This window comes from Bacteroides clarus, from assembly GCF_015555825.1.
Lineage (GTDB): Bacteria > Bacteroidota > Bacteroidia > Bacteroidales > Bacteroidaceae > Bacteroides > Bacteroides clarus.
Map to the genome: position 1 here is coordinate 1 of NZ_JADNLF010000005.1, position 230,686 is coordinate 230,686.

Genomic DNA, 230,686 nt, shown 5'->3' on the forward strand with positions numbered 1-230,686 from the left:
CCCGACCACGGGCATCAGATGGTGGACGATTTGAAGAAGAAAACCAATCCGGGCTACTCCTGCATCGGTCGTCTGAGGGGATTGGCGGAACTGAGGGGACTGGAAATGGGTATTGCCAAATCATTATATAACAATAATCATTAGGAATATTGGGTAGATTTACAAGCTGATAAAAAGTACTAAATCTACCCGTTTCCACTTTAAAGAAAGAGACATTTCTATTTACCTTTAACAACATATTTCCACATACAAAAATATATTTCAGCCATATTATCCTATACCAACTACTTCTTTGTAGTTATTCCGTATCCGAATATCTATTGAAACATACAAAACAGCAACCATGAAAAAAGTTATACTATCAATTATAGCAATACTTATAAACGTAGCATTTGTACAAGCTATCGGTCCAAACGTATGGGGGAAAAATATACTTCAGAAAATTAAATATGAAATATCCCAAGAATCACCGAGATATATACCGGCATACAAAGCATTACGCGATTTTTGTGACGCAGAAATAGAACGAGCACCCTACTCTGTAATGGACAAGAAGTTAGTTCCGCCAAGTGGCAACAAGCATGATTATATAAGCATAGGACGCTATTGGTGGCCTGACCCTACTAAACCCGACGGTTTACCTTATATCCGTAGAGACGGTCAGAGTAACCCCGAACGGAAACAGTTAGATCGTGAACGCATGGGAGACATGATGGATGCAGTAGCAAAACTCGCATTGATGTATTACTACAGCGACGAAGAGAAATATGCTCAAAAAGCCGTCCATTTATTACGGGTATGGTTCTTGAACGAAGATACGAAAATGAGCCCTAATATGCAATTCGGACAATACGTACCAGGGCATAATAACAACAAGGGACGTGCAGAAGGAGTACTTGATACTTACGGTATGGTAAAAATGCTCTCAGGAGTGACTTATCTGCAATCATCTCCATCACTAACAACCACCGATTTAAAAGGATTAAAAAAATGGTTCAATAACTATTTAGACTGGATACTTACCAGTGAACAAGGTATAGCCGAAAGATATGCAACAAACAACCACGCCATTGCCTACGATGTACAAGTAGTGGCATTTGCACAATTCACGGGACGCAACGAGCTCGCGCAAGAAGTTATTAACAATTTCTTATCCAAAAGAATTTTTAAGCAGGTAAAGAAAGATGGTTCACAACCGAAAGAACTAGCTCGTCAAACCGGATTCGGTTACTCCAATTACAACATCGAGCATATGCTTGATATGTGTATGTTAGCCGGAGAAACAGGGAAGCAAATGTATAATGAAAATAATGGGGAGAAATGCTCCATTAACGGAAGTATTGAGTACATGAGTCAATATTTAGGAAAACCTAAAAGTAAATTTCCTTATCAACAAATCAAAGAGTGGAACAGTGTACAGAATAATTTGGCATGGATACTACAACGTAGTACTCTTTTGAAATCTAACACCATCTACAAAGAAATGTTTTACAAATTCAATACTAGCAAATTAACAGATTATCAACGGCTGATATATACTTATTAACATGATAAAAACAGATATCAATCTTACTCCCCAAGCTTTAAAGAGTGATTTAAATCATTTTTGGAATTTGTCCGCACAAAAAATATATTCGATCGAAAAATCATTTAACAATGGACAAGGCAGCCCTGTATATACTACAAAAGGGCAATATGTCACAAAAGGCTGGACTGAGTGGACACAAGGTTTTCAATATGGCTCCGCCCTATTGCAGTTCGATGCCACAGACGAACAAGAGTTCCTTGAAATAGGACGAAAAAACACAATAGAGAGAATGGCTCCTCACATAAGTCATATCGGAGTACACGATCACGGTTTCAACAACCTCAGTACTTACGGCAATTTATTACGCCTCATGCAGGAAGGCCGCATCGAAAACAACAAATGGGAATATGATTTTTATAAACTTGCCATAAAAATATCAGGTAGCGTACAAGCAGCACGTTGGACAGATATCAGCAATGGAAATGGATACATCTATTCGTTTAATGGTCCACACTCCCTCTTTGTCGATACACTTCGTTCATGTAGAATACTAGTGCTGGCACACAAGTTAAAACATTATTTACAAGGCGAAGGAGATATACGAATATCTCTATTGGAGAGAGCCTGCAAGCATATACTAACCACAGCACATTATTCTGTTTTCTATGGAGAAGGCAGAGATAATTATGATGAATGGGGGCGTACAGCACACGAAATTATCTTCAATATCAATGATGGCAATTATCGTTGCCCCAACTCTCAGCAAGGTTACTCGGGCTTCACAACTTGGACACGCGGATTGGCATGGGCAATGGTAGGTTTCTCCGAAGAATTAGAAGCTTTTGCCACTATCCCTGATGAAGAATTTCAATCAACGGGGGGACGAACTACAATCATATCCAGTATGGAAAAAGCAGCCTGTGCCGTATGTGACTTCTACATTAAAAATACTCCTACAGATGGGATTCCTTATTGGGACACTGGTGCCCCTAACTTATGGAAGATAGGAAATTACCTACAAGAACCATCCAACCCGTATAATTCCTTCGAACCAATAGACTCATCAGCAGCAGCTATTGGAGCGCAAGGATTGATGCGCTTAGGAAAATATTTAAACAATGACTATTATTTTAAAACCGGATTGACTGTGCTCAAAGCATTACTTAATGAACCTTACCTAAGTAGCAATCCCAATCATCAGGGGCTATTGTTACACTCCATATACCATCGTCCAAATAACTGGGACTATATCCCTCAAAACGCCCAAATCCCTAATGGAGAGTCTTCCATGTGGGGAGACTATCATATTAGGGAAGCAGCCCTATATGTAACACGCCTAATTAATAATTCAACCTATTATACTTTTTTTAATGGGTACTAAATTATAATATACATGATAAAACAATTATTTGAAAAAGGAAATATCGGGCATAAAATAACCCGCAACCGATTTGTAGCCCAACCGATGGAAGGGAATTGTGCCGATAAAGGCGGCAGCGTTTCTCAACTCACTATCAACAAATATAAGAATCTAGCAGAAGGAAATTGGGGGATAATTATAGTAGAAGCACTTTCCGTCACTCCCACTTCACTCGCTAGAAAAAATGCCTTAGTATTAAATGAAAAGAATTTGGACGGATTTAAAAAGTTGGTAAATGAAATAAAACTCATCAATCCGGAAGCTTTAATTCTCTTCCAAATAACTCATTCCGGGTCGATAAGTAATCCTAATTTTTCAGAACAAGTAGCAATATCTCCACTTTCAGAAGGTCGCTTACTCAGTACTGACGAAATAGAAAAAATAAAAGAGGGATTTGTAAAATGTGCTCGTTTGGCCGAAGAAGCAGGAGCTGACGGTATTGATTACAAAAGTTGCCACGGCTATTTGGGGGCGGAAATATTACGCCCTATGAATATCCGCAACGACAAATGGGGTGGTTCTTGGGAAAATAGGACACGTTTCTTGCGTGAAGGTATTGAAGAAATATCTGCCAACAGAAAAAGAAATGATTTTCTTATAGGATGCCGAATCTCTATGTACGAAGGTATGAGAGGATGTGAAGGAACTTCTGCTCCAGAGGAACTGATAGAAGACTTAAGCGAACAAATAGCTCTGTTACAATTATTAAATAAACTGAAAATGGATTATGTCAACATATCAGCGGGCATACCTGCCAAGACCCCCACACTAACACGCCCTGTTCAAAGTGCCGCACTAATGTATTTGCACCACCTGCGTTATACACAATTCGCCAAGCAAACTTTAAGTAATACCAATATGAAAGTCATTGGTTCTGCATATTCCATTTTGCGGGAAGATGCTTTTAAGGTAGCAGAAGAAATGCTCAGCAAGCACTATACCGATTTTGTCGGCTGGGGTAGACAGACCTTGGCAGACCCATTAATGCCTAAAAAATTGGAGTATGGAGAGAGTATCAACTTCTGTACTGCATGCTCCGGATGCTCCAAAATGATGATAAAACAAATCAATGTCGGTTGTATAATGTTTGACGAACATTACAAAAGATATTGGAAAGAGAATTTATAAAAAATAAAGTATGAAACAAGTAGCATTAGTAACCGGGGGAACCCGTGGAATAGGTAAAGGCATAGCTATAGAATTAGCTAAAGCCGGTTTCAACCTTGCCATTAACGGAGTCAGAGAAGAACAACTAATAATACCTGTTCTTGAAGAACTCAAAAAGATAGGAACTGATGTCATATATTGTCAAGGAGACATATCTTCCTCTACAGATAGAAAACATATACTTGATTGTGTAGAAAATCATTTCGGGAAGTTAAATGTCCTCATAAACAATGGTGGCATTGCCCCCAAAGTACGTAGTGATTTATTAGAAACTACCGAAGAAAGCTTCGAGCAACTTATTCAAACTAATTTACAAGGGACTTATTTCTTGACACAACAAGCTGCCCGTCGAATGATACGCCAAGTTTCAGAGGTCTCCGACTATAGAGGGTGCATCATCACTATTTCATCCATATCATCACATGTAGCCTCAATAAATCGAGGAGAATATTGTATAGCCAAAGCAGGCCTTTCAATGATGACTAAACTTTTTGCCACACGCATGGGAGAATATGGCATTCCTGTTTACGAAGTACAACCTGGCATCATTGCTACTGACATGACAGCCAAAGTGAAAGAAAAATACGATGCATTATTTGCTAACGGCATTACCATTGAGAATCGATGGGGATACCCGGAGGACGTAGCCAAAGCAGTTGCCACTCTTGCTAAAGGAGAAATACCATATGCCACTGGTCAAGTATTGACCATTGATGGCGGACTTACTATTGAACGATTATAAATCTGAAAGTACTTAAATACAATGTGACTCCTCACTAATTAAGAGGGTAGCAGAAATTAGATAAATAAAGGGCACTGTCCACAATTTTGGGCACTGTCCATAATTTTGTGTAAATGTAAACGGGATTCAGTTATAAGTTCTCTTATATCTGAATTCTGTTTTCAAAAATAAGCATAAATTGGTTCATAATCAATCCCCAGTTAGTAATCGGCATCGTCCATTTCTTCTCAATCTCCGTCAGAGAAAGGTATACCATTTTCTTCACAGCATCATCCGAAGGGAATGAAAGCTTTGATTTAGTGTACTTTCTTATTTTCCCATTCAGATTTTCAATAAGGTTTGTAGTGTAGATTATTTTCCTGATTTCCAATGGGAACTGGAAGAAAACAGTCAGGTCATCCCAGTTATTCCTCCATGAGAGGATGGCATAAGGGTACTTTCCACCCCATTTCTTTTCCTAATTATCCAGTTCCGTAGCGGCAACCCCCTTATTGGGCGCGTTATAGATGTTCTTCATATCGGCCGTAAACTCTTTCTTGTCCTTGTAAACGACATATTTACAGGAGTTCCTAATCTGATGTACGACACATATTTGCGTGGAAGACTGAGGAAATACGGTACGTATGGTGTCGGCAAATCCGTTCAGGTTGTCAGTGCAGGTAATCAGTATGTCCTGCACTCCGCGAGCCTTCAAATCAGTCAGGACACCCATCCAGAATGAAGAACTCTCCGACTTTCCCACCCACATGCCAAGAACTTCCTTCAAGCCGTTCTGTTTCAGACCGACACAAAGATAAACAGTCTTGTTGATGATCTTTCCGCTGTCGCGAACCTTGAAGACAATACCGTCCATCCAAACTATGAGATAGACCGGATCCAAAGGGCGGCTCTGCCATTCCTGAGCAGCTTGATTGACTTTGTTCGTTATGATGGAAATGGCTGATGTGGACAGTTCTATTTCATAAATTTCACGCATTTCCTCTTCAATGTCAGACACGCTCATTCCTTTGGCATATAGGGAGATAACAAGTTTTTCTATGGAAATGTTTGGGAACAACTATGGGCTCGAATTGGCCGTTACGGTCACGGGGAATAGGTATGATCGCTTCACCGTGTTCGGTTTGGATTTTCTTGGAGTAGCTGCCGTTACGGGAATTACCGCTATTATGACCGGAAACCCAATTCTTCTCATAACCCAGATGAGTATCCATCTCACCTTCAAGCATTTTCTCTAATACCTGCGCGTGTAGCTGCTTCAGAAACTTGCTGACATCAGCTTCTGTTTTGAACTGACTAAGGAACTCCTTACTTAATACCTCATCAGGCACTACATGATTCTTCTCTTTCATAATCTTCGTCATTTTGCAAAGCTATTAAATAAAAAACTACGGAACTCATTCTGAATCCCGTAGTTTACATTTACACAAAATATTTTATAGTGCCATATTTTATAATGCCGAACTTATCTATCTTTTATGGTAAAATTACTCTATTACCCAAATATTCCTGAACTCGTAAGCAGTACCATGTTCCTGAAGATAGATAGGTCCAACAGGTCCTAAAGGAGTACGCCCACCGGCTGCCCCTTTAATAATATCTAATTCATAATCTTCATAAATGGGCATACCGTTTAAACTCATAGACACACGAGCATTTGCAATTTTTTCACCCTTTCCATTAAAGCGTGCCGCTTTATACTGAATATCCATAGTCTGCCATACCATCGGAGGTAATGAGTAATTAAACTCCGGTTCTTTAGCATTTACGAGATTTCCAAATGCCCCGCAAGGAGCCCCTTTACCTTGTCCCCATGAATCCTTAATATTAAATTCATAACGACTCTGCATATACACTCCCCCATTTGTCACCTCACCTAATAAACGAAACTCCAAATGCAAATGCTTAATATCACCATAATCTTTCTTAGAAATAATAGACTGATTTCCTGGAATCATACGAATATTTCCTGCCGGAGTAAGTTCAACTGATTGATCTGCATCAAAACTCCACTTCAGCCATTCTTTCTTTTTCAAACCTCCCCAAGCTCTCAAATCATTACCGTCAAACAATATCTCTGCACCTTCCGGAGCTGGCATATTTAAAGTAGGAGACTTGCGAATAACGGGACTACCTAAAAAATCCAATCCTTCTCCTTTTATCTTTAACAAACCTTTCTCAATAATAGCAGTAAATCCTTGTTCATTAGAAAATGATATATTTTTCCCATCCACTGTTCCTACTAAAATATAATCTGGTATAACATTGGCATAAGGTTTTTTAGACACATTCAACTTATATTCCTTTGTCGATTTATCAATATAAGACTGAGCTAGGCAATTTATTTTATCATCTAACCATTCCCCAATAAATCTGTCAGGGGTTTCGCCTGAGCCTTCTGGGTTCAATCCAAAATCTTGAATACGAATATTCCTAAAACGCACTTCCATCTTCTTGTACTTTTTCAACCAGTGTACCTGTAGACCAATAAACCCATTCGGTGTCATATAGTCAACCATTGAGGAAGCAAGCACCCCATTTATATAAGTACGAATACCATCTTTGTGAGCTTCAATACGCCCTTTATTCCATTTACCAGGAATAAAAGCAGCACGTGCTTTCGGATTTTCAGTCAAATTATTCAACCAACCGCGACGCTTTTCATCATAAACTCCCCCTGTCCAACTTCTCGGTTCTTTTCCTGCAGGAATAACACTCCCCTTTTCGTCCAAGTTATGAGGATAAGCAACATATTTATTTGTTTTATCCGGATCTATTTCAAACTGATAACCGCGTACTAATCCATCTGCAAAAATAGATCTAAAAGCTACACCGCTATTCAAATCTTCTTCACATAAAAATTCAAACTCCAAATTAAAGTTTCCATATTCTTTCTCAGTACAAAGAAATGTATTGTAGTTTTCTCCACCTTTAGAAGTGGTCCCTATAATAGTACCTCTTTCCACTCGAAAAGTAGCCTTACCACCTAGAATTTTCCACCCATTCAAAGTCTTACCATCAAAGAGATTTGTCCACTGGGCTTCCTTGGCACTTATACTTCCCAAGGAAGAACACAATAACACCAATAATACTATTTGTTTCATCATTTTTTTTGATATTAGTTTTCCTTAGCAATATATTTCATTAGTTTTCCTTTTGAAGAAGGAGCAAGAATTCCATCATAGGGTTGTTCTTCCATCAGTTCTATTCTTGTACCATCAATCATATAATAATTAATTTGAAGTTTTTTATTGATACCTGCCTTAGGCGGAGTAGGAACTTTCACACCTTCCGGTTGTTGTCTCGAATCAAGAATAGCTTTAGTCTTATAAATATCCTGAACTTCCAAGCATATATGATTCATTGAGCCCATACGTTCCCAACTAGGTTTTTCATCATACAACATTAATTCCACAGTCTCATACCCTTCGGGAACCTGAAGATGTACCCAACTTACCTTTTTAGGATTACCACCTCCACGCCAAACTTCCTTAAAGCCCAATACATCACAATAAAAAGACAATGCTTTGTCAACATCCGGTACCATAAATCCAACATGACTCATATGAGTGGATATTCTATTTTTGGACAAATCAAGGCCACACCTATCAGCCATTTTACCTTCCTTTCCATACTGAACTATTTCACAAATAGTTCCATTAGGGTCGGTGACAAAATAATTATAATTTCCAGTTCTTCCAACAGGGGTGTGATCGGGTACTTTGTATCCCTTTGATTTCAGATAAACTCTCATGGCTTCTGCATCAGTTGTTTCAACAGCAAAATGATATATACGACTACTATTTGCCGTGCGCTCAGGAAAAATTTCAATGAATTGCCTTTCGTTTACTTTAAAAACGGATAATGATACTTTCCCATCTTTTTCCAAAGTTACAGTTTCATCATATCCCATAAAGTCTCTCAAATAGCTACGGGTATGATCCAAGTCTTTAGTGTAGAACCCGATATGAGCAACACCTATAATAGGAGGACGTTGAGGAATATCTCCTTCTGCTTTTACCATACTACATATACTAAACAGTATACCAATCAATGCAAAAAATTTAGTTTTCATAACACTCACTATATTTTTTAATTATTAAATTCATTCTTTATTGCTTCACGAACTTTTCTGATAAATTCAGGTACCAAAGTGTACGGATCATAGGGCCGCCCAGGTACTGACAGTGTTTCAATAGACAAATAACCGGAATATCCCACCTTACGAACCATTTTCATAATCCGCTTCAGATCTATAGGAACCATATTCTCCTTTCCCTTGACACTTTCTTTTATTTGCCAATTAATAACATAAGGCAAACACATTTCCATATCTTTATAAGGATTATCCGTATGGAAATAACCTGTATCTAAAATCAAGCCAAACCAGGGATGATTTACAGCCTCCAATACCTTTACTGTTTGTTCGCCTGTAGCAAGCATATCGCCATGATTTTGTACACCTATTATAACTCCTTTACTTTTACCATATTCAGCCACTTCTTTAAAACAGGGAATCATCCATGAAGCCACTTCATCCCATCTACCTTCGTACCCTATTGGTACAAGCCCTGAAAATATGCGAAGTACAGGCGCACCTAATTTTGAGGCTACATCAATCCAATCTTTAACCCGTTCAACATCCTTACGACGAGCCTCTATATCAGGGTTAGCGAAATTATTCGTTACCCCCGTACCAGCGATATCAACACCTCTACGGAAAGCATATCTTTTCACTTCATAAATATAATCATCAACAGGAACGTTCGGATAACCAACAAAAAAATATCCTGTAGCATCCAATGCTTCTATATCATTAGCAGAACAAAAGTCAATTAAATCAAAAAGCGTCATCGGATCTCTAGTACGCCCTTTAATATAGTCATTTAAACTCTTAGTAAATGAATAGGCATTAAGAGCTACTTTCACACGAGACTCCGACACGTCAAACTTTTTAAAATGTTCTACGGATGCCCCAACAGGAATTTTGTTTTTAGCCACATTAATTGATTTACGTTCTCCCTGCGCGAAGTTATTACCTGCTACAAATAACAACGTAACTAACATCAGGAATAGCTTGTCTCTTATCATAAATATCTACATTAACATATAATATATTCTCCATCAAGCTCACATGGCCGAACAGATTGCCTGCCTTACTTCTGCGATAAATTGAGGTACTATTTCATAAGGATTGTATTTACGTGTACCTGTGTTTAAAGTTTCTACAGGCAAATATCCCCGATAGTTATGCTTAAGCACGATTTGCATTATTTTATCCAAATCGATTTTCTCTGTCAAATTCCAGCCAAACACACTTTCTTTTAGTTGCCAACCTACCACGTAAGGCATAAGCTTATTCATGTCTTCATATGGATCCTCGCTCATCAAGTTTCCAGTATCAAGAATAACTCCCACCCATGGCGACCCAACCATTTCTATTAATTCGATAGTTTCGTCCGCTGTTCTCAGCATATCCGCATGATGCTGTACACCTAATATCACTCCATATTTTTGGGCATGTAACGCGCATATTTTCAAACAATCCACTATCTGCCGGATAATCATTGGACGTGAGCTCTCTTCATACCCTTCTGGTGGAGTACCGGAAAATACCCGTAATACTTCAATACCCATTTTTGCAGCTGCTTCAATCCAATTCTTCACTAACTGAATAAAATAGGCTCTTTTAACTGGATCAGAAATAGCAAAATCATTCCACACACCCGTTCCAGATAGACAAACATTCCTTTTACGAGCATACTTTTTTATCTCAAACAGGTATTCATCATCAGGAACTTCCGGATATCCAACAAAATAGTAAGCGGTTAAATCCAACGCCTTAATATCATGTAGTGCACAAAAATCAATAAGATCAAAAACTGACAAGCCGTCCCCCACCCCCTTTACATAATCTATCAATTCATCATTGAAAGAGAAAGCATTTAGTGCAACCTCAACTTGTGCCTGTTCTATTTTATAGTTCTTTCTCAAGTCAAATCTTGGAAGTACCTCTTTTAAAGATTGAATATTCTCTACCCTTCTCTCTATTTTTGTATCAGTTTCTATACGCATACAACATTATATTTAGAAAAAAATGCTTTTACATTTTGTAATGCAGCTTTCAACTGTTCAGGAGTTGTTTCTCCACCAAATTGCCCACCAGAACTCATATGAGGCTCCAAAGTGACAAAACCGGAATAACTGGAAGTCACTAACTCTTTTATCAATTGCTCAATCTGCCCATCACCTTCGCCAGGGAGACTGCCAATGTCTGTACTTCCCAACTTCCAATCTTTAATATGTATATGTGTTACATACGGTTTCATTAACGGCCAACACACTTCTACATTATTCACTATATCACCGCCCCATACAAAATTTGCAGGATCATAAGCTAAAGAAAGTTTATCAGAATTTACAGAACGAGCAATATCAACACAATTTTCAGCACTATATCCAAAAATACGTGACTCGTTTTCGTGTACCATTCTCACATTACTTTCCTTTAAATATTCAGCTTTAATGGTCATACGCTCCATCACCTCTTCTCTATACTTATTTATATCTTCTCCTTGAGGCGCATAATAACTAAATACTCTGACCAGTTCTGTATTTAAGAAAGAAGCTACGTCAACAGCGTGCTTAAATCTATCGAAATGAGGACTGAAAGGCTGACTTATACCATATTTCCCTATCGGAGAAGCAATGGCACTAACGCCAATACCCCTGTCCGATAACATTTGTTTAACTTGTAGTAACTTTTCTTTTGAAATATTCAGTACATTCATTCCATCTATAAAACGCAATTCAATATAATTGAGTCCAACAGACTGAAAAAAGTCTAATTGCTGTTCAAAGTTCACATAAACCTCGTCTGCAAATCCGCTTAAATTTATCATAATATCAGAATTTTGTAAAATAAGTAGGTGCCACCCTAACTAAATAATAAACCACACTAATCAATGTAATAGCAATAGCTGCAATCATCCCTGTATTCCACCAAAAACGTTTGCTACCACGTACCATATCCGAACTCATATATTTTTCACTATTATTCAATAAGAAAAAGCCAATATATGCAACAGGCAACAATATCAATGCTATTGCAGAAGTAGGGATAGCAATCCAAGTGCCCATTTTACTCCATAGAATTGCGCCCAAAATTCCTGGGACAGGTACCAAGGTCGCCAATTTATATTTCCAACCTTCTTCTGGCAACTTAAAAATTTCACAAATAGCAAAGCCACAAACTACCATATGAAGAATGATAGCATTGATTGACATACCGATAATCCCTAAACCAAAAATCAAACGTGATACCAAAGCTGGCAGTCCAGCAGCTTCTAACATACTGGCTGCTTTAATAGGCGATATAGAAGATTCTCCAGGTTCTAAAGTGATAGTAGCACCTGCGGCAATAATCATCAATGAAGTGGCGATAGTATATGGTATTAACATTCCCGTAATCATATCAAATTTAGCCAAACCTGAATATTCTCTCGTCCAACCTTTTTTCAAGAACGAATAACCAAAAAGAAAAGTCATATTAATACCCACAGCTGCACTTAACGATGCAATAAAAATCTGAATACCTTGCGTATCATTCGGAATATTTAAATGGAAGCCACCATCCATTGAGAAAGGCAAAAAGCCTCTTCCTACTGCAGACCAATCAATGCCATCTCCACTGAAGCTACATACTACCACTACTATAACAAATGAGAAAATAATAAACCAAACAATACCTTTAATTATATTCTCAAAAATTTTAATCCCTTTGCTACCACTATTGTAGTTCCATACAATACGACACGCTAAACATAGCACAACTACAGCAATACCAAGTAATGCGAATGTTTGTGCAGATGAACCTTCTTCGAGTTGGAAGCCACCAAAAGCCTGTACTAAATCCAATGTCATTCCCGAAGCCAATGAGTATTGCGGAAAATGCCATATCATAGTTGCTACTAAAGTACATATGGCCCAAGCCCAAGCGACTATCGGACTTACATACTTTTTCATTGCATAAAAAGGCCTTTCCCCCCTACACATTGTCTGATGTGCTAAAGCTGACAACATGATAACCCCAATAAGCATAGCAATCGGCTGTACCCACAACAATTGATACTTAACACAAGCACCTGAAAATAAAGAGGCCATAGCACTTCCACCACCGAGCGTCATTGCACTTTGCATCCACCCTGGCCCCGATTTCGAAAAATACCACTTAGTACGTGCCCAAACGCCCTTATGCTTTAAATCACGCAACTCCGCTACTTCTTTTTTCACCAAATCAGACTTTCCTTCCAATGAATTATAGACAGCAGAAATCTCATCACTAGTCATTGCTTCATATATGCGTCTTTTATCTTCCATAATTCACTTTTTAAAGAATTGATACCTCTACTTCCGCACCCTTTCTTTCGGCAGAAACATAACTTGCATACAAAGTAGCCACTGTATCAGCTGCCAACTTGCTATTACTTTCTATTTCGCTTCCATAAGCCGCAGCATTATAAAAAGCATTCAGCTCATGTTGATACCCCAAAAACCAGCCCTCATCAGGAGATATTTGCGACCACCCCTGTTTGGTTTCTGTTTTTTCTACAACATATACATCATTATAAAATTTCTCATCTGGCGTATAAGTTTCCATTGTATTATTGTGACTCATATTACACAAGGTACGATGATTGTTTGCATTTACACGAATCCAATTATTAGTACCCCCTAAACTAAGCTCATTTGCTACAATGTCAGCAATTGTTCCATCTTCAAACTCAATATGAATAATACCAAAATCCTCTACATCTTTATAATGAGTTTTCAAATATCCTTGATCATCAAAATTTGGCAAACGAGTTATAGAATGCACACGTGCAGAAACAGTTTTGGGACGAATAGGCATACCAAAACGAGTTCTTCCTTCTACATGTTTAAAATAAATCACAGCTGTCAATGGATGACATCCTTTCCCTATTAAAGACCCACCACCAGAAAAGCGCCATTCACCATAAGCTAATGAATGTGAACCTGAGTGTGACTGTTCTCCATTCATCCATAATATTTGAGCTTTCGATTTTTCGATAATTTCACGTTCTTTCTGAACAGGAGGAGCATATACCCAATTCTCAGCATACATAATACGCCCTTCACTATTTTTTTCTGCATCCAACATTCTTTTTACACTTTCTACTGTGTGTTTTAGCCCCTCTTCACGAGAAAATGTTTTCCCACTAAATTCTTTTGTTCCATCTCCAAAATAACCGGTAAACGGTTTTTCTACTATCACATTCTTGTTCTTTGCAAGAGCAGCAATAACAATTTCCTCATGAGTTACAGGAGGTGTGCACACATGAATTACATCCGATGCATCAATTAACTCATCCATCGTATCAAAAACTACCATATTTCTTTGATTAGCAAAATCTTCTGCTTCTTGACGAGCAACAGAAAACACACCTGCCACCTCTATCTTTGTACTAAATACATGCTGCAAAGCATCATAATGAAAACGAGCAGCAAACCCAGAACCTACAAAACCTGATCTTAGAATCTTCTTTTCCATTTTTATATTTTATTATTGATTAAACGTTTATTATTGTGTACGTCCACAAATGTATTTTATATTTTTGAAAGACACAACAAATTATATAAAAAACATGTATTTTTTTTATTTTAATTCACAACATCACATATTATACACTATATTTGTAGGCATAAAAAAATAAAGCACTGTTGAATATGGCTAAAAAAATAAGAATCAAAGACATTGCTGATATAGCAGGTGTTTCCGCTGGAACAGTAGACCGTGTTTTACACAACCGGGGGCATGTAGCCGAGGACAAAAGAATAAAAATAGAAGCAGCCTTAAAAAAAATGAATTATACCCCCAATATACATATTTCAGCAATATCACTTCGTAAGAAGTATAAATTCATAATAACCATCCCAAAATCTACAACTGGAGAATATTGGTCTTTCGTTGAAGCAGGAATAGACAAAGCCCTAAAAAATTATTCCGCAGTAGATATTCAATGTGAATTTTGTTATTACAACCACTTTGACTTATTTTCATGTCGAAACACATTCGAACAAGTTATCCAACAAAACCCTGACGCTGTAATCATAGGGCCTACATTTAGAGATGAAACTATCTATCTTGTAGAACAATTATCTGATAAAAACATCCCTTATGTATTTATAGATTCAACCATAGAAGGTGTATTACCTTTAGCCTTTTATACAGCAGATCCACACACTTGCGGATATCTTATCGCCAAACTAATAACACAAATCACCCCTAAAGACGCAGATATAGCCCTTTTACAAGCTATCCGAATAGGAGACGAGAGTGCCAATACCACTATTTTAAGAAAAGCAGGATTCATGGCTTACTACACCGAACACAACTTACAAAATAAACTAATCCGTATCAATTATTCCGCTCAAGATAATGATTTAAATGAAAAATTATTAGAAGATTTTTTTATTACCAACCACAACATAAAAGGCGCAGTCATATTTAACTCAAGAGGACATGTTATCACTAACTATTTTAAAAAGCATAAAATTCATAATATAAAATTTGTCGGTATAGATCTAACTGAAAAAAATGCAAAAGCTTTAAATGAAGGATATATTGACTTTTTAGTCGGACAAAGACCTGATCAACAAGCATATATGGCAATCAAAACGCTAATACAATATTTAGTTTTCGGGAAAAAGATCACAAGCCAAAGTAATTATATGCCTTTAGATATCTTCGTTAAAGAAAATGCAACTTTATATAAAAAGTTCAATATATAATAGATAAATTACGACGGCCATACAAGATGGATTCCTAAAATTGAATACCAACAATTTACAAATTCCTATTATCCATAAAGGGGCTTTATTTCTTTTTACATTAATTCCCCTCTACACAAACTAATATTTATTATATATATGCACATAATCTATTCTGGGACAGTAGAAATTTAGTGAGGATTACAGTTTCCTATTCTCGCCCGAAATTCCGACCTTTACCTTATGGTAACAAATCAATTGGAGGTGTTGGCTCAGTTCGTGTTTCCTTCTGAAATACTCAACTACTTCTCAGTTACCGGCGTAGAACAGATCTCAACAGAAATACATATTCATCTTGAAGAACAGATGAATCCTACATTATCCAATGATGCGTACTTCGAATCCAAGGGCTTCATGAAAACAGTAAGCGTCACAGACTTTCCCATTCATGACCATAAGATCTCCTAAAGCTCCGCCTCCGTCGCTGGACCGATACGCGCACAAGCAAGAGTTTCAGTATCCCTATTAACCTTGATGACGTTTGTAAAGATACCCGTTACTCCAAGGAATTTGGTGTTTTTTTAAAAGAAACGTATGGAAACGTCCCTAGTGATCTACCGTACGCCTGAGGAATTCTACCATATAAATGGACATACTTTCGAGAAACAGTACTAGGGAACACTTAGTGACAGGCATTAGGAATAGTTGGAGTATGCGGATGAATGGATTTTATTCTCGGAGAACATCGATCTGCATTTGGCTATAAATGAGTCGTCTCTGTCTAATGGAGAATTATACACTTCTGCCACCAACACCAACCGTGACCTTCATACCCGTAAAGAAAGCCTTGTGGCAGCTGTCGCAGGAACCAAATCGGTGGATGTCATACAGGTACTCAAACAAATAGACGGGAAAGCCTGTAAAGCTATGGCGAAAGTGCCCCTTGACCTGGCCGATTCCATGTACAGAATTGTCACCATTACCTTTCCAAAAGCCAAACGTGTCATAGGCCGTTTTCATATACAGAAACTCGCTTGTGATGCTGTATAGGAAATCCGCGTAACCCATCGTTGGAATGCCTTACAACAGAGAAATGAAGGAATGCAAACAAGCGGGACAATCATATACGCCTTACCGTTTCCCAAACGGAAACACCCACCAGGAAGTGCTCGCCAGAAGCAGATACCTCTTGTTTAATCCGCGGAAAAGTGGACGGAAAAACAAAAAATACTGTTTAAGGAATATCCTGATACCCAAATGGCTTATGGACTGTCACATTCCTTAAGAATCATATTCGCCAAAAACACCATTAAGGACGCTGCAAGGCTAAGCATGACTCGATGGCATAATAAAGTGGATGAGTCAAGGATAAAGTCGTTCAATGTCATTGCGGCTACATTCTACGAGCACCATGATAACATTCTAAACTTATACTAAGGGCATCAAACTCCGCAGCAAAGTCTTTCAACGCAAAGATTAAACTCTTTAGAGCAAATTCACATGGAGTGGCAGACAAAAAGTTCTTTCTGTTTAGAATGGCAAAAATATATGGATATCCCCACTAAATTTCTACTGCCCATAATATACCTGCTGGAAAAGAAAAAGCTCCGCAAATCATTGATTTACAGAGCTTTTATAAAACATTTGTACTCGAAGCGGGACTTGAACCCGCACAGCCGCAATGGCCAAAGGATTTTAAGTCCTTCGTGTCTACCATTCCACCATTCGAGCATCCTTAAAAAGGAGAGCGGAAAACGAGACTCGAACTCGCGACCCTAACCTTGGCAAGGTTATGCTCTACCAACTGAGCTATTTCCGCAGGTTTCCGGAGAACGGATGCAAAGATAAATAGTTTCCCCGTTACAGCCAAACTTTTCACCGGAAAAAAGTTAACTAAGTAGCGTGTACGATGTTAACCGAACTGTCATTGATTAGTTAACATCCTGAGCAGAGGAAGTTAACATCGTACGTCACAATAAGTTAATTCTCTACGATTACCGACCGAGCAATACTTTCTCGGCCTGTTCCATTGTCTCAAAATTAAAGCCATCTACAACTTTCCGCATCAAACCGGAGATTTCATCATTGCACAGATTACCTATACTGCCTTCATGCGTATGATGTACCTCTTTGCCATGAGAGAACTTACCGGCTTCAATGTCCAAACCGACTTTCTTATAAGCATCACGGAACGGCATACCTTCGCGAGCCAGACGATTCACCTCTTCCACACTAAAAATAAGCAGGTACTTATCGTCGTCAAGGATATGTTCGTTCACTTTGATTTCGTTCATTATATAAGTCGTCATCTGCAAACAATCCTTCAACTCCTGAAAAGCAGGCAGGAATACTTCCTTAATAATCTGCAAGTCGCGGAAATATCCGGAAGGCAGATTATTGGCTATCATCATTATCTGCTGGGGCAACGACTGAAGCTTATTGCATTTGGCACGTGTCAGTTCAAAAACATCCGGATTCTTCTTATGCGGCATAATGCTTGAACCGGTAGTGCACTCATCCGGCAACTTCACAAATCCGAAGTTCTGGCTATTGAACATACAGGCATCAAACGCCAGCTTGGAAATCGTACCCGCAATGCTTGCCAAAGCAAAAGCTACATTACGCTCCATTTTTCCACGCCCCATTTGGGCATACACCACATTATAATTCAGCGAATCGAAGCCCAACAGCCGGGTAGTCATTGTACGATTCAAAGGGAAGGACGAACCATATCCGGCGGCAGAGCCCAGCGGATTACGATTACACAACTTAAAGGCAGCCTGCAAGAACAGCATATCATCCACCAGACTCTCCGCATAAGCGCCAAACCACAATCCGAAAGACGACGGCATCGCTATCTGCAAATGAGTATAGCCCGGCATCAGCACATTTTTATAACGTTCGCTCTGCATGATGAGCACATGGAAAAGTTGCTCCACAGCTTCGGCGATTTCCTTTATCTCCGTACGGGTAAAGAGTTTCAAGTCCAGCAGCACCTGGTCGTTGCGAGAGCGACCGCTATGGATTTTCTTTCCCACATCACCCAACTTACGAGTCAGCATCAATTCCACCTGAGAGTGAACATCTTCCACCCCCTCTTCTATCACAAACTCCCCATTCTCTGCAGCCGCATAGATATTCTTTAATTCCGCGAGCAGCAGGGACAATTCATCTTTCGTCAGCAAGCCGATACTTTCCAGCATCGTGATATGTGCCATAGAGCCCAACACATCATGCTTTGCCAGGTAAAGATCCATCTCACGGTCACGTCCCACCGTAAAACGCTCTATATCCTTATTTACCTGAACGGATTTTTCCCAAAGTTTCTGAGCCATAAGATTCAGTAATTAGTAATTAATCAGTGACAAGGTCTCTGCCATTTTCTCCAGTCCTTCCTGTAAAGGTTTCTGCACCATAGTTTTCATAAACGGATTTAATTCCATACCGATGGTGAGTTTCATTTTACATTCCGTTTCTGTAACGGGCACTATCTGTATCCACAGATTGAACGGCAGAGGCGAGGTTGTTGTTGCAAACTTGATACATTTACAAGGTTCTTTCTCCACAATCTGCAATACGATTTTCCCAACCGGAGGTACTTCTATCGACAGCGTTTCCGCATCAAAACTCAAATTCTTCACCTTGTCCTGCGGTAGGCGGTCTTTTACCTTATCCAAATTGCTAAGGTCTGAAAGCTTCTCATAAACAGCATTTTGCGAAGCAGGTATTACCTTCACCGCACTCTCAAATTTTGTCATAATCCAATGGTCTTTAAAAGACAAAAAGAACTATCCGGACAGTATCTATCCGAATGGCTCTTTCGTCATAATCTATCATTATATAAAATAAGTCTTATTTTCCGGCTTCCCAATGCGCAGGGTCTTTACGCCATTCGTTCAGCGTAGCCACATCTTCTTCTTCAATGTAGCCTGTACGAAGAGCGACTTCCATAACAGCTTCATAATTGGTCAGTGTCACCAAAGGAACTTTAGCATCCTTGAATGCTTTTTCCGCGATGGGGAATCCGTAAGTGTAAGCGGCAACCATACCGATTACTTCGCATCCGTCACGACGGATAGCTTCAACGGCTTTTAAGCTGCTTCCACCGGTAGAAATCAAATCTTCCACCACTACCACTTTCATGCCCGGACGAAGTTCGCCTTCTATCAAGTTCTCCAAACCATGGTCTTTCGGAGTAGAGCGTACATATACAAATGGCAGGTTCAATGCATCAGCCACCAATGCTCCCTGAGGAATAGCTCCCGTAGCAACACCGGCAATAGCATCAACCTGACCGAAACGTTCCAGAATCAGACGCGTAATTTCCAACTTCACGAAATTACGGAGAGAAGGATATGAAAGAGTTTTACGGTTATCACAGTAAAACGGGGATTTCCATCCTGATGCCCAAGTAAATGGATTAGCGGGTTGTAGTTTAATCGCTTTAATCTTCAGCAACTTCTCTGCAAACAATCTTTCTAAAGTTTTCATAGCTAAACTAACTATTATGATAAATATGCCGCAAAAATACAGAAAGCTAACGAGAATAAAAAAAAGAATACGGATAATTTTTACTCCAAATCATCATTTTCATCAGAAAGCGTAATGCAATGACGAATATCCTTCATTTCGAATCCCCGGCTCAGAGCGAAACGTACCAACTTATTATTCAGCTCGAACTCATTTTCCGCGTGAACGCTCTTGCGCTTGGCCGCCAGTAAATCATTCAGAACGGCAAGATATTCATCTTCGTCAATCTCATTCAGGTACTGAAAGAAAACTCTTTGGGGGATTTTCTTTAATTGGAGCGCCTGCCCTATCTTTATTTTTCCCCATTTGGCAAAACGGTACTTATCATGGATAAAGGCGCGGCAAAAGCGTTCCTCATCAATGTATTTTTCCTGTTCCAAACGGTTGATGATACGGTCTATGGCGTCATAAGAAATACCCCAACGCTGCAATTTCTCCGTTACTTCCGCACGGCAATGCTCTGCAGTAGAACAATAAGCGGCCAGGCGGCTTAAAGCATCTGTTTCTGTAATTTCTATCATCGTTCTGCGATTACAATTCGGTCATTTCCGGAAATATCTTTTAGAACCCGTAGATTGGTATATCCCTGCTCACAAAGCATCGTCGCCGTAGCTTCTCCGTAAGCCCGGTTTATTTCAAAATACAACCGGCCGCCGGGCGCAAGCATCGTCTTGCCCAATTCCGCTATCCGCCGGTAAAAAAGCAATGGATCGTTATCCGGAACAAACAATGCCGAAAAAGGTTCCCAGTCCAGCACATTGCGCTCCATCGTTTGCTTCTCCGACTCTGTGACATATGGCGGATTACTGACAATGACATCATAACATTCTCTGTCTCCCGGTGTATAGGTCAGTACGTTTTGCCGGAGAAAGCGTACATTTCCTCCGAGCATATCGTTATTTCGTCGGGCAATATTCAAAGCTTCATCCGAAATATCCCAGGCTGTTACTTTCGCATCCGGAAAGGCTTTGGAAAGAGAGACCGCGATACATCCGCTCCCCGTTCCTATATCAAGAACACGGGCATCGGACGCAATCTCCTTTAACATCGTTTCCACCAATTCCTCCGTTTCCGGACGGGGAATCAGCACGCCGGGAGCCACGTGATAGGAACGTTCCAAAAAGCGGGCGGTTCCCTGTATATACTGTATCGGTTCAAAATTATGCAAACGAGCGAGAATGCCATCCAAATCCTGCATCTCTTTTGGGGATAAAATTATATCTTTGCCCAGATAATAATCAACCGCCGTCTGTCCCAGTATTTCGCAACAGACAATGCGGGATAGATTGGCAGCTTCTTGTGCAGAGTAACTCTCCTGCAAAGTACGGCGAATATGAGCAACGGAAATATTCATAACGTTCGGCATTTCGAGCTGCAAAAATAGTGGAAGTTTAAGAGTAATACAAAGTATGGAAGAAGAAAAATATATGCGCCGCTGCATTCAACTGGCTCAAAACGGATTATGCAATGCTGCCCCCAACCCGATGGTGGGTGCAGTAGTCGTATGCGACGGAAAAATTATCGGTGAAGGATATCATGTACGTTGCGGTGAAGCGCATGCCGAGGTCAATGCAATCCGCTCTGTCAAAGAGCCTTCACTGCTGAAGCGCTCCACAATCTACGTCAGCCTGGAGCCTTGCTCCCATTATGGAAAAACGCCGCCTTGCGCCGACCTCATCATAGAGAAGCAAATTCCTCGCATCGTGATAGGCTGCCAAGACCCGTTTGCCAAAGTAGCAGGGCGAGGAATCCAAAAGCTGAAAGATGCGGGGCGGGAAGTCACCGTCGGGGTGCTGGAACAGGAATGTAGAAATTTAATCCGCCGCTTTATTACATTTCATACCTTGCATCGTCCATATATTACGCTGAAATGGGCGGAATCCACCGATAGATACATCGACAACTTCCGGGAAGGCGGAAAACCGGTTATCTTATCCAATCCATTGACTTCCATGCTGGTACACAAAAAGCGGGCGGAACATAGCGCCATTATGGTAGGCACACGTACAGCCGAACTGGACAACCCCGGTCTGACGGTACGCAATTGGCAGGGACGGTCGCCCGTACGAATCGTTATAGACAGAAAGCAAAAGCTCTCCCCCGAGCTACATTTATTCGATGGCAATGTCCGTACGCTCGTATTCACGGAGAAACCGCATTCTCCACAATCCAACATTGAATACCTTCCCATTGACTTCCGGCAGAATATATTGCCACAAATCATGGAGTATTTGTATGCGCAAGGACTGCAATCGCTATTAGTTGAAGGCGGGAACGTCCTGTTACAGTCTTTCATCGATGCGGGATTGTGGGATGAAGCGTTTGTTGAAGAGAGCCCTTCAATGCTGTTTTCCGGTGTTAAAGCACCTGAAATAGGCGATAAAATACCTTATGCCAACGAACAATATTTCGGTAGAAGTTTTCGACATTACACCGCTGCAAGATTAAGCTAACAGCCTTATTCAAGGGCATTTTTATCGAGAAAAACAGCCATATTATCTATAATTTTATATAAAACTTGCCGATAAAGCTGTTTATAGAAAAAAATGTTCCTATTTTTGCAACTTGTAAATAAACACTATCTTTCAAATGAGAATAAAGTTTTTAGCAATAATCGCGAGTTTTCTTTTTGTATCAATCGCAATAAGCTCGTGCCTTGACTCTGACGATACAGTAGAACTAAGCTCCGATGCAACGGTACATGCTTTTGGCATCGACACCGTATACGGCAAATATTATAAATTCACGATAGATCAACTAAGCAGAGAAATCTATAATCAGGATTCATTGCCAATTGGAGCGGATACGATTATTGACCGCATATTAATCGATACATTCACCGTAAGCGGCTGGATTACTTCGAGAGATGAAATGAACATCAACGGCGACACGATATTCAACAAAGCCGATTCGGTAGACCTTAGAAAAGCGGTAAACAATGAAACCGGAATGAAGTTTAAAGTACATGCTCCGGACGGCGTTACTGTAAACGAGTATACTCTCAAAATCAGAATGCATAAGCAAGACCCGGACTCTTTGGTATGGAACCTTATGAGTTCTCCTCTACTTGTGCCCGCTCCTACAAGTGGTCAAAAGGCAGTATTATTCAATAACGAATTATGGGTATTCACTCAAGATGCAGCATACAAAACGGCTATACAACCTGATGAAAACAATAAATATCCAAGCGATTGCAATTGGACGACAGAAGCATATACAAACTTCCCCAATAATGCCCAATTAAGTTCTCTTGTAACCCTCAGTGGAGATAACGGGCAAAAGCTATATATTGTTGCTGATAATACAGTACACTCTTCTTCAGACGGAAAATTATGGAAGAAAGAAGCTGAATTTGGGGATAAAGTCCAAGCATTGATAGCAAGTTTCCCTAATATCCTTACCGTTATTACCGATAATGGCGTTTATACCACTAAGGACGATGGAGTTACTAAAGAGACTGGTGAATTCAGCGGTACAAACTTTCCTACTGAAAACATATATTCCACCAACTTCGAGTCTAACTACCAGCCTCAGGTTATGATAGTAGGCAAGTCCGGCAATGACCAATCAGAGCAAACAGTTCCTTGGGTTTCCTCTAATGGTAGCTATTGGGTTCCACTTAATAATACAGCCTACAATGTATATTGCCCTAAACTCGCCAACCCTGTTGTGATGTACTACGGTGAAAACTATTACATCTTCGGCAGTAAAGAAGAAAACAAGCTTGATGCCATTTACACTTCCGTTGACGGCATATCCTGGCGTAAAACCCAAAGAAAATTCTTGTTAGACAAAGATATGACAGAAATAACCGCCCCCTATTCCATTGTAGTAAATGCTCCCTATATCTGGGTAATCTTCGGCGGTGACGGAAGCACAAATGCAGTTTGGCGCGGCCATCTCAACAAGCTGATGTCGGCCGAAGTGCAGTAATCTTATTGTTTCTGTTTCCCTTATATATAAGGTATAAAACGAGAATAGTAACCAAGACAAGAGATGTAAGTATAGAAAGATGCTAAATAAAGAAGAACTTGATTTAAGCCGAATTCCACAACACGTGGCAATCATCATGGACGGTAACGGACGTTGGGCAAAGCTGCGTGGACAAGAGCGTAGCTTCGGACACCAAGCCGGTGCCGAAACTGTGCATATCATTGCAGAAGAAGCGTCAAAATTAGGCATCAAATATCTGACTTTATATACGTTCTCCACCGAGAACTGGAATCGTCCTTCTAATGAAGTCGCTGCATTGATGGCGCTTCTTTTCGATTCTATCGAAGAAGAAACTTTCATGAAGAACAATATCAGATTCCGAATCATCGGAGACCTGACCAAGTTGCCCGCCAACGTGCGGGAACGCCTGGAAACGTGTGTCGCGCATACCGTCAACAACACAGGAATGTCTCTGGTACTGGCTATCAGTTACTCATCCCGTTGGGAAATAACGGAAGCGACCCGCCAAATTGCAACTCTAATACACAAAGGCGAATTAACTCCCGGACAGATAGACAGCAATCTGGTATCCCAGCATCTTACCACCAGCTTTATGCCCGATCCCGATCTGTTGATACGTACGGGCGGAGAAGTTCGTCTAAGCAATTACCTGCTTTGGCAATGCGCTTACTCGGAGCTTTATTTCTGCGACACCTATTGGCCGGACTTTCGTGAAGAGGAACTTTACAAAGCCATTTATGACTATCAGAAGCGTGAACGCAGGTTCGGAAAAACCAGTGAACAAATCAGTTGACCGAACAAACACAAATTGTAAAATAGTAAATTGTAAAATAGTAAATAAAAAGATGTACTATCGTATTTTCTCCATACTCGTAACGTTTATCTGCCTCTTTAGCTGTGTACCGACCAGCTCGGCACAGGACATTAGCAACACCGATGAAGCCGAAAAGCCGGTTATTCTTTACTCGGGAACGCCTAAGAAATATGAAATAGCAGATATAAAGGTGGTTGGAGCCAAGAATTATGAAGATTATGTAATCATCGGTCTATCCGGTTTGTCAAAAGGCCAGACCATTACCGTACCCGGTGATGAGATAACGCAAGCTTGTAAACGTTATTGGCGTCACGGTTTGTTCTCTGATGTACAAATCACAGCGGATAAAATCGAGGGCGACCAGATTTGGCTTACAATCCATCTGACAATGCGTCCCCGTGTTTCCGATATCCGTTATCACGGCGTGAAGAAATCGGAACGTGAGGATTTGGAAGCCAGAGTAGGTTTGATTAAAGGTAATCAGATTACGCCGAACTTGATAGACCGCGCTAAGACGCTGATAAAGCGTTACTTTGACGACAAAGGTTTCAAGAATGCCGATGTCATCATCACCCAGAAAGACGATCCCAACAATGCCAATCAAGTCTTGGTCGACATCAACATCGACAAAAAGGAGAAAGTAAAAGTACATAAGATTACCATTACCGGTAACCAGGCCATCACCACCAAGAAACTAAAGCGCGTGATGAAGAAAACGAATGAAAAGGGAAAGCTCCTTAACCTGTTCCGCACCAAGAAGTTCGTTGAAGAAAACTTTGAAGCCGATAAACAGCTGATTATAGATAAGTACAACGAATTGGGTTATCGTGACGCCATGATCGTAAAAGACAGTATTAAGCCTTATGACGACCGTACGGTAGATATTTCCATGGAAATCGAAGAAGGTCAGAAATACTACTTGCGTAATGTAACCTGGGTCGGCAACACCCTTTATCCTTCCGAGCAATTGAATTTCCTGCTTCGCATGAAGAAAGGTGACGTCTACAATCAGAAGTTATTGGAAGAACGTACCAGCACAGATGAAGATGCAATCGGTAACCTCTATTATAATAACGGTTATCTCTTCTACTCGCTCGACCCTGTGGAAGTTAATATCGTAGGCGACTCCATCGACCTGGAAATGCGTATCTTCGAAGGCCGCCAGGCTACCATCAACAAGATTAGCATCAATGGTAACGACCGCCTATACGAAAATGTAGTTCGTCGTGAACTTCGTACCCGTCCGGGACAGTTGTTCAGCCGTGAGGACTTGATGCGTTCCATGCGTGAAATCCAGCAAATGGGACACTTTGACCCTGAACAAATCCAACCGGACATTCAGCCGAAACCGGAAGACGGTACGGTAGATATCGGCTATGACCTCGTCTCCAAAGCAAACGACCAGGTAGAATTCTCTGCCGGTTGGGGACAAACGGGTATCATCGGTAAGTTGAGCCTGAAGTTCACAAACTTCTCCGTTGCCAACTTATTGCATCCGGGTGAAAACTATCGCGGTATCCTGCCGCAAGGCGATGGACAGACGCTGACTATCAGCGGACAAACCAATGCCAAATATTATCAGTCATACAGCGTATCATTCTATGACCCGTGGTTTGGCGGCAAGCGTCCGAATGCGTTCTCGGTATCTGCGTTCTACTCTCGTCAGACAGACATCAGCAGCCGTTACTATAATTCAGCGTACATGAATAACTATTACAACAGCTATTACAGCGGCATGTACGGTTATGGTATGTACAACTACGGTAACTATAACAATTACGAAAACTATTACGACCCGGACAAATCCATTCAGATGTGGGGATTGGCCGTGATGTTCGGTAAACGTCTGAAATGGCCGGATGATTACTTCCAATTTACGGCAGAGTTGTCCTACCAACGTTACATCCTGAGTGATTGGCAATACTTCCCTGTTACCAACGGTAAGTGTAACAACCTGAGTATAAACCTCACCTTATCACGCAGCTCTATCGACAATCCGATTTATCCGCGTCAAGGTTCCGAATTCTCGCTGTCGGCACAGTTGACGCCGCCTTACTCCTTGTTCGACGGTACAGATTACAGCAAATACAGTACCAGCAGTCAGGACGACATGAACAAGATGCATAAATGGATAGAATACCACAAGTGGAAATTCAAATCCAAAATATACATCCCGTTAATGGACCCTATCAGCGTAAAACGCACTCCGGTATTGATGGGACGCGTAGAGTTCGGTTTGTTGGGACACTACAACAAGTATAAGAAATCTCCGTTCGAAACCTTTGACGTAGGTGGTGACGGTATGACAGGATATTCCAGCTACGCAACCGAAAGTATTGCCTTGCGCGGATATGAAAACAGCTCTCTTACTCCTTATGGATACGAAGGCTATGCATATACACGTCTCGGTCTGGAATTAAGATATCCGCTGATGCTGGAAACAAGTACCAGTATTTATGCGTTGACTTTTGTTGAAGCCGGTAACGCTTGGCAAGATGTAAACAAATTCAACCCGTTTGATTTGAAACGTTCTGCCGGTGTCGGTGTCCGCATCTTCCTTCCTATGATTGGTATGATGGGTATCGACTGGGCTTACGGTTTCGACAAAGTATTCGGAAGAAGTGAGTACGGCGGCAGCCAGTTCCACTTCATCTTAGGACAAGAGTTCTAATTTGTTTAACTAAAACCAGAACGTTATGAGAAAGAGTTTATTAATCATGTTTCTGCTGTTTACCGTAGGTATGACAGCCAATGCACAGAAGTTTGCCCTGATTGACATGGAATATATCTTAAAGAATATCCCGGCATACCAAAGTGCAACCAATGAGTTGAATCAGGCTTCCAAACAATGGCAAAGCGAAGTTGAAAAGCTGGGCAAGGAAGCCAAGAGTTTATACGACAGCTATCAGGCGTCTATCAAAACCCTTTCCGAAGCACAAAAATCAAAGAAAGAAGAAGAAATTGTTGCCAAAGAGAAATCTGCGGCGGAATTACGTCGTAAATACTTCGGCCCGGAAGGTGAGCTTTTCAAAAAGCGCGAAGCGTTGATGCAACCTATTCAAGATGAAATTTATGAGGCCGTAAAGGAAATATCCACACAGAAAGGTTACGCCGCAGTAGTAGACCGTGCATCCGCATCAAGCATCATCTTCGCTTCTCCAAGTATTGACATAAGCAATGAAGTGCTTGCAAAATTAGGATATTCAAATTAATTTCATACATTTGCATCCTATACAAGGAATAATCATTCAAAATAAATAATAAACATTATGCTTAAAAAAATCGCACTGCTCGTAGTTATGTTCGCTCTCCCTTTGGGAGCTATGGCGCAAACTAAATTCGCTCACATGAACTCTCAAGAAGTTATTATCACCATGCCGGAATATACAAAAGCTCAAGCCGACCTGGATGCTATGTCTAAAGAGTACCAAACAGAAATGCAGCGTACTCAGGAAGAGTTCAATAAGAAGTATCAAGAATTCTTAGCACAAGCTGACTCACTGCCGAAAAACATTGCCGAAAGACGTCAGAAAGAATTGCAGGATATGGCACAACGCCAGGAACAATTCCAACAAGAAGCTTATCAGTCTATGCAAAAGGCACAGCAAGACGCTATGGCTCCTATCTATAAAAAATTGGACGAAGCTATCCAAGCGGTAGGTAAGGCTGAAGGTGTAATATATATCTTCGACTTGGCTCGTACTCCGATACCTTATGTAGGTGCACAAAGTGTAGATGTAACCGCTAAAGTTAAGACACAACTCGGTATCAAATAATATCGGTATCAAATAAACCGCATACCTCTAAACGAGGAATTCATCGAAAAGGTTAAGCTGCTTGCAGCTTAACCTTTTTTTATATCCTATCACCTTTTATCCCCGTACCAAGTTCTTCGGGTACTTCTTCGGAACCGCCATCCTTGCCAATGTGGTTCTCGGCTATGTAGCCGAAATGGCAGGCTGGGACTGGACTTTCATACTCCTGCTTATTGCCTGCGCCTTGTCCATTTTGTTGATGTCTTTTACGTATAAAGACGAGAAAGCATTGCTTGCAGAAAGAAACAAACGTTAGAATTTTAAAATCGTCCTTCATGGTAAGCATGGCGCGCTTACTGTATAGTATTAATTAATCACAGGTTGATTGACAGGATTGGAATATGCGCCGAACTAATCCTGTTAATGAACCGCTATCGACAAAAGTATGAAAAAACACTTTTACACACACTTGGGGAAACACTTTGTAAAAATAGCATTTGTTTCCGTGTTAGGTTTGATTTCTGTATCCTGCTCCGATGATATACGGACGGATGGGTTTTCAACCAATGACATCCCAGAACTGCTACCCTTAAGTAATGTACAGAAAGAGATTCTGGCTTATCTTCCAAAAGACTGTATCATCGCCCATCGCGGTACCGAGTTTTGGGCTCCTGAAGAAAGTGAAGCCGCCATGCGCTGGGCGCGTAACATGGGCGCGGACTACCTTGAATGTGACGTACAGCGTACTAAAGATGGAGTTGTACTCGCCCTCCACGATGAAAGCTTACTTCGTACAACCGATGTAGAAGTTATCTACCCCAATCGTCAGAACGATTACGTAAGCGCTTTTACGTACGAAGAACTGTTGAAACTTGATATCGGTTCATGGTTTAAGGATGCTAATCCGGAACAGTGGCGGGAATCATTCAGAGGACTCGAGATTATCACAGTACAAGATGTTATTAAAATTGCGGAAGGTTATCGTTTTAAGCGTTGGGGTAAAGATACCAATGGTGTACTGGATGGTCATCGTTATGGCGAACGCATGTATGACAAAATACAGCTTCCCGATGGAAAAGTTAAATATGACTTTAAGTATGTAGAGGATGAAGCGGACAATGGTAACCGCCCGGGTATCTACGTGGAAACCAAATCACCGTCACTCTTCAGTGGAGTAGAACAGGATTTACATGATATCTTCGTGGAATATGGCTGGTATCACGACGACATCAACCAATTGAAACGGGTTCCTTACAAAAACAATACACCGGGGTTGGTTGATATTGCTAATACACCGGCACGTATCGTTTTGCAGACATTCTCCGATCCCAGTCTCAAAAGTTTCAATTCTGTGTTTAAGCGTACCATTCCTTATGCATACCTCTATGCAGATATGGAATCGACCCCTGCTACTTATGCGCGCCTTATCAACTTTGCTATTGAAAACGGTGCCACGATTATGGCTCCCAATATTGACTATGTTACCGGTTATCCAAGCAGTCTGAAAATATGGCAAGGAGAAATGATACGTCGGGCAGGCATGGATATTCATGCATGGTCATTCAATACCAATGAGCAATATTTGGCTTATACAGGTCCTTGGAGTGATCCAAAGGGAGAAGGCGGTGCAGATAAAAACTATCTGGATATGTCATTTACCAACCTGACAGATTTATGTATCCGGTATTATAACGATACAATGCAAAAATACAAGGACGCAGGTAAGAACTATTTCCGTGACCAGACCCGTAACAGACATGCCGGTAAAGGTACAAAGACCGCACAGCAAGTGCTTGATGAGTTAGGCTACTAAATATCAACCAATTATAATAAAGACAATCATGAAGAAATATATTTTCCCGTTACTGGCTTTCGCTCTGCTGAGTACACAGAGCTGGGGGCAAACGAAGCCCACTGAGGCACAGACAGAACTCAATGCTTATATGGATGACGGTTTAGTGACATTCAAATCTCAGGACGGACAGTATAGTTTCCGCGTCGGCGGACGATTAGCGGTAGACGGTGCATATTACATCGATGACTATACAGACCGCAGTTCAGGTGCCGATCTGTCTTCGGCCCGTATACGTATCTTCTCCAAATTGGGTAGTAAACTTGATGTGAAGTTCGATATTGACTTTGCTTCCGGCGTATCTATCAAAGATGCCTATTTGCGTTGGCACACAGACCGTGCCGGCTTCTTGCGCGTCGGTCATTTTGCCGAACCGTTTTCTGCTGAAAACATAGCCAGTACATTCGACTATAACTTTATCAATAAGTCCGCCACCAACGAAGCCTTCGCACCCGGACGTGCTTTGGGAGTTTCCTACCGTCATTACAGTAACTATCTATGGGGCGAAGGTGGAATTTTCTCTCAGAAAATAGGTAAGTCTCATTCCAATGGTGATATGGGTTGGGGCGTAACAGCTCGTTTGCTGGCTCGTTACACCGGTGAAGATTGGGCTGTTCATGCCGGTGGAGCTTTCAGCTATCGTATTCCTGACGCCAACGGGTTCGCCAATGGCAATGATGACTATAACCGCTCCGTGATACTTGCGTCTTCACTGGAATCCGCCATTGATAAGACAAACATGCTCTATTCTAAAGTCAATAATGTTAAACAGACTCTCAAGTATAATATAGAGGGATTGGCTACTTGGAGAAATCTTTATCTGACAGGCGAATATACACATGGAAAGTATGTACGCGAAAGAGACTGGGATTATAACTTCCAAACATCACTCGGTACACTTATGGGTACCTTTACCCCTACACCGGAAATCTACAAGTCATTTTTCGGTCCTGATACCAACGCGGAATTCAGCGGCTATCAAGTACAGGCAGGTTGGTTGATTCGTGGCGGTGACTACCGTTACAACAAGGTAGATGCCTTGATGAACCGTCCCGGCAGAAATTCTCTCGAACTGATTGCCCGTTACAACCATACCGACCTCAACTATATCGAGCCGGGTAGCATCTTCATGAACGGTAAATTCTACTCCAATGAGATGATGGCGAGTTGGGGTATGGCCAATACCTCCGTCGTAGGTGGTGTAGCCAACACCTTTACAGTAGGAGTAAACTACTATTTCACACACAATATCGCTATGAAAGTCAACTATTCTTATGCGCATCTGGACCAACAGTACAGCGATGCTTTCAGATATGACAAGAATTTACACACATTGCAAATGAGATTGCAGCTCGAATTCTGATGCTGTAATTAATTTAAACTGTCCCCGTCACATGAGCACATGTGATGGGGATACTTAATTAGGAATCTCCTCATGTAAAGCATGAATTAAAGACGGAACGGCAAAAGGTAGAATTGCAGTATCACAAAATTTGTGCAATCCGTGCCCTATCCTCACAAATTACATTATCTTTGCTGCACACTATACTCTTAGCGTCAGAAAGATTGTATGAAACAAAAACTACCATCCAGTCCCGGTCCTATCGGTGTATTCGATTCCGGATACGGTGGGCTTACTATCCTGAGCAAAATACGGGAAGCCCTACCGGAATACGATTATGTCTATCTGGGTGACAATGCCCGCGCTCCCTACGGAACACGCTCGTTTGAAGTTGTCTATGAATTTACATTACAGGCAGTCACAAAGCTGTTTGAAATGGGTTGTCACCTGGTAATTCTTGCCTGTAATACGGCATCCGCCAAAGCTCTGCGTAGTATCCAGATAAACGATTTGCCACATCTCGACCCGGCACGCCGCGTATTGGGCGTTATCCGCCCTACTGTGGAATGTATCGGTAATATAACCCGTAGCCGGCACGTCGGAGTTCTTGCCACAGGCGGAACCATCAAGTCCGAATCCTATCCTTTGGAAATACATAAACTTTTCCCCGACATCAAAGTCAGCGGAGAGGCCTGCCCGCTATGGGTATCACTTGTAGAGAACAACGAAGCGCAAGGAGACGGAACGGATTACTTCATCCGCAAATATATAAACGAACTTCTGGCCAAAGACCGGGAGATAGACACCGCTATCTTGGGCTGTACACATTATCCGATACTATTGCCTAAAATCCGGCAATATATGCCTGATGGTATCACCATAGTATCACAGGGAAAATTAGTGGCGGACAGTTTGAAAGATTATCTCTGCCGTCATCCCGAAATAGATGCAAAGTGTACACAAGGCGGCGAATGTACTTATTATACAACAGAGGCGGAAGAGAAATTCGTCGAATCTGCATCTATCTTTCTGAATGAGGCGGTCACGGTACAGCGTATCGAGTTGTAGGCACAAATTGCCTGACATTAAACATTAAACCGAAAAAACTTGTTATATTTGTAAAACAAGAACTCTAAATTCATACCATTATGAAAGAAGAAGATAAAAGCAAGCTCATCGAAGTGTTCAAAGGATCGCTTTGGGAAGCCGAACTTGTAAAAAGTTTGCTGGGAAACAATGACATCGAATCAACCTTGAAAGATGGGATGGTAGTCAACATCGTCCTGCCCGAGACTGCTGTCGATGTAGCAGTGCTCGTCAATGAAGCGAATTATGAAGCAGCCATGGAGGTTGTTCGCTCATACGAAAAGAAAGAAGACGGAGATTAAACTTCCCACACCGGGAAACACACAAATATGGAACAACAACTAACGAGAATTGCTGTCAAAATAGGTAGCAATGTATTGACACGCCGTGATGGCACATTGGACGTAACCCGTATGTCCGCCCTTGTAGACCAAGTAGCAGAACTGCACAAAGCAGGCGTAGAAGTTATCCTCGTTTCTTCCGGAGCCGTAGCATCGGGACGAAGCGAGATACATCCCACCAAAAAGCTGGATAGCGTAGACCAACGCCAGCTATTTTCTGCTGTGGGGCAAGCCAAACTTATCAACCGCTATTACGAACTATTCCGTGAACACGGTATTCCCGTGGGGCAAGTGCTCACCATGAAAGAGAACTTCGCCACCCGCCGCCACTATCTCAATCAGAAGAACTGCATGACCGTAATGTTGGAAAACGGAGTGATTCCTATCGTCAACGAGAACGATACCATTTCCGTCAGCGAACTGATGTTCACCGATAATGACGAGCTTTCCGGACTGATAGCCTCCATGATGGATGTGCAAGCCCTGATAATCCTCAGCAATATTGACGGTATCTACAACGGCTCGCCGGCTGACCCTTCATCAGAAGTCATTCGGGAGATAGAGCATGGTAAAGACCTATCCTCATACATACAGACTTCCAAATCCAGTTTCGGGCGCGGCGGTATGCTTACCAAGACCAATATTGCCCGTAAGGTGGCCGATGAAGGAATTACAGTTATCATCGCCAACGGCAAACGTGACAATATCCTTGTCAATATCCTGAGAAATGAGGAATCAAGAATGAAAGATGAAGAACCTTCATCCGATATAACAGCACAGTCCAATTCTTCATCCTTCATTCCTCATTCCTCATTGAAATACACCCGCTTCATTCCCTCTCCCCAGCCTGTGTCCAGTGTAAAAAAGTGGATAGCTCACAGCGAGGGTTTTGCCAAAGGAGAGCTACACATCAACGATTGCGCCACACAGGTGCTTACTTCCGACAAGGCTGTCAGTATTCTTCCCATAGGCATCATTGATGTACGGGGCGAATTTGAAAAGGACGACATTGTGCGTATCATAGACTTTGAAGGAAATCCGGTGGGCGTGGGCAAAGCCAATTGCAGTTCGGAGCAAGCTCGCGAGGCTATGGGAAAACATGGTAAGAAGCCTGTGGTGCATTATGACTATCTTTATATAGAATAAGTCCGATTAATACCGATTATAATCACTACATTTGCAGAAGTATCAATTAATAAATCACAAAAAATGGATTTAAAAAAGACTTTTTCCGCCGTACAGTATGCCAGTCGCAAGCTATTGGCGCTGAACGACGAAAAGATTAACCAGATATTGCTGGCCGTTGCAGATGCAGCTGAGGAAAGAACAGAGTTTATTCTCGCCGAGAACCGGAAAGACCTGGAACGTATGGATATTTCCAATCCGAAGTACGACCGCTTGAAGCTGACGGCAGAGCGCTTGAAAGGCATTGCAGACGACATCCGCAAGGTTGCCAAATTACCCTCACCGATAGGACGCGTACAAAAACAGGGAGTGATGCCCAACGGGCTGAAAATAAAACGTATAAGTGTACCTTTCGGAGTAATCGGAATCATCTACGAAGCACGTCCTAACGTCAGTTTCGATGTATTTTCACTCTGTTTCAAGAGTGGTAATGCCTGCATACTGAAAGGCGGAAGTGATGCGGACTATTCCAACCTTGCCATCATCAGCGTGATACACGATGTGCTGAAACGATTTGAAGTAGACCTGCACATCGTGGAACTGTTACCCGTCGACCGTGAAGCTACCGCGGAATTACTGCATGCCAACGGCTATGTAGATTTGATTATCCCTCGCGGCAGCAGCAATCTTATCAACTTTGTCCGCCAAAATGCGACTATCCCAGTGATAGAAACCGGTGCAGGTATATGCCACACCTTCTTCGACCGCTACGGGGATGTAAAGAAAGGGGCAGCCATCGTCAACAACGCCAAGACACGCCGCGTCAGCGTGTGCAATGCTTTGGACTGTCTGCTCGTAGACGGTGACCGCATGAAAGACCTACCTGCGCTCTGTGCGCCGTTGCAGGAAAGCAACGTAATTATCTACGCAGACCCGTTTGCATACGCCTCTTTGCAAGGCCACTATCCAGCCGAACTGCTGAAAGAAGCCACTGAAGAGGACTTCGGTACAGAATTTCTGGACTATAAGATGGCCGTGAAAATAGTTGAAGGCATAGACAGCGCCATAGCGCATATACAACAGTATGGTTCCAAGCACAGCGAGTGTATCGTAACCGAAAATAAGGGACATGCCGACTGGTTCTGCCGCGAAGTGGATGCCGCTTGCGTCTATGTCAATGCTCCTACTTCCTTTACAGACGGCGCACAGTTCGGATTGGGTGCGGAGATTGGTATCAGTACACAGAAGCTGCATGCACGCGGCCCTATGGCTTTAGAAGAAATCACCACCTACAAGTGGATTATTGAAGGAGAAGGACAGGTAAGAAAGTAATAACGATTAATCACTAAAAAAAGTATGAAGAACTTTACTTGCGTGCAGGACATCGGTAACCTGAAAACTGCACTGGACGAAGCATTCGAAATCAAAAAAGACCGTTTCAAATATGTAGAACTGGGACGTAACAAGACACTGATGATGATATTCTTCAACTCAAGTCTGCGTACCCGCCTCAGTACTCAAAAAGCCGCCCTGAACCTGGGCATGAATGTCATTGTACTGGACATCAACCAAGGAGCATGGAAACTGGAAACCGAACGCGGCGTCATCATGGACGGCGACAAACCGGAACATCTACTGGAGGCCATCCCCGTAATGGGTTGCTACTGCGATGTTATCGGCGTACGTTCTTTCGCCCGCTTTGAAAATCGCGAATACGATTATAACGAAGTTATACTGAATCAGTTTATCAAATACTCCGGTCGTCCGGTATTCTCTATGGAAGCCGCCACACGCCATCCGCTGCAAAGTTTTGCAGACCTTATTACCATTGAGGAATATAAGAAAACGGCACGTCCCAAAGTTGTTATGACATGGGCTCCGCATCCTCGTCCGTTGCCGCAGGCCGTTCCTAACTCCTTTGCAGAATGGATGAATGCCACGGACTACGATTTTGTCATTACTCATCCCGAAGGTTATGAACTCGATCCGAAATTCGTGGGTAACGCTCGCGTGGAATACGACCAGATGAAGGCCTTTGAAGGTGCAGATTTCGTATATGCCAAGAACTGGGCTGCCTATACCGGCGACAACTACGGACAAATACTGAGTAAAGACCGTGACTGGACCGTAAGCGACCGCCAAATGGCCGTGACCAACAACGCTTATTTCATGCATTGTCTGCCGGTACGCCGTAATATGATTGTAACGGATGATGTGATTGAAAGTCCTCAATCTATTGTGATACCGGAAGCGGCCAACCGTGAGATTTCTGCAACAGTCGTGTTGAAACGTCTGATAGAAGGTTTATAAATAGTACTTTCCCGTAGTCGTAATCTCCGTATCTCTTATGGATGATACGCTTATATACGATACAAAATCTTATTATGGCTTATGTTTTTCTTCGTCCCGCAATTGTGGGATGAAGAAAAACATAAGCCATAAGTGTAACGGTATTTTGAATGTACCAAAAGTACAAAATCAAAAATAGAGGGATAAACTATTTCTCCGTTTCTTTCCCGGCCTCTTTCCAACCGATAAAGCCCTTGTCAAGGTCATAAACCTTATAGCCTTTCCGGCTCAAGATAGTAGCGGCTTTCTTACTGCGCTTTCCGCTGCGGCAATAAAGAGCTATCGGTTTATCCTTTTGAAGTGTAGAGTCTGCTATAACAGCAAACTGTTCGTCCAATACATTGATATTGATACTGCCCGGAATATGTTCTTCCGAATATTCGGCAACCGTGCGTACATCCAATCGCTGGATATCGGGATCAGCTATCAATGTTGCAAACTCATCCGTCGAAACGGATTCGAAATCCTCTCCTTTCTGCTGACAGGAAACGAGAGTGGAAAAGAACAGGCAAATACCTGCAAAAAACGCTTTCATAAGTTTACTCATTTTAGTCGGAATTGAAAATGTAATCAAAGTTATAACTTTTTCGTTTATGATGCCGGATATCGCGGAAAATATCTGCATAGTCTTCACTATACAACAAAAAAGAGGATGCTCGCTCAACCGGCATCCTCTTTCCTTTTGTTACCTCTACCACAGAGGCTCACTAACCATTATTATAAACAAATGCACACAATTAGAATTGGAACATCAAACGAGCTTGAAGCACGTGGAAATTCTTGTCATATTGGAATTTATCACGGTCAAGACGATTGTATGTGTAGCTCAACATCACTTGGGCAAACTTATTGAAAGAGTAGTTTACACCCAGAGTAGCGGAATGCATATTACCGCCACCTACACTTAATGAAGTAGAAGGATAGTCTGCCAACAGTCCGTTAGGGTAGTATTGGTCACGTCCGGGAACATACTTTTCACCTTCAACGATATCATTCAATCCGGTATAGCTGTAACGTGCAACCACTTCAAGCGCTCTGCCATTCAAACCTTTCAACAAAGCATCAGAATTGCTGTACTGATACGGATCACCGAAGATTTTATAACCGGCTTCAATATAGGCGCCATGGAAAGAGTTATCGCCGAGCGGATTACCTTTTTGCCATGATTCAAGTGTTCCCCAAGAATCGATAGAGCCCAAATTAGCCTCAAACAATGCCTGGTCGTCACGGTCTTTAGTAACATGCTTGTACATATACTCACCACGAGTAAAGAAATTATCTGTTTTGTATAAGAACTCAGCACCCACATCAAATACGTTTTTCGCCCACGGCAGTTGGGCTGACAAGAAGTCCTGAGTGGCGTCTACATAAGTTTCCAATGAAGAACCGATATTCAACTCTGTTTTCAATACGTTATTTTCTACTGTACCTGTAGCAATATTGGCATAGCGGAAAGCAGCTCCTACGTGGAATGTTCTGTCCTCGTTATTGATAGGACGCCATACCCAACGGCCACCGAATGACATACCTTGATAGCCTGCAGGCTGGTCATTGTACTTATTTTCCGCAAATACACCTTGATTGGCAAAGAAATGATCATTGTAGAAAATATAGCTCACCCCCAACTCACGGGATGGCGAGAAAGCGTTGGCGGCAGCCGAACGGGAAATAAAGTGCAAACTTCCGCGACTGGTATTGTTTGCCATTGATGCCGGATTGTTGTAGTAACCGGCTTTAAAGCGATGAGTACCCTTTGCACCTTCCAACGAGTATTGCAGGAAAATATTCTTCTGTGAGAATTTACCCTTGGAAAAATCAAAATCCGCATAGAAGTACCAGTCTTCATAACTCATCGAGGTACGAATGCGTGCATCGGTAATAGCAGCTCCCGATTTCACCGGAGTGAAGTCAGAGTGATAGTATGCACCGTCCATCATAAAACGTGCGCCAATCGTAAAGTTCAAGTTTTCCTTGGCGTTGCTAACATTAACAACCGGCTTATTATCAAAGTCCTGAGCTTGGATTACCGATCCTGACAGTGACAATGCAGCCAATACCGGCATTAAAATATACTTTTTCATATAATATAATCTGTATTAGTGTTAATAAATTAATTAGTAACCAAGTCTTTTAAGTGTTTCAACCGCATCCGGAACCGTTTGAGGAGCCGGCGCTTTACGCAGACCATTGTCAATTAAGTATTTCAGACTCATTTCAGAACGGTTGGTAAACAAACCGTCACCATAGATACCATGCAGAACTTCATCATATTGTACGGTATTTCCCCAGTTATACTGGCCGAAATATTTTCCCATTTGCGCATAAGAGTCGAATGAGTACGGATGATTGAGCATTCCTGATTTCTTAATAAGATAAGCCTGCCACGGAGCATTCATTTCCGGATAGTCATTAGGAGCGCCTGCAATACAAGGACCGATGATATGAGCCTTATATTCCAAACCGAGATTAATGAAAGAAGCATAACCTTGAGGTGTGTCATATTTCAAGTCGGTAGCCCCATTACCTTCCCACAACAAGAAGCACATAGGTATCTTACCCTGGAACTCTTCTGCTGTACGACGAAGACTCTCAAGAGAGAATGTCTGAAGAATAACCTTACCGTTAGTATTACCTACATTAACTTTATTATTTTTATAGAAAGGTTCTCCGTCGCAAGGCTTGGTAATGATATTCCAGCCGAGTTCATCAAGTTTGTTATAAACGCGTTTTTCAAAATCCGAAGGGTTCAGCCATGACTCTTTAAATTCAATATAGACACCCGGACGGTTACCGGTATCCTGCGGGTCATCCACATACTCAAACTTATACGTCAAACAATCACGGGGTTTATCCGGATTCCAAGTACCGGTAACGGTGTATATACGCTCACCGTCGGCATCACGTGCCAGCATTTTCCCTTCAGCATAACGGATTTGGTCTTCAAGAGCCGAGATATACTGATGTTGTTCGGAAAAAGACTCACGAGCCTGTTCAATGCTTGTTTCGTTAAACCAACTACCGGCATCAAGAGCAAGTAATTCCTCATACATATAAGACATTGCATAGTAAGGACGAAAACTGGCTTTATCGGCTGCAACAAGCTTTTCAGCTTCTGCCTCACTCATTCCATGACGCATATAAAACGCCTTACGGGTTGCAGGTACCAGTTCGCTATATACGTTTTCAATGTTGGTGGTACGTTTCAAGTTATCATCGTGATTGGCAAGGATAACACCGTCCTTTGTACACTGAAGGTCGGATTCAAGATAGTCCGCACCCATCTCGCGTGCCCAGCGCCAGGCAGACTCTGTTTCTTCCGGGGCCCAGAAAGTAGAGCCGCGATGCGCCATTACAGCATAATCGGGTACATAGTCGCGCACTTTTGCCATTTCGGCAGAGATTGTGTTTACTTCAACACGTGTTGCATCATTATTCACATCTGTAAAATCTTGGTCTTCACAGGAAGTGAAAGCTACTAAGGCCATACCTAACAAGGTTGCGCTTAATTTGATTGGATTCTTCAACATAGTTTAATTTTTAAGGTAAATACTGGTTTAAAGTCATTCTATATTATCTTAAAAAGATTATTTTTTGTTTCTTTCTGCAAGCAATGCTTTCTCGTCTTTATAAGTGAAAGACATCAACAAAATGGACAAGGCGCAGGCAATAAGCAGGAGTATGAAAGTCCAGTCCCAGCCTGCCATTTCGGCTACATAGCCGAGAACCACATTGGCAAGGATGGCTGTTCCGAAGAAGTACCCGAAGAACCCGGTAAGTCCGGCAGCCGTACCGGCGGCATTCTTGGGAGCAAGGTCGAGCGCTTGAACACCGATCAGCATTACCGGACCGTAGATGAAGAAACCGATAGCAATCAGAGACAAGGTTACAATTACATAGTTATCGGAGAAATGCCAGTAAAGGAAAATAAACACAGCAACAATAGCCATGAAGATGATAGTAGTCATGGCGCGTCCGCCCTTAAATACCTTGTCGCTTAACCAGCCGCAAACCAATGTTCCGGGTATTGCCGCAAATTCATAAGCAAAATATGCCCAACCGGCTTGCTTGATATCATATCCTTGAGCTTCTTTCAGGAAAGTAGGAGCCCAATCGAGACATCCGTAACGTACCATGTAGACAAATGCATTAGCGATAGCGATGTACCAAAGCATCTTGTTATTGAATACATGCTTAAAGAAGATTTCTTTTGCCGTAAGCACTTCCTCCTGCTTCTCGCTATAATTCTTGGGATAATCATTACGATACTTCTCAATGGAAGGAAGTCCGCAAGATTGAGGAGTGTCACGTATCAGGCAGTATGCCACTAATGCCACAAGGATAGCCACTGCCGCCGGGAATACATACGTACCGATGAGGAAGTAACGGGATGAGTCAGCGCCATAGAACCAGGAACCGAACCACAATGCGCCATAAACAGCCATCGGACCAACCAATGCACCGCCCACATTATGAGCGCAGTTCCAGATGGACATCATCGTTCCGCGTTCGGTCACCGAGAACCAGTGAGTCATGACACGTCCGCAAGGAGGCCAGCCCATACCGTTAAACCAACCTACCAGGAAGTTTAAAGCAGCCATTACGATAATAGCCAGTGATTTCTGTTCCGGACCGAAGAATTGCACCGGTACAATCATAAACATCATGGAGACAGCAGCCAAAATCAATCCTAACGGAAGGAATACGCGTGCATTACTGCGGTCGGACACGCTTCCCATCAAGAATTTGGACAAAGCGTAAGCCACGGCATTCATAGAAAGAACGATACTCAACTCACCCTTTTCAAAACCAAACTGAGCAAGCTCCGGAATGGCCATCGAGAAGTTTTTACGCACGATATAAAAACCTGCGTAACCGATAAATATACCCAGGAAGACTTGCCAACGATAACTTTTATACGTCGAATCAATCTTCTCTGCCGGTAATTCCTGCTTATGAGCAGGTGGTGCTAAAAAATTCCACATAGTACTAAGATTTTAAGAATAATATTATTTGTTACTATTTAGTTTGCTGGTTTCTTCTAAGTCCAGAGCTTCTGCAAGTATCGAAATCGGGTGTTTTACTTTTGCCGGAGTGGACATCTCGATCTGCCATTTACAAGTTTCGCAATCGGTAGCGACAAAATCGGCCGCCACTTCTTCTATCTGACGGAACAGTGAAGCGCCTATTCCCTGTGATGTTTCATAGTTTTCCTTTTTAAAACCGTATGTACCTGCGATTCCACAACATTGGGAATTAAGTACGGTGAGATTTACATTGGGAATACTGCGCAGCAAAGCGATGGAATAATACGCCCAACCGAGTTTTTCCATGTGGCAAGGCGTATGATAGGCTATCTTCATCTTTACATCATCACGGAATTTCAGTTTTACATTTCCCTCTTCAAGCAAGCGGAAAATGAAACGGGTAGCCAATTCTATGCTGTCGCGTACATCTGCATTATCAATTCCAAGCAAATGCGGATATTCATCCCTCATTGTAAAAATACAAGTCGACGAAGCCCCGACTACCGGACGCTTATCTTCAAAAATCGACTTACGGACAGAGCGGAGATTTGCTTCAGCTTGCTTGCGCGCCTGATTTATCAAACCGTTGGAAATCAAAGCCACTCCGCAGCATTTCTCTTTTTCAAGCAAATGCACTCCATAGCCTATTGCGTTAAGCACACTCACCATATCTTTACCCAACCGGGGGAAATTATAATTGATGTAACAACCGTGGAAGAAACTTACATGCTTCCCGTAGTTATCCTGAGAAGCCATCGCATTCTTTTTGAACCAGTTCTCGAATGTCTGGGAAGAATACTTCGGAAATACACGATGATGGTCTATTTTCAAGACTCCGTCCATTACCATTTTCACCGGTTTCAGAGACAATGTGGTATTCACTACGGGAGCAAAGGCGGACGCCATAGTACCTACGAAATCCGTATTTGCCAGCATAATATCGCGTAACGCCGGTTTCTTCTTGCTATATTTGATACGTGCCAACTGAATGATGTCGCCAATCTTCACATTCGAAGGACAAGCCACTTCACAACGTTTACAATTCAAGCAATATTTCAGCGCTTCATCAAAATATTCGCCTCTTTTCAAGCGAAGACGCTCTTCGTCCGGACCGGCCTGCTTCGGACCGGGATATTTAGGATTCACCGGGATAACCGGACAATATACCGTACAAACCGTACATTTGATACATTGCTCAAAATTGTTTTCGCTTATATTATTCTGCTGCATATTCATGACATCATCCTTTTATTAAGTTATCCGCTACATATAATGCCGTAAGCATGGAAATACCGGCACCGCAACCTTCATGTATTGTATTGGACCCGCTCAACACCGACCCAATGGCAAACAGATTCCGTTGCGCATCACCCTTAATCTTTATCCGTAACTTATCATCGGTAGCTACACCGAATGTCATATAATTCTGTTTATTGAAGAAAGCCTTGTCATACCAACTGTCACGTCCGGGAGTGAAATCGACATCACTACCGAAAACTGGTTCGATAACGCTATCCGGCTGCGCAACCAATCCGTTGCTGAAATAGCTGCCCGAAGCAAGGATAAAGTTTTCCGCCACAAATGAGATGTCTCCATGATTGACAGAGTATACCGCCTGCACTTTATTACCGCTGAAATCAGCTTTCACTACCGTATCACCCAACATATAAACTCCTCCCAACTCTTCAAAAGAACGGCGGAGTTGTTGCTGCGCACGAATACCCGGAACGGAAGGCGGCATTGTAGGAATCAGCCACACCGGAATATCCAACGATTCTTTCAGCTTCTTTACCGACGCCGCGGACGACAATCCGAATACAGCCGGCAAAGCAACGATGTCGAAGCCGGATATCTTTCCGGTCAACTCCAGAATCAAAGCTTCAAGCGTTTTTTCATTCTCCAATACTCTGGCAATGTTGGTAGAACGCATTTCCGTCGGACTGATCCGTAATCTTTCCAGTTCCGGAAGATTAATAGAGGAAATCCGGCATTCGGCGCCATACTTCTCAAAGCTGTCGGCAACAAACTTCGTGTTGAAATCAAGGAATCCGGCCATATTGACTACCAGAATCTTCTTACCGGCTATATCATTTGCCGAGGAAAGCGGCGTAAAATCAGAGAACGTCAGCCACGTCGGCTTCAACGTACCCATCGGAGTTATGCGTAAATGATTATGCTCGGCGTCACCGTTCACTTCAATGCCGCAATCGAGGAACTGCTGCTTTGCTTCACGAACGTAGTAGGCAAAATTATCGCCCAACTTAGCGTATGGATGGTTCGTACCAACCTTGTCAGCCGCAGCCACAGGATTGTCCACCTTCGTTCCGTCGGCAAGCTCGTTAAGCAAATCAAATGAACCGGAAGAAAAATGCAACGCACTTTGCCCGGTGGAAACGATAGCACATTTCACGCCATTCTTCTGCAAACGGATTCCACACGTCAGACCGGCAAGTCCCCCACCTATTATTAAAGTATCAAATTTCATCTCTATTCATTTTATTCCATTCCACAAACTCCACTGTATACCCACTGGGTATATTCACTTTCACGCAATGCTTCGCCCCATGCCACAGGATACAATCCTTTCCAGCGTTCGTTCAGGAACGAAGCCAGGTCATTCTTCGCTTTTTGAGAACAATTATGCGCCTCACCCAACAATCCTGCCGCACGACAAGCGCAGAGTTCTCCCTGACAGGTTCCCATACCGACGCGTGTGCGACGACGCAAGTCTATCAGATTATGCACATCAAGTTCGTTTACAGCATAGTTTACCTCACCTACGGTCACATCTTCACATTCGCAAACCAGACTGTTGTCATACTTGCTTTCCGACGCAATCCTGGCGGCCATTTCACCGTGACGTCCGACCGAAGAACGTTTGGGTTGATCCGTCGTCACTTGTTTACCGTCAGACCGTCCCTCTTCCAAACGCGAACCGGGAAGGGGTTCATTCATCGTAGTACAAGGCTTGTCAATGCCAAGTTTCTTGCAAGCCAGATTCGTAGCCCATTCCGCCATCAGTCGATAAGTCATCAACTTTCCGCCGGTAATAGTTACAAAGCCCGCAACACCATCACGTATCTCATGATCCAGCAACACGATGCCACGGCTGATGTTACGTCCGGAAGGGTCGTTATCGGCGGCCACCAGCGGACGAACGCCGGCGTATGCGCGCAAAATACGAGTTGTAGCCAAAGCAGGAGCCAACTTCTCCCCCTCCGACAACAACAAATCAACCTCTTCCGACGTAACCCGCACATCATCCACCTCATCAAAGCCCACGCGACTGGATGTCGTTCCAATCAGGCAGATCGTATCTCCAGGAACAAGAATATCTGCATTGGCAGGCTTGCGGCAACGGTTAAGCACAACATTATTGATTCGATGCCCAAAAATCAATAATGAGCCTTTTGCAGGGAACATGTCCACCCTTATGCCTGCTTTTGCAGCAATGCCATGTCCCCAAATACCTCCCGCATTAATAGTCAGAGGTGCGTAATAATTATGTTCTGTTTTCGTTTTATGATTAAATACAGTGACTCCGACGATACTTCCCCGGTCCTGAATCAATGCTGTCACTTCATGATAAACCAGTACTTTCGCACCGTGAGCTTTGGCATCAATAACATTTGCCAGAGTCAGTCTGAAAGGGTCTATCGAACCGTCAGGCACTTTCACCGCTCCTGTTATGGCAGGATTAACAGAAGGTTCTATCAATCTCGCCTCGGCAGGGTCTATCACTTGCGCATTGATACCTGCGGCCCGACACGATTCCACAAATAAGTTTTGATACGAAAGGTCGTCTTCCGGAAGAGAGATAAACAAGCCGCCGTTTTCTTCTACACAATGGCGCGCTATCTTCCGAAGAATCATATTCTCCTTGATACATTCGGCAGCCGATTCCCTATCAGTCACCGCATAACGGGCGCCACTATGAAGCAATCCGTGGTTTCGCCCGGTGGCACCAGCAGCAAAATCAAAGCGTTCTACAAGCAAAACACGCATTCCACGTAAGGAACAATCTCTTGCCGTACCCGCTCCGGTCGCACCTCCACCAATAATAATGATGTCAAATTCGTTAATTTCGCCATTAAGTACCATGTCTCTTATAATATTAGTTAACGTCGTTTGATTTCAAGATTAGGATAACAGCGCTTTTGCTTTCTTATCAAAACGACTTAGGTTTCATTTCGCAACAAATATAAATTCTATTTTTATAATAACGAAACATTTCCTTTGTTTTTTTACTGAAAAGCAGAAAAAAAATCTTCAGACAGGAAGTTTTATATAAAAAACGACAACAAGACTTACGTTTCAAAAGAAAAGATAACAGAACTACTGTTTTATAATTTCTTAGCATTATGAGTTTTCCCATACTGTTTTTTTCAAGTATATTAGCGCATTAAATACGATTTTCAAGCTTATTATGACAAAAGAAGAGAGACAATCTATCATATTAGAATTGTTGATACAGCATAATTCGATTCTGGTAACGGACTTAGCCACACACCTTAACGTTTCGTCAGTTACGATACGCAAGGACTTAACCGATCTCGAAAGAGAAAAGAAACTATACCGAAATCACGGAAAAGCGATTTTAATAGACCCCTATATCGACAACAGGAATGTTAGCGAGAAGGAAAAGCTGTATGTCGAGGAGAAGAGACTGATCGGAATGAAAGCCGCAAGCCTCATCGCTCCCAAAGATTCTATACTTATAGCATCGGGAACAACCATGCACGCACTCGCGCGCAGCATAGTTCCGGTGGACGAATTGACCGTCATTACCGCTTCCATGGAAGTATCGAACATCCTGGCAAGCGAAAAGAACATATATATCATCCAACTGGGCGGTATATTACGGCATAGCAGCCTGTCCGTAGTAGGAAAATATGCAGAGAATATATTGGCGGATTTCTCGTGCAGCAAGTTATTCATCGGTGTAGACGGTATCGACCTCGATTTCGGTATCACCACCACCAACATGATGGAAGCAAGTCTTAACCGCGTCATGATGCAAACCGCCCAGAAAACGATTGTGCTTGCAGATTCTTCCAAATTCGGGCGGCGCGGTTTCAGCAAGATTTCCGACATGGAGGATGTCGACCATATCATCACCGACTCCCGCATCCCCCCTTCCACCGCTTTACGCTTAGAGGAGATGGGCATCGAACTGACAATTGCCGATGCCGGTTATCACAATAACATGTAAAAAGAAAACAGGTGCCATAAAGTCCTTATGACACCTGTTTCATATCTATTTATAATGTATATGAAATCAATTCCCCTCTACATGAAGCCCCGTTTCATCCAGGACATAGGTTTTGAAGCTATCGGAATAAGTATAAATACTGAAATAAACATCCACGCCCTGCACACCTTCAGTCATATATTGTTTTAAGGGAACGGACAGATAGGCACGCTTACCGTAATCTTGCACATCGCTACTCACATCGTGATATAAAGTCAACCGCACTTTGGCGCGTCCGCTATCTTCATCTATCGAAACTCCATCCTCTACAAAATGAAAAAGATGTTTGCCCTGCTGCTTCACCTCTAAAACAACATTCAGATAATCATATCCCAACCAAATACTCCGTATTTCAGAAGGTTCCGTTTTCACTCCCCCTTCAAATTCACCGGCAGTCAGAGGCAGGGGAGAAATCGTTTGCAACAGAGCATACAGTTTTACGCCTGAAACCCGACCGTCACCGGCGACCGACGTCTCATAACTGGCGACAATACGAACGGATGCATCCGCGTTCGTACGCAGGCCTGACGCATCCTCAAGAATTTGAAACGTCTCGCCTTCATCGGTCAACACCGACTCCAACCGTCCGTCCGCTCCGGAAAACGCAGTCATAAAATCCTGCTTCACGGAAGGATAATGATAGTCATCATCGCCGCATGATACCGACAGGCACGACACAACGGCGACAAACAGGCCACAGCAGTACTTTTTCATACCCACTTACTACACACTGTTACGATTCCTCTTTACGCAACCAATCGACAAGCCCTTACTTGGTCGCAGCCAAATAATTCGTCAACGGATTGGCATACATCAACAACAACTTCTCACGCAAGAAATCCACATCCTTGTCAGGAATAGTGATACGCTCCAGCTGACCGTCAATATAACTTGTAAAGCGCTTCTTATCCTCTGCCGTATAATGTTCGACAAACTCCTCGGCATTGTGCAGCAAGTCGTGAGCCACATAATTATTGGCAAAAATACGATAGTTGGCATGAATACGCTTATCAATCAAAGCGGATATGGCAACGAACAACTCCGGTTTCGGCAATGTTCTGTCCAATTCGCCCAAATCTTCATTGATACAAGATGCCATACGGAAACATACACGGCCTTTGTATCCCAGAAGTCCGGTCTGCATGTTCAGCAAGTCGTCATCCGTGGTTTTCTTAAAGTCGGGTATATCACGCTTCAGCTGGAATTCCTGCGCTTTCAGATAGTCGCAAGGATCATATTCGTACGAAATGGAAAGCGGAACGATATTCAGTTCCTGAAGATTGGTGATGATGTCTCCGTCGCCGCCCATCGCCAACATTTTCAGAACGCTATCCTGCGTGATGTCATTAGAGTCCTTGGCACGTCCCTCGCGTTGGGCTATCCAGATGGACTGCTTCTTTTCCGCAATCGTGTAGTGCATATAACGCGACATACGAATGGACGACTCCAACATCTGGCGCATGGTAAGCGCGCGCTGCACGGTGAAGCATTTATTGATACGCACCAATTTCTTAATCCAGGGATAAATCAGCAGATTATCACCGATAGCAATTTCTACGGTATCCAACCCCTGCTCCACCAGAAGAACAGACAAGAAACCGGAGTCGAGAATGATGTCCCTGTGATTGGACACATAGGTATAGGCAGACTGCTTGTTCAACACAGCCATACTTTCCAGTATCAGTCCGTCTGTAGTATCTTTGGCTAATTTATGCAAGATGCCGTAGCAAAGGTTTTCCTGGAACTCCTGCTTGGTCTTGCTCGCACGCATTTTCTGCGCGATAGCCTCAAAAGGAACACCCGGCATAACGGCGCAAGCCACTTGTTGGAAGGCCGGGTCAGCAATTAATTCCTCAAAAATCTGAGGTAGTTCTTCGTCATGATAAGGGCGGATTTCTTCAAATTCCATGATATGCAATTTTAAATTTTAAACAATAAGCATTTGGTTTCAAGACTAATAAACGGGCATCTAATAGTCGGTTGATACCTAATAGTTAATATCTAAAATTGGTTTTCTATTATATCTGTCATTACATCTTTAATATCCAGGTTCGCCGCACGTACCTGCTGCGGGATAAAACTGGTAGCGGTCATACCCGGAGTAGTGTTTACTTCCAGCAGATTTATTTTCTTTCCTTCGGTAATGATATAGTCTACGCGGATAATTCCGGAAGCTCCGAGGATATCATAAATGGCGGAAGTAAGTTTCTGCACGCGGTCGCGCAGTTCATCGGGAATGCGTGCCGGAGTTATTTCGTCCGACTCACCGTTATATTTGGCTTTATAGTCAAAATACTCATTATGCGATACCACTTCCGTAATAGGGAACACCACAGACTTTTCTTTGGTCTTGTAGCAACCGCAAGTAATCTCCATACCTTCCATAAAAGCCTCCACCAAGACTTCTTTCGCTTCGGCGAAAGCCTTTGCAACGGCAGGTTGTATCTGCTCTTTCGTATTTACCTTCGTCACCCCGAAGCTGGAACCGCCCAGACTGGGCTTGATGAAACAAGGCAAGCCTATCTTCTCAATCACATCTTCGTCGGAAACAGACTGCCCCTGGCGAAGCAGCAAAGAGTCGGCGATACGCACACCGAACGTTTTCAGATATTGATTGCAGGCAAACTTATCATACGTCAGTGCGGCCGCAAGCACTCCGCAACAGGAATAAGGTATATGAAGCATATCGAAATATCCCTGCAAACGCCCGTCCTCACCCGGAGTTCCGTGAATGGTGATATATGCAAAGTCGAATACAACCTTCGCGCCGTTCAGCCGGAAGCTGAAATCATTACGGTCTACCGGAGCTTTCGTACCGTCGGGAAGCTGCACGTGCCAGTCCGGCCCCTGCATCTCTACTATATATAATGTGTACCTCTCCTTGTCGATGAAGGAGTAGATTCCTTGTGCACTACGCAGGGAAACTTCGAATTCGGAAGTGTCTCCTCCGCATACAATAGCAATTGTGCGTTTCATTCTAATTCTCTATTACTAATATAGCCTCTCCACTTATCAATCAGCCGACTCATATCATCCGGCAACTCCGAGGTAAAGTACATTTCCTCCCCGGTGACGGGATGTACGAACCCCAGCGTCATGGCATGAAGCGCCTGCCGCGGACAAGTATCAAAGCAATTGTTTACAAACTGTTTGTATTTGGCAAAATGGGTCCCTTTCAGAATCTCATGGCCGCCATAGCGTTCATCATTAAAGAGGATATGTCCGATATGCTTCATGTGCACACGGATTTGATGGGTACGGCCTGTTTCGAGGATACACTCCACAAGCGTCACATACCCCAGGCGTTCCAGCACACGATAATGGGTAACGGCATGCTTACCCTGGTCATCGGGCAGAACGGTCATCTGCATACGGTCTTTAGGATTACGCCCCACATTACCGATGATTGTACCTTCGTCTTGTTCCACATTTCCCCAGACGAGGGCACGGTAACGGCGTTTGGTGGTTTTATTGAAGAATTGCAGACCGAGATTGGTCTTGGCATCCGGTGTTTTGGCAATCACCAGCAAACCGGACGTATCTTTGTCGATACGGTGCACAAGCCCCACATGCGGGTCGTTGGCATCGTAATCGGGAATATCTTTCATGTGCCAGGCGATGGCGTTGACGAGCGTACCGTGATAATTCCCGTGCCCGGGATGTACCACCAGCCCCGCCGGCTTATTGACAACCATCAGGTACTTGTCTTCATACACTATATCCAGGGGAATATCTTCGGGGATAACCTCGTTTTCGTAACGGGGACGGTCCATCATCACCGTTATCACGTCCAAAGGTTTCACTTTGTAACTGCTCTTGACCGGCTTATCGTTCGCCATCACAAATCCGGCATCGGCGGCTTTCTGTATACGGTTACGCGAAGCATTGGTCAGACGGTCGAACAGATATTTGTCCACACGCATCATCTCCTGCCCTTTATCCACTACCACGCGGAAGTGCTCATAAAGCTGCGACTCATCACCGACAGGTTCTATATCGTCCAGTACATCATTTTCTATGTCGTCCGGTAACTCTTCGATCATCGTTTGTCCTTTTTAAGAATTAAAGACAGCTTCATTCCCGTACACCTACCTGCGTTAAATTCAAAACCAAGACTCATCGGCCGCAGAACCTTCGGAACCAACCGGTTCCTGAGTCTCCGTTCCGTTATTCGCGGACAAAGAATCGCTTTCCAGTACCTCTCTGTCACCATTGCCCACCATCAAAGTCAGCGTTGCGCCCATAGGCACTTTTTCATCGATGGCGAGCATGCGCCCCTGATACTTCACGCCATATACCCAGTCCTTTTCACCTGCCATGTATTCGATGTCGTTCAGCTTGAAGCCCGAAGCCAGAATGCGCGCTTCGGCCTGACGCAAGGAACTGTTATCCGCCACATCGGGAACAGCCTGCAAAGGTATATTGATGGCATTGATTGTCAGATAAATGATGCGGCCTTCTTTCACCTTTTGTCCGGCGGCCGGATTATAGTCCAAAATGCAGCCGGCAGGTTTGTCCTTGACGTAAGTGGAATCGGAAACGACACAGGCCAGCCCCCGGTTACCGAACACCGTTCCGGCTTCCGCTACCGTCATGCCCTTCACATCAGGTACTACCACAGCCTCACCGTGGCGGGTATATATATCTATTCCTTTTAAAGTTCCGAACAGCAACAAGGCTACCACAACAATCATTGCCATGACGTTTATCCAGAAGTATTTGTTCTGCCGGAAAGAAAAAAATTCCTTTATAGTCATAATCACTACAATTTGGTGCAAAGATAATGCAAACAGAGAGCAGAATAAAAGAACTTGTTCATTTTTTATGCCGAGGTGCGGTTTATCTTCGCTTTTGTTGCAAAGATAATGCAATTTAGGCGCATTGCAATGATGTTTTCTTGAAAGTTTCACAAAAGAAAAGCCGCAAAACACTGTCACCAGTCCTTTGCGGCTTTCTTATTTCTCTATCAAAAGGAATGACTTACGCCTTCACTCCGTTGTATTCGTCAGAAACAGTCAGTTTCTTTCTGCCTTTGGCACGACGTGCGGCCAATACTCTACGACCATTGGCTGTAGCCATTCTCTCACGGAATCCGTGTTTGTTTTTTCTCTTTCTGTTAGAAGGTTGAAATGTTCTTTTCATTACTGTATCTTGTTTTATGTTATTATTCTACGTAATCGGGCTGCAAAAATAGAGACTTTTTCTAAAATAACCAAGAGATAACTCATTTTATCTCAAAACTTTTTGTGTTTTTTACCGATTTCCATTACTTTTGCACCCGCAAATCAAGGGAAACATCTTAATAACATAATAATAATAAAGACTATAAAAGTATGATTAATGCCCAAGACATTAAAAACGGAACTTGCATCCGCATGGACGGCAAACTGTATTTCTGCATCGAATTCCTGCATGTAAAACCGGGAAAAGGTAATACTTTCATGCGTACCAAGCTGAAAGATGTAGTCAACGGCTATGTTCTTGAACGCCGCTTCAACATCGGCGAAAAGCTGGAAGACGTACGCGTAGAACGTCGTCCCCATCAATATCTCTATCATGACGGCGACAACTACCAGTTTATGAACCAGGAAACTTTCGACCAAATTCCTATCGCTCACGACTTGATTAACGGCGTAGACTTCTTGTTGGAAGGAATGGTTGTAGACGTGGTATCCGATGCTTCTACCGAAACGGTTCTGTATGCCGACGTACCTGTGAAGATTCAGCAGAAGATTACATACACCGAACCGGGATTGAAAGGCGATACAGCTACCAACACCCTGAAACCCGCAACAGTAGAATCAGGCGCGACAGTACGCGTACCGTTGTTCATCAACGAAGGCGAAACCATCGAAATCGATACTCGTGACGGTTCTTACGTAGGTCGCGTAAAAGTATAAAACTCCTTCTTTAAATAGTTGGAAGCCTGTCGGGACAGTTCGCCCCGACAGGCTTTTTCTTTTTACAGCACATGGCGATAAAAACGCCGCCACGAACCGAGCAATGTAAGGCCATAACCGACATGCCTGAGGAATGCCGGAACCGGAATTTGTCGTGTCCATCGGATTTAGTTCCTAATAACAACATTCGCAGGATTTATGCGTTCCCATCGGACTTATCAGTATCTTTAATACTACATGCTAATTCGTTAGACAGCCGTTGCCCGTTCGTTAGACAGTTGTCTAACGAACGGGCAACAGTTGTTGAACGAAAGGATGACATCCGTCTGACGAATTATGACTGACGATGCGGCCTCTTGTTATTTATTGTACCATCCCCTATCTATCACCAAATAAAAGCGTATCTTTGCAACATCAACTTCCGCAACCCGATAAAGAAAAAGACACAGAGATATGCGATACTCCGTTATCATCCCCGTATACAACCGCCCCGATGAAGTGGACGAACTCCTGCAAAGCCTTACCCGGCAAAGCTTTAAGGATTTTGAAGTCATCATTGCAGAGGACGGCTCTTCCGTTCCTTGCAAGGACATCGCAGACCGTTATCAGAACATGCTGGATATCCATTATTACGCCAAACCCAATTCCGGGCCGGGGCAAACGCGCAATTACGGCGCCGAACGCAGCCGGGGGGAATACCTGATTATACTCGACTCCGACTGCATCCTTCCCGAAGGCTATTTTGCGGCGGTGGAAGAAGAGTTGCGGAAAGCCCCCGCCGACGCTTTTGGCGGACCGGACCGGGCGCATGCATCGTTTACCGATATACAGAAAGCCATCAACTACTCCATGACTTCGTTCTTCACTACCGGCGGCATCCGCGGCGGGAAGAAGAAGATGGACAAGTTCTATCCGCGAAGCTTCAATATGGGCGTACGCCGTGAGGTTTACGAAACGCTCGGCGGCTTTTCACGGATGCGTTTCGGAGAAGACATCGATTTCAGCATCCGCATCTTCAAAGGCGGATATCAATGCAGGCTATTTCCCGGAGCATGGGTATATCATAAACGGCGGACGGACTTGAAGAAGTTCTTCAAGCAGGTACACAACTCCGGCATTGCCCGCATCAACCTCTACAAGAAATATCCTGAATCTCTAAAAATAGTTCACCTGCTGCCGGCCGTATTCACATTAGGAGTAGCCGTACTGCTGGCAGGCGCGCTCTTCTGTCCGTACAGCCTGCTTCCGATCGCGTTGTATGCGTTACTTGTCTGCACGGATTCCGCTATCCGGAACAAGAGCCTGCGCATCGGCATCTATTCCATCGCCGCATCTTTCATCCAGCTTATCGGATACGGAACCGGTTTTTGGCGTGCCTGGTGGAACCGCTGCATACTCGGTAAAGACGAGTTTGAGGCATTCAAGAAGAACTTTTATAAATAACGGGCAGTGAAGGAGCTGCAGGCGGTAAGAAGAAAAGGCATGGAGAAATTAACAATCAACCGGTGGGCAGCCGAAGACCGTCCGCGGGAGAAAATGATGCTGAAAGGCGCGGAAGCCCTGAGCGACGCAGAGCTGCTGGCCATACTTATCGGCTCGGGAAACACCGAAGAAAGTGCCGTAGCACTGATGCAGCGGACACTTGCCTGCTGCAACAACGACCTGAACCAATTAGGGAAATGGGAAGTACGAGACTTCTCCCGCTTCAAAGGTCTCGGACCCGCCAAAAGCATCGCCATCATGGCCGCCCTCGAACTGGGTAAACGCAGAAGACAGCAAGAGCATCCGGAACGCGCCGTGATACACTCGTCCAACGACATCTACGAAATCTTCCATCCGCTGTTGTGCGACCTCACCATAGAAGAGTTCTGGGTGCTCCTGCTCAACCAGGCTTCCCGTGTCATCGATAAGGTACGAATCAGCCGGAGCGGCATCGACCAAACCAGCGCCGATGTAAGAAGCATCCTGCGCGAAGCATTGCTGCAACGCGCTACACAGATTGCGCTGATACACAACCATCCTTCGGGAAACCCGCATCCCAGCATGAACGACCGCCGGCTGACGCAGTTCATACAGAAAGGCGCGCAAACCATGAACATCCGCCTGATTGACCACGTTATAGTCACAGACGGCAGATATTACAGTTTTAATGACGAAGGAGCGCTGTAATGTAGTGTGTACATTCTTTGTAGTTTCAATTAAAATCTTTAGATTTGCTTCGCTAAACCAACAAACCGTACGAATATGACCAAATTTGAAATAGAAGAGAAAATAGTTGCCATGCTGAAAACCGTATTCGACCCGGAGATTCCGGTAAACGTGTACGATCTGGGGCTCATCTACAAAATAGATGTTGCCGACAGCGGCGACGCAACCATCGACATGACCCTGACGGCTCCCAACTGCCCCGCCGCAGACTTCATCATGGAGGATGTCCGCCAGAAGATAGAATCGATAGACGGAGTGAATTCCGCCACCATCAACCTGGTATTCGAACCCGAATGGGACAAGGACATGATGAGCGAAGAAGCCAAACTGGAATTGGGTTTTCTCTAACGAATAACGGAACTGTGTATAAATGAAGAACGTATATTTCCTATCAGACGCACACCTGGGTTCACGGGCCATCGAGCACGGACGGACACAGGAACGACGGTTAGTCAACTTCCTCGACAGTATCAAACATAAGGCGGCTGCCGTATATTTGCTGGGCGACATGTTCGACTTCTGGTACGAATTCCGCACGGTCGTGCCCAAAGGCTACACCCGCTTTCTCGGCAAGTTGTCCGAACTGACGGATATGGGCGTGGAAGTACACTTCTTCACCGGCAATCACGACATCTGGTGCGGAGATTATCTGACTAAAGAATGCGGGATCATCATTCACCGCGAGCCTCTCACTACGGAAATCTACGGAAAAGAGTTCTACCTGGCCCATGGCGACGGACTGGGCGATCCGGATAAAAAATTCAAGCTGCTGCGTACCATGTTCCACAGCCGTACGCTTCAAACTCTGTTCTCCGCCCTGCATCCCCGTTGGAGCGTAGAGCTCGGACTGACGTGGGCCAAGCACAGCCGTCTGAAAAGAATAGACGGGAAAGAGCCCGACTACATGGGCGAGAACAATGAGCATCTGGTACTCTATACCAAAGATTACCTGAAAAGCCACCCGAACATCAACTTTTTCATCTACGGTCACCGGCACATCGAACTGGATTTGATGTTGAGCGCCACCGCCCGTGTCCTTATCCTCGGCGACTGGATAAATTATTTCTCTTATGCCGTATTCGACGGTGAGAACCTTTTCCTGGAGGAGTTTATCGAAGGAGAGACCAAACTATAAACCATCCATCTCGACTTTCAAGAATCGTTTATTCTTATAAATGATTACGAAAAAGGACAAAAAGCCGGAACTTTTTGCCCGGTATCTTGTAGTATCATCATAACCATTAAAAAATAAAAGCGTTATGGATGATATGATTTACAGAAACGATTCGATTGCCGAAGAGAACATAGACCCGAACGGCCGCCCGGCAGAGAATAAATTTGAAGAATGGAGCGAGGAAGTTTCCGAACGGACAGACCTCGGCTATAAAGAGCAAAAAGTAAAATCCGCCAAAGAACGGAAAAAGCTCATTAAAGAAATGGATGAGATCATCAAAAAAGAGATAGAATGAAAATAGGGTGTCAATCATAGTTTTGACACCCTATTTCTATTATCTGACCCTTTTTCTTATTTATATCCGGCAGCTTTGGCAATGCGTTTCGGAATTTCCGTATTATCCATCTTGCCGACAAACAGTCCGGAGCCCGCACCTATTGCAAAAACAGGAACATAACCGGCTGTATGGCTGGAGCTGGTCCATCCCACCATGGCTATCTGGCTCATTACCTTTTTGGCAGCGGCGGCCAACGGCTCGGTCTTGGCATAAAGGCTCTCCTCGAAAACAATCTTGTTTTTTACGAAAGACGTTTCATATTCATCACGAAGCATCTTTTCCTGTTCCCAGGTTAAAGGCAGCTCTTTCCAGAAGCCCATTTTATCGGCAAGTAACGCCTTTACCTCATCCCATGAAGCCTTACCGGATTTCTCTTTACGCAAGTCGGTAATCGCTTTGGAAAGAAGGTCTTGGGATTGTTTCTGATTCAACAGGGATTTCAAGTGCAATTCATACTTTCCGATGCCCAGCCCCAGGCCACCGGTTTCGTGGTCGGCGGTTACGACAATCAGAGTTTCTTTCGGGTGCTTCTTGTAGAACTCATAGGCGACCTTTACCGCATTGTCCAAATCGATAACTTCTTCAAAAACAGTAGCAGGGTCATTACCGTGGCAAGCCCAGTCTATTTTGCCGCCTTCTACCATAAGGAAGAAACCTTTATTGTTTCCTTTTGTCAGGAACGAAATGGCGCTTTCCGTTATTTCCGGTAAGGTAAGGTCGCCTTCTTCACGGTCAATAGCATAAGGAAGGCAAGATGGAACGGCACCCTCTTTCTGGATAAGTATCATCTTCTTCGCATCCGCTGCTTTGGTCTTGTATTCGTCCAAGCCGCGGGCAATCGTATAACCCGCTTCTTCCATAATGGGGAAGATACTCGGCGCTTCTTTCTTATCGGCAGTCGTAGCAGGCTTCAGGAAGCCGCCGCCCGCATAAAAGTCAAAACCGGCTTTCGGCAAGTCGAGCGCGATTTCGTAATACATGCTACGGTTGGGCTGGTGAGCGTAGAACGCCGCCGGAGTAGCGTGGTCTACGCTGACACTGGTAGTGACACCTACTTTCTTACCGGACTTCTTGGCTTTCTCGGCAACTGTCTGCAAGACGTTTTTATCATCGTCCATACCGATAGCCCCATTGTATGTCTTTGCACCGGTGGCAAGAGCCGTACCGGCCGCTGAAGAGTCGGTCACGGAATTAGTGGCGGAAAAAGTCGTAGCCACGGTACCAACCGGGAAGGTCGTAAACAAAAGCGGTTTTACACCGATACGTCCTTCTTGTTCAGCCAGGTACATCTCCGTACCGTTCACCTGGTTCACTCCCATTCCATCACCGATGAAATAGAATACATACTTTGCCTGCTGCGCATAGGATACGCCCGTCAGCAATACAAAGAGCAATACATACATTAATCGTTTCATAAACTGTTCTATTTAAAATTATCTGTAATGTCAGTGTTTTTCCTTTATAGGGAAACAAAGATAAGAATTTTAAATCATTCATATATGACGATGTTATGAAAAAGAAAGTGCCGGAAACAGTCAAGACTGTTTCCGGCACTCGTATCAAGTCCTTATTACAATACTGTTATTTGCTCAAGATAGCCATTGTGTCAGAAGCAATCATCAGTTCTTCATCGGTCGGGATAACCACTACCTTCACCTTAGAATCGTCTGTGGAGATTACAGCTTCTTCACCGCGAACCTTGTTCTTTTCCAAATCGACCTTGATGCCCATAAATTCGAGACCTTCGCATACTTCGCTGCGGCAATTGCACTGGTTCTCGCCAACACCGCCTGTAAATACGATGATATCCACACCGCCCAAAGCAGCGGCATAAGCGCCTACATACTTCTTGATGCGGTAGAAGTACATCTTTTCTGCCAGAATAGCTCTCGGATTACCGGCAGCTACGGCATTCTCCAAGTCGCGCATATCGCTTGACTCACCGAAAATACCCATCACGCCGCTCTTCTTGTTCAGCAGATTGGATACTCCGTTTGCATCCAGATTTTCCTTATCCATGATGAAAGTAACGGCACCGGCATCGATGTCACCGCTACGAGTACCCATCATCAGACCTTCCAACGGAGTCAGACCCATGCTGGTATCCATGCATTTGCCGTCTTTAATGGCAGAGACGGAGCCACCGTTACCGATGTGGCAGGTAATGATTTTCTTTCCTTCCGGCTGTACACCCAGGAATTCGCACACACGTTTTGATACATAACGATGAGAAGTTCCGTGGAAGCCATAACGGCGAACGCCATATTTTTCATACAGTTCGTAAGGAACAGCATACATATATGCATAATCAGGCATTGTCTGATGGAAAGCGGTATCAAACACACCGATCTGCGGAACATCAGGCAGAATGGCGGAAACCGCATTTACACCCTTCAGGTTGGCGGGATTGTGAAGCGGAGCCAAATCATTGCAAGCGGTAAACGCGTCCAGCACTTCCTGAGTCAGCAATACGGATTCGCTGAATTTCTCACCTCCGTGTACCATACGGTGGCCTACCGCATTGATTTCGTCCAAAGACTTGATGGCGCCGTATTCGGAGCTGATCAATGTATTCAGGATAAATTCTACACCTACGGTGTGTTCCGGTATGTCTTTTTCCAGAATCTTTTTCTCGCCATCAGGCAAGGTCAATTTCAGGAAGGAGCCTTTCAGCCCGATTTTTTCAATACCACCTTGAGCGATAACCTCTTTGTGGTCCATATCAAACAATTTGTATTTGATGGACGAGCTACCGCAGTTCAATACTAAAACTTTCATATTATATCAGATTTAAAGTTATTTGGTGTGTTTAGCGGCGATAGCCTGGTTCGCAGTAATCGCAATCATGCGGTAAACATCTTCGATAGAGCAGCCGCGCGACAAGTCGTTTACCGGACGTGCGATACCTTGCAGAATCGGACCGACTGCATCGGCATGTCCGAGGCGCTGTACCAATTTGTAGGAGATATTACCCACTTCAAGGCTCGGAACAACGAGTACATTCGCATTACCCGCAATAGCGGAACCCGGAGCTTTGCTGGCGCCGACTTCGGGAACCAACGCCGCGTCAGCCTGCAATTCGCCGTCGATAGCGATATCAGGAGCCATTTCTTTAGCAATCTTCAAAGCTTCCACTACTTTGTCCACCACTTCGTGTTTTGCAGAACCTTTCGTAGAGAAACTCAACAGCGCCACTTTCGGGTCCAGACCTGCGACAGCCTTAGCCGTACGTGCAGTACAAACAGCGATTTGAGCCAATTGAGAAGCATCGGGAACCGGAGTTACGGCAACGTCACCCATTACCAGAATACCATTCTTACCATATTCGGGAGCATGCGTCAGCAACAGCATCGCACCGGAAACACAAGTAATGCCGGGAGCCGTCTTGATAATCTGCAAAGCCGGACGAAGCACATCGCCGGTAGTATTGCGCGCACCGGCCAACTGACCGTCCGCATCACCGTTCTTGATAATCAAACAGCCCAGATAAAGCGGATTGGTTGCCAGCTTACGAGCTTCTTCAATGGTCATGCCTTTTTTCTTACGTAACTCGAACAGCAACTGTGCGTATTCTTCCAATCTCGGATTGTTTTCCGGATCGATAATGGTCGCCTTGGAAATATTACCAAGCCCCCACTCCGTTGCACAAGCGTTGATTTCAGCAGGATTGCCCAAAAGAATCAGGTCTGCAATACCATCTGTCAAAATTTGATTGGCAGCTTTCAATGTGCGTTCTTCCGTACCTTCAGGAAGAACAATGCGTTGGCGATCGGCTTTCGCACGCTCTAAAATTTCATTAATTAATCTTTGCATGATATTTTAATTGTGTATAAGAATCGGTAGTTCGTGTTATTCACGCCGCAAAAGTACACAATTTTGCAATATACACATTGCAATTTCGAGGCTTTTTCTACATCAAATGAGAATTATTATAATATTTAACACTAACAGATGATTTACGGGATAGTTCCTCACTCCAAATAGCTAACTTTGCAGCGTTTTCAATGTTTTCAACAGGTAGGTATTATTTAATAATCAGGTATTATGATCCGTCAATGCGCCATCCTTTTCGGATGTTTGGCTTTGGGTGAATTGATTGTATTCTTAACGGGTATCAAACTTCCGTCCAGCATCATCGGCATGCTGCTGCTCACCCTTTTCTTAAAGTTGGGTTGGATAAAACTGCACTGGGTGCAGGGAATGTCCGACTTTTTAGTTGCTAACCTGGGATTCTTCTTCATTCCGCCCGGTGTAGCCCTCATGCTCTATTTCGACATTATCGCCGCCGAATTCTGGCCTATTGTCATCGCCTCATTAGTCAGCACCCTGTTGGTACTCGTGGTTACCGGATGGGTTCACCAATTAACACGTAAAATCAAATGAACTTTTTAGAAAACGAATTCTTCCTGCTGGCTATTACTTTCGGGATATTCTTCTTAGCCAAGCTTCTTCAAAAGAAGACAGGAATCATGCTGCTGAACCCCATCTTGCTCACTATCGCCATACTTATCATTTTCCTGAAAATGACAAATATCAGTTATGACACTTATAACAAAGGCGGACATCTGATTGAATTCTGGCTCAAACCGGCCGTCGTCGCACTGGGCGTTCCTTTGTATCTGCAATTGGAGACCATCAAAAAACAATTGCTGCCTATCCTGCTTTCACAATTGGCCGGATGTATTGTAGGAGTTATCTCCGTAGTCCTGATAGCGAAACTGATGGGAGCTTCCGACGAGATTATTTACTCGCTGGCTCCAAAATCCGTTACCACCCCGATAGCCATGGAAGTTACGAAATCAATAGGCGGCATTCCCGCACTGACTGCCGCCGTAGTGGTTTGCGTAGGTCTGTTGGGCGGAATACTCGGCTTCAAGACAATGAAACTCACCCATATCGGGAGCCCCATGGCGCAAGGACTTTCCTTAGGGGCAGCCGCCCATGCTGTCGGCACGTCCACAGCAATGGACATCAGCAGCAAATACGGTGCGTTTGCCAGCCTCGGACTGACGCTTAACGGAATATTTACGGCCTTGTTAACCCCAACTATTTTACGATTGTTAGGGTTACTCTAACAAAATCTTCTTATTTTTGTTATTATATTCTTAACCAATAGAAATTATTTATGATTCCATTTAAAGATATCGAACTAAAAGACAAAGACCTGATTACTTCCTTTACTCTGAACAGTCCGCGACGCAACTGCGACCTTTCATTCTCCAACCTGTGCAGTTGGCGCTTCTTATACAACACTAAGTTTGCCATTATGGACGGTTTCCTGTTATTGAAATTCTGGGCAGACGGAGAGCTTGTATATATGATGCCTATCGGTAACGGTGATTTAAACAAAGTGCTGGACGCGCTGATAGAGGATGCCAATCAGGAGGGAGAGCCTTTTTGCCTGTTGGGTATCTGCGCCGGAATGTGTTCCGAACTGGAAACTTTCATGCCCGGCAGGTTCCACTTCACAGCGGACAGGGATTACGCCGATTACGTATATCTGCGCTCTGACCTCGCCACCTTGTCCGGCAAAAAGTTTCAGGCCAAACGGAATCATATCAACAAATTCAAAAAGACTTATAATTACGAATATACTCCCATTACAGCCGACCGTATTCAAGAGTGCCTCGATTTGGAAGCGGAATGGTGCAAAGTCAACAACTGCGACCAGCATGAAGGTACAGGCAACGAACGTCGCGCATTGATATACGCCCTGCATAACTTTGACGCGTTAGGACTGACGGGCGGCATTCTCCATGTAGAGGGCAAGATTGCGGCTTTTACATTCGGCATGCCTATCAACCAGGACACATTCGGAGTGCATGTAGAAAAGGCCGACACCCGTATAGACGGCGCTTATGCCATGATTAATTACGAATTCGCCAACCACATCCCGGAACAATATATTTACATCAACCGGGAAGAGGACTTGGGCATTGAAGGACTGCGGAAAGCAAAGCTCTCCTATCAGCCCGCCATTATCCTGGAGAAATATATCGCTTGCTTAAAAGAACAGCCGGTAGAGGCTATCAAGTGGTAAATCAGGAAATAAGGCAGGTGACAGAATGGTACAATTATGATAAAGGGTGAAACAATGCGGGAAAAAGTAAAGAATTTATGGAAGCTATGTTTTAACGACAGCGATGAATTTACAGATATGTATTTCCGCTTGCGTTACAGTAATGACGTCAACATCGCTATTCAAAGCGGTGAAGAAGTGATTGCCGCCCTGCAAATGCTGCCCTATCCCATGACTTTCGGAAAGAACGAAATCAAGACAGGATACGTATCGGGCGCCTGTACACATCCCGATTATCGTAATCGCGGGGCTATGCGCGAACTATTATCGCAGGCCTTTACCCGTATGCTGCACAATGACATGGCCGTTTCGACCTTGATTCCGGCGGAGCCTTGGCTATTCGGGTACTATGCCGGCATGGGCTACGCACCCGTATTCAGGTACTCCTCAACAATCTTTACGGCTTCAGAGGTTACTACCGCTAACGAAGCAGTTGTTCTGAACAAGATAAATGATTATCAGGAAGAGGTATACCGCTATTTGGACCGGAAATTACGGGAACGTCCCTATTGCATCCAGCATACGGAAACAGACTTTCGGGTGATTCTTGCCGATTTACAATTGGGGAAAGGATGTGTCTATATATTGAAGCAAGGCGATAAAATTCCGGCATTAGCCATTGTATACCCGGCAGGCAGTACTTGGCAGGCAGGAGAAGTCGTTGCGGAAACCCCTGAGATGCACTCACTATTGCTACAACGCATTTGCGGACAACTGAATATCCCGTTCATTCGAGTTATCGCTCCGGCTGCGGCAGGGCAAAACCCGCAAGTATTGGGTATGGCGCGCATCATCAATGCCAAAACGGTACTGCAACAATATGCCGCCGAACACCCGGAACAGGAAATGAGCATTGCTCTTACAGATCCGCAAATCAGCGCCAATAACGGTTACTACTATCTGAATAACGGCAAGTGCATGAATAGCGCCAAGCGCCTGCCGGGCAGTCACTTGGCACTCACTATCGGCGAACTTGCCGAAAAGATATTATCGTCCTTACACCCTTACATGAGTTTAATGCTGAATTAGCGGTTATTACAATCCGCTGAAGTCCACGTCCTCGAATACCAAGGACGGAATACGCCATGAAGAAGACAAACGGGGATCATTACCCACAGCCGATAAAGACGCCCAAAGCGTAATCATATTGCCCGTGACATTCATTTCGCTGATTGGCCGGGTCGGTTTGCCGTTCTCAATCAGAAATCCTTCGATGCCGTACGAGAAATCTCCGGAGCTGCTGTTACAGTTACCGCCATTGAATCCGGTAACCAGAATGCCTTTCCGCACATCAGCCACCAAACCGTTCAAATCTTTGTTTCCCGGTTTGAGTACCAATAAGGAAGGAGAGCCAACGGTAGGTTCCACTCCCATCTTCCGGGAATTGTAAGTGTCGATGAAGTATGTTTTCAGCACTCCGTCTTCAAAGATAGGGCGTGGCTCCGTAGCCACTCCTTCGCTGTCGAAATAACGTGCGCCCCTTGCTCCTATGATATGAGGCTCGTCCATAAGATTCAACAGCCCGCCACCAACCTTGGCATTCAGCTTATCCAGCAGGAAAGAGTTCTTTTGCTGCAACGCAGAACCATACAGCGCGCTCAGCATCGGACGAAGCAAACTACTTGAATTCACAGAATCTACCACCATCGTATATTTGCCGGAAGCCACCTTCTTTTGTCCGAGTTTGCGCAGCGCGCGTTCCAAGGCCGTTGCGCCTATACCCGACTTCACCAGTTTATCGTAAAACAAAGCCGAGTCATACCAGTAAGAGGACGGACGCGCCTCTCCCTCTCCCCGCAATGCCACATCGGCAGATACTGAGAACCAGGTAGACTTGGACTCTCCTTCGAAACCATTGCTCGTCAAACGGTAAGAGGAGTTTTCACCGTCACCATACGAGGTGCTTACGGATATAACGCGGTTGTCTTTGCCCAAAACCTCCTCGGCGGCGGCACGTGCGACAGCCACCTTATCATCCGGATTGATAGTCTCGAACCGCTCGTCGAATAATTGTAAATCAGGTTTTCCACCCTTATAATAACGGGAAGTATCGGGCAGTACACGCGCCTCGTCCACGGCCAGATAACGCGTAGAGTCGATGCCATTCTTTATAAACGACTCCAGTTCCTTCTTATCCAAACGATTGGTTGAATAAGAACCGTATTTGCCATCAACATACAAACTGATACTAAGCCCGCTTTCCGAGGCTTGCTGCAATCTGTCCATTTTGCCATCGCGTAATTCAAATGAAGCGTTGGAGTTGGAGTACAGCGCCAACTTCACTGCCCGGCATCCGTTTTTCAAGGCATAATCCATTGCCCACTGCGCCAGTTTTTTATTATTGTCTGTAATCATATTCTTAGTTGACTGTGGATAGCTGATAGCCAAAGAAACATTATCAGTTATCAATTATCCGTTAGTATTTAGTTTTCCCCTCCTACGGTGAGTTTGCTGACCAGCGCCGACGGCATACCGCACGTCACCGGGCAAGACTGCCCGTCTTTACCACAGGTCCATGTACCATTGTCAATCCTATCATTGTCGGCTACCATCGTGATGTCCGCCAATGCTTTCGGCCCATTGCCTATGATATTGATATCCTTAACGGGCTGCGTCAGCTTTCCGTCCTCAATCAAGTAACCGGACTTCACAAAGAACGTAAAGTCACCGGCACCAATCTGCACCTGCCCATTCGTAAACGTATCTACGAAAATACCGTTCTTCACCGTAGAAATAATATCCGCTTCTTTCATATTGCCGGCTTCCATATACGTAGCGCGCATACGGGGAATAGGTACGTTGCGGAATGTATCGCGGCGACCGTTTCCGGTGGGGTTCACGCCGTAATGCCTGGCGCTGATACGGTCGTGCAGGTAACTGGTGAGCACGCCTTCCCGGACGATGTACGTTTTCTGTCCCTCCACACCTTCATCGTCAAAATTCACAGCACCGCGGTTGAAGGGAATCGTACCGTCGTCCACCACATTGATATGCTCGCTGCACACTTTCTTATTCAGCTGACCGGAAAATATAGATATGTCCTTACGGTTGAAGTCCGCCTCAAAAGCATGGCCGATAGCCTCGTGCAACAAGATTCCCGAACCGCCCGCACCCATTACAACAGGCATTTCACCACCTTTAGGTTTGATGGCTTTAAACAGAATGGCTGTTCGGTCTACTACCTCACGGGCAATCACGTCTATAATATCATCTGTCATAAACTCAAAGCCTCTGCGATAAGACCTGCCGGCATAACCGTTCTCCATTTTTCCGTTTTCTTCCATGATACAAACGGCCATGAAAGACGCCATCGGGCGGTAATCGTAATAGCTGATACCTTCCGAATTACAAAACAGCACATGCGACGTACTGTCCTGCAAGTATGCCTGCACCTTCCGAACGCGACTATCCAAAGAAAAGATTTTCTCATTCAGCTTTTCCAGATAAGGAATCTTTTCTTTTACGCTTACGTCTTCCCAGGGAATCGTCACAGCATAACGGTTTTGAGATATCGTCTTCTCCGTCAGCCCAACAGGCACACCCGCCTTACCCGAAGACGCAATACGGGCGGCAGTGCGTGCGGCACGCAACATTTCTTCCAAAGTAACACCTTCTACGTACGCATAACCGCTCCTATCTCCGGCCAGTACGCGCACTCCCATACCAAAATCTATGTTGGAGCCGCAATTGTTTACCTTACCATCCATCAAACTCACATTGTTATTGAACGTATGCTCAAAATAAAGGTCTGCGTAATCCCCGCCTTTTTCCAAAGCAGTCGCCATTACTTTCCTTAAATCGGCTTCCGTCACACCAAAATGATTGATGGCAGCAGCGACAGCGGATTTGTTATCCGCCCCGTCCGGAGCGGTCATCCCGCCGGCTCGTAAAAAGTTTCGTCCATCCATTTTATCCAGTTATAAATTATGAATTATAAGTTACTTATCTTTACAGAGAGAGAATCTTGGGAAATAAGCCGCATATCGAGATAGCCTCAGTCGCATACTTAGGGTACCTCTGTCGTATACTTAGGGTATCTCAGTATACGACAGAGACTGCTTTATACAATTACTATTGATTATCAGGTTGTTATAAATCAGCAAAACAAAGTCAATCCATTTAAATATCTTTTGTCAAAAGACTCTCCAGTTCTTCCGCGTTCAAACGCAGATAGAACTGCCCTTTATAGGCAACCGAAATGGACCCTGTCTCCTCTGACACAATGATGGCATGAGCGTCCGATACCTGAGAGATTCCCATGGCAGCACGATGCCGCAAGCCCAATTCTTTCGGAATATCCAGATTGTGCGATACAGGAAGGATGCATCCCGCCGCCTTGATACGTTTCTTGCTGATAACCATAGCCCCGTCGTGCAACGGACTATTCTTGAAAAAGATATTCTCTATCAAACGCTGGTTTATATTGGCATTGATAATTTCGCCCGTACGCACCACATCGTCCAACGGCATATTATGTTCAATGACAATCAACGCACCGACTTTCTGCTTGCCCATACTGATGCAAGCCATTACAACGGGCATAATTTCATCGTGCTCCATACTCTCCTTCTTGTTTCCCGTAAAGAAACGCACCAGTGCACTGGCATGTTGATGCGAACCGAGCGTAAGCAGAAAACGCCGTATTTCGTCCTGAAACAAAATAATCAGCGCTAACACTCCTACACTGACCAGCTTATCAAAAATAGAACCCAGCAGTTTCATCTCCAACACCTGCGAAACCACCAGCCAAATCAAGATAAATACCAGAATACCCGTAAACACGTTGATGGACCCGGAAGCTTTCATCAGCTTGTACGTATAGTAAAGCAGGAAAGCCACCAGCAATATATCTATAAAGTCTTTTATGCCAAATTCAAAAAACACGGTTCTCTAAATATTAAGTATTAACTAATCAGCTATCAATTCTCATTCCATAGGCTTTGCACCCTCTTTCTTCATAGCCTCAACGATTTTCACCGTTTCCACCGCTTCGCGCACATCGTGCACGCGAAGGATATCGGCACCCTTCAATAAACAAATGGTATCCAATACGGTTGTACCGTTCAGCGCCTCTTGCGGAGTAGTTCCCAACAAGCGATAAATCATAGACTTACGGGAAACGCCGGCCAGCAAGGGAAGTTCAAAAATACGGAACTCTTCCAGATGGGCCAGCAACTCGTAATTATGTTCAACGGTCTTGCCAAAGCCGAATCCCGGATCCAATATAATATCCTTTACTCCTAAATCGCGCAGCTGCTGAACCTTGCGGGCAAAGTACATAAACACCTCTTTCAGTAAATTATCATAATGAGGGTTTTGCTGCATATTTTGCGGCGTGCCCTGCATATGCATCATGATATAAGGAACATTCAAGTCGGCAACCGTACGGAACATATCACCGTCCATTTCTCCGGCGGCTATGTCATTAATGATTGCCACACCGTACTCCTCAACGCACATCCTTGCCACATCCGCCCTAAAGGTATCTACCGAAACAACGGCGTCGGGCCGCACCTTTCTTAGAATACCCAGCCCCATACGCAAACGTTCCATCTCTTCCGCAGGCGACACATTCTCCGCATTGGGACGCGAAGAGTAAGCGCCGACATCAATAATACCGGCTCCCTCGCCCACTATCTGTTCTATGCGGTGTGTTATGTCGATTTCCGTCTGCATACGGCTGCCTGCATAAAAAGAATCGGGAGTGACATTAAGAATTCCCATGACGCAGGGAGAGGAAAGGTCTAACAAGAAACCATTGACATTTATATATTTGGATTGCAGAGCTTTCATGGACAGTTCTTTTTTACTTATATATCTGCAAATGTAAACAAAAAAGGCGTTGCTGGTACACCAAGTCCAAAAAATAAAGTATCTTTGTTCAGAATATACAAGTATTTATCATGAAGGTAAGTTCAAAATATATTTTTCCCACGTTATTCTGCATTTTGCATTTCCTGCTTATGCCGCATAACGTATCGGTTTGGGGACAACAGAAAAACGCGATGGAAGAATACCGTGTAGACAGTATTTTATACAAATACTATCTCCGTTGCAAAGCCGAAATATCGTCCCCCGTCATTATGCAGATGGCTGACACGCTGTTCCAAATGGCTGGCGAAAAGCATGATTTGCGTATGCAGGCAGTAGCCCTGACCAACAAACTGGATTACCATTACTTTCGAGGTACCGACAAAGACAGTATTTTATACTACGTGGAACTTGTGAAGCAGTTTGCCACAGAAACCCGGCAACCCAAATACTACTACTTTGCCTGGAGCAAAAGACTTATCAACTACCACATCAAACAGCAGCAATACAATACCGCTCTTTACGAAGCCGATAAAATGATGAAGCAAGCCGAAGCGGACAACTACCCCGCCGGCATGGCAAACGCCTATAACATATTAAGCTCCATCTATCAAGTCAAAAGGCTTTTCAAATTGGCAGCCGAGAATCGGGAAAAGGAAATCGAGATAATCCTGAAATATAAAATAGACACCTATAATTTATCAAACACTTATTCCTTACTGGCCTCTTTCTATTGTTCCCTGGGAGAAATGGAGAAAGCCAAAGAAAAACTGGATAAGGCCAAGGAAAACATATACAGCGATTCGCAGGAGTTCTATTTTTATTTGAGATCCGCCGATTATTACCAGGCCCTTAAGGACTATCCCCAAATGAAAGGATGCTTGCAAAAAGCCAAAAAGCTGTTGGACGAGAAGAAAGAAGTGAAACGGATGGCAAGCGATTATTATCTGAATGAAAGGAATTATTATATGGCCACACGCCAATATTCCAAAGCATTATCCGTTCAAGAGTATATCTCTCAAAACTATATGGACAAAATCAATCGGGGAGACGCCCTGCGGAACACGGCAATCATCTATCAGGAAATGGGGAATAATGCCAAAGCAGTAGAGTATTATCAGGCGTATATCCAGAAAACAGATTCCGCGAACCGGATTTACGAAGATATCGCCGCCGGAGAATTCTCAGCCATATTAGGAGTGGAGAAACTCAACATCGAGAAAGCAGAACTTCAACAAGAAGCCCAACAACGGGATTTAGCCAACAAACAGCGCATCATCATCCTGCTTGTTGTATTGCTGGTTCTCGGCGCCATATTCTTCTATCGTGAACATCTGCTCAACGGAAAACTCAGGGCATCGCAAAAAGCCGTCTCCGAAAAGAACAAACAATTGCTCATCTCCGAACAGGAACTGCTCGTCGCCAAAGAGCGTGCCGAGAAAGCGAGCATGATGAAAACCGAGTTCATACAGAATATGAGCCATGAGATTCGTACCCCGTTAAATTCCATTGTAGGTTTCTCCCAAATATTAAGCAGCATCAGCGGTGACAGTACGGAAGCGCAGGAATATGCCGGAATCATAGAGCAAGGCAGTAACAACCTGCTGCAATTGGTAGAAGACGTGCTGGACATTTCGAGTTTAGACAGCGGAACGGAAATTCCGACCCATATCATGGCCGACGCCACAGAGTTATGCCGGAAATGTATAACCAAAGCCCGGCAAGACCTGAAGCCGGGAGTCAGTCTCGAATTACAGGCCGAACAAAGCGAATTCCATTTTCATACCAATCCGGAGCGTGTCAGCCAGATACTCTCACATTTACTGAAAAATGCAACGAAGTTCACCACGAACGGACATATTCTTCTTGAATGGCATACGGACAAAGAGCGGCGGCGCATTATTTTCAGTGTATCGGATACCGGAACAGGAATTTCCGCCGATAAGCAGGAATTCGTATTCGAACGGTTTGCCAAAGTGGATACTTTCGTGCAAGGCACCGGTCTGGGACTGCCCATAGGGCGTATCTGCGCAGAAAAGATGGGTGGAAGCCTGGTGCTCGACCCCGACTACACCAACGGTTGCCGCTTCCTATTGACTTTGCCGCTAAAAGGCTAAGGAAATATAACAGTCTTTTTTTTCCACGCCGCCCCATGCAATGTAGCAAATTAAACCATATCTTTGCAGCCGTATAAACAGATTTTTCAACCGTACTTCAAAAGAAGGGGAAACCATGGATATAACCGCTCTTTATCAGATATTTCTTAGCTGTACCGGCGTAACCACCGACAGCCGCAATTGTCCGGAAGGCTCACTGTTTATCGCTTTGAAAGGCGATACGTTCAACGGCAATGCCTTTGCCGCCAAAGCGCTGGAAACGGGAAGCGCCTATGCCGTCGTGGACGAAGCCGCCTATGTTCCTGCCGGAGACACACATTACATATTAGTGGACAATTGCCTTCGCACCCTGCAACAGCTTGCCAATTATCACCGCCGCCAACTGGGCACGCGCATCATCGGCATTACAGGGACCAATGGTAAAACCACAACAAAAGAACTTATATCCGCCGTATTGTCCCCAAAGTACAACATACTGTACACGCTGGGAAATCTGAATAACCCGATCGGCGTGCCGCTCACCCTTCTCCGCCTGAAAGCAGAGCACGAACTCGGCGTAGTGGAAATGGGCGCCAGCCATCCCGGCGACATTAAGGAACTGGTGGAAATAGCCGAACCCGATTATGGAATTATCACCAATGTAGGAAAAGCGCATTTGGAAGGATTCGGCTCTTTCGAAGGTGTTATCCGGACTAAAGGCGAACTGTACGACTATCTGCGCCGGCAGGGTAACTCCACCATCTTTATCCATCAGGACAATCCTTACCTCACCCCAATAGCATGGGGGCTGAATCCGGTAACTTACGGAGAGGAAGACAATCTCTATATCAACGGTCACGTCACCGGCAACTCTCCTTACCTTACTTTCGAATGGAAAGCCGGAAAAGCAGGAGAACGTCATGAAGTACAAACCCAACTGATTGGCGACTATAACTTCCCCAATGCCTTGGCAGCCATCACTATCGGACATTTCTTCGGAGTGGAAGCGGCAAAAATAGATAGGGCACTGCATGAATACGAACCTCGAAACAACCGCTCGCAACTGAAAAAGACCGCGGACAACACACTGATTATCGATGCCTACAATGCCAACCCTACAAGCATGCTGGCGGCCATCAGTAATTTCCACAACATGCAGGCAGGAGGCAAAATGCTGATACTGGGAGATATGCGTGAATTGGGAAAAGACAGTCCCGGGGAACATCAGAAGATAGTGGACTGCCTGCAAGAATACGGCTTTAAAGACGTGGCGCTGGTAGGTGAATTATTCGCGGCGACCCGTCACACCTATCCCACCTATCCCGACGCTCCGGCTTTAATAGCCGAACTCCAAAAGAATAAACCTTGCGGAAAGACCATCCTGATAAAAGGTTCAAACGGTATAAAACTGAATACGGTAGTGGATTATCTTTAAGACTGGCGCATCATTTTAGGTTTCAACACGAAATAAGCTACCAATGACGCCAGCACAGCCCCCGTGGTGTTGGCTGCAAAATCCAGCCAATCGCCGCCACGGTAGGTAGTGCAATACTCCTGCAAAAGTTCCACCGCCCCGCTAAACAATACCGGGCAGACAAACGCTCCCAACCATGCGTGCCATATAGGAGTACGGTCTCTCCTATGCGCCCTCAAGAACTCCAACCACAACATGCCCGACATACCGAAATACATACAAATATGTACCACCTTGTCAAGATTAGGGATAGTGCCCAGCTCGGTAGCAGGCGGTTTGAAGAACGACAAATAGATTACAGCAAGTATTACTGTCAGCGATACCGGATATTTCTTAATATAATATAGCATATCTCAAATTATGAACAATCTGTGCGCAAAAGTATGGAACATTTTCTATATTTGCACGTTTTAAGAGGTATTAATAACGAATTGTAAGAAAAATCCACGTTTTATGACAAGAAATGAAAGAGCTAACTTTGGAAGTAAACTGGGGGTGATACTTGCTTCAGCCGGTTCCGCAGTTGGTCTGGGTAATATATGGAGATTCCCTTTCGAAACAGGTAATCATGGCGGCGCAGCCTTCATTCTGATTTACCTGGTATGCGTACTGATATTAGGTATTCCTATCATGATAGCCGAATTTCTTATCGGACGCCGTTCACGCGCCAATACTGCCGGAGCGTATCAAAAACTGGCTCCGGGAACCCAATGGCGTTGGGTGGGACGAATGGGCGTATTAGCCGGATTCCTGATTTTGGGCTACTACTCGGTAGTAGCGGGCTGGACTTTGGAATTTATAGGAGAGGCCGCTACCAACAGTTTTGCCGGCAAGTCCGCCGCAGAATTCATCGCCTCCTTCAACGGTTTTGTCAGTAATCCGTGGCGCCCTGTTATCTGGCTGATAGTATTCCTGTTGGTCACCCACTTCATCATCATAAAGGGAGTGGAAAAAGGCATTGAGAAATCAGCCAAAATAATGATGCCCATGCTGTTCATCCTGCTGATAGTACTTGCCATTTGTTCCGTATCATTACCCGGTGCCAGTGAGGGTATCGAATTCCTGCTGAAACCAGACTTCAGCAAAGTGGACGGTAATGTATTTTTAGGCGCGATGGGACAAGCGTTCTTTTCACTCAGTCTTGGTATGGGATGTCTCTGTACATATGCGTCCTATTTCAGAAACGATACCAACCTGCCTAAAACAGCGCTCAATGTAGCAGGTATAGACACGTTAGTAGCCATTCTCGCCGGGTTCATCATCTTCCCCGCTGCGTTTTCAGTCGGCATTCAGCCGGATGCAGGACCGAGTTTACTGTTCATCACATTGCCCAATGTATTTCAACAGGCATTCGGCAACATACCTTGGTTGGCAATTGTCTTGTCCATCATGTTCTACGTTTTACTGGCGCTTGCAGCATTGACTTCAACGATTTCCTTACACGAAGTGGTAACGGCATACCTGCATGAGGAATTCAAATTCACGCGTGGTAAAGCCGCAAGATTAGTTACAGCCGGTTGTATCATACTGGGAGTATTATGTTCGCTGTCATTAGGCGTAGGAAAGGATTACACGATTTTCGGCCTTAACCTGTTCGATTTGTTCGACTTCGTCACCGCCAAAATCATGTTGCCCTTAGGCGGTTTCTTTATCTCTCTCTTCACCGGCTGGTATCTGGATAAAAAGATTGTATGGGAAGAAGTCAGCAATAACGGAACTTTAAATATACATATATACAGATTACTTATCTTCATTCTGAAATATATCGCTCCAATAGGAATCGGACTTATTTTCATCAACGAGTTGGGTTTCTTCAAATAAACAGTAATGAAGAATCCGTTTAAAGACTTCTTATACTTCTCCCGGGGAGAAAGGCGAGGTATCCTTGTTCTCATCATTGGGATAATCCTCATCTTTCTCTCCGGATATATTTATTCTTTCCGGCAAAACAGCAGGCAGCTTTCTGAGGAGGAAGCCAGGATACAGGCTGCCGCCTTGAAAGAATACGACAACTTTATCAGCTCTGTGCGGGAACAAGAAAGAAACGAGAACAGCCGTTTCAAGAAATCGGAGAGCTATAAAAAGAGAACAGTTGTATTGGCTCCTTTCGACCCTAACCGTACGGACTCCGTCACCTTCTGCCGCTTAGGCCTTCCCGCATGGATGGCAAAGAACATCTTACGCTATCGAAGCAAAGGAGGAAAGTTCCGCAAGGCCGAAGACTTCAAAAAAGTATATGGGTTGACAGAAGAACAGTACCAAACGCTCTCTCCCTACATCTATTTTACGGCAGAAGACACTATAAGAAAGGCGACCTCTTTACTCACCCTTCGGCAGGCCGGGAAAGACAGTATTTATAAATATCCGACAGGCACAATACTCGACTTAAACCGCGCAGATACCGCCGAATTGAAAAAGATTCCCGGTATAGGCAGCGGTATAGCCCGGTTAATAGTAAACTACCGGCAACGTTTAGGCGGTTTTTACCAAATAGAGCAATTGCAGGAGATTCATTTGGATTATCGCCCACTGCAAGCATGGTTCACCGTTACGCCCTCTGAAATCCGGCGCATCAATCTGAACCGCGTCGGCATAGAACGCCTTCGCCACCATCCCTATATAAATTTTTATCAGGCAAAAGCCCTCGTGGAATACCGCAAGAAGAAAGGAGCGCTCCATAGCCTCAAGCCGTTTACCCTCTATGAAGAATTCACCGAAAGTGATTTGGAACGGCTGAGCCCCTATGTCTGCTTTGAATAAGAAAAGAACAGACAGCTATTCTTTGCAAACTTCACCGTCTTTCAGATGAATGGTGCGGTCGGTAATTTGCGCCAGCCCCTCATCGTGCGTCACAATCACAAACGTCTGCCCTAAACGGTTGCGCAAATCAAAGAACAACTGATGCAGCTCCTCTTTGTTATGGGTGTCCAGACTTCCGGACGGTTCATCCGCCAACACCACCGCAGGATGATTGATGAGCGCACGTGCGACAGCAACCCTTTGTTTCTCGCCACCGGACAGCTCATTGGGTTTATGCGAGGCACGTTCCGCCAATCCCATGAAATCCAATATTTCGGTAGCCGCCGCTTTCGCTTCCTGCTGCCCTACTCCGGCAATGAAGGCAGGTATCATTACATTCTCCAAAGCCGTGAATTCCGGCAGTAATTGGTGAAACTGAAAGACAAAGCCTATATGCCTGTTACGGAAAGCGGAGAGTTCTTTTTCATTCAAACGGTTCACCAATGTACCGTCAATCGTTACCGAACCGCTGTCGGGCATATCCAGCGTCCCCATAATCTGCAATAAGGTAGTCTTTCCCGCACCGCTGGGACCGACAATACTGACAACTTCCCCTTTTTTTATCTCCAGGTCGATGCCACGCAAAACCTGCAAATTACCGAAACTCTTCGTGATTCCTTCTAATCGTATCATTGTTTTAGTTACTGTTACAATCTTTTAATGACATATTCCGCCAGATAGCAGCCAAATACGGCCGGCATATAGCTTACAGTTCCGCAAGTGGACTTTTTATTCTGTTCATCTTCCGTCAACAGCACCGCCTTCGGGTCGGCTTGCTCGGTACTGAATACAACCGGGAGCTTACGCTTAATCCCCAGTTTCTGCAAGCGTTTTCTTACCGCCTTGCTCAGTCCGCAATGATAAGTGTCCCATATATCGGCAAACCGTATTTGAGTAATATCACTCTTGGCCCCCGCCCCCATACTCGACACAATCTTGATATGCCGCTTCAGCGTTTCCGCTATCAAATAGCACTTGGGAGCAAGCGTATCGATAGCATCCACCACAAAGTCGTACCGGGCAGCATCAAGCAGTCCGGGTATATTATCGTCTTTCAGAAATACAGGCAACACCGTCAGCTGTATATCCGGATTGATATCTTTGAAACGTTCCGCCAAAACCTCCGCTTTCTCCCTACCCATAGTAGAGTGTAAAGCAGGCAGCTGACGATTTATATTGGTAAGCTGCACCGTGTCCGCGTCCACAATCGTCATTCGCCCCACACCGGCACGGCATATCATTTCGGCCGCATAAGCGCCTACTCCGCCAAGACCGACAACCAGCACATGCGCCTGTTGCAGCCGTTCCATTTTCTCCTCTCCCAGCAAAAGCCGGGTTCTCTGTTGCCAATCCTCCATCATCGCCAACCGCCAATCATTAACCCCTTATCACTTATCACTAATCACTTACTAATCTTCCTTAAACCATTTATAAACCCACTTTCCTACCTTCTCGTAATGCTGCGCCTCATTGCGCGGATTAGAGAAAGAAACGGCATCCTGAGGTTCACCCAACTGATCGGGATAAAGCACAATCAAACTGTTATTGGAGAAATATTTGCCCAACTGCGCCGGCAGTTTCTCGAAAGAACTGTCGTAGGAGATAGAACCCCTACGCGCGCTTATCACTACCAGCAAATGGTCGTAATTCACTTGTCCGGTCAATATCAGCAAGTCCCCCCAATCATCCAGGCGGGAGAAGTCCGTCAAGGTCTGTCCGTACTTTTTTTTCACCAATGCCTGCAACCGCACGGTCGTTTCCTCATTTGCAAAGAAATGCACCCGGCAACCCAGCGTGCCGCCCATCCGGCAAAAATGCTCCACCCATTTCTGGAATCCGGCTTCGTATTCCGCTTTAGGCGGAACCGCTATGATAATTCGCCGTATCGTATTAATCGGAATCAGGAACTTAGCAATCATAACCTCACGGTGCAGACCTTTCAGCAAGTTCTCGGCAAGCATACCGAAGAAAGAGTCCACAATATTGACCTTGCGGTGCAGACCGATAATCACGTCGGTCACCTCATATTCTTTCGCCGTATGGATAATACCCGCAGCAATATTCAAGTCATACCGGGTAATCTGGCGCAACGGCACATCGGCGGAGGCCGTAATCATGGCCGCCTTCTCCAAATACCTCTTGCCGCGAAGCTCCAAACCCTCGGAAGTATTGTTGTCATTGATTACGTTCAATGCCAACAGATTATCTTTCTGTTTGGTATCACGTATCAGCAAGGAGAGGTTCATCAGATATTCAATCGTATCCGGATTCGCCACCGGAATAAGAATCCTTTCCGCCTCAACCGTACGTTCTTCCTCCAGATGCGCCTCGCACATGGCAATCTTACGCGCAGCCCTTTCCGTAATAAAGGAACTCACCACACACGTAACGAGAATCAGCAATACCGTACCGTTCAGCACATCCTCATTCAGCAAGCGCTCACCGTTCGGCAAGATGATATTATACCCCACCAATACCGCCGCCAGCGTAGCCGCAGCCTGTGCATTACTCAAACCGAACATCAACTCACGCTCTATGGGAGCCATTTTATAAATTTTCTGCGTCAGCCAGGAAGCGATCCACTTGCCCACCAGCGCCACAATAATCATAACTGCAGCAACCTTCAAGGCGTCTCCCTGCCCGAAGATGACATGAATATCAATCAGCATACCCACTCCTATCAGGAAATAAGGGATAAACAGAGCGTTACCCACAAACTCCAGATGATTCATCAACGGTGACACATGCGGTATGAGACGGTTCAGCACCAATCCTGCCAAGAACGCTCCCAAGATGCCTTCCATACCCACGAACTCCATCAGGCCCGCTCCCAGAAAGACCATGGCAAGCACGAAAATAAATTGCATCACATTATCGTCGTAGCGGCGGAAAAACCAACGTCCGATACGCGGGAACGAATACATAATCAAAGCTCCGAGAAAGACAACCTTAATCACCAGCCACAGCCAGAACAGACCGCCGGACTCCCCCTTGAACAGACCGCCCACCACAGCCAGTACCAGCAATGTAAGCGTATCCGTCACCGCCGTTCCCCCCACAGCAATGCTTACACTGCGATGGCGGGACACGCCGTAACGAATCACAATCGGATACGCCACCAGCGTGTGCGAAGCATACATACTTGCCAACAATATGGACGTCACGAGGCTGTACTTCAGCAACATCATATTGGTGACCAAGCCGATGCCTATCGGAATGACAAAAGCCAGCAATCCCAGCATTACAGCCTTTCCGCGGTTCTTCTTGAAGTCGCCCATATTCATTTCCAGACCTGCCAGAAACATGATATAATAAAGCCCGACCTTGCCGAACAACTCAAAACTGCTGTCGCGCACCAAGATATTAAAACCATGTTCTCCAATCACCAAACCGGCCAGAATCATGCCGATAATGTGCGGTATACGCAGTTTATTCAGCAATATGGGCGCAAACAATATAATAAGGAGTACAAGGAGGAATATCCATGTAGGGTCTGTTATAGGAAGTGTTAAACTGAGATTGAACCAGTCCATACGCAGCGAGTTTTAGGTTTTAACTGCAAAATAACGAAAAAGTTTTCACTTTATGCGGTGCCATACAGCAATTTGTTATAAATTTGCAACCAATTCTATCATTTATAGATAGATTGGAACTATTTTATAAACTATATTAAAAACAAAAGAAAAATGAAAGTAGCTATTGTTGGAGCAAGCGGAGCCGTGGGACAAGAGTTCCTGCGAGTGCTCGATGAAAGGAATTTCCCGTTGGACGAGTTAGTGTTGTTCGGTTCTAAACGCAGTGCCGGCACTAAATACACCTTCCGCGGTAAACAGATCGAGGTTAAACTCTTGCAACACAACGATGACTTTAAAGGGGTTGATATCGCTTTCACTTCCGCAGGCGCAGGCACCTCTAAAGAGTTCGCCGAAACCATTACCAAGTACGGAGCCGTGATGATCGACAACTCCAGCGCTTTCCGCATGGACGCCGATGTGCCTTTGGTTGTACCCGAGGTAAATGCCGCTGACGCCAAAGACCGTCCGCGCGGTGTTATCGCCAACCCTAACTGTACTACTATCCAAATGGTAGTGGCGCTGAAAGCCATCGAACAGCTTTCTCATATAAAGACCGTACACGTATCTACGTATCAGGCTGCCAGCGGTGCAGGCGCCGCCGCCATGGATGAGTTGTACGAGCAATATCGCCAGGTATTGGCCGGTGAACCTGTCACGGTCGAGAAATTTGCCTATCAGTTGGCCTTCAACCTGATTCCCCAGATTGATGTGTTCACCGAAAACGGATACACCAAAGAGGAAATGAAGATGTACAATGAAACGCGCAAGATTATGCATTCCGACATCAAAGTCAGCGCAACCTGCGTTCGTGTACCCGCTCTCCGTTCCCACTCGGAAAGCATCTGGGTGGAAACAGAACGCCCTATCTCCATCGAGGAAGCGCGTGAAGCGTTTGCCAAGGGCGACGGACTGGTATTAATGGACAACCCGGCAGAAAAAGAATACCCGATGCCGCTGTTCCTCGCCGGAAAAGACCCTGTATACGTAGGCCGTATCCGTAAGGACCTCAGCAACGAGAACGGACTGACCTTCTGGATTGTAGGAGACCAAATCAAGAAAGGCGCCGCATTGAACGCCGTTCAGATTGCAGAATATCTGGTTAAAGAAAACGCTCTTTAAAAGAGCAACTTATATCAATAAAAAGACGGGGAAAACCCCGTCTTTTTATTGATAACCATCGTAAACTTTCTTACCCATAAACACATATCCCGTTCCCTCATACTTTGTTCCTGAAAGCTCGGAATGAATATAACCGTTCCTTTCCACGAGTATCGTATGATAGATAGCCCGTTCCGGATTCTTTCTGGAATAAAACAGAATACGCCGATTATCCGCTGTGTAAGAAATAATACTGTCAGTCTCCGTTTTCTCCCATTTCAGTCCTTTCAGCTTCCGCCTCAAGTAGCGTTGCATCAAATAGGTACGATGCCACGTCCCTCCCTTTTTGGAAACGAAAGGCTTACCGTCCAGCAAAGCGTTGGCATCATCATAGCAAGCAACGAAAAGATGGTTATCCGGAGAAGCCGCCAGCCATTGTTTCAACTTATTGCCATACCGTTTATCATCCCAATTGTAATTGCTATCGATAAAGGAAATCCTTTTCACATACCCGGGTATTTCAGTATTGGCATCCATAAAGCCGAATATGAAGTTTCCACCGCCGCTATGACTGTTCAGCTCTATATGCGGATTGTATTCTGAAAAAAGAGCGAGGAGATATTCTACCGTTTCCTTGATTTTGTAATCACGCATCGGCCCGGCCTTTCTCCAGCGTCCCCAACTTTTGGAATCGGCTTCCAAATAGACGGTTACCCAGTTACAATCACGGGCCGTAGCCCTAAGATAGCGTGTTTGGGCCCCGATATTCTGTATATGGAAGTGCCAGTCATCTCCCTCTTCCGGCACTTTGCCTATCGTCCATGCCGTACTGTTGCCATTAGGCAAGGCATATAATACGAGTTTGGTCGGTTTATTCCCGTCAAATAAAGATTCCGAAGGCGCATTGATATGGATATTGATTCCCGGAGCATAAACAAAAATCTTTTCCTGCTCTCCGGAAATGGGATTTACGGCAAATCCGGGTAACCGGTTACCAGGCTCAGCCTTTGCTTGCGACAACGTACCCTGCCCGTTCGCTTGGATACAAAACAGGAAACATCCGATAAAAACTAAAGAAAACAAACGCTTCATATCATGTATATAAGAAAAATGCGTAGCCGGATATGACAAGCCGGCTACGCATCAAATGATTCAATCTTAATTAATCAACATCCCACCATACATTATTCTGTATGCTGTTCGTTCCACCCATACGGCTTTCGGCCTCTTTTACGTTGGCCGCATTGACCGTATACTCTGAAGACGGATAATAGATACGCTTAACATACGCGTTCGGAGTATTGTTGGCCTGGTCGGCAGGATTCATAGTGAACACACTTGAACTTACACTTGCAAACGGCATGAGCGTAGGCTTATGGAACTGGCGATGATCGGCCCAAGTTTCAAAAGAACATTCCTGGAATTGGGCAATATATTTTTGGGTAAGAATCTTATCCATATGCGTATTGCAATCGCCTGTTGTATCATCATATTTGGCGGTAGTCCCATAATAATTAGGAGCGGTAGAGGCCAGATAGTCCGTAATCACCGCTTCCGGAATATCAAACTCAGCCATATTTGAGCGTACGCCTGCTTCATAGGCATCCTTGGCATTACCGGCGATAAGGCCGCGCTCAATGGCAATCGCTTTCAGGAAGCACAATTCACTATATTTGAATAATTGATATTTTCTGTCGATCGTACCATAGTACCAAGGACCGATTTTAGCAAAGTTGCTGACGAACTGTCCGTTATCCATCGCAGCACCCACTGCGGATGTTACGTGTCCCGGGTCTGTTCCGTCCCAATTGCCTTTCATTGCCGGGTCCTGAGGATCGTCAATCATACCGGCAGGCTCAAACTGAATCGGAGCGCGGGGGTCAACCGTAGCAGGAGCATTTTTGGCAGCGATAATCGCTTCGGTTATATTTGCATTGCTGACACGGTCGGCAGCCGTAGGCCACGCTTGTCCGCCGATACCCGTTACAAGACGCTTGTAAGCAGTCGACATGTGCATTACGGCAGAGCCCTTATGATAGTAAATAGGATTCTGCGAGAACTTATCTTCGCCTTGTTTCATATAAGCGGCATCATCTTCACCGGCAAATACTCCGGCCGTAATGGCGGCTTCCGCTTCCGTTTTCGCCTTAGCGGCATCCACATCGGAGATACGGACGGCCATACGCAAACGGATAGAATTGGCAAACTTTTTCCATTTTGCGGCATCACCGCCATAAATAAGGTCATAAGAACCTACATTGTTAGCGGCCGATTCGTCCAGCTTACTTACCGCATCTTTCAATTCATCGAATATCGTGTAGTAGATATCTTTTTGCGTATCATATTTAGGCTGGTCTATATCATCGGCAGCTTCCGAATAAGGAACATCACCGATACAATTGGTCAGACGCAACATTACATAAGCCTTCCAGATACGTGCCATCTGAACCACATTATTATAAATAGGTTTGTCCTCATTGGCGCTAATCAGAGAGTTGGCGTTCGTGAGTACTGTATAGCTCAAATTCCACAAATCGTCAATGTATCGGGAGTCAATGTTATAGTCGGAGGCCGACAGACCGTCGTTTGCCGAATATTCGCAGAGCGTACTGATCATCAGCTGGTCTATCTGCTGCCACTGATTGGCATACGGAATACCGCGTCCCTGGATAAATATCAACTGGAACTTAGGATCGACCGAACCCGGAGTAGGATTGTTAGGGTCGGTATTCATGTTGTCGAAATCGCCGGTACAACCCGCGAAGGCCATTGAGATACCAACGATGCTTATAATTGTTTTAAATAACTTATTCATATTATTATCCTTTTATGGGTTAGAATGTAACATTAAGATTGAAACCAAATGAACGGGTAGAAGGCAGAGATGCCGTTTCTATACCCTGTCCGTTGCCAGTAGAGTATGTACATTCAGGGTCAAATCCCGGAAGATTATTGTACAGGAAGCATACATTGTTAGCCACGGCACTGAGCTTGAGACCTCTGATAATGGTTTTTGCAAACCATTTGTCGGGTAATGTCCAAGTCAGATTCAGCTCGCGCAAACGTACGTTCGTTGTATCATAGATATAATTCCCGATATTGCCGTAGAACTGTCCCCAATAAGTAGTAGGGTCGAGTTCAACCGTATTCGGCAGGCCGGTATTTACATTCACGCCTTGGGAAATAAGTCCCTTACCGGTAGTATAGTATTCCTCACGTCCGGCAACCGTTTCTTTGGTCTGACCGTTGGATTGCAAACGCATCATGGATTGCAGATATACATCGCCGCCGTAACGCACATCAATCAAGAAACCGAATGACAAGTTTTTCCAGCGTAATGTAGACCCGATACCGGCCGTCCAATCCGGATTCATATTACCCGATACGCGTAATGTGTTATCGACGATATACTTACCGTCGTCACCTACCAAACGGTTTCCGTTATCGTCATACTTAAATCCGTTCGTATAAATCTGTCCGTAAGGTTCGCCAACCGTAGCTCTTACATAACAGTTCTGTCCCATAGGTTGAGCCAAAGTGATAGACTCTACCCCTTCGGTAAGCTCAACAATCTTGGAAGAGTTCTTTGCAAAATTCACCCATACGTTCCAATCCCAGTCCTTCGTACGGACAGGTACGGCATTCACCTGAAGTTCCCAGCCCCAGTTGTCTACGCGTCCGGCATTGATATACTTAGCACTGTATCCGGATGTAATGGACGAAGGCATGGAGATGATTTGATTGTATGCGCGTTTGTCATAATAAGTAACGTCAAAGCCCAAACGGTTATCAAAGAAACGGACATCGGCACCGAATTCCATAGATTTGATAATCTCCGGTTTCAAATTAGCATTGGTCTTTGTCGAAGGTTCCGCTACACCCATCTGCCCGCCTGCCATGTTGGAAACGGTAGACAGTACAGACAATAACTGATAAGGATCCGTATCGTTTCCGGCTTCGGCATAAGATGCACGCAACTTTCCGAAAGAAATCCATTCGGGAACATTCACCTTGAACTTAGTCAACATGTCGGTTACAGCCCAACCCAAAGAGAATGACGGATACAAGAACGAGCGGTTATTCTTCGGAAGGGTGGAAGACCAGTCGTTGCGTACCGTCACATCGAAGAACAAATAATTATCCCAAGACAACTGTCCCAATGCATACAGAGATTGAACTTCCTTCTGTGAATTATAAGTCGACGTTGTTTGCGATATGCCATTCTGGATAGTATAGAGCTCCGGAATATTCAAGCCTTCGGCCGTAGCAACAAAAGTATTGTATTTACGGTTCATCTTATTACCGCCTACCGAAAGAGAACCGGAGAATTTAGAATCGGCGATATTGTCTTTCTGGGCCGTTACCAGGAAATCCACATTATATTCGGTCATATTATATTGTCCCGTAGAGAAACGGCCATCGCTATAACCGGAACTTGAAATCAATCCGTGACGTATCCATTTTTCTGTTTTCTTACCATAAGTATCGCCACCGAAACGTACCATAGCCTTTAACCAACTGCTGATATCATACGTCAAGGAAGCAAAACCGTTGACGCGGTTCGTAACATCCTGGTTACCGGTAAGTGAAGTAGCGGCATACGGGTTATTTACGACTGTAAGCGGCTTGGAATACCAATCCAGAATATTGCCCTCTTCATCGAAAATATTTTTCATCTCGTGCAGATTAATGCTGCGGGGAGTATAAATCAATGCAAAGATAGGGTTAAAACCGGATGCGGAGAACTCCGGCCTTCCCTTACCTTTTTGATAAGTATAGTTCACCTTGGCATCAAGAGTAAGGTTCTTGATAATTTCGCCGCCGGCACGAACCGAGAAATTATTCTTACTCAAACTGTTATTGGGAATAACCCCTTTACGTGTCGTATTGGAAAGTCCTACGCGATAATTCATCTTGGCCGCCGAACCCGTTACATCTACGGAGTTCGTCCATGATGTACCCGTATTCATGAAATCCGAGAAATCATTGTTCTTAGCTTCCAAAGGACGGGTCTGTCCTGTCCAGTCGGTAACAACCGTACCCATCTTCGGGCCCCAAGAGTTACGGGAAGTAATATCGAACGCTCCTCCCGTACCCTGACCGTATTCATTCTGGAACTCAGGCTGAATCATCACATTCTCAAAAGTGAAATTGCTATTGTAAGAAACCAGCGTTTTACCGCCTTGTCCCTTCTTGGTAGTAACCAGGATAACACCGTTACCACCGCGTGAACCATACAGAGCGGTAGCCGAAGGGCCTTTCAATACAGAGATGGATTCAACATCATCGGGATTCAGCATTGACAATCCGTCACCGGTATCCGAGAATCCTGTACCCCAAGAGTTGGTAGTGGCATCGTCCACACCCTGAGTATTATCGAACGGCACACCGTCCACTACGACCAAAGGCATGTTATTACCGGAAATAGAGTTGTTACCGCGGATAACGATACGATTGGAACCGCCGGGAATAGAAGTTGCGGAAATATTCATACCGGCAACCTTACCATTCAGTGAAGTAGCGATATTTGCAGTACGGTTCTCGATAAGAGCATCCCCCTTTACATCCTGCACGGAATAACCGAGCGCTTTCTTCTCGCGTTTCATACCCAAAGCAGTAACCACGACTTCATCCAGCGCATAATTCGTTCCGCTCAAGGTTATTTTGTATTGCGAACTGCTTGTAATAGGAACTTCCTGATTATCATATCCTATATAAGACACAACAAGCGTTTTCCCATTGGACGGAACATCCAGTGAGAACTTTCCGTCGACATCCGTTGCAACACCTACACTCGTTCCTTGTACCAGTACTGCCGCTCCGATGATAGGTTCGCCATTGGAATCTATAACAACTCCCGAAATTTTCTTTGCATGCTGTGCATTTGACGAAGTGGCATTCTGCGCGTATACACTCATTCCAGAGAAGCAACCGCCGCACATAAGCATTAAACCGGTTACCGATAGAATAAATAATCTTTTTATCAAAGTAGTCTGTGTTACCATTACATCGGCACTACTTCTTTTGTGTTCTCCATTCATAAATGATTGATGATTTTGTTGTTAATTAAAAATAGTATTCTCAAAAAAATGGATAGCGGGTAGATAAATCAGAATAGAGCTATCCTACTCTTTTTAGGACTCTTTTACTGTTCCATAGGCTTTTCTTCCGTTTAAAGGTTCATAACTACTATATTATATCTCTTTTTTCTTTAAAAGTCCAAGTCCACGAGGAACTCGGTATATATTGATTTTGAATTAAATCCGGTTAATTTCTTAACTTTGCCGGTCGTTTTAAGAGATAAATCTTGTTATTAACAAAGGTGATAAAGTATTTTGTGTACTTCACACGTAACAAAGATATATTATTATTCAATATCAAGAACATTTCTTTGCAATTTTTTAACCTTATACTTTTAAATTTGCAAAGATTACTTCTATATACCTTATATATATAAGAGTTTAAGGTTCTTCAATATTTAAAGAATGGAATTCTATCAGTCCGTTCATCGGAGTTTCTTCAATTACATCCAATCCGATTCCAAATTCACCGGCAACTTCTCTCAGTATGGCTGCATAGCTGTTGGCCAACGAACCAACGAATCGAATAGGGTAGTTTTTGTAGTCGTATTGACATACGTTTCGAGTGAAAAAGCTTCTTAAATTACTGGTTATCAGGTTGAACACATAATCATCATTAGTGTAATCAGCTAAGAAATAAGAAATCGTAGAAAGAAAACGATTCGGGAAAGGACGGTTGTACACCGATTCCATTACTTCATTGGGGCTGATACGGAATTTCTCAAAAAAATCTGTCATCACATACTTAGGCGCCAATCCTTTTAGAACATCAGACAGAAACATTTTACCCAGTACGGCTCCACTGCCTTCATCACCTAAGATATAACCGCCCGCTTTGACATTCTTGACTACAATTTTTCCATCATAAAAGCATGAATTAGAGCCGGTTCCCAAGATACAAGCAATGCCGGCCTCGCATTTGAACAAACCGCGGGCAGCGGCAAGAAGGTCGCTTTCTACTTGGATAGGGGTTTTGAATTGTGCTACTAATGATGCACCCAATATATTCTTTTTCTCATAAGAGGTACATCCGGCTCCATAATAATATACTTGTTCTAATTTCCTTTTGAAAAAAATCTCGGGCAACCCTAAGCGTACACTCCGGCTAATCTCCCTTCGTGTTTGGAAGAAAGGATTCAGCCCCTCGGTGAAAACACGCTGTATCAAGTGGTTATCTTCAACCAGGGCCCATTCAGTTCTTGTAGAACCACTTTCCGCAATCAGTTTCATAGGTAGTTAGTTTTAGAATTGAATACAAATATATAGTTATTTTTAATATTTCTGCGATAATTCTTCAAAAAGTTTGCTTTATGGTCTGTATCCATCATTGCGGATTACTTTTATAGAATAAAATATTTGTAAGGTGATAATTGTTTGCGTATCTGCTACCAATAAACAGCCGGTTACTTATTTTAATTCGTTAGACATCTGTTATCCTTTCGTTAGACAACTGTCTAACGAAAGGATAACAGATGTCTAACGCAAGGGCAACAACCGTCCGACGAATTATTGTCCGCAGCCGTAGCGATTAATGGATATACAGCATACAGAAAAAAACTGTAATCCATTTTTTTAATTTATCCTGATACCATCCATGCGAATAAGAAAATCCGCCCGAGTTCCTCGTGGACTTGGAAAAGAAGAGAAAAAAAGAGAGATAACATATACAATTATGAACCTTTAAATAGAAAAACGCCTATGAAGCAATGAAAGAATCTCAGAGGATATAGTTCATTCTACCCCTCATCCATTCATTTTTTACCTAATTGGAGAAACTATTTTTATTAACAAAAAATCATCAATCACTTATGAATGAAGATCGCAAAAAAAGAGGAATTGCAAATCATAAGATCCTCATGACAGTAGCTATCTGCGCACTGTTTCTTGGCAGCGGTAACACTTTTGCTGCCCGGTCTGCTTCCCATGAAAATCATGGTATAACCGAACAGATGCAATCTGTCGCTGTAAACGTATTAGTAGTAGATGCCCAAGGAGAACCCATTATCGGTGCCAACGTCATAGAAAAAGGTACCACCAATGGTGGAATTACAGACATCAACGGAAAAATCAAAATGAATGTCAAGGCAGGAGCTATCCTGCAAATCTCTTTTGTGGGATATACCACTCAGGAAGTAAAGGCCAGTCCTAACTTGCGAGTAGTATTAAAAGATGACACCGAGTTACTGGATGAAGTAGTGGTTGTAGGATATGGTTCACAAAAGAAAGAAAATCTGACAGGAGCAGTTTCTTCTGTTAATGTAAATCAGACATTAGAAGGACGTCCCATTGCCGATATCGGCCGTGGCTTACAAGGTACCACTCCGGGTTTGTCTATCCAAGTGCCAAGCGGTGAAGTCGGTTCCGACCCGATTATCAAAATACGTGGACAGGTCGGTTCTATCGAAGGTGAGGCAACACCCTTGATTTTGCTGGATAATGTGGAAATCCCCTCTATACAGATGGTCAACCCTGATGATATAGAAAGCATTTCCGTATTGAAAGATGCCGCATCCGCTTCCATCTATGGTGCTAAAGCAGCATTCGGTGTAGTATTGATTACAACCAAAAAAGGAGCGAAAACCGACAAGGTCAATGTTTCCTACCAAGGAAATCTCTCTTTCCAAAATATGGCTAAAGAGATGAAAATGGGACAACTCAATGCTTTGGAATATAGCGTGGAAGCCATGAAGCGTTCAGGAAAGACCGTCACCGGCGGTATATCATTCTACATGACAGAGTCCGGCTTGGAACGCGCTCGCGAATGGCAAAACAAGTATGGCGGCAAATTAGGACCTGACGATCCGTATGTATACGGACGAGACTGGTATGTGGATGCCAATGGACGAAATATTGGTCTAAGGACATTTGACCCATACGATTATATGGTACGCGAATGGGCGCCGACCCACTCGCACAACGTTTCAATCAACGGAAAAAGTGGAAAAACAACTTATAATATCGGTCTGGGTTACCTGCACCAAAACGGTATGATGAAACCCGCCAAGAAAGACGATTTTACCCGTTATAACGCATCCGTACGTTTAAGTACCGAAATTAATAAATACTTGACCGTACGTGCCGGTTCTATCTTCTCTTCACGCGACAAGAGATATCCATACGCAACATCATCTACTACGGCCGACCCCTGGTTGTACTTATACCGTTGGGGACCTAACATGCCGTTAGGAGTCAATGAGGACGGAAACGACCTGCGCAGCCCATGGTCTGAAACCAAACAGGCCAATACGGCTTCACAAGTAGACAACTATCTAAACATAAGCCTGGGAACAACAGTGAATGTCACAAAAGACTGGAAGTTTGATTTCGATTATACTTACGCCAGCGAAACAGGTGTCATCAAAAGACCGGGAACCCGTTACAGCGCAGCCAATGCATGGATGGCAGGTACATTAAAAACAGATGCGGCAGGCAACCAAATCTATGTAAACGATTTAGGCCAGCAGGTAGCAGCAACCGCAGAAGGCGCGATGCCGGCATATGAATTGCCATATCAAGAGTACACGGCTCACGGCGCCAACCCCGACCACATTTATAGAAAATCTTCGGGAGCCCGTCGCCATACTTTCAATGCCACAACAGATTATAACTGGCAATTGAATGATGACAACAATTTCAAATTCTTGCTCGGTATGAACTTGGTGACTTACGATTATGAAGATAACTGGTCACAAATTACGGACTTAACCGATATTACCAATCCTCAGTTTGATCTCGCCGTAGGTACTCAAACAGCAAGCGGTAACCAAAAGTGGGAAGGCCAAATGGGTTATTTCGGTCGTATCAACTACAACTATAAAGAAAAATATCTGTTGGAAGCCAATCTGCGCTATGACGGTACATCCAAGTTCCCGTCCGGAATGAAATGGCGTTGGTTCCCCTCATTCTCTGCCGGCTGGCGTTTGAGCGAAGAGGCTTTCATGGAATGGGCAAAACCGACACTCAACTCTTTCAAAATCCGCGGTTCATGGGGTATTATCGGTGACCAGACCGTAGATAACGGCTTATATGTGTCTTCTCTGGGTACAGGACAAGTTAGCTGGTTAGGCGCCGACGGACAGAAATTATTCTATCGCGGTACCCCGACAGCCGTAGCAACTTCCATTACCTGGCAAGACATCGCTACACTGGACTTAGGCTTCGACGCACGCTTCTTCCACGGTGATTTCGGCGTTACCTTTGACTGGTATCAACGTGATACGCGTAATATGATTGTTCCGGGCGCGGGCGTAGCCTATACTTTCGGCGCCGCAGCTCCTAAAGGAAATTACGGTTCTTTAAGAACACGCGGCTGGGAAGTTTCATTAGACTACAACCATCGCTTTAATAACGGATTGGGTATCAACGCCATGTTTACATTATCCGACGCCCAAACAGAAATCACAGAATACAGTGACACCCGTTTAATCAGTGATTATTATGTGGGCAAGAAGTATGGCGAAATATGGGGTTACAGAACCGAACGCTTATACCAGAAAGATGATTTCGTATACGATAATAACGGCGAGTTAGTAACCGTATGGGCATTAAATGGAAAAGAAGTGGCGGCAGGAACTGCCGGCGCCAAAGAAATGAACAAATTGAAAGATCCGAACGGAGTATATCAAGACTTCCTGCAATCGGGTGACTTCAAATTCGGTCCGGGTGATGTGAAATACGCCGATTTAAACGGTGACGGTAAATTAGGTAATGGCGCAGGTACGGTAGATGATCCGGGAGATAAAGAAGTAATCGGTAATGAGACACCGAGATTCGAATATGGTATCCGTTTAGGAGCAGACTATAAAGGTTTCGACCTTTCTGTCTTCATGCAAGGAGTAGGCAAGCGTCAGATATGGGGTAACGGATTCTTGGCTATCCCCGGCTACAATACCGCCGATGGCGCTCTTCCCGATGCTATCGCAAGCGACTACTGGACTGAAGATAATCCCGGAGCATTCTATGCGCGCCCGTGGAACCAAGCCGGTTCAAACGATGCTTATAACTATTACAAACAGTCTCGTTATCTATTAAACATGTCTTATTTCCGTATCAAGAATATCACATTAGGTTATTCTCTTCCGGAAAATATCATCAAAAAGGTACGCATGCAAAAAGCACGTATCTATCTGGCATTGGAAAACTTCTTTACATTTGACAAGTTGAACGGACTCCCCATCGATCCGGAAGCCATCTCAGGTTATTCCATGTTCGACACAGAGAACTACAACAGTGGCCGTACAGGTGTGGGAACTCCAACTTTCAAGAGTGTATCAGTAGGTGTACAGTTGAACTTCTAATAAACAGAATTATATGAAAAAATATATATTTGCTTTACTTTCTGCCGCAACCTTTATAATAAGCGGATGCGACTCGGTTCTGGAACGTCCGGTACTGACGAAACCATTGGATGAAACATATGGAAAGACCGATACCGAATATCGGTTGTATGTTAACGAAGCATACCCCGTTTATTTTGTAGGGTATAACAGCAGTTGGGGTAGCGCCTACGCTCCTCTGAGAGGATATAATTTTTCTGACGACAACGCGTCATCGGGAAAACAGACTTCCTTTGAAAATACGATTCCTACCAGTCGCGGCAGCTACAATACCAGCGACCTTGCCAATTCATGGATTACCCAATACGCAGCCGGCAACTGGAACTTTGCCTGGGTACGTAAATGGAATATAATGATTGACAAGTTGGAGCAGTATAAAAGTGTCTTAGAAGAAGAAACTTACAATCATTGGATGGGAGTAGCCCGGTTCTTCCGCGGTTTTGAATACTGCCGTTTAGTGGAAACCTTTGGCGATGTGCCTTATTACAGCAAGTCCATCACCGATGCGGATACCGATGAAATGTACAAAGACCGTACTCCGCGTAATGAAGTAATGGGATATGTATACGAAGATTTTGATTTTGCACTAAACAACATCCGCAAAAATGACGGTACCCAATATCTGAACAGATATATCGCTGCCGGTTTCATCAGCCGCCTGATGTTATTTGAAGGAACTTGGCAGAAATATCACAAAAGCGATACCGAACTTGCCAAAAAATACCTGACGCAAGCGAAAGAGGCAGGTGAACTGGTATTGGGCAACAACCAGTGGCAAATCTCCAGTGACTTCAAGAGCCTGTTCGGTTCGATGGATTTGAGCGGAAACAAAGAAGTTTTAATGTACAGACACTATGATGCTGGTGTCAGCGTAACCCACTGTGTGGCCTCTTACTCCAACGGTGCGGAAAGTCAAGGCGGTGCCACTCTGGCATTAGCGAAATCATTCATCTGCAATGACGGTAAAGTGTACCAAAACTCAACTCTTGCGGATGCGGACAACCTTGATATCGAGAATATGGCTAAAACCCGCGACCCGCGTTTTGAGGCGACATTTTGGGACGAGCCGCGCATTCAAGCCGGTACACTGCTTTACAGTTGGAAATTCATAGACCGTGTCGGCCCCACTTATTTCGGCGGTACCTATCCTGCCCAATATGGCAGTATGACTAATACAAACGACTATCCGGTCATGCGTCTGGCAGAGGTAATGTTGAACTGGCTGGAAGCTAAAGCAGAATTGGCGTTAATGGGTGGTGAGCTTGTTACACAAGACGATATCGATAATACAATCAATAAGATTCGCGACCGTCCTCTTGATGAAACCGCTATCAGCAAAGGTTTACAGAAAACACGACACATGCAACTGGTTGAGATAACAGACAATTTCGACCCCGCACGAGATAAGGGAGATTTAGTAGCCGGTGACTATGCCGTAGATCCGTTAATTTGGGAAATTCGCCGTGAACGCCGAATGGAGTTTGTGTACGAACATTCCCGCCTGCTTGATTTGAAACGCTGGAAGAAGCTGCATTACATGAATAATAAAACATATCCGGACACAATGCTCGGCTTATGGATAGATTTAAAAGCAGAACTTCCCAACTATCTTGAGGAGGACAATATTGGTATCACGACTGTGGCAGTGCCTGATGGTAACGGATACAAATACATAACCTATGACGGAACCAATGCCGACGAAATGAAAGGTTTTTATGTCCCGGAAGCTGCCGAAGCAAGAGATGACTTCAGCGATCGTTCATATTTGGCTCCTGTAGGTGAGGCTCAAATCAACGAGTATAATGCTAAAGGATATAAGTTAACGCAAACAACTCTCTGGTAACAGAAGAGCATTGCCGATAAGAGGTATATTAAGGCGGGGAGCGTTTTCCATTCTTAATATACCTCTTTTTTTATAATACTCTGTCTATGAATTATTATAAATTGAACTCCTGATTAATTCTTCTCGCCGCTTCCAGCTTTCCGTCTTTCAATAAAGCCCGGGCATTAAAGAAATTGACCCCATCGGCTCCTGCCTCAATGGATAATTTAGCCGCCTGATACAACTCTTCCGCTGTAATATCGGGTACAAACAAACCGGAAACATATTTATTTTTATGGAAAGTCTCGCGTAAGCCGTTCTCAACACTAAACGGTATCCAGTCAAGGCTTTCCGAATAGAAAGACTGATAGTTCATCGGGCATACGATATCCAGCTTCCATGTAGGCCAGTCCTGATATACCGTCATACGCGCACGGGTGGGATACGGAAATACCGCAGCCGAAAGTAACTTGCCCTTAGCATGGGTTTCGCCGGCAATTTCGTTGACCAGAGAGGAAACTTCATTCAAACGGAATTGCAACCATTCCGGACTCATCCAGGGAGCCTGCAAATCCAACGGAGAATAACCGAACTGTTTTTTGAACTTTTCAATCGCTGCCGGATGATAGCCGAAATCATATTCCGCACGATAGGTATCCTGCTGAATTTTAAATTTATACTGTTGCAACCGCCTTCCCAATACGGCATCATTATAACGGATAAAATCCAGATGCACAGAAGTCAACCCTTCTAAAGCCGCATACGAAGCCGCCTTATCTTTCATATACCGGCGAGCTTCCGGAACAGACGGGCTCAACCACTTATAATGTTTTACATAAGGATCGTACTCATGGCTATTATAGCCTACACGATTGACATCAAACCATTCCGGATGCGCCAATGCCACAGAATCCCGGGGAGCATTCACCGTAAACATCCAAGCATGTACCTTCGCCCCCGAATAGGACTTGGCAGCCTCGATATAACGTGCCACTTCCTCAGGAGAGCCGCACATGTAATAGTTTTTAATTCCCGCCTCATCAAAAGGCTTCATCCAGCGGATAATAGAATCTACCGAAGCCGTTTTATCCACATCGTCCCATACGCCTAAAGCAATTTTCTGTTCTGTTACGGGTGTTTTCTTCTTGCTTTTTGCAGAAACCGGCAATACACTGTAACAAAAAAAACAAACAAGTGCTGCAAATAAATAAGTAGTTTTCATGATGATGATTTTAAGAGTTATACAACATAAATTAAATTCGCATGGTGGCAAAGATAGTATTTTCTTGAATATCAGCTAATGCCTGCGTCAATTAATTGCAAATTAATAATTATAATACTAAATATTCGCAAATAATTGTTTTTGATATTAAAATAAAAAGTATCTTTGTTCCATATAAATTCCCCTTAATAATACTATTATGAAGAAGCTGCTACTATTGACCATTCTGCTATGTAGTTCATTATTGTGTCAAGCGCAAAAAGAGCGCATTATCTTAGGCGATGAACAAACTTCAGAGTATTTTCCAATCCTGAAAGGAAAACGAATTGCGATTTTCTCCAATCACACCGGAATGGTGGGAGACAAGCACTTACTGGATGTTCTGCTAGAAAACAAATTCAACGTAGTAGCAATCTTTTCACCCGAGCACGGTTTCCGCGGAGATGCGGATGCGGGAGAACATGTTTCCAATTCCGTTGATAAAAAAACAGGGGTTCCCATCCTTTCCCTTTATGACGGAAAAGACAAAAAGCCGAGTGAAGCATCCATGAGAAAATTTGATATACTGGTTATCGATATACAAGACGTCGGCTTGCGATTCTATACCTATTATATCACAATGTGCCGATTGATGGACGCCTGTGCGGAATACAACCGCAAGGTTTTATTGTTGGACCGTCCCAATCCGAACGGGCATTATGTAGACGGCCCGATACTGGATATGAAATATAAATCCGGAGTAGGCTGGTTGCCTATCCCCATCGTACACGGAATGACGCTGGGCGAGCTGGCGTTAATGGTAAATGGCGAACGCTGGTTACCGGCTTCACGCGTATGCGACCTTACCGTTATACCTTGTAAGAACTATACACATCAGACCAAATACGTCTTGCCGATTCCACCTTCTCCCAACTTGCCCGACATGAAGTCCATTTATCTATATCCGGCTACCTGCTATTTTGAGGCTACGCCCGTCAGTCTGGGCAGAGGGACCTCACTCCCCTTTCAGGTATACGGCCATCCCAACATGACAGGCTATAATTACAGCTTTACACCTAAAAGCATTCCCGGAGCCAAAAATCCTCCGCAACTGAACAAACTGTGCCATGGTGTAAACCTCAGTAATATGAGCGACGAGGAAATCTGGGAGCGCGGAGTAGACCTGAGCTACGTAATCGATGCGTATAAGAATCTGAATATGGGTGATCATTTTTTCCGCCCTTTCTTCGAACTGTTAGTTGGAACCGACTATGTTCGTAAAATGATAGAAGACGGAAAAAGCGCCGGAGAAATAAAAAGCCGTTGGAAAGGTGATGTGGAAAAGTTCAAGGAACAACGGAAACCTTATTTGTTGTACCAAGAATAATCATTCATAAAAAACAATTACTAATCAACCTGTAAATACTAATACCCGATCACAACAATGAGTCCACTATCCGTTATCATCACTATCGCCGTCTATTTTATAATACTATTTACAGTATCTTACATTGCCGGCAGAAAAGCAGACAATGCAGGTTTCTTTGTAGGTAACCGTAAATCATCCTGGTATGTAGTAGCCTTTGCAATGATTGGATCCAGCATATCCGGAGTAACGTATGTCTCCGTACCCGGCATGGTCGCCGCAAGTAACTTCGGCTATCTGCAAATGGTATTGGGATTTATTGCCGGACAGTTAATTATTGCTTTTGTCCTGACGCCCCTATTCTATCGGATGAACCTGGTTTCTATTTACGAATACCTGGAGAACCGTTTCGGCATGTCCTCATACCGGACCGGAGCCTGGTTTTTCTTTATCTCCAAAATGCTCGGGGCTGCAGTACGCTTATTCCTTGTCTGCCTGACATTGCAGTTGTTGGTATTTGAACCTTTCGGATTACCGTTTATTCTGAATGTGGCTATCACCGTAGCATTGGTATGGTTGTATACGTTCCGCGGCGGAGTAAAGTCGCTCATTTGGACAGACTCTTTGAAAACTTTCTGCCTCGTGGTATCGGTCGTATTATGCATCTGTTACATCGCTTCCGACCTTAATCTGTCTTTTACCGGCATGATAAGTACAATTGCCGACAGTGATATGTCCCGTATATTCTTCTTCGACGATGTCAACGGCAAACAATATTTCTTCAAGCAATTCTTTGCCGGAGCGTTTACCATGATAGCCATGACCGGATTAGACCAGGATATGATGCAGCGTAATCTCAGTTGTAAGAATTTTAAAGATTCACAAAAGAATATGATTACCAGTGTCATTTCACAGTTCTTCGTGATTCTGCTGTTCCTGATGCTGGGCGTATTGCTTTACATATTCGCCAACAGCCAGGGAATACAGGTAGACAAAAGCGACGAGCTTTTCCCCGTAATCGCTACCGGAAACTACTTCCCTGCCATTGTAGGTATCCTGTTTATTATCGGCTTGATTTCTTCCGCTTATTCGGCGGCCGGTTCCGCCTTGACGGCTCTTACAACATCTTTCACCGTAGATATTCTCGGCACCAAAGGAAAAACGGAAGAAGAGATTGTTAAGATACGGAAACGGGTACACGTAGGAATGGCCGTAATAATGGGTATCACTATTTTTATATTTAACCTGCTGAACAATACCAGTGTAATTGATGCCGTATATATTCTGGCAAGCTACACGTACGGTCCTATCTTAGGCTTATTTGCCTTCGGTATCTTTATGAAGCAACAGGTACGGGATAAATACATACCGCTGGTAGCGATCGTCTCCCCGTTCCTCTGCTTTATCCTGCAAAAGAATTCGGAAGCATGGTTCAACGGTTATCAGTTCAGCTACGAACTGCTTATATTCAATGCACTGTTCACATTCATCGGACTCTGCATATTGATAAAGAAAGACAAAAAGAACATTTAACTTAATACATCATCATGAGTGTAAGACTTCACTTTTTATTCAGCATGCTCGCCGCCGCCCTCATCCCCCAGTTGGGCGGCGCGCAAGAGCTTCCGGCAGAAACCCGCCGGAAGATAGGAGAATTTCTGGATGCCACTGCGCGGAAAGAAATATCCATAGGACGCATCACGATTGATTCCGTTGCCATAGAGGGCAGCACCCTGCAGCTCTTCGCGAATATGAACTGCTCCTACATTCCTTTTCGGGAAGCTAATGTGGCGGAAATTTATCAAGGAATCAGCGCTTTGTTACCGAGCGGATTTACAAAATACAAGCTACAGTTACGTACCAATAAACACAGTATTGAAGAATTGATACCGCAAGCATTGCGCTCAAAGAAAGATAAAAAGTCCCTGACATTCAGTCAAAATGTAGAAAAGCCTTTAGTAAGCAAAGTCTCCAGGCCTTATACTCCTGCCAACGGGCTGCAAAACCGGCATATAGCTTTATGGCAGAGTCACGGTTTCTACTACGAACCGAAGCTCAACCGCTGGGAATGGCAGCGTGCCCGTTGTTTGCAAACAGTGGAAGACCTGTACACCCAAAGTTTCGTATTACCCTATCTCATCCCGATGCTGGAAAATGCCGGAGCCAATGTGCTGATTCCGCGCGAACGTGACTGCCAGACGGCTGAAATCATTATAGACAATGACGGTTGCCTTAATACACGCTCTGCATATGTGGAAAATACCGCAGACAAGGCATGGATGCAAGGCAACGGAAAAGGTTTTGCGCATCTTCGTTCGCAATACACAGACTTTGAAAATCCTTTCAAAGAGGGGACTTTCCGTACCATAGAAACTATCAAGAAAGGAAAAGAAAGTATTACCGAATGGATTCCTGAGATACCTCAAAACGGACAATACGCAGTTTACGTGTCTTATCAAACCGTCCCGAACAGCAGCGATGACGCCCTTTATACCGTTTATCATAAAGGCGGGATATCTCAATTCAAAGTGAACCAAAAGATGGGAGGAGGTACCTGGATTTATTTAGGAACCTTCGGTTTCGATGCGGGAAAAAACAATACCTGTAAAGTAACCCTGAGCAACCGTTCCGACAAAGCCGGACAAATCGTGACAGCCGATGCCGTAAAGATTGGCGGCGGTATGGGAAACATTGCCCGTCGCATCTCGGAAGAAGGAGCGACTGATAATTTGAAGAGTTCCGACAAAACCGTCAATTCATCCAACGCAACAGGAAATACAACGGCGACACATCAATCGGCTTATGTCACCGAATACCAAAAGAGCGGTTACCCCCGTTTCTGCGAAGCCGCCCGCTATTGGATGCAATGGGCAGGAATTCCGGACAGTGTGTATTCCGAAAGTCATGGTAAGAACGACTACACGGATGATTATAAAAGCCGCGGCATATGGGTGAACTACCTTGCCGGCGGTTCTGCCGCCAATCCCACAGAGAAAGGGCTGAACATTCCGATAGATATGGCATTCGCTTTTCACTCGGACGCCGGAACCACACTCAACGACTCTGTCATCGGAACACTCGGCATCTATCAGACAGACGCTTACAACGGCGTATTCGCCAATGGCGCCTCACGTTATCTGTCTCATGACCTGACAGACCTTATCCAATCCAATATCGTGCGTGATATTCGGACACTGTACGAGCCTCGATGGACCCGTCGCGGCAAATGGAACCAATCGTACTATGAGGCTCGTGTGCCACGAGTACCGACAATGTTGCTCGAATTGCTCTCTCATCAGAACTTTGCCGATATGCGTTACGGTATCGACCCCCGTTTCCGATTTACCGTTAGCCGCGCCATTTACAAAGGCATGTTACAATTTCTCTGTTCGCAATACCACATGGATTATGTAGTACAACCGCTACCGGTTGACCACATGGCTTTGCGTATGATTGGCGAGAATGAAATTGAGCTGACCTGGCAACCGGTGACCGACTCTTTGGAACCGACCGCCACTGCCGAAAAATATATTGTCTATACCCGAATCGGCAACGGAGATTTTGATAATGGCATAGTGGTAGATAAGAACAGTTACCGTACCGCCCTCCCTGCCGGCGTTGTATGCAGCTATAAAGTAACCGCCCTCAACAAAGGCGGTGAGAGTTTCCCCTCTGAGATTCTTTCAGCCGGAAAAGCTTTCAACAGCAAGGGTACCGTATTAGTGGTTAACGGATTCGACCGCATCAGCGCTCCGGCAGATTTTGTAGCCCCGGCTCCGGCGGATACATTGCTGGCCGGTTTTCTGGACGAATCAGACCATGGAGTACCTTACATCAAAGATATCAGCTATATAGGAAAAATGAAAGAATACCGCCGTTCCGTTCCCTGGATGGATGATGACGCATCCGGCTTTGGCGACAGTTACAGCAACTATGAAACACAGGTTATCGCCGGAAACACATTTGACTATCCTGCCCTGCATGGAGCTGCCATATTAAAATCCGGTTACTCTTTCGTTTCCAGCAGCGACGAAGCCGTTGAAAACGGAAAAGTCACCTTGAACGATTATAAATACGCCGACCTTATCCTCGGTAAAGAATGTCAGACCAAGATAGGCAGGGGCGGAGTGAAACCGCTGGAGTTCAAAACATTCAGTAAGCCGATGCAAGACTGTATTACATCTTATTGTAACCAAGGCGGCAATATCTTTATATCAGGCGCCTATGTAGGAACCGACTTATGGGATAATCGCCTGATTCCCGCCAATGAAGAAGACAAAAAATTTGCCACGGAAGTTCTGAAATATAAGTGGCGTACAGGACAAGCCGCAACGATGGGCAAAGTAAAGTGCGTAGCTTCTCCGTTCCCGTCTCTTTCTGGAAACTATACTTATTATAATGAGTTGAATACGGATTCTTACGTTGTGGAATCTCCTGACGCCATCGAGCCCGCTACGAAAGAAGCATATACCGTAATGCGCTATTCGGAGAATAATCTGAGTGCCGGAGTGGCTTATCAAGGAAGCTATAAGACTTGTGTTTTAGGATTTCCCTTCGAGTCACTGCGCACAGCGGAAGAAAGAGATTGCCTGATGAACGCCATTCTGACGTTCTTCAGCAGTAATAGTAAGAAGTAAAAACAAATTTATAAAACCAATCATCATCTATGAATCGAAGACTATTCATCAGCGTCCTGTTTGTTTGCCTGCTGTCGTTTACGGTCCGGGCACAACAGGGAACGTTCCGTTTCGCACAGTTGACGGATATTCACTTAAGCCCGAACAATCCCAATCCGACAGAGGATTTGTTACGGTCTATCGCCCAAATCAACGCAACCGACAGCCTTGATTTCGTATTGGTAACAGGCGACCTTACCGAAGAAGGTGACCGTGCGACCATGGAGAAAGTAAAATCATGCCTTGACCTGCTGAAAGTAAAATACTATGTAGCGTTGGGTAATCACGAAACCAAATGGAGCGATTCCGGTTGTACCGCTTTCGGAGAAATATTCGGCGGCGAGCGATTTGATTTCGAACACAAAGGATTCCTGTTTTTAGGTTTTAATTCCGGTCCGCTGATGCGTATGGCATACGGACACGTCGTTCCTCAGGATATACGCTGGATGACGGAAAGAATGAGCCGGTACAATACCGGTAATCCCCGACAGAATAACCCGGTAATCCTTGTTACACACTATCCGATGACAGAAGGAGATGTGGACAACTGGTATGAGGTAACAGATGCCGTACGCCCGTATAATATACGTTTATTTATCGGCGGCCATTATCACCGCAACCGTGACTTACGCTATGACGGCATTCCGGGCATTCTGATGCGCAGCAATCTGCGTGACAAGGATGAGAAACCCGGTTATGGTATTTATGAAATAACGAAAGATTCCATTCTGGTCTATACCCAACGTATTGGAGAGCCCAAAAAGAAATGGGCTGCTTTCTCTCTGACAGAATCATACTACGACCGTAACGGGAAAGCCGATAAATATCCGGACTTCTCCGTAAACAAGGAGTATGCACAGGTGAAAGAGCAATGGTTGGTACAAACCGGAGCAGGCATTTATTGTTCGCCGGCTGTGGAAAAGGATAAAGTATTCGTTGGTGACGACATGGGATATCTGACAGCCTACGCCCTTAAAAGCGGTAAGAAGTTATGGAGCTTCCAATCCGGAAAAAGAATAGTCGGCACACCTGCCGTAAGTGAGGGGATTGTCGTTTTCGGCTCTGCAGATTGTAAGATATATGGTTTGAACGCTCAAAACGGAAACTTATTATGGACGGTAAAAGCCGCCGCTCCCGTATTAGGCGCGGTAACCATAGACAACGGCATTGCCTATATCGGCGCCAGCGACCATACATTCCGTGCCGTAAACATCCACACGGGAGACGTAAAGTGGAACTTCACAGGCGTAAAAGGCTATATTGAGACCAAACCTCTGGTAACAGACAATAAAGTGATTTTCGGCGCATGGGACAACACCCTATATGCATTGGATAAGGCAGACGGCAAGGAACTATGGAAATGGACGGGCGGGCTGACCCGTATGCATTTTTCTCCGGCGGCCGTATGGCCGGTAGCCTCGGACGGAAAGGTGTTTATTACCGATCCGCAACGTGCCATGACTGCCATTGACCTGAAAACAGGTAATACCGTGTGGCGCACTTTCCAGTCTATGGTACGGGAAACGATAGGATTGTCCGAAGACGGAGAACGTATTTACAGCAAAACAATGAACGACAGTATCGTCTGTTATTCCGCCAAAGGTGACCAACCGCACGAATTATGGGCATCCAACGTCGGTTTCGGCTACGAACATGCCCCTTCCATGCAGGTAGAGAAAGAAGGCATCGTATTTGGAAGTACCAAAGAAGGACTTATCTTCGCATTGGAAGCCAAAACAGGCAAAGTATTGTGGAAACACAAAATCGGTAACTCGCTTATAAGTACCGTGGTTCCGCTTGGTAACAACCGGGTATTGTTTACCGCCACCGGTGGAGAAACCGGACTGCTGAAATTAAAAAAATAAAAATTGAAAATTAAAAAATAACACCTTATAGATATGAAGAAGATTGATTGCTTTATTCCCTACGCAGGAAAAGAACAAGCTGAAAAGACAGTACAAGGATTGCAGGCTACAGGTCTCGTTGGAAACATCCGTTTAGTAACGACCGACTCTACCCTTGAGCCACTGCCCGGTTGTGAACTTTTATCTGTAGATATGCCCTACTGCAGTACTACCATGAGAGCCATAGCCCAAAAAGCAGATGCGGAATATACATTGCTTTACACCAAAGAGACTACTCTTGAACTGGGCTTGTTCGCATTGGAACGCATGATGCACATCGCAGAAGATTCGGATGCAGGAATGGTCTATGCCGACCATTACCAGATAGCTGACGGCAAACAAACGAATGCCCCCGTCATAGACTATCAATTCGGTTCGTTGAGAGATGATTTCAACTTCGGTTCGGTGCTCCTTTTCAACACCTCTAAACTGAAAGAAGCCGCCGGCCGTCTCGTATCCGATTACGACTTTGCAGGCCTCTACGACTTACGTTTGAAATTAAGCCAAAAAGCTGACCTTGTACATATCAACGAGTATCTGTACAGCGAAGTAGAAAACGATACTCGTAAAAGCGGTGAAAAGATTTTTGATTATGTCGATCCGAAGAACCGTGACCGTCAGATTGAAATGGAAAAAGCATGTACGGAGCATCTGAAAGAAATCGGCGGTTATCTGAAACCGGAATTCAAACAGATTGAATTTTCCGCCGGTAATTTTGAATACGAGGCATCTGTTATCATCCCCGTACGTAACCGTATACGCACCATTCGCGATGCCATCCAATCCGTTTTAAGCCAAAAGACAGATTTCAAGTTCAACCTTATCATCATCGATAATCATTCCACAGACGGTACGACAGAGGCCATTGATGAATTTAAGAACGACGAGCGTCTCATCCATATTATCCCTGAACGTAACGACCTTGGCATCGGCGGTTGTTGGAATATGGGCGTACACCACCCCAAATGCGGCAAATTTGCCGTGCAACTGGACAGTGACGATGTATATGCCAATGAAAACACGCTGACTACAATGGTACGCGCTTTCTATGAACAGAATTGCGCCATGGTGGTGGGTACTTACATGATGACGGATTTCAACATGAATATGATTGCTCCGGGTATCATCGACCATAAAGAATGGACACCGGAGAACGGACGGAACAATGCTCTCCGCATCAATGGTTTGGGCGCACCGCGCGCATTCTATACTCCGGTACTGCGCGAGGTAAAAGTACCTAACACAAGCTATGGTGAAGACTATGCCCTGGGATTGAACTTCTCACGCCAGTACCAGATAGGCCGTGTTTATGATGTTGTCTATAACTGCCGCCGCTGGGACGACAATTCAGACGCCTCATTAGACATCGTTAAGATGAACGGACACAACTTATATAAAGACCGGATCCGCACTTGGGAATTGCAGGCACGCGTGGCAATGAACAAGAAAAACAAGAAATAATATATGAACCAGACAATACACAATCTTCTGACCGAGCAACTTGCTTCTTGGGAAATGGCGCGTAACAACTACGCCGCCCTTTCCGGAGTGCAAGTAAAAGAGCTGAATGTAAACGGCATTCCTTATAAGGTGCAGTTCAATCCGGCACGTATTGTGTCTTCCGGAGCCAAAGTAGATGCCAAATCCATAAAGGAACGCAAATGTTTTCTCTGCCCTGCCAACCTGCCGGCAGAACAAAGAGGCGTTCCGTTTGAAGGGCATTATAATATATTGGTCAATCCGTTTCCTATATTTCCCCGTCACCTGACCATACCGGAAACCGCCCACGTCGACCAACGCATAGCTCTCCGTTTCGGAGATATGCTGGACCTGGCACAGCAACTGACCGATTATACAATCTTTTATAACGGGCCTAAATGCGGAGCTTCCGCTCCCGACCATGCACATTTCCAAGCCGGCAACAAAGGCTTCATGCCTATCGAGCAAGACTGGCGCGAACAAGTGGCGGGCAAAGTCGCGGATTACGGTCAGGCCACCCTCTGGTATCTGAACGACTCCCCGCGTACTACCCTTGTCATTGAGTCTGCCGACCGGAAAACAGCGCTCAAACTGTTCGATATCGTCTATCACTCTCTGGATATACAACCCGGTGAAGATGAGCCGATGATGAACGTTCTCGCCATGTACGAAGCCTGTAAATGGATTGTTTTCATCTTTCCCCGCGCCAAGCACCGTCCGGCCTGTTACACCGCCGAGGGCGATGCCAATCTGCTAAGTAGTCCCGCATCCGTTGACTTAGGCGGTGTATTCATTACGCCTGTCGAGAAAGATTTTATCAAAATAACGGCAGAGGATATTGCGCAAATATTAAGCGAAGTATGCCTTTCACCGGCAGATTTCCAAAAAATACGTCAACGTATCAAAGAACAAATATAATATCCGTTATTCCTTAAACAAACGAGTATGAAAGAGCCCAAAGTAGAAGTTGGTATATTATTCGAACCACAGATAGAGTTTGTCCTGTTAGCTCCTTACCGCATATCCGGCAAGGAAGTCAGCGGCAAGCAAGTTGTCACCTATGACGAAGGCAAAATCCTTTGGAACGGCCGTCAATATGACGAGTTGCTATTTGAACCCCTGCAGGAATCTGCCGCAGCATTCGAATTGCTGGATGTAACTATCGGCATAAATTTCCATTGGGAACGGAAAGAAGACCAACGCTTTCAGGGCTCCTTAAAGATTATTGTGGAAAACGGCAAACTGACGGGTATCAATGTCATCCATGTCGAAGACTATCTGACCAGTGTCATTTCCAGTGAAATGAGCGCAACGGCTTCTTTGGAGCTACTGAAAGCCCATGCAGTCATTTCGCGTAGCTGGCTGTTGGCACAGATACGGAAAAACAAAGAAATCGCAGAAGCGCAAACCGATTATTCCGCTTTCACCCAAACAGACGAAGAACTCATCCGCTGGTACGACCGTGAAGACCATACTCATTTCGACGTATGCGCAGACGACCATTGCCAGCGCTATCAGGGAATAACCCGCGCCTCTACCGATATAGTCAAACAGGCGATAGCCGCCACCCGGGGACAGGTACTTACCTCGGAAGGAAAAATCTGCGATGCCCGTTTCTCCAAATGTTGCGGCGGCGCTTTCGAAGAGTTTCAATATTGCTGGGAAGATATTAAATACCCTTATCTTGCCAAGCAACGCGACTATAAAGTTGATAGTGAAAAGTTACCCGACTTGACGCAGGAAACCGAGGCCGACCGATGGATACGTACTTCTCCCGAAGCGTTTTGCAACACCACGGATAAGAAAATCCTGTCGCAGGTACTCAACAATTACGACCAAGAGACTACGGATTTCTATCGTTGGAAAGTAGAATACACCCAAGACGAGCTCTCCGCCCTCATCCTGAAACGTTCCGGCATAGACTACGAGCAGATTATTGACCTTGTTCCTATTGCCCGCGGCACTTCCGGACGCTTGTGGAAACTGAAGATTGTCGGTACAAAGAAAACACTGACCATCGGAAAAGAATTGGAAATCCGCCGGACGCTCTCTCCTTCGCACCTTTACAGTTCCGCATTTGTCGTAGACCGCACAGAGTTGTCGGAAGCAGGTATACCCGGACGCTTTATCCTCACCGGAGCAGGCTGGGGACACGGCGTAGGACTCTGCCAGATAGGCGCTGCCGTAATGGGCGAACAAGGATATGGATATGACGCTATACTGTTGCACTACTATATCGACGCGAACATCGACAAACTATATGACTAATCTAATAACAGAAAAACAATTAATAGAATGAACAATATCAAGAAAATATCACCTTGGGCATGGGTTCCTACTTTGTATTTCGCACAAGGTATTCCCTACTTTATCGTGAACAACATCTCCGTACTGATGTTTGCCAAAATGGGCGTTCCCAATGGAGATATGGCGTTATTTACCAGTCTGCTGTATTTACCTTGGACCATCAAACCTTTCTGGAGCCCGTTTGTCGATATCATCAAAACCAAAAGATGGTGGGTTGTCTCCATGCAGATTCTGATGTCGATAGCTTTTATCTTGCTGACGTTGACCATACCGCGACCGGATGAAGCGACCATGGCGGCCGGAACCACTCCTATCAGTATGTTTACCCTCACGCTGATATTATTTATCATCACGGCATTTGCCTCCGCTACACACGACATTGCGGCGGACGGTTTCTATATGCTGGCGCTAAAATCGGGCGAACAGGCAGAGTTTGTCGGCATCCGAAGCACTTTCTACCGCCTTGCATCCATTTTCGGACAAGGAGTACTCGTAGCTATCGCCGGAGCCATCGAACTGAAATACGACAACATTCCGTTATCATGGACGATCACGATGCTGGTTACAGCCGTCATGTTCAGTGCGGTAAGCCTCTACCATCTCTTTGCGATACCCAAACCCGCTTCCGACAAGTCTGTCCTGGCACCGGGAACAGCCGGTGCAAAAGCCATTTTCAAGGAGTTCGGGCGTACATTCGCTACCTATTTCACTAAACCCGGCGTATTGCTTGCCATTATATTCATGCTCCTCTACCGTCTGCCCGAGGCATTCCTCATCAAAATGTGCATGCCGTTCCTCGTTGCCGGCAAAGAAGCGGGCGGCTTAGAGCTATCCACAGCAGAAGTAGGTATCGTATATGGTACTATCGGAGTGATATTCCTCACGTTGGGGGGTATTCTCGGCGGACTATTCGCATCACGTATAGGATTAAAGAAATCCATTTGGTGGATGGCGGCTTGTATGACGCTGCCTTGTCTGACCTTCGTTTATCTGGCTATCTGCCAACCCGAAAACCTGTTTGCCATATCCACGGCCATTGCCATCGAACAATTCGGTTACGGATTCGGTTTCACAGCCTATATGCTCTATATGATGTACTTTTCCGAAGGAGAGTTCAAAACATCCCACTATGCCATCTGTACCGCATTCATGGCATTGAGTATGATGATTCCGGGTATGTTTGCGGGCTACATCCAAGAAGCTATCGGCTATACCAACTTCTTCTGGATGGTAATCATTTGTTGTATCGCCACTGTGATAGTTACCGTTTTCGCCGACAGAAGAATAGACCCGGAATATGGAAAAAAGTAAGTAGTGATTAATGATTAGTAAATGATTATGAAGAAGATAATGACAATCTGCCTGATTTGTATCCTCTGCGGAAGCATGGTACAGGCACAGAAAATCAGAATAAAAACCGGCATTGAAGTATTGAAAGAACAAAACTTCAAATGCCTGGAAGGTAAGCGTGTAGGATTAATCACCAATCCCACCGGAGTAGACAACCATATGAAATCCACGATTGATATTCTGCACGAGGCACCGAACGTAAATCTTGTGGCTCTCTATGGCCCGGAGCATGGCGTACGCGGCGACGTGCATGCCGGCGACCATGTAACGGACATGAAAGACGCTTCTACCGGACTGCCCGTTTATTCCCTGTACGGAAGTACACGCAAAGCAACACCGGAAATGCTGAAAGACATCGATGTACTGGTATACGACATCCAGGACATCGGTTGCCGCTCGTTCACATATATCAGTACCATGGGACTGGCCATGGAAGCCGCAGCCGAGAATGGGAAAGAACTTATCGTATTGGACCGTCCCAATCCCGTAGGCGGACTGAAGATTGAAGGTAATCTGACGGAAGATGACTGTGTTTCTTTTGTCAGCCAATTTAAAATTCCGTATCTTTACGGTCTCACTTGCGGTGAGCTGGCTTTAATGTTGAATGGAGAAAAGATGTTGAAAGAGGGTAAGCAATGTAAACTGCAGGTTGTAAAGATGAAAGGCTGGAAGCGCAAAATGGACTATACACAGACCGGATTGCAATGGGTGCCTTCTTCCCCGCACATTCCGCATCCGCATTCCGCGTTTTTCTATCCCGTCAGCGGTATTCTAGGCGAACTGGGCTACATGTCCATCGGAGTAGGTTACACGATTCCGTTCCAAATGTTTGCCGCTCCATGGGTAGAGGCTGAAAAACTCGCCGGGAACCTGAATAATCTGAACGTACCGGGTGTTATTTTCCGACCGATGTACCTGAAACCCTTCTACTCCGTAGGCAAAGGAGAATTACTGCAAGGCGTGCAAGTACATATCATGGATTTCGGCAAAGCTCCGCTCAGTGAAATACAGTTTCTCGTTATGCAGGAAGTAGCCGCACTCTATCCCGACCGCGCCGTATTCGACCATGCAGACAAAGGTCGTTTCTCCATGTTCGATAAAGTAAGCGGTTCAAAGCAGATACGTGAACGTTTCAGTAAACGGAACCGTTGGGAAGATGTCCGGGACTATTGGTATAAGGATGTCGAGAATTTCCGCAAACTATCGAAACAATATTATTTGTATAAGTGATATGAAAAAGAGTAACTATATGGCTTTCCTGCAGGAAGCGAGACAATTCATTCCACAGGAAAGAATTTATACCGACGAACTCCGCCGGCTGGCCTGGGGAACAGACGCAGGATTTTACCGCCTCATCCCGCAAATCGTAATCCGTTCGGAAGGAGAAGAGGAAATCTCCCGATTGCTGAAACTGGCTGATTTGTACAATCTGCCCGTGACTTTCCGGGCGGCAGGAACCAGCCTGTCCGGACAAGCCATTAGTGACTCCATACTCATTGTTGCCGGCAAGCATTGGGAAAAATACAGTATATCTCCCGACCACAAGGAAATTACCCTGCAACCCGGTATTATCGGACAACGGGTAAATGAGCTGTTAGCGCCCTTCGGACGAAAATTCGCTCCGGACCCGGCTTCCGTTAAAAGCGCCATGGTAGGCGGTATCGTCATGAACAATGCTTCCGGCATGAACTGCGGTACCCACGCCAATAGCGACAAGGTTCTTCTCTCCGCCCGTATCATTCTGCCGGACGGAACGCTGCTCGATACCGGAGACAGTGTCAGCCGTGCCGCATTCGAAGTGACACACCGCGATTTCATACGCCGGATTTACACCCTTCGCGATGAAGTACGTGCCGACGAGAAGCTGGCGGAACGCATTCGCTACAAATATTCCATTAAGAATGTAACAGGTCTTAATTTGCTTCCCTTCGTCCGTTTTGACGATCCGTTCGATATTATAACCCACCTTATGGTTGGTTCGGAAGGGACATTGGCATTCCTTTCCCAAGTAACCATGCAAACAGAGTACGACTATCCTTTCAAAGCAAGCGCCATGCTCTACTTCAAGACTATCAAAGACGCTTGCCGTGCCGTAGTAGCCATGAAAAAGCTCACCGACAGCAATGGCGAGTGGATTGTAAAAGGGGCGGAACTACTGGATTGGAAGTCTTTGGCATCAGTCAGCGATCCTATATTCCTGAAATATAAGGGAGAAGTATGTTCGTCTCCCCTACCCGGTGTAGAACCGGGAGACGAAACCGGACTGACCGCCGTGCTGACCGAGACCAAAGCCCGCAGCGCGGAAGAACTGAAACGGAATATCAGCGGCATAGAATGTTGTCTTTCTGATTTCCAAACTTATACACCCGTCCGTTTCACCGACAAACCGGAAGAATACTCACAATATTGGGCGATTCGTTCCGGCATTTTCCCTTCCGTAGGAGGAACTCGAAAACCGGGCACAACGTGCCTCATCGAAGACGTGGCTTTCCACATCGAGGATTTACCCGAGGCAACCGCCGAATTACAGCAACTCATAGCCCGCCACGGTTACGAAGATGCCTGCATATACGGGCACGCACTGGAGGGAAACTACCATTTCATCCTCAATCAGTCTTTTAGCAGCGATACCGAGGTGAAACGTTACGAAGACCTGATGAATGATGTCAAGACACTGGTTGTAGACAGATATGACGGTTCTTTAAAGGCAGAGCACGGTACAGGTCGTAATATGGCTCCTTTTGTCCGTTATGAATGGGGAGACGCTGCTTACGAGGTAATGAAAGCCGTTAAAAAGCTGTTCGATCCGAAAGGTCTATTAAATCCCGGCGTTATCTTCAATGACGATCCGAAATGCCACATCAAAAACTTCAAACCGCTGCCACTGATACCTTTGGATACGGAAAGCCCGGCTGCCAAAGTAAACCGTTGCATTGAATGCGGATTCTGCGAAGTAAACTGCCTTTCCTGCGGTTTCACCCTTTCCTCACGCCAACGCATTGTACTGCAAAGAGAAATCGCCCGCCTTCGGCAGAATGGTGAAGACCCCGAACGTCTCTCCCTGCTGGAAAAGCAATACCGTTACCCCGGCAACCAAACCTGTGCCGGTGACGGGCTGTGCTCCATGTCCTGCCCTATGGGAATCAATACAGGCGACCTGACACATGTTATTCGCCAAGAGGAAATACCGCAAGGCAGCTTTGGATATAAAATCGGTAATTTCGCCGCCAATCATTTTGCCGGTATCAAGAGTACCCTGCGCCCTGTATTGGGCTTGGCTGATTTCGGTCACTCCGTATTAGGCACCAAAGCCATGAGCAGTATCACCAAAGGTATGCACAACGCTTTCGGTATCCCCTTATGGACTCCGGCAATGCCCAAAGCTTTTAAAACCAACTCTCAACTCTCAACTCCCGCCCCCCGGCAAAACAAGGTTGTTTACTTTCCGAGTTGCATCAACCAAACTATGGGGTTACCCAAAAAATCTCCCGTAGAGCAGGCATTGGTAAGTAAAATGATTGCTTTGCTGCAAAAAGGCGGTTACGAAGTCATTTTTCCTAAAAACATGGAAAAACTTTGTTGCGGTACAATATGGGAAAGCAAAGGCATGCTCGACATTGCCGACCGCAAAACAGCCGAGTTGGAAGCAGCGCTTTGGGAAGCCAGCGAGCAAGGCAGATACCCTGTTCTATGCGATCAAAGCCCATGCCTGCACCGCATGCGTGAAACCATTCGTAGAATGAAACTTTATGAACCGGCTGAGTTTATCTATACTTTCTTGCGTGACAAGCTGGTATTCACTCCCATTGACCGCCCCGTAGCAGTTCACATCACCTGCTCCATGCGCAAAATGGGACTGGCGGATACGATTATAGCACTGGCGCGCCTCTGTTCCACAAAGGTCATTGTACCGGAGGAAGTCGGTTGTTGCGGTTTTGCCGGCGACCGGGGTTTTACCTATCCCGAACTGAATGCATACGCCCTGCGCAAGCTTCGCCCCCAAATAGAAGCTGCCGGTGTCAGTATCGGCTATTCAAACAGCCGTACTTGCGAAATCGGACTGACAACCAACTCCGGCATTCCATATGTGTCCATCGCCTACCTTGTAGACCAATGTACCGAACCTGTAACCGTTAACCCGGAACTAACTTAACACACATACAATCATGAGTAATCCAGTAAAAACAAACAAACGCATTCTTGCCCTTGACATCCTTCGCGGCGTCACGATTGCAGGAATGATTATGGTCAACAATCCCGGTACATGGGCACACATCTATGCTCCCTTACGTCATGCGGAATGGAACGGTCTTACCCCCACCGACCTTGTATTTCCGTTTTTCATGTTCATAATGGGAATTTCCACGTACATATCTTTGAAAAAGTATAATTTCGAGTTCAGCCGTGCCGTCGGCATGAAGATTCTAAAGCGTACCATACTCATCTTCCTCATAGGTATGGCCATCGGCTGGTTCTCGAAATTCTGTTATTACTGGACTTCTCCCACCGAGGGCATCAGCTTCGGCGCGCAACTATGGGAATCCGTATGGACATTCGACCGCATCCGTATTTTGGGTGTCATGCAACGTCTGGCGCTCTGTTATGGCGCCACTGCTATCATTGCGCTGACCGTGAAACACCGCAACATCCCCTATCTCATCGCTACCCTCCTGACAGGCTATTTCATCCTGTTGGTTTGCGGCAACGGATTTGCCTATAACGATACAAATATCCTTTCCGTTATAGACCGTACCATCCTTACCCCCGCGCATATGTACAAGGATAACGGCATCGACCCGGAAGGTTTACTGAGCACTATCCCTTCCATAGCTCACGTACTGTTGGGCTTCTGTGTAGGCCGTATGATGCTCGAAAACGGTAAAGCAAATGAAGACCGTGAAAGTATGCTCAACTCGCATCTCATCAAACTGTTTTTAGCAGGAACCATCCTTACCTTCTCAGGTTTCCTGCTAAGCTACGGATGTCCTATCAACAAAAAAATATGGTCACCCACCTTTGTACTCACCACCTGCGGACTGGCTTCCAGTTTCCTGGCACTCCTCATTTGGATTATCGATGTGAAAGGATATAAAAAATGGAGCCTGTTCTTTGAGTCATTCGGTGTCAACCCCTTATTCATGTATGTATTGGGCGGTGTACTTAGTATCCTCTTCGGCAGCATCAGCTTTCCGTGGGGTGCAAGCAGTATAAGCATACACGGATTCTTATATAAGATACTATTGATGCCGGTGTTCGGTGAAACCGGCGGCTCATTAGCCTATGCGCTGTTATTCGTCGGTATCAACTGGTGCATCGGCTACCAACTTTACAAACGAAAGATTTATATCAAGCTATAATCGAAAAACCCTAAAAACTAACAATATGATTCTAATAGCAGACAGTGGCTCTACAAAGACCGATTGGTGCGTTGTAGAGGATGGACAGCTCATCCAGCAGATATTTACGAAAGGGACCAACCCTTTCTTTCAGTCGGAAGAGGAAATCAGTAATGAGATTGCAACGGCACTGTTGCCCCAGTTAAAAACGAATGCATTGGATGCTGTATATTTCTACGGTGCGGGATGCGGATTTCCCGACAAAATAGCCATGGTTCACCGTGCCATTACCAAGCATCTCCAAGTAAAAGGAGAAGTAGAAGTAAATACAGATATGCTTGCTGCAGCCCGCGGACTTTGCCAACATCAAGCAGGTATCGCCTGCATCATGGGTACAGGTTCCAATTCGTGCTATTATGACGGAAAGCAGATTGTAACCAATGTATCCCCGTTAGGTTTCATTCTCGGAGACGAAGGTAGCGGCGCCGTATTGGGAAAGTTATTGGTGGGCGATATTCTGAAAAATCAGATGACTCCCGAATTAAAGGAGAAGTTCCTTGCACAGTTCAACCTGACTCCTGCCGACATCATCGACCGCGTTTACCGCAAGCCATTCCCTAATCGTTTTTTGGCGAGCCTTTCCCCGTTCCTTGCACAGAATTTGGATGAGCCTTGCATACGCGCATTGGTGTTAGGAAGCTTCAAGGCATTTCTCAAACGTAATGTCATGCAATATGAAAATTACCACAAAAGCAAAGTACATTTTATCGGTTCCGTAGCTTTCTACTATAAAACAATATTGGCAGAAGCCGCCCAAGAAATGGGTATCCAACTGGGTACTATCATCAAAAGTCCGATGGAAGGACTGATAGAATATCATAAATAAAGTGGTATGGTGAGAATAGTAAATTGTAAATCACAAAATAATAAATAGCTTTATGTTTGTAAAAATCTCAGAGCAACCCTCGCTCTATAACGACTTGGAGAAGAAGTCTGTCCGTGAAATACTGGAAGACATCAACAGAGAAGACCAGAAAGTGGCTCTTGCCATACAAAAGGCAATACCTCAAATAGAAAAACTGGTGACACAGATTGTTCCCCGCATGAAACAGGGAGGACGTATCTTCTATATGGGTGCCGGCACAAGCGGACGTCTTGGCGTACTTGACGCTTCTGAAATACCGCCGACATTCGGCATGCCTCCAACATTGGTTATCGGTTTGATAGCCGGTGGTGATACCGCTCTGCGCAATCCGGTAGAAAATGCTGAGGACGATGCACAACGTGGCTGGGAAGAATTGGTAGAACGAAACATTACGGATAAAGACACTGTTATCGGTATAGCGGCATCCGGTACGACTCCCTATGTAATCGGCGCGTTGCATGAAGCACGCGAACATGGTATTCTGACAGCTTGTATCACCAGCAACCCCGACTCTCCCATGGCAGCAGAGTCCGATGTGCCTATCGAGATGATTGTAGGTCCGGAATATGTTACGGGAAGTTCCCGGATGAAATCGGGTACAGGGCAAAAAATGGTTCTGAATATGATTACCACTTCCGTAATGATACAATTAGGCCGTGTAAAAGGTAACAAAATGGTAAATATGCAGCTCAGCAACAAGAAGCTGGTAGACCGCGGAACACGTATGCTCGTCGAAGAATTAGGGCTTGACTATGGAAAGGCTAAAGCCCTCCTGCTAATGCACGGCTCTGTAAAGAAAGCAGCGGATGCGTATCGGAATAAAGAATAATCACGAAACGAAATTTCTATTTTCCAAATTAACTTTCAATTCCTCCATATGAAGACACTTACCAGTATCATTTTATTTCTGTTCAGCCTGCAGGCCATTACTATGGCACAGTCTTTACAGCGTGTGGCTCCCGAACAAGTAGGAATGGATTCCCGTAAACTGATGTATGCCGACGAAGCTATCGAAGAAGCCATTGCCAATAAAGAAATTCCCGGTGCCGTACTTGCGGTAGTGCGTAACGGTAAGATGGCCTATCTGAAGGCCTATGGCAACAAACGGATCTATCCGAATACGGAACCGATGACTGCAAATACCATCTTCGACATGGCGTCTTGCAGCAAATCCATGTCTACTGCCATATGTACCATGATTTTAGCAGAACGCGGAAAGATACGCCTTCTTGATCCCGTCAGCCGATATATACCCGGCTTCAAAGACTGGGAAAGTGAGGACGGAAAAGACAAAAAAGTCATTCGTATAACCGACCTGCTGACACATAGCTCCGGTCTGCCACCTTACGCTCCGGCAGCCGAACTGGAAAAGAAATACGGCTCTCCCAACCCTACGGGACTAATGGAATACATCGCCGGCTGTAAACGCGACTTTAAACCCCAAACGGACTTCCAATACAGTTGTCTTAATTTCATCACCCTGCAACACATTATCGAAGCCGTCAGCGGCCAATCCTTGCGTGACTTTGCCCGTGAAAACATCTTCAATGTATTGGGTATGAACCATACCGATTATCTCCCTTGCCAACGTGATAAGAACGGTCAATGGGTCAACACCGCCAACTCCCGACTTTCAACCCTCGACTTTCAACTAACCCGGGTGGCCCCTACGGAAAAACAGCCCAACGGCCAGGTGCTTTGCGGTCAGGTACACGACCCCCTCGCACGTATTCTCAATGGCGGCATCAGCGGTAATGCAGGTGTATTCTCCTGTGCCGAAGATATTGCCATACTGTGCGCTGCTTTACAAAATGGCGGTGAATGGAACGGGCGGCGTATCCTCAGTCCGCAAGGAGTGAAAGCTATGCGTACAGTTCCTCGTTCAACAGCTGCTTTGGGGCGTTCTTTAGGCTGGGATGTCTTCACTGCCTATGCATCCAATTCCGGAGACTTTTTCAGTCCGAATACTTACGGACATACGGGTTATACCGGTACATCTATAGTGATTGACCCCGACAATGACACTTCCGTAATCCTGCTGATTAATGCCGTACATCCCGAAGACGGACACAGTGTAGTACGCTTACGTTCATTGGTAGCCAATGTCGTAGCATCTTCTCTGTACTCCTCCCCGCGTATTTATACAGACCATTACTACAAACGTTTCCTTCAGTTCATGGATGAACCCGCCATCGGTAACAAGGACATTGTAATGCTGGGTAACAGTCTGACGGAGAATGGTGGCGACTGGGCTGCCCGTCTTGGCAATAAAAACGTACGTAATCGCGGCATTATCGGTGATGAAGTAATGGGTGTATACGACCGTCTCCATCAAATATTGCCGGGACATCCTGCCAAATTATTCCTTCTTATCGGCGTGAACGATGTTTCGCACGACCTAACGACCGACACCATCGTCGGTATGATTCGTGTAACAGTAGAGCGTATCCAAAAAGAATCTCCCGATACCAAGCTCTACCTGCAAAGCCTGCTTCCCATTAACGAAAGTTTCGGTCGCTATAAAAGGCTGGCAGGCAAGACGAACATGATACCGGAAATCAACAAACAGTTAGAAGAGCTCGCCAAAGAAAAGGGTCTGACATACATAAACCTCTTTCCCCTATTCACTGAAAAAGGAAGCAATGTATTACGTGCGGAGCTGACGACAGACGGATTACACCTCAAAGAAGAGGGTTATAAAATCTGGGTCAAAGCTATTAGAAAAAAGATTTAGCAAGAGAGTTTATAAAACAATCTTTATAAAAAAGGAAAAGGTGATAAAGTCTGCTCTTTACCACCTTTTTCCTTTTATATCAATTTTAGTTATTCTACAAATCCTTCCAAATACACATCAAATGTCAATGATGTATAACCCGGAATAGTACCGGATGAATTACCGCTTGAACCATATGCACTTTGCCAAGGAATATACAACATCCAACGTTCACCGACCCGCATATACTGCAAAGCCCATGTCCATCCCGGAATTACTTCCGATACAGTGAACTCAGAAGAAGAATTAAACTCGGTAGGCCATTTGGAGTCACTCGATAAAGGTAATGGTATGTCACGGTCAGTAGCCCCGTAACCATCAAAGTTTCCGTCAAACTCATCACCTGTAATAAGAGTTCCGTAATAGAAAGCCTTAACAGTAGAGTTATACCCGTCAAAATTAGGACGCTCTCCCGTTTCTTTCTTCACAAGTTTCTTGCAATATGCGTACTGAGGTATCATATTGGTACTGGTTGTCGGCACCTGTATTGCAAATAATTCACCCTCTTCCATTTCATCAGCATCCTTTGCGGTAAGTACAAGTCTATCACCGGCTTTCCCCTTGATTGAGTCAACAAAAGCTTCGTTACGCGGTCGCCAATTATCATATTTTCCAGCTTCTTCCACTTCTTCGCAAGCTACAAACGTACCTGCCACGAAAAGCAAAAAAGGTAAAAACAAAAGAAACAGTCTCTTCATCTAATTATAAATTACGGAATTACTATTATTTACATTTGCCACCTGTCACTCAGGACGTAGCGAAAAATCTCCTTTGCGCTTCATAATAAAGAGAGTATATTCGCTACGCTCTGAATGGCAGATAAACAAAATATTTCTTATTGCAACGTTTTCAACAAAGATGTAATGCTTACGCGATCTGCAATGATATTGTTCAGTTCGGAGATAGCCACACGTTCCTGCTGCATTGTATCACGATTACGCAGCGTCACACAGTTGTCTTCCAGCGTCTGATGGTCTACGGTCACACAGTACGGAGTACCGATAGCGTCCTGACGGCGATAACGCTTGCCGATACTGTCTTTCTCATCATACTGGCAGTGGAAGTGGAATTTTAAGTTATCGATAATCTCACGAGCCTTTTCAGGCAGTCCGTCTTTCTTTACCAGCGGCATAACGGCCAGTTTCACCGGAGCCAATGCTGCAGGCAGTTTCAAGACAACTCGGGTTTCACCGTTCTCCAACTGCTCCTCACAATAAGAAGCCGACATGATGCTAAGGAACATACGGTCTACGCCGATAGAGGTTTCGATAACGTACGGAGTGTAGCTTTCATTGGTTTCCGGATCAAAATACTTGATGTTCTTGCCGGAGAATTTCTCATGCTGAGACAAGTCGAAATTCGTACGGCTGTGGATACCTTCCACTTCTTTGAAACCGAAAGGCATCAAGAATTCAATGTCGGTAGCTGCATTGGCATAGTGTGCCAACTTGTCATGGTCGTGATAACGATAATGGTCATCGCCGAATCCCAGCGCCTTATGCCATTTCAGTCGGGTTGCTTTCCAAGTCTTGAACCAGTCGAGTTCAGTACCCGGTTTTACGAAGAACTGCATTTCCATCTGCTCGAACTCACGCATACGGAAAATGAACTGACGCGCAACGATCTCGTTACGGAAAGCCTTACCGATTTGTGCGATACCGAAAGGAATCTTCATGCGGCCGGTCTTCTGTACATTCAGATAGTTCACAAAGATACCCTGGGCGGTTTCCGGACGAAGATAAATCTTCATTGCACCTTCCGAGGTCGAACCCATTTCGGTAGTAAACATCAGGTTGAACTGACGAACTTCCGTCCAGTTTTTTGTACCGCTGATAGGGCAAACAATTTCTTCATCCAAAATAATCTGGCGAAGTTCATCAAGGTTATTGTCGTTCAATGCTTTTGCAAAACGTTCGTGCAAAGCGTCACGTTTAGCCTGATGCTCCAGTACACGAGTATTCGTGCTACGGAACTGGGCTTCGTCAAAAGCCTCACCGAAACGTTTGGCAGCTTTGGCTACTTCTTTGTTTATCTTGTCGTCATATTTGGCGAGTTGGTCTTCAATCAATACATCGGCACGATAACGTTTTTTTGAATCACGGTTATCAATCAAAGGGTCGTTGAACGCATCCACGTGTCCGCTTGCCTTCCAGATTGTGGGGTGCATAAAGATAGCCGAGTCAATGCCTACTATGTTTTCATGCAGCAGCACCATGCTCTGCCACCAGTATTGTTTGATGTTGTTTTTCAGTTCCACACCCATCTGACCGTAATCGTATACGGCTCCCAAACCGTCGTAGATGTCGCTTGAAGGGAACACGAATCCGTATTCCTTACAGTGTGATACGAGTTTCTTAAAAACGTCTTCTTGTGCCATTTTTGTTGTATCTTAATTAATTTGAAATCTTTATTTAACTAAAAACGCCACAAAGATAGGGATTTATCTTATATGTAGGGCAACGGGGGTATTAATTTATCTTATTCTTCCTCTGTCTTTCGGTTCTCGTTTGCCCGTTGCATCGCAAGGGCCGTATGAACTGAAAGAATAACAGACAGAAGAAACCAAAGGAAATCCAACCATAACAGGAAACCTGAGAAACGGATAAAAGATATAATACCTCTATATTCCGAACGGCAATCAGACGTAATCAGCCAACTTTTACTTTTTTAGAATAACTTCGAAATAAAAGTCCAAATAATTGAGATAATTCTGAAACTGAAAACCAAGAATCTTCCGTAATTTTGCTTTAAAAGAAATATCTATTTTTAAGCATATAAATATGAAGACAACATTTCTAGTGATCGGATTATACCTGTTCTTATTGACAAGTTGTTTTTCTTCTAATAGTCAAGCAAATAAAGATCTGCAAATTAGTAAATTATTTATGGAACTTCCATATAATTGCCCTACTCCCGATGGTATGGCAATAGCTCCCGACGGAAGTTTGATATTAGCCTGTCCCAATTTTGCCAACCCGGCCATGCCTGCTTGCTTAATGAAAATCACTTCCGAGAAACAGATTTCCAAATGGATAGATGTACCGGTACTGCCCGAAACAGGTATCGCTTGCCCCATGGGAATTGCATTTAACGAAAAAGGAGATTTATATATCTGTGACAATCAAGGCTGGTCGGGGAGTGAGCGGGGATACAGGAAAGGTCGTTTGTTAAAATTAATATTTGATAAGCAAGGAATACTGCAAGAAACGATAACAGTGGCATATAATATGGAACATCCCAATGGGATACGCATACATAATGGAAAAGTATATGTCACTCAAAGTTCCCTATCCGCCATTCCATCAGAAAAATTGGTAAGCGGTGTATATTGCTTCAAGGAAGACGATTGCAATATAGAAATAACCAATACGCTGGAAGATAAAAATCTATTAACGACAGTAATTACCCGAAATCCACAAGTGCAATATGGTTTAGATGGTATCGTGTTCGATAAGAAAGGTAATTTATATGTGGGTAACTTTGGTGATGGCTCCATTCACAAAATCACTCTGGATAAAAATGGAAAAGTATTATCCAATACTATATGGGCACAAGACAGTACACAGTTAGTTACGACAGACGGTATTTGCATGGACGAGAAAGATAATATGTATGTAGCGGACTTTTCCGCTAACGCTATTGCGCGCATCACTCCTGATAGAAAGATTGTTCGAATAGCGCAGAGCCCTGATTGTGACGGTAGTAATGGTGGACTTGACCAACCGGGAGAGCCAATCGTATGGAATGGGAAACTGATAATTTCATGCTTCGACATAGTTACAGGACCCGACAAAATAAATACCAAGCATGACAAACCTTACACACTGGCGCAATTGGACTTGGAGAATAACTAAAAATTATTCTTGACAATACTGATTATAAAAAGTTTAAGATAAAAGTTTAAGATATTAGAATATGAAAAAGATTTGGATTTTATTTTTATGTTTCAGCAGTTTAACCATTCAAGCAAAAGACTACTACGTAACACCTGCTGACATCAGTAAGTTAAAAGAGATTTTAGGCAATAACACTTTGCGACCCGGCGATGAAGTAATTTTACGTGACGGGATATATACCGGATTGGGAGAAGTAGACTTTTCCGCCCGAGGAACAAATACCGACTCTATCAAATTAAGAGCTGAACATGCAGGAAAAGCCGTTATTTCAGGTGCTCTGAAGATGAGAGTATACGGGCAATATCTGCAAATGGAAGGATTGTTTTTCCATAAAGCATGGGCAAAAGATTTATGTATGATTGAATTCCAAAAAGAAGATGGTGTGTATGCTTCCCATTGCCGATTTACTAATTGTGTAATGGACGATTGTAACGATCCGGATAAAAGTGAAAAACCGGTAAAAGGGGTAGACCCTATTACAGTCAGTGAATATTGGTTAGGGTTGCATGGAAAGAATATCCGTATAGACCACTGCTATTTTACGAATAAACGCATTGGCGGATTGATACTTCAGATATGGTTAAATGAATATGACCATCTAAATAATCATCAAATTGATCATAATATATTTGGAGCACGCCAGCCTTACGGCGGAAACGGCGCTGAAATTATCCGTATAGGCAACTCTTGGTCGTCACAGTTAGAATCCCACACATTGGTGGAAGACAATGTTTTTCTGCATTGCGATGGAGAGAATGAAATCATATCGGTTAAATCCTGTCATAATATTCTGCGCCGTAATCTATTCTTTGAATCACGTGGCGGTTTAGTTTGCCGGCATGGCCATGATAATATATTAGAATCTAATACTTTTGTCGGTAATAATATTGAGGGAACCTGTGGCATCCGTCTTATCAATCAAGGACACACCGTATACGATAATTTGCTTTGCCGCTTAGGTGGTTTTGGATTACTGGTACGCATGGGCATATACGAACGTCCGAATGCCAGTACCGATATTCAAAAGGAACCATTAACCTCTTATCATAGGGCTGAAAACATTGATATATCCCATAATGCTTTTATAGACTGTAAAACGATCGATTTAGGTTCCGGAAGCGGCAATAAAGAGCCTCGGAATGTACGTTTAGCTTACAATTATTTTAGCAACAAAACCAATAACATTCGAATATCCTATCCGGAAAAAACATTATCAGGTTTCTATTTTATGGAAAATCGATACGTTTGGGCAGATGGGCTCATTATTAAATTTCCCGGATTCAAACGCTTATTACAAGCAGAGAATCATGATGCAAAAGAGCAAACAAGAGTTCGGGAATGCTTGGAAAAAGCAGGAACGGTTTGGTATCCAAGTACAGCAAAAGACATACGTTACATTTTAAGTAAATATTAAAATACAATAATCCTGCTTTTTATTTTAGGGAACTATAGCTTGCCTTAAAGTAGGCTATGGCAACTATGGTGAGATTTTACGCTTAAAACTTTATACTGTTACAAATCATTGGTTTCCAGAAATACAAATAAAAACATTTTCATTTATTGATTAAAGTTCGTATTTTTGCCTGCAACTGTCAAAGCAACAGTTATTCATGAATAGACAATTCCCGAACAAATATGAGCGAAGACTTTGAAGGAGCAAAAGACGATTTGGATAAAGAACTCCCGGCAGGGAGCGAAGGACATTCAGATTATAAACCTGCGGATACCAATGATGTAAGCATCAAGCATCAGCTGAGCGGCATGTATCAGAACTGGTTCTTGGATTACGCCTCGTACGTAATCCTGGAACGTGCCGTACCTCACATCATGGACGGATTGAAACCTGTTCAACGACGTATTCTGCACTCCATGCGGCGTATGGAAGACGGGCGCTACAACAAGGTGGCCAATATCGTGGGACATACCATGCAGTTTCACCCGCACGGTGACGCCAGCATCGGTGATGCACTGGTACAACTCGGCCAGAAAGATTTGCTTATCGACTGTCAGGGAAACTGGGGTAATATTCTTACGGGAGACAGCGCAGCCGCCCCCCGTTACATCGAAGCGCGCCTTTCCAAATTCGCGCTCGATGTAGTATTCAATCCTAAGACAACAGAGTGGAAACTGTCATACGACGGACGTAACAAGGAACCGGTGACCTTACCCGTCAAATTCCCTTTGCTGCTGGCACAAGGCGTGGAAGGTATTGCCGTAGGTCTTTCTTCCAAGATATTACCACATAACTTCAACGAACTTTGCGATGCATCCGTAAAATACCTGCATAAGGAAGAATTCAAACTCTATCCCGATTTTCAGACAGGCGGCAATATCGATGTATCGAAATACAATGACGGCGAACGTGGCGGAGCCGTACGGGTACGAGCCAAAATAGAAAAGGTGGATAACAAAACACTCGTTATCCGAGAGATACCTTACGGAAAAACGGTAGCCAGTGTCTGCGATTCTATCGTCAAAGCAAGCGAAAAGGGGAAAATCAAGATAAAGAAAGTAGAAGACCTTACTTCCGGAAGCGTAGAAATATTGGTTCATCTTGCTCCCGGCGTATCATCAGACAAAACGATTGACGCGCTTTACGCCTTTACGGATTGTGAAGTCAGCATTTCACCCAACTGCTGCGTCATCGACGAGCAGAAACCTCACTTCCTCACCGTCAGCGCCGTATTGAAAAAATCGGTGGACAATACACAGGCTTTATTACGCCAGGAACTGGAAATACGTAAAAACGAAATACTGGAAAGCTTACACTTCTCTTCATTGGAGAAGATATTCATCGAAGAGCGTATCTATAAAGATAAGGAATTTGAGCAGGCCAAAAACATGGATGCAGCCTGCGAGCACATCGACGAACGTTTGACACCTTATTATCCCACATTTATCCGTGAGGTGACCAAAGAGGATATCCTCAAACTGATGGAGATAAAAATGGCTCGTATCCTCAAGTTCAACTCCGACAAAGCAGAGGAACTGATTGCCCGCATGAAGGCGGACATCGAGGAGATAGACCGCCATTTGGCCAATATCGTGGAATATACGGTAGACTGGTTCCGCATGCTGAAAGAGAAGTACGGAAAAGGCTTCCCGCGCCGTACCGAATTACGTAATTTCGATACCATCGACTCTACCAAAGTGGTAGAAGCCAATGAAAAATTATACATCAACCGCGAAGAGGGTTTCATCGGTACCGGCCTGAAAAAAGACGAATTCATAGCCAACTGCTCCGACCTCGACGATGTTATCATCTTCTTCCGCGACGGACGTTACATCATCACTCCGGTGGCAGACAAGAAATTCGTAGGCAAGAACATACTCTATGCCAACGTATTCAAGAAGAACGACAAACGCACCATCTACAATGTCGTCTACCGTGACGGAAAAGAAGGTACGCATTATATCAAGCGTTTCGCCGTGACTTCCGTAGTACGCGACCGCGAATATGACGTGACACAAGGCACGCCCGACTCACGTATCGTATATTTCACGGCCAACCCCAACGGTGAGGCCGAAGTCATCAAAGTAACGCTCAAGCCCAATCCGCGTATACGCCGCATCATCTTCGAAGAAGATTTCAGCCAGATAAATATCAAAGGCCGTCAGGCCATGGGCAATATACTCACCCGTAACCCGGTTCACAAGATAGCTCTGAAGCAACGCGGCGGTTCCACATTGGGCGGGCGCAAAGTATGGTTCGACCAAGATGTCCTGCGCCTCAACTATGACGGTCGCGGAGAATATCTCGGCGAATTCCAAAGTGACGAGCAAATCCTGGTGGTATTGAACAACGGCGAGTTCTACACCAGCAATTTCGATGTGAACAATCACTACGAAGACAACATACGGGTGTTGGAGAAATATGATTCGAACAAAGTATGGACAGCCGTTCTGTATGATGCCGACCAACAAGGTTATCCGTACATCAAACGTTTCTGTTTCGAGGCAAGTAACCGCAAGCAGAACTATCTGGGTGAGAACAAGGACAATCGTCTCATCCTGTTGACTGACGAATATTATCCGCGACTGGAAGTTATATTCGGCGGTCATGACAACTTCCGTGAGCCGTTGGTAATCGATGCAGACGAGTTTATCGCAGTAAAAGGTTTCAAAGCCAAAGGCAAGCGATTGACTACCTACACGCTGGAAACTATCAACGAATTAGAGCCTACCCGTCAGCCGGAAGTCCCGCAAACCCCTGAGAGCAACGACGAGGAAGAAGTTGAAATACTGGACCCGGATCACGGGAAAAGCGAAAGCGACATATTGGACGAACTGACAGGACAAATGAAATTGTTCTCTGATAATGATGACAGCAAGGAACATGAAACTACCTAAAGCGGTAATGCCGGTTCTCTGTACGGTTCTGCTGCTATGCTGCAACGCCATACGGGCGCAGCTTCCTGTAAAGGCGGAAGGATTGGAACAAAGCCGTCTCGTAACCCGTGCTACCATGTATGGCGTAGGTGTCACGAATGTATTCGACACCTATCTGTCCCCCCAGGAATATACCGGAATAGATTTCCGCGTTTCCCGCGAAAGCATGCGCATGACCAGATGGATGGACGGCAAGCTGTCTTTACAGAGTTTCTTTCAGGCCGACTTAGGTTATACCCATAACAAAGTGGATAATAACAACACATTCTCCGCATTAGCGAATTGGAATTATGGTCTGCACTATAACTTCCCTGTCACGAGTAACTTCAAGTTGCTCGCCGGCGGCCTTGCCGACCTGAACGGCGGTTTTGTCTACAACCTGCGTAATACCAACAATCCGGCATCGGCACGCGCTTACATCAATCTGGACGCATCGGGTATGGCCATTTGGGACTTACGCATCAAAAACTATCCGCTTACATTACGTTATCAGGTCAACCTGCCCTTAATGGGAGTGATGTTCTCGCCGCATTACGGCCAGTCCTATTATGAAATCTTCTCATTAGGAAACAGTAGCGGAGTGGTCAAATTCACTTCACTGCACAACCAGCCTTCATTACGGCAGATGCTTACGGCAGACTTCCCGATAGGACGCGCCAAAATGCGCTTTGCCTATATATGGGACGCTCAGCAATCCAAAGTAAACGATATAAAAACACATACCTACTCACACGTATTCATGGTAGGCTTTGTAAAGGAGCTGTATTTATTGAAGAATAAGAAGAAGAGGTGATAGAGTAACAAGGCTGTAAAGTGATAGAGTGATAAGGTGATAAACGGTGAATGATAAGATGACGGGATTTCTTAAAAAGATAATGGTTCTGATGGTTGTACTTCCTTTGCTGAGCGGTTGCATCCGCGAAGAAGAAGTCACCAATTCTCCACAGGGGAACTTCGAAGCCTTATGGAAGATTATCGACGAACAGTATTGTTTCTTGGAATACAAGCAAATCGACTGGGATGCCATCCATGCCAAATACAGCAAGCTTATTACCAACACTATGAGCAGTGAAGGGTTATTTGAAGTACTGGGAAACATGCTGAATGAGCTGCAAGACGGACACGTAAACTTAGCTTCCGCCCACAATGTATCGTATTATGACGCATGGTATCAGAACTATCCGCGTAACTTCCGCGAAGATATTGTAGAAGACACCTATCTGGGTAAAGCCAGTACCGACTACCGTACCGCCGCAGGCGTCAAGTATAAAATATTCGAAGACAACATCGGCTATATGCGTTACGAAAGCTTCTCCTCGGGAATAGGCAATGGAAATCTGGATGAGATACTCTCCTATCTCGCCGTATGCAACGGACTTATCATTGACGTACGCAGTAATGGCGGTGGCAACGTAACCAACTCCACACGCATTGCCGCCCGTTTCACCAACGAAAAAGTACTGACCGGATACATCCGCCATAAAACCGGCAAGGGACACAATGATTTCTCCGAACCCTACCCCATAGAATTAGAACCCAGTAACAGCATACGCTGGCAAAAGAAAGTAGTAGTCCTCACCAACCGCCGCTCATACAGTGCAACCAACGATTTTGTCAACCAGATGAGCTGCCTGCCCAATGTCACCATCATAGGTGACAAAACCGGTGGCGGTTCCGGTATGCCCTTTACTTCCGAACTTCCTAACGGGTGGACAGTGCGTTTTTCCGCCAGTCCGCATTTCAGTGTCGACATGGAACAGATAGAATGGGGAATAGACCCCGACATTAAAATCGATATGGATGAAACGGATGAGGCAAAGCATATAGACACTATCATTGAAAAAGCCCGGGCTTTCCTCAAAGGCGAATGGACTCCGGAATGAAATGAATAACTTTCTTTACGCTTTTGCTTGTAAAACCGATAAAACTTCTTATCTTTGCACCGCTTAACGGGAAATCCCTTGCGGGTGTGGCGTAATTGGCAGCCGCGCCAGACTTAGGATCTGGTGCCGTGAGGCGTGTAGGTTCGAGTCCTATCACCCGCACAGTTTATTTTTTTAAAAGACAAACAACAGAGAAAGAAGATGTATTACCGTACATCTTCTTTTTTCTTTCCCCTTTCCTCACGGATTGTGTTAAAAACCGGAGATATATAAAGGTCTGAAATCTTTTTTGCATCCCGATTGTTTCAGAGGAAACAATCAAGTTAGTTATCCACTAAAAATTTATGCAATGAAGAAAAAACCTAAACTTCCTATGAAGAGAGCCTTTTGGCTGAAAAATCTATTTCTGATAGCATGTCTGCTCCTCGCAGCAACTCCCGGTTTCTCTCAGAACAAGACAGTGACCGGTACGGTGACCGATGCTACAGGAGAACCGCTCATCGGAGCGTCCGTACTGCAACAAGGTACTTCCAACGGTGTCATTACGGACATTGACGGAAAGTATTCCATTCAGGTGCCACCCGAAGCCACTTTGGAATTTTCCTATGTAGGCATGGTGAAGCAGGCCGTCAAAGTGGGTAACCGGAGTATTGTCGACGTGCAGATGCACGATGATTCGCAGATGCTTGCCGAGACAGTCGTCATCGGGTACGGTAGCGCCAAGAAACGCGACCTTACCGGTTCCATCACCAATATCAAAGGGGATGAAATCGCCAACAAGCCCGTGGTCAACCCGGTAGCCGCCCTGCAAGGAAAGATAGCCGGCGTACAAGTCATCAACTCCGGTAAAGCCGGTGCAGACCCGGAAATACGTGTGCGCGGCACAAACTCTATCAACGGCTACAAACCGCTGTATGTAGTAGACGGCCTGTTCAACGACAACATCAACTTCCTCAATCCGCAGGACATCGAGTCCATGGAAATCCTGAAAGACCCGTCATCCCTCGCCATCTTCGGTGTACGAGGCGCCAACGGTGTCATCATCATTACCACCAAGAAGGCCAAAGAAGGGCAGACACGTGTCAACATCAACGGTTCGTTCGGTTTCAAAACCGTAACGAACAAGATTGCGATGGTCGATGCGGCCGGTTTCAAGGAGCTCTATAACGAACAGCTAAGAAACGAAGGCAATCCCGAATTCGATTTCACCCCCTGGACGGGCAATACCAACTGGCAGGATGAAATCTTCCAGACCGGATTCATCACCAACAACAACGTCAGCATCACGGGCGCTTCCGCCAAGCACAGCTTCTATCTCGGAGCCGGTTACGCCTACGAGCAAGGCAATATCAAGCACGAGAAATACAGCAAAGTCACGCTGAATGTAAGCAACGATTATAAAGTTACGGACAACTTCAAAGTCGGCTTCCAGTTTAACGGCGCACGCATACTGCCTGCCGATACCAAAAGTGTGGCAACAGCCCTCCGTGCCGCTCCGGTAGCTCCCGTATACAATGCGGAATACGGCCTGTACACCACCCTGCCCGGTTTTCAGAAAGCGCAGATGAACAACCCGATGGTCGATGTAGGCTTGAAAGCCAATACCACCCGTGCGGAGAACTACCGCGCGTCGGGCAACGTATACGGTCAATGGGACTTCCTGAAAAACTTCCAGTTCAAAGTGATGTACTCCATGGACTACGCTTCCAACAGCAGCCGCACCTACACTCCTATCATCACCGTATTCGACAGCAGCGTGGAAGGTAACGTCGTGACCCTCGGCAACGGAAAGACCGGAGTGAAACAGTCCAAGGAAACCGAAGCCAAAGTACAAAGCGACTACCTGCTGACCTACACCAATACCTGGGGCGAGCATAGCCTGACCGCCACCGCCGGTTTCACCACCTATTATAATAAGCTGGAGATGCTGGGCGGAGAACGTACGCAAGGAGTAGGTCTGGTCATTCCCGACAATCCCGACAAATGGTACGTCAGCATCGGCGATGCGGCAACAGCCACCAACGAAAGCAAACAATGGGAGCGCAGCACCGTATCCATGCTGGGACGTGTGCTCTATAACTACAAAGGCAGATACCTGTTCAACGGTTCGTTCCGTCGTGACGGTTCTTCCGCATTCTCCTACACCGGCAACCAATGGCAGAATTTCTACTCCGTCGGTGCAGGCTGGCTGATGTCCGAAGAGGAATTTATGAAAGACATCACCTGGCTGGATATGTTGAAACTGAAAGGTTCATGGGGTACGCTCGGTAATCAGAATCTGGATAAGGCCTATCCTGCCGAGCCGTTGCTCACCAATGCCTACTCTGCCGTATTCGGCAAGCCGTCCGCCATCTATCCGGGCTACCAACTGTCCTACCTGCCCAATCCCAATCTCCGTTGGGAGAAAGTGGAAGCCTGGGAAGTAGGCGCAGAAGCCAACTTCTTCCGCAACCGCCTGCACTTCGAGGGTGTATATTACAAGAAAACCACCAAAGACCTGCTGGCAGAAGTACCGGGCATCTCCGGTACGGTTCCGGGCATCGGTAATCTCGGTTCCATAGAGAACAAAGGTGTGGAGCTCGCCATCAACTGGCGTGACCAAATCGGCGACTGGGGATATAACGTAGGCGCCAACCTCACTACAATCAAGAACAAGGTATTGAGCCTCGTACAGGACGGTTACTCAATCATCGCCGGCGACAAGAGCCAAAGCTATACGATGGCCGGTTATCCTATCGGTTACTTCTACGGTTACAAGGTGGAAGGCGTGTACCAGACAGACGAAGAAATCGCCCGGTCTCCCAAGAACACCCTGGCCACCGTTACACCGGGCGACCTGAAGTTCAAGGATGTGAACGGTGACGGTGAAATCACCACTGCCGACCGTACCATGATAGGCGACCCTACCCCCGATGTCACTTACGGCATCACTCTCGGCGTCAACTATAAAAACTGGGAACTCGGCATCGACATGATGGGACAAGGCGGCAACCAGATATTCCGCACATGGGACAATTACAACTGGAGCCAGTTCAACTTCATGGAACAACGCATGGACCGTTGGCACGGACCGGGTACAAGCAATACCCAGCCCCTGCTGAATACGAAGCATACCATCAACAATATGAATTCCGAGTACTACATCGAAGACGGCAGCTTCTTCCGTATCCGCAACGTACAGTTGGCGTATAACTTCGACAAGACCCTGATATCCAGAATCGGCATGCAGGCCTTGAAACTCTATGTCAACATCCAGAACCTGAAAACCTGGAAGCACAACACCGGCTACACTCCCGAACTGGGTGGCACGGCCATTGCTTTTGGTGTAGACGACGGCAGCTATCCGATGCCGGCCATTTACACATTCGGCTTCAATCTGACATTCTGACCGGCATAGCGCCGGAACAAAGTTCCCCTGAGGAATAACAGTACTTTATTAAATCTATAATAGGAAAATTATGAAACTAAAGAATAAGATATTAACCCTGATAGCAGGCACACTCACCACCTTTGCCCTGACATCCTGTAACGACTTCCTCGACCGTGACCCACTGGGACAGTTCACCGAAGACGATGCCCCCAACGCCCTTATCGGCGGAAAGATGTACAACGTATACTACCTGATGCGCAGCTATAACATCACTGCCGGCATACCCGCTTTCATGATACACATGGTACGCAGCGAGGATTCCGAAAAAGGAAGCGATGCCGGCGACGGCGCCGACCAGGCAGATATGTGGGATGATTTCCAGTACACAGCCTCCAACGGCACGCTGAGCGCCTATTGGGGACAGAATTATAAAATCATCTACCAGTGCAACGAAATCCTCGACGACCTGGAGAACAGCGGAAACAAAGATGATTTGGAGAATATACGTACCAAAGGCGAAGCCCTGTTTTTCCGCGCCTATTGTTACTTCAACCTTGTACGCGCCTGGGGAGAAGTGCCGTTGGTAACCTTCAAAGTGAAAGAGGCATCCGACGCCAACGTGCCCAAAACCACTGCGGACAAGATATACGAGCAAATAGACAAAGACCTCGCCGAGGCCGAGAAATGCCTGCCGCTGACGTGGACTTCCGAGTATACCGGACGTATCACATGGGGAGCCGCGCGTTCGCTGCACGCCCGTACCTATATGATGCGCAACGATTGGGATAATATGTACGACGCTTCTACCGAAGTAGTCAAGTCCGGTATCTACAACCTGAACACTCCTGTGGATAAAGTCTTTACCGTTGAGGGTGAGAACTGCGGCGAAAGCGTGTTCGAATTGCAATGCGAATCGACCGACGCGCTGAAAAACAGTGATGTCATCGGCAGCCAGTTCTGTCAGGTGCAAGGTGTGCGCGGTGCAGGCGATTGGGACCTCGGCTGGGGCTGGCATATGGGAACCACGCTGGTAGGCCAGGCATTCGAGCCCGGCGACCCCCGTAAAGACGCATCCTTACTCTATTTCCGCCGAAGCATCAGCGACCCCATTACCCCGGAAAATACCAATAAGCCTTACGGTGAATCTCCTGTGTCTACCGCTATGGGAGCTTACTTCAACAAAAAGGCATATACCGAACCCGAGCTGCGTAAGAAATATACGAAAGACGGTTTTTGGGTAAACATCCGCATTATCCGCTACCCGGACGTATTGCTGATGGCTGCCGAGGCCGCCAACGAGAAAGGTATTTCGGGCGAGGCCATCGACTATCTGGAACAGGTTCGCGCCCATGCACGCGGTACGGACAGCAGCATACTTCCCAAAGTTACGTCTACCGACCAAAATACACTGCGTGATGCCATTCGTCACGAACGCCGTGTAGAGCTGGCATTGGAACCCGACCGTTTCTATGACCTCGTACGCTGGGGAATTGCCAAAGAAGTGTTGCAAGCCGCCGGAAAGAACTACCAGGATAAGAACGCCTTGCTGCCATTGCCACAAGACGAGATTGACAAATCGAACGGGGTGCTGGTACAGAATCCTAATTATTAAATGTAATTAGTGATTAGAGGTTAGTGATTAGTGATTAATGGTTAATGATTAATGATTAGTGGTTTATGATTAGTCATTAGTGAGTTATGATTTATGATTAATAATTAATGGTTAGTGATTAGAAATTAATGATTAATAATTTATGATTAGTCATTAATCATTAGAGGTTAGTGATTAATGATTAGCACCATACAGCATGATAACGCACCTAAGGCTGAAAGCCTTTTATCTCCAAGCCCGGGGTAACACCCCGGGTATAAAAAGCCCTCTGTGTCTTGCGCCCTGTAAGGGCAAAAGATTCATACACAAGGATTTTGCCCTTACAGGGCGCAATGTTAATCATCTGCAATATCCCGGGGCATTGCCCCGGGCTTGGAGATAAAAGCCTTTCAGGCTTTAACTTAGAAAGACCTATATTCATTATCCAGCTTAAAAAGCATATATAAAAACATATGCAAAAAGCATATATAAAAGCATATACAAAAACGTATATAAAAGCGTATATAAAAGCGTATATAAAAGCGTATATAAAAGCGTATGTAAAAGCGTATGTAAAAGCGTATGTAAAAGCGTATGTAAAAGCGTATGTAAAAGCGTATGTAAAAGCATATACAAAAACGTATGTAAAAGCATATTAAAAGACATACGCAAAGAAATATATGTAAAGAACCGTATTAGAAAATACATATTAAAAGAAACATATTATGAAGAAGTTTTTCCAAAGAACCAGCCTGCTACTCGCAGCCGCCTTTATAGGCGCTGCCACACTGCAGGCGCAGAAATCCCCCCAAGATATGGATCGCTTTATCGATGCACTGATAAAGCGAATGACCGTAGAGGAGAAAATAGGGCAATTAAACCTGCCCGTCACCGGTGAAATCACTACCGGACAAGCTAAAAGCAGTGACGTAGCCAAGAAGATTAAGCAAGGGCTCGTCGGCGGTCTTTTCAACCTGAAAGGAGTGGCCAAGATACGCGACGTACAAAAGCTGGCAGTAGAAAACTCACGACTGGGTATTCCCCTGCTCTTCGGCATGGACGTGATACACGGCTACGAAACCATCTTCCCCATCCCTCTGGGATTGTCCTGTACCTGGGATATGGCCGCCATTCAGGAGTCCGCGCGCATCGCCGCCGTCGAAGCCAGCGCCGACGGCATCTCCTGGACATTCAGTCCGATGGTAGACATCAGCCGCGACCCGCGTTGGGGACGTGTCAGCGAAGGTAGCGGTGAAGACCCCTTCCTCGGCGGAGCGATTGCCAAAGCGATGGTCTACGGTTATCAGGGAGCCAACCTCTCCGACCAACTCAGGCGCAATGACGAAATCCTTGCCTGCGTCAAGCACTTCGCCCTCTATGGAGCGGGCGAGGCAGGCCGTGACTACAATACGGTAGACATGAGCCGCAACCGTATGTTCAACGAATACATGTACCCCTACGAAGCCGCCGTAGAGGCAGGCGTGGGAAGCGTAATGGCATCCTTCAACGAGATAGACGGCGTGCCCGCCACAGCCAACAAATGGCTGATGACCGATGTTCTCCGCAAGCAATGGGGCTTCAACGGCTTTGTAGTAACCGACTTTACCGGTATATCCGAGATGATAGAACATGGCATCGGCGACCTGCAAACCGTCTCCGCACGTGCCCTCAATGCCGGTGTAGACATGGATATGGTAAGCGAAGGCTTCGTCGGCACACTCAAGAAGTCCGTCATGTCGGGCAAGGTAAGCATGAAAACCCTCGATGCGGCCTGCCGCCGTATCCTCGAAGCCAAGTATAAGTTAGGACTTTTCGACAATCCCTATAAATACTGCGATGTGAACCGTCCCGCACGCGACATCTTCACCAAAGAACACCGCGCCGCCGCACGCCGTATTGCCGCCGAGAGCTTTGTATTGCTAAAGAACGGCAGCATCAAGCAACATCCGGGCTTTCTGCCCGAACCGCTGCTTCCGCTGAAAAAAGAAGGAACCGTGGCCGTCATAGGCCCGTTGGGCAATACACGCAGCAATATGCCCGGAACATGGAGCGTAGCCGCACGCCTCAACGACTACCCCTCTCTGTATGAAGGACTGAAGGAGATGATGTCCGGCAAAGTGAACATCACATACGCCAAAGGCAGCAACCTCATCGGCGATGCCGCCTACGAAGAGCGCGCCACCATGTTCGGACGTTCCCTGAACCGGGACAACCGTACGGACAAGGAACTGCTGGACGAAGCCCTGAAAACAGCCGCCGGCGCGGACGTTATCGTAGCCGCGCTCGGTGAATCTTCCGAAATGAGCGGCGAGAGTTCCAGCCGTACCAACCTCGACCTGCCCGACGTACAGCGTTCACTGCTGGAAGCCTTGCTGAAAACAGGCAAGCCCGTAGTACTCACCCTCTTCACCGGACGCCCGCTGACACTGACCTGGGAACAGGACAACGTGCCCGCCATACTGAACGTATGGTTTGGCGGAAGCGAAGCCGCCTATGCCATAGGCGATGTCTTGTTCGGAGATGTCAACCCCGGCGGCAAACTGACGATGACCTTCCCGAAGAATGTAGGACAAATACCGTTGTTCTACAACCACAAGAATACCGGACGTCCGCTGCAGGCAGGCAAATGGTTCGAGAAGTTCCGCAGTAACTACCTGGACGTGGACAACGAGCCGCTTTATCCCTTTGGATACGGCCTGTCTTACACCACCTTCGAGTACAGCGACATCGCCCTGAGCACCCCGTCGATGGGACAGAACGGTTCCATAACCGCCGTAGTCACCGTAACCAACACCGGAAAACGCGACGGTGCGGAAGTCGTACAGCTATACATCCGCGACCTTGTAGGAAGCATCACCCGCCCCGTACGCGAGCTGAAAGGCTTTGAAAAGATATTCCTTCGTGCAGGCGAAAGCAAGACCGTTTCCTTCAAGATTACTCCGGAGCTGCTGCGCTTCTATGATTACGACCTGAACCATGTAGCCGAGCCCGGAGAGTTCGACCTCTTCATCGGGGGAAGCAGTCAGGCCACCAAGACGGCGCGCATCACCTTGAAGTAAACAATCCGTCTCTCCTGAGGATACCAACCGTTTTATCCGGGGGAATCTCAGTTTCCTACCGGGGAAACCGAAATTCCCCACCGGGGAAACGGGTGTTTCTCCCTGAGGGAACCGCCGTTTCCTACCGGGGAAACAAAATTCTCCCGCCAGTATATAAATCATTGCACGTAAACAGTATGAAATCAGTAAACATCTATATCCCGCTTCTCCTGCTATTGTTCCTCGCAGGAGCCTGCGGTACCAAAAAATCCGACGGAACGTCCGGCACGTTGAGCGACGACGCCCTGCTGGACACAGTACAGCGCCGAACCTTCAATTACTTTTGGGACGGGGCCGAACCCAACAGCGGACTCGCGCGCGAGCGCATCCACATGGATGGAGTATACCCCGAAAACGACCAAAACGTAGTGACATCCGGCGGCAGCGGTTTCGGTATCATGGCAGTGCTCGCAGGTATCGACCGGGGCTACGTCACCCGTGAAGAAGGACTGGCGCGCATGGAACGCATCGTTTCTTTCCTTGAGACCGCCGACCGCTTTCATGGAGCTTACCCCCATTGGTGGTATGGCGATACGGGGCGGGTAAAGCCCTTCGGGCAGAAAGACAATGGCGGCGACCTTGTAGAAACCGCTTTCGTAATGCAGGCTCTCCTTGCCGTACACCAGTACTATGCAGGCGGTAGCCCGCAAGAGAAAGCCCTCGCCGCCCGCATCGACAAGCTATGGCGGGAAGTAGACTGGAACTTCTACCGCCAGGGCGACCAAAACGTACTCTACTGGCATTGGAGTCCCGAATACGGCTGGGAGATGAACTTCCCCGTACACGGTTACAACGAATGCCTCATCATGTACATCCTTGCCGCCGCCTCGCCTACGCATGGCGTACCTGCCGCCGTATACCACGAAGGTTGGGCGCAGAACGGCGCCATCGTCAGCCCGCATAAGGTAGAGGGTATCGAACTGCATCTGCGGTATCAAGGTACGGAAGCCGGCCCCCTGTTCTGGGCGCAGTACTCTTTCCTGGGACTTGATCCCAACGGACTGAAAGACGAATATTGCCCCGGTTACTTCGGCGAAATGCGTAACCTGACACTTGTAAACCGCGCCTACTGCATCCGTAACCCCAAGCATTACAAAGGTTTCGGACCGGACTGCTGGGGGCTGACCGCCAGCTACTCCGTAAACGGATATGCCGCCCACTCGCCCAACGAGCGCGACGACCTGGGAGTCATCTCTCCCACCGCCGCCCTGTCATCCATCGTATATACGCCGGAATACTCATTACAAGTGATGCGCCACCTCTACGGAATGGGCGATAAAGTATTCGGCCCTTACGGATTCTACGACGCTTTCAGCGAAACGGACAACTGGTATCCGCAACGTTATCTTGCCATCGACCAGGGCCCGATAGCCGTAATGATTGAGAACTACCGCAGCGGACTGCTCTGGAAGCTCTTTATGAGCCATCCGGACGTACAGCGGGGATTGCAGAAGTTAGGATTCACCGCCCCGCAAGCCACAGCCGAAGAATAACTTCGTTCTATCTTGTACCTGTAAAGAGGATACGCCGAAGCTGATTTTGCTATCATAATCAGAGTTTCGGCGTATCCTCTTTTTGTTTTCCGGATAAAACTAAGTATCTTTGGAGCAACACCAATCAATCATCATCATGAAAAAGTTCCTATCAGCCCTCTGCGTGACGGCGCTGTCACTCCTTGTCTACGGACAGGACGGCCACCCCTCTTCCATCTCCGGCAACCGGCGGAATTTCTCCTTTGCCTGGCTCACCGATGTTCATCTCAACTCTTTCGCCTACGCCGAAGACGATTTACGGCAAGCCGTTGAGGATATCAATGCCAACCCCGATGTGGATTTCACCATTCTGAGCGGAGACGTGACGGAATTCGGCGATACAAAAGAGTTTCAATTACTCGAGGAGATATTGAAAGGCTTCCGGAAACCCTACCTGCTGTTGCCCGGCAACCACGACGTAAACTGGAGCGAGAACGGATGTACGATGTTCGATAAGATATTCCGGGCGTCACATTTCTGCTATGACTGGCAGGGGGTGCGCTTCGTCGGTTGCGGAGCAGGTCCGAGCCTGCGGATGGGACCGCCCCATATCCCGCGTGAGGAAATCCTCTGGCTCGACTCCGTATACAATGCCACACCTGCGGCGCAACCCGTCATTTTCGTCAATCACTTCCCGCTGAACGCCGATTTAAGCAATTGCCGGGAAGTTCTTCGGATTCTTAAAACGCGCAATACGCAGGCCGTACTCGCCGGACACCTGCACGTCAACCGCTCATACGATGCCGACGGCATTCCGGGAGTGATAGGACGCTCTTCCCTCAGACGGAAAGACCCGATAGGCGGATATAACCTGGTAAGCCTGAAGGGGGACACCCTGCTGTTCCGCGAACGCATCATCAAGACGGAAACCCGCCCGGCATGGGACACTATCGTCTTTCATCCCGCCATCCGGGAAGTATGGACTGTCAAGGATGTTACGGATATCGCTTCGCAAGGAAGCATAGACGGCAACCTGTACATCTATACCAATACCGCCGGAGTGGTGTGTGCGCTGGACGCCGACAGCGGAAAAACCTTATGGAAGTACCGTACCGGGAATAAGATATTCTCCGCTCCTTTCATTACCCCGCAACTGGTAATCGTTTCTTCCTGCGACGGCTGTGTCTACGCCCTAAACAGACAGGACGGAAGCATGCGCTGGAAATACGATACCGGCTACCCGATTGTAGCCTGCCCTACGGTAGCGGATGATACCGTCTATATCGGCAGCGGCAACGGGAAGTTTTATTCCATCAATCCGGCGGACGGTACGGTCAACTGGATTTGCGAGGGATTGAAAGGGTATATCGAATCACGCCCCGCCACAGACCGGGAACAGGTTTATACAGGTACGTGGGGAGCAATGTTCTATGCCATCGACCGGAAAACGGGAAAGAAAGTCTGGGAATTCGACACCCGACGCGGCAGATACTTTTCACCGGGAGCCTGCTGGCCGGTAGTTCTTCCATACACCGCAAACGGCGGAAAGCAACAGGAACAGGTTATCGTACTCAGTTCCGACTATTTCGTACGCGCTTTCCAGCCGTCGACAGGAGAGATTCTCTGGGCTTCGGACGAAGCCAAAGGGCGCGAATCGCTCGGTTTCTCACCGGACGGAAAGACAATGTACATCAAAGGTATCAAGAACAACATCACCGCGGCAGATATTTCAAAAGGCGTTTACACACCGCTTTGGAATACCGCAATGCCTTACGAAAGCAACTTTATCCCTACCCGTATGGAGACGACGGAACAATACGTGTTCATTCCCACGGAGTTCGGGGTTGTCCACGCCGTACGAACCGACGGAAGCGGAATATCCTGGCAGTGGAAAGTGGCTCATTCGGCCGTCACCTCCTTGAAGAACGCAGGAGAAAGGCGGCTGATTGTCATGACGATGGACGGAACGGTTACCTGTCTCAAATACTGAGTCTTCTACCTGTCTCCACCACCGCCGCCGATTGGAGACGGTGGTATCCACATAGCGAAAACTCTGTTGATTTACAGGAAGTAAAAGAATAACAGCAGAAACGCATTGGCAACTATGACGCATCCGAAGCCGCCCAATATCCACGAGCGCAACGCACTCTTCTTACCGGAGAAAAAGAGCGCGTAACACATATTGACGGCGATATTACTTACTATCGCCTGCATACTGCAAGCCGTTATCAGCGAAACAGGCACGCTGCCCGTACCTTGCAGAAGATTCAGAATGAACGGGGTGATGTCGCTGAAACCGGAAACAAAGGAGAGTAAGGTCAGTCCGCCCTTACCGGCATATATCAGCGTATAATGGGTGGCTATCGTAAATACCACAAAAAGTACGGCAAAAATAAGCGCTACCTTAAATTCCAGCGGGTTACTGCCGTCCTCGTCTTCATCGGTCGCTCCCGATACGGCGGGACGCTTCCACTTGGAATGCAGGAACCAGGCTGCTCCGGCGGAAACAGCGGACATAATCAGCAGATAGGGATAGATAACCGTCAAGGTAGCTACGCTGAATATACCGATCAGTATCAGGAACCGCAAGAACATCATACTGACCGCCAGCAACATGGCGGCCACATATTCGGGCGCTTCCTGAGGTGACGCCTTACGGCTTTTACGCGCCAGCACGGATATGGTGGCGGTACTGCTGTACAACCCGCCGACGATACCGGATACCAAAATGCCGGATTCACGAAAGACGTATCTCTTCAGCAGATAAGAAAGATAGGAAATACCGGAAACCACTACCGTAGCGAGCCATATACCATAAGGCGTAAGGTTGACGTCCGGTATCAGATTTTCGTTGGGCAACATCGGAAGTATGATACCGCTAATGGCCAGGAACTTGGCGAGCGTAATCATTTCGTCGTTCTTCATCCGCTGCGCCAGTTCGGTGAATGTGTGTTTCAACTCCGTAAAGAGCAACACGGTCACAATCACCATTACATAAAACCAAGAGGGCTGCGTAGCGACAATAGGCGCAATGCAATACGTGATGAGCGCAATGACAATGGTGGTAACCCCGAACACGTGGAACTGGGCTTGCTTGACGTAATAGTTCAAGGCAAGCAACACTCCCAAGACAGCCCCGCCACCCATAAACAGGCGGTAGTCCACCGGATCGAGAATATAGAGGAGATAACCCAGAATGCCGATAAAAGTAAAGGTACGGTCTGTACCGAACAAGGTGGTCTCCCCTTCGCGTTTCAAACTGATACGTCGCAAGGAAAGGCCTATAAGCAAAGAAAACACCGTCACCAAAATAAAAGTGACGAGTTCTTCCGGCAGGTATTGATATAGTTTCTCCATATACGAATTAACAATTACGGGACGCGATTAGTTTACTTCCATTCCTTAAACGGACGCTTCATCAACTGTGAATTGTAATAACGAATATCTCCCGTTACTTCCTGCCCGATAAAGTCCGGCTTCTCAAAAGGCTCGTTCTCCGAGGCCAGCTCCACTTCGGCAATTACCAACCCTTCATTCTCTCCATAGAACTCGTCTACCTCAAAAACATGGTTTCCACTGCGTACCAGATAACGGGTTTTATCAATAATGCCCGGTTCGCACAGTTTCATCAACTCCCCGGCCTCGGCCAAAGGAATCTCTTTCTCCCATTCGTAACGGCTGATTCCGGATATATCGGATGCCCCCTTGATGGTAAGGTACCCCTGCCCGCCGCGTATACGTACTCTTACCGTCCGTCCGCGCGCGCTACTGATATATCCCTGAATGATGCGGTTCTGCGCGTATGCTTGCGACTTATACTCTCCTTTTACGAGAAACTTCCGTTCTATCTCCTGCGGCATATTTATCTTTAATTAGCCCAAGAAGGAATAACCGACCAACATGGCAACTACCAATACCAAAGCGGCAACTCCGATAATCAACAATACTTTCTTGGCTTGTTGTTCTTCTTTCCGGCTGTGCATTACTTTCTTTTTACTCTTTCCCATGGTGTTTCTTTAGTTTAAAGTTCAACGATAAACAAAGTAAAAGGAAATTCGGGAAGTTTGCAAGCATTTATAAAAGAAAAAAGCGGTAAGTTAACATCATTGATTATATGATGTTAACTTACCGCATATACGATATTAACTTGTTACCCGCAACCCGGTTAACTTGTTCCGGTCAATGATATTAACCTGCCGAAGGACTAAATGTTGTCTCCGCCCGCAAACTCCATCAGGTAAGCTTTGACGAAACCGTCTATCTTACCGTCCATTACTCCGTTTACATCCGAAGTCTGGAAATTGGTACGGTGGTCTTTCACGCGGCGGTCGTCGAACACGTAGCTGCGGATTTGCGATCCCCACTCGATTTTCTTCTTACCGGCTTCCACCTTTGCCTGTTCCGCCATACGGTGTTGAAGTTCCTTATCGTATAGGATAGAGCGCAACTGACGCATCGCATTCTCGCGATTCTTAGGCTGGTCGCGCGTTTCGGTATTTTCAATCAGGATTTCCTCTTCCTCGCCTGTATAAGGGTCTTTGAACTGATAGCGCAGACGCACGCCGGATTCCACCTTATTTACGTTCTGTCCGCCGGCACCGCTGGAACGGAAAGTATCCCAAGAGATACGCGCCTGTTCGATATTCACTTCAATCGTATCATCTACCAGCGGAGTAACAAAAACAGACGCGAAAGATGTCATACGCTTACCCTGGGCATTATAGGGAGATACACGCACCAGACGGTGTACACCGTTCTCACCTTTCAGATAGCCGTAAGCATAATCACCCGCTATCTCAATGGTACAAGCCTTGATTCCGGCCTCATCGCCTTCCTGCAAGTTGGCGATGGTCGCCTTATATCCATGAGTTTCGGCATATCGCAGATACATACGCATCAACATGCTTGCCCAATCCTGGCTTTCCGTACCGCCGGCGCCCGAATTGATTTTCAGTACGCAGTCCATCTGGTCGGCTTCCTCACGAAGCATATTCTTGAGCTCAAGAGCTTCTACGGCGGCAGACGCTTTTGCATAGGCTTCATCCACCTCTTCTTCCGTTACCAGCTCATCCTTGTAGAAATCGAATGCAAGTTGCAGTTCGTCCGCCATAACCTTGACTTCATTATAGCCGGAAATCCATTGTTGCAAACCTTTTACTTTCTTCATCTGTGCTTCGGCTGCTTTCTGGTCATCCCAAAACCCCGGAGCCTGAGTGCGTAATTGTTCCTCTTCGACTTGTATTTTCTTTCCTTCAATGTCCAGATAGCGGTTCAACGCTTCGGTACGTTCCTTGATATCTTTCAGTTGTTCAATGGTAATCATATGCTTTCAATTCTATCTTTTCGGAGCGCAAAGATAGTGCAAAAGTCTGAAAAAATCGCATAAATCCGCTGCAATCAATGGAATAAGAGAGAGGGTGGACTATTCCGCCGCTACGTCCCAACCCGAAAGTACATCACCGTAGAAATAGAAAGTAACTTTAAAGACTCTCTCGCTATTCTCATCCGCCACCCGATAGCAACGGGTAGCATCGTAAGATTCCGTTTGCTTATATTCACCCAAAGCCAACGAGGGCAGTTCCTCTGTACCGGACGTTTTGGCTATAATCTGCCGCATACGTTTCTCTATCAACTCCATGACGCCTTTATGGGCAAAAGGATTCGCATCCGCCACATGAGGATAAACAGCTTCAATGATGCCGCCATTAGCTGCACGTACTGCCTTTACGCTGTCTGTATAAGCCTTGAACCGCTTCTTTACTTCAGGAGAACGCAGACCCGCCACCGTAAATACGGCGATACCTTGAGCGCCGCTATTCAAGGCGGCGTCCATACATGCAAACATCTCCGGACCGTCGGTAGCGGTCATACCACAGTACAACACGGTTTTATCATTCTTGTCGCGCGCATTCTCAACGGTACAATCGGAAATGAAGCTGACATCTTCCGTATAGAAAGTATGGTACACCATCGGGAAGACGATATCCAGATTCCATTTACCCCAGTCCTGCCGCACCATGCGTGAAGCCATTTTCGGAGTAGGAAACGGAGATGCCGCCATTGTCTTGCCGTACGAATGTACCACCTCGGCAATCATATTGGCAACTTCCGTTATCCGGTCGCAACGGAACTGCCGCCACTTCACGTCCGATGAAGGGTCTTCCTGCCCACGCGGATCATAACCATATTGTTCCTTGAACTCTTCGAGCATGGCGGGATGGTAACCGTAATCCCACGCGGCATATTCGCGATCCTGCACAATACCGTAATGCGGCCATAACGTGGTAGGAAGCACGACATCCACAAAACGGTTGTAATCAATGGCAATCCCGTTCAGTCCTTCGACTTCACAATACGACTTAATTTTCTCTTTGATAAATTCGCGTACCTCAGGCAGCGCAGGACACAGGAATTTATAATAGTCCACGTATGCCGTAGTATCCGCAAGACTTTTTCCGTTACGGTTCACGCTGAACCATTCGGGATGTTCCGCCAGAATCTTGTCGCGGTCATGCTCCAAATTCATGGTCCATAGCCATGCATATACTTCAATGCCGTGTTTATGGGCAATAGGAATCGCGATACGATAATCGTCGGGAGTGGGTGCGTTCAGCATTATCCCGTCCATGCCGATGTCATTCATCACTTGGCATACCGAATCAAAATTCATGCAAGGATGATAATCCAGCCATGTCCAGAACATGGGGTATTCCTTAACGGTAACATCTTTTTCCTGTCGACATGCATACAGACCTGCCATCAGAAACAGCACTAAGAATGGTGTCAAAAAGTTCTTCTTCATCATATTAAACTAAGATTAAATATAAAATTCGGGAAAACTCCTCTTATATAAAGACAGGTGACAACGCTCCATCCCTAAGAAATCCAGTAAAAGTTTTCGTTAATAAATTCAAAGACGGGATTTTCCAGCCGGACAGAGAGAACATAAAAAAGGCAGAAGAACAATCATCTCCTGCCTGTAATATAATGTATTGACAATCCTTTATTCTTCGTACATCTTGTCAATCAGTTCCTTATAGTTCTTTGACACAACGGAGCGTTTCAACTTCAATGTATTGGTCAATTCTCCCCGTTCCATATTAAACGGTTCGGGCAATAAAGTGAAACGTTTCACTTGCTCGTAATTGGCAAACTGTTGCTGCAACGTATCGATACGGGCACGGAACAAAGCCTGCACTTTAGGATGTTGCAATAAATCGGCCATATCTTTATACTCAAGACCTTTTTCCTTAGCGTAGTTCTTCACCAAGCCATACACAGGAACAATCAGGGCGGATACAAACTTGCGCTGATCGGCGATAATAGCAATCTGGTCGATATAACGGTCGATTGCCAGTTTGGTTTCCAAAGCCTGCGGAGAGATATATTTGCCATTGGAAGTCTTGAATAAATCCTTGATACGTTCGGTCAGATACAAATGATCATCTTTCAGATAACCGGCATCACCCGTATGGAACCAACCGTCTTTATCGATGGCTGCCGCAGTGGCTTCCGGTTTCTTATAATAACCGGTAGTAATCGTCTTACCCCGGAGCAGGATTTCATTATTCTCTCCAATCTTTACTTCAAGATCGGGCATGACGGTTCCGACCGAACCGATTTCATATCCCTTGTCAAGGAAGCAGGAAACGGTAGCGGTAGATTCCGTCAGTCCATAACCCACTACCATATTAATGCCCACCGAATGCACGAATTCGCAGATTTCATCGGACACAGCCGCACCGGCGGTCGGGAAGAAATTACCGTTCTCAATACCGATTGTCTTTTTCAGCAGGGCATAGATAGTCTTTTCGTAGAACTTGTACTTCAGATGAAGCATCAGAGGCGGCGTCTTGCCCACACGCAGGTAATCGATGTTATGCATCTTGCCTACTTTGATGGCATCCAGCATCATTGCTTTCCGCAATCCGGTTTCCTGCGCAATCTTTTCCTGTACGCCCGCATAAACCTTCTCCCAGAAACGGGGAACGCTGCACATCAATGTAGGACGCACTTCCTTGATAGTAGTCTGAATATCCGCCGGACGAAGATTGATACAAACCTGTACCCCTCTATGAATACAGAGATAAGTCCAGGCTTTCTCAAACACATGCGTCAGCGGAAGGAAGTTCATGGATACATCCTTATCCGTCATGGCGGTCAAACGAATATCATGGATACGGATAGCCTCTCTGTAATTGAAGTGGTGTAACATCACGCCTTTCGGCTCTCCGGTAGTACCGGATGTATAAAGGATATTCGCGAGGTCGTCATCCGATGCGCGGGCGCTACGCTCTTCCACAACATCATTGTGGGGAAGCCCCTCACCCAATGCGAGAAAATCATCGTAGTAAATGGATGTCTTATCGCGGGGATCGAGCACCACGCTACGGTCGAAGATAATAAGTTTCTGCAAAGAATGGCAAAAACCGAATGCGCTGAAAGCGGCATCGTACTGAAACTGCTCGCCTACGAAAAGGAAACGTATCTGAGCGTCATTAATAATATACTGCGCCTGAGCCGAAGAACTGGTAGCATACAACGGTATGGTCACCAGACGATTGGCAAAAGCCGCAAAATCAGTAAATAAACATTCCGGTTTATTTTGTGAGAAGATACCGATATTTCTCTGTTCCTCTACACCCAAAGCCACCAACGCATTGGCTGCCTGACGTACCGTTTGAGAGAATTTATTCCAAGTGATGGGTATCCATTGTGATGTTTCATAGTCCCTGTATTTAAGGGCTACTTTGTCTCCATACTTCTCTGCCTGACGATGTACCATGACAGACAAATGATGATAAGTCATATTTTTAATAAATTGGTAAATATGGGTGCAAAGGTATTAGTTTTATTTGAAACTATCTCCCTTTTTCGGGATTTATCCGTAAGTTTGCAGAGTAATAACGAATATATAACTAATCTTGACGATGACAACCGACATACAGACTTTAGTTTCCGAAGCAACCGGACTGCTTAAATCATTGATAGCTATCCCCTCATTAAGCCGCGAAGAAGAACAGGCCGCGGACTTTTTACAGAACTATATCGAAATGCAGGGAATGACAACCGGAAGAAAAGGTAACAATATATGGTGCCTCGGCCCGATGTTCGATTTGAATAAACCGACGCTGCTGCTCAACTCTCATATCGATACGGTGAAACCCGTAAACGGATGGCGGAAAGCTCCGTTCAGCCCGTCGGAAGAAAACGGAAAGATTTACGGTTTAGGAAGTAACGATGCCGGAGCAAGCGTAGTCAGCCTGTTGCAGGTGTTCCTGCAACTTTGCCGGACTACACAGGCATACAACCTGATTTATCTGGCTTCCTGCGAAGAAGAAGTATCGGGCAAGAACGGCATAGAGTCCGTATTGCCGGAACTGCCTCCCATACAATTCGCCATTGTGGGCGAGCCTACGGAGATGCAACCCGCCATCGCCGAAAAAGGGTTAATGGTACTGGACATCACCGCTTACGGCAAATCGGGGCATGCCGCCCGAAACGAAGGCGATAACGCCATATATAAAGTATTAAACGATATCGCCTGGTTCCGCGATTACCGTTTCCCGAAAGAATCGTCTTTATTGGGGCCGGTAAAGATGAGTGTAACCATGGTAAATGCGGGAACCCAGCATAATGTCATACCCGACCGCTGTACATTTGCGGTCGACATCCGCAGCAATGAATGCTATACCAACCGGGAACTTTTCGACGAGATACAGAAGCATATCGGTTGTGAAGCCAAAGCCCGGTCTTTCCGTTTGAGTTCTTCGCATGTTTCTCCCGAGCATCCGCTGGTAAAAAAGGCTGTTGCGATGGGCAGAACGCCATTCGGTTCCCCTACCCTTTCAGACCAGGCGCTGATGTCCTTCCCGTCCATGAAAATGGGACCGGGCAAGAGCAGCCGTTCCCATACGGCAGATGAGTTTATCTTCATCAAAGAGATTGAGGAAGCCATTACACTCTATCTGGATTTGCTGGACGGGGCGGCAATATAAGGCTACCTGTTCAGCCAGGGTTCGGGATTCAGTTTCTCCTTTTCACGGCGTAGCTGGAAGTGAAGTACCGTACGTCCACCGTCAGCTCCATCCGAGAATACCTGACCGATAGCTTGCTTGGTAGTAACCGTGTCACCTTGTTTAACGGAAGCGGAAGACAGGTTGCAGTACACTGAAATATATGCTCCGTGGCGGATAAGGATATTAAACAGCCCGTTCAGTTTGAATACGGCCGCCACCTTACCGTTAAAGATGGCGCGAGCCTGCGCTCCCGGTTTTCCCTGAATGTCGATGCCTTTATTATCCAACTTGACATTGCGCAGTCCTTCCACCGCATATTGCCCGTAATGACTGGTTATGATATAAGCTCCGCTGATAGGCATAGGTAACTTGCCCCGATTATTGGCAAAGTCGCCGGATAGCTCACGGTCGGCCTTACTCATGGTATAGGTTTCCAGAGGAGCAGCTTTGTTTTTGGAAGCGGACGCCACCGACTTATCCGTTTTCGCCCCTTCTTTCTTGCGGGCAGCCGCTTCGCGGCGCGCTTCTTCGGCGGCGCGTTTGCGGGCTTTCTCTATTTCTTCGGCAATCAGGCGGTCGATACGCGCATTGAGTTGATTGGCCTCGCGGCGCTTCCTGGCAATCTCGTTCTGCAATCCGCGTTGTTTCTTCTGCAAGCTGGTTACAAGGGTACGTTTTTCTTTCTCCTGCGCTTCCAGTTTTACTTTCTCGGCCTCACGCTCTTTCAGCAAATCGGCTTTGGCGGTCCTCACCTGCCTGAGTTCCGCCTTTTTCTTATTGACTTGTTCCTGCTTTTTCAGCACTTCCTCACCTTGCAGACGCTGGTAAGTGGCATACTCACGCACATAGCGCAAACGGCGATAGGTCTGCGCCAAACTCCGGGCAGAGAAAATAAACATCAGTTTCTCCTCGATGGAACGGTTCTTATAAAGGTATTGAACGGATGACTCGTATTTCTTCTTCTTATCCTTTAAGTCACGCTGCAATTTTCCTAACTGGCGTTCCAGCGACGATAACTCACGGTCTATCGCCTCCACATCCTTGTTTATAGTAAGGATGTAGCGTTTGCGCTCCTCTATCTGGCCTGTCAAAGCGGCAAGTCCATTCAGCTGGCTGCTTACGGTTTTCTTTGTGGTTTTCAGAAGTGTTTCCGATTCGGTAATCTGCTTTTGCAAAGCGCCGCGCTTGCTTTCCAATTCCTTTATCAGCCTGTTAGACTGTGCGAGGAGCGGAAAAGCCATACAGAAACAACTTATAAAAATACAAAGCAAACGTCTCATAGGCTCATCAGCATTTCTAATATTTCATTTAACTCTACCTGCGTATACTTTGAAGACAATTCGGTAGGCGTCAGAGAAAACGAATCATTGGAAAAGTTGGACAACTCGACTTTGCCTTTCTCCAAAGAGGGAATACCCAGCTCCTTTCCCGACAAATCTTTCTTGCCGTCGGGTTTGGAAGCGTCGAACAGAATCTTTTCCAAATGGGCAAAGTCGGCTTTCTTCGGCAACACATCCTTCAATTCCTTACGGGTAGCACGCACATAACGTTTGCCCATACGGTCTACCAGCAATATCTCTTCGGGCGTCACTTCCATGCGCGCCACCTCTGTACGTATGATGGGCATCAGGAAAGAGAGCTGCATCCGTTCGCCGCTTATCAACTTCATCGTGCCGTTTACGGTGAAAACCGCATCTTTGGTAGGAACCGTCAACTTCACCTTAGACGACAGATAGCGGGCGCTTTCGGGTAATTTGGACGTCTCCGCCTTACGAGAGGTTTTACAACCCGCCAAACAGCAGAGGAGAAAGAGCATGAAGAACAGCGTCTTACTATTGAATTTCGTTTGTTTCATCGCCTTATTACTTTTATCATTTACACTTTACCGCCTTACTTATCGCTGATATACTTCTTCTTCTGAATCTTCTGTTTCAGCGTTTTGGACTTACTGCCTATCTCCAATGCCTGTTTCCAGTATTCCAAGGCCTTGTCCGCGTCACCTGTCATATAGTAGATATCACCGCAGTGTTCCACGATAACATCGCTTTTGCCGCCATCATTCTTCATGGCATCGTCTATATACAAACGGGCTTCGGCATAGTTGCCTTTCTCAAACAGAATCCAGGCGTAAGTATCTAAGTAAGTGGCATTATCAGGTTCCGCCTTTACCGTCTTATAACTCATCTCCTCGGCTTTATCCAGATTACGACGCTCGACAGACAGGTAATAAGCGTAATTATTCAAGGCGCCGATATTGGAAGAATTATACACCAGCGCCGAATCATAAGCGGCATAGGCTTCCGTATTCAAACCTTTCGTATGATAAGCATCTCCCAAAATGGAATAGAAATCCGAAACGACCTCTTTCTTACTGTCCGCCGTGATTTGCGTCAACGCTTTTTGGCAGATGGAAATCACATCATCTGTCCGTTCCGCCTGATTATACGCAATAGCCAGATAGAAATAGAATTCCAGCATTTCAGGATTGGTTTCAACACCGGCTTCGCATAAATCAATCACATCCTTGTAATCCTCTTTACGTACCGCCTCACCCAGCAGCATCATACGCGCGGCCGTATTGGTAGGGTCGATTGTCAACACCTGACGCAGTACCGGAAAGGCTTTTTTGTTCATTCCTTTAGACAAGAGATACTGGGCGTAAAGCATCGGTATCCCGGCATCGTCCGGTTCCTGTTCCAGAATACGGTCGAAAAGGTTGATAACCCGCGTACTGTCCTTGCCGTCCTGCTCATTCTGCACTACGAACTGACGCATTACGTTCAGTTTTGTTTCCGAAGGAACTTTCTTGTTGAGCAATAAAGTATCCAACTGCCGCTGGTAGAGGTCTTTCTGACCGGTCGCCTCATAATAGGACGCCAGCGAATACATCGCCATAGCATTATCCGGCTCGGTATCCAGCACCTTGCGGTACACGCTATATGCTTCTTCCTTCTTTCCGTTCTGCATATACACGTCTCCCAACACAACCTGATAACGGGAATCCATCGGATACTCCGCAACCAGACTCTCTATCTCATGGAAAGCATTCTTGTTATCTTTCATTTGCAGGTAAATACGGAACTTCTCCATACTCAACTGCTCGCTTTTGCCCATCTTCCCCTCAATCCGGTTCAAGGTGGCAATCACTTTATCGTACTGCTCCTGCCGGTTATAAATATCCAGCAAGGCATAAAGCGGATCCAGCTTGTCAGTGAAACGCACGGACATATCTTCCAGCAGCTTCATGGCCTTCTCCTTCTCGTCCTGTTGCTGATAAAGATTTGCCAGTCCCTGGCTGTACCAATAATTATCCGGATCATTCTCCACGGCTTTCTCCAATGCGGCCTGCCCCTGAGGCGCTTGTTTCAAGTACAAATAATACTGAGCCAGTTCATATAAAGCCGACGAGGCATTCGGATTGATAGTCAGGCAATGCTGCAACAAATCAAAGGCCGCGTCACAGTCTTTCTGAACCTTCAGGCGGGCTGCCTCCAAAAAGAAGTAATCGTACTTACGCTGCTGTTCCGGAGTGAGCACAACAGCCTCTGCCGGCCGTACCTTCATCTTCTGCCGGGAAGTACCGCAGGAAACAAACAACACACAGGCCAATAAGCATCCGATTATTTTAATATTCTTATTTCTCATTCAAGCATCCTGTTATACGCCCGTATGTCCGAAGCCACCGGCACCGCGTTCCGTTTCATCCAACACATCCACTTCCTGCCATACGGCCTGCTCATGGCGGGCAATCACCATTTGGGCGATTCGTTCTCCATCCTCAATCATAAATGTTTCCGAAGAAAGGTTCACGAGGATGATACAGATTTCACCGCGATAGTCGGCATCGATAGTACCCGGAGAGTTCAATACCGAAATACCTTTCTTGATAGCCAAACCGCTGCGGGGACGGATTTGCGCCTCAAAACCTGCCGGCAAAGCGATGTACAGCCCCGTAGGCACCAGGCAACGCTGCAATGGCTCCAAAGCCATCGGTTCGGAAAGATTGGCACGGATGTCCATTCCGGCGGACAATTCGGTAGCATACGCAGGCAACGGATGTTTCGACTTATTTATAATTCGGACGGTCATACTATTATTTGCCATTTTAATGAAGTTACGATTGAGATTACTTTAATTCACTATTTAACGGGCAAAATTACGGATTTTGAAGCAAATAGTCATACATTTGCAGTTAAATAATAAGAAAGTAATAACATGATGGACTGGAATACCCTCATATCCGCCAAACGATTCGGTTTGGAAGAGTTTCATAAAGAGCGTCACGAGAACCGTTCTGAATTTCAGCGGGATTACGACCGCCTCATCTTCTCCGCGCCCTTCCGGAGGTTACAGAACAAGACACAAGTGTTCCCCTTGCCCGGCAGCATATTCGTGCACAACCGCCTGACACACAGTCTGGAAGTTTCCTGTGTAGGCCGTTCGCTGGGCAATGACGTAGCCAAAGCCATCCTTGCCCGCCGCCCCGAATTGCAAAGCTCTTATCTGCCGGAAATCGGTTCCATTGTTTCCGCCGCGTGCCTGGCCCACGATTTGGGCAATCCGCCATTCGGACATTCCGGCGAACGCGCCATCTCCACGTTCTTTTCGGAAGGAAAGGGATTGGCATTGAAAGAGAAGCAGCCCGACGGGGAGCAACTCACCCCGGCGCAATGGGAAGACCTGACACACTTTGAAGGAAACGCGAACGCCTTCCGTCTGCTTACCCACCGGTTTGAAGGACGCCGCAAAGGCGGCTTCGTCCTGACCTATTCCACCCTTGCCGGCATTGTAAAATACCCCTTTTCATCGAGTTTGGCAGGACAAAAGTCCAAATTCGGGTTCTTCACCACCGAGGAAGAAAGCTTCCGACGGATAGCCGAAGAACTGGGCATGAAAAAGCTTAATGACTCGCCTCTGAAATATGCACGCCACCCGCTTGTTTATCTGGTAGAAGCCGCAGATGACATCTGCTATCAGATGATGGATATCGAAGACGCTCACAAGCTGAAGATTCTCACCACGCAAGAAACGCAGGATTTACTTTTATCCTACTTCCCCGACGAGCGTAGAGCGCATATACTCGATACTTTCAAGATTGTGAGCGACACCAACGAGCAGATTGCCTATCTGCGCTCTTCCGTTATCGGACTGCTTATCGGAGAATGCACCAAAGCGTTCCTCGACAATGAAGCGCGGATTTTAGAGGGAGAATTCGAGGGCAGCCTCATCAAACATATTACCGAACGGCCTGCCGCAGCCTACAAACATTGCGCAGAGGTGTCTTTCCGGAAGATATACCGTTCGCGTGATGTATTGGATATAGAACTTGCCGGTTTCCGCATCATCAGCACTTTGCTCGAGCTGATGATTGATGCGGTATGTTCACCGGAAAAAGCATACTCGCAGTTGCTCATCAACCGGGTGTCCGGTCAATACAATATGAAAGCGACCGCGCTGTATGAAAGAATACAGGCCGTACTGGACTACATCTCCGGCATGACGGACGTCTTTGCCCTCGACCTCTACCGGAAAATCAACGGGAACAGCCTGCCTGCGGTATAACTATCTGCTTGGGAAGAATATCTTATTCGCTCCGGAAGTCAGATTACACGATTCCGGCTCGTTTTCGATGAATGACTGGATATGGCGAATACGCTTTTCCGCCAGGATTTCATCGACAGCGATTAAGATACCTGTCTCTTCCACATCACCGAAACCGTAATTAATAGCCGTACCGAACATACGCATTGTCGGGCTAAGGCTCATATACGCATTTACCAACGGCGGAATATTGTATCCCAGTTTACGGATTTCACCATTTAAAATCTTATAGTCTTCTTTAAATGTATCCTTACAGAATAAAGTAGCCAACTCATTTTCGTCAGATTCCAATTGCAGCGGTTTCATCGGAGTAATCAGGCTGTCTTTATCGGCGAAATGCTTCTTCAAGAAATAAAGAATCATGTCACGTCCCTTACGGATATAACTGGGGTACATAGTCACCTTTCCGAAGAAATACTTCACGTTGGGCATAACCACTGTCAGCGCGCCCAAACCGTCCCACAGATTATCCAGCGCAAACAGGCCTTTACTGTCGCGGCGGGTAGACTGATATTCGAGCGTCACGAACGAACGTCCGAGTTCAATGGTAGTGGGAAGATATTCATTCAGGAACTTCTCGGAGAAGTTAAACATGTGCGCAGTAGCCAGAATCGGCGCGCCGTGCTCGTCGAAACGTACGTCCGTACCGAGAATATAACGATAACCGCCTAATATTTCTTCCGCTTCCGGATTCCAGACAATCAATTGTTTATAAGGATTATCCATCAAGTCATATTCGTCGAGGTCCATGGACATCCCTGTTCCGCCACCGGCAGCACGAAATGCTATCTCACGCAGACGTCCGATTTCCTTCATCGTATTAGGTGAATCCTGAGCGGTAACAATGTATATCTGATTATTACTCTTATTCGTCATGCGCAAGCGTTTGTCTTCGGTCAACTCCGCCTTCAGCAATTCTTTGCTTATCGGTGCAATAATATCTTCCATCTTCCGAGCTTCTATTTTTTAATATTCAATGTTCAACTTATAATTTATACACGATATCCTTCACATACTGCGCCCACTGCGCAGGTGTTTTCGTCTTATCGAATGTTTGCCAGGGAATAGGCTTGCCTATCGTAATGGTAAATGTCTTATGGCGGTTCTTCAACATCTCGTCCGCCAGATACAGCATAGCGATATTGAACTTGATGCCCGACAGTTTGCAGAGATTGGCCAGATTATAAAAGAAATTGGAATTACGGCCTTCAAAATGAATGGGCACTACATCGCGGTGCGCCTCAACGCTCTTCACAATAAACGTCTTTTTCCAATCCAAGTCGCGGATAACTCCATTCCGGCGCCGCGAGCAAAGCCCGGCAGGAAACATAATGAGTTGGTCGTCCGACGCAAATCCGGCCTCTACCATTTTCGGAAAGTCCTTAGCCTGTTTGCCGGTCTTGTTAATAGGTATGCAGAGAGGAGCCAATCCACGCAGGTTCATGAGCAGGTCATTCACCATATATTTCACCTTTCCATCGTAAAAAGTACCGAGTACGTAGCCTAACGCCACCCCGTCCTGTCCGCCCAAAGGATGATTGGAAACAAAGGTATAAAGTCCGTCTTTCGATAAGTTCTCCTCGCCCTTCACTATCAGTTTGGCATCCAGAAAGTCCAGGCAGGCCTGCAGGAACTCCACCCCCACTTTATCTTTCGACTCTCTCAGAAAAACATTCAATTCATCTTGATGAACGATGCGCTTCAAATAAGACACGACAAACTTAGGGATATACTTCACATGCTTCGGAGCTTTCTCCCGAAGAATCTTATCAATGTCAATCAAAAATAAAGAGTCGTCAGCCATTCTTTTTATGATGAAATGATTGCGCAAAATTAACGCATCTTTTTAATTAAATGCAAATAATCGATAGAAAACTACACCCAAAATCTATCAAATAGCACCTAAAATCTATCAATTGATAGTTTTTACCCCAAAGATTGCTTAAAAACCACCCGACACAAAGCCGAAACTTTCGTAAACTTGCAATGCTGAAAGGCTAAACGAACAAGTAACCATTTAACAAAGCACATTATGAATAGTATTACATTTAAAAAAGATCTGCTCGGAGTTCAAAACGATTTATTACGCTTTGCGTACAAGCTCACCTCCGACCGTGAAGAAGCAAACGACCTTCTTCAAGAAACATCTCTCAAAGCTTTGGATAATGAAGATAAATACATGCCCGATACTAATTTCAAAGGTTGGATATATACGATCATGCGTAACATCTTTATTAACAATTATCGTAAAGTTGTACGCGACCAGACATTTGTAGACCAGACAGATAATCTTTATCATCTGAACCTGCCGCGCGATACTGCTTTTGAGAGTACGGAAAGCGCATACGACCTGAAAGAGATGCACCGTATCGTCAACGCATTGCCACGCGAATACAAAGTTCCGTTCTCCATGCATGTTTCCGGTTTTAAATACCGCGAGATAGCCGAAAAGCTGGGACTTCCGTTAGGAACCGTAAAGAGCCGTATATTCTTCACCCGCCAGAAATTACAACAAGACCTGAAAGATTTTGTTTAATCAATATCCCATATAAAATCATCCCATGAGATAAATGTATTTGTCTCATGGGATGAATCTTTTTGTCCCGTAAGATGATTTTATCCGTCTTACGGGACAAAATCATTCGTACAGGGAGACGATTATAAGCTCCTCACAAAATCATAGGGTTCACCCGCCAAGCGCCGTCAACAGGAAGCCGTGAAAGGTGAAGGGGATATAAGCGAACATTGTTTTATCCGAAACACACTATCCGTCCGGGATAAACGCACCATGTATTTCCACTAAACAGATAATGCGTTTCCGGCCGACAGACCATGCGTTTCCCCGGAGGATATTTTACTTTCCTACGAGGATAAATTCATTTGATACGCCTTTCATCACACATCCGTCCCGCCTGCCGGAGCAACCCGTCCGCCCGCACCAATCCCCCACCAATCAAGCGACGCAACACTCTGTTCATTTTCAACAGAATAAGTAATCAACATGCTGTTGAAAACTTCTAAGTAAGATTTTAGTTAAAACATTGTGGGGAATTGTGGGGAAATGTGTATTTTTACCGTCGCTTATTATAATAAGGTGAAAATGATACGCTTTTTAGGCAATATTGAAGCAAAAACGGATACAAAGGGACGCGTATTCATCCCTGCCGGTTTTCGGAAACAGTTGCAGGCTGCTTCCGAAGAGAGACTCGTATTGCGTAAAGACGTGTTTCAGGAGTGCCTGATACTCTATCCCGAAAGCGTCTGGTTCAAAACGCAAACCCAACTTCGGCGGCGGCTGAACAAGTGGAACGCCAAACACCAACAAATTTTCCGGCAGTTTGTAAGCGATGCGGAAATCATGGTTCCCGACGGGAACGGACGTATCCTGTTGCCTAAGCGCTACTTGCAAATGGCGGGCATACAAAGCGATGTACGTTTTATCGGCGTGGACAACACCATCGAAATCTGGGCGAAAGAAAAGGCGGAACAACCTTTTATGAATCCGGAAGAATTCAGCGAGGCATTGCAAGATATTCTGGGAGACGAGAATTGGGAAGAAACAGAGGCAAGCGATGAGACAGCAGAGTAGTAAACGATTCTAACTAAAAAATGAAGGAAGAAACAACATATCATATTCCGGTACTTTTGATGCCAAGCGTCGACGGGATGAACATCCGCCCGGACGGAACGTATGTAGACGTGACATTCGGCGGCGGCGGTCATTCCCGCGAGATAGTGTCACGCTTGGGCGAAGGTGGCAGATTGCTGGGATTCGACCAAGATGAGGATGCGGAACAAAACATCGTAAACGACCCGCACTTCACATTTGTACGCAGCAATTTCCGTTATCTGCATAACTTCCTGCGTTATCATGGTATCGGGCAAGTGGACGCCGTACTCGCCGACCTCGGCGTGTCGTCACATCATTTCGACGATAGCGAGCGGGGATTCTCTTTCCGCTTTGACGGCGCACTCGATATGCGGATGAACAAGCGCGCCGGGCTCACTGCCGCCGACATCGTAAATACATACGACGAAGAGCGTCTGGCCGACATTTTCTATTTGTATGGGGAACTGAAGAACAGCCGCAAGCTGGCATCCGTTATCGTCAAGGCGCGCGCCACCCGAAAGATTGGCACCATCGGAGAGTTCCTGGATATTATCAAACCTCTCTTCGGACGTGAAAGAGAAAAGAAAGAACTTGCAAAAGTGTTTCAGGCGTTGCGCATCGAAGTCAATCAGGAAATGGAAGCGCTGAAGGAGATGTTATATGCAGCAACGGAAGCATTAAAGCCCGGCGGACGACTGGTAGTAATCACCTACCATTCGCTGGAAGACCGCATGGTGAAAAACATCATGAAGACCGGCAATATAGAGGGCAAGGCGGAAAAAGACTTCTTCGGAAACGTACAAACGCCTTTCCGTTTGGTAAACAACAAAGTGATTATTCCGGATGACGACGAGATTGAGCGTAACCCGCGTTCGCGAAGCGCCAAACTGAGAATCGCGGAGAAAATCATAAAGTGATTAAGATGATAAAGCTATAAAGTGACAGGGCGATGAATGAGACGGCTAATAAACAGGAAGAGGTGAAAGGCGAAAAGGTAAAAAGACGGACTTCGCTAAAGAACATCATAGGCGGTGACATTCTGGCTACGGACTTTTTCCGTCGTCAGACGAAGCTGCTCGTCCTCATCATGGTTCTTATTCTGTTCTATATCCATAACCGCTACGCCTGCCAGCAGCAGATGATAGAGATAGACAAGCTCAAGAAAGAGCTGATAGACATAAAATACGACGCTTTGACACGCAGTTCCGAACTGATGGAGCGAAGCCGTCAATCGCGTATCGAAGAATATATCGCGACGAAAGAAAGCGATTTGCAGACTTCGACCAATCCGCCGTACTTAATCAAATAAGTATAGGGAATGGAAAACAGACCGGTAAATAGTAAATAGTATAATAGTAAATCGAAACAGCCTTGGCAGTAAACAAGAAAAATATAATGACCCGTTACTTCTTCGTAGTCCTTGTTATGGGACTGATAGGAGTAGCCATTATCGTAAAAGGTACCGTCATCATGTTTGCCGAACGTCAGTACTGGCAAGATGTCGCCGACCGCTTTGTGAAGGAGAATGTTACGGTGAAGCCCAACCGTGGCAATATTCTTTCATCGGACGGTAAATTAATGGCGAGCTCCTTACCGGAGTACCGCATTTATATGGATTTCAAAGCGGGTGGAGAGAAGAAAGACACCATGCTGATGAATCATTTGGGCGAAATCTGCGAGGGATTGCACCGGATATTCCCCGACAAAAGCGCTGCCGAATTTAAAAGGCATCTGCTAAAAGGACGCAAAAAGGGCAGCCGCAATTACCTGATTTACCCGAAGCGTATCTCTTATATCCAGTATAAGGAAGCCAAAAGATTGCCGGTGTTCAACTTGAACAAATACAAAGGCGGTTTCCACGAACAGACTTACAACCAACGTAAAAAGCCTTTCGGCTCTTTGGCCGCCCGTACGTTGGGCGACCTCTATGCCGATACGGCGCAAGGGGCAAAGAACGGCATTGAGCTGGCATTCGACACGCTGCTGAAAGGACGTGACGGCATCACCCACCGCCAAAAGGTGATGAACAAATACCTGAACATAGTGGACATCGCTCCCGTAGACGGTTGCGATATCATCTCCACCATCGACGTAGGCATGCAGGATATTTGCGAAAAAGCGTTGATAGATAAGTTGAAGGAAATCAATGCCAGCGTAGGTGTCGCCGTACTGATGGAAGTACAGACAGGAGAGATAAAAGCCATTGTCAATATGATGAAAGCGGGTGACGGCAACTATTACGAAATGCGCAACAATGCCATCAGCGATATGCTGGAACCGGGTTCTACCTTCAAGACCGCTTCTATCATGGTAGCCCTTGAAGACGGGAAGATTACTCCCGACACGGAAGTCGATACGGGTAACGGCATCATGATGATGCACGGCCGCCCGATGAAAGACCATAACTGGCACCGGGGCGGATATGGCAAAATCGATGTGACACGTATCCTGGAAGTATCATCCAATATCGGCGTTTCCTATCTTATCGACAAGCATTACAGCGACAATCCGCAAAAGTTTGTAGACGGATTGAAGCGTATCGGCATAGACCGCCCGCTTCATCTGCAAATAGCCGGAGAGGGCAAGCCTAACATCCGCGGTCCGAAAGAACGCTATTTTGCCAAGACCACGTTGCCCTGGATGAGTATAGGATATGAAACGCAGGTACCGCCGCTGAACATACTGACTTTCTACAATGCCATCGCCAATAACGGCACAATGGTACGTCCGAAATTCGTGAAAGCGGCTGTGAAAGACGGCGAGGTTGTGCATGAATTCCCTACGGAAGTCATCAATCCTAAAATTTGCTCGGACAATACGCTGACGCAGATACGGGAGATTCTGCATAAAGTAGTCTCCGAAGGTTTGGCCAAACCGGCCGGAAGCAAACAGTTTGCCGTAGCCGGCAAGACGGGTACGGCACAGATTTCGCAAGGCGCCGCCGGATATAAGGCGGGACGGGTGAATTATCTCGTCAGCTTCTGCGGATACTTCCCGGCAGAGGCTCCCAAATACAGTTGTATCGTCTCCATACAGAAGCCGGGACTTCCGGCATCGGGCGGTTTAATGGCGGGCAGCGTATTCAGCAAGATTGCGGAAAGGGTATATGCCAAGAATCTGCGGTTCGATATACGCAGTGCGATAGACAGCACCACGAATGTGATTCCCGCGGTAAAAGCGGGAGAGATGAACGAGGCGTTGCGTGTGCTCAACACATTGGATGTTCCGGTGCAGAAGCAGTTCGAGGCACAGAAAGGGCGAGAGTTATGGGGACACAGTCAGGCCGCCCCGTCTGCCGTTATCCTGCAAAATCAAAAAGTTTCCGCAGGCATAGTGCCCAGCGTAGTGGGCATGGGGGCTAAAGATGCCGTTTATCTGCTGGAAAGCAAGGGGCTTAAAGTACGCCTCAACGGCATCGGCAAAGTAAGAAGCCAGTCCATTGCAGGTGGAAGCCGGCTGGTAAGAGGTCAGACGATAGCCTTGACGTTACGTTAATATAAGAATATACATATATATAATAAGGTATGAAATTAACCGAACTATTAAAAGCGATACAACCGGTACAAGTTATCGGCAGTACGGAAAAAGATATAACAGGAGTAAACATCGACTCCCGTTTAGTTGCGGCCGGACATTTGTTCATGGCAATGCGCGGCACGCAGACCGACGGGCACGCATATATTCCGACAGCCATTGAGCAAGGCGCTATAGCCGTACTGTGCGAAGACATGCCGGAAGAACCCAACCCCGATATTACATATATCCAGGTAAAAGACAGCGAGAATGCGGTAGGTAAGGTTGCCACCACCTTCTACGGCGACCCCACTTCCAAAATGGAGTTGGTAGGCGTAACCGGCACTAACGGCAAAACAACCATTGCCACCTTATTATATAATACATTCCGTTATTTCGGGTATAAAGTCGGACTGATTTCCACCGTATGCAACTACATCGATGACCAGCCCGTTCCAACCGAGCACACCACTCCCGACCCGGTTACCCTTAACCGCCTGTTGGGTGAGATGGCAGACTCCGGATGCAAATACGCATTCATGGAAGTCAGCTCCCACTCTATCGCGCAGCAGCGCATCAGCGGTCTGAAGTTTGCCGGCGGCATCTTCACCAACCTTACGCGCGACCACCTGGACTATCACAAGACTGTTGAAAACTACCTTAAAGCAAAGAAGAAATTCTTCGATGATATGCCAAAGAGCGCGTTCAGCCTGACCAATCTGGATGATAAGAACGGATTGGTCATGACTCAGAACACACGCTCGCGCGTATATACTTATTCATTGAGAAGCCTCAGCGACTTTAAAGGGAAAGTACTGGAGTCTCATTTTGAAGGCATGCTGCTCGATTTCAACAATCACGAGCTGGCCGTACGTTTTATTGGCAAGTTCAATGCTTCCAATCTTCTTGCCGTATTCGGCGCAGCCGTGTTATTGGGCAAGAAAGAAGAAGATGTGCTTGTTGCCCTTAGCACTTTACATCCTGTAACAGGCCGATTTGATTCTATCCGCTCCCCGAAGGGCATCACCGCCATTGTAGATTACGCCCACACTCCGGACGCTCTGGTGAATGTACTGAATGCCATCCACGACGTATTGGCAGGCAGGGGGAAAGTGATAACCGTAGTTGGCGCAGGCGGCAATCGCGACAAAGGGAAACGTCCTATCATGGCCAAGGAGTCCGCCCGTCTGAGCGACCGTGTTATCATCACTTCCGACAATCCCCGCTTCGAAGAGCCGCAAGACATCATCAATGACATGCTGGCAGGCTTGGACAAAGACGATTTGGAGAAGACGATCAGTATCACCGATAGGAAATACGCCATAAAGACCGCCTGTTTGCTGGCGCAACCGGGAGACGTTATCCTCGTTGCCGGCAAAGGACACGAAAACTATCAGGAGATAAAAGGAGTGAAGCATCATTTCGATGATAAAGAAGTACTTAAAGAAATTATGAATTGAGCAGTGTGAATTATGAATTTCAATGCAGCGTATCGTACGATATTCCCCGTATGCATCCCGATTCATAATTTATAACTCATAATTAGAAAAGACATGTTATACTACTTATTCCAATGGTTAGATAAATACGACTTCCCCGGTGCGGGTATGTTCGGTTATACATCTTTCAGGGCGTTAATGGCTATCATCCTGGCATTGCTCATTTCGAGTATCTGGGGCGACAGGTTCATTAATCTGTTAAAACGCAAGCAAATCACCGAGACACAACGGGATGCCGACATCGACCCATTCGGCGTAAACAAGGTGGGTGTGCCGAGCATGGGTGGAGTAATCATAATCTTTGCCATTCTGATTCCCTGTCTGTTACTGGGTAAGCTGAACAATATCTATATGATTCTAATGCTTATCACAACAGTCTGGTTAGGCTCGCTGGGATTCGCCGACGACTATATCAAGATATTCAAGAAAGACAAGGAAGGTCTGCACGGTAAATTCAAAATCATCGGCCAGGTAGGCTTGGGGCTCATCGTAGGACTGACGCTGTATCTCAGCCCGCAGGTCGTTATTCGTGAAAACATCGAAGTGGAAAAGCCAGGACAAGGTATAGAGGTAGTACATGCCGCTAAAGAAATCAAAGCTACGCAGACGACTATTCCTTTCTTTAAAAGCAATAACCTGGACTATGCCGACCTCGTATCTTTTATGGGAGAGCACGCCCAAACGGCCGGATGGATATTGTTCGTATTCATTACAATCTTCGTAGTGACCGCCGTTTCCAACGGCGCTAATCTGAATGACGGCATGGACGGCATGGCAGCGGGCAACTCCGCCATCATCGGTCTGACTTTGGGTATACTGGCGTACGTATCCAGCCACATCGAATATGCCGGCTATCTGAACATCATGTATATCCCGGGCTCGGAAGAACTGGTAATCTTCATCTGCGCCTTCATTGGCGCCATGATAGGCTTCCTCTGGTACAACGCTTACCCGGCACAAGTATTCATGGGCGATACAGGCAGCCTGACCATCGGCGGCATCATTGCCGTATACGCCATCATTATTCACAAAGAACTATTAATACCGATTCTCTGTGGCATATTCCTCGTAGAGAACCTTTCGGTAATTCTGCAACGGGTATATTACAAAGCCGGCAAACGGAAAGGCGTCAAGCAGCGTCTCTTTAAACGAACGCCGATACACGACCACTTCCGCACCGGCATGAACCTGATAGAGCCCGGTTGCAAAGTGGTATTTACCCAACCGACGCAATTGTTCCATGAATCAAAGATTACCGTCCGCTTCTGGATCGTAACCATCGTATTGGCAGCGATAACAATTATAACGTTAAAGATAAGATAACAATTAAATGAAGAATTATGAATGAAGAATCTGGCTGCGTACTATTACACTGCATGGCAATTCTTCATTCATCATTCTTCATTCTTAATTATAATAAAGTATGAGTAGAATTGTAGTTTTAGGAGCAGGCGAAAGCGGCGCGGGAGCTGCCGTACTCGCCAAAGTTAAGGGTTTCGATACGTTCGTATCCGATATGTCCGCCATTAAAGACAAATACAAGGAACTGCTGGACAGGCATGACATTGCTTGGGAGGAAGGACAGCATACCGAAGAGCTGATACTCAATGCCGATGAGGTGGTAAAAAGCCCCGGTATCCCCAATGACGCGCCGCTGATTCTGAAATTGAAAGAGAAAGGTATCTCTATCATCTCCGAGATAGAATTTGCCGGACGTTATACAAACGCTAAAATGATTTGTATTACAGGTTCTAACGGTAAGACTACCACTACTTCGCTCATTTACCACATTTTCAAAAGTGCGGGACTGAACGTGGGACTGGCCGGAAACATCGGCAACAGCCTCGCCTTGCAAGTGGCAATGGAAAAGCACGATTATTATGTTATCGAGCTCAGCTCCTTCCAACTGGATAATATGTATAAGTTCCGTGCCAATATCGCCGTACTGATGAATATCACTCCCGACCATCTGGACCGATACGATCACTGTATGCAGAAATACGTAGACGCCAAATTCCGCATCACGCAAAACCAGACGCCGGAAGACGCTTTCATCTACTGGAACGACGACCCTATCATCCGCAGGGAATTGGAGAAGCACGGTCTGAAAGCGCATCTCTATCCTTTCGCCGCCGTGAAAGAGGACGGAGCCATCGCTTATGTGGAAGACGGCGAAGTGGAAATCAACGAACCTATCGCTTTCAATATGGAACAAGAGGAACTTGCCCTGCACGGAACCCATAATCTCTATAACTCATTGGCGGCCGGTATCTCCGCTAACCTTGCAGGCATCAGGAAAGAAGATATACGCAAAGCCCTGTCCGACTTCAAGGGTGTGGAACACCGTCTGGAAAAGGTGGCGACCGTACGCGGCATCCAGTTCATCAACGACTCCAAAGCGACCAATGTCAATTCTTGCTGGTATGCTTTACAAAGCATGACAACCAAGACCGTACTGATTCTTGGCGGCAAAGACAAAGGCAATGACTATACCGAAATAGAAGACCTGGTACGCACCAAATGCTCGGCTTTGGTTTATTTGGGGCTGCACAATGAAAAGCTGCATGAGTTCTTCGACCGTTTCGGGCTACCCGTTGCCGATGTGCAAACCGGTATGAAAGATGCGGTAGACGCAGCTTTCAAACTGGCGCAGAAAGGCGAAACGGTATTATTGAGTCCCTGTTGCGCCTCATTCGACCTCTTCAAGAGCTACGAGGACAGAGGCGACCAATTTAAGAAATACGTAAGAGAGTTATAAATGGATTTATTAAAAAGCATATTCAAGGGAGACAAAGTAATCTGGATTATCTTCCTCTTCCTTTGCCTCATCTCCATCACAGAGGTGTTCAGTGCGGCCAGTACGCTTACCTACAAAAGTGGCGACCACTGGGGGCCTATCACTCAGCACAGCATTATCCTAATGGTGGGCGCTGTGATTGTGGTACTTATGCACAACATTCCCTATAAATGGTTCCAGGTATTTCCCGTCTTCCTGTTACCGGCTTCCGCGATACTGCTGGTGCTGGTCATGATGATGGAACGTATCAATGGCGCGGCGCGCTGGATGACATTCATGGGTATACAGTTCCAACCCTCGGAGATTGCAAAAATGGCGGTTATCATCGTCACGGCTTTCATCCTGTCCAAAGGGCAGGATGAGGACGGCGCCAATCCGAAGGCGTTCAAACGGATTATGATAATAACCGGGATTATCTGCCTGCTCATTGCTCCGGAGAACCTGTCCACAGCCGCACTGCTGTTCGGAGTAGTCTTTTTGATGATGTTCATAGGACGTGTCTCCGCTAAAAAACTGTTGATACTGATTGGCGGTTTGGCATCGGTGGGTGTTATCGCCGTAGCTTTCCTACTGATGACAAAGAACAGCGATATACCTTTCCTGCACCGGTTTGATACGTGGCGTGCCCGTATCGAGAAGTTCACGAGTGACAAGGAAGTACCCGCCGCCAAGTTCGACATAGACAAAGACGCGCAGATAGCCCACGCACGCATCGCCGTTGCCACCAGCAATGTTGTAGGCAAAGGTCCGGGTAATTCCGTACAGCGGGACTTCCTGAGCCAGGCATTCTCCGACTTCATCTTTGCCATTATCATCGAGGAGCTCGGACTGGTAGGAGGAGTCGTAGTTGTATTCCTCTACATCTGCCTGTTGATACGTGTAGGGCGTATCGCCAAGAAATGCGACCGTACCTTCCCCGCCTTTCTCATCATCGGCATAGCCTTGTTACTGGTGTCACAGGCCGTCTTCAACATGATGGTAGCCGTGGGGTTGGCTCCCGTTACCGGACAACCGCTACCGCTTATCAGCAAGGGCGGTACTTCTACGTTGATAAACTGCGCCTATATCGGTATGATATTGAGCGTCAGCCGATATACAGCCAAACTGGAAGAACAGAGGGAACATGATGCGCAAATCACCATGCAGGTAGAAACCGGCAGCGGAGAAGAGAGTACTTACAGCGAGGCGCAAAGCGCCGCAGAGCCGACAGCCAAAATGCTGAACAGCGATGCAGAATTTGAATAAGATTAATTATCAGTAGTAGCAAATAGATGAACTCAGATATGGAAACAAAGAATAGCAAGCCGCGCATTATTATCAGCGGTGGCGGCACAGGCGGACACATTTTCCCGGCTGTATCCATCGCCAACGCGATTAAGGAGTTGCGTCCCGATGCGGAAATCCTGTTTGTAGGCGCAGAAGGGCGTATGGAGATGCAGCGTGTACCCGATGCCGGTTACAAGATTATCGGTCTGCCCGTAGCGGGTTTCGACCGCAAACACTTGTGGAAGAACTTTGCCGTATTGATGAAACTGGCGCGCAGCCAATGGAAAGCGCGCAGAATCATCAAGCAATTCCGTCCGCAGGTGGCGGTAGGCGTAGGCGGCTATGCCAGCGGCCCGACCCTGAAAACGGCGGGAATGATGGGAGTACCGACTCTGATACAGGAGCAAAACTCGTATGCAGGCGTCACCAACAAGCTGCTTGCCAAGAAAGCCTGTAAAATATGCGTTGCCTACGAAGGCATGGAGAAGTTCTTCCCCGCAGAGAAAATCATCATGACCGGCAACCCTGTCCGTCAGAATCTGTTCGGACATTCCGTTTCGCGCGAAGAAGCCGTACGCTATTTCAGTTTAGACCCGTCCAAAAAGACTATCCTGATATTGGGCGGCAGCCTCGGTGCGCGAACCATTAACCGGACTTTAACCGCGGGTCTTGACATCATCCGGCAGAATCCCGGTATACAGTTCATCTGGCAAACCGGTAAAATATACATCGACCAGGTAAGAGACGCCATCACCACAGCAGTCGGTGAAGCCGTACACCATCCGCATATCAACGCCATTCCCAATCTGTATGTAACAGATTTCATCAAAGACATGGCGAATGCCTATGCGGCGGCCGACTTGGTAATCTCCCGTGCCGGTGCAGGTTCCATTTCAGAATTCTGCCTGCTGCACAAGCCTGTAATCCTTGTTCCGTCGCCCAATGTGGCGGAAGACCACCAGACCAAGAATGCGCTGGCGCTCGTCGATAAAGACGCCGCTATCTATGTGAAGGACGTGGAAGCCCAGGAGAAACTTCTGCCCGTGGCATTGGCAACCGTAAAAGACAGCGGTAAGCTGAAAGAATTGAGCAACAACATCGCCAAACTGGCATTACCCGACTCGGCAACAATCATTGCCAAAGAGGTGCTGAAACTTATTAAATGACAAGTACATGAATATAGAAACCATAAAATCCGTTTATTTCGTCGGCGCCGGCGGCATTGGCATGAGCGCGCTGATACGCTATTTTCTTTCCAAAGGCAAATTCGTAGCAGGGTATGACCGCACGCCTAGCACGCTGACCGAGCACCTGATTGCAGAAGGCGCACAGATACATTACGAGGAAGACGTCACCCTTATTCCGGAGAATTGCAAGGACAAAGGAAATACATTGGTTGTGTACACCCCTGCCATCCCCCAAGAGCATGCCGAGCTGGCGTACTTTCATGAAAACGGTTTTGAGATACACAAACGCTCCCAAGTGCTGGGCACCATCACCCGCAGCAGCAAGGGACTTTGCGTTGCCGGCACTCATGGAAAGACTACCACGAGTACAATGGCCGCACACTTGTTTCACCAGTCGCATATAGGCTGTACCGCTTTCCTCGGCGGCATTTCCAAAAACTACGGAACAAACCTGCTCCTGTCGCAGACCAGCCCGTATACTGTGATTGAAGCGGACGAATTCGACCGTTCCTTTCACTGGCTCTCTCCTTATATGAGCGTCATCACCGCCACAGACCCCGACCATTTGGATATATACGGTACATGCGAAGCCTATCTTGAAAGTTTCCGTCACTACACCACCCTTATCCAACCGGGAGGCGCATTGATTATCCGTAAAGGCCTTGCCCTGCAACCGGACGTGCAACCGGGAGTAAAGATATATACCTACTCCCGCGACGAAGGAGACTTCCATGCGGAGAATATCCGCATCGGCAATGGTGAAATCTTCATAGACTTCGTTGCTCCGGACACCCGTATCAACGACATCCGGCTTGGCGTACCCATCGGCATCAATATAGAAAACGGCGTAGCCGCCATGGCGCTCGCCCACCTGAACGGAGTTACCGACGAGGAAATCAAACAAGGAATGGCAAGTTTCCGCGGAGTAGACCGCCGCTTCGACTTCAAGATTAAGACGGACAAGCTCGTATTCCTCAGCGACTACGCTCATCATCCTGCCGAAATCGCGCAAAGCGTAAAGTCCATCCGCGAGCTTTACAAGGACAAAAAGATAATCGCCATCTTCCAACCGCACCTCTATACCCGTACCAAAGACTTCTACAAGGACTTTGCAGACAGTCTTTCCCTATTGGACGAGGTGATTCTGACGGAAATCTACCCCGCCCGCGAACAACCCATTCCCGGTGTCAGCAGCCGGCTCATTTATGACAACCTGCGTCCGGGTATCGAAAAATGTATTTGCAAGAAAGAAGATATTCCGGCCTTGCTTGCAAAGAAACCTATCGAAGTGCTGATAGTGTTGGGCGCCGGTGACCTGGATAACTATGTGCCTTCCATAACCCGATTGCTCGAACAGCGGGCAAACAGTGAATCGTAAATCGTCAAACAGTAAATAAGCCTATGATTAAACGGATTTTACTTTCTATCGTCCTGCTGCTTATCCTCGCCTATCTGGTGGTAGCCATTACCGCTTTCAACCGAAAGCCGGCGGGTCGGGTGTGCCGCGATGTAGAGTTGGTCATCAAGGATACGGTATACGCCGGTTTCATCACGAAAAAGGAAGTGGCCGCCATGCTGGAGAAGAAAGGCATCAGCCCCATAGGCAAGAACTTAGACCGTATACGCACCAAGACTTTAGAGCAGGTACTCTCCAAACATCCGCTCATCGACGAAGTGGAATGTTACAAGACGCCAAGCGGCAAACTCTGTATCGAAGTAACCCAGCGCATCCCTATCCTGCGGATAATGAGCGCCAACGGCGAAAACTACTATCTGGACAACAAAGGCACCGTGATGCCGCCCGATGCAAAGTGCGTCGCCCACCTCGCCATTGTGACCGGAAACGTAGAAAAGTCGTTTGCCATGAGGGATTTATATAAGTTTGGTGTATTTTTGCAAAAGAATTCGTTCTGGGACGCACAAATCGAGCAGATTCATGTATTACCCGGCAGGAACATAGAGTTAGTACCGCGTGTAGGCGACCACATCATCTACCTCGGCAGGCTTGACGACTTCGAACGGAAACTGAAACGGGTAAAGACATTCTACGAGAAAGGCTTAAACAAGGTAGGCTGGAACAAATATTCCCGTATCAGTGTTGAGTTCGGTAACCAGATTATCTGCACGAAAAGAGAATAGTTTCCGCGCAGCAAACAATAGACAGTAAATAGTAAAATAGTAAATAAGATAGTTATGGCAACAACAGATTTCATCGCCGCTATTGAGTTGAGTTCTTCCAAGATTTCCGGTATCGCAGGAAAGAAGAACAGTGACGGAAGCATTCAGGTGTTGGCTTACGCACGTGAAGATGCATCCTCGTTCATTCACAAGGGTGTCATCTACAATATCGATAAGACAGCGCAGGCATTGACTTCCATCACCAACAAGCTGGAAAGCCAGCTTAACAACTCCATTGCCAAAGTATACGTAGGCATCGGCGGACAGTCATTGCGCACAGTAAAGAATGCGGTGAGTCGTACACTGGAAGAAGAGGGCATCATCTCGCAAGAGCTGGTAGACTCCATCTGTGACGAGAACCTTGAAGTGCCGTTGGCAGACATGAGCGTACTGGATGTAGCCCCTCAAGAGTATAAGATAGACAACAACCTTCAAGCCGACCCGGTAGGAGTGGCGGGACAACACATCACAGGACAATTCCTCAACATCGTAGCCCGCGCCTCACTCAAGAAGAATCTGGAACACAGCTTCGAGCAGGCAAAGGTAGAGATAGCCGACCTTCTCATCGCTCCGATAGCCTTGGCAAACGCCGTTTTAACGGAAAACGAGATGCGTTCGGGCTGTGCATTGGTGGACTTCGGCGCCGATACGACTACCATTTCAGTCTACAAGAACAATATTCTCCGCTACCTGAGTGTATTGCCATTGGGCGGAAACACCATCACCCGTGACATCACCTCGCTGCAAATGGAAGAGCAGGATGCCGAAAAGCTGAAGCTGCAATACGGCAACGCCCTTTACGAAGAAGAGGAGGAGAGCGAAACTCCCGCCGTATGTACGACGGACGACGGACGCGCCATCGAACTGACTACGCTGAACAACATCATCGAAGCCCGTGCCGAAGAAATCCTTGCCAACGTATGGAACCAGTTACAGCTCTCCGGCTATGAAGACAAACTGTTCTCCGGGGTCGTATTCACCGGCGGCGGCGCCAACCTGAAGAATATTGAAGAAGCATTCCGCAAGCAAAGCAAGATAGAGAAAATAAAGACGATGCGCTTCGTGCATAACACCATTCACGGTTTCAGTGACGTGCTGGCCAAAGACGGCATGCAGAACACGTTGCTCGGCCTTCTTGCCGCAGGCAATGAGAACTGCTGCCTACAAGAGGTAAAACCTGCGCAACCGGCCGGTAATCCCACACCCAAACCCGTTGACATGTTCGGCAACGACGAAGCCCTGAAGGAACAGGAAGCCGCAGCCCGTGCCGCCAAAGCTCAACGCGAGAAAGAGGAAAAGGAGCGCAGAGAGAAGGAGCGTAAAGAACGGGAGAAGAAAGAAAAAGAGAAGAAGAAAGGTCCCAGCTGGTTTGAAAAGACCTTCAATAAGCTCTCCAACGAGATTTTCTCAGACGACGATATGAAATAATTAAAAACTCTATAATCATGGATGATATAGCACAATTCGATTTTCCGACCGATTCACCGAAAATCATCAAAGTTATCGGTGTGGGTGGCGGTGGCGGTAATGCCGTAAACCACATGTACCGGGAAGGCATACATGATGTAACGTTCGTGCTGTGCAACACAGACAACCAGGCGTTGAAAGACTCGCCCGTTCCTGTGAAGTTGCAACTCGGCAAAGAAGGTCTGGGAGCCGGAAACCGTCCCGCCCGTGCCCGTAAGGCAGCCGAAGAAAGTATCGAAGACATCAAGGCCATGCTGAACGACGGCACGAAAATGGTCTTCATCACCGCCGGAATGGGTGGTGGTACAGGTACGGGTGCAGCGCCCATCATTGCACAGACCGCCAAAGAAATGGACATCCTGACTATCGGTATCGTCACCATCCCGTTCCGTTGGGAGGGCGACAAGAAGATAGACCAAGCACTGGACGGCGTGGAAGAAATCAGCAAGCATGTGGATGCCCTGCTGGTTATCAACAACGAGAAACTGAGCGAAATATATAGCGAACTCTCCGTAGACGACGCTTTCGACAAAGCCGACGACACCCTTTCGGTCGCCGCCAAGAGTATTGCCGAAATCATCACCCTGCACGGCAAGGTCAACCTCGACTTCAACGATGTGAAAACCGTACTGAAAGACGGCGGCGTAGCCATCATGAGTACAGGATACGGCGAAGGAGACAACCGCGTAAGTATGGCTATCCAGAACGCCCAGCACTCTCCGCTGCTGAACAACAACGATATCTTCAACTCCAAGAAGGTATTGCTCAATATCTCTTACAGCTCCCAGCACAAACTGATGATGAGCGAAATGGATGAGGTAAAAGAGTTCATGAACCGTTTCAGCCGCGACTTCGAAACCAAATTCGGTATGGCTATCGACGACAAGCTGGAACAAAGCGTCAAGATTACCTTGCTTGCCACCGGCTTCGGCATCCAGGACATTCACATGAAGGAAATGGACGACCGCATCACCCAGCGTACCGCAGAAGAACAGAAACGCCTCGCCGAACTGGAAGAAGAGGAAGAGCAAAGACGCTCACGCCGCGAAACATATTACGGAAAGGACGCCAATACCAAGTATCAGCGCCTGCGCCGCCGGCACATCTATATCTTCAACCCCGAAGACCTGGACAATGCCGACATCATCAGTATGGTGGAGAACTCCCCCACTTACCTGCGCGACAAGAGCACCCTGGCCGCAATCAAAGTCAAGGCGGAAGAAGCCGGAATACTCGCCACCGAAGAAGCGCAGGAAGCGGAGAACGGCGGCAACAGCGTAATCACCTTCTAAACCGTCTGCCGTTCTAAACTTCAGCCGTAAACAACAAATTGTAAACAGTAAAACAGTAAAACAGTAAAGAATAAGATGGATTTATTTGAAAGAGTCAGCGAAGACATTAAAAACGCAATGAAGGCTAAAGACAAAGTAGCCCTGGAAACACTGAGAAACGTAAAGAAAGTATTCCTTGAAGCAAAGACCGCTCCGGGAGCCAATGATACCCTGACCGACGCCGACGCCCTGAAAATCATTCAGAAACTGACAAAGCAGGGCAAAGATGCCGCCGAGATTTATGTGCAACAGGGACGTCAGGACCTTGCCGACGCAGAATTGGCGCAAGTAAAGGTAATGGAAGCATATCTGCCCAAACAAATGTCTCCCGAAGAATTGGAAACCGCTCTGAAGGCAATCATCGCCGAAGTAGGCGCTACCGGCGGCAAAGATATGGGTAAGGTAATGGGTGTGGCCAGCAAGAAACTTGCCGGGCTTGCCGAAGGACGTGCCATTTCAGCCAAAGTAAAAGAATTGCTGGGATAAGGATTTTCCCAATCCCGCTACGCATAGAGCCGTACCTCAAGCGTCTCCCTTTTTGGAGAGGATAGCTTGGGGTACGGCTTTTTATTGCTGCATTATTCATCGCCCGTCCTGGTCACAAATTCTCATATACCACGGCACAAAGTGTTCAAACGCATAAAAACAAAATGTTTCAGCCTATAAAAACAAAAAGTTTCAATAGGCGGAAACGAAATGTTCTGCGTAGTGAAACAAACTGTTCCATACCACGAAACAAACTGTTTCAACGGTTGGAACCCTTTGTTTCCCCCTTTGAAATCCCAAACCGGATACAGTGAAACGGGATTATCCCCGGGGCGGAACTTAATCAAACAACTCTTTCAGGACTTCCAAAGATTTGAGTACGGGAAAATCAGGCAGATGCAAACGGTAATATTCATTCATTATCGCCAGACAACGGGCACGTTCCGTGCGGCTCATGGCAAAGAGATGCATGGTTTCATAATTCATGCGCATCAGCCCCGTCAGGCGTGACGCCTCTTCCTGCCCTATGTAATCGGAATGCAACTGCGGGCGTAACGGAGTAAAGCAAGCGTTCTGCAAATCGAAATAGTCACCGCTGTGATAATCTTCCAGATTCGGATACAACCCGAGGAAGCGCGACAGCCGCATCAAAAAGACCAGATGAAAGTTGGCAAAACCGCTGCCGCATTCATCCAGCCAGACAATGGAATGCTGCAAATAAGCGAATAAAGGACGGTTTTCCGCTTCCTCGCGCAACGCACGATATAAGAACTCGGACAAAAACAGAGCGATGGCAGACTTATAAGGATCGTAAGGAATCGAAGTAAAAGGATAAAGAGACTTGGCCTCTTTCACCTTATATATAGTGGTATTCGGCCGGAAGTCCGCCTCCAACTCCACCAAAGACAGAGGCTGGAACAGTACCAACTTCACCGCAGCCTTACGCGAACGAGACACCGGAACCAGGAAAGAAGCCCGTCCGGACACCTCGGTATAGATGTCTACAATAATAGAAGTATCCTTATACTTCAAAGAATGTAATACGATTCCTTGCGTTTTCTGTAACATTTCCGTCCTTTATCAAGTTTCAATCCGGCTAACAAAGCTACAAAAAAAGCGCGAAACTACGGAATTTAAAGAAGGAGAATAAAAAAAACGAAGCAAAGACAGAAAAACTGAAACACCAATACATCTCTGATTATCAGAGGATAAAACCTTATTTAAAAAGAAACTCAGAAGAAATACCGCAAAATTTTTATCGGAAATGTTTGCCAATTCAAAAATAGTTTCTACCTTTGCAACCGCAAACGAAAGGAAAGTCGGATGCAAGAGCGGAAACGCTCACCAAGGATGGCCCGTTCGTCTATCGGTTAGGACGCAAGATTTTCATTCTTGAAAGGGGGGTTCGATTCCCCCACGGGCTACAATTAAAAGAATAAACGAATTAAAAAAGATTAGTCGAGATGGCAAATCACAAATCATCACTGAAAAGAATCAGACAAGAAGAGACAAGAAGACTTCACAACAGATACTATGGTAAAACCATGAGAAATGCTGTTCGTAAGCTTCGTGCTACTACAGATAAAGCTGAAGCAACAGCTATGTATCCTGGTATCACAAAGATGTTGGATAAGTTGGCTAAGACTAACGTAATCCACAAGAACAAAGCTAACAACTTGAAGTCAAAGTTGGCGGTTTACATCAACAAACTCGGTTAAGCTGATAAGTTACACAAAAGATATGAGAGGCCGGACTTTTTAGTCCGGCCTTTTCTGCATTCGCATCATCCCCGAACAATAGTTCCGAAACAAATTCTCACGGTGCTAAAAAGCTGTAAACAGCCCAAATTTATCAAGGCGTTGGCATGATATATCAAGGATTTTCACTATTTTTGCTTTGTTATTACAATAAGAGAAATTAGATTATGACTGAAGAAGAAAAGATAAACGGCGAAAGTAATTACTCGGCCAGTAACATCCAGGTTTTGGAAGGTTTAGAGGCCGTACGTAAGCGTCCTGCCATGTATATCGGCGACATTAGTATCAAGGGACTCCATCACTTGGTTTACGAAGTTGTAGACAACTCCATCGACGAAGCGCTCGCCGGTTATTGCGACCACATCGAGGTTACCATCAACGAGGACAACTCCATCACCGTACAAGATAACGGACGTGGTATTCCGGTAGACTTTCACGAAAAAGAACAGAAATCAGCTCTCGAAGTTGTTATGACCGTGTTGCATGCCGGTGGTAAATTCGACAAGGGCTCTTATAAGGTTTCCGGCGGTCTGCACGGTGTCGGCGTATCTTGTGTGAACGCACTGTCTACGCACATGACTACCCAGGTTTTCCGCAACGGAAAAATCTACCAGCAAGAATACGAATGCGGCCATCCGCTATACTCGGTAAAGGAAGTAGGCACTACCGATATCACAGGTACACGCCAACAGTTCTGGCCGGATGATACAATCTTTACCGAAACCGTGTACAATTACGATATCCTGGCAACCCGTATGCGTGAGCTGGCTTATCTGAACGCCGGTATCAAAATTACGCTGACCGACCTCCGCGTAAAAGAGGAAGACGGAAGCTACAAGCAAGAAATTTTCTATTCCGTAGAAGGTTTGAAGGAGTTTGTACGCTATATAGATTCTTCCCGCGAACATCTGGTGAACGATGTTATCTACATCAATACCGAAAAACAAGGTACGCCGGTAGAAGTGGCCATCATGTACAACACTTCCTACAATGAGAATATCCACTCTTATGTAAACAATATCAATACCATTGAAGGTGGTACTCACTTGGCAGGTTTCCGCCGTGCGCTGACCCGTACTTTGAAGAAATACGCCGAGGACAACAAGATGCTGGAGAAGGCAAAGGTAGAGATTTCCGGTGACGACTTCCGCGAAGGTCTGACCGCGGTTATCTCCATCAAGGTGGCCGAACCGCAGTTTGAAGGACAGACCAAAACGAAGCTCGGCAACAACGAGGTTATGGGAGCCGTAGACCAGGCTGTAGGCGAAGCGCTCTCCTATTACCTGGAAGAGCATCCCAAAGAGTCCAAAATGATTGTAGACAAGGTGATATTGGCGGCACAGGCACGTGTGGCAGCACGCAAGGCACGTGAGTCCGTACAACGCAAGTCGCCGATGTCGGGTGGCGGTATGCCGGGCAAACTGGCCGACTGCTCCAGTAAGGACCCGGAAGAATGCGAACTGTTCCTCGTCGAGGGTGACTCTGCCGGTGGTTCTGCAAAACAAGGACGTAACCGTGCTTTCCAGGCTATCCTGCCGTTGCGCGGTAAGATTCTTAACGTAGAGAAAGCCATGTGGCACAAGGCATTCGAAAGCGATGAAGTAAACAATATCATTCAGGCTTTGGGTATCCGCTTCGGTGTAGACAGCGAAGACAGTAAGGAAGCCAACATAGACAAGTTGCGTTATAAGAAAGTAATCATCATGACCGATGCCGACGTCGATGGCTCTCACATCGACACGCTGATTATGACGCTCTTCTTCCGCTATTTCCCGCAGGTGATACAGCAAGGTTATCTGTACATCGCCACTCCCCCGCTCTATCTTTGTACCAAGGGTAAGGTAAAAGAGTATTGCTGGACAGACCAACAACGCCAGAAGTTTATCGATACTTACGGCGGCGGTTCGGAGAATGCCGTTCACACTCAACGCTACAAAGGTTTGGGTGAAATGAACCCGGAACAGTTGTGGGAAACAACCATGAATCCGGAAAACCGTATGCTGAAACAAGTGCATCTTGAAAATGCCGCCGAGGCCGACTACACGTTCTCCATGCTGATGGGTGAAGATGTAGGCCCGCGCCGCGATTTCATTGAAAAGAATGCAACGTATGCAAATATCGATGCATAATTAGGGAATTAAAAATTGAGAATTAAGAATTAAAAAATGATAGTATGTCACCATCATTCATTTTTCAATTCTTAATTCTCAATTCTCAATTTTTTATTTACCAACCTCACATCTTACAACGAAGAAGCTCCGGACGGACAGGAAATACCTGTTGACCGGAGCTTTTCTTATATCATTCCTTGTTTCTTCATCTCTTCCGCCGCCAATTCCAGCTCGGCATACCAATCTTCACCGAATTTACGTATCAAAGGTTCCTTTAAGAACTTATACACCGGTACATCCTCTTTCCGCCCCAATAAGACAGCGGCCTTACAAACATCCCAACGATGATAGTTCACCGCTTTATAAGGCCCATAATCGCCTATACGGATAGGGTAAAGATGACAGGAAACAGGTTTATAAAAGTCTGTCTTACCTTCTCGGTACGCTTTCTCTATGGCACAATAACAACAGCCTTTCTCGTCATAGCAAGTAAATACACAATCCTTATTATTAACGATAGAGGTTACCAAATCGCCCTCTTCATCCGTGTACACCACACCCTGCGCATCTATCACAGCGCGTGCTTCCGGAGAAAGCTCATCCCATATCACAGGCAGTACCTCTTCCAGCTTCTCTATCTCCTCAAATTCCACCGGAGCACCGGCATCTCCCTCAATGCAACATTCTCCTTTGCAAGCATCCAGATTGCAAAGGAACTTCTCACGCAGTACATCAAAAGAAACGACAACATCATCTATCTGTAACATTAGTAAATTGAAAATTAAAAATTGAGAATTAAAAAATAAATGTTCATCTGTTTAAAGATTGCTTCATAGACTTCACGATGCTCACTAAAAGAGCTATCAACTCGTTACAATCTACAGAAATAGACTCATAAGAAATATCCTCTAAATAATGAGTATCTTTTAGCAGCGATAACCAGTAGGACGTTTCATTCGCTTCTTTTAAAGCAATATTCATCTTATTCAAAAAATCCGCACTACTCTGCGCATGATGAGCTTCAGCCACCAAAGCGCCAATAGCTGTACCACTTCGTAACAACTGTTTAGACAATATAAATTCCTTCTGAGAATCTGCTAAAAACTTGTATGCGTTTACTATTCGAATAGCAAACGCATACGATTTAGCATGGATAACATTATCCCTTGCTATCATTTTTTAATTTTTAATTCTCAATTCTCAATTTCTAATCAAGTCCTTACCCGTCATCTCAGCCGGTTGCTTCATACCCAGAATATGCAGGATAGAAGGAGCAACATCCGCCAACACACCGTTTTCCACCTTAGCATCCTTGTTTGCCGTTACATAAACAAACGGAACGGGATTCAAAGAGTGAGCCGTATTCGGCGTACCGTCCTCGTTCAGGGCATGGTCGGCGTTACCGTGGTCGGCGATGATGATTACCTCGTAATCGTTGGCCTTGGCAGCTTCCACCGTATCTTTCACACAGTCGTCGATGGCTTTTACCGCCTTCTCAATAGCTTCGTAGATACCAGTGTGGCCTACCATATCGCCGTTCGCATAATTCACTACGATGAAATCGAACTTCTTGGTATTGATAGCCTCAACCAATTTATCCTTTACTTCGTAAGCGCTCATCTCCGGTTTCAGGTCATACGTAGCAACCTTCGGAGAAGGAACAAGAATACGTTCTTCCGCATCGTACGGAGTTTCGCGACCGCCGTTGAAAAAGAATGTTACGTGAGCATACTTCTCCGTTTCGGCGATATGGAGCTGAGTTTTACCGTTGGCAGCCAAATATTCACCCAATGTATTCTGCACGTTTTCCTTATCGAAAAGGATATGTACGCCCTTGAAAGAAGCATCGTACGGAGTCATACAGTAGTACTGCAAGCCGGGAATAGTGTGCATGCCCTGTTCCGGCATATCCTGCTGAGTCAGGACGACAGTCAATTCCTTGGCACGGTCGTTACGATAGTTGAAGAAGATAACCACGTCACCTTCCTTGATAGTACCGTCGCAGCCGGCATTTACAATCGGCTTGATGAATTCATCGGTTACACCTTCATCGTAAGACTCCTGCATGGCCTGAACCATATCCGACGCAACCTTTCCCTCACCGTTTACAAGCAGGTCGTAAGCCACTTTCACACGTTCCCAACGCTTGTCACGGTCCATGGCGTAGAAACGGCCTACGATGGAAGCAATCTTACCGGCCGACTTTTCGCAATGCGCCGTCAACTGTTCGATGAAGCCCTTACCGCTCTTCGGGTCGGTATCGCGACCGTCCATGAAGCAATGGATAAATGTATTCTCGATACCGTATTCCTTTGAAATATCGCAGAGTTTGAACAGGTGGTCGAAAGAACTATGCACACCGCCGTTGCTGGTCAATCCCATAAAGTGGATGTTCTTGCCATGTTCCTTGGCGTAAGAGAAAGCGGAAACGATTTCCTTGTTCTTCAGGATACTGCCGTCGGCACAAGCACGGTTAATCTTTACCAAGTCCTGATATACGATACGTCCTGCGCCGATATTGAGGTGACCTACTTCCGAGTTACCCATCTGTCCGTCGGGCAGACCGACATTCTCACCGCTTGCCTGCAACTCAGAGTGCGGATAAGCCGCCAACAAGCTATCCCAGTAGGGAGTAGGCGTATTGAAAATCACATCATCTTTACCTTGATCGCCGATACCCCAGCCATCAAGAATCATTAAAAGGGCTTTCTTGCTCATAATTAGTATTGTTTTAATTGTACAAATCTCTTTTTTACGGAAGGAAAAGGGCGTATAAAACATACTTGCTCTTTCAGGTACGGATTACACGGATTCCGCAGATTAAAGGCTACGCTATATATAGACTGAATGAGAAACCCGTGAAATCCGTGTAATCCGTACCTGAAACAAGAAACTGTAAGCGTCTTATGGTTTTGAAACAGTTCCCTTTTTCCGGTTGCAAAGGTACAAAATAGCGGCCAAACTATGCCACTTCAAAAAGTAAAAATAACATTTGCGCAAAGAGCCTCTCCCCGTAAATAACAAGAAATCCTAAAAAAGCCGTGCAAACGCAGAAAGTCAGACCTGATTTTCATACTTTTGCAGAGCTTTTAAATAAAATCAACTGAAATTATGGACGATTCAAACCCACGAACGTGCAATAGTGTTTACAATTAAAGCGAACGGAGACGTTGGTCGCAATGCCTCTGTTCGGACTAAAGAAAGGAGGCAAAACAATGAGAAAGTATCTCTACAGCGAAAACGGCTTCGTAGAAAAGGCCGAATGGAAACCTAACTGCTGGGTAAACGTGGAATGCCCGGACGACAGCGATTTCCAATTCCTTACCCAAGAACTGAAAGTTCCCGAATCATTCCTTGAAGATATAGCCGATACGGATGAGCGCCCGCGTACGGAGACGGAAGGCAACTGGCTGCTGACTATCCTGCGTATTCCCATGCAGAGCAGCCAGCACGGCATCCCGTTTATCACAGTGCCCATCGGTATCATCACAAACAACGACATCATTGTTTCCGTGTGCTATCATCACACCGAACTGATACCGGACTTCATACAGCATACCCGCCGCAAAGGTATCGTCGTCAACAATAAGCTGACGCTGATTTTGCGAATCATATACTCCTCTGCCGTATGGTTCCTGAAATACCTGAAGCAAATCAATAACGATGTAGCCACCGCCGAAAAGGAACTGGAAAAGAGTATCCGTAACGAAGACCTTCTTCAGTTGATGAAGCTGCAAAAGACGCTCGTATACTTCAACACTTCCATCCGAGGAAACGAAGTTATGATAGGACGGTTGAAGAATATCTTCCAAGATACCGACTACCTCGACCTGGAACTGCTGGAGGACGTCGTGATAGAGCTGAAACAGGCGTACAACACGGTAAACATTTACAGTGACATCCTTACGGGAACGATGGACGCCTTCGCCTCCATCATATCCAATAACGTGAACGCCATCATGAAACGCATGACGAGCCTATCCATCACACTGATGATACCCACATTGATAGCCAGCTTTTACGGCATGAATGTGGATATACATCTGGAAAGTTTTCCGCATGCGTTCATATTCATCATTCTGCTGTCCGCAATATTGTCGGCCGTAACCTTTATATGGTTCAGAAAGATTAAGTGGTTCTAAAACAGTTCCAGCTGTCCGTCACCCAGCAAATTAAAAGTCATGCGATGATAAGGAGTGGTTCCCCGTCCGGCGATAGCCGCACGGTGCTTCTTTGTGGGATATCCCTTATTATGATTCCAATCGTAGTAAGGGAACTCTTCGTGCAGCCGGTTCATATAATCATCACGATACGTCTTGGCCAGAACGGATGCCGCCGCGATGGAAAGATACTTACCGTCGCCTTTCACAACGGTGGTATGCGGAATATCCCCGTATTTCCTGAAGCGGTTACCGTCGATAAGCAAATGCTGCGGGCGCAACTGCAACCGGTCAACAGCGCGATGCATGGCAAGGAAGGAGGCATTCAGGATATTTATCTTGTCAATCTCCTTAGGGGAGACAACACCTACCGCCCATGCCAGCGCTTCTTTCTCGATGACCTCGCGCAAAGCGTAGCGTTGCTTCTCGGTAAGTTGCTTGGAATCGTTCAGCAAATCGTTCTCGAAGTCTTTGGGCAGAATAACGGCGGCGGCATATACGGCGCCGGCAAGACAGCCGCGTCCGGCCTCATCGCAACCGGCTTCTATCAGTTCTTTGTTCAAATAAGGTAACAGCATATATCACTACGTTAGAGCATACAAAGATAAATCTTTTCATAAGTAAACCGGACTTTTAAAGAGAATAAATAATATGCTTATCTTTGCCGGCAAATAAAACGACAACGGATATGTTTACAATTATCGGACTGATGCTCACCGGGATGCTGCTGGGCTATCTCTTACGAAAAAGGAATTTACACAGGATTCATACGGTTATCACAGTGTTAATCTGGGCACTGCTTTTCATTCTCGGCATCGAGGTAGGCGGAAACGAGCAGATTATCAAAGGGCTGCATACCATAGGAATCGAGGCTGTCATACTAACCTTAGGCGGTACTTTGGGAAGTGTCGTCGCTGCCTGGGTATTGTGGAAAGCGTTATATAAGAAGAAAGGAAGAACGGCATGAAAGGCAGTCTTATTATAATCGGTTTCTTCGTTTTGGGTACGCTTTGCGGAGTTTTCCACCTGATACCCGTTGATGTAGTCATGGACAGCGAAATCAGCTTCTATGCTCTTTGCGCATTGATGTTCAGCGTAGGACTGAGTGTGGGCAACGACCCGCAAACATTAAAGAACTTCCGTTCGCTTAATCCACGACTGGTCTTTCTGCCTGTCATGACGATACTGGGTACATTGGCAGGTTCCGCGGCCGTCAGTCTTATCCTTACCCACCGTTCCGTAACCGACTGTCTGGCGGTAGGCTCGGGATTCGGATATTATTCGCTCTCCAGCATCTTCATCACCGAATACAAGGGAGCCGAACTCGGTACTATCGCCCTGCTGGCCAATATCAGCCGCGAGATACTGACTTTGCTGGCAGCTCCGCTATTGGTGCGCTGGTTCGGCAATCTGGCTCCTATCTCTGCCGGCGGCGCTACGACAATGGATACCACACTGCCGATAATCACCCGTACTGCCGGACAGCAGTTTGTCGTCGTTTCCATCTTCCACGGGTTTGTGGTGGACTTCAGCGTGCCGTTTCTGGTCACCTTGTTCTGTTCGATATAGGTGATGGCAGATAGAAGTCTTGCATTGAGGTGAGAATACGGCATCGTTACAACAGATTCGTCCCATGAGATAACTGTATTCGTCTTATGGGACAAAAAAAATCATCCCGTGAGATGAATAAATCCGTCCCACGGGATGAATAGTTTCGTCTTACGAGACGAGTCGCGTATGCCTAAAATAAGCTCCAAGCCACGGTCAGCCCCGCCATAACGATGGCTACCATGCTCATCAGCTTGATAAGGATGTTAAGGCTCGGACCGGAAGTGTCTTTAAAGGGGTCGCCTACCGTATCGCCTACAACCGTGGCTTTATGCACTTCACTGCCTTTGCCGCCGAAATTGCCCTCTTCTACATACTTCTTGGCATTATCCCATGCGCCACCGGCATTCGCCATAAAGATGGCAAGTACGAATCCGCTGCTAAGACCGCCGATAAGCAGTCCCAACACACCGGGAACACCGAAGATAAGTCCGGTCATGATAGGAGCGACAATTGCGATGAGTGAGGGAACTACCATTTCGCGCTGCGCGCCTTTCGTGGAGATGGCTACACAGCGTTCATAGTCGGGCTCCGCCTCACCGGTCAGAATCCCTTTTATATCACGGAACTGACGGCGCACCTCATCTACCATGTGGGCGGCCGCACGGCCTACGGCATTCATCGTCAATCCACAGAACAGGAAAGCCATCATACTGCCGAGGAACATACCCGAGAGAACTTTAGGATTCATCAGCGTAACATCGTAATGGTGCATGAAGTCGAAGAAAGTAGCGTCCTGCACAGACACCGCTTCACCGCCCACAAAGATGTCGGTGGTGCCCAGACGGGTCAGCCCGATACGGATTTCCTCGATGTAGGATGCAAGCAGGGCAAGCCCCGTCAACGCGGCCGAACCGATAGCGAAACCTTTGCCCGTGGCGGCTGTCGTATTCCCCAAAGAGTCGAGCGCATCGGTACGCTTGCGCACTTCCTCACCCAGACCGGACATCTCCGCATTACCGCCGGCATTGTCGGCAATAGGCCCGTAAGCGTCCGTAGCCAACGTAATGCCCAAAGTGGAAAGCATACCTACGGCAGCGATACCGATGCCGTAAAGTCCCAAGCCTACATTGGCAAAGTCGAATCCGGAAGCAAAAAGATACGAGGCAATGATGCCCACCACCACGGCAATTACCGGAATAGCGGTAGAAAGCATACCCAAACCGATGCCGGAGATAATGACCGTGGCCGGCCCCGTCTTGCCGCTCTCACTCAGCTTCTGGGTGGGACGATAGGATTGGGAAGTATAATATTCCGTAGAACGCCCGATAACGATGCCTACCACCAGACCTACCACTACCGAACAGGAAATCCACATCCAGTTATCCAGCTTCAGCAACCAAAGAATAAGGAAAGTAGCAACGACTATCAGTACCGAACTCAAGTTCGTACCGAAAGCGAGGGAATTCAGCAAGTCTTTCATCTTGGCATTCTCGTTGGTACGTACAGCGAAGATACCTATAATAGAGAGAATGATACCTACGGCCGCAATCAACATCGGAGCGATAACGGCTTTGAACTGCATCAGCGTATCTCCCGAATGGATAAAAGCGGCGGCGCCAAGGGCGGCCGTAGCAAGGATGGAACCGCAATAGCTCTCGTAAAGGTCGGCGCCCATACCGGCCACATCGCCTACATTATCGCCTACGTTATCGGCGATGGTTGCGGGATTGCGCGGGTCGTCTTCGGGGATACCGGCTTCCACTTTACCCACGAGGTCGGCTCCTACGTCGGCGGCTTTCGTATAGATACCGCCGCCCACGCGTGCAAACAGGGCTTGTGTAGAAGCTCCCATACCGAACGTCAGCATCGTGGTGGTGATGATGCAAAGTTTATGGGTGGGTGTCATCACATCCACCGGGATAACTGCGTTGAGCAGCAGATACCAGAAAGAAATGTCGAGCAGGCCGAGCCCCACTACAACCAGTCCCATTACCGCGCCGCTGCGGAAAGCGACACGCAAGCCCGCGTTCAACGAGTTGCGTGCGGCATTCGCCGTACGCGCCGAAGCATACGTAGCCGTCTTCATTCCGAGAAATCCGGAAAGGCCGGAGAAGAATCCGCCTGTAAGGAAAGCTATCGGAACCCACGAGTTCTGCACTCCGAAGCCGTAAGCCATAATCGAGAAGAGAATCACCAGCCCCAGAAACACCCAGCCCACAATCTTATATTGCTGACGGAGATAGGACATGGCGCCTTTGCGCACGGCAGCGGCAATCTTAACCATTTGAGGAGTTCCCTCACTCTCTTTCATCATCTGACGGTGGAAATACCAGGCAAAGCAAAGTGCCAGAACGGAAGCGGCTGGAACCAGCCAGAAAAGCAATTGGTCCATAGCATAAATCGTATTAAAAGGTTGAACGAAAGCCTAAAAGTATTGATTTGGAATGAAATAAGCAAACGATTAACCGAATTTATGCCAGGGAGAGAACGCTTTATTCTATCGTTACAGCCGTACCGCAGGCAGTTACCATCAGCATACTGCCGCTGCCGCCTACCGTTTCGTAATCAAGGTCAACGCCAATCACAGCGTTAGCGCCCAACAGACGGGCTTGTTCCTGCATCTCGCGAAGCGCCGTGTCTTTGGCCTCGCGGAGCACTTCCTCGTACGAACCGCTGCGTCCGCCCACCACATCGCGGATACTGGCAAAGAAATCACGAAAGACGTTGGCACCGATAATCGTTTCACCGCTGACGATGCCAAAATAACGGGTGATACGTGCACCCTCGATAGTGGGAGTTGTTGTCACTAACATAGTTCCGTATTTTTAAGTTCTTGATATATCAGACGCAGAGCAACTCAAAAAAGTTGCAAAGCATCAAAACATTTTACTGACGCGCTCGATACCTGCCGCCAATATATCTATCTCCTCTTTCGTATTATACAGGCCGAACGAAGCGCGTACCGTGCCTTCAATGCCGAGACGTTGCATCAGCGGCTGCGCGCAATGATGTCCCGTACGTACGGCAATGCCGAGACGGTCGAGTAAGGTACCCATATCGAAATGGTGGATATCGCCTACGAGGAAAGAAATGACGCTCCCTTTCTCTCGCGCCTCACCGAAGATGCGCATACCGGGAATCTCTTTCAGGCGGGACATAGCATACATGGTCAGTTCGTGTTCATGGGCGGCAATCTTCTCCATGCCGATGGCAGAAACGTAATCCAATGCCTTGGCAAGCCCGGTCGTACCGATATAATCGGGTGTTCCCGCCTCGAACTTGAAAGGGAGTTCATTGAAAGTAGTCCGTTCAAACGATACGTGTTGTATCATTTCGCCGCCACCCTGATAAGGGGGCATCTTGTCGAGCCATTCTTCTTTACCGTAAAGCACGCCCACACCGGTAGGCCCGTACACCTTATGACCGGAAAAAACGTAGAAATCCGCATCCAAGTCCCGTACATCCACCGGCATATGCGGAATGGACTGGGCACCGTCTACAAGCACGGGAACGCCCTGCTCGTGGGCATAGCCTATCATTTCCCCAACAGGGTTCACCGTACCCAGCACATTGGATACATGCGCCACGCTGACAATCTTTGTACGCTCGGAAAACAGCTGTTTGTACTCATCCAACAGAAGTTCGCCTCTGTCATTCATCGGAATGACTTTAATGGCAATCCCCCTCTTGGCAGCCAGCAACTGCCAGGGAACGATATTGCTGTGATGCTCCATAACGGAGAGAATCACCTCATCCCCCTCCTGCATAAACTCTTCACCGAAGCTGGACACAAACAGATTGATACTTTCCGTCGTACCGCGGGTAAAGATGATTTCATTCGTACTGCCGGCATTGATAAACTTCCGCACCGTCTCACGAGACGCCTCGTGCAGCTCCGTAGCTTGCTGCGAAAGGAAATGCACACCACGATGCACATTGGCGTTGACCGAATAGTACTCGTCCGTAATGGCGTCCACCACCTGACGGGGCTTCTGCGTAGTCGCACCGTTATCAAAGTAAACCAACGGCTTACCATATACCTCACGGGAAAGTATCGGAAAATCAGCTCTTATCTTTTGAAGGTTCATATCTTTTAAATTATGAATGATGAATGAAGAATGAAGAATTGCCATGCGGGATGCTGCGCAGCCCATTCTTCATTCTTCATTCATCATTCTTCATTATTTACATATCGCGCACCCCTGACACTTGTTCAGTTCACCGCGGAAACGTTTCTCTACCAGCAGATGCAGGCGGTCTTTCAAGGCATCCAGACGAATTGTGTCGATTACTTCGTTTACGAAGGCAAACATCAACAGTAAACGGGCTTCACGCATGGAGATACCGCGTTGCCGCATATAGAACAGGGCGCTTTCATCAAGCTGGCCTACCGTAGCGCCATGACTGCACTTTACATCATCGGCGTAAATCTCCAGTTGCGGCTGGGTGTACATATGCGCTTCGCGGGTGGCGCAAAGATTACGGTTCGTTTGTTGGGAACTGGTATGCTGCGCGCCGGGACGTACCAACACCAGGCCTGCAAAAGCACCGACGGACTGGTCGTCGAGCACATATTTAAAGAGTTCATTGCTGGTGCAGTTGGGCACTGCATGGTCTATGGTGGTATTATTGTCCACATGCTGGTTCTTGTCCGCGATAGCCATACCGCAAAGGTTCAGTTCGGCGCCCTCGCCAGCAAGCGTCACTTCGGTCGTATTACGGGTAGTACCGTTATGCAAGGTCATTCCATTCAGCAGAACGTTGCTGTTGGCCTCTTGTCTGACGTATAAACTGCTGATACGTACCGTACTGGTGTGCGTCTCTTCCAGTTCATAGAAATCGAAAGTGGCATTCTCACCGATGAACGCCTCTACCACCTGCGTTGCAAGGAAGTTTACACCGTCCATTGCATGGTCGCAGGCCAAAAGACGGGCTTGCGCACCTTCTTCCAAAATGATGAGCACACGACGGTTCACCATAAAGTTGACATCGCCGCGCAGGATGTTCACTAACTGGATAGGCTTTTCCACTACCACATTCTTAGGAACATACAACAATACACCGTCTTGCGCAAAGGCGGTATTAAATGCCGTCACTCCATCTTTGGAAGTATCCGCCAGCTTGCCGTAGTATTTCTTCACCAATTCCGGATGCTGTTCCGCCATATCCTTCAAACTGCCGAAAATAACACCTTCGGGTAAATGCGACTTGGGCAAAGCCTTGCCATAGAAAGCGTCGTTCACAACAAAGTAAAGGGAAGTGCTCATATTCGGCACATCGCATTTGAATACTTCATAGGGGTTGACAGGAATGTCCAGACGGTTCAGGTTCAGACCGTAGTCGGGTTCAAAGAACTTGCTGACATCGGTATATTTGTATTTCTCCGTCTTACGGGTAGGAAAACCAAGCCGCTCGAAATCGGCAAACGCGGCCGCACGCGGGGCATTCAGCACCTCGGCGCTGTGGCGGCATATCATCGCTTCCGTTTGGGAGAAAAGGTCTATATATTGTTGCTCTACACTCATGTTGTCTAATTATGAGTTTTGAATTACGAGTGATGAATCGCCGCGCTATTACATTGCAGAGCGATTCATCATTCGTAATTCATAATTTATAATTCACTTGCTTCTTTCTTTATCCAATCGAAGCCGCGTGCTTCAATCTCCTTCGCCAGTTCGGGGCCACCTGTCTTTACGATACGTCCGCCAAGCAATACATGGACGGTATCCGGTTTCAGGTAGTCCAACAGACGTTGATAGTGAGTGATAACCATCGCACTGGTCCGGGGAGTCTTCAGCTTGTTGAAGCCATCGGCCACAATACGCAGAGCGTCTACATCAAGACCGGAATCCGTTTCGTCGAGAATGGCGAAAGTAGGTTCCAGCATAGCCATCTGGAAGATTTCGTTACGCTTCTTCTCACCACCGCTGAAGCCTTCATTTACGCTACGGTTGGCAAGTTTGTTATCCAACTCGACAATGGCGCGCTTTTCGCGCATCAGCTTCAAGAATTCACTGGCTGACAAGGCGGGTAAATGGCGGTATTTGCGTTGTTCGTTAACGGCAGCACGCATAAAATTCACCATAGAAACACCCGGTATCTCCACCGGCATCTGGAATGAAAGGAAAATACCTTCATGGGCACGGTCTTCGGGACTCATAGCCAAAAGGTCCTTACCGTTGAAAGTTACGGTACCGCGTGTAACCTCGTATGCAGGATGTCCCACCAGCACATTACTCAAGGTGCTTTTCCCGGCTCCGTTTTGTCCCATCAGGGCGTGTACCTCACCGTCACGAATCGTAAGGTTGATACCTTTCAATATTTCTTTGCCATTGATGCTGGCATGCAGGTCTTTTATTTCTAACATTATACTTTTAAATTAAGAATGAAGAATTAAGAATGAAGAATAACCATGCGGCATAACAGTGCGTGGTCTATTTCATCATCCTTAATTCTCCATTGTTTATTTTAATTCTTCATTCTTCATTCTTAATTCCTCATTTATCCTACGCTTCCTTCCAATGAAATAGCCAACAATTTCTGAGCCTCCACGGCAAACTCCATAGGCAGCTTGTTGAGTACTTCTTTTGCATAGCCGTTTACAATCAGCCCGACGGCATCTTCCGTAGAAATACCGCGCTGATTGCAATAGAATATCTGGTCTTCGCTAATCTTGCTGGTGGTTGCCTCGTGTTCTACAATGGCCGTCTCATTATGGATATCCATGTAGGGGAAAGTATGCGCACCGCATTTATCGCCCAGCAGCAAGGAGTCGCACTGGCTATAGTTGCGGGCATTGTCCGCCTTTTGGGCTACACGCACCAGCCCACGATAAGAATTCTCGCTCCGTCCGGCGGAAATACCTTTGCTGACAATAGTACTGCGGGTATTCTTTCCAAGATGAATCATCTTTGTACCGGTATCCGCCTGTTGATAGTTGTTGGTGACCGCCACACTGTAAAATTCTGCCGTAGAGTTGTCACCGGAAAGGATGCAAGAGGGATATTTCCAGGTAATGGCCGAACCAGTTTCCACCTGTGTCCAGGACAATTTGCTGTTTATGCCCTTGCAGTGCCCGCGCTTCGTTACAAAGTTATAGACGCCGCCCTTGCCTTCGGCATCTCCCGGATACCAGTTTTGAACGGTACTGTACTTCACTTCGGCACGGTCGTGTACCACAATCTCCACAATAGCGGCGTGCAATTGGTTTTCGTCACGCATCGGCGCCGTACATCCTTCCAAATAGGAAACATACGAATCATCATCGGCTACAATCAACGTTCTTTCAAACTGCCCGGTATTGCGGGCATTGATACGGAAGTAAGTGGACAGCTCCATCGGGCAGCGTACCCCTTTCGGTATATAGACGAAAGAACCGTCGGAGAATACCGCGGAATTCAGCGCCGCAAAGAAGTTATCACGATACCCCACGACCGAGCCCAGATACTTCTGCACCAAATCGGGATGCTCGCGTACAGCCTCGCTGAACGAACAGAAAATAATTCCCTTTTCCATAAGCGTCTCCTTGAAAGTCGTCTTTACAGACACAGAGTCCATTACGGCATCCACCGCCATACCGCTCAGCGCCATTTGTTCTTCCAAAGGAATGCCCAGTTTATTAAAGGTCTTGACCAACTCCGGGTCTACCTCGTCCATGCTTTTAGGGCCGTCCTTCTTCTTGGTAGGATCGGCGTAGTATGAAATAGCCTGATAATCTATCTCGGGAATACGGAGATGCGCCCATGCAGGCATCTCCAGCGTCAGCCAGTGACGGTACGCTTTCAGACGGAACTCCAGTAACCACTCGGGTTCTTCCTTTTTCTCAGAAATCAACCGCACCACATCCTCATTCAAGCCACGCTCAATGATGTCTGTATGTACATCAGTCGTAAAACCGTACTTGTACTTCTCCTGAGTGAGTTCCTTTACATATTTATTGGGTTCTTCTTGTTGCATTATTCATTCAATATATATTGTTCTGTAACATGCTTAGCCGCGGGAAAGAATATCCCGGCAAACGACTTCATAGGATAATATAACACCGATTCCTTCTTTTTTGTTTGGCTGAGCAGCGTATTGTCCGCATCCATGAATTCAATGACACCGACCAGCAGACTCACCAGTAAAAGGGACTTCAACGCCCCCAGTCCGGAACCCAGCCAACGGTTCAGCCAGCCGAGCGCAACCGCTTCCATTGCCTTTGTCAGCAGCGAGGCTACCAGTGTAAAAACCAGCGGCACGGCTATCCAAATCGCGATGAATGCCAGTACTTGCGCCACCGTCATCGAATCGGTAACCTTAGAAAACACCTTTTCGGCCACGGAAGCGTACAAAGCCTTTGCCGCCAGCAAACCGACAATCAACCCCAGCAGAGTGGCCAGTTGTTTCACGAATCCCTTCATGAAGCCAATAACCGCTCCCGCACCGATAATTACCAATATTACGATGTCTATAACAGCCATATATGATATTAAAAAGGCACGGATTACACGGATCAACACGGTTTTTCTTTTAACCAATCCGTGAAATTCGTGTAATCCGTGCCTAAAGATTTACTGTTTTCTTACAAAGTCTGTTTTACCTCCACTTCTTCGTAAGATTCTATGATATCTCCCACCTTGATATCGTTGCAGTTTGTCAAACTGATACCGCATTCAAAGTTGGTACCTACTTCCTTCACATCGTCCTTGAAGCGCTTCAATGCATTGATGTTGCCTGTGAAGATAACGATACCGTCGCGAATCAGACGAGCCTTGTCGCTACGTTTCACCTTTCCGGTCTTCACCATAGCACCTGCCACGAGACCCACTTTGGTAATGTTGAACACTTCGCGAACTTCGATAGTCGCCGTAACCTGTTCTTTCAAAGTCGGCGCCAGCATACCTTCCATGGCAGCCTTCACCTCTTCAATGGCATCATAGATGACAGAATACTTGCGGATATCCACACCTTCCTGTTCAGCCAGTTTAGCGGCAGCACCCGAAGGACGAACCTGGAACCCTACAATAATCGCATCCGAAGCGGCAGCCAGAGATACATCCGATTCGGAGATAGCACCGACACCCTTATGAATAACGTTCACCTGTACCTGTTCGGTAGACAGCTTAATCAACGAGTCGCTCAACGCTTCAACAGAGCCGTCCACGTCACCCTTCACGATGATGTTCAGTTCGTGGAAGTCGCCCAATGCCAAACGGCGGCCTACTTCATCCAGTGTCAACATCTTCTGTGTACGCAAGCCTTGTTCACGCTGCAACTGTTCACGCTTGTTGGCGATTTCACGCGCTTCCTGTTCGGTTTCGATTACATGGAATGTATCACCTGCGGCCGGCGCTCCGTTCAAGCCCAAAATCAAAGCCGGCTCCGAAGGACCCGCCTCTTTCAGACGCTGGTTACGCTCGTTGAACATGGCTTTCACCTTACCGTAGCTTGTACCTGCGAGCACAATGTCGCCCATCTTCAAAGTACCGTTGGATACCAGCACCGTAGCTACATAGCCACGACCCTTATCCAATGAGGACTCGATGATGGAACCGGTAGCACGGCGGTTCGGGTTTGCCTTCAAATCCAGCATTTCAGCTTCCAGCAATACTTTCTCCATCAAATCGCTTACACCAAGACCTTTCTTGGCGGAAATATCTTGAGACTGATACTTACCGCCCCATTCCTCAACGAGGAAGTTCATGGCGGCCAGTTCTTCTTTAATCTTATCGGGATTAGCGGTCGGCTTATCAATCTTGTTGATGGCGAATACGATAGGCACACCGGCAGCCATAGCATGGTTGATGGCTTCTTTGGTCTGCGGCATCACGTTGTCATCGGCAGCTACGATGATAATGGCAATATCCGTCGCTTTGGCACCGCGGGCACGCATGGCGGTAAACGCCTCATGACCCGGAGTATCGAGGAACGTTATCTTACGTCCGTCTTCCAACGTCACGTGATAAGCACCGATGTGCTGTGTAATACCACCGGCTTCACCGGCAATAACATTCGCCTTACGGATATAGTCGAGCAACGAAGTTTTACCGTGGTCTACGTGACCCATTACCGTTACAATCGGAGCGCGATGCTCTAAATCTTCCTCGGCATCTTCTTCCTCAACGATAGCCTGGGCTACTTCCGCACTTACGTATTCAGTCTTGAAGCCGAATTCTTCTGCCACCAGATTGATTGTTTCGGCATCCAGACGTTGGTTAATGGAAACCATCATACCGATACTCATACAAGTAGCGATAACCTGTGTTACGGAAACATCCATCATGCTTGCCAACTCATTGGCAGTCACGAATTCAGTCAGCTTCAGTACCTTGCTTTCCGCCATTTCCTGGTCTTCCAGTTCCTGCATACGGTTGGATGCCAAGTCGCGTTTCTCCTTACGGTATTTCGCTCCCTTGTTCTTACCCTTAGAGGTCAGACGCGCCAACGTTTCCTTTACCTGTTTCGCTACATCCTCTTCACTTACCTCTTGCTTGATTACAGGTTTCTTGAAACGGTCTTTGCTCTTGTTCTTACCGGCTTGTTGGTTATTACCGCCTTGCTGGCTACCACCTTTCAGACGATCGTTTCCGCCACGCTGGAAGTTGGATGCATTGTTGATATCCACCTTTTCCTTGTTGATACGGACACGTTTCTTCTTGCCATTGGCATCGGTACTGTCTTTCAAGTCCTTCGTCTTATTATCATCGCGGCGGATTTCCTTGATAATAGCCTCTTTCATCAGCTTCTTCTGATCCTGACGCTGCTTTTCTTTTTCTTCACGCTCCTTACGTTTTTCTTCTTTCGATTTTTTCTTCGGGCGTGTAGACTGGTTCAGCGCGGCGAGGTCTATTTGTCCGATGACGTTAATCTTCGATACAAACTCAGGCTGATGTATTTTGAATATTTCTTCTTTATCTTCCGAAACCGCTTCTTCGGTTGCAGCGGGAGCAGGTTCTTCGTCAGATGCCGGTGTAGGCTCAACAGCAACAGACACCGGTTCTTCCACAACAGGGGCAGGTTCTACCACCGGAGCAGATATCGGCTCGGGCTGAGGTTCGGGAACAGGTTCCGGTTTCGGCGCCTCAACAACAGATACAGGCTCTTCCGCCTTCACTTCTTCAATCACCGGCTTCTCCGGTTCCGCTTCTTTCTCTTTTTCCACAGTATGTTTGCGATTCAGCTTATCCAAATCAATTTTACCGACAGGCTTAAACTTCGGACGTGCATCTTCGGGAACCACAGCCTTGACCACCTCTTCGGTTTTCGTTTTTTCCTGTGTTTCCTTGTCATAACCGTCAATAGACACTGACGCCTTGTTGCGATCCTTACTCTGACGTTCCTGAATGAAACGCTCCGTTTTCAATTTAAGATCCTTATCTGTACTAAACTCTTTCACGAGCAAATCATACTGCTCGTCGGTAATCTTCGTATTGGGATTTGCTTCAATGGCATATCCCTTCTTTTGCAAGAACTCAACTACCGTCGTGATTCCTACATTTAAATCTCTTGTTACTTTATTTAACCTTATCGTCATACTTTAATTTAATGAATGATGGAGAAAGAAGCGGATTTCAGTGATTAGTGATAATGATTAGTCGCTAAACACTAAGCACTAAACGCTAAACACTAATTATTCTCTTCTTCAAACTCCGATTTCAAAATGCGTAATACTTCGTCCACCGTTTCCTCTTCCAAATCCGTCTTCTCAATCAACATCTCGCGCGGAGCATTCAACACAGCCTTGGCGGTATCAATACCGATAGCCTTAATCGCATCGATTACCCAACCGTCAATCTCATCGCGGAATTCATCCAAATAGATGTCCTCATCCTCTACCGCTTCATCCAATTCGCGGAATACGTCAATAGTGTACTCAGTCAACATACTGGCCAGTTTGATATTCAAACCACCTTTACCGATAGCCAGCGATACCTCTTCCGGTTTCAGGAAAACTTCCGCCTTGTGTTCTTCTTCGTTCAGACGGATAGAAGATATCTTGGCAGGGCTAAGGGCACGCTGTATAAACAACTGAATATTCGATGTATAGTTGATAACATCGATATTCTCGTTGCGAAGCTCACGGACAATACCATGGATACGGCTGCCTTTTACACCGACGCAAGCACCCACCGGGTCAATACGGTCATCGTACGACTCAACGGCAATCTTGGCACGCTCACCGGGAATACGGGCAATCTTCTTGATAGTAATCAGTCCGTCATTGATTTCAGGTACCTCCATTTCAAACAGGCGTTGCAGGAAAACGGGTGACGTACGGCTCAAGATAATCTTCGGATTATTATTCTTGTTGTCAACGCGGGCCACCACGGCACGGGCAGTCTCACCCTTACGATAAAAGTCACTCGGAATCTGCTCGGTCTTGGGCAACAACAATTCATTGCCTTCGTCATCGAGCAGCAACATCTCCTTTTTCCAAATCTGATAAACTTCTGCATTGATAATAGTACCTACCTTATCAATGTATTTATTATAAATACTGTCTTTTTCCAGTTCCAAAATTTTGGAAGCCAATGTCTGGCGCAAGTTCAGGATAGCACGGCGGCCAAACTTCGCAAAGTTCACTTCATCCGTCACTTCCTCTCCCACTTCATACGAAGCGTCAATCTTCCGGGCTTCGCTCAAAGAAATCTGCAAGTTCGGATTTTCAAGGTCTTCATCTGCCACAACTTCACGATTACGCCATATTTCGAAGTCACCCTTGTCCGGGTTCACAATTACGTCGTAATTCTCATCGGTACCGAACATCTTTGCAATCACACTGCGAAACGACTCTTCGAGTACGCTTACCATAGTGGTTCTATCAATATTCTTCAGTTCTTTAAATTCCGAAAAGGTATCTATCAAGCTGATAGTTTCTTCTTTCTTGGCCATAGTCTTATTTAAAACTAATTAAGTATTTAGTATATTTTATCTCTTCGTATGTAAAGGTTATATCTTCATCCACCATTTTAGGACGCTTGGCTCCCTCCTCTTTCACTTTCTTCTGAACGGTAACGGTAAATTGCCGCTCGTCGGCATCTTTCAATGTTCCGCAATACTTGCGACCGTCTTTAGCCAGCACTTCCACATCTTTGCCGATGTGGTTGGTGTATTGCTGCAACACTTTAAACGGTTGTCCGATGCCGGCAGAACCGACTTCCAGCTCGTAATCCTCATCCTCACGATTCAGTCGGGACTCTATGTAGCGGCTCAGCTCTACACAATCCTCAATCCAAACACCTTCTTTGTGGTCTATCTCCACCACAATCTTGTCATCAGGGCTGATTATGACTTCCACCAGGAAGTAATCTTTATCCTTCAGCCACTCGTCTACAATCTGACAAACTGTTTTCTTTTCTATCATAGATTAACCATTAAGAACGAAAAAGAGGAGCTTAATCGCCCCTCCACCTTTCATCCGTTTCGGTTGCAAAGATATAAATAATCTGTTCGACTACAAAATAATAGGAGAAAAAAAGAATATTTAGCACTCCTGCCGAAATTTATCCTCCATTCAAAATTAATCACTACATTTGCATGGTTCTTTAAACTCAATCATCATGGCACATCACCTGAATACCAATAAACAGTTTATGATAGGTAACGGCATCCTTGCGTTTGCCGTAATATTCGTTGTTGTCATTTTTGTCTATATGAGTATGCGTTTGCAGCGCCAAAAGGAAGGTGAACGATACTTTGCCGAGACCTATAATGTCACTTTAGTGAAAGGATTCACCGGTGATTCCATATCCATCCTGCTCAACGACAGCGTACTGATAGACCAACGTATCGACAAAGAGCCTTTCAATTTCAAGATAAAACGGTTTGCCGAACAAAGCGCCCTGATGATAGTGGACAAGACAACCGACAAGCTCTCCCTGTTTGAGCTGAGCGAAAAAGGCGGTAGCTATCGTTTTGAAAAAGACGACGACGAAGTGAAGCTACTGGCACAGGAAGAGTAAAACCGCAACCGCACCATCCGTGCCAGCTTATTGGCACAGCCGTGCCTGTTTGATGGCACAGTTGTGCCTGTTCAATGGCAAAACAGTGCCTATCCGTCGGCACAACACCCGTTTTAGAAGTCCGTCTTATACTTTCTCAATTCATTGCGTAAAAGTTGTGCCTTACCGTCCGTCATGCCGTAAAGCAATGCCCAAAAGCGTTCGCCGTGGTTCATTTCACGGGTATGCGCCAACTCATGCAACAATACGTAATCAATCAAATGCCGGGGCAACAGAACAAGGAAATAGGACAGATTGATGTTTCCTCGGGCGGAGCAACTTCCCCAACGCCCGCTACTGGAATTGATTTTCACGCTTTTATAAGAAAGATTGTGCTGCAGCGAAAGCGCATAAAGCCGGGGCGGAAGAATAATCTTGGCATTACGTCGCAAAGCTTCCTCTATCACCTTACGCAGCCAGGCCTGCAACTCTTTATTTGAGAAGTCTGCATTCGGCGGACAGATAATCTGCATCTCTCCCAATTCCGAACGTGAAAGGAAACGGTCTCGTTCTCCACTAACCAGGCTCAATTTAAAGAACTCCGTATCGATACGGTAGTTCAAATCAATCAACGGGCGGCTTTGTCTCTGTCGGGCAACCCTCAGTCGGGAACGCAACTGCTCTACGGCATTCTTTACTTCCCCAATGGTTGTACCCGGTGGAACAGTCACATGAACAGCATCCTCACGCGTACGAAAAGTCAAACGCCGGGCACGGATATTCACCCGTACCAACAAGCATCCTAACTCTTCATCCTCTAAAACATGTTCCGTTATCATCTGTTCTTTTCTCCTTGAAATAAGGACAAAAGAACGAAGAATCGTTCGAAAAAGCAAGCGGTTCTCTATCAAAAACGAACAATGTGTTCAAAAACGCACACTACACTATCATTGCTACAACCTCAAAAACAAGAACTTATGATTATGGCATAGAATTTGAATAGTAATCGATAACAAGACGTTCCCGGCAAAAAAATCATGAGCCTCGCAACTTTTTGAGCAAAGACTCCGTCTAACAAACAAAAGAACTTAAAATAAATGAGTATGAAAACTTTAGCAACAATCATCGCATTCAGTATTTTCACATTAAGTGTAACAGCTTGCTCACACAATCACACGTACAGCTCCGGCCTGTTTGGTGGAAAGACAATCAAAGCAAGCAAAAACTATGTAACCAAGAATATCAAAGTGGATAATTTCACCAGTCTGAACTTAGCAGGCAGTCCGGACGTTACGTACACACAAAAGGCGGGAAAGCCCACAGTAGAAGTATATACTTCCGACAATATCGTAGACCTTCTGGACATTAACGTAGTCAACAATACACTGAATATCAAATTCAAGAAAGGCGTTAATGTATCTTATAATAAACTGGAAATCCGCATCTCTTCCGAAACACTTAATAATATCTCCGTTGCAGGATCGGGAAATGTAACATTAGCCAACGGCTTGAAAACAAATCAACTGAAAATGTCTGTAGCAGGCTCGGGAGATATCAATGCAAACAATATCGCTTGCACTAACGAGCTTAGCATATCCATCGCCGGCTCCGGTGATATACAAGGCAGTAATATCACTTGCACCAATCTCAAAACATCTGTAGCCGGTTCGGGAGATTTGAAACTCAACAATGTATCGGCTACCGACACCGAAGCATCTGTGGCGGGGTCAGGTACGGCAATATTGACAGGAACAACTCAAGAAGCCAGTTATCGTGTAGCCGGATCAGGTGACCTGTTCGCTTCCGACTTGCAGGCAAAACGTGTCTCAGCAAGCGTATCCGGTTCGGGAGACATCAAATGCCATGCCACCGACTTTTTGAAAGCGCGTACCAGCGGAAGCGGAGATATCGGTTATAAAGGCAATCCGGAGTTGGACTTCCCCAAAAAAGGATTATACAAACTCTGATTTGGTTATTCATTGTAAAGGATACATAAAAGGGACGCTGCATCACGCGGCGTCCCATCTATCTTAGTTAGTTTTTATAAAATTTTGAGAGAATTGAAACTTCACAGCCTCTGTTTTTTGTTTTAATAAAAGCACACTAACTATATTATATTTAAAGCAAATGAAAATGTTATTTTAAAAAGCAAATGAAAACATCTATTTTTTGACTTCCTTCCCCTTGTTTACACGATGCAGACTATCCAGAATCTGTTTTTCGTGCGTCACGGTTATATCTCCCGAAAGAGCAACCGACGGAGCGGAAATCTGTTTACCGATAGTATCGGCTGCGGCTACTTCCTTTACATCGGCAAAGAACGAGTGTTGCATTACATTACCCAATGAAAGTACCACTGCCACTACTGCTGCGGCTTTGAACAACGGCATGAAGCGTGCGGTCAATGTCATGCGCTTGGCTTTCACAACCGGAACTTCAACCTCAGCAAGCACCCGTGCATCAAAATCCGCACCTAAATGTTCCTCTTGCTGGAATTGCTGATATACAAACAAATCTTTATAACGCAGCAGATGTTCGGGAATTTCCTCTTTTGTAAAGAAAGCACGCAACTGCGCTTCTTCCTCAAGAGAAGTCTCACACCGCCAATAGCGTTCTAAAAGTTGTTCTATATATTTAAAGTCCATAACCTTCTATATCAATAAACCGTTGTTTAACTTTTTGCCGCGCCCTGAAAAGATTCACTTTAACTTGCTCCTCTGTCAAACTCAAGACAACCGCAATTTCTTTATAACTCTTACCTTCAACATCCCTCAACTGCATAATCAGCCGTTGTTTTTCGGGAAGCTCATTCATCAGCCGGTGTATCAAAATCATCCGTTCTTTACTCACCAAGCTTTCGTAAGGGCTTGATGCATCGGAAGTTTCTTCCATATCGGGCGTAAGTTCCACCGTTTGAGCATCTCTCCTTTCACTACGGTCTATCGCCAAATTCCTTGCCACTGTCAGACAATAGGCTTCAACAGAACCGAACTGCGTCCACTCATCACGCTTGTTCCATACCCTAATCAGCGTTTCCTGCACAACATCTTCCGCTTCCGCCCGATTGAATGTAATTCTTAGGGCCAACCGAAAGAGCTTGTCCTTCAGAGGGAGAATGTCATCACGAAAACTGATTTCTTGCATCTCTAATTAATTGACGGTTCAGTAAGCCGAAAGTTACAACCTACCACCACTTTTTTGAATTATTTTTTGATACGGGTTCCGCTATCACTGTTTATGGCTGAAGCTAAGGTAATTACAACTTCTGAGACACCGGCATCCAAAGCTTCAAAAGAATTCTCCAGCTTAGGAATCATACCGCCTTGAATAACTCCTTCGGCAACATATCGCTTAAACTCTTCCGGAGTAATCTGGGGAATCACACTGTCATCGTCATTCTCGTCACGCAGTACACCTTTCTTCTCAAAGCAATACACCAGCGTCACATCAAATTGTCCGGACAATGCCTTAGCCGTTTCTCCGGCAATCGTGTCGGCATTCGTGTTCAGCATACATCCCTTACCGTCATGCGTCAACGGAGCCATTACCGGCACAACTCCCTTATGAATAAGGTCACTCAGAAAAGTACCGTTCACTTGCCTTACATCACCTACAAAACCATAGTCCACCTCTTTTACCGGACGTTTCACGGAGCGGATTACATCCATGTCCGCACCCGTCAGACCGAGTGCATTGACACCGCGCGCCTGCAAACCGGCAACTATGTTCTTGTTTACCAATCCACCATATACCATTGTCACCACTTTCAAGGTTTCGGCATCGGTGATACGGCGCCCGTTTACCATTTCGCTTTCAATACCCAACCGGGCTGCGATTTTCGTTGCCGAACGTCCGCCACCGTGCACCAACACTTTATAACCTTCGATAGCGGCAAAATCATCCAACAACTTGCAGAGAGTGGCTTCTTCTTCCACAATTTTGCCACCCACTTTGATTACTGTCAGTTTCTCTCTCATTATTCCAAATATGTATATCCGTACAAACCGGAACGATAATTAGACAAAAATTCCTTCCCTTCTTCCAAAGATATACGCCCTTCCTTTACAGATTGGGTTACCCATGTTTCTAAAGTACGTACCAGCTTCTTCGGACTGTATTGCACATAATCCAAAACTTCCGCCACTGTCTCACCGTCAATGACCTGTTCTATCGTATAGCCCTTGTCGCTTACAGATACATGTACCGCATTCGTATCACCAAACAAGTTGTGCATATCGCCGAGAATTTCCTGATACGCACCCACAAGGAATACACCCACATAATAGGGTTCCTTGCTCTTCAAAGAGTGCACCGGCAAATAATGCGAAACATTTTTGGTAGAGATGAAGTTGGCAATCTTGCCATCCGAATCGCAGGTAATATCCTGTAACGTAGCCGTCCGGTCAGGTTTCTCGTCCAAACGCTGGATAGGCATGATGGGGAATATCTGGTCTATCGCCCAAGAGTCAGGCAAAGACTGGAAAAGTGAGAAATTACAGAAGTATTTATCCGCCAGCAACTTGGGAAGTCCGCGGAATTCATCGGGAGCATGCTTCAAACCGCCGGCTATCTGGTTTACTTCACGCATGATAGACCAATACAACCGTTCAATCTTGGCACGGGTCTGCAAGTCTACAATACCATGACTGAATAAGTCGAGCGCCTCTTCGCGTATCTGTTGCGCATCATGCCAGGCTTCCAGCATCTTGTTCTGGTTCAATGTATCCCAAATACCGTAAAGCTCCCGCAACAGTTCGTGATCATTTTCGGTTACCTCTTCCTCATCGTCCCATTCGGGAAGATTGGTTGTCTCCAGCACCTCGAAAATGAGTACGGAATGATGTGCCGTCAAAGCTCGTCCGCTCTCCGTTATTATATTGGGATGAGGAATACCGTTCTTATCGCTGGCATCGACCAAAGTAGATATAGAGTCGTTCACATACTCCTGAATGGAATAATTCACGCTACCTTCACTGTTGGAAGAACGCGTTCCGTCATAATCCACACCCAAACCGCCGCCGATATCCACAAACTCGACTTTGAATCCCATGCTGTGCAACTGCACATAGAACTGAGACGCTTCACGCAAGGCTGTTTTAATGCGGCGAATCTTCGTAACTTGGCTTCCGATATGGAAATGTATCAATTTCAGACAATCCTGCATACCCTTATCCGCCATAAAGTCGAGCGCTTCGAGTAATTCGCTGGAAGACAGTCCGAATTTGCTTGCATCACCGCCGGAATCTTCCCATTTACCACTTCCCGATGAGGCCAACTTAATACGAATACCGATATTAGGTTTCACGTTCAATTGCTTCGCCATTTTGGCTATCAACTTCAGCTCGTTCAGTTTTTCTACTACGAGGAAGATGCGTTTTCCCATCTTCTGCGCCAGCAAAGCAAGTTCAATGTAGCTTTCATCTTTATATCCGTTACAGATGATCAGCGAATCGGAATCCATATTGATAGCAATCACTGCATGCAGTTCGGGCTTGGAACCAGCCTCCAGTCCAAGATTGAACTTCTTGCCGTGGCTGATGATCTCCTCAACCACCGGGCGCATCTGATTCACTTTAATAGGATAGATAATAAAATTCTCCGCCTTGTAGCCATATTCCTCAGCCGCCTGTCTGAAACAACAGGAAATCTTCTCAATCCGGTTGTCGAGGATGTCTGGAAAGCGAACCAGCATGGGAGCCGTCACGTCACGCAGTTGCAATTCGTCGACCAATTCTTTTAAATCGACGCCAACTCCGTCTTTACGCGGTGTTACTACAACATGACCTTTGTCATTGATACCAAAGTACGAAGTGCCCCAACCGGTAATGTTGTACAGCTCTTCTGAATCTTCAATACGCCATTTTCTCATTTCTTGTTACTCTGCTGTTTTAGTAGTTTATTTATAAAAAGGGATACAAAAATACATATAAATCTGAAACATCCTGCCTTTTCGGATGAAAAACACACATTTACAAGGGATTAAATATCCAACAAATTACGTAACTGCTGTACGGACTCAGCTATCTGACGTCTGCTTTCCAAACGTCCGGCATCAAAACGGTAGCGAGCCTGCAAATAGAAAGGAGCTCGTTTATCCAATGCGTCCACAATAAAGGCGCGCAACTCCTCGTCCGTCTTTCCTTGCAGGATAGGGCGCTGATGGGTTGCCACTCGTAAACGATTGAATAATATATCGGGATGCACATCCAAGAATACGGTTTGCCCATGTCCGTTCATGTAGTCCATATTGTCGAAGAAACAGGGAGTGCCGCCACCGGTCGAGATAATGACATTTTCAAACTCAGATACCTCATGCAGCATATTTCGCTCCAATTCACGAAAAGAGGCCTCTCCCCGCTCGACGAACAATTCACGAATAGATTTGTGAAAGCGTTCTTCTATGTACCAGTCCAAGTCGATGAAGGGTACATTTAATTCGCGGGCAAAAGCCTTTCCTAAAGTTGTTTTACCAGCTCCCATGTAGCCGGTCAAAAAAATACGTATCATAATTGCTTACCGTTTGCGGGCAAAGATAAGCAATTCCATAGTGAGACTACCTCACAATCAACGGAAAATTTTAATCCGCTCGCTTAACTCCTGGAACTCCTTCTCTCCGGGTTCGGCGGTCGGCGTACCAAAAGGCATTTCGGCTATCAGCATCCAGCTTTCCGGTAAATCCCAGGTACGACGTACTTCATCATCGATCAGCGGATTATAATGTTGCAATGAGGCTCCCAAACCCGCGTCTTCCAGCATCGTCCAAATAGCAAACTGATGCATGGCCGATGTATGCTGTGACCAAGTCGGGAAGTTTTCGCTATAAGAGGGGAATGCGTCCTGCAATTTCTTTACAACCGCAGTGTCCTCAAAATACAGCACAGTACCATGTCCGGCAGCAAAGCAACCGTCAATCTTGGCTTCCGTCTTAACGAAAGCTTCAGGAGAAATACGCTGTTTCAACGTGTTCTTTACAATATCCCATAATTTCTTATGCTCATCACCCAGCAACAGAACGATTCTTGTTGACTGCGAATTAAAGGCCGACGGCACATTCTTTACTGCCGTACGGACAATATGTACCACTTCCTCGTCCAAAACCGGAGAATCGTTACCTATGGAATAATAGCTGCGTCGATGCTCCAACGCTTCTGCAAATGTTCTCTTCATATATTTTTATTTTATTATTAGTTTATCCATAATTCGTGAATTACAAAGCGGGGCAAGCCATATTTCCCCTTAACCCCTCAACTCTCCTCAATTTAAAAGAACAAATGAAAAAGACCAATTGTTCGAATTTGTGAAATATATTTGTACCTTTGCCATAAGTTATGAAGAAAGAAAAATTCTACGTTGTATGGACGGGTGGCACTCCGGGTATTTATACATCCTGGACTGACTGCCAACTACAAACCAAAGGTTACGAAGGGGCGAAATACAAATCGTTCGAGACTCGCGAAGAAGCAGAAAAGGCCTTTGCCTCTTCACCATACGATTACATCAAGCGCAATATATCCGCAGACGGCAGGCGACCCAAGCTTTCTCAAAACACAGACGCCCTCTACCCGGCCGCCGTCCTCGAAAACAGTCTTGCCGTAGATGCCGCATGCAGCGGAAATCCCGGAGCAATGGAATATCGGGGAGTACACGTTGCCAGCCGCCAGCAGGTTTTTCACTTCGGCCCCATGTACGGCACCAATAACATCGGAGAGTTTCTTGCCATTGTTCACGGCCTGGCCTTGCTGAAACAAAAAGGCTTCGATATGCCTATTTACAGCGATAGCGTTAATGCCATCAGCTGGGTGAAACAGAAGAAATGCAAGACCAAATTACCCCGCGACCCCAAAACCGAACAACTTTTCCAACTGATAGAACGCGCCGAGAAATGGCTGCGTGAGAACACCTATTCCACCCCTATCCTAAAATGGGAAACCCAACAATGGGGTGAAATACCCGCAGACTTCGGAAGAAAATAACAGGGCGTAACGTTTATATCCTCATGGCTGAATACCCGAATATTCAGCGTATCATGTCGTTACGCCTAAACTTCATCCTGCAGTTGGAAAACAGGATTTACTTATAGAGCTCCCGTGTTATACATGCTCCGCCTTTATCCCAAAGACTGCATATCATTCAGTTTTTTATAGTAGCCGTCTTTAGCGAGAAGTTCCTCATGCTTGCCACGTTCTACGATTTCTCCCTCATAGAGTACGCAGATTTCATCCGCATTCTTAATTGTAGAAAGACGATGCGCAATGGCAATCGTGGTACGAGTCTTCATCAATCGCTCCAAAGCCTCTTGCACCAAGCGTTCCGACTCCGTATCGAGTGCGGAAGTGGCCTCATCCAGAATCAGTATAGGAGGATTCTTGAGGATGGCGCGGGCAATACTGATACGTTGGCGTTGTCCGCCGGAAAGTTTGCCGCCACGATCACCGATATTGGTATCGTAACCTTTCTCGGTATCCATAATAAAATCGTGGGCATTCGCTATCTTGGCAGCTTCGATAACTTGTTCCATTGTGGCATTCTCTACACCGAAAGCTATGTTATTGAAGAAAGTGTCATTAAAGAGAATGGCTTCCTGATTGACGTTTCCTATCAGACTGCGCAAATCGGAAATACGCGTATCTTTGATGTTAAGACCGTCTATCAATATCTCGCCCGATTGTACATCGTGATAACGGGGCAACAAATCCACTAACGTGGATTTTCCGGAACCGGATTGTCCTACTAATGCGATAGTCTTGCCTTTGGGCACTGTCAGATTGATATGCTTCAATACTTGGCGGGAACCGTCGTAACTGAAACTGATGTCCTTAAATTCCACCTTATCATCCAACGAGGAAAGCAGCTTCGGCCGGATAGGTTCTTTAATAGGATTCTCCGCAAAGAGTATCTTGTCGATACGTTCCATGGAGGCAAGTCCTTTGGGTATGTTGTATCCGGCTTTGGAGAATTCCTTCAACGGATTGATAACGCTGTACAGTATCACCAAGTAATAGATGAACGAAGGGGCATCGATTGTAGCGCTATTACTGAGAATCAACGTTCCGCCAAACCACAATACGATAACGATAACGCATGTTCCCAAGAACTCGCTCATGGGATGCGCCAATGCCTGACGGGTAGCTACCCGATTGATGGCATCGCGATATTCGTTGCTGCACTTATTAAAACGTTCCATCATCTTATTCTCGGCGATGAAAGCTTTGATGATACGCAATCCGCCCAAGGTTTCTTCCAGCTGCGACATGGTATCGCTCCATTTTGCCTGAGCATCCAGCGACTGTCGTTTCAGCTTTTTACCTACCGTACCCATTATCCAGCCCATACCCGGAAGAACCAGCAATGTAAACAGCGTCAACTGCCAACTGATAGCTATCAAAGTGCCGAAATAGGCTATAATCAGTATCGGGTTCTTTATCAGCATATCCAGCGAACTGGTAACAGATGTCTCCACCTCGGTAACGTCACCGCTCATGCGAGCAATAATATCGCCTTTCCGTTCTTCCGAGAAAAAACTCAACGGCAGGTGTAACACCTTATTATATACTTGTGCACGGATATCACGCACCACACCCGTACGAAGAGGAATCATCACAGCCGAAGAGGCGAAATAAGAGAATGCTTTCAGTAAAGTCATTACTGCCAGGAAGACACCCAAAATCAGCAATGTTAATGAACCGCCCTGCGAGGCTATCATCTCGGTGACGTAATAATAGAAATTATTAACCGCTATATCTTTCAACCCCACTCCCACAGCATTCCAAGGGATAAATTCGTAGGTCTTGGTATCCATTTTGAAAAGTATCTGAAGAATAGGAATAATCAGAGCAAAAGAGAATATATTCAGAATTGCCGATAGCAAGTTCAGGAACAATGCCCATATCAGATATTTCTTATAAGGCGGAACAAAACGCCGCAGAAGTCGGAGGAATTCTTTCATTCGGTTAGCAGTTAATTCATTACATTTTGAAATCGGTTCTTTACAAAAAATACAGAAACAGAAATCAGCGTTTGAAAAGAGCAAAACGAACTAATAAAACAATATGCTTCATCAGTTTCTCAAACTTCCGTCCTAATTTATGTTTTTTCCAACTGCCATATACCATATGTTTGGCAAAAGCATCAGGGTGCTTTATCGTATGAGTATTACAAGGAGTAACAAAATAACCCGGATAGATAACCGTATCATCAGCCAAATGTTGCTCTACGTCTTCAGCCCTATAACCTTTTTCACGTGCTATTTCCACCATTACATCCGGAGATATCTTCAAGTCATAAGTACCGTCCGGCAAGAAGAAAGAGCGCTGCTTGTAGTAACTAAAAACGTCCTCGCAAAACTTATTTCCCTTTTCTCCTATCAAAAAAGCAGCCTGTAACTTAACCGTAGTACTAATATGCTCGTGGAAAGAGGCAAAACCATGTTCAGGTATAAATTCGTCAAAACGCTTTTTCACGAACATATCACTATCCATATAGATACCACCCTCTTTATAAACGGAATAGAAGCGTACTACATCGGCGGCAAAAGCCCACTTCTTTTCTTCTAAAGCTTCATTTATATATCTGCAGCCGATAGCACGAGCATCTTCATAGGTCCAACGTCTAATCGTATAATCCGGCAATACACGTTTCCAGCTCTCCAAACATATTTTTATTTCTACCGGGAAAGGATCATTGCTGAACCAGCATAAGTGAATGATTTTGGGTACCATATAATTATTTTTAATATTGTTTTCTATATCCGTTAGCTAAATATAAGCAACTGGCCAAGTGTCTGTTCCATCTCCACAAACGTTCTTTCCAAGACATATCCGGGCGTTCTCCCTTCCATATAGTCATATCCAAATAACGCAGATACAAGTATCGGCAAGGATGCAAACAACGGCTCGTCCAAGGCTTTTTACCGGAAGAGAAATGGATGATTACAGGAGACTTCAACTCTTCTTTAACTATCGGAAGGGTTTCCGCATCAATATAGCGCTGACGACGATACAAACGATCATGCAAATTATATCTGTAGGGAAGATGTATTACCTGTTTATAAAACAGTCCGTTAAACACATCTTGCTCATGAAAAGTGAGACGATTACTATTTTCCGTTACATAGTCCACAGCTTTCTTCTCGAAACCAACCTCTCTTAAATAGTCTAGATTAAGCAACATCACTCCAGCATTGAAGTATCCATACCGTATGCAATCAATGTCTAAAAGGGCGCAATGTATTTCCATTCCTTTATGGGCATCTTTAACCGCAGCCAAAGGTTTTCCTGTAAGGTCACAGTCCCATAAAGATTTTACAGAGTGGACTATAATAAGATCACAATCTAAATAAAGGACTTTGTGCAGAGATGAAGGCAAAATAGAAGTGATAAATAATTTATAATAAGTTGTCAAAGATACATAAGAACCCATATTGGGAAAGTCAACAACCAACTTTCTATCTACAGCATACAAACACAAATGTTGGTTGTATTTTTCCTCTACAATACTTGTTATCGTGTTTTGGGAATCGCTTGTCAGATTATCACCAAGAATATGGATTGTTATATTCTCCTCTTTATTGTTTTCCAATAAAGAAGTTAACATTACACAGCAATACTTTATGTAATTATTATCCGTACAACAAACTATATCCATAATTGTCTATTTTATAATTTTGCTTTTCTATCGGCTGTATAATTAAAATATTTATCCATCACCAATAATGAAATCAACCGTTCACGCTCAGTATCAAAGAATTGAGCTACATACTCGTGAGCGTGCAGAACAATCTGTTCCGCCTCAGCAGGATGATTGATGTAATAAGTCAGTTTTTCTTCCAAATCAGAAAGGTCATCTTTAATTTCAATATAGTGATAATCCGGAATAAGTTTTCCTTCCATGAACCATGTTTCACAAGTGGGACGTGTCATTACGGCAATGGAGTTGGACGACATCACCCACTTCAAATTGGAGGCCACATCATTACCTTCCAAAGCCATAATAAACTTGTAGTCAAAATGCTCACGAATTGTTTTCTTGGCAGTCATCCACTCATCCGGACAACCCTCATTCTTACCGACTACACCGCAATCGCAGATTGCAGAGCCATAATACATGTGAAGAAACTTTTCACGGACACGACTCGAGCGTATCTTACCACGGAAAATAGCCTGATTGGATTTTTCAGAGAAAGGAACTGGATCTTTTACAAACATAAAATGGCGTAATTTATCCAGCTTAAGAAGGATTGAATATTCATTGTCATTCTTCAGCAACCTGCTTTTCACAATGGCAGGAAACTCCGGAGTGAAATAAACATCACCAGGAATGTAACCTATACGAAGTTTCTGATTGAACCAACGAAGCACATCCTGCAAATCGAAATAGTAAACCTTATGAAAAGTGGAAGGGCGGAAATTCCGTATCTTATCCAAAAAGATATAATATCCAAACTTGTATTCATGAAAGGTCTTATTCGGCAATTCAACCGAATGCTGCATTTTATTATAATAATTCACACGCTCATATATATAGTCTCTATCAGAACGTGTTTCTACCTGTGCCAAATAGTGCTTTCTACATAATCTAAAGAAACAAGTCGGCATACACATCAATAAATACCCTTTCAAAAAAAAGAATATCTTAGGTGGTTTACCACTACGGAGTTTATATAAAAGACTATCACTCATTAATATATTGTTTGCACACTTCCGAATTTATATAAACATTTGAAGAAGCGCTTGATTATATAACCTAAAGTGTATTTTAACACATTGATTTAAAGTGTACAAAGATACGAAAAATTCCTAACCCGCAAAAATAGTTACATCGTTTTCCCGCAAGTGTAGGCAATAGCAATATCCATGCATCCTGTTGCTTAATGCGCTTTTTCTATCAGTTCCAAGCATTTTTTTGCATCGAAACCACGACTTTTGGCATATTCATCAGCCAAGACAACAAACATCTCATGCGTACCGGGCAAACGCTCAAAATTCTTACATCCTTCTTCCATATTCACCTTACCAAAACGCATACGATTCAAATCTATAATTTCAACCTTAATGTCATCCGCTTCATCTGTGAAAAGAATATTACCAGCAGAGTAGTCCTTATGTAAAATACCGTGTTCATGCAACGTTGCTGTAGTACGAGCAATAGCACGCAATATTTCTTCTTTGTGTTCAAAAGTATGTGTCGCAAAATCACGATAGGTATAAGGACATTCAGACTTCAAACTGACAAAATAGCTGCTCCCAAACAACATCCATGTACCTGTAGAATAAAAACCTACCGGTTGTGGCGTACCTACTCCTATTTGTCGCAACATCTCAGCATAACGATAAGAACGGCGCGCTTTTGAAGCCCGAAATGAGTTATAAGCGATTCGATTGATAAGATGGGGTAATTGATAAGATTTTACGATGAGCTCCCGACCTTCTCGTTTGAACAACTTTAACTCATTCCTTCCTTTATAAATAGTTGTACCCTCATTTTCAAAAAGCACGGGCAATACCTGCATAAAAGAATACAATTCCTTAAATACCGGATTAACAAATACTCGACGAGGATGAATAATACGGGAGAATGTATTAAACACCCGCGACCATGAACGCTGATAGCGCAACGGGCCACCCAATTCTTGAGCAAAAAAATCAGGATGACGCTTATTCAGTGTATCCACCACATGACGCTTTAATGCACGGTCTGAAATACGTTTAGAACCGGAACGGACGCGATAAAACAATCCGACCTGCGACAAGCGTATTACTTTGCCACCATTTTTCAATATTGAAATCCAAAACTCCCAATCTTCACGAGCAATGATTTCCTTACAATACCCGCCTACACGTACCCAGTCGCTTCTACGATACATTGCAGAAATCGGGATCATATTCTTACGTGCCAACAGCTCCCGGGAATAAGGAGCTAACTTCCATTCACCGGTACGTTCTCCAAAAAATTCCGCATGAGCATATACTACTTTCACATCATTATCAGCCTCCATTACATCGACTGCCTCTGCAAAAAAGTCAGGTCCTACCTTATCATCGGCATCCAACGGAAAAATATATTTTCCTTTCGCTAGAGAAACCGCATAATTACGAGCGACGCAAGGACCTGCATTGGCCTGCTTATACACCTTTATCACAGTCGTACCAGTCTTTTCAGCCAATTGCTGCGCCAAATGATGAGATCCATCTGTAGAACCATCATCAACCAATATCAGTTCCAATGGAGAATAATTAGAGACTATTGCAGAATTGACTGCTTCTTCCAAATACTCTTCCGCATTGTAAACGGGCATAATAACTGAAACCAAAGGTTTTTCCATAAACATATCAGATTTTATCCAGCCCTTTTGTATATTTCAGCCAGTAATATTTCAACGGGTTCTTATATTTCAATTGTTTCCACGGACGGCTACTATGAGGACGATGCCACACCGGCAATGTAGTAAACAGATAATTCTTAAACCCTTCTTTCAAAGATTGATGCGAAATGGTTACATCATGCCAGTTCTTTTCAGGATTTAATTGATGAAAATCGAAAGCTTTCAGAAAATTCAAAGTCAGCAGAGAACAACAAAAACTACAATGTTTCTTCTCGGGAAAAACCTGATTCTCCTTACCTTTCGCGAAAAGATAAGGGTAATTGATTTCTCCTTTTTCATCTACTGTGACGGCGGCGGCGATACCACAGTCTATTCGCTCCGTCGCTCCGTCAAATAAAGCTTGCAATGTGTTCTTCTTTACCAAAACATCCGACTCGACAATAATCAAACCTGCCTCCGCTTCAATGGCACGTTGTTGAGCCATTTGCAGAACCAACAAATAGTTCGGTGATGGATGATCCGTAATTTCTGCAAGATTCACCAACTCAAAGCCCAGTTTTTCAGACGCCTCTTTCAACCTAACCGTGTTTTCTTCCGTACTGAAATCATTGTAGACGGTATAAGTAAACGGCGTTTGAAAACCGGATGCCATAATGGCTTCCACGGTTTGCAGCGTCAATTCAATAGAATCCTTTACGGGAGTAATGATATGAATACACTTCATTGGATATATAATTAGTCTTTATTCAACAAGCTATAAGATTCCCACAAGTTGACAAAACTATACAATATTTTGCATACAGCCAAACAGTTCCCTGCATTTATTCCTTATCCGCTCTCCGCTTAACCCGTATGCTTTACTTTCAATACGGCAAGATTTAATTCGATAGTTGTTTCCGAATCCGTCGCTTGAAGATTATTATCCAATAAATCGGAAAACAAATCACCGCTTTTCTCCAATCAAGGATTTCTGTTATTCCTCAGAAGCATCTGGCAAGCTGTTTATTGTACGGGAAAGTTCACGCAATTTGGCAAAAGTCTCAATTATCGTAAACGTTGCATTATGGCACGGGAACTTTTCAAGATGGCAGCAAGCATATAAAGGCCTCTTTCTGCAAAATTTAGCAAGCGCATTCATCAGTATATAAATTTATGATTTAAACAATTGATCAAAGGTATGCATTATTACATCAGGAACATCTGTTCTCACGAATTATTTCTAACTTTGCCTGCAATAAACAAAAGCGTTATGAAAGTAATTGTCGATAATAAAATACCTTTTATAAAGGAAGCCATCGAAAAGATAGCCGATGAAGTGGTCTATGCGCCGGGAAAAGACTTCACCCCTTCTCTGGTGAAAGATGCGGATGCACTCATCATCCGCACACGCACTCATTGCAACCGAAGATTATTGGAGGGCAGTAAAGTAAAGTTTATTGCTACGGCAACCATCGGCTTCGACCACATTGATACGGAATACTGCCGTGAAGCCGGTATTACATGGACGAATGCCCCCGGCTGCAATTCCGCTTCCGTAGCTCAATACCTACATTCATCTTTAATTTTACTGCAAGAATCGAAAGGTATTAATTTATCGGAAGCTACTATTGGCATCATCGGAGTAGGGAATGTAGGTAGTAAAGTTGCAAAAGTGGCACAAGAATTGGGAATGCGTGTCTTACTGAACGACCTTCCTCGTGAAGACAAAGAGGGGAAACAGAACTTTTCATCCCTGCAAACACTTGCAAAAGAATGTAACGTACTCACTTTCCACGTACCTTTATATAAAGAAGGTAAATACAGAACTCACCATCTGGCCGACACAGCCTTTTTCCAATCATTAAAGCAAAAACCCGTCATCATTAACACCTCACGCGGAGAAGTAATCGAAACCGATGCACTGCTGAACGCTTTGGAAACAAAACTGATTTCAGACGCTATCATCGATGTTTGGGAAAATGAACCGGCTATAAACCTCACCCTATTAAAGAAGGTATTCCTCGGTACACCGCACATCGCCGGTTATTCGGCAGACGGTAAAGCCAATGCAACCCGTATGTCGCTGGATGCTCTATGCCGGTATTTCAATATACAGGCGGACTATCAGATTATTCCTCCTGCCCCAAGCCAACCGCAAATTACAGCAGAAACCTTGTCAGATGCCTATTTGCAAATATATGATCCCCGACAAGATAGTAATGCACTCAAAACACATCCGGAATTATTTGAAAAGTTACGGGGGGACTACCCTCTAAGAAGAGAAAAAAAAGCATACACAATTCTGAACCATTCGGAATAATATGTCGCTTCTCTTAGAAATCGTATTCCAAAAGGCTATCAGCGCACTTCCGACAACAAACTGTCGATAACCTTCGGATAATACTCATACTCCAGCGCATGTACTTTCTTTGCTACATCCCCTGCTGTATCCTCCGCCACAACAGGACATTTGTACTGTACTATAATTTCGCCTTCATCGAAATGTTCATTTAAATAATGTATGGTAATACCGGTTTCTGTTTCACCGGCAGCCACTACTGCTTCATGCACCCGATCACCATACATCCCCTTACCGCCAAACTTAGGCAATAAGGAAGGATGAATATTTATAATTTTATTAGGATAAGCATGCAAGATACAGTCCGGCACACGTGCAAGGAAACCGGCAAGGACGATAAAGTCGATTCCTCTATTTTCCAACAAAGACAATACAGCTGTCCCGTCCATCCATTCGGCCTTGCCCATACAGGCGAACGGAACATTCAGACTACGTGCACGTTCCAAAACAAAGGCACTCTCTCTATTAGTCAAAACCAGCTCTACGTTCACCAATTCGCTATTTTGGAAATAACGGATGATATTCTCTGCATTTGTCCCGTTACCGGAAGCAAAAATAGCAATGTTTTTACTCATAAACCCTCCAATCCCTGCACAAAACCGTGAAAAATGTGCAAAAATGTGCATTTAATTCATCAAATATTTGCGAGGAATGATAAATATTCATTCCTTTGCACCGCAAATTTAAAGAAATAAAACTAATTATTAATTAAAAACTTAAAGTTATGTCTGAAATTGCATCAAGAGTGAAAGCGATTATCGTCGACAAATTAGGCGTTGAAGAATCAGAAGTTACTAACGAAGCTAGCTTCACTAACGATTTGGGAGCAGATTCTCTTGACACTGTAGAACTTATCATGGAATTCGAAAAAGAATTCGGTATCTCTATTCCTGATGACCAAGCTGAGAAGATTGGTACTGTAGGCGATGCTGTATCTTATATCGAAGAACACGCTAAGTAATCTTAATCCATTCATTTCTTAGTATGGAATTAAAAAGAGTTGTAGTAACAGGTCTTGGCGCCATTACTCCCATTGGCAACACAGTACCCGAATTTTGGGAAAATCTCGTGAATGGGGTTAGTGGAGCGGGGCCTATTACTCATTTCGACGCATCGCTTTTCAAGACCCAATTCGCATGCGAAGTGAAGAACTTTGATGCCAATCAATATATCGACCGCAAAGAGGCTCGCAAGATGGACTTGTACACTCAATATGCCATCGGTGTAGCCAAGCAAGCGGTAGAAGATTCCGGTCTTGATGTCGAAAATGAGGATTTGAACAAAATCGGCGTCATCTTTGGTGCCGGTATTGGTGGAATCCGTACATTTGAAGAAGAAGCAGGTAACTATGCCCTCCATAAAGAAAACGGTCCCAAGTTCAATCCGTTCTTCATCCCGAAGATGATTTCGGATATTGCTGCCGGACAAATTTCTATTCTGTACGGTTTTCATGGTCCTAACTACGCGACTTGCTCCGCATGCGCCACTTCTACCAATGCTATCGCTGACGCATTCAACCTCATCCGTTTGGGTAAGGCTAACGCTATCATCAGCGGTGGTTCGGAAGCAGCTATTGCCGCTTGTGGTGTAGGTGGTTTCAATGCCATGCATGCTTTATCTACCCGCAATGACTCTCCGGAAACCGCATCTCGCCCGTTCAGCGCGAGCCGCGACGGTTTCATCATGGGTGAAGGCGGCGGATGTCTGGTTCTTGAGGAACTGGAACACGCTAAAGCACGTGGTGCCAAGATTTATGCAGAGGTTGCCGGTGTGGGAATGTCTGCCGACGCTCATCACTTAACCGCTTCTCATCCGGAAGGTTTGGGAGCCAAACTGGTAATGACAAATGCGTTGGAAGATGCAGAAATGAAACCCGAAGAAGTAGATTACATCAATGTTCATGGTACATCTACTCCTGTCGGTGATATCTCGGAAGTGAAAGCTATCCAAGAGGTATTCGGAAAACATGCCTACGAGTTGAATATCAGCTCCACCAAATCCATGACAGGTCACTTGCTGGGTGCTGCCGGTGCGGTAGAGGCTATTGCAAGTATACTTGCCATCCAAAACGGCATTGTTCCTCCGACTATCAATCACGAAGAGGGTGATAACGACGAAAACATCGACTATGACCTGAACTTTACGTTCAACAAGGCTCAGAAGCGTGAAGTGAACGTGGCTTTATCCAATACTTTTGGATTCGGCGGTCATAACGCATGTGTTATTTTCAAGAAATACGCAGAATAATACGGTCGTGTTACGTAACCAAATAGACAAAATAAGGCTCTTATTCCGTAAGGATAGAGAGTCTTATTTTTGTTTTTACAGGATACTTGGTTTTTTTCCCCGTGATATTCGGTTCTATCAGCAGGCTCTACTGCATAAATCCACCTCTGTCCGCTCCGAGAAAGGACGTCCGTTAAACAACGAGCGATTGGAATTTTTGGGTGACGCCATCTTGGACGCCATCGTAGGAGACATTGTATACAAGCACTTCGAAGGCCGCCGTGAAGGTTTTCTTACCAATACCCGTTCTAAAATCGTGCAACGGGAAACCTTGAACAAACTGGCCGTAGAAATAGGACTGGACAAACTTGTCAAGTATTCCACCCGTTCTTCGTCACACAACAGCTATATGTACGGCAACGCCTTCGAAGCATTTATCGGGGCTATCTATTTGGACCAAGGCTACGAACGTTGCAAGCAGTTCATGGAGAAAAAAATCCTCAAGAACTACATCGACCTCGACAAGATGTCACGCAAGGAAGTCAACTTCAAATCCAAACTTATCGAATGGAGCCAGAAAAACAAAATGGAGGTTTCCTTTGAGTTGATAGAACAGTTCCTCGATAGGGATTACAACCCGATGTTTCACACAGAAGTTCGCATAGAAAGCCTTTCTGCCGGCACAGGTACGGGCTATTCCAAAAAAGAGTCACAGCAAAACGCCGCACAAATGGCATTGAAAAAAATCAAGAACGACGAAGCCTTCAAAGAAGCCATTGAAACTGCCAAAATACAGAACCACGCGGCAAAGGAAAATATTGCGACAGAGGAAAACGAAACCGTCACAGAAAATACTCCCGTTGCAGAGACATCAGAGGTTCTCGAAGCTACGGATAATACAGAACCTACGGATACTGTACAAGATACAGCCAAATCACCCGAAACAAATCCCCATACGCTTACCCTGAACGACTAAATCATGGTCTTCAGTCACTAATTTGAGTTTTCCGGCTATCTCCTCCAGAGGCGCGGAAGATATTTCATTCCCTTTCAACGTTACCATACGTCCAAACTGTCCTCCTGCAATCAATTCCGTAGCATGACCACCCATACGGGTCGACAAATTGCGGTCAAAAGGCGTAGGTGAACCACCGCGCTGAATATAGCCCAAAACAGTCTCACGTGTTTCAATACCCGTTTCGTATTCAATCTCTTGTGCGATATATTCAGCTGCGCGTTTCCTGCCATCCGTCTGAATCCCCTCGGCAACCACAACAATAGAATAAGGCTTCCCCTTCTTCAGACGATTCAAAATCGTATCGCCTATATTATGGATATTATAAGAAAGCTCGGGAATTAAAATCACATCACCGCCACCGGCCATACCGGAGTACAGCGCAATCCAGCCCGCTTTATGCCCCATCACTTCTATCACCATCACCCGCTTGTGCGAACTGGCGGTAGAGTGTAACCGGTCTATGGCATCCGTAGCAATACTGACGGCAGAATCAAAGCCGAAAGAGAAATCGGTTCCCCAAATGTCATTATCAATGGTCTTAGGTACGGAAACGATATTCAATCCCATAGCAGCCAGCTTGGCAGCTGTTTTCTGCGTGCCGTTACCGCCGATACAGACTATGCAGTCCAGCCCCAGCTCCTTTACATTCTGTTCTATCAGAGCAGGTTTGTCTACATCGGATACCACCCCGTTTTTCTTGAACGGCTTTTCACGGGAAGTACCCAACATCGTACCGCCCAGATTCAATAATCCCGACAGAGACTTGTCCGTAAACGACTCCACATCTTTTGTCAACAGTCCTTGAAAACCGCTATGGATACCTACCACCTCCATTCCATAGTAATTGATGGCGGTTTTACAAACCCCGCGAATAGTTGCATTGATACCGGGGCAATCCCCACCTGAAGTCAGAATACCGATTCTCATGATGTTTTAGTTTAAATTACGGTTCTTTTCACCTATACGGACGTAAAGATAGAAAAAAAAGAGAAAAAAGATAGAGATGCCGATAAATAAGATTATTTTTGCGCACTTAAACAGATTTCAATAAGAACGATGAATATTACAAAATTTCTGAATAAAGTATACTTCACCCCCCGCTTGAAAGAAATCGAACTGTATACCGACCATGCAAGCGAACTGCAAGCAGGTGTCCTGAGACGTTTGGTACGCATGGCCGCCAATACGGAATGGGGAAAGAAATATGACTACGCTTCTATTCGTACTTATGAAGATTTCAAAAAACGCCTTCCTATACAAACTTACGAAGAAATCAAACCTTATGTAGCCCGTTTGCGTGCCGGTGAGCAGAATCTGCTATGGCCTTCGGAAATACGCTGGTTTGCCAAATCTTCGGGAACCACCAATGATAAAAGTAAATTCTTACCTGTCAGCAAAGAATCTCTGCAAGATACTCATTATCAAGGCGGGAAAGATGCCGTCGCCATCTATTTGGGAATAAATCCCGAAAGCCGCTTTTTCTCCGGAAAAGGATTGATTCTCGGCGGCAGTCACAGCCCTAACCTAAACTCCAATCATAGTCTGGTGGGCGACTTGTCCGCCATCCTGATACAGAACGTACACCCGCTGGTCAACCACATTCGCGTACCAAGTAAGGAAATCGCTCTGATGAGCGAGTTCGAACCCAAAATGGAAGCCATAGCCAACAGCACGCTTCATACCAACGTCACCAATCTTTCGGGTGTACCTTCCTGGATGCTGGTACTTATCAAACATATACTCGAGAAAACCGGAAAACAGTCTTTAGAGGAAGTATGGCCTAATCTGGAGGTATTCTTCCATGGCGGAGTAGCTTTTACTCCTTACCGGGAGCAATACAGACAGGTTATCAAAAGCTCCAAGATGCACTATATAGAAACATACAATGCGTCCGAAGGCTATTTTGGCACACAGAACGACCCGAACGATCCGGCTATGCTGCTGATGATCGATTACGGTATCTTCTATGAGTTTATTCCATTGGAAGATGTCGGTAAGGAAAATCCTCGTATCTGTTGTCTGGAAGAAGTGGAACTCAATAAAAACTACGCAATGGTTATCTCCACTTCTGCCGGGCTTTGGCGTTATATGATTGGAGATACTGTGAAGTTCACCGGTAACCACCCGTATAAATTCGTCATTACCGGACGTACTAAGCATTTCATCAACGCTTTCGGCGAAGAACTGATTGTAGACAATGCGGAAAAAGGGCTGACTAAAGCCTGCGCTGCCACGGGAGCACAAATTATAGACTATTCCGCCGCTCCTGTTTTTATGGACGAACATGCCAAATGCCGTCATCAATGGCTGATTGAGTTTGCTCAAATGCCGGACAGTCCGGAGAAATTTGCCCAAATACTGGATGACACCCTCAAAGAAGTAAACTCCGATTATGAAGCTAAACGACAGAACGACTTGGCTTTGCAGCCATTAGAGATAATTGTCGCTCGCAAAGGCCTGTTCCATGATTGGTTGGACAGTAAAGGCAAGCTTGGCGGACAACATAAGGTACCGCGCCTCAGTAACACGAGGGAACATATTGAGGAAATGTTGAAACTCAACTTCAAAGAATAATACCACCGCCCAACAGCAAGCCGGTTGCATCATAGAAAGCGGCGGCTTGCCCCGGAGCGATAGACTCCAACGGTTCCAACAACGATACTCGCAGATGTCCGTCCCCTTCCAAAGTAACCATACAACGGTTTGCTTGTTTACGATAGCGTATCTTTACGATCACTGTCTCCGCCCCTAATACCCGATGTGTGCTGATAAGGTTCCAGTCCTTAAGATACATTTCATTTTTATACAGGGAGGCAAGCGGTGCAAGTACCACCTCGTTCGTGTCCATTTTGATTTCCTTCACAAATACTGCACGATTCAGATGAAGCCCCAGTCCACGCCGCTGACCTATCGTATAGAAAGGATATCCTTCATGCCATCCTAATATTTCCCCCTTTTCATCGAGAAAATGTCCCCTGCCCGGAAGCTGTTCCGCAGGGACTTCACGTTTCAAGAAAGAACGATAGTCCAACGGACAGAAACACACTCCTATACTGTCTTTCTTAGTGGCTACACGCATAAATCCACGTCCAGCGGCATAAACACGTGCCTCCTCCTTTGTCATATCCCCCATCGGGAGTAACATTCGTTTCAGGATATCTTGCTTCAAACCCCACAAAAAGAAAGTCTGATCCTTATCTCTGTCGGCTGCCGGAGCGATATAATAGGTGTCCTCTAAAAGGAGTTTACGTACGTAATGTCCGGTAGAAATCCAATAAATTCCCTTTTCATCGGCTATTTCCGCCAAAAGCTTCCATTTCAGCTCATTATTGCAAAGGGTGCAGGGAACAGGAGTATGCCCCGCCAGGTATTCATCTATAAAATAGCGAATAATACGTTCACGGAAAAGCTTCCTCGCATCATATATAATATGCTCAATACCCAGTCTATCAGCCAGCGTACGGGCATCTTCCAGATATTCCGCTTTTCCATCCGCCTCATAAAAACGAAAGGTAACCCCCGTTACTTCATAGCCGGCCTCCTGCAATTTCATAGCAGCCACAGAACTATCCGTGCCGCCGCTCATACCCAATAATACACGTTCTTTTGAGTTCATGCTGCAAAAATAGTATTTCATCCTGAGAAAACTCTATCTTTGTCACTTTCAAAAAAATAATCAATTTCAAACCATGAGACAAGACTATCGCCTGCTCGTCCTCGACCTGGACGGCACCCTGACTAATTCGAAGAAAGAAATATCACCACGCAACCTTCGTACTCTACTGCGTCTGCAACAAAGCGGCGTACGCCTGGTGCTGGCTTCCGGCCGTCCCACCTACGGTATTGCTCCCCTGGCAGAACAGTTACAAATGAAAGAACACAACGGGTACATTCTTTCCTACAATGGCGGAGAAATCATAAACTGGAACACCGGCGAACTACTATACAAAAACCTGCTTCCCGATGAAGTGCTTCCTATCCTTTATGAAACCGCTATTGACAACCGGCAAACCATCCTCACCTACGACAATGAGTTCATCCTCACCGAAAATCCCGACGACCCATATGTCAAGAAAGAAGCATTCCTCAACAAAATGCAGGTGCGACGCGTAGATAACTTTCTGCAAGAGACGCCCCGCCCCCTTCCCAAATGCCTCATCGTAGGCGAACCGGAACAACTCATAAATACGGAAACCGAACTCAGCCTGCGTCTGCAAAGGCAAATCAGCGTATACCGTTCGGAACCTTATTTTCTCGAACTCGTGCCGTTAGGCATAGACAAAGCCCGCTCTCTCGCCGTATTACTGGAAAAAACAGGTATCACCCGCGAAGAAATGATAGCCATGGGGGACGGTTACAATGACCTCAGCATGATAAAATATGCCGGACTCGGCATAGCCATGGGAAATGCGCAGGAACCTGTCAAAGCAGCGGCGGATTACATTGCCCCAAGCAATGACGAAGATGGAGTAGCCATAGCCGTAGAACAACACTTCCTACATGCTTTTTAGAACAGATAGCCCTAATTTACAAATATTTGTTATACCTTTGCCTTTCCAAAAAGAACTAATTATCAAACGTTATGGAACAACAACTGACCATTTACAACACCTTAGATAGAAAAAAGGAGTTATTCGTGCCTCTGCATGCTCCTCACGTGGGCATGTATGTTTGTGGACCGACCGTTTACGGAGATGCCCACTTGGGGCATGCACGTCCTGCCATTACTTTCGATTTGCTTTTCCGCTATCTCACACACATCGGCTATAAAGTACGTTATGTCCGCAACATCACCGATGTAGGACACTTAGAGCATGACGCAGACGATGGCGAAGATAAAATCGCGAAAAAAGCCCGTTTGGAGCAACTCGAACCCATGGAAGTGGCACAGTATTATATCAACCGTTACCACAAGGCAATGGAAGCGTTGAACGTACTTTCTCCAAGCATCGAACCGCATGCATCGGGACACATCATCGAGCAGATAGAGCTGGTAAAAGAGATATTAAAGAACGGCTACGCTTACGAAAGCGAAGGCTCCATTTACTTTGATGTAGCCAAATACAACAAAGACCATCATTACGGCAAACTGTCCGGACGTAACCTGGATGATGTACTGAATACCACCCGCGAACTGGACGGCCAGGAAGAAAAGCATAATCCCGCTGACTTTGCATTGTGGAAGCGCGCCCAACCCGAACATATCATGCGCTGGCCAAGCCCGTGGAGTGACGGTTTCCCCGGCTGGCACGCCGAATGTACCGCAATGGGTAAGAAATATCTGGGTAAGCATTTCGATATCCACGGTGGCGGCATGGACCTCGTTTTCCCGCATCACGAATGTGAAATCGCACAATCCGTAGCATCACAGGGCGATGACATGGTACACTATTGGATGCATAACAATATGATAACCATCAACGGGCAGAAAATGGGTAAAAGCCTCGGCAACTTCATCACACTGGATGAATTCTTCACCGGTTCAAACAAGACGCTGGCACAGGCTTACAGTCCGATGACTATTCGTTTCTTTATCCTTCAGGCACACTACCGCAGTACGGTAGACTTCAGCAACGAAGCCCTGCAAGCAGCGGAAAAAGGCCTGACAAGACTTATGGATGCCGTACATGGGCTGGAAAAGATTACGCCGGGCAAGGCTTCTACGGTAGACGTAAAAACATTACGCGCCAAATGCTATGAAGCTATGAACGATGATTTGAACTCTCCGATTGTAATAGCCCATCTTTTTGACGGCGCCAGAATGATAAACAACATTATTGCAGGCAATGACACCATTACAGCCGAGGACTTGCAAGAGTTGAAAGAAACTTTCCACCTCTTCTGCTTCGACATATTGGGACTGAAAGAAGAGAACAACTCCAACGAAGAACGCGAAGCCGCCTTCGGTAAAGTAGTGGATATGCTGCTGGAAGAGCGCATAAAAGCCAAAGCCAACAAGGATTGGGCTACATCCGACAAAATCCGCGATGAACTGACCGCATTAGGTTTTGCCATCAAAGACACCAAAGACGGATGTGAATGGAAGCTGAACAAATAAAAATCTAAAAGACGAATCCGAAGCCGGCGTACCAGCCGAGCTTCTTCGTCTGATTAGACCAATTCAACTCTATTTCCAACGGTCCCAAAAAACTATTATACATATAGCCGATGCCCGTTCCTACCAAGTCGTAAGAGTGGGAATCCTCAAATAACTCATGCAACTTATCAGAGCTGCGTCCGTAGTTTCCCGTCACCGATACATACTGATTCTTAAATATCCGCTGACGAAGCTTCAAACCGGCAACAATCAATGAACCGGAAGCCAACTCCGCACGGTTAATCCCTACAAAAGGTATTTGTTGGGGCATATAACGTCCGGCAATATTTCCACCCAACATATTAGTAACAGCAAAAGAATAGTTATCACCTCCGGTAAGAATACGCCCGTCAATAGACGGAATAATCGTAAAATTCTTTAACGGAGTGAAACACCCTTGCCAATGCGCCGAGAAGGCCGAAATAGGGCTGTTATCTTCGTATTGAAACAGATTATCCGTATACAGATGATACATTACGGACCATGACAAACCTTTGGTGGGTACGCTTCTCCCATTCAGATTATTATACAACAGCCCGGCAAAATAGGAAAACAGCGACTTATTTCCAAACATAAGTGCATCCACCGGCTCCAACGACAGCAAATCATGGTAGTTGTAGTGCTCGAAATTAAGACCTGCACTCACTTGAATCTTATTCCAATCCTTTGCGACTCCGGCGGTAAGCTGCTGATGGGTAAAAGTCAAATCAAGTGTACGCTTTCCCTCATTATAAATATTAATATCCTTGTAATCAAACCGGTAATTAATTCCCGTCTGCCAGCCTTTACTCCACTGATAATTATAACCGATTCTTGCCATCGTCCGTTTTCCTAAACGGGCGGTAAGGCTCACTTGCGATTCTTTTTGTTTTCCCAGATAAATATCCGTATTCGCCTGCAAGGCTGCCAGCTCTTCCGTATCAAAACGGATACCGACATTCAGCTTGTTTTCCCGTATGGCAGGAGCGGCTATCTGTGGATCAACGGGAATAGTCTTGCTCTTTTCCGCGTCAGGGATAGGAAAAGGTCCCGGGCGACGGGGCTGATAATCTTCTCTTAGCCCCATCTTCTTTTTTAATGTAAGCAGTTTATCCCAATCGGCCATAGCCGCCTGTTCTCCACGCACTATCAAGGTATCAATCGCTTCTTTGGTGAAACTTGCCGCAGAATAGCCCGATACATCCACTTTAATATGTAAATCGGTCTTGCGAAGATTCTCTTGATATTTTTTCTCTCCCTGCAGATTAATGATTTGCCCGAATATATCTTTCACCGATTTCAGTTGCCCGGCATCCAGCAAAGGACTTTGTACATCCACTCCGATAATAATATCAGCCCCCATCTGCAAGGCCACATCTACCGGATAATTATTCACCATACCTCCATCTACCAAGACCCTGCCATTCAGATTGACAGGTGCAAATACCCCGGGTATCGACATACTGGAGCGCATGGCCGTAGCCAACACACCTCTGTGAAACACAACCTCGCTCCCATCCACCAGATTTTCGGAGACACATGCGAACGGAATAGGCAGCCGGCTAAAGTTTACAGAATCCTGATAACCCTCTGTCAATACCGAAAACAACTGTGCAATATTCTTCCCCTTAATAATTCCCGCATCCGAAATGTCCGCCGACTTCAACGTAAAAGGAATAGACAGCACATAACGCTCCGACCGCAAACGATCGTCGAGCAATACATCTTTAGGATTGGGAGCGTCCGACAAAACGAACTTCCAATTCTGCGCATTCACCATACTGTCCAGTTGCTCCGGAGTATACCCTATGGCATATAAGCCTCCAACAATAGCCCCCATACTGGTGCCCACCACATAATCTATCGGAATACCCGCTTTCTCTATCACTTTCAAGGCACCGATATGAGCCGTACCCTTCGCTCCGCCTCCGCTCAGCACAACGGCAACTTTCGGACGCTCTTGCGCCATAAGCAATAACGGAAGCAACAGCAAACAGCCCAATAACCTATATTTCATCTTCGTATGGATTTACATGAGTAAGAGAAAATAAAACAACTTATTCTTCCGATAGTTCACTGCCGGTAAAAGGAGTTACCGCCGGTTCACACAAAAAAAGAAAGGTCCTTCTTCACAGAAAAACCTTTCTTCCCTACAAAAGGATGTATAACAAAATACTTTGCAACAACCTTTCACAACAGTTATTTCTATTTATCGTATGGTATTATGTCAGATAAGATGCGCTCTCTATACCAGGGATCATCAATCTCTTTCAAGACTTTCCCCATTTCCGCACACAACTCGTTTACTACTTCTTTATTCTCCTCTAACGGAAGATTATTCATTTGATAGGGGTCTTTCTCGTCATCGAACAACAAACTCTTTACAAGCTTGCGATTATCACGGTCTATATAAAGCGCCAGTGTGTAACGGGCCGATTTAAAGCCGCGCGATGAAGGGAAATAAGAACGAACTTTACCGTCCGCATCTTTCTTTCCGTCCAGGTTCTGAATATAGAGAGCGCCCGTAGGACGTACAATATCAGCTTTTTCATTGAAAAACAGCGGAGCATAGTTACGTCCCTGCACATCCGTAGGAATGGAATCGGACAGACCTGCCAATCCCAATAAAGTAGGCATGATATCCGGAGAGGAAAGCATCAAGTCATCCAAACGGGGCTTAATCTTATCAGGGAAACGAACGATGAACGGTACGTTCATGGACTCGGAGAACGGGGAATTCTTCGGGTCATCCGTATGCTGGCTACACATTGTCTCGCCGTGATCGGAAGAAAAGACTACAATTGTATTTTTGTCCAGTCCCAATTCCTTCAAAGCATCGAGTATCTGTCCGAAAGCGCGGTCTACACCCGTAACTGAAGCAAAATAATAACGTGCGCTTTCCGCTTTCTTCATTGTAGGGTCAGCATTAGGACGAATCAATAAGCTATCCAATGGCCGGTCCTTATATAAATTGAAGTCCTGCTCCATGCAGTCGTCCAATGAGCGATAAGGGCTATGCGGCGGATTCATACCTACCATTATAAAGAACGGTTTCTTCGGGTCGCGTACATTTCCCTCATTCTTCAGATAAGAAACAACCTTACCCGACTCATGCAGCGGAGACCATTCACGCGGATCATGCCGTTTACCGTCTGTGTCCCAATAATGCGGATTCTTATGCTCATCGAATGTTCCGTAAGCGTACCAATAGTTAAATCCATGACGACGGTCCTTCGGTGTATAAGCGTCCCATGCGGGTACACGGTCTTCTACGTATTTTCCCGGACGCTGGGGGTCATTGGGAGTCGGGAAGTCAGCATGCAGTTTACCGAAATAGGCACAGTCATATCCCGCATTACTGAATACATCGCTTACACAGTCTACATCCTCGCGCAATGAGCTGATAGGACGGTCCGAATTACAGTTCAAAGGGATACCGCTCTTGTTAGGATACATTCCCGTCAGCAATGAACCCCGATGAGGGCTACTCAACGGACAGTTGCTCATGGCAGAAGTCAGTACCAAAGACTCTCTCGCAAAATCATTCAGACGAGGGGTATGCACCGGGTCATTCCGGAAGTTCACTTTCTCCCGAAAACCTTCCTGTCCCCAAAATTCCATCGCCTGATTACGGTACTGGTCAGGAAAGACATAAATAACGTTCGGTTGTCGGGCCTGTTCCGCCTGCGGAGCTTTACAACCCTGCAAGGCGAACAAGCCTAAACCACCTAACAATATATTCAATTGATTTCTCATTTCTCCAAATCTCTTTTACGCATCAAAGCTTCCAAGAAATAATAATCGGCATAGTTCAGAGGAACATCTATTTCCGCGCCGTGAGGAATACTGCCTACCGAATGCATCAGGATAAAGTTGCCGTTAGTTCCTACCTCCGCACGATAGGCCGGAGAAGCGAGACTTTCCATAATTCGGTCTGCTGTTTCCTTATAACCCTTGTTAGGAATATACGTACTCAATTCGTAAAGCGCAGAAGCCGTACATGCTGCGGCAGAAGCATCACGAGGCTCGTTCGGAATGTTGGGAGCATCGTAATCCCAATAAGGAACCAAATCCTCCGGAAGATTCTTGTTATTGAAGATAAAGTTATAAACTTTTTCAGCGTGATCCAAATATTTGGAATCGTGAGTGTAACGATAGCACATTGTATAACCGTATAAAGCCCATGCCTGTCCGCGAGCCCAAGACGATTCATCAGCATAGCCTTGCGCCGTCTGTTTCTTGCGAACCTCACCGGTTGCGGGATCATAATCTACTACGTGATAGCAACTGTTGTCGGCCCTGAAATGGTTAGCCATGGTAGTATCGGCATGTTTCACGGCTATATTATAGAAAGTAGAGTCACCCGACAGCTTGGTAGCTTCGAACAACAACTCCAAGTTCATCATATTGTCGATGATTACCGGACATTTCCAACCGCGTTCTGCCTGCCAGCCTTTGTCGGCATCCCAAGATTGAATAACGCCTGCACCCGGACGGAAGCGGGTAGACAATGATTTGGCAGTCTGAATAATTACAGGTTTGTATTCCTCTTTATTGGCAAAACGGTATCCGTTCAGATAACTGGAACCGATCATAAAGCCTACATCATGATGCCAGGTCAGATATTGTACGGAATCCAAGGCTTCCGTATACTTTTCCGCCAGCGGCAACCACTTGTCGTCACCGGTCAACTCGTATGTATACCAAATATTACCGGGAAAGAAGCCGGAGCACCAGTCATCAATGGGAACATAATGAATGCTGCCATCCTTATTAATGGTACGCGGATTAAGAATTTTACCTGATTTCTCGATAATGTCCGTCTGAAGCATTTCCTGTGCCACTGCATTATCAATATTCTCCTGGATGAAGTCATTTGCAGGCTGCTTTTGTCCTGTACAACCTGCCAAAACAAGAAGGGAAATACCCAATGTAGTAAGAGCTGTTTTCATAATAAAGGATTTATTTATTAATTGTTGTCGTTTTTTCGATGGCAAATGTAGCGCGGTTATACGGAAATGACCCACCTAAATCATCCAATTAAAAGCTAAAATTGTTACATTTGCATCGGAAAGCATCTGTTTTTCTTTATGCTGTCCGTGAATCATTGAATCACTAACCATTAAATCCCTAAATTCCATGACTCCACAAGAGTTTTTCAAAAAAGATCTTTTTGCCGGTAAAACCGGTGTAGAACTGATAGAAATAAAAGAAGGATATAGCAAAGCGCGTCTGGTAATTACGGAAGAACATCTCAATGCCGGACACCGCACCCAAGGCGGAGCGCTCTTTACGTTAGCCGACCTCGCTTTGGCCGCAGCCGCCAACTCTCACGGCGTACTGTCCTTTTCACTGTCTTCCAATATCACTTTCCTGCGCGGCAGCGGTGTAGGCGACACATTGTACGCCGAAGCCCGTGAACGATACGTCGGACGCACTACCGGATATTATCAGATTGACGTTACCAACCAGAAAGGAGAACTGATAGCCACATTCGAGTCCAGCGTTTTCAGAAAGGGGGACGCATTGCCCTTTACTTTGTAACCACGGAAGTCATCGGATAACGATTGCCTCTTACACTTTTGAGAAACGCTTTTGCCGAACCGAAGTTCAAATACATATCCAAGCGTATGGGAAGGTGGTTTTTATCGTCTGAAACGAAGAAAGTAATCACTTCCTTCTCTTTTCCCTTTTTGTATTCCACAAAAGAAAATACAAGACAACGGTAGATTGTATCGTTGTTTGCCTCTATTTCTTCCTTTCCGCGGTAAATCAGAGTCTGTTCTTCCACCCTGCGTCCCGTTGCCATAGGGAAAAGTATCTTCTCGCCTATCTTATAGTCTTTGGGATCGTAAGAGCGGGCTTGCGCCAGAATACTCAGCATATCAAAAATACAACGGCTGTCACTGTATTCCATTTCCTGCGGTTCACGCACAGGATTATGCCAGGTACGTCTCTGCTTCACGGTAGACGCACCGTCATTATACGAGAACCACGCCTCGTCTACCGTATAGCGTTTTCCCTCCTCGGCTGCCTTACGAAAATAGAGCGGTTCGAGTTTATCGCTGACATAGCAGGTCAGCGTATCACGCATCTTAAAGAAGAAATCCGTTTTCTTACTGCCCACAGAAAGAAGATTGAAACGATAGGCAGGACGGGAACGGTAAGTGGTAGCATTCGTTGTCAGACTCGCCAGCCCTACTTTCTTCCAGATAAATTTCCAGTTGAAATACAAATCATACATTACATGTTCCCCCGATTGGAACGCCTCATTCTTAGCCACACATTGAGCCTTCACAGGCATCATGCCGCCCAGACACAGAAGTCCCGCCAGCAAGAGCAATCCCGCGATTCGTTGCTTTTTAGTAACTATATCCCCTACCGCTGTTGCGATTGCTGTTGTTACGGTTGTTCCGGCTATTTTTCTTTTTCTTGTCTTCATCTGGTTTTTGTTTTTTCAGTTCATCCGGCTTTTGCTTATCCAACGGCTTTTCTTTCACGTTCCAATCCTGAATCAAATCAAAGTTGGCCTTAAATTCCAGTACTTGCGGATAATAATAAACCATTTCAGGCTGGCGTTTGGTGGCATAATCACCTGTATCCCATACGCCATTCCCATTTGTATCGTTAATGAGCCGGGCCCCATATTTACCCGGATTCAAATAATAAAAGTCGGCTTTTCCTTCCACGACCGGCACAGTTCGTACCACCTTGTCTTGGGCATCCAGCAGTTCTACGAATGCCAAAGAATCGGCTCCGGTAATATTGAAGAATATCTGCCCGTACTCTTCCAGTTTTTTCACCGTGAACTCTTTCTTCACTTTATCGGTAAACAAGCCATATAATCCGTGAAAAGCGGTCGAGTCTACTTCAAAGGCGTAACTTTCACCCGGTTTCCAGTCCGCATACAGGTTGTAGCGTTTCAAATCCAGCGAATCCCGCATGAAATCAAACGGCACATCCTGCCATAACGTATCCACCTTCTGCCTTACATGCAAGGCGGTGTCACTAAAGCCGGCTATCGGTTCCGTAAAGCTCAATGTGATATAATCGTACACATCCATTGCCGAAGGCGCATATACATCCATTGCCAGGAACGGGGTCGGTTCCGGTTCTTCCTCACCCTTTTTCCTTCTTTTCTTCTTCTCTTTCTCGGCCTTTTCCTTCTCTTCCTGTTTCTTATCCTGCAGTTTCTTCCAACTTACCTTCGATACCATTCTCAAAGTATCTGTCCGGGGAACCAGCTGATTCAAAGTATCCGTGTACAAATAAGTCAGGCTCATCCGCAACGTATCTTGCTGATAAAGCAAAGAATCCTTTATCCAATAGTGAATCGTATCATTCCGTCCGGTGGTCTGCTCAATGACAAAAGCATCCTTTTCATCGAAATTCAGCCCTTTCATCAGAGGCAGGCTATCGGCCGGAGCCGTAAAATAGAAAGAGAACTTCTCCGGAGTCAGGCGTTCTGTTTTCATAAGGCGCTGCGAGAAAGTCTTTTCTTTGAAGCTGCGCAACAACACATCATCCGGCAAGAAATGAGTATATCTTCTCTCTACAATCGTGTCTATGGTCAAAGAGTCTCTCCAGAGAGTATCCTGGCGCGTACGTTCTTCCATGGAAGGGATAATGATGGAATCATTAAAAGCTATGGTTTCCGTAGGCTGGGAGAACTTGAAATTCTGGTCGGCATCCATTAAAGCATAAATACGGTATTTACCCGGAGCAACTCCACGGATAGAAAATCTTCCGCGGCTATCCGTACGACCTACACGATCGAAAGGCAACGTCGTGAAAGCCGAATCGGCCAGATTGGCATGCAAGCCGACCAGCACACCTTTTACCGGTTCCAGATTCGACGCGTCAAGCAACGTGCCGGCAATAGCCATCGAATCGAGCTCCGCACCGGTAGAAAACGTATAAGTAAAGCTCTCCATCGGATTTCCTTCATTATTATCCTGGATAGCATCGGCAAAGTCGATAGTATATGTGGTATTAGCCTTCAGCGTATCTTGCAGGTTGACCACTACCCTCTTGCCGTTCGCCTTTATTTCCGGCTGCTGCACCTGAGGCGGTGAAATAACAACTTTCTCATTCGCTTTCTCCAACTTGATAAACTCGTCAAACTCAATGGATATTTTACTTTTCTTATTATGGAGAGCGCCCGGCAATGGAGAACTCGTGACAAAACGAGGCGGCTCTTCGTCAATCGAGCCACCTTCCAGGCGGCCCACACTGGCACAAGAATATAAAACAGCCGCACTTATGACTGCCCCCAGCAACCGGCGTACAAACGGTTTCATTGTATTATGATGCTTGTAATCTAACATGATGCAAAAATAAAGGTTATCCTGCAATTAGCAGTATGCTTTACAGTATTTTAATCAAAAAACAAGTATTTCTCCCGAGTATATATAAAACATAGTTAAAAAACAGGGATATTCACACCCTATATACAGAGAAAAGAATAATTTTGCGACCGAAAACTAAACAAGAGTATTCAGTTTTCACCGCTATCCTTTTTCTTCTATGATTTACACACAAAAGCTTCAGATTAACTAGAACAAAATTATACAGAGAATAAAAGAGTATGAAGAGTAGATTAGTATTATTGGCATGTTGCCTGGCACTGCTCAGCAGTTGTGGACAAGGTGACAAAAGCACGGGCAAAGCACCCGAATTTGCAGTGATTGCAGTAGAAACTACCACTGCTAACTTGACAAACAGTTATCCGGCTACTATTAAAGGTAAACAAGACGTGGAAATTCGCCCGATGGTGAGTGGTTTTATCACTAAATTGCATGTGGACGAAGGTTCCGTCGTTCGTAAAGGACAAGTATTGTTCAGTATCGACCCTGTGCAGTACCAAGCTGCTGTAAACTCTGCCAAAGCCGCGGTTGAAACCGCAAAAGCCGCTGTAAACACACAAGAACTTACAGTAAACAACAAGCGTACGCTGAATCAAAAGAATATCATCAGCGATTACGACTTGCAAATGGCCGAAAACCAATTAGCACAAACCAAAGCGCAACTGGCGCAGGCAGAAGCACAACTGGTTAATGCCAAGAACAACCTGTCATATACCAGCGTAACAAGTCCCAGTGACGGTATCGTAGGTACTATCCCCTACCGTGTAGGTAGCTTGGTAAGCCCCTCCATGGCCACTCCGCTGACTACGGTTGCCGATATCTCCGAAATGTTCGCTTACTTCTCTATGACCGAAAGACAACTCCTATCGCTGATACGCGAGGGTGGCAGCATCAAGGAAATCCTGGCAAAAATGCCTCAGGTACAGTTGCAGCTGATTGACGGAACCATGTATGCCGACAGCGGACGCGTAGAAACCATCAGCGGTGTTATCGACCAAACCACAGGAGCGGTGAACATGCGCGCCCTTTTCCCAAACAAGCACAACATTCTGCGTAGCGGAGGTACGGGAAACGTGGTATTCCCCAACCCGATGGAGAACGTGATTATGATTCCTCAATCGGCTACCACGGAGATACAGGACAAGAAGTTCGTATTCGTCGCACAGCCGGACAATACGCTGAAAAATACCGAAATTCAGGTATTCAGCCTGAATGACGGCAAGTACTTCTATGTTACCGGCGGTTTAAAAGCGGGTGATAAAATCGTGATAGAAGGTGTACAGAACCTCAAAGACGGACAAAGCATCACTCCTATCACTCCCGAAGAGAAAGAGGCCGAATATCAGAAAGCCCTCAAAGACCAGAAAGAAGGTAATATCCAAACTGCGTTCAATTAACGTTTAACGCCCCTAATCACTAAATAACATGAAATTAGATAGATTTATTAATCGTCCGGTGCTATCTACGGTAATCTCTATCCTGATAGTAATCCTGGGAGTTATCGGTTTGGCGACACTGCCTATCACCCAATATCCGGACATTGCACCTCCAACGGTATCGGTACGCGCTACCTATACCGGTGCCAACGCCCAAACGGTGTTGAATTCTGTCATTGCGCCGTTGGAAGACCAAATCAACGGTGTGGAGAACATGATGTACATGACCTCCAATGCTTCCAATAACGGTTCCGCCGATATTTCCATTTATTTCAAGCAGGGTACCGACCCGGATATGGCAGCCGTTAACGTACAGAACCGTGTCTCTATGGCTCAGGGTCTGCTGCCGGCCGAAGTAACCAAAGTCGGTGTAACCACGCAAAAGCGCCAGACCTCAATGTTGATGGTATTCTCCATCTACGATGAGAAAGACCAATACGACATCGAATTCCTTGAAAACTACGCCAACATCAACCTTATTCCGGAAGTAAAACGCGTAAACGGTGTAGGTGACGCTACGGTGCTCGGTCAGGACTACTCCATGCGTATCTGGCTGAAACCGGATGTAATGGCACAGT

At 45.7% G+C, this 230,686-nt stretch carries 187 protein-coding genes, 4 tRNA genes and 4 pseudogenes (1 of these 195 cut by a window edge); 101 read left to right on the top strand and 94 right to left on the bottom strand.

The genetic code is table 11. The features are described from left to right. The 5 genes from I2F54_RS06920 to I2F54_RS06940 form a co-directional block, all read left to right on the top strand. On the top strand, nucleotides 1-144 hold a 144-nt coding region (locus I2F54_RS06920; protein WP_195500850.1), incomplete at its 5' end, for a mannonate dehydratase. A gap of 199 nt (nucleotides 145-343) precedes the next feature. After that, entirely contained in the window at nucleotides 344-1,546 is a 1,203-nt protein-coding gene (locus I2F54_RS06925; RefSeq protein ID WP_087426659.1) for an alginate lyase family protein, read from the top strand. Between the two features lies 1 nt (nucleotide 1,547). Continuing rightward, on the top strand, nucleotides 1,548-2,909 hold the full coding sequence (locus I2F54_RS06930) for a glycosyl hydrolase (protein ID WP_087426660.1): 1,362 nt from the start codon (nucleotides 1,548-1,550) through the stop codon (nucleotides 2,907-2,909). A gap of 12 nt (nucleotides 2,910-2,921) precedes the next feature. Further along, nucleotides 2,922-4,076: an oxidoreductase gene (locus tag I2F54_RS06935; RefSeq protein WP_087426661.1), complete on the top strand. Its 1,155-nt coding sequence runs from the start codon at nucleotides 2,922-2,924 to the stop codon at nucleotides 4,074-4,076. A gap of 10 nt (nucleotides 4,077-4,086) precedes the next feature. After that, nucleotides 4,087-4,857, top strand: a complete 771-nt coding sequence (locus I2F54_RS06940; protein WP_087426662.1) for a 3-ketoacyl-ACP reductase — start codon at nucleotides 4,087-4,089, stop codon at nucleotides 4,855-4,857. Nucleotides 4,858-4,999: 142 nt separating this feature from the next. Here I2F54_RS06940 and I2F54_RS06945 read toward each other — a convergent pair. From I2F54_RS06945 to I2F54_RS06980, 8 genes and pseudogenes are all read right to left on the bottom strand, one after another. After that, nucleotides 5,000-6,206 (bottom strand): annotated as a pseudogene (locus tag I2F54_RS06945) (IS256 family transposase). A gap of 135 nt (nucleotides 6,207-6,341) precedes the next feature. Continuing rightward, nucleotides 6,342-7,961: a 3-keto-disaccharide hydrolase gene (locus tag I2F54_RS06950; protein ID WP_195500851.1), complete on the bottom strand. Its 1,620-nt coding sequence runs from the start codon at nucleotides 7,959-7,961 to the stop codon at nucleotides 6,342-6,344. Nucleotides 7,962-7,972: 11 nt separating this feature from the next. Further along, on the bottom strand, nucleotides 7,973-8,929 hold the full coding sequence (locus I2F54_RS06955) for a VOC family protein (RefSeq protein ID WP_087426664.1): 957 nt from the start codon (nucleotides 8,927-8,929) through the stop codon (nucleotides 7,973-7,975). Between the two features lie 17 nt (nucleotides 8,930-8,946). Further along, a complete protein-coding gene (locus I2F54_RS06960) occupies nucleotides 8,947-9,945 on the bottom strand; it encodes a sugar phosphate isomerase/epimerase family protein (protein ID WP_229097150.1) in 999 nt (332 codons plus the stop codon). Between the two features lie 39 nt (nucleotides 9,946-9,984). Beyond that, nucleotides 9,985-10,929 carry a sugar phosphate isomerase/epimerase family protein gene (locus tag I2F54_RS06965; RefSeq protein WP_195500852.1) on the bottom strand — a complete coding sequence of 315 codons (945 nt, stop codon included), beginning with the start codon at nucleotides 10,927-10,929 and terminating at the stop codon, nucleotides 9,985-9,987. Beyond that, complete coding sequence (locus tag I2F54_RS06970; protein WP_195500853.1) at nucleotides 10,920-11,756, bottom strand: sugar phosphate isomerase/epimerase family protein; 837 nt, start codon at nucleotides 11,754-11,756, stop codon at nucleotides 10,920-10,922. Before I2F54_RS06970 ends, I2F54_RS06965 begins: the two co-directional genes overlap by 10 nt. A 4-nt stretch (nucleotides 11,757-11,760) precedes the next feature. Further along, a complete protein-coding gene (locus I2F54_RS06975) occupies nucleotides 11,761-13,233 on the bottom strand; it encodes a divalent metal cation transporter (protein WP_087426667.1) in 1,473 nt (490 codons plus the stop codon). 10 nt (nucleotides 13,234-13,243) lie between these two features. Then, entirely contained in the window at nucleotides 13,244-14,425 is a 1,182-nt protein-coding gene (locus I2F54_RS06980) for a Gfo/Idh/MocA family protein (protein WP_087426668.1), read from the bottom strand. Between the two features lie 176 nt (nucleotides 14,426-14,601). Between I2F54_RS06980 and I2F54_RS06985 the strand changes: the two genes are divergently transcribed. The 3 genes and pseudogenes from I2F54_RS06985 to I2F54_RS06990 all read left to right on the top strand — a co-directional run bounded on the left by I2F54_RS06985 (nucleotide 14,602) and on the right by I2F54_RS06990 (nucleotide 17,210). After that, nucleotides 14,602-15,666 (top strand): substrate-binding domain-containing protein, encoded by a 1,065-nt coding sequence (locus tag I2F54_RS06985; RefSeq protein WP_087426669.1) that lies wholly within the window; start codon nucleotides 14,602-14,604, stop codon nucleotides 15,664-15,666. A 222-nt stretch (nucleotides 15,667-15,888) separates the two neighbouring features. Next, nucleotides 15,889-16,274 (top strand): annotated as a pseudogene (locus I2F54_RS16185) (ISAon1 family transposase N-terminal region protein). Next, nucleotides 16,240-17,210 (top strand): annotated as a pseudogene (locus tag I2F54_RS06990) (ISAon1 family transposase). Before I2F54_RS16185 ends, I2F54_RS06990 begins: the two co-directional pseudogenes overlap by 35 nt. Before the next feature lie 82 nt (nucleotides 17,211-17,292). On the opposite strand, the gene I2F54_RS06995 reads toward I2F54_RS06990, so the two are convergent. The 7 genes from I2F54_RS06995 to prmC all read right to left on the bottom strand — a co-directional run bounded on the left by I2F54_RS06995 (nucleotide 17,293) and on the right by prmC (nucleotide 21,529). Then, nucleotides 17,293-17,376: transfer RNA gene (locus tag I2F54_RS06995), tRNA-Leu, on the bottom strand. A 15-nt stretch (nucleotides 17,377-17,391) separates the two neighbouring features. Continuing rightward, nucleotides 17,392-17,464: transfer RNA gene (locus tag I2F54_RS07000), tRNA-Gly, on the bottom strand. 175 nt (nucleotides 17,465-17,639) lie between these two features. Next, nucleotides 17,640-18,980 (bottom strand): argininosuccinate lyase, encoded by a 1,341-nt coding sequence (gene argH / locus I2F54_RS07005; RefSeq protein WP_022218784.1) that lies wholly within the window; start codon nucleotides 18,978-18,980, stop codon nucleotides 17,640-17,642. 12 nt (nucleotides 18,981-18,992) lie between these two features. After that, a complete protein-coding gene (locus tag I2F54_RS07010) occupies nucleotides 18,993-19,403 on the bottom strand; it encodes an SRPBCC family protein (RefSeq protein ID WP_009121873.1) in 411 nt (136 codons plus the stop codon). A 94-nt stretch (nucleotides 19,404-19,497) separates the two neighbouring features. After that, nucleotides 19,498-20,136 carry an orotate phosphoribosyltransferase gene (pyrE, locus tag I2F54_RS07015; protein ID WP_009121872.1) on the bottom strand — a complete coding sequence of 213 codons (639 nt, stop codon included), beginning with the start codon at nucleotides 20,134-20,136 and terminating at the stop codon, nucleotides 19,498-19,500. A gap of 80 nt (nucleotides 20,137-20,216) precedes the next feature. Beyond that, nucleotides 20,217-20,696, bottom strand: coding sequence for a regulatory protein RecX (locus I2F54_RS07020; RefSeq protein ID WP_009121871.1), 480 nt, complete (start codon nucleotides 20,694-20,696; stop codon nucleotides 20,217-20,219). Further along, nucleotides 20,693-21,529, bottom strand: coding sequence for a peptide chain release factor N(5)-glutamine methyltransferase (gene prmC, locus I2F54_RS07025; RefSeq protein ID WP_195500854.1), 837 nt, complete (start codon nucleotides 21,527-21,529; stop codon nucleotides 20,693-20,695). Before prmC ends, I2F54_RS07020 begins: the two co-directional genes overlap by 4 nt. Before the next feature lie 55 nt (nucleotides 21,530-21,584). Here prmC and ribD point away from each other — a divergent pair, with 55 nt between their 5' ends. The 14 genes and pseudogenes from ribD to I2F54_RS07095 all read left to right on the top strand — a co-directional run bounded on the left by ribD (nucleotide 21,585) and on the right by I2F54_RS07095 (nucleotide 36,754). Next, nucleotides 21,585-22,628 (top strand): bifunctional diaminohydroxyphosphoribosylaminopyrimidine deaminase/5-amino-6-(5-phosphoribosylamino)uracil reductase RibD, encoded by a 1,044-nt coding sequence (gene ribD / locus I2F54_RS07030; protein ID WP_195500855.1) that lies wholly within the window; start codon nucleotides 21,585-21,587, stop codon nucleotides 22,626-22,628. Nucleotides 22,629-22,764: 136 nt separating this feature from the next. Further along, nucleotides 22,765-24,108: a DUF6242 domain-containing protein gene (locus I2F54_RS07035; protein ID WP_195500856.1), complete on the top strand. Its 1,344-nt coding sequence runs from the start codon at nucleotides 22,765-22,767 to the stop codon at nucleotides 24,106-24,108. A gap of 79 nt (nucleotides 24,109-24,187) precedes the next feature. Next, the gene (locus tag I2F54_RS07040; protein WP_009121867.1) at nucleotides 24,188-24,922 is read left to right on the top strand and encodes an isoprenyl transferase; all 735 of its coding nucleotides are present in this window, start codon (nucleotides 24,188-24,190) and stop codon (nucleotides 24,920-24,922) included. A gap of 52 nt (nucleotides 24,923-24,974) precedes the next feature. Next, nucleotides 24,975-27,614 carry an outer membrane protein assembly factor BamA gene (gene bamA, locus I2F54_RS07045; RefSeq protein ID WP_009121866.1) on the top strand — a complete coding sequence of 880 codons (2,640 nt, stop codon included), beginning with the start codon at nucleotides 24,975-24,977 and terminating at the stop codon, nucleotides 27,612-27,614. 25 nt (nucleotides 27,615-27,639) lie between these two features. Further along, on the top strand, nucleotides 27,640-28,155 hold the full coding sequence (locus I2F54_RS07050; RefSeq protein WP_009121865.1) for an OmpH/Skp family outer membrane protein: 516 nt from the start codon (nucleotides 27,640-27,642) through the stop codon (nucleotides 28,153-28,155). 57 nt (nucleotides 28,156-28,212) lie between these two features. Beyond that, nucleotides 28,213-28,719, top strand: coding sequence for an OmpH/Skp family outer membrane protein (locus tag I2F54_RS07055; RefSeq protein WP_009121864.1), 507 nt, complete (start codon nucleotides 28,213-28,215; stop codon nucleotides 28,717-28,719). A gap of 106 nt (nucleotides 28,720-28,825) precedes the next feature. Continuing rightward, a pseudogene (glpT, locus tag I2F54_RS07060) lies at nucleotides 28,826-29,014 on the top strand (glycerol-3-phosphate transporter); the annotation flags it as partial. Nucleotides 29,015-29,143: 129 nt separating this feature from the next. After that, nucleotides 29,144-30,511 carry a glycerophosphodiester phosphodiesterase family protein gene (locus I2F54_RS07065; protein ID WP_087413259.1) on the top strand — a complete coding sequence of 456 codons (1,368 nt, stop codon included), beginning with the start codon at nucleotides 29,144-29,146 and terminating at the stop codon, nucleotides 30,509-30,511. 28 nt (nucleotides 30,512-30,539) lie between these two features. Beyond that, nucleotides 30,540-31,913, top strand: a complete 1,374-nt coding sequence (locus I2F54_RS07070; RefSeq protein WP_195500857.1) for an OprO/OprP family phosphate-selective porin — start codon at nucleotides 30,540-30,542, stop codon at nucleotides 31,911-31,913. Nucleotides 31,914-32,120: 207 nt separating this feature from the next. After that, nucleotides 32,121-32,960, top strand: a complete 840-nt coding sequence (gene murI, locus I2F54_RS07075) for a glutamate racemase (protein ID WP_022218775.1) — start codon at nucleotides 32,121-32,123, stop codon at nucleotides 32,958-32,960. Between the two features lie 80 nt (nucleotides 32,961-33,040). Continuing rightward, entirely contained in the window at nucleotides 33,041-33,280 is a 240-nt protein-coding gene (locus I2F54_RS07080; RefSeq protein WP_009121859.1) for a DUF2007-related protein, read from the top strand. Nucleotides 33,281-33,307: 27 nt separating this feature from the next. Further along, nucleotides 33,308-34,465: a glutamate 5-kinase gene (gene proB, locus I2F54_RS07085; protein WP_195500858.1), complete on the top strand. Its 1,158-nt coding sequence runs from the start codon at nucleotides 33,308-33,310 to the stop codon at nucleotides 34,463-34,465. 63 nt (nucleotides 34,466-34,528) lie between these two features. After that, nucleotides 34,529-35,776, top strand: coding sequence for a glutamate-5-semialdehyde dehydrogenase (locus I2F54_RS07090; RefSeq protein ID WP_195500859.1), 1,248 nt, complete (start codon nucleotides 34,529-34,531; stop codon nucleotides 35,774-35,776). 24 nt (nucleotides 35,777-35,800) lie between these two features. Next, entirely contained in the window at nucleotides 35,801-36,754 is a 954-nt protein-coding gene (locus I2F54_RS07095; protein WP_087426679.1) for a Rossmann-fold NAD(P)-binding domain-containing protein, read from the top strand. A gap of 187 nt (nucleotides 36,755-36,941) precedes the next feature. Here I2F54_RS07095 and I2F54_RS07100 read toward each other — a convergent pair whose 3' ends face one another. The 7 genes from I2F54_RS07100 to glpA form a co-directional block, all read right to left on the bottom strand. Further along, nucleotides 36,942-37,328 carry a rhodanese-like domain-containing protein gene (locus I2F54_RS07100; RefSeq protein WP_174263178.1) on the bottom strand — a complete coding sequence of 129 codons (387 nt, stop codon included), beginning with the start codon at nucleotides 37,326-37,328 and terminating at the stop codon, nucleotides 36,942-36,944. 202 nt (nucleotides 37,329-37,530) lie between these two features. After that, complete coding sequence (locus I2F54_RS07105) at nucleotides 37,531-38,874, bottom strand: porin (protein WP_195500860.1); 1,344 nt, start codon at nucleotides 38,872-38,874, stop codon at nucleotides 37,531-37,533. Nucleotides 38,875-38,907: 33 nt separating this feature from the next. Then, nucleotides 38,908-40,320 (bottom strand): glycerophosphodiester phosphodiesterase family protein, encoded by a 1,413-nt coding sequence (locus tag I2F54_RS07110; RefSeq protein WP_009121853.1) that lies wholly within the window; start codon nucleotides 40,318-40,320, stop codon nucleotides 38,908-38,910. Nucleotides 40,321-40,377: 57 nt separating this feature from the next. After that, nucleotides 40,378-41,775 carry a phosphoglycerate transporter protein PgtP gene (gene pgtP / locus I2F54_RS07115; RefSeq protein ID WP_073212676.1) on the bottom strand — a complete coding sequence of 466 codons (1,398 nt, stop codon included), beginning with the start codon at nucleotides 41,773-41,775 and terminating at the stop codon, nucleotides 40,378-40,380. 24 nt (nucleotides 41,776-41,799) lie between these two features. Continuing rightward, complete coding sequence (gene glpC / locus I2F54_RS07120) at nucleotides 41,800-43,053, bottom strand: anaerobic glycerol-3-phosphate dehydrogenase subunit GlpC (protein ID WP_195500861.1); 1,254 nt, start codon at nucleotides 43,051-43,053, stop codon at nucleotides 41,800-41,802. 4 nt (nucleotides 43,054-43,057) lie between these two features. Continuing rightward, nucleotides 43,058-44,302 carry a glycerol-3-phosphate dehydrogenase subunit GlpB gene (glpB, locus tag I2F54_RS07125; protein WP_195500862.1) on the bottom strand — a complete coding sequence of 415 codons (1,245 nt, stop codon included), beginning with the start codon at nucleotides 44,300-44,302 and terminating at the stop codon, nucleotides 43,058-43,060. 11 nt (nucleotides 44,303-44,313) lie between these two features. Next, on the bottom strand, nucleotides 44,314-45,918 hold the full coding sequence (gene glpA / locus I2F54_RS07130; protein ID WP_009121849.1) for an anaerobic glycerol-3-phosphate dehydrogenase subunit A: 1,605 nt from the start codon (nucleotides 45,916-45,918) through the stop codon (nucleotides 44,314-44,316). Between the two features lie 325 nt (nucleotides 45,919-46,243). On the opposite strand from glpA, the gene I2F54_RS07135 reads away from it, so the two are divergent. Continuing rightward, nucleotides 46,244-47,029 (top strand): DeoR/GlpR family DNA-binding transcription regulator, encoded by a 786-nt coding sequence (locus I2F54_RS07135; RefSeq protein ID WP_009121848.1) that lies wholly within the window; start codon nucleotides 46,244-46,246, stop codon nucleotides 47,027-47,029. Between the two features lie 66 nt (nucleotides 47,030-47,095). On the opposite strand, the gene I2F54_RS07140 is transcribed toward I2F54_RS07135, so the two are convergent. From I2F54_RS07140 to rpmH, 6 genes are all read right to left on the bottom strand, one after another. Further along, nucleotides 47,096-47,782, bottom strand: coding sequence for a NigD1/NigD2 family lipoprotein (locus I2F54_RS07140; RefSeq protein WP_195500863.1), 687 nt, complete (start codon nucleotides 47,780-47,782; stop codon nucleotides 47,096-47,098). A 55-nt stretch (nucleotides 47,783-47,837) separates the two neighbouring features. Then, on the bottom strand, nucleotides 47,838-48,977 hold the full coding sequence (locus tag I2F54_RS07145) for a 1-acyl-sn-glycerol-3-phosphate acyltransferase (protein ID WP_009121846.1): 1,140 nt from the start codon (nucleotides 48,975-48,977) through the stop codon (nucleotides 47,838-47,840). A 92-nt stretch (nucleotides 48,978-49,069) separates the two neighbouring features. Further along, a complete protein-coding gene (locus I2F54_RS07150) occupies nucleotides 49,070-50,044 on the bottom strand; it encodes a D-alanine--D-alanine ligase (protein ID WP_195500864.1) in 975 nt (324 codons plus the stop codon). Further along, on the bottom strand, nucleotides 50,041-51,111 hold the full coding sequence (locus tag I2F54_RS07155; RefSeq protein WP_009121844.1) for an RluA family pseudouridine synthase: 1,071 nt from the start codon (nucleotides 51,109-51,111) through the stop codon (nucleotides 50,041-50,043). The genes I2F54_RS07150 and I2F54_RS07155 overlap by 4 nt, the downstream gene beginning before the upstream one ends. Before the next feature lie 60 nt (nucleotides 51,112-51,171). Further along, nucleotides 51,172-51,825, bottom strand: coding sequence for a PASTA domain-containing protein (locus I2F54_RS07160; RefSeq protein WP_009121843.1), 654 nt, complete (start codon nucleotides 51,823-51,825; stop codon nucleotides 51,172-51,174). Nucleotides 51,826-52,048: 223 nt separating this feature from the next. After that, on the bottom strand, nucleotides 52,049-52,210 hold the full coding sequence (gene rpmH, locus I2F54_RS07165; RefSeq protein ID WP_004292199.1) for a 50S ribosomal protein L34: 162 nt from the start codon (nucleotides 52,208-52,210) through the stop codon (nucleotides 52,049-52,051). Between the two features lie 191 nt (nucleotides 52,211-52,401). Between rpmH and efp the strand changes: the two genes are divergently transcribed. The 6 genes from efp (at nucleotide 52,402) to I2F54_RS07195 (ending at nucleotide 56,645) form a co-directional block, all read left to right on the top strand. Then, nucleotides 52,402-52,968, top strand: coding sequence for an elongation factor P (efp, locus tag I2F54_RS07170; protein ID WP_009121842.1), 567 nt, complete (start codon nucleotides 52,402-52,404; stop codon nucleotides 52,966-52,968). A 453-nt stretch (nucleotides 52,969-53,421) separates the two neighbouring features. Further along, a complete protein-coding gene (locus I2F54_RS07175) occupies nucleotides 53,422-54,411 on the top strand; it encodes a glycosyltransferase family 2 protein (protein WP_009121841.1) in 990 nt (329 codons plus the stop codon). Nucleotides 54,412-54,450: 39 nt separating this feature from the next. After that, nucleotides 54,451-55,137 (top strand): RadC family protein, encoded by a 687-nt coding sequence (radC, locus tag I2F54_RS07180; RefSeq protein ID WP_195500865.1) that lies wholly within the window; start codon nucleotides 54,451-54,453, stop codon nucleotides 55,135-55,137. Between the two features lie 75 nt (nucleotides 55,138-55,212). Next, the gene (locus I2F54_RS07185; RefSeq protein ID WP_009121839.1) at nucleotides 55,213-55,524 is read left to right on the top strand and encodes a metal-sulfur cluster assembly factor; all 312 of its coding nucleotides are present in this window, start codon (nucleotides 55,213-55,215) and stop codon (nucleotides 55,522-55,524) included. A 22-nt stretch (nucleotides 55,525-55,546) separates the two neighbouring features. Next, nucleotides 55,547-56,311: a UDP-2,3-diacylglucosamine diphosphatase gene (locus I2F54_RS07190; RefSeq protein ID WP_009121838.1), complete on the top strand. Its 765-nt coding sequence runs from the start codon at nucleotides 55,547-55,549 to the stop codon at nucleotides 56,309-56,311. Nucleotides 56,312-56,435: 124 nt separating this feature from the next. Continuing rightward, entirely contained in the window at nucleotides 56,436-56,645 is a 210-nt protein-coding gene (locus tag I2F54_RS07195) for a hypothetical protein (protein ID WP_009121837.1), read from the top strand. Nucleotides 56,646-56,701: 56 nt separating this feature from the next. Here I2F54_RS07195 and I2F54_RS07200 read toward each other — a convergent pair whose 3' ends face one another. From I2F54_RS07200 to pta, 3 genes are all read right to left on the bottom strand, one after another. Then, nucleotides 56,702-58,102, bottom strand: a complete 1,401-nt coding sequence (locus tag I2F54_RS07200; RefSeq protein WP_087426688.1) for an alkaline phosphatase — start codon at nucleotides 58,100-58,102, stop codon at nucleotides 56,702-56,704. A 166-nt stretch (nucleotides 58,103-58,268) separates the two neighbouring features. Further along, nucleotides 58,269-59,465, bottom strand: a complete 1,197-nt coding sequence (locus I2F54_RS07205) for an acetate kinase (protein ID WP_195500866.1) — start codon at nucleotides 59,463-59,465, stop codon at nucleotides 58,269-58,271. Between the two features lie 18 nt (nucleotides 59,466-59,483). Then, nucleotides 59,484-60,500 carry a phosphate acetyltransferase gene (gene pta / locus I2F54_RS07210; protein WP_009121834.1) on the bottom strand — a complete coding sequence of 339 codons (1,017 nt, stop codon included), beginning with the start codon at nucleotides 60,498-60,500 and terminating at the stop codon, nucleotides 59,484-59,486. A 231-nt stretch (nucleotides 60,501-60,731) separates the two neighbouring features. On the opposite strand from pta, the gene I2F54_RS07215 reads away from it, so the two are divergent. Genes I2F54_RS07215 through I2F54_RS07230 form a run of 4 tightly spaced genes read left to right on the top strand, consistent with a single transcriptional unit; the run spans nucleotide 60,732 to nucleotide 63,795 of the window. Next, nucleotides 60,732-61,070, top strand: a complete 339-nt coding sequence (locus I2F54_RS07215; RefSeq protein ID WP_009121833.1) for a CidA/LrgA family protein — start codon at nucleotides 60,732-60,734, stop codon at nucleotides 61,068-61,070. Further along, complete coding sequence (locus I2F54_RS07220; RefSeq protein ID WP_009121832.1) at nucleotides 61,067-61,762, top strand: LrgB family protein; 696 nt, start codon at nucleotides 61,067-61,069, stop codon at nucleotides 61,760-61,762. The genes I2F54_RS07215 and I2F54_RS07220 overlap by 4 nt, the downstream gene beginning before the upstream one ends. A 50-nt stretch (nucleotides 61,763-61,812) precedes the next feature. Further along, complete coding sequence (locus I2F54_RS07225; protein ID WP_009121831.1) at nucleotides 61,813-62,727, top strand: DUF2156 domain-containing protein; 915 nt, start codon at nucleotides 61,813-61,815, stop codon at nucleotides 62,725-62,727. Nucleotides 62,728-62,763: 36 nt separating this feature from the next. After that, nucleotides 62,764-63,795, top strand: coding sequence for a GNAT family N-acetyltransferase (locus tag I2F54_RS07230; RefSeq protein ID WP_195500867.1), 1,032 nt, complete (start codon nucleotides 62,764-62,766; stop codon nucleotides 63,793-63,795). 6 nt (nucleotides 63,796-63,801) lie between these two features. On the opposite strand, the gene I2F54_RS07235 is transcribed toward I2F54_RS07230, so the two are convergent. The 4 genes from I2F54_RS07235 to folP form a co-directional block, all read right to left on the bottom strand. Continuing rightward, nucleotides 63,802-65,121, bottom strand: a complete 1,320-nt coding sequence (locus I2F54_RS07235) for a TldD/PmbA family protein (protein WP_087413282.1) — start codon at nucleotides 65,119-65,121, stop codon at nucleotides 63,802-63,804. A gap of 68 nt (nucleotides 65,122-65,189) precedes the next feature. Further along, on the bottom strand, nucleotides 65,190-66,674 hold the full coding sequence (locus tag I2F54_RS07240) for a TldD/PmbA family protein (protein WP_195500868.1): 1,485 nt from the start codon (nucleotides 66,672-66,674) through the stop codon (nucleotides 65,190-65,192). A gap of 211 nt (nucleotides 66,675-66,885) precedes the next feature. Further along, nucleotides 66,886-67,650: a diadenylate cyclase CdaA gene (cdaA, locus tag I2F54_RS07245; RefSeq protein ID WP_022219303.1), complete on the bottom strand. Its 765-nt coding sequence runs from the start codon at nucleotides 67,648-67,650 to the stop codon at nucleotides 66,886-66,888. 42 nt (nucleotides 67,651-67,692) lie between these two features. Then, nucleotides 67,693-68,559 (bottom strand): dihydropteroate synthase, encoded by an 867-nt coding sequence (folP, locus tag I2F54_RS07250; protein WP_195500869.1) that lies wholly within the window; start codon nucleotides 68,557-68,559, stop codon nucleotides 67,693-67,695. A 212-nt stretch (nucleotides 68,560-68,771) separates the two neighbouring features. Here folP and I2F54_RS07255 point away from each other — a divergent pair, with 212 nt between their 5' ends. Both I2F54_RS07255 and I2F54_RS07260 read left to right on the top strand, forming a co-directional pair. Next, nucleotides 68,772-70,694 carry a tetratricopeptide repeat-containing sensor histidine kinase gene (locus tag I2F54_RS07255; RefSeq protein WP_229097151.1) on the top strand — a complete coding sequence of 641 codons (1,923 nt, stop codon included), beginning with the start codon at nucleotides 68,772-68,774 and terminating at the stop codon, nucleotides 70,692-70,694. A gap of 115 nt (nucleotides 70,695-70,809) precedes the next feature. Continuing rightward, entirely contained in the window at nucleotides 70,810-72,108 is a 1,299-nt protein-coding gene (locus I2F54_RS07260) for a UDP-N-acetylmuramoyl-tripeptide--D-alanyl-D-alanine ligase (protein ID WP_195500871.1), read from the top strand. Here I2F54_RS07260 and I2F54_RS07265 read toward each other — a convergent pair. After that, on the bottom strand, nucleotides 72,105-72,497 hold the full coding sequence (locus tag I2F54_RS07265) for a VanZ family protein (protein ID WP_009121822.1): 393 nt from the start codon (nucleotides 72,495-72,497) through the stop codon (nucleotides 72,105-72,107). The two genes, I2F54_RS07260 and I2F54_RS07265, sit on opposite strands and share 4 nt — an antisense overlap. A 103-nt stretch (nucleotides 72,498-72,600) precedes the next feature. On the opposite strand from I2F54_RS07265, the gene I2F54_RS07270 reads away from it, so the two are divergent. Continuing rightward, a complete protein-coding gene (locus tag I2F54_RS07270) occupies nucleotides 72,601-73,968 on the top strand; it encodes a sodium-dependent transporter (protein ID WP_009121821.1) in 1,368 nt (455 codons plus the stop codon). 6 nt (nucleotides 73,969-73,974) lie between these two features. Next, nucleotides 73,975-74,907, top strand: coding sequence for a helix-hairpin-helix domain-containing protein (locus I2F54_RS07275; RefSeq protein WP_195500872.1), 933 nt, complete (start codon nucleotides 73,975-73,977; stop codon nucleotides 74,905-74,907). Nucleotides 74,908-74,922: 15 nt separating this feature from the next. Here I2F54_RS07275 and I2F54_RS07280 read toward each other — a convergent pair whose 3' ends face one another. From I2F54_RS07280 to I2F54_RS07290, 3 genes are read right to left on the bottom strand one after another with little or no spacing between them, the layout of a single operon-like run. Further along, on the bottom strand, nucleotides 74,923-75,579 hold the full coding sequence (locus tag I2F54_RS07280; protein WP_195500873.1) for an ABC transporter ATP-binding protein: 657 nt from the start codon (nucleotides 75,577-75,579) through the stop codon (nucleotides 74,923-74,925). A 14-nt stretch (nucleotides 75,580-75,593) separates the two neighbouring features. Beyond that, nucleotides 75,594-76,304 carry a tRNA threonylcarbamoyladenosine dehydratase gene (locus I2F54_RS07285; RefSeq protein ID WP_195500924.1) on the bottom strand — a complete coding sequence of 237 codons (711 nt, stop codon included), beginning with the start codon at nucleotides 76,302-76,304 and terminating at the stop codon, nucleotides 75,594-75,596. Between the two features lie 51 nt (nucleotides 76,305-76,355). Next, nucleotides 76,356-78,479: a cation:proton antiporter gene (locus tag I2F54_RS07290; protein ID WP_009121817.1), complete on the bottom strand. Its 2,124-nt coding sequence runs from the start codon at nucleotides 78,477-78,479 to the stop codon at nucleotides 76,356-76,358. A 153-nt stretch (nucleotides 78,480-78,632) separates the two neighbouring features. Here I2F54_RS07290 and I2F54_RS07295 point away from each other — a divergent pair, with 153 nt between their 5' ends. Beyond that, nucleotides 78,633-79,640 (top strand): aspartate-semialdehyde dehydrogenase, encoded by a 1,008-nt coding sequence (locus I2F54_RS07295; RefSeq protein WP_009121816.1) that lies wholly within the window; start codon nucleotides 78,633-78,635, stop codon nucleotides 79,638-79,640. Nucleotides 79,641-79,685: 45 nt separating this feature from the next. Here I2F54_RS07295 and I2F54_RS07300 read toward each other — a convergent pair whose 3' ends face one another. From I2F54_RS07300 to I2F54_RS07315, 4 genes are all read right to left on the bottom strand, one after another. After that, a complete protein-coding gene (locus tag I2F54_RS07300; protein WP_195500874.1) occupies nucleotides 79,686-80,711 on the bottom strand; it encodes a hypothetical protein in 1,026 nt (341 codons plus the stop codon). A gap of 70 nt (nucleotides 80,712-80,781) precedes the next feature. After that, nucleotides 80,782-82,434, bottom strand: coding sequence for a SusD/RagB family nutrient-binding outer membrane lipoprotein (locus I2F54_RS07305; protein WP_009121814.1), 1,653 nt, complete (start codon nucleotides 82,432-82,434; stop codon nucleotides 80,782-80,784). Nucleotides 82,435-82,453: 19 nt separating this feature from the next. Further along, complete coding sequence (locus tag I2F54_RS07310) at nucleotides 82,454-85,660, bottom strand: SusC/RagA family TonB-linked outer membrane protein (RefSeq protein ID WP_009121813.1); 3,207 nt, start codon at nucleotides 85,658-85,660, stop codon at nucleotides 82,454-82,456. Nucleotides 85,661-86,080: 420 nt separating this feature from the next. Beyond that, nucleotides 86,081-86,929 carry a hypothetical protein gene (locus tag I2F54_RS07315; protein WP_009121812.1) on the bottom strand — a complete coding sequence of 283 codons (849 nt, stop codon included), beginning with the start codon at nucleotides 86,927-86,929 and terminating at the stop codon, nucleotides 86,081-86,083. Nucleotides 86,930-87,507: 578 nt separating this feature from the next. On the opposite strand from I2F54_RS07315, the gene I2F54_RS07320 reads away from it, so the two are divergent. Together I2F54_RS07320 and I2F54_RS07325 are read left to right on the top strand one after the other, a co-directional pair. Next, nucleotides 87,508-90,996 carry a SusC/RagA family TonB-linked outer membrane protein gene (locus tag I2F54_RS07320; RefSeq protein ID WP_022217594.1) on the top strand — a complete coding sequence of 1,163 codons (3,489 nt, stop codon included), beginning with the start codon at nucleotides 87,508-87,510 and terminating at the stop codon, nucleotides 90,994-90,996. A gap of 13 nt (nucleotides 90,997-91,009) precedes the next feature. Continuing rightward, complete coding sequence (locus I2F54_RS07325) at nucleotides 91,010-92,878, top strand: RagB/SusD family nutrient uptake outer membrane protein (RefSeq protein WP_195500875.1); 1,869 nt, start codon at nucleotides 91,010-91,012, stop codon at nucleotides 92,876-92,878. Nucleotides 92,879-92,972: 94 nt separating this feature from the next. On the opposite strand, the gene I2F54_RS07330 is transcribed toward I2F54_RS07325, so the two are convergent. After that, nucleotides 92,973-94,079: a putative glycoside hydrolase gene (locus tag I2F54_RS07330; protein ID WP_195500876.1), complete on the bottom strand. Its 1,107-nt coding sequence runs from the start codon at nucleotides 94,077-94,079 to the stop codon at nucleotides 92,973-92,975. Between the two features lie 199 nt (nucleotides 94,080-94,278). On the opposite strand from I2F54_RS07330, the gene I2F54_RS07335 reads away from it, so the two are divergent. The 14 genes from I2F54_RS07335 to I2F54_RS07400 are packed head-to-tail and all read left to right on the top strand — an operon-like array spanning nucleotide 94,279 to nucleotide 116,135. Then, the gene (locus I2F54_RS07335; protein WP_022217591.1) at nucleotides 94,279-95,445 is read left to right on the top strand and encodes an exo-beta-N-acetylmuramidase NamZ family protein; all 1,167 of its coding nucleotides are present in this window, start codon (nucleotides 94,279-94,281) and stop codon (nucleotides 95,443-95,445) included. Nucleotides 95,446-95,502: 57 nt separating this feature from the next. Further along, complete coding sequence (locus I2F54_RS07340; protein ID WP_022217590.1) at nucleotides 95,503-96,957, top strand: sodium:solute symporter; 1,455 nt, start codon at nucleotides 95,503-95,505, stop codon at nucleotides 96,955-96,957. Between the two features lie 14 nt (nucleotides 96,958-96,971). After that, nucleotides 96,972-100,061 (top strand): golvesin C-terminal-like domain-containing protein, encoded by a 3,090-nt coding sequence (locus I2F54_RS07345; protein WP_195500877.1) that lies wholly within the window; start codon nucleotides 96,972-96,974, stop codon nucleotides 100,059-100,061. A 29-nt stretch (nucleotides 100,062-100,090) separates the two neighbouring features. Next, the gene (locus I2F54_RS07350; RefSeq protein WP_195500878.1) at nucleotides 100,091-101,965 is read left to right on the top strand and encodes an outer membrane protein assembly factor BamB family protein; all 1,875 of its coding nucleotides are present in this window, start codon (nucleotides 100,091-100,093) and stop codon (nucleotides 101,963-101,965) included. Between the two features lie 33 nt (nucleotides 101,966-101,998). Continuing rightward, nucleotides 101,999-103,465: a glycosyltransferase family 2 protein gene (locus tag I2F54_RS07355; protein ID WP_195500879.1), complete on the top strand. Its 1,467-nt coding sequence runs from the start codon at nucleotides 101,999-102,001 to the stop codon at nucleotides 103,463-103,465. Nucleotides 103,466-103,468: 3 nt separating this feature from the next. Next, entirely contained in the window at nucleotides 103,469-104,401 is a 933-nt protein-coding gene (locus I2F54_RS07360; protein ID WP_195500880.1) for a DUF4922 domain-containing protein, read from the top strand. A gap of 27 nt (nucleotides 104,402-104,428) precedes the next feature. Beyond that, a complete protein-coding gene (locus I2F54_RS07365; RefSeq protein WP_195500881.1) occupies nucleotides 104,429-105,751 on the top strand; it encodes a SpoIID/LytB domain-containing protein in 1,323 nt (440 codons plus the stop codon). A 27-nt stretch (nucleotides 105,752-105,778) separates the two neighbouring features. After that, entirely contained in the window at nucleotides 105,779-107,101 is a 1,323-nt protein-coding gene (locus tag I2F54_RS07370; protein ID WP_087413098.1) for an MFS transporter, read from the top strand. A 27-nt stretch (nucleotides 107,102-107,128) separates the two neighbouring features. Further along, a complete protein-coding gene (locus I2F54_RS07375) occupies nucleotides 107,129-108,370 on the top strand; it encodes an exo-beta-N-acetylmuramidase NamZ family protein (RefSeq protein ID WP_039950713.1) in 1,242 nt (413 codons plus the stop codon). A 1-nt stretch (nucleotide 108,371) separates the two neighbouring features. After that, the gene (locus I2F54_RS07380) at nucleotides 108,372-111,293 is read left to right on the top strand and encodes an FAD-binding and (Fe-S)-binding domain-containing protein (RefSeq protein ID WP_195500882.1); all 2,922 of its coding nucleotides are present in this window, start codon (nucleotides 108,372-108,374) and stop codon (nucleotides 111,291-111,293) included. 13 nt (nucleotides 111,294-111,306) lie between these two features. Next, on the top strand, nucleotides 111,307-112,497 hold the full coding sequence (locus tag I2F54_RS07385; protein ID WP_009121798.1) for an acyltransferase family protein: 1,191 nt from the start codon (nucleotides 111,307-111,309) through the stop codon (nucleotides 112,495-112,497). Nucleotides 112,498-112,522: 25 nt separating this feature from the next. Continuing rightward, nucleotides 112,523-113,362: a BadF/BadG/BcrA/BcrD ATPase family protein gene (locus tag I2F54_RS07390; protein WP_022218255.1), complete on the top strand. Its 840-nt coding sequence runs from the start codon at nucleotides 112,523-112,525 to the stop codon at nucleotides 113,360-113,362. A 52-nt stretch (nucleotides 113,363-113,414) separates the two neighbouring features. After that, nucleotides 113,415-114,230, top strand: a complete 816-nt coding sequence (gene murQ, locus I2F54_RS07395) for an N-acetylmuramic acid 6-phosphate etherase (protein ID WP_009121796.1) — start codon at nucleotides 113,415-113,417, stop codon at nucleotides 114,228-114,230. A gap of 48 nt (nucleotides 114,231-114,278) precedes the next feature. Beyond that, complete coding sequence (locus tag I2F54_RS07400) at nucleotides 114,279-116,135, top strand: serine hydrolase (protein WP_118046364.1); 1,857 nt, start codon at nucleotides 114,279-114,281, stop codon at nucleotides 116,133-116,135. Between the two features lie 89 nt (nucleotides 116,136-116,224). Here I2F54_RS07400 and I2F54_RS07405 read toward each other — a convergent pair whose 3' ends face one another. Both I2F54_RS07405 and I2F54_RS07410 read right to left on the bottom strand, forming a co-directional pair. Further along, a complete protein-coding gene (locus I2F54_RS07405; protein ID WP_009121794.1) occupies nucleotides 116,225-116,872 on the bottom strand; it encodes an FKBP-type peptidyl-prolyl cis-trans isomerase in 648 nt (215 codons plus the stop codon). 137 nt (nucleotides 116,873-117,009) lie between these two features. Beyond that, nucleotides 117,010-118,551: a glycine--tRNA ligase gene (locus I2F54_RS07410; protein ID WP_009121793.1), complete on the bottom strand. Its 1,542-nt coding sequence runs from the start codon at nucleotides 118,549-118,551 to the stop codon at nucleotides 117,010-117,012. 403 nt (nucleotides 118,552-118,954) lie between these two features. On the opposite strand from I2F54_RS07410, the gene I2F54_RS07415 reads away from it, so the two are divergent. The 11 genes from I2F54_RS07415 (at nucleotide 118,955) to I2F54_RS07465 (ending at nucleotide 137,863) form a co-directional block, all read left to right on the top strand. Then, nucleotides 118,955-120,028 (top strand): SMP-30/gluconolactonase/LRE family protein, encoded by a 1,074-nt coding sequence (locus I2F54_RS07415; RefSeq protein WP_195500883.1) that lies wholly within the window; start codon nucleotides 118,955-118,957, stop codon nucleotides 120,026-120,028. A gap of 61 nt (nucleotides 120,029-120,089) precedes the next feature. Beyond that, the gene (locus I2F54_RS07420) at nucleotides 120,090-121,484 is read left to right on the top strand and encodes a polysaccharide lyase 6 family protein (protein ID WP_195500884.1); all 1,395 of its coding nucleotides are present in this window, start codon (nucleotides 120,090-120,092) and stop codon (nucleotides 121,482-121,484) included. A 221-nt stretch (nucleotides 121,485-121,705) separates the two neighbouring features. Then, a complete protein-coding gene (locus I2F54_RS07425; RefSeq protein WP_195500885.1) occupies nucleotides 121,706-124,420 on the top strand; it encodes a DNA gyrase/topoisomerase IV subunit A in 2,715 nt (904 codons plus the stop codon). Then, nucleotides 124,407-125,252: a DUF3316 domain-containing protein gene (locus I2F54_RS07430; protein ID WP_118046374.1), complete on the top strand. Its 846-nt coding sequence runs from the start codon at nucleotides 124,407-124,409 to the stop codon at nucleotides 125,250-125,252. Before I2F54_RS07425 ends, I2F54_RS07430 begins: the two co-directional genes overlap by 14 nt. A 58-nt stretch (nucleotides 125,253-125,310) precedes the next feature. Beyond that, nucleotides 125,311-126,342: a S41 family peptidase gene (locus I2F54_RS07435; protein ID WP_009121788.1), complete on the top strand. Its 1,032-nt coding sequence runs from the start codon at nucleotides 125,311-125,313 to the stop codon at nucleotides 126,340-126,342. A gap of 80 nt (nucleotides 126,343-126,422) precedes the next feature. Next, nucleotides 126,423-126,504, top strand: a tRNA-Leu gene (locus I2F54_RS07440). Between the two features lie 187 nt (nucleotides 126,505-126,691). After that, complete coding sequence (locus I2F54_RS07445) at nucleotides 126,692-129,730, top strand: SusC/RagA family TonB-linked outer membrane protein (RefSeq protein WP_009121786.1); 3,039 nt, start codon at nucleotides 126,692-126,694, stop codon at nucleotides 129,728-129,730. 70 nt (nucleotides 129,731-129,800) lie between these two features. Then, nucleotides 129,801-131,324 (top strand): RagB/SusD family nutrient uptake outer membrane protein, encoded by a 1,524-nt coding sequence (locus tag I2F54_RS07450; protein WP_009121785.1) that lies wholly within the window; start codon nucleotides 129,801-129,803, stop codon nucleotides 131,322-131,324. A 704-nt stretch (nucleotides 131,325-132,028) separates the two neighbouring features. Beyond that, entirely contained in the window at nucleotides 132,029-134,362 is a 2,334-nt protein-coding gene (gene bglX, locus I2F54_RS07455) for a beta-glucosidase BglX (protein WP_195500886.1), read from the top strand. 176 nt (nucleotides 134,363-134,538) lie between these two features. Next, entirely contained in the window at nucleotides 134,539-135,894 is a 1,356-nt protein-coding gene (locus tag I2F54_RS07460) for a glucoamylase family protein (RefSeq protein WP_009121782.1), read from the top strand. Between the two features lie 136 nt (nucleotides 135,895-136,030). Then, nucleotides 136,031-137,863 carry an outer membrane protein assembly factor BamB family protein gene (locus tag I2F54_RS07465; protein ID WP_195500887.1) on the top strand — a complete coding sequence of 611 codons (1,833 nt, stop codon included), beginning with the start codon at nucleotides 136,031-136,033 and terminating at the stop codon, nucleotides 137,861-137,863. 71 nt (nucleotides 137,864-137,934) lie between these two features. Here the strand turns inward: I2F54_RS07465 and I2F54_RS07470 are convergent, their stop codons facing one another. From I2F54_RS07470 to I2F54_RS07490, 6 genes are all read right to left on the bottom strand, one after another. Beyond that, nucleotides 137,935-139,230, bottom strand: a complete 1,296-nt coding sequence (locus I2F54_RS07470; protein ID WP_195500888.1) for an MgtC/SapB family protein — start codon at nucleotides 139,228-139,230, stop codon at nucleotides 137,935-137,937. Nucleotides 139,231-139,262: 32 nt separating this feature from the next. Then, nucleotides 139,263-139,733: a CYTH domain-containing protein gene (locus tag I2F54_RS07475; protein WP_195500889.1), complete on the bottom strand. Its 471-nt coding sequence runs from the start codon at nucleotides 139,731-139,733 to the stop codon at nucleotides 139,263-139,265. A 12-nt stretch (nucleotides 139,734-139,745) separates the two neighbouring features. Next, nucleotides 139,746-139,880 (bottom strand): hypothetical protein, encoded by a 135-nt coding sequence (locus tag I2F54_RS16265; RefSeq protein ID WP_009121777.1) that lies wholly within the window; start codon nucleotides 139,878-139,880, stop codon nucleotides 139,746-139,748. A gap of 197 nt (nucleotides 139,881-140,077) precedes the next feature. Further along, complete coding sequence (prfB, locus tag I2F54_RS07480; RefSeq protein ID WP_009121776.1) at nucleotides 140,078-141,196, bottom strand: peptide chain release factor 2; 1,119 nt, start codon at nucleotides 141,194-141,196, stop codon at nucleotides 140,078-140,080. A gap of 99 nt (nucleotides 141,197-141,295) precedes the next feature. Then, nucleotides 141,296-142,675 carry a glycoside hydrolase family 10 protein gene (locus I2F54_RS07485; protein ID WP_195500925.1) on the bottom strand — a complete coding sequence of 460 codons (1,380 nt, stop codon included), beginning with the start codon at nucleotides 142,673-142,675 and terminating at the stop codon, nucleotides 141,296-141,298. Between the two features lie 201 nt (nucleotides 142,676-142,876). Then, nucleotides 142,877-144,682 (bottom strand): AMP-dependent synthetase/ligase, encoded by a 1,806-nt coding sequence (locus tag I2F54_RS07490; protein ID WP_022218267.1) that lies wholly within the window; start codon nucleotides 144,680-144,682, stop codon nucleotides 142,877-142,879. A gap of 121 nt (nucleotides 144,683-144,803) precedes the next feature. On the opposite strand from I2F54_RS07490, the gene I2F54_RS07495 reads away from it, so the two are divergent. Beyond that, complete coding sequence (locus I2F54_RS07495; protein WP_022218269.1) at nucleotides 144,804-145,871, top strand: M20 family metallo-hydrolase; 1,068 nt, start codon at nucleotides 144,804-144,806, stop codon at nucleotides 145,869-145,871. A gap of 2 nt (nucleotides 145,872-145,873) precedes the next feature. Here the strand turns inward: I2F54_RS07495 and I2F54_RS07500 are convergent, their stop codons facing one another. From I2F54_RS07500 to dut, 4 genes are read right to left on the bottom strand one after another with little or no spacing between them, the layout of a single operon-like run. After that, nucleotides 145,874-147,172, bottom strand: coding sequence for a murein hydrolase activator EnvC family protein (locus I2F54_RS07500; protein WP_195500890.1), 1,299 nt, complete (start codon nucleotides 147,170-147,172; stop codon nucleotides 145,874-145,876). Then, nucleotides 147,169-147,747, bottom strand: a complete 579-nt coding sequence (locus I2F54_RS07505; RefSeq protein WP_087413120.1) for a DUF4292 domain-containing protein — start codon at nucleotides 147,745-147,747, stop codon at nucleotides 147,169-147,171. The genes I2F54_RS07500 and I2F54_RS07505 overlap by 4 nt, the downstream gene beginning before the upstream one ends. 35 nt (nucleotides 147,748-147,782) lie before the next feature. Beyond that, complete coding sequence (locus I2F54_RS07510) at nucleotides 147,783-149,537, bottom strand: tetratricopeptide repeat protein (protein WP_195500891.1); 1,755 nt, start codon at nucleotides 149,535-149,537, stop codon at nucleotides 147,783-147,785. Between the two features lie 12 nt (nucleotides 149,538-149,549). Beyond that, nucleotides 149,550-149,981 (bottom strand): dUTP diphosphatase, encoded by a 432-nt coding sequence (gene dut, locus I2F54_RS07515; protein ID WP_022218272.1) that lies wholly within the window; start codon nucleotides 149,979-149,981, stop codon nucleotides 149,550-149,552. Between the two features lie 126 nt (nucleotides 149,982-150,107). Between dut and I2F54_RS07520 the strand changes: the two genes are divergently transcribed. Next, on the top strand, nucleotides 150,108-151,454 hold the full coding sequence (locus tag I2F54_RS07520) for a deoxyguanosinetriphosphate triphosphohydrolase (protein ID WP_118046396.1): 1,347 nt from the start codon (nucleotides 150,108-150,110) through the stop codon (nucleotides 151,452-151,454). Here the strand turns inward: I2F54_RS07520 and I2F54_RS07525 are convergent, their stop codons facing one another. Continuing rightward, nucleotides 151,455-152,441 (bottom strand): GNAT family N-acetyltransferase, encoded by a 987-nt coding sequence (locus I2F54_RS07525; protein ID WP_009120317.1) that lies wholly within the window; start codon nucleotides 152,439-152,441, stop codon nucleotides 151,455-151,457. 37 nt (nucleotides 152,442-152,478) lie between these two features. After that, nucleotides 152,479-153,297, bottom strand: a complete 819-nt coding sequence (locus I2F54_RS07530; RefSeq protein ID WP_009120316.1) for a 1-acyl-sn-glycerol-3-phosphate acyltransferase — start codon at nucleotides 153,295-153,297, stop codon at nucleotides 152,479-152,481. Between the two features lie 228 nt (nucleotides 153,298-153,525). Here I2F54_RS07530 and I2F54_RS07535 point away from each other — a divergent pair, with 228 nt between their 5' ends. The 15 genes from I2F54_RS07535 to I2F54_RS07605 all read left to right on the top strand — a co-directional run bounded on the left by I2F54_RS07535 (nucleotide 153,526) and on the right by I2F54_RS07605 (nucleotide 170,827). Further along, entirely contained in the window at nucleotides 153,526-154,029 is a 504-nt protein-coding gene (locus I2F54_RS07535) for an RNA polymerase sigma factor (RefSeq protein ID WP_009120315.1), read from the top strand. Nucleotides 154,030-154,593: 564 nt separating this feature from the next. Beyond that, on the top strand, nucleotides 154,594-155,082 hold the full coding sequence (gene mraZ, locus I2F54_RS07540; protein WP_022218275.1) for a division/cell wall cluster transcriptional repressor MraZ: 489 nt from the start codon (nucleotides 154,594-154,596) through the stop codon (nucleotides 155,080-155,082). A 20-nt stretch (nucleotides 155,083-155,102) separates the two neighbouring features. Beyond that, on the top strand, nucleotides 155,103-156,020 hold the full coding sequence (gene rsmH / locus I2F54_RS07545) for a 16S rRNA (cytosine(1402)-N(4))-methyltransferase RsmH (protein ID WP_009120313.1): 918 nt from the start codon (nucleotides 155,103-155,105) through the stop codon (nucleotides 156,018-156,020). Nucleotides 156,021-156,052: 32 nt separating this feature from the next. Further along, nucleotides 156,053-156,412 (top strand): FtsL-like putative cell division protein, encoded by a 360-nt coding sequence (locus tag I2F54_RS07550; RefSeq protein WP_009120312.1) that lies wholly within the window; start codon nucleotides 156,053-156,055, stop codon nucleotides 156,410-156,412. An 86-nt stretch (nucleotides 156,413-156,498) separates the two neighbouring features. Further along, nucleotides 156,499-158,598 carry a penicillin-binding protein gene (locus I2F54_RS07555; RefSeq protein ID WP_087426110.1) on the top strand — a complete coding sequence of 700 codons (2,100 nt, stop codon included), beginning with the start codon at nucleotides 156,499-156,501 and terminating at the stop codon, nucleotides 158,596-158,598. Nucleotides 158,599-158,627: 29 nt separating this feature from the next. Beyond that, nucleotides 158,628-160,076, top strand: coding sequence for a UDP-N-acetylmuramoyl-L-alanyl-D-glutamate--2,6-diaminopimelate ligase (locus I2F54_RS07560; RefSeq protein WP_009120310.1), 1,449 nt, complete (start codon nucleotides 158,628-158,630; stop codon nucleotides 160,074-160,076). Nucleotides 160,077-160,169: 93 nt separating this feature from the next. After that, nucleotides 160,170-161,438 carry a phospho-N-acetylmuramoyl-pentapeptide-transferase gene (gene mraY, locus I2F54_RS07565; protein ID WP_009120309.1) on the top strand — a complete coding sequence of 423 codons (1,269 nt, stop codon included), beginning with the start codon at nucleotides 160,170-160,172 and terminating at the stop codon, nucleotides 161,436-161,438. A 100-nt stretch (nucleotides 161,439-161,538) separates the two neighbouring features. After that, the gene (murD, locus tag I2F54_RS07570) at nucleotides 161,539-162,873 is read left to right on the top strand and encodes a UDP-N-acetylmuramoyl-L-alanine--D-glutamate ligase (RefSeq protein WP_087426111.1); all 1,335 of its coding nucleotides are present in this window, start codon (nucleotides 161,539-161,541) and stop codon (nucleotides 162,871-162,873) included. Next, nucleotides 162,874-164,157, top strand: a complete 1,284-nt coding sequence (locus I2F54_RS07575) for an FtsW/RodA/SpoVE family cell cycle protein (protein ID WP_022218279.1) — start codon at nucleotides 162,874-162,876, stop codon at nucleotides 164,155-164,157. It abuts the gene before it with no gap. A 38-nt stretch (nucleotides 164,158-164,195) separates the two neighbouring features. After that, on the top strand, nucleotides 164,196-165,344 hold the full coding sequence (gene murG, locus I2F54_RS07580) for an undecaprenyldiphospho-muramoylpentapeptide beta-N-acetylglucosaminyltransferase (protein ID WP_195500892.1): 1,149 nt from the start codon (nucleotides 164,196-164,198) through the stop codon (nucleotides 165,342-165,344). A 7-nt stretch (nucleotides 165,345-165,351) separates the two neighbouring features. Beyond that, nucleotides 165,352-166,743 carry a UDP-N-acetylmuramate--L-alanine ligase gene (gene murC, locus I2F54_RS07585; RefSeq protein WP_195500893.1) on the top strand — a complete coding sequence of 464 codons (1,392 nt, stop codon included), beginning with the start codon at nucleotides 165,352-165,354 and terminating at the stop codon, nucleotides 166,741-166,743. Between the two features lie 23 nt (nucleotides 166,744-166,766). Continuing rightward, nucleotides 166,767-167,504 carry a cell division protein FtsQ/DivIB gene (locus tag I2F54_RS07590; RefSeq protein WP_009120303.1) on the top strand — a complete coding sequence of 246 codons (738 nt, stop codon included), beginning with the start codon at nucleotides 166,767-166,769 and terminating at the stop codon, nucleotides 167,502-167,504. 54 nt (nucleotides 167,505-167,558) lie between these two features. Next, complete coding sequence (gene ftsA / locus I2F54_RS07595) at nucleotides 167,559-168,971, top strand: cell division protein FtsA (protein WP_009120302.1); 1,413 nt, start codon at nucleotides 167,559-167,561, stop codon at nucleotides 168,969-168,971. 17 nt (nucleotides 168,972-168,988) lie between these two features. Next, a complete protein-coding gene (gene ftsZ / locus I2F54_RS07600; RefSeq protein WP_009120301.1) occupies nucleotides 168,989-170,302 on the top strand; it encodes a cell division protein FtsZ in 1,314 nt (437 codons plus the stop codon). 75 nt (nucleotides 170,303-170,377) lie between these two features. Next, on the top strand, nucleotides 170,378-170,827 hold the full coding sequence (locus I2F54_RS07605) for a GatB/YqeY domain-containing protein (RefSeq protein WP_087426112.1): 450 nt from the start codon (nucleotides 170,378-170,380) through the stop codon (nucleotides 170,825-170,827). A 339-nt stretch (nucleotides 170,828-171,166) separates the two neighbouring features. On the opposite strand, the gene recO is transcribed toward I2F54_RS07605, so the two are convergent. Further along, nucleotides 171,167-171,895, bottom strand: a complete 729-nt coding sequence (gene recO / locus I2F54_RS07610; RefSeq protein ID WP_195500894.1) for a DNA repair protein RecO — start codon at nucleotides 171,893-171,895, stop codon at nucleotides 171,167-171,169. 284 nt (nucleotides 171,896-172,179) lie between these two features. On the opposite strand from recO, the gene I2F54_RS07615 reads away from it, so the two are divergent. The 3 genes from I2F54_RS07615 to gyrB all read left to right on the top strand — a co-directional run bounded on the left by I2F54_RS07615 (nucleotide 172,180) and on the right by gyrB (nucleotide 174,713). Next, a tRNA-Glu gene (locus I2F54_RS07615) sits at nucleotides 172,180-172,251 on the top strand. A 39-nt stretch (nucleotides 172,252-172,290) separates the two neighbouring features. Then, complete coding sequence (gene rpsT, locus I2F54_RS07620; protein ID WP_005656082.1) at nucleotides 172,291-172,545, top strand: 30S ribosomal protein S20; 255 nt, start codon at nucleotides 172,291-172,293, stop codon at nucleotides 172,543-172,545. A 206-nt stretch (nucleotides 172,546-172,751) separates the two neighbouring features. Then, nucleotides 172,752-174,713 (top strand): DNA topoisomerase (ATP-hydrolyzing) subunit B, encoded by a 1,962-nt coding sequence (gyrB, locus tag I2F54_RS07625; protein ID WP_009120297.1) that lies wholly within the window; start codon nucleotides 172,752-172,754, stop codon nucleotides 174,711-174,713. Between the two features lie 167 nt (nucleotides 174,714-174,880). On the opposite strand, the gene I2F54_RS07630 is transcribed toward gyrB, so the two are convergent. From I2F54_RS07630 to gpmI, 3 genes are read right to left on the bottom strand one after another with little or no spacing between them, the layout of a single operon-like run. Further along, nucleotides 174,881-175,462 carry a DUF3109 family protein gene (locus I2F54_RS07630; protein ID WP_195500895.1) on the bottom strand — a complete coding sequence of 194 codons (582 nt, stop codon included), beginning with the start codon at nucleotides 175,460-175,462 and terminating at the stop codon, nucleotides 174,881-174,883. 43 nt (nucleotides 175,463-175,505) lie between these two features. Continuing rightward, nucleotides 175,506-175,871, bottom strand: coding sequence for a four helix bundle protein (locus I2F54_RS07635; RefSeq protein ID WP_009120295.1), 366 nt, complete (start codon nucleotides 175,869-175,871; stop codon nucleotides 175,506-175,508). Nucleotides 175,872-175,895: 24 nt separating this feature from the next. Next, a complete protein-coding gene (gene gpmI / locus I2F54_RS07640) occupies nucleotides 175,896-177,413 on the bottom strand; it encodes a 2,3-bisphosphoglycerate-independent phosphoglycerate mutase (protein ID WP_039950126.1) in 1,518 nt (505 codons plus the stop codon). Nucleotides 177,414-177,910: 497 nt separating this feature from the next. On the opposite strand from gpmI, the gene I2F54_RS07645 reads away from it, so the two are divergent. After that, nucleotides 177,911-178,837, top strand: a complete 927-nt coding sequence (locus tag I2F54_RS07645) for a magnesium transporter CorA family protein (RefSeq protein WP_039950135.1) — start codon at nucleotides 177,911-177,913, stop codon at nucleotides 178,835-178,837. Here the strand turns inward: I2F54_RS07645 and I2F54_RS07650 are convergent. Then, the gene (locus tag I2F54_RS07650) at nucleotides 178,834-179,433 is read right to left on the bottom strand and encodes a ribonuclease HII (protein ID WP_022217811.1); all 600 of its coding nucleotides are present in this window, start codon (nucleotides 179,431-179,433) and stop codon (nucleotides 178,834-178,836) included. The two genes, I2F54_RS07645 and I2F54_RS07650, sit on opposite strands and share 4 nt — an antisense overlap. A gap of 110 nt (nucleotides 179,434-179,543) precedes the next feature. Between I2F54_RS07650 and I2F54_RS07655 the strand changes: the two genes are divergently transcribed. Both I2F54_RS07655 and I2F54_RS07660 read left to right on the top strand, forming a co-directional pair. Further along, complete coding sequence (locus tag I2F54_RS07655) at nucleotides 179,544-179,822, top strand: LysO family transporter (protein ID WP_087426114.1); 279 nt, start codon at nucleotides 179,544-179,546, stop codon at nucleotides 179,820-179,822. Further along, a complete protein-coding gene (locus I2F54_RS07660; protein WP_009120289.1) occupies nucleotides 179,819-180,424 on the top strand; it encodes a LysO family transporter in 606 nt (201 codons plus the stop codon). The genes I2F54_RS07655 and I2F54_RS07660 overlap by 4 nt, the downstream gene beginning before the upstream one ends. A gap of 172 nt (nucleotides 180,425-180,596) precedes the next feature. Here I2F54_RS07660 and I2F54_RS07665 read toward each other — a convergent pair whose 3' ends face one another. From I2F54_RS07665 to rimP, 10 genes are all read right to left on the bottom strand, one after another. After that, a complete protein-coding gene (locus I2F54_RS07665; RefSeq protein ID WP_009120288.1) occupies nucleotides 180,597-182,798 on the bottom strand; it encodes a sodium-translocating pyrophosphatase in 2,202 nt (733 codons plus the stop codon). Nucleotides 182,799-182,898: 100 nt separating this feature from the next. Beyond that, on the bottom strand, nucleotides 182,899-183,219 hold the full coding sequence (locus I2F54_RS07670; protein ID WP_009120287.1) for a heavy metal-binding domain-containing protein: 321 nt from the start codon (nucleotides 183,217-183,219) through the stop codon (nucleotides 182,899-182,901). A 63-nt stretch (nucleotides 183,220-183,282) separates the two neighbouring features. Continuing rightward, a complete protein-coding gene (locus tag I2F54_RS07675; protein ID WP_195500896.1) occupies nucleotides 183,283-184,494 on the bottom strand; it encodes an aminotransferase class V-fold PLP-dependent enzyme in 1,212 nt (403 codons plus the stop codon). Nucleotides 184,495-184,587: 93 nt separating this feature from the next. Further along, nucleotides 184,588-185,931 carry a Fe-S cluster assembly protein SufD gene (gene sufD, locus I2F54_RS07680; RefSeq protein ID WP_118046417.1) on the bottom strand — a complete coding sequence of 448 codons (1,344 nt, stop codon included), beginning with the start codon at nucleotides 185,929-185,931 and terminating at the stop codon, nucleotides 184,588-184,590. A gap of 86 nt (nucleotides 185,932-186,017) precedes the next feature. Next, nucleotides 186,018-186,773, bottom strand: a complete 756-nt coding sequence (gene sufC / locus I2F54_RS07685; RefSeq protein ID WP_009120284.1) for a Fe-S cluster assembly ATPase SufC — start codon at nucleotides 186,771-186,773, stop codon at nucleotides 186,018-186,020. A gap of 134 nt (nucleotides 186,774-186,907) precedes the next feature. After that, the gene (gene sufB, locus I2F54_RS07690) at nucleotides 186,908-188,362 is read right to left on the bottom strand and encodes a Fe-S cluster assembly protein SufB (protein WP_117713295.1); all 1,455 of its coding nucleotides are present in this window, start codon (nucleotides 188,360-188,362) and stop codon (nucleotides 186,908-186,910) included. Next, nucleotides 188,362-188,868: a CvpA family protein gene (locus I2F54_RS07695; protein WP_195500897.1), complete on the bottom strand. Its 507-nt coding sequence runs from the start codon at nucleotides 188,866-188,868 to the stop codon at nucleotides 188,362-188,364. The genes sufB and I2F54_RS07695 overlap by 1 nt, the downstream gene beginning before the upstream one ends. Nucleotides 188,869-188,969: 101 nt before the next feature. Continuing rightward, nucleotides 188,970-191,921, bottom strand: a complete 2,952-nt coding sequence (gene infB, locus I2F54_RS07700; protein WP_195500898.1) for a translation initiation factor IF-2 — start codon at nucleotides 191,919-191,921, stop codon at nucleotides 188,970-188,972. A 92-nt stretch (nucleotides 191,922-192,013) separates the two neighbouring features. After that, nucleotides 192,014-193,279 carry a transcription termination factor NusA gene (gene nusA, locus I2F54_RS07705; RefSeq protein ID WP_009120280.1) on the bottom strand — a complete coding sequence of 422 codons (1,266 nt, stop codon included), beginning with the start codon at nucleotides 193,277-193,279 and terminating at the stop codon, nucleotides 192,014-192,016. 4 nt (nucleotides 193,280-193,283) lie between these two features. Continuing rightward, complete coding sequence (gene rimP, locus I2F54_RS07710; RefSeq protein ID WP_009120279.1) at nucleotides 193,284-193,751, bottom strand: ribosome assembly cofactor RimP; 468 nt, start codon at nucleotides 193,749-193,751, stop codon at nucleotides 193,284-193,286. 196 nt (nucleotides 193,752-193,947) lie between these two features. Between rimP and I2F54_RS07715 the strand changes: the two genes are divergently transcribed. After that, nucleotides 193,948-194,349 carry a hypothetical protein gene (locus tag I2F54_RS07715; protein ID WP_195500899.1) on the top strand — a complete coding sequence of 134 codons (402 nt, stop codon included), beginning with the start codon at nucleotides 193,948-193,950 and terminating at the stop codon, nucleotides 194,347-194,349. Nucleotides 194,350-194,462: 113 nt separating this feature from the next. Here the strand turns inward: I2F54_RS07715 and I2F54_RS07720 are convergent, their stop codons facing one another. Next, entirely contained in the window at nucleotides 194,463-195,167 is a 705-nt protein-coding gene (locus tag I2F54_RS07720; protein ID WP_195500900.1) for a YgjP family zinc-dependent metalloprotease, read from the bottom strand. 264 nt (nucleotides 195,168-195,431) lie between these two features. On the opposite strand from I2F54_RS07720, the gene I2F54_RS07725 reads away from it, so the two are divergent. Next, a complete protein-coding gene (locus I2F54_RS07725) occupies nucleotides 195,432-196,295 on the top strand; it encodes a head GIN domain-containing protein (protein ID WP_195500901.1) in 864 nt (287 codons plus the stop codon). Between the two features lie 195 nt (nucleotides 196,296-196,490). On the opposite strand, the gene I2F54_RS07730 is transcribed toward I2F54_RS07725, so the two are convergent. From I2F54_RS07730 to I2F54_RS07755, 6 genes are all read right to left on the bottom strand, one after another. Then, nucleotides 196,491-196,973, bottom strand: coding sequence for a hypothetical protein (locus I2F54_RS07730; RefSeq protein WP_129618459.1), 483 nt, complete (start codon nucleotides 196,971-196,973; stop codon nucleotides 196,491-196,493). After that, nucleotides 196,963-197,472 carry an RNA polymerase sigma factor gene (locus I2F54_RS07735; RefSeq protein WP_022217821.1) on the bottom strand — a complete coding sequence of 170 codons (510 nt, stop codon included), beginning with the start codon at nucleotides 197,470-197,472 and terminating at the stop codon, nucleotides 196,963-196,965. Before I2F54_RS07735 ends, I2F54_RS07730 begins: the two co-directional genes overlap by 11 nt. A 59-nt stretch (nucleotides 197,473-197,531) precedes the next feature. Then, complete coding sequence (gene argB, locus I2F54_RS07740; protein ID WP_162614301.1) at nucleotides 197,532-198,305, bottom strand: acetylglutamate kinase; 774 nt, start codon at nucleotides 198,303-198,305, stop codon at nucleotides 197,532-197,534. After that, nucleotides 198,305-200,197: a biosynthetic arginine decarboxylase gene (speA, locus tag I2F54_RS07745; RefSeq protein WP_009120272.1), complete on the bottom strand. Its 1,893-nt coding sequence runs from the start codon at nucleotides 200,195-200,197 to the stop codon at nucleotides 198,305-198,307. The genes argB and speA overlap by 1 nt, the downstream gene beginning before the upstream one ends. Nucleotides 200,198-200,307: 110 nt before the next feature. Beyond that, nucleotides 200,308-200,835: a shikimate kinase gene (locus I2F54_RS07750; protein WP_009120271.1), complete on the bottom strand. Its 528-nt coding sequence runs from the start codon at nucleotides 200,833-200,835 to the stop codon at nucleotides 200,308-200,310. A gap of 57 nt (nucleotides 200,836-200,892) precedes the next feature. Continuing rightward, the gene (locus I2F54_RS07755) at nucleotides 200,893-201,495 is read right to left on the bottom strand and encodes a nitroreductase family protein (RefSeq protein WP_009120270.1); all 603 of its coding nucleotides are present in this window, start codon (nucleotides 201,493-201,495) and stop codon (nucleotides 200,893-200,895) included. Between the two features lie 161 nt (nucleotides 201,496-201,656). Here I2F54_RS07755 and I2F54_RS07760 point away from each other — a divergent pair, with 161 nt between their 5' ends. After that, complete coding sequence (locus I2F54_RS07760; RefSeq protein WP_009120269.1) at nucleotides 201,657-202,301, top strand: ribonuclease H1 domain-containing protein; 645 nt, start codon at nucleotides 201,657-201,659, stop codon at nucleotides 202,299-202,301. A 134-nt stretch (nucleotides 202,302-202,435) separates the two neighbouring features. On the opposite strand, the gene I2F54_RS07765 is transcribed toward I2F54_RS07760, so the two are convergent. The 6 genes from I2F54_RS07765 to I2F54_RS07790 form a co-directional block, all read right to left on the bottom strand. Continuing rightward, a complete protein-coding gene (locus I2F54_RS07765; RefSeq protein ID WP_195500902.1) occupies nucleotides 202,436-204,274 on the bottom strand; it encodes an ABC transporter ATP-binding protein in 1,839 nt (612 codons plus the stop codon). A 64-nt stretch (nucleotides 204,275-204,338) separates the two neighbouring features. Beyond that, on the bottom strand, nucleotides 204,339-205,046 hold the full coding sequence (locus tag I2F54_RS07770; protein WP_195500903.1) for a glycosyltransferase family 32 protein: 708 nt from the start codon (nucleotides 205,044-205,046) through the stop codon (nucleotides 204,339-204,341). Between the two features lie 10 nt (nucleotides 205,047-205,056). Further along, nucleotides 205,057-205,971, bottom strand: a complete 915-nt coding sequence (locus tag I2F54_RS07775; RefSeq protein WP_118467505.1) for a glycosyltransferase family 8 protein — start codon at nucleotides 205,969-205,971, stop codon at nucleotides 205,057-205,059. Nucleotides 205,972-205,982: 11 nt separating this feature from the next. Next, nucleotides 205,983-207,005 carry a glycosyl transferase family 90 gene (locus tag I2F54_RS07780; protein ID WP_195500904.1) on the bottom strand — a complete coding sequence of 341 codons (1,023 nt, stop codon included), beginning with the start codon at nucleotides 207,003-207,005 and terminating at the stop codon, nucleotides 205,983-205,985. 188 nt (nucleotides 207,006-207,193) lie between these two features. After that, nucleotides 207,194-208,648 (bottom strand): glycosyltransferase, encoded by a 1,455-nt coding sequence (locus I2F54_RS07785; RefSeq protein WP_118467644.1) that lies wholly within the window; start codon nucleotides 208,646-208,648, stop codon nucleotides 207,194-207,196. 7 nt (nucleotides 208,649-208,655) lie between these two features. Beyond that, nucleotides 208,656-209,372 carry a glycosyltransferase family 2 protein gene (locus tag I2F54_RS07790; protein ID WP_118467510.1) on the bottom strand — a complete coding sequence of 239 codons (717 nt, stop codon included), beginning with the start codon at nucleotides 209,370-209,372 and terminating at the stop codon, nucleotides 208,656-208,658. Between the two features lie 525 nt (nucleotides 209,373-209,897). On the opposite strand from I2F54_RS07790, the gene pdxB reads away from it, so the two are divergent. Continuing rightward, on the top strand, nucleotides 209,898-210,947 hold the full coding sequence (pdxB, locus tag I2F54_RS07795) for a 4-phosphoerythronate dehydrogenase PdxB (protein ID WP_195500905.1): 1,050 nt from the start codon (nucleotides 209,898-209,900) through the stop codon (nucleotides 210,945-210,947). A 38-nt stretch (nucleotides 210,948-210,985) separates the two neighbouring features. Here the strand turns inward: pdxB and purN are convergent, their stop codons facing one another. Further along, nucleotides 210,986-211,612 (bottom strand): phosphoribosylglycinamide formyltransferase, encoded by a 627-nt coding sequence (purN, locus tag I2F54_RS07800; RefSeq protein WP_009120257.1) that lies wholly within the window; start codon nucleotides 211,610-211,612, stop codon nucleotides 210,986-210,988. Between the two features lie 98 nt (nucleotides 211,613-211,710). Here purN and I2F54_RS07805 point away from each other — a divergent pair, with 98 nt between their 5' ends. The 3 genes from I2F54_RS07805 to rnc are packed head-to-tail and all read left to right on the top strand — an operon-like array spanning nucleotide 211,711 to nucleotide 214,188. Then, on the top strand, nucleotides 211,711-211,947 hold the full coding sequence (locus tag I2F54_RS07805) for an acyl carrier protein (protein ID WP_004291965.1): 237 nt from the start codon (nucleotides 211,711-211,713) through the stop codon (nucleotides 211,945-211,947). A gap of 23 nt (nucleotides 211,948-211,970) precedes the next feature. Next, nucleotides 211,971-213,233, top strand: coding sequence for a beta-ketoacyl-ACP synthase II (gene fabF / locus I2F54_RS07810; protein ID WP_009120256.1), 1,263 nt, complete (start codon nucleotides 211,971-211,973; stop codon nucleotides 213,231-213,233). Between the two features lie 7 nt (nucleotides 213,234-213,240). After that, complete coding sequence (gene rnc / locus I2F54_RS07815) at nucleotides 213,241-214,188, top strand: ribonuclease III (protein WP_118047433.1); 948 nt, start codon at nucleotides 213,241-213,243, stop codon at nucleotides 214,186-214,188. Here the strand turns inward: rnc and I2F54_RS07820 are convergent. Continuing rightward, complete coding sequence (locus tag I2F54_RS07820; RefSeq protein ID WP_009120254.1) at nucleotides 214,147-215,157, bottom strand: ATP-dependent 6-phosphofructokinase; 1,011 nt, start codon at nucleotides 215,155-215,157, stop codon at nucleotides 214,147-214,149. The genes rnc and I2F54_RS07820 overlap by 42 nt on opposite strands. A 129-nt stretch (nucleotides 215,158-215,286) precedes the next feature. Here I2F54_RS07820 and I2F54_RS07825 point away from each other — a divergent pair, with 129 nt between their 5' ends. After that, nucleotides 215,287-216,804 carry a GH3 auxin-responsive promoter family protein gene (locus I2F54_RS07825; RefSeq protein WP_022217790.1) on the top strand — a complete coding sequence of 506 codons (1,518 nt, stop codon included), beginning with the start codon at nucleotides 215,287-215,289 and terminating at the stop codon, nucleotides 216,802-216,804. Here I2F54_RS07825 and mnmA read toward each other — a convergent pair. Continuing rightward, the gene (gene mnmA, locus I2F54_RS07830; protein WP_195500906.1) at nucleotides 216,794-217,846 is read right to left on the bottom strand and encodes a tRNA 2-thiouridine(34) synthase MnmA; all 1,053 of its coding nucleotides are present in this window, start codon (nucleotides 217,844-217,846) and stop codon (nucleotides 216,794-216,796) included. The genes I2F54_RS07825 and mnmA overlap by 11 nt on opposite strands. 73 nt (nucleotides 217,847-217,919) lie before the next feature. Here mnmA and I2F54_RS07835 point away from each other — a divergent pair, with 73 nt between their 5' ends. Beyond that, complete coding sequence (locus I2F54_RS07835) at nucleotides 217,920-218,741, top strand: Cof-type HAD-IIB family hydrolase (protein WP_195500907.1); 822 nt, start codon at nucleotides 217,920-217,922, stop codon at nucleotides 218,739-218,741. Between the two features lie 71 nt (nucleotides 218,742-218,812). Then, a complete protein-coding gene (cysS, locus tag I2F54_RS07840) occupies nucleotides 218,813-220,288 on the top strand; it encodes a cysteine--tRNA ligase (RefSeq protein WP_087426129.1) in 1,476 nt (491 codons plus the stop codon). Nucleotides 220,289-220,292: 4 nt separating this feature from the next. Here the strand turns inward: cysS and I2F54_RS07845 are convergent, their stop codons facing one another. The 3 genes from I2F54_RS07845 to I2F54_RS07855 all read right to left on the bottom strand — a co-directional run bounded on the left by I2F54_RS07845 (nucleotide 220,293) and on the right by I2F54_RS07855 (nucleotide 225,258). After that, nucleotides 220,293-222,323 (bottom strand): patatin-like phospholipase family protein, encoded by a 2,031-nt coding sequence (locus I2F54_RS07845; protein WP_195500908.1) that lies wholly within the window; start codon nucleotides 222,321-222,323, stop codon nucleotides 220,293-220,295. Nucleotides 222,324-222,511: 188 nt separating this feature from the next. After that, nucleotides 222,512-224,062: a sulfatase family protein gene (locus I2F54_RS07850; RefSeq protein WP_022217785.1), complete on the bottom strand. Its 1,551-nt coding sequence runs from the start codon at nucleotides 224,060-224,062 to the stop codon at nucleotides 222,512-222,514. Continuing rightward, nucleotides 224,059-225,258: a glycoside hydrolase family 88 protein gene (locus tag I2F54_RS07855; protein ID WP_118467522.1), complete on the bottom strand. Its 1,200-nt coding sequence runs from the start codon at nucleotides 225,256-225,258 to the stop codon at nucleotides 224,059-224,061. The genes I2F54_RS07850 and I2F54_RS07855 overlap by 4 nt, the downstream gene beginning before the upstream one ends. Nucleotides 225,259-225,445: 187 nt before the next feature. Here I2F54_RS07855 and I2F54_RS07860 point away from each other — a divergent pair, with 187 nt between their 5' ends. Then, on the top strand, nucleotides 225,446-225,850 hold the full coding sequence (locus tag I2F54_RS07860; RefSeq protein ID WP_009120246.1) for a hotdog fold thioesterase: 405 nt from the start codon (nucleotides 225,446-225,448) through the stop codon (nucleotides 225,848-225,850). Here I2F54_RS07860 and I2F54_RS07865 read toward each other — a convergent pair. After that, nucleotides 225,840-226,748 carry a DUF3108 domain-containing protein gene (locus I2F54_RS07865; protein WP_195500909.1) on the bottom strand — a complete coding sequence of 303 codons (909 nt, stop codon included), beginning with the start codon at nucleotides 226,746-226,748 and terminating at the stop codon, nucleotides 225,840-225,842. The two genes, I2F54_RS07860 and I2F54_RS07865, sit on opposite strands and share 11 nt — an antisense overlap. Beyond that, the gene (locus I2F54_RS07870) at nucleotides 226,669-228,633 is read right to left on the bottom strand and encodes an Ig-like domain-containing protein (protein WP_118467524.1); all 1,965 of its coding nucleotides are present in this window, start codon (nucleotides 228,631-228,633) and stop codon (nucleotides 226,669-226,671) included. The genes I2F54_RS07865 and I2F54_RS07870 overlap by 80 nt, the downstream gene beginning before the upstream one ends. Before the next feature lie 260 nt (nucleotides 228,634-228,893). Between I2F54_RS07870 and I2F54_RS07875 the strand changes: the two genes are divergently transcribed. Then, the gene (locus I2F54_RS07875; RefSeq protein WP_009120243.1) at nucleotides 228,894-230,069 is read left to right on the top strand and encodes an efflux RND transporter periplasmic adaptor subunit; all 1,176 of its coding nucleotides are present in this window, start codon (nucleotides 228,894-228,896) and stop codon (nucleotides 230,067-230,069) included. 28 nt (nucleotides 230,070-230,097) lie between these two features. After that, nucleotides 230,098-230,686: the beginning of an efflux RND transporter permease subunit gene (locus I2F54_RS07880; RefSeq protein WP_148360078.1), read on the top strand. 2,828 nt of this gene lie beyond the right edge of the window; the window shows 589 of its 3,417 coding nt (coding positions 1-589); its start codon is at nucleotides 230,098-230,100; its stop codon lies off the right edge, out of view.

Bases quoted from the DNA above. Each gene is read 5' to 3' on its own strand.
- I2F54_RS06925 (WP_087426659.1), top strand. From the start codon at position 344: ATGAAAAAAGTTATACTATCAATTATAGCAATACTTATAAACGTAGCA.
- I2F54_RS06930 (WP_087426660.1), top strand. From the start codon at position 1,548: ATGATAAAAACAGATATCAATCTTACTCCCCAAGCTTTAAAGAGTGAT.
- I2F54_RS06935 (WP_087426661.1), top strand. From the start codon at position 2,922: ATGATAAAACAATTATTTGAAAAAGGAAATATCGGGCATAAAATAACC.
- I2F54_RS06940 (WP_087426662.1), top strand. From the start codon at position 4,087: ATGAAACAAGTAGCATTAGTAACCGGGGGAACCCGTGGAATAGGTAAA.
- I2F54_RS06950 (WP_195500851.1), bottom strand. From the start codon at position 7,961: ATGATGAAACAAATAGTATTATTGGTGTTATTGTGTTCTTCCTTGGGA.
- I2F54_RS06955 (WP_087426664.1), bottom strand. From the start codon at position 8,929: ATGAAAACTAAATTTTTTGCATTGATTGGTATACTGTTTAGTATATGT.
- I2F54_RS06960 (WP_229097150.1), bottom strand. From the start codon at position 9,945: ATGATAAGAGACAAGCTATTCCTGATGTTAGTTACGTTGTTATTTGTA.
- I2F54_RS06965 (WP_195500852.1), bottom strand. From the start codon at position 10,929: ATGCGTATAGAAACTGATACAAAAATAGAGAGAAGGGTAGAGAATATT.
- I2F54_RS06970 (WP_195500853.1), bottom strand. From the start codon at position 11,756: ATGATAAATTTAAGCGGATTTGCAGACGAGGTTTATGTGAACTTTGAA.
- I2F54_RS06975 (WP_087426667.1), bottom strand. From the start codon at position 13,233: ATGGAAGATAAAAGACGCATATATGAAGCAATGACTAGTGATGAGATT.
- I2F54_RS06980 (WP_087426668.1), bottom strand. From the start codon at position 14,425: ATGGAAAAGAAGATTCTAAGATCAGGTTTTGTAGGTTCTGGGTTTGCT.
- I2F54_RS06985 (WP_087426669.1), top strand. From the start codon at position 14,602: ATGGCTAAAAAAATAAGAATCAAAGACATTGCTGATATAGCAGGTGTT.
- argH (WP_022218784.1), bottom strand. From the start codon at position 18,980: ATGGCTCAGAAACTTTGGGAAAAATCCGTTCAGGTAAATAAGGATATA.
- I2F54_RS07010 (WP_009121873.1), bottom strand. From the start codon at position 19,403: ATGACAAAATTTGAGAGTGCGGTGAAGGTAATACCTGCTTCGCAAAAT.
- pyrE (WP_009121872.1), bottom strand. From the start codon at position 20,136: ATGAAAACTTTAGAAAGATTGTTTGCAGAGAAGTTGCTGAAGATTAAA.
- I2F54_RS07020 (WP_009121871.1), bottom strand. From the start codon at position 20,696: ATGATAGAAATTACAGAAACAGATGCTTTAAGCCGCCTGGCCGCTTAT.
- prmC (WP_195500854.1), bottom strand. From the start codon at position 21,529: ATGAATATTTCCGTTGCTCATATTCGCCGTACTTTGCAGGAGAGTTAC.
- ribD (WP_195500855.1), top strand. From the start codon at position 21,585: ATGGAAGAAGAAAAATATATGCGCCGCTGCATTCAACTGGCTCAAAAC.
- I2F54_RS07035 (WP_195500856.1), top strand. From the start codon at position 22,765: ATGAGAATAAAGTTTTTAGCAATAATCGCGAGTTTTCTTTTTGTATCA.
- I2F54_RS07040 (WP_009121867.1), top strand. From the start codon at position 24,188: ATGCTAAATAAAGAAGAACTTGATTTAAGCCGAATTCCACAACACGTG.
- bamA (WP_009121866.1), top strand. From the start codon at position 24,975: ATGTACTATCGTATTTTCTCCATACTCGTAACGTTTATCTGCCTCTTT.
- I2F54_RS07050 (WP_009121865.1), top strand. From the start codon at position 27,640: ATGAGAAAGAGTTTATTAATCATGTTTCTGCTGTTTACCGTAGGTATG.
- I2F54_RS07055 (WP_009121864.1), top strand. From the start codon at position 28,213: ATGCTTAAAAAAATCGCACTGCTCGTAGTTATGTTCGCTCTCCCTTTG.
- I2F54_RS07065 (WP_087413259.1), top strand. From the start codon at position 29,144: ATGAAAAAACACTTTTACACACACTTGGGGAAACACTTTGTAAAAATA.
- I2F54_RS07070 (WP_195500857.1), top strand. From the start codon at position 30,540: ATGAAGAAATATATTTTCCCGTTACTGGCTTTCGCTCTGCTGAGTACA.
- murI (WP_022218775.1), top strand. From the start codon at position 32,121: ATGAAACAAAAACTACCATCCAGTCCCGGTCCTATCGGTGTATTCGAT.
- I2F54_RS07080 (WP_009121859.1), top strand. From the start codon at position 33,041: ATGAAAGAAGAAGATAAAAGCAAGCTCATCGAAGTGTTCAAAGGATCG.
- proB (WP_195500858.1), top strand. From the start codon at position 33,308: ATGGAACAACAACTAACGAGAATTGCTGTCAAAATAGGTAGCAATGTA.
- I2F54_RS07090 (WP_195500859.1), top strand. From the start codon at position 34,529: ATGGATTTAAAAAAGACTTTTTCCGCCGTACAGTATGCCAGTCGCAAG.
- I2F54_RS07095 (WP_087426679.1), top strand. From the start codon at position 35,801: ATGAAGAACTTTACTTGCGTGCAGGACATCGGTAACCTGAAAACTGCA.
- I2F54_RS07100 (WP_174263178.1), bottom strand. From the start codon at position 37,328: ATGAAAGCGTTTTTTGCAGGTATTTGCCTGTTCTTTTCCACTCTCGTT.
- I2F54_RS07105 (WP_195500860.1), bottom strand. From the start codon at position 38,874: ATGAAAAAGTATATTTTAATGCCGGTATTGGCTGCATTGTCACTGTCA.
- I2F54_RS07110 (WP_009121853.1), bottom strand. From the start codon at position 40,320: ATGTTGAAGAATCCAATCAAATTAAGCGCAACCTTGTTAGGTATGGCC.
- pgtP (WP_073212676.1), bottom strand. From the start codon at position 41,775: ATGTGGAATTTTTTAGCACCACCTGCTCATAAGCAGGAATTACCGGCA.
- glpC (WP_195500861.1), bottom strand. From the start codon at position 43,053: ATGAATATGCAGCAGAATAATATAAGCGAAAACAATTTTGAGCAATGT.
- glpB (WP_195500862.1), bottom strand. From the start codon at position 44,302: ATGAAATTTGATACTTTAATAATAGGTGGGGGACTTGCCGGTCTGACG.
- glpA (WP_009121849.1), bottom strand. From the start codon at position 45,918: ATGGTACTTAATGGCGAAATTAACGAATTTGACATCATTATTATTGGT.
- I2F54_RS07135 (WP_009121848.1), top strand. From the start codon at position 46,244: ATGACAAAAGAAGAGAGACAATCTATCATATTAGAATTGTTGATACAG.
- I2F54_RS07140 (WP_195500863.1), bottom strand. From the start codon at position 47,782: ATGAAAAAGTACTGCTGTGGCCTGTTTGTCGCCGTTGTGTCGTGCCTG.
- I2F54_RS07145 (WP_009121846.1), bottom strand. From the start codon at position 48,977: ATGGAATTTGAAGAAATCCGCCCTTATCATGACGAAGAACTACCTCAG.
- I2F54_RS07150 (WP_195500864.1), bottom strand. From the start codon at position 50,044: ATGAAACGCACAATTGCTATTGTATGCGGAGGAGACACTTCCGAATTC.
- I2F54_RS07155 (WP_009121844.1), bottom strand. From the start codon at position 51,111: ATGATCGAAGAGTTACCGGACGACATAGAAAATGATGTACTGGACGAT.
- I2F54_RS07160 (WP_009121843.1), bottom strand. From the start codon at position 51,825: ATGACTATAAAGGAATTTTTTTCTTTCCGGCAGAACAAATACTTCTGG.
- rpmH (WP_004292199.1), bottom strand. From the start codon at position 52,210: ATGAAAAGAACATTTCAACCTTCTAACAGAAAGAGAAAAAACAAACAC.
- efp (WP_009121842.1), top strand. From the start codon at position 52,402: ATGATTAATGCCCAAGACATTAAAAACGGAACTTGCATCCGCATGGAC.
- I2F54_RS07175 (WP_009121841.1), top strand. From the start codon at position 53,422: ATGCGATACTCCGTTATCATCCCCGTATACAACCGCCCCGATGAAGTG.
- radC (WP_195500865.1), top strand. From the start codon at position 54,451: ATGGAGAAATTAACAATCAACCGGTGGGCAGCCGAAGACCGTCCGCGG.
- I2F54_RS07185 (WP_009121839.1), top strand. From the start codon at position 55,213: ATGACCAAATTTGAAATAGAAGAGAAAATAGTTGCCATGCTGAAAACC.
- I2F54_RS07190 (WP_009121838.1), top strand. From the start codon at position 55,547: ATGAAGAACGTATATTTCCTATCAGACGCACACCTGGGTTCACGGGCC.
- I2F54_RS07195 (WP_009121837.1), top strand. From the start codon at position 56,436: ATGGATGATATGATTTACAGAAACGATTCGATTGCCGAAGAGAACATA.
- I2F54_RS07200 (WP_087426688.1), bottom strand. From the start codon at position 58,102: ATGAAACGATTAATGTATGTATTGCTCTTTGTATTGCTGACGGGCGTA.
- I2F54_RS07205 (WP_195500866.1), bottom strand. From the start codon at position 59,465: ATGAAAGTTTTAGTATTGAACTGCGGTAGCTCGTCCATCAAATACAAA.
- pta (WP_009121834.1), bottom strand. From the start codon at position 60,500: ATGCAAAGATTAATTAATGAAATTTTAGAGCGTGCGAAAGCCGATCGC.
- I2F54_RS07215 (WP_009121833.1), top strand. From the start codon at position 60,732: ATGATCCGTCAATGCGCCATCCTTTTCGGATGTTTGGCTTTGGGTGAA.
- I2F54_RS07220 (WP_009121832.1), top strand. From the start codon at position 61,067: ATGAACTTTTTAGAAAACGAATTCTTCCTGCTGGCTATTACTTTCGGG.
- I2F54_RS07225 (WP_009121831.1), top strand. From the start codon at position 61,813: ATGATTCCATTTAAAGATATCGAACTAAAAGACAAAGACCTGATTACT.
- I2F54_RS07230 (WP_195500867.1), top strand. From the start codon at position 62,764: ATGATAAAGGGTGAAACAATGCGGGAAAAAGTAAAGAATTTATGGAAG.
- I2F54_RS07235 (WP_087413282.1), bottom strand. From the start codon at position 65,121: ATGATTACAGACAATAATAAAAAACTGGCGCAGTGGGCAATGGATTAT.
- I2F54_RS07240 (WP_195500868.1), bottom strand. From the start codon at position 66,674: ATGGATGGACGAAACTTTTTACGAGCCGGCGGGATGACCGCTCCGGAC.
- folP (WP_195500869.1), bottom strand. From the start codon at position 68,559: ATGAAAGCTCTGCAATCCAAATATATAAATGTCAATGGTTTCTTGTTA.
- I2F54_RS07255 (WP_229097151.1), top strand. From the start codon at position 68,772: ATGGAAGAATACCGTGTAGACAGTATTTTATACAAATACTATCTCCGT.
- I2F54_RS07260 (WP_195500871.1), top strand. From the start codon at position 70,810: ATGGATATAACCGCTCTTTATCAGATATTTCTTAGCTGTACCGGCGTA.
- I2F54_RS07265 (WP_009121822.1), bottom strand. From the start codon at position 72,497: ATGCTATATTATATTAAGAAATATCCGGTATCGCTGACAGTAATACTT.
- I2F54_RS07270 (WP_009121821.1), top strand. From the start codon at position 72,601: ATGACAAGAAATGAAAGAGCTAACTTTGGAAGTAAACTGGGGGTGATA.
- I2F54_RS07275 (WP_195500872.1), top strand. From the start codon at position 73,975: ATGAAGAATCCGTTTAAAGACTTCTTATACTTCTCCCGGGGAGAAAGG.
- I2F54_RS07280 (WP_195500873.1), bottom strand. From the start codon at position 75,579: ATGATACGATTAGAAGGAATCACGAAGAGTTTCGGTAATTTGCAGGTT.
- I2F54_RS07285 (WP_195500924.1), bottom strand. From the start codon at position 76,304: ATGGAGGATTGGCAACAGAGAACCCGGCTTTTGCTGGGAGAGGAGAAA.
- I2F54_RS07290 (WP_009121817.1), bottom strand. From the start codon at position 78,479: ATGGACTGGTTCAATCTCAGTTTAACACTTCCTATAACAGACCCTACA.
- I2F54_RS07295 (WP_009121816.1), top strand. From the start codon at position 78,633: ATGAAAGTAGCTATTGTTGGAGCAAGCGGAGCCGTGGGACAAGAGTTC.
- I2F54_RS07300 (WP_195500874.1), bottom strand. From the start codon at position 80,711: ATGAAGCGTTTGTTTTCTTTAGTTTTTATCGGATGTTTCCTGTTTTGT.
- I2F54_RS07305 (WP_009121814.1), bottom strand. From the start codon at position 82,434: ATGAATAAGTTATTTAAAACAATTATAAGCATCGTTGGTATCTCAATG.
- I2F54_RS07310 (WP_009121813.1), bottom strand. From the start codon at position 85,660: ATGAATGGAGAACACAAAAGAAGTAGTGCCGATGTAATGGTAACACAG.
- I2F54_RS07315 (WP_009121812.1), bottom strand. From the start codon at position 86,929: ATGAAACTGATTGCGGAAAGTGGTTCTACAAGAACTGAATGGGCCCTG.
- I2F54_RS07320 (WP_022217594.1), top strand. From the start codon at position 87,508: ATGAATGAAGATCGCAAAAAAAGAGGAATTGCAAATCATAAGATCCTC.
- I2F54_RS07325 (WP_195500875.1), top strand. From the start codon at position 91,010: ATGAAAAAATATATATTTGCTTTACTTTCTGCCGCAACCTTTATAATA.
- I2F54_RS07330 (WP_195500876.1), bottom strand. From the start codon at position 94,079: ATGAAAACTACTTATTTATTTGCAGCACTTGTTTGTTTTTTTTGTTAC.
- I2F54_RS07335 (WP_022217591.1), top strand. From the start codon at position 94,279: ATGAAGAAGCTGCTACTATTGACCATTCTGCTATGTAGTTCATTATTG.
- I2F54_RS07340 (WP_022217590.1), top strand. From the start codon at position 95,503: ATGAGTCCACTATCCGTTATCATCACTATCGCCGTCTATTTTATAATA.
- I2F54_RS07345 (WP_195500877.1), top strand. From the start codon at position 96,972: ATGAGTGTAAGACTTCACTTTTTATTCAGCATGCTCGCCGCCGCCCTC.
- I2F54_RS07350 (WP_195500878.1), top strand. From the start codon at position 100,091: ATGAATCGAAGACTATTCATCAGCGTCCTGTTTGTTTGCCTGCTGTCG.
- I2F54_RS07355 (WP_195500879.1), top strand. From the start codon at position 101,999: ATGAAGAAGATTGATTGCTTTATTCCCTACGCAGGAAAAGAACAAGCT.
- I2F54_RS07360 (WP_195500880.1), top strand. From the start codon at position 103,469: ATGAACCAGACAATACACAATCTTCTGACCGAGCAACTTGCTTCTTGG.
- I2F54_RS07365 (WP_195500881.1), top strand. From the start codon at position 104,429: ATGAAAGAGCCCAAAGTAGAAGTTGGTATATTATTCGAACCACAGATA.
- I2F54_RS07370 (WP_087413098.1), top strand. From the start codon at position 105,779: ATGAACAATATCAAGAAAATATCACCTTGGGCATGGGTTCCTACTTTG.
- I2F54_RS07375 (WP_039950713.1), top strand. From the start codon at position 107,129: ATGAAGAAGATAATGACAATCTGCCTGATTTGTATCCTCTGCGGAAGC.
- I2F54_RS07380 (WP_195500882.1), top strand. From the start codon at position 108,372: ATGAAAAAGAGTAACTATATGGCTTTCCTGCAGGAAGCGAGACAATTC.
- I2F54_RS07385 (WP_009121798.1), top strand. From the start codon at position 111,307: ATGAGTAATCCAGTAAAAACAAACAAACGCATTCTTGCCCTTGACATC.
- I2F54_RS07390 (WP_022218255.1), top strand. From the start codon at position 112,523: ATGATTCTAATAGCAGACAGTGGCTCTACAAAGACCGATTGGTGCGTT.
- murQ (WP_009121796.1), top strand. From the start codon at position 113,415: ATGTTTGTAAAAATCTCAGAGCAACCCTCGCTCTATAACGACTTGGAG.
- I2F54_RS07400 (WP_118046364.1), top strand. From the start codon at position 114,279: ATGAAGACACTTACCAGTATCATTTTATTTCTGTTCAGCCTGCAGGCC.
- I2F54_RS07405 (WP_009121794.1), bottom strand. From the start codon at position 116,872: ATGAAGAGACTGTTTCTTTTGTTTTTACCTTTTTTGCTTTTCGTGGCA.
- I2F54_RS07410 (WP_009121793.1), bottom strand. From the start codon at position 118,551: ATGGCACAAGAAGACGTTTTTAAGAAACTCGTATCACACTGTAAGGAA.
- I2F54_RS07415 (WP_195500883.1), top strand. From the start codon at position 118,955: ATGAAGACAACATTTCTAGTGATCGGATTATACCTGTTCTTATTGACA.
- I2F54_RS07420 (WP_195500884.1), top strand. From the start codon at position 120,090: ATGAAAAAGATTTGGATTTTATTTTTATGTTTCAGCAGTTTAACCATT.
- I2F54_RS07425 (WP_195500885.1), top strand. From the start codon at position 121,706: ATGAGCGAAGACTTTGAAGGAGCAAAAGACGATTTGGATAAAGAACTC.
- I2F54_RS07430 (WP_118046374.1), top strand. From the start codon at position 124,407: ATGAAACTACCTAAAGCGGTAATGCCGGTTCTCTGTACGGTTCTGCTG.
- I2F54_RS07435 (WP_009121788.1), top strand. From the start codon at position 125,311: ATGACGGGATTTCTTAAAAAGATAATGGTTCTGATGGTTGTACTTCCT.
- I2F54_RS07445 (WP_009121786.1), top strand. From the start codon at position 126,692: ATGAAGAAAAAACCTAAACTTCCTATGAAGAGAGCCTTTTGGCTGAAA.
- I2F54_RS07450 (WP_009121785.1), top strand. From the start codon at position 129,801: ATGAAACTAAAGAATAAGATATTAACCCTGATAGCAGGCACACTCACC.
- bglX (WP_195500886.1), top strand. From the start codon at position 132,029: ATGAAGAAGTTTTTCCAAAGAACCAGCCTGCTACTCGCAGCCGCCTTT.
- I2F54_RS07460 (WP_009121782.1), top strand. From the start codon at position 134,539: ATGAAATCAGTAAACATCTATATCCCGCTTCTCCTGCTATTGTTCCTC.
- I2F54_RS07465 (WP_195500887.1), top strand. From the start codon at position 136,031: ATGAAAAAGTTCCTATCAGCCCTCTGCGTGACGGCGCTGTCACTCCTT.
- I2F54_RS07470 (WP_195500888.1), bottom strand. From the start codon at position 139,230: ATGGAGAAACTATATCAATACCTGCCGGAAGAACTCGTCACTTTTATT.
- I2F54_RS07475 (WP_195500889.1), bottom strand. From the start codon at position 139,733: ATGCCGCAGGAGATAGAACGGAAGTTTCTCGTAAAAGGAGAGTATAAG.
- I2F54_RS16265 (WP_009121777.1), bottom strand. From the start codon at position 139,880: ATGGGAAAGAGTAAAAAGAAAGTAATGCACAGCCGGAAAGAAGAACAA.
- prfB (WP_009121776.1), bottom strand. From the start codon at position 141,196: ATGATTACCATTGAACAACTGAAAGATATCAAGGAACGTACCGAAGCG.
- I2F54_RS07485 (WP_195500925.1), bottom strand. From the start codon at position 142,675: ATGAAGAAGAACTTTTTGACACCATTCTTAGTGCTGTTTCTGATGGCA.
- I2F54_RS07490 (WP_022218267.1), bottom strand. From the start codon at position 144,682: ATGACTTATCATCATTTGTCTGTCATGGTACATCGTCAGGCAGAGAAG.
- I2F54_RS07495 (WP_022218269.1), top strand. From the start codon at position 144,804: ATGACAACCGACATACAGACTTTAGTTTCCGAAGCAACCGGACTGCTT.
- I2F54_RS07500 (WP_195500890.1), bottom strand. From the start codon at position 147,172: ATGAGACGTTTGCTTTGTATTTTTATAAGTTGTTTCTGTATGGCTTTT.
- I2F54_RS07505 (WP_087413120.1), bottom strand. From the start codon at position 147,747: ATGAAACAAACGAAATTCAATAGTAAGACGCTGTTCTTCATGCTCTTT.
- I2F54_RS07510 (WP_195500891.1), bottom strand. From the start codon at position 149,537: ATGAGAAATAAGAATATTAAAATAATCGGATGCTTATTGGCCTGTGTG.
- dut (WP_022218272.1), bottom strand. From the start codon at position 149,981: ATGACCGTCCGAATTATAAATAAGTCGAAACATCCGTTGCCTGCGTAT.
- I2F54_RS07520 (WP_118046396.1), top strand. From the start codon at position 150,108: ATGATGGACTGGAATACCCTCATATCCGCCAAACGATTCGGTTTGGAA.
- I2F54_RS07525 (WP_009120317.1), bottom strand. From the start codon at position 152,441: ATGGAAGATATTATTGCACCGATAAGCAAAGAATTGCTGAAGGCGGAG.
- I2F54_RS07530 (WP_009120316.1), bottom strand. From the start codon at position 153,297: ATGGCTGACGACTCTTTATTTTTGATTGACATTGATAAGATTCTTCGG.
- I2F54_RS07535 (WP_009120315.1), top strand. From the start codon at position 153,526: ATGAATAGTATTACATTTAAAAAAGATCTGCTCGGAGTTCAAAACGAT.
- mraZ (WP_022218275.1), top strand. From the start codon at position 154,594: ATGATACGCTTTTTAGGCAATATTGAAGCAAAAACGGATACAAAGGGA.
- rsmH (WP_009120313.1), top strand. From the start codon at position 155,103: ATGAAGGAAGAAACAACATATCATATTCCGGTACTTTTGATGCCAAGC.
- I2F54_RS07550 (WP_009120312.1), top strand. From the start codon at position 156,053: ATGAATGAGACGGCTAATAAACAGGAAGAGGTGAAAGGCGAAAAGGTA.
- I2F54_RS07555 (WP_087426110.1), top strand. From the start codon at position 156,499: ATGACCCGTTACTTCTTCGTAGTCCTTGTTATGGGACTGATAGGAGTA.
- I2F54_RS07560 (WP_009120310.1), top strand. From the start codon at position 158,628: ATGAAATTAACCGAACTATTAAAAGCGATACAACCGGTACAAGTTATC.
- mraY (WP_009120309.1), top strand. From the start codon at position 160,170: ATGTTATACTACTTATTCCAATGGTTAGATAAATACGACTTCCCCGGT.
- murD (WP_087426111.1), top strand. From the start codon at position 161,539: ATGAGTAGAATTGTAGTTTTAGGAGCAGGCGAAAGCGGCGCGGGAGCT.
- I2F54_RS07575 (WP_022218279.1), top strand. From the start codon at position 162,874: ATGGATTTATTAAAAAGCATATTCAAGGGAGACAAAGTAATCTGGATT.
- murG (WP_195500892.1), top strand. From the start codon at position 164,196: ATGGAAACAAAGAATAGCAAGCCGCGCATTATTATCAGCGGTGGCGGC.
- murC (WP_195500893.1), top strand. From the start codon at position 165,352: ATGAATATAGAAACCATAAAATCCGTTTATTTCGTCGGCGCCGGCGGC.
- I2F54_RS07590 (WP_009120303.1), top strand. From the start codon at position 166,767: ATGATTAAACGGATTTTACTTTCTATCGTCCTGCTGCTTATCCTCGCC.
- ftsA (WP_009120302.1), top strand. From the start codon at position 167,559: ATGGCAACAACAGATTTCATCGCCGCTATTGAGTTGAGTTCTTCCAAG.
- ftsZ (WP_009120301.1), top strand. From the start codon at position 168,989: ATGGATGATATAGCACAATTCGATTTTCCGACCGATTCACCGAAAATC.
- I2F54_RS07605 (WP_087426112.1), top strand. From the start codon at position 170,378: ATGGATTTATTTGAAAGAGTCAGCGAAGACATTAAAAACGCAATGAAG.
- recO (WP_195500894.1), bottom strand. From the start codon at position 171,895: ATGTTACAGAAAACGCAAGGAATCGTATTACATTCTTTGAAGTATAAG.
- rpsT (WP_005656082.1), top strand. From the start codon at position 172,291: ATGGCAAATCACAAATCATCACTGAAAAGAATCAGACAAGAAGAGACA.
- gyrB (WP_009120297.1), top strand. From the start codon at position 172,752: ATGACTGAAGAAGAAAAGATAAACGGCGAAAGTAATTACTCGGCCAGT.
- I2F54_RS07630 (WP_195500895.1), bottom strand. From the start codon at position 175,462: ATGTTACAGATAGATGATGTTGTCGTTTCTTTTGATGTACTGCGTGAG.
- I2F54_RS07635 (WP_009120295.1), bottom strand. From the start codon at position 175,871: ATGATAGCAAGGGATAATGTTATCCATGCTAAATCGTATGCGTTTGCT.
- gpmI (WP_039950126.1), bottom strand. From the start codon at position 177,413: ATGAGCAAGAAAGCCCTTTTAATGATTCTTGATGGCTGGGGTATCGGC.
- I2F54_RS07645 (WP_039950135.1), top strand. From the start codon at position 177,911: ATGAGAAAGTATCTCTACAGCGAAAACGGCTTCGTAGAAAAGGCCGAA.
- I2F54_RS07650 (WP_022217811.1), bottom strand. From the start codon at position 179,433: ATGCTGTTACCTTATTTGAACAAAGAACTGATAGAAGCCGGTTGCGAT.
- I2F54_RS07655 (WP_087426114.1), top strand. From the start codon at position 179,544: ATGTTTACAATTATCGGACTGATGCTCACCGGGATGCTGCTGGGCTAT.
- I2F54_RS07660 (WP_009120289.1), top strand. From the start codon at position 179,819: ATGAAAGGCAGTCTTATTATAATCGGTTTCTTCGTTTTGGGTACGCTT.
- I2F54_RS07665 (WP_009120288.1), bottom strand. From the start codon at position 182,798: ATGGACCAATTGCTTTTCTGGCTGGTTCCAGCCGCTTCCGTTCTGGCA.
- I2F54_RS07670 (WP_009120287.1), bottom strand. From the start codon at position 183,219: ATGTTAGTGACAACAACTCCCACTATCGAGGGTGCACGTATCACCCGT.
- I2F54_RS07675 (WP_195500896.1), bottom strand. From the start codon at position 184,494: ATGAACCTTCAAAAGATAAGAGCTGATTTTCCGATACTTTCCCGTGAG.
- sufD (WP_118046417.1), bottom strand. From the start codon at position 185,931: ATGAGTGTAGAGCAACAATATATAGACCTTTTCTCCCAAACGGAAGCG.
- sufC (WP_009120284.1), bottom strand. From the start codon at position 186,773: ATGTTAGAAATAAAAGACCTGCATGCCAGCATCAATGGCAAAGAAATA.
- sufB (WP_117713295.1), bottom strand. From the start codon at position 188,362: ATGCAACAAGAAGAACCCAATAAATATGTAAAGGAACTCACTCAGGAG.
- I2F54_RS07695 (WP_195500897.1), bottom strand. From the start codon at position 188,868: ATGGCTGTTATAGACATCGTAATATTGGTAATTATCGGTGCGGGAGCG.
- infB (WP_195500898.1), bottom strand. From the start codon at position 191,921: ATGACGATAAGGTTAAATAAAGTAACAAGAGATTTAAATGTAGGAATC.
- nusA (WP_009120280.1), bottom strand. From the start codon at position 193,279: ATGGCCAAGAAAGAAGAAACTATCAGCTTGATAGATACCTTTTCGGAA.
- rimP (WP_009120279.1), bottom strand. From the start codon at position 193,751: ATGATAGAAAAGAAAACAGTTTGTCAGATTGTAGACGAGTGGCTGAAG.
- I2F54_RS07715 (WP_195500899.1), top strand. From the start codon at position 193,948: ATGGCACATCACCTGAATACCAATAAACAGTTTATGATAGGTAACGGC.
- I2F54_RS07720 (WP_195500900.1), bottom strand. From the start codon at position 195,167: ATGATAACGGAACATGTTTTAGAGGATGAAGAGTTAGGATGCTTGTTG.
- I2F54_RS07725 (WP_195500901.1), top strand. From the start codon at position 195,432: ATGAAAACTTTAGCAACAATCATCGCATTCAGTATTTTCACATTAAGT.
- I2F54_RS07730 (WP_129618459.1), bottom strand. From the start codon at position 196,973: ATGGACTTTAAATATATAGAACAACTTTTAGAACGCTATTGGCGGTGT.
- I2F54_RS07735 (WP_022217821.1), bottom strand. From the start codon at position 197,472: ATGCAAGAAATCAGTTTTCGTGATGACATTCTCCCTCTGAAGGACAAG.
- argB (WP_162614301.1), bottom strand. From the start codon at position 198,305: ATGAGAGAGAAACTGACAGTAATCAAAGTGGGTGGCAAAATTGTGGAA.
- speA (WP_009120272.1), bottom strand. From the start codon at position 200,197: ATGAGAAAATGGCGTATTGAAGATTCAGAAGAGCTGTACAACATTACC.
- I2F54_RS07750 (WP_009120271.1), bottom strand. From the start codon at position 200,835: ATGATACGTATTTTTTTGACCGGCTACATGGGAGCTGGTAAAACAACT.
- I2F54_RS07755 (WP_009120270.1), bottom strand. From the start codon at position 201,495: ATGAAGAGAACATTTGCAGAAGCGTTGGAGCATCGACGCAGCTATTAT.
- I2F54_RS07760 (WP_009120269.1), top strand. From the start codon at position 201,657: ATGAAGAAAGAAAAATTCTACGTTGTATGGACGGGTGGCACTCCGGGT.
- I2F54_RS07765 (WP_195500902.1), bottom strand. From the start codon at position 204,274: ATGAAAGAATTCCTCCGACTTCTGCGGCGTTTTGTTCCGCCTTATAAG.
- I2F54_RS07770 (WP_195500903.1), bottom strand. From the start codon at position 205,046: ATGGTACCCAAAATCATTCACTTATGCTGGTTCAGCAATGATCCTTTC.
- I2F54_RS07775 (WP_118467505.1), bottom strand. From the start codon at position 205,971: ATGGATATAGTTTGTTGTACGGATAATAATTACATAAAGTATTGCTGT.
- I2F54_RS07780 (WP_195500904.1), bottom strand. From the start codon at position 207,005: ATGAGTGATAGTCTTTTATATAAACTCCGTAGTGGTAAACCACCTAAG.
- I2F54_RS07785 (WP_118467644.1), bottom strand. From the start codon at position 208,648: ATGGAAAAACCTTTGGTTTCAGTTATTATGCCCGTTTACAATGCGGAA.
- I2F54_RS07790 (WP_118467510.1), bottom strand. From the start codon at position 209,372: ATGAAGTGTATTCATATCATTACTCCCGTAAAGGATTCTATTGAATTG.
- pdxB (WP_195500905.1), top strand. From the start codon at position 209,898: ATGAAAGTAATTGTCGATAATAAAATACCTTTTATAAAGGAAGCCATC.
- purN (WP_009120257.1), bottom strand. From the start codon at position 211,612: ATGCACATTTTTGCACATTTTTCACGGTTTTGTGCAGGGATTGGAGGG.
- I2F54_RS07805 (WP_004291965.1), top strand. From the start codon at position 211,711: ATGTCTGAAATTGCATCAAGAGTGAAAGCGATTATCGTCGACAAATTA.
- fabF (WP_009120256.1), top strand. From the start codon at position 211,971: ATGGAATTAAAAAGAGTTGTAGTAACAGGTCTTGGCGCCATTACTCCC.
- I2F54_RS07820 (WP_009120254.1), bottom strand. From the start codon at position 215,157: ATGAGAATCGGTATTCTGACTTCAGGTGGGGATTGCCCCGGTATCAAT.
- I2F54_RS07825 (WP_022217790.1), top strand. From the start codon at position 215,287: ATGAATATTACAAAATTTCTGAATAAAGTATACTTCACCCCCCGCTTG.
- mnmA (WP_195500906.1), bottom strand. From the start codon at position 217,846: ATGAACTCAAAAGAACGTGTATTATTGGGTATGAGCGGCGGCACGGAT.
- I2F54_RS07835 (WP_195500907.1), top strand. From the start codon at position 217,920: ATGAGACAAGACTATCGCCTGCTCGTCCTCGACCTGGACGGCACCCTG.
- cysS (WP_087426129.1), top strand. From the start codon at position 218,813: ATGGAACAACAACTGACCATTTACAACACCTTAGATAGAAAAAAGGAG.
- I2F54_RS07845 (WP_195500908.1), bottom strand. From the start codon at position 222,323: ATGAAATATAGGTTATTGGGCTGTTTGCTGTTGCTTCCGTTATTGCTT.
- I2F54_RS07850 (WP_022217785.1), bottom strand. From the start codon at position 224,062: ATGAGAAATCAATTGAATATATTGTTAGGTGGTTTAGGCTTGTTCGCC.
- I2F54_RS07855 (WP_118467522.1), bottom strand. From the start codon at position 225,258: ATGAAAACAGCTCTTACTACATTGGGTATTTCCCTTCTTGTTTTGGCA.
- I2F54_RS07860 (WP_009120246.1), top strand. From the start codon at position 225,446: ATGACTCCACAAGAGTTTTTCAAAAAAGATCTTTTTGCCGGTAAAACC.
- I2F54_RS07865 (WP_195500909.1), bottom strand. From the start codon at position 226,748: ATGAAGACAAGAAAAAGAAAAATAGCCGGAACAACCGTAACAACAGCA.
- I2F54_RS07870 (WP_118467524.1), bottom strand. From the start codon at position 228,633: ATGTTAGATTACAAGCATCATAATACAATGAAACCGTTTGTACGCCGG.
- I2F54_RS07875 (WP_009120243.1), top strand. From the start codon at position 228,894: ATGAAGAGTAGATTAGTATTATTGGCATGTTGCCTGGCACTGCTCAGC.